Below are 170,879 nucleotides of genomic sequence, written 5' to 3' on the forward strand. Positions count from 1 at the left end.
TTGAGTAATTGGTGCGATCGCTATTTACAACTGGTGTGTTGTGATTTGTCACTCGGTCGGAACCTGGGCTAACATCGCCAATATCCCTGCTATCATAGATAGCGAATTCTTCAATGCCTCGACGTTTGAGAATCGCTTCAGCTTGGTGGATTTCAGCTTCCGTACCATCGATAATTACTAAGTAGTCGCCTCTTTGGAAGCGATCGCTATAAACTCGCGCCCTGTCTTCGGGAATTCCTAAGCCAACGAGTCCGCCAACAATACCCCCAGCTGCTGCACCAATCGCACCACCAGCCGCTGTTGTCGCCAAAGCTGTGGCTACTGCGCCACCTGCAATCACAGGCCCAATTCCAGGAATCGCTAAAGTCCCAAGACCAACTAATAAGCCAGTTAAGCCGCCTAGAACACCGCCTGTAGCTGCTCCAGTTTTTACACCTTCGTCTGCTTTATTACCTGCACCAACGTTTCTGTCTACATCTACACCACCGATCCCTTGACCGTTTGCATCCTTGGCAATGATGGAGACTCTACTTAAAGGAAAACCCGCATCTCGTAATTCTGTAAGTGCTGCTTCTGCATCTCGACGATGAGAAAATACCCCAATTGCCCGTCTAGCAACACCGCTATGAGTCGCATTAGTAACTGGAGTAGCTGGAGTAGCATAGTCAGCAGTTGCATTTTGAGCATCTGGGCGGTCGTAAATACCAAACTCTTCCACGCCCTGATTTCTCAGAATTGATTCTGCTCTGAGGACTTCTGCCTCTGTGCCATCTACTATAACTAAATAGTGTCCCCGTCTCACGCGTTCGTCGTAAACTCTGGCTCGTTCTTCGGGAATTCCTAAACCAATCAATGCACCAAGCAAACTACCTGCTACTGCACCGATACCTGCACCAGCGAGGGTGGTAGCGAGGGTAGTTGCTGCGGCTCCAGCTAACATAATTGGCCCAATACCTGGAATTGCCAAAGTCCCAAGACCGACTAATAAGCCAGTTAATCCGCCCAAAGCACCGCCTGTAGCTGCTCCGACTCTAGCGCCTTCGTCAGATTTATCACCGACGCGATCGCTTACTTCAGCACCAGCAATATCATCTTTGTCTCCATCCTGCGTAATGACAGAGACTCTATCCATATCAAAGCCAACTTTTTTTAATTCATGTAGCGCATGTTCAACATCTCGACGATGAGAAAATACACCTACAGCACGTTTATGTAGACCTGCAACCATTATTCTTATCTCCTCAGCAATAATTTATTATTCACTAATTTATAGCTCCTAATAAACGTTATTTAAACATGTTTCTATGTAATTTTCATCAATCGTTTGGAAGAATTTTTATCTCTATCATTAGATATAGGTGGTTTGCTCTTCAGGTAAGTTAATAAAAGTTCCTAGCTATGAGATATATGCTTTATAAAAACTACATATTAAACTAACTATTTTATTTCTCAAACTCTTGTCTAAAATATAAGTTTTAAAAAAAACTAACTTTCTGCGGATAACTATCTATTAGGTGTAATATTTAGTAACAAAAAACAGCTATATATCAGTTCAAAATTAAGGAGAAATTTGCTTTATTTTGAAGTTTTGTCCGCACCAAATTTTTAATAGAGAGTTAGGGTCACTAGGAAACGTTTGTCAGCGCTAGCTTATACCTTAAATTAACTTCAATAACCATTGTTCCCTACCGTGTGGATATATACCTCATCTGCTTGAAAACTACCGTATCTGTGGATGCATTTTTATAAAGTTTACTTTTATTAATAAAATTTTATTAGATTGCCATAAAATCGCTAAACTTTACCCAGATCGTTTTCTTTAATTAAAAATTAATAAGAATATTTATATTTTGTAAAATACGACTTTTGGCAACCAAATTTATTACCTAAGAAAGTGCCAAATTATCTAGCTGACAACTAGATTGATAAGTAACCCATTTCATAAATGGATATTTAATTGAGTGCAAGTGAGAACATATTATGTTTCAAGGTGTTTTAACTATTTGTGAATGGAACTCGCTACCTTTTGGATTAGCGCCAATCATAGCTCAAGAAGTACTAACTCCAGAAGAAGCATCAGTTGTTTTTTCTGGCCCTAAATTATTGGTGGCATTGCTGGCTGGAGTTTTGATGGCATTTGCCTTTCAATTGTTATTCACAAACTTTTCAGTTGCTGTAGGAATTTCATCTTGGGAAATTGACTCAGATTCTGATGATGAGTCAGAAAGTTTAGGTAGGACAATTCGGAAAGTTCAAGCTAAGGTTGGTGCTTGGGCATTGATAACCGTTAGCATTGCATTATTTATTGCTTGTTTTCTAGCGGTAAAACTTAGCTTAATCGAAAGTGCATCTCTAGGAGCAATTATCGGTGTAGTTATCTGGTCTACCTATTTCTCACTGGTAATTTGGTTGGGTTCATCGGCAGTAGGTTCTTTAATTGGTTCTATCGCTAGTACTGTGACTTCTGGTTTTCAAACTCTGATGGGTACAGCAACTGCTGGCATTGGTGCTAATAGTGCGAAAAAACAGTTAGTTTCTACCGCTGAAGATATTACAGCCGCAGTTCGGCGGGAATTAACTTCAGGTTTCGATCCTGAAGGGATTAGAAATTCACTCCAAACTTCTTTAGGCTCTCTGCAATTACCAAAGCTGGATATCAAAGAAATTCGTAATCAATTTGACCAGCTTCTTAAAGACACAGATTTCCAATCTGTTGCAAATAGCGACCAATTACAAAACATTAATCGCCAAACATTTATTGATTTAATCAGCAGCCGCACGGATTTGTCTAGAGAAGATATCAATCGCATTACCGACCAATTTGAAGGGGCTTGGCAACAAGCTTTGAATCGCAAAAATCCAACGCAACAAGTAATTAATTTGCTCAATTCTGCTACTCCCGAAGAACTGAATTCCGAGCAATTGGGCGAACGGCTTCAAGAACTGGTTACAGTCGGAGGCGGTAATGGCAAGCAAAGCAATGGTGTAATAAAGCAAGCTATTCGATATGGCTTGAGCGCGGCTGTACCAGCAGTTTTGGATCGGGCAAACCTTTCCAATATAGATGTGAATAAAATTACAACTCAGTTGCAAAAGCTGAAAGAGAAAGTTCAAGATGTCGATGTCGATCGAATCACAGAGCAACTCCAAAATCTTAGAGAACAAGCAACTGAGCAAGTATCTGCAAGATTGCCAATATCGCTGGAAAACGCGATAAAAGCAGATGTAGAAGACTACATATTGAATTCCTTCCCTTGGCACTTTAACCGAATTACGCTAATAGATGAATTTAAAGAAGTCATCTATGACGTAAATGCAGATCCGACAACTGTGAGACGGGAGTTGGAAGAACTCGATCGAGAATATTTCACCAACTTACTAAAGCAACGCGGTGATATTACTGAACCCAGGGTGAAAGAAATTGCCGAACAAATGGAAAGCGATCGCCTGGAAGTTTTAGAGACTGTAAAACAGGCACAAGCGCGAGAAAAAGGGCAAGATTTCCGCAGCCGCATCGAAGATTATCTGCGTTCAACGGGGAAAGAAGAACTCAACCCTGAAGGTATTGAACGCGACTTTGCCAGATTGCTGGAAGATCCAGAAGCTGGGTTTGAAGATTTAAGTAGCCGCTTCGGGCAATTTGACCGCGACACCTTGGTACAATTGCTTCAACAGCGTCAAGATATCAGCGAAGAGGAAGCTAATAATATTGTTAGCGAACTCGAACGCAACCGCGATAATTTATTGAATCGTGCTAGAGAATTGCAAGAACAAGCAAAAGCGAAAGCCGATGAACTGCGCCAAAGAGTTGAAGATTATCTGCGGAATACTAATAAAGAGGAACTCAATCCCGAAAGTATTAAACGTGAGTTTCAAATTTTACTAGACGATCCCCAAGCTGGAATTAGCCTTTTGACTTCGCGCCTATCGCAATTCGACCGCGATACACTAGTACAATTGCTCAGTCAGCGTCAAGATTTGAGCGAAGAACAGGTAAACCAAATTCTCGATCGCATCGAGGCAGTCCGAGATGATATTTTGCAAGTACCGCAGCAGGCGAAAGAACAGTACGAAAAAACTACAAAAGCGATCGCAGAATATCTCCGCAATACCAATCTGGAAGAACTCGATCCCGAAGGTATCAGGAGCGATTTGGAAAAATTACTCGACGATCCCAAAGCCGGAGCCTTAGCACTGCGCGATCGCTTGTCTCATGTCGATCGAGAAACCTTGGTTCAACTCGTGAGTCAGGGGGGAAACTTGAGCCAAGAGCAAGTTAATCAGATTATCGATCGCACCCAAGATGCGATCGCTAACATCGTGAGAGCGCCACGACGTTTAGCCAAGCGTACTGCTCAACAAGCTTTAGATTTTGAAGCCAATCTCGAAGAATACTTGCGTAATACCAACAAAGAAGAACTCAGCCCAGAAGGAATCAAACGCGATTTGCAATTGCTGCTGTCTTCTCCCCGCGCTGGAATTGGGAACTTAAGCGATCGCGCTGCAAAATTTGACCGTTCGACAATTGTGTCCCTGTTATCCCAACGCGAAGATATCTCAGAAGAGGAAGCTAACCAGATTGTGGATCGAATTGAGTCGGTTCGCAGTTCGATTGTCGAACAATTCCAGCAGATCCAGCAGAAAGTGCAATCGGTGCTTGATGGAGTTTTTGCCAAAGTTCGCAACTATCTCAACTCGCTGGATCGTTCGGAACTCAACTATGAAGCCATTAAGCAAGACTTTGCTAAAGTGTTCGACGATCCGCAAGCTGGATTTGAAGCATTGCGCGATCGCCTCAGTCAATTCGATCGTGACACCCTAGTTGCTGTCATCAGTTCTCGTGAAGATATTTCCCAAGAGGATGCTAACCGGATCGTTAACCAAATAGAAGCGGCGCGGGATGGCGTGCTGCAACGAGCCGAACGCATCCAGCTAGAAACACAAAAACGCTTGAAAGCAATTCAAGAGCAAGCTAAAAAGCAAGCCCAAGAAACCAAAAAAACCGTTGCAAATGCTGCTTGGTGGTTATTTGGGACAGCGATTACTTCCCTTGCTGCCAGTGCGATCGCTGGTGCGATCGCTGTGACTGGGATAACTCTACTTGGGTAAAATCTCTCTGTCATCAGGAAACTTCATATATTACAAAGTGGTATTCAGCCTTTACAAATGGATGCCACTTTTTTTATCAATAAAACAAACTACCCCCAAAAGTAGGTAGGTTGGTGCTATTAAAAGCAACTATGTAAAGTTTTATAAAGTTTGGGATATTTGCTTAAATTAAGCTTAAATAGTCATTTATATAACTTTACATAGGTTAGTTTTTTCCCGCTAACCTACTTATTATCACTATTTTGTTATTTAGATATAGATAAAAAAACCCTACCTAAATCAAGGGTTACAGATTTTAATATGGCCAGAGAAAAAACTTAAGGTTAATTATTCTTTCTTATAGATAGAAAAAAGTAGGCTTGAGAGTTATATCATAGTCTTGTGATTCTGAGTACAGTAAAACAACCTAAAACCTATGGAATTCCGTATGAGGAAATCTGCTCGTTCCCTAGCAGCCTAGTACTGGAACCATTGGATACATAAAGCAGAAGGATATAACATGACTCTTGGCACAATATTGATGCCAATGTCATTTAATATATTCAGTGCTTCTCAAATTTTTTAAGTCTTCAGACTTAACAGCAAAGACCTGTTCCAATCAGGTCTAGTTCAGTTATATCTTCCCACTCGTTATTTCTCCATTTTGTTTTCTCGGCGTTGCTAAATAAAAGTGTGAAATTCAAAAATTTAATGTTTGAAACTGTTTCCTTGTGACTTTGGAGGAAACGAAATTCATACTATTAATCAGCAACGCCGTATTCTGATGGAAAAGTGACGAGTTAATTTTTTTACCCTCTAAGTTTAGGAGAAGCTCGTAATGGCAACTATCAGCGGTATCGATTTGGGCGATTTGGGTGGTTTAATTAATACCGGCGGCGGCGGCGGCAATATCGTGAGCGTCGGCGGCGGCGGCGGCAATATCATTAATAATGGTGGTGGTGCTAACAATACCTTTAATGGTACTAGTGGCAACGATGTCCTTGTCTTTGGTAGTGGCAACGATAGCGTCAATGGCGGAGGGGGTAACGATGTCATTAGCGCTGGTGGTGGCAACAATAACCTTAACGGTGGTGATGGCAACGATGTCCTTAGCACTGGTAGTGGCAGGGATACCCTTTTTGGCGGTAATGGTAACGATACCCTTAACGCCGGTAGTGGCAACGATGTCCTTAACGGTGGTACTGGTAACGACAGACTTGTTGGCGCTAGTGGATCTGATATTCTCACTGGAGGAGCAGGTAACGATATTTTCGAGTACAACTTAGTTTCAGATAGTCCTCGTGTCGGACGGGATATTATCACTGACTTTGCTGGAAACGGTAACTTGTCAGGCGACCAAATAGATTTATTTACCATCGATGCCAACTCCAGTGTAGCGGGCAACCAAGCCTTCACTTTTATTGGGGGTGGCGCATTCACCGCAGCCGGTCAGGTTCGTTATTCAGGAGGTGTTCTCCAAGCTAACGTTGATGGAAATCTGTCGGCTGACCTTGAGATTCGGCTTCTAGGATCGCCACAAGTAGTGGCAAGCGACTTTATCCTTTAATTTAATAAACCTGCCTTGAAAAGAAGGCAGGAAGAAAAATTCCGATAAAGTCGTGGGGAGAGGTAAGTTTAGCTTGCCTCTCCCTTTTCTAACGATCGTTATGCAAATTGATTGCTGTATTTAGGTTAAGTGACAAAATACACTCGGTTTTAATCTATCAAGGATGATATTGCTGGTAGCACATTAAATACCAACAGAGCATATTATATTTTACTGGTTGCACGCTTAAGATTAAGTTGGTAATCTCCTTAACACTTTTAATTAGCAACGGAATCACATTTAAGAAATAGAGAATTACCAATACTTGGTAACAATCGATCGTACCGCGTATACATTAAAAAATCACATAGGTAATATAATCGCAACTGTTGCGATACTGCCACGGAAGGAAAAAGATATCGGAGAATTTAAGAAGCCAAATTGTGATGCAAGGAGCGCAGCGATCGCATCGGTCAACAAAGCTTTTAACTTATTGGTTATTACTTCGTTATACATAACTACAAAAACCATCAAACAAATCTCAATTGGCAAAAGCAATCCTCTCTAAACATGGGTTTCAGATTTTATTTTGGCGAGAGTAAAAAAAGATGGTTAATTATTCTTTCTTATAGATAGAAAAAAGCAAGCTTGAGGGTTATATCATAGTCTTGTGATTCATGAGTACAGTAAAAATGTCCTAAAACCTATGCAATTCCGTAGGAGAAAATCTGCTTATTCTCTAGCAGTCTAGTACTGGAACCATTGAATACATAAGGTACAAGGATATGACATCACTTTTGGCACATTAATGCCAACATCATCAATACATCCAGTGCTTCTCAAATCTTCTCAAGTTTTCAGGCTTAACAGCAAAGACCTATTTAAATTAGGTCTGGTTCAGTTATATCTTCCCACTCGTTATCTCTCCACCTTATTTTATCGGCGTTGCTGAATAAAAGTATAAAATTCAAAAATTCAATCTTTAAAACTGTTTCCTTTACACCTTTGGGGGAAACCAAATTCATACTCTTAATCAGCAACACCGTTTTCTGATGGGGAAGTGACGAGGTTATTTTTTACCCTCTAAATACAGGAGAAACTCACTAATGGCAATTATCAACGGTACCATTTTCAATGACAACAATACCATCAACGGTTCCCCACTTATCTTTCGCCCTGCCTTAAGTGGGGGTGCTGGCAGCGATATCTTAAATGGTAATGAGGGCAGCGATATCTTAAATGGGGGTGCTGGCAGCGATATCTTAAATGGGGGTGCTGGCAGCGATATCTTAAATGGGGGTGCTGGCAGCGATACCCTAAATGGTAATGCTGGTAACGATGTCTTGAATGGGGGCGCCGGCAGCGATATCCTCACTGGCGGTGTTGGCAGCGATGCCTTGAATGGGGGTGCCGGCAGCGATATCCTCACTGGTGGTGGTGGGACTGATTCTCTCACTGGAGGAGTCGGTAACGATATTTTCGATTTCAACTCAGTTTCAGATAGTCCTACTGGTTTGTTACGGGATGTTATTACTGACTTCGTTGGAAACGGTATCTTTGCAGGCGATCAAATCGATCTATCTAGCATTGATGCTAATTCCACTGTAGGAGGCAACCAAGCCTTTACTTTCATTGGGGCTGGCGCATTCTCCGCAGTCCGTCAGGTTCGTTATTCAGGAGGTGTTCTTCAAGGTAACACTGATGGGGATCTGTCGGCTGAGTTTGAGGTTCAGCTGGTAGGAACACCAGCAGTAGTGGCAAACGATATTATCCTTTAATTTAATTAACGTCTTGTAAAAGCCCCTAACATCCTACTCCTAAGGGTTTGCTCTTAGGAGTGGGGTTCTTATTTTTGATTTATGCAAGAAGTCTAATATAGGGGCAACTGAAGCGATCGCTTTGCCAAAAAGCTAAGGGGAAAAATTCAGTTTCCATAACTTAATCCCCGAACTATAACCTCAGTATTACCCAGATATCCCTCCGCAGTTGTTTAATCCCTTTCAAATCCTTCCATACAATTTAAAAGATTTCAGAATGCGACACCTCATTACACTTCATCCCTACAATCGCTGTTACAGGCGGATGTAGGGTTTTTATATGTCCGCAATCTGTTTGGATGTTTTGCCCAGTATGATCCCACATAACGGCATAGCCCCAAGAGCGATCGCGGTAAAAATAATAGAAGTAGTAGCAGATGCCAAAACAACGCTGAGAAATAGAGAATTATCAATGCTTGGTAACGGTCGATCGTGCCACGTATACATGAGAAAATCAGGTAATACAATCGCAATACAAGCGATGAGGCACGGAAGGAAAAAAGATGTCAGAGAATTTGAGAAGCCAAATTGTAACGCAAGGGGTGCAGCGATCGCCTAATCGAGCTATGCTGCGTGCAGTTGGTTTTAAAGATGAAGATTTCAACAAAGCCATTGTCGGTATTGCCAATGGCTACAGTACGATCACTCCCTGTAATATGGGAATCAATCAACTGGCACAAAGGGCAGAAGTTGGTATTAAAACCGCCGGGGCGATGCCGCAAGTGTTCGGCACGATTACCATTAGCGATGGGATTTCGATGGGAACAGAAGGGATGAAATATTCCCTAGTGTCGCGGGAAGTCATTGCCGATTCCATTGAAACCGCCTGTACGGGACAAAGTATGGATGGTGTGCTGGCGATTGGCGGTTGTGATAAAAATATGCCAGGGGCAATGCTGGCGATCGCGCGGATGAATATCCCTGCAATATTCGTTTACGGTGGCACAATTAAACCCGGTCACTACAACGGACGCGATTTAACTGTTGTCAGTTCTTTTGAAGCCGTTGGTCAACACAGTGCTGGAAAAATTGACGACAAGGAACTATTAGAAGTTGAAAGTCGGGCTTGTCCTGGTGCTGGTTCCTGTGGGGGGATGTTCACGGCTAACACCATGTCTTCAGCATTTGAAGCGCTGGGGATGAGTTTGCCCTATTCTTCGACAATGGCAGCCGAAGATGCCGAAAAAGCCGACAGCGCGGAAAAATCAGCTTTTGTGTTAGTCGAAGCCATTCGCAAACAAATCTTGCCTCGGCAAATTATCACGCGCAAATCTATCGAGAACGCCATTTCTGTGATTATGGCGGTGGGTGGTTCGACCAATGCAGTATTGCATTTCTTAGCGATCGCCCGCGCCGCTAATGTAGAGTTAACTATAGACGACTTTGAAATTATCCGCGCCCGCGTTCCCGTTTTGTGCGATCTAAAACCAAGTGGTAAGTATGTCGCTACAGATTTGCACAAAGCTGGTGGCATTCCGCAAGTAATGAAGATGCTACTCGTGCATGATTTATTACATGGTGATAGCCTCACAATCAGCGGTCAAACTATTGCAGAGATATTAGCAGACATCCCCGAAGAACCATCCGCCAACCAAGATGTGATTCGGACTTGGAATAACCCCATGTATCCTCAAGGACATTTAGCCATTCTTAGAGGTAACCTAGCAACAGAAGGGGCTGTCGCCAAAATTACTGGCGTGAAAAAACCAGTAATTACTGGGCCCGCACGGGTGTTTGAATCAGAAGAAGCCTCTTTAGATGCAATTTTGGCGGGTAAGATTCAAGCTGGTGATATTCTAGTCATCCGCTACGAAGGGCCCAAGGGCGGCCCTGGAATGCGAGAAATGTTGGCTCCCACCTCAGCAATTATCGGTGCTGGTTTGGGTGATGCTGTGGCATTAATTACCGACGGACGCTTTTCTGGCGGTACTTACGGCATGGTGGTTGGTCATGTTGCCCCAGAAGCAGCCGTTGGTGGTGCGATCGCTCTTGTAGAAGAAGGCGATAGTATTACTATTGATGCACCCGCTCGTTTATTGCAGTTGAATATATCCGAAGAAGAATTAGCCCGTCGTCATGCCAATTGGCAACCTCCCGCTCCGCGTTACACTAAAGGCGTGTTGGCGAAATATGCCAAATTGGTATCTTCTAGCAGTCTTGGTGCTGTGACAGATTTGGACTTGTTTTAATTAAGGGAACTCCAAATAAAAAAATATTCAAATAGTTTTTGTGGGGTGGGCGACACGATAGCCCCAAGCCTTGGGCGGACAAGATGTCCACCCCACAAGATTGGATAATTTATTTGTTGGAAGTCCCTAACCTGACAACATATAGCGCAAGTTTGCCTACCTTTAACAAGGGGCTTAAGCCCCTTGTGTGGTTAATTGAGATGGTCGCTGGATTTACACCGTCCTCTACTAGTTTGTATTTAGCGATCGCCTCTAAAGAAGTTGCAAGGGCAAACTCGTAACTTACTTTGCGATCGCAAGTGTGGTAAAACAAACTGCTGTACCCAATACGGCTCGGTTAAGGGAAGAGACGCGATAAATCGCCGTCTCTACAAAGGACTGATTATTGTAAAGACGGCGATTTATCGCGTCTTTGCGATCTATAACTTTTATTAAAAAACCTTATCCGAACCGTATTGCTGCTGTACCGAAACAACTTATCAGATGAAATACTGTTGATTGCCTCTAAGTTTTGAAGCTATTGAAGAGGGATGTTTTGTGTTTATACCAGATTTTTGCTTGAATTTTATGAGTTTTGGGAAAAATATTGAAGAAGTTTCAGGAAATTTACGTAGAAGATTTGATGTCAATCGATATACTACAGAAATACTATTGACCATCAACTGCTGAAAAACCTAAAAGGGCACAAAATGAGTTCTGAATCTAATGTCAAACTGACGATCGCTCTTTCTAATCTAGACTTAGATGCAGAGGAGCAAGAACGGGAAGCACGGAATCTGCTGCGAGAAATCAAAGACTTAGATGTTGAAAGTGCTGAACTAATGTGTTCCCAGTCTAGAATGGCTCTTGGGTTGTTTTCGGTAGTCATGAGCGATCGCCTTTCTGAGAAAGCCTTAGATTTCTATCATAAATTATTCTTCACCCAATCTCGAAAATTACGCATAGTTTGACTTCTCCCAATTGTTAAACACTGCTGAACATACTCATTAACTAATTCAACAATTGGGATAGCAGGAAAATTAGGACTAGATTCAGATTTTATATATTTACCTTCTTTTAGTACAGAAATTTCTAAACCTTGTTGTGTATGTCGCCAAAGTTCAGGAACTCCCAAAATTTCATAATTTTCAAATCGAGTCCGAGAAGTAATATCAATTTCGATTGCTAAATCTGGTGGTGGGTCTATATTTAAATCTATGCGATTTTTTCCAATTACAGCAGCTTGATTTTGAATATAAAAACTGCTATCTGGTTCTACTGCTTGCCGCATTCGTTCATTTTTTAGTGTTGTAGAACCAAAAGGCTCAAAATCAATTTGAAGTATTTCTAACAAGATTTTGACTAAATCACCAATAAGTTCTTTATCTTTTTCGTGTTCTGGTAGGGGAACCATAATTTCTAACCAACCATAACTATAAGAAATACGTGCAGCACGCCTTTCTCCCATTTCTGCTAAAATATTTTCTAACTGCTGCCAACTAATATCTTTGAGCAACATTTGTTGACCAGGTTTAACAACGATTTGTTGCAGTTTTAAAAGCATATCACCTCAGAGAGTTGATGTAGTAATAATTGTATGTAGCAGATGGAATTTACAAATAAACTTTCTTAAAGTATATCGCCTCTGACCATGAGCGTAGAAATTACCCAAAACAACACATTGACATAATCTTTGGCTGTTTCAATTTGTCAGCAATTCGGAATTTTTACTTTTTACTCGTTAAAGGAATACGGATAGTAAACTCTGTTCCACATCCTGGGGTAGAATCAACTTCAATAGTTCCTGCATGTTTGTCTACAACAATTTGATAGGCGATCGCCATTCCTAATCCAATTCCTTTGCCCACAGGTTTAGTAGTAAACATGTGGTCAAATACCCGTTGTTTGATATCCTCTGACATGCCAATTCCATTATCGTGAATCTGAACGATCGCGTAATGACTTGATTTGTCAATTTGGGTTTGGAGCTTAATTTGATTAGGGTTAGTTTTAAGATCCTCGAAACTCCGTTTTTGGCTAGCTTCTTCCAGTGCATCGATCGCATTTACCAGAACATTCATAAACACCTGATTTAGCTGTCCGGCGTAGCATTCTACTAGGGGCAGATCGCCGTATTTCTTAACGATCTGAATTTCTGGTAGATTCGGTGTGGCTGTGAGACGACGGTTCAAAATCATCAGAGCGTTGTCTAATCCTTCATGAATATCTACAAATTTCATGTCTGCCTCATCGAGGCGCGAGAAATTACGCAGCGACAGCACAATTTGACGGATGCGTTTGGTTCCTACTTGCATTGATGCCATTAGCTTGGGTAAATCTTCTGCCAGAAACTCAATATCAAGGTCTTGGGCGCGATCGCGAATTTCGAGTGTAGGATTTGGGTAGGTTTGTTCATAAAGCTTTAGCAAATCGAGGATGCCTTGGCTGTATTCACTTGCATGGTTGAGGTTGGCATGAATAAAATTAGCAGGATTATTGATTTCGTGCGCCACCCCAGCCACCAATTGTCCCAAGCTAGACATTTTTTCGGTGTGGATGAGTTGAGCTTGGGTATTTTGCAATTCTTTCAAGGTTTTGCTGAGTTGCTGCGCCTGCTGGCTGGAAATCAAAGCGCGATCGCGAATCTCTTCATATAGTTGCACCTGTCGCCATGCACCAATCAACCCAATCAATAGCAATCCTCCCAAAACTGTAGCCAACAGGTTCAACGCCTGTAATGGCGATTCAATATTTTCTTTTGGCACAATTAACGCTACTGACCAATTTGCATCTCTGAGAGGAGTGTAAGCAACATAGCTCCATTTACCATCTAGTTGAACCAATTCAATATTTGTGCGTTTAGCTACCATTTTTTGACTAATTTCAACTAATCTGGGATTGCGCGAGTTCAGAAAACTCTTGGCAGCTTTTTCGGGTGTACCAATTAGTTCTGTATTGGGATGGGCGATGGGAATTCCTTGAGAATTAAGCGCAAAGGCATAGCTGCCTTTACCTTGATGTAAATTGCTGATGACCTCAAAGACCCGGTTAATTGGAATTCCTCCCATTAAAACACCTGCTGGCTTTGTACCTCTTTCGGCAGGAATCGGCGAACTAATCTGGATTTGTAACTGTTTGGTTGTGCGTCCAATAATTGGATCGGTTGCTATCGTTTCACCCGTCATACTCCGCTGAAAAAATTCTCGGTCTTTAACATTGAGATGATCTCCGTGAGTATTGATTAATGCACTATCTGATGTAGCCAATGCCATGAGCAAAAACGTTTGCAGCCGCTTCAATTCAGATTGCAAGTAAGGTTCCATCACAGTCCAATCTAGCGATCGCACCACAACAGTATTTGCTAAAGTCTTAATTTCTGTCTTCCGAATGGCTAACCAATTATCAATATCATCTTTACCTTGGTGTGTTTTTAACAGTACTTGCTCTTTCAGAATATCGAGCAACAAACCCTTAACAATTTTGTAACTAGTTATGGCTGTGGCACTAATGCTAATGGACAGAATCACCACAATTGATAACAATATTAGTTTTCGCGAACGCCATTTGAATAAGTAGTAATTTTTGTTGGTTGGGGCATACCATCGAGGATTGATTTTCAACCAGCCTTTGCGTAATTTAAACATTGTTGTCGCTTTGCTCTAAGTTAAAATTGAAAAGGCAAAAATCAAGAATGCTGAGTAAAGTAGAAAATACTCAGAACTTAGCAATATGTACGCCCCACTACGCTAAGGCAACTCAGTACTCTTCATTGTTGTTGAGTAGAGATTTGAATGACAAACTCACTGCCCTGTCCAAGTTCTGAAGTGCAAGAAAGTGAGCCACCATGTGCATCGACGACAATTTGACGAGCGATCGCTAATCCCAATCCTGTGCCTTTTCCTACAGGCTTGGTGGTAAATAAATGGTCAAATACTCGTTGCTTGACCTCCGGTGACATCCCCCCTCCATTGTCGGCAATCTTAATCAAAATGTGCTGACCTGATTCAGCTAGACGGGTTTGAATGGTAATGCAATTAGGGTTGCTTAGAATCGCTTCTAAAGTCCGTTGTGTATTGTATTCTTCAAGTGCATCAATAGCATTTGCTAATAAGTTCATAAACACCTGATTGAGTTGCCCAGCAAAACACTCCACTAGAGGTAGTTTGCCATAATCTTTAACTACCTCAATTCCCGGACGGTTTTCGTTAGCTTTTAAACGGTGTCTAAGAATAAGAATAGTGCTATCAATACCTTCGTGAATATCAAAGGGAACTTTGTAATCCTTATCTGCTCTAGAGAAGGTTCGCAGACTAGTGCTGATACTGCGAATCCGGCTAACACCCAGTTTCATCGAGTCCAGTAACTTAGGTAAATCTTCGCGTAAATAATTTAAATCTATTGCATCAATTTCGTTTTCAATTTCTGAGCCGGGATTGGGAAATTTTTCTTGGTAAAGGTTAATTAGCGCAAACAAGTCTTTAACATAATCTTTCGCTGGTTCAACGTTACCAGCAATGAAGCCGACAGGATTGTTGATTTCATGGGCAACACCTGCTACCAAATTACCAAGAGCAGACATTTTTTCACCCTGCACTAATTGCAATTGCATTGTTTGGAGTTCTTGTAAAGCTTGTTCTAATTGTTGTTTTTGCTGTTGCAGTAATTGTTGTGCTTGCTGGCGTTCGGTGATGTCTTCAGAGGTGTTAAGGATGCCAAAAACGTTTCCTTCTTTATCTTTTAAAGGAATTTTATTTGTATTCGACCACTTTTCTTTTCCGTCTGCTTGCTGCACTGTTTCGATAATGTTGAGTTCAGGTTGCCCAGACTCCATAAGCCGGCGATCGCGTGCTACAAAAAAATCTGATTGCTTACTAGTCCAAGGAAGGTCGTAGTCGGTTTTACCAATAACATTTTCTGGTATTCCCAGACTCCAAGTTTGAGTAAAATTATGGTTACAGCCTAAATAAACACTATTACGGTCTTTCCAGAAAACCGACTGGGGAATATTCTCGATAATTAACCGTAAGAATTGTTCAGTCTGTCCAAGGTTTTCTAAAGCATCTTGTGCTTGCTGATAAAGTCGGGCATTTTCTAGGGAGATTGCAGTTTGAGTACATAACAGATTAAGAACTTCGATGCGATCGCTCGTAAATGCCCCAGTAGTAAGATTATTTTCTAAATACAAAATCCCCAACAGTTTGCCTTGATACAGAATCGGCGTACACAGCAAGCTTTTGGGTTGCTGACGAATGATGTAGGGGTCAGCCATTAGCGCCGGATACATTGTTATATTAGTGATGACGGTAGATTGCAGGCTGCGTTTGACGGCGTAAATTAGGCTATGGGGAACGTCTGCGCTATCATCAACAAAAATGGACTGTAGCACGGTCGATTGCTGCCCAACTTCAGCAGTCGCCTCAACTACCAATCTACCTTCTTTAAGTAGTAGTAACGCACACTTATCTGCTCCAGCATTTTCAATCACCACTTGCAGCAACTTAGTGAGTAATTTTCCCAGTTCAATTTCACTGGAGAGAGTCTGAGAAGCTTTCATCACTGTTGCCAAATCTAGCATTACTGCTGTATTGCTGCTAGAGGTTACTGATTTATTAATGCTTGGGTGTAAGGTAGCAATGGTATCAATATTTGCGATCGTCTCATTGGGCATGAGTGGCGATCGCGTCTGTTGTAAGATGGGCGCTAGCAGTTGTGGATAACGCTGTTCTAGATCGTCAACTTTGGCTTTAGCGCCCCAGCGAGTGTAGCAATAGTAAGCATTAATCAAATACTCTTGGGCAATGCGTTCTTTGCCCCATTCTAAATAAAACTTGGCTGCAAGTTCGTTGGCGAGAGCTTCTTCGTTGATATATTCGTTTTCTTTGGCTTTCGCAATGGCGCGATCGTATGACTCGATTGCGTCCATATAATTTCTAGAAACTCTTGCCATTTCCGCAGATAACAATAGATATCGATGCAGAAAGTTTTTTGGGCAACTATCCGCCCAGGTTTTCTGGGTTTGTTGATGCTCTTGAATAATTTCCCAATATTGCTTTTTCTTCTCTAATGTGGCATTTGGATATAGGGCTATCAAACTGAGGGGATAATAGAAATGATACTGAATAATTGGAAAGAAACCAGAGTTACAACCAAGGGTTTTGTCAGCTTCTTCTGCCGCTTTAACAGCATCTGCATAGCGACCATAAAGGTACGACAATTGAATTTTGAGAAAGCAGTACCAATTAATTCCATGCTCAAAGTTATTTTTCTGCCTCCAAACTTCTATATAGGGAATATCTTCGCGATTGCGATCGTCTAATAAATCTGTGTTTTTAGATATATCTTGTAGGTTTAATAGGAACTGCCTCTGTAAACTAAATGCATACAGCATATTGGCATCATTCACCTGTTGTACGTAGCCGAGATATTTCTCAGTTTCCGCGTAGACATCTGATAAGCGATCGCCCTTAATTAACATCGCCCAAATCAGAAACGAAACTGCCCAGACACCAAACACCAAATTTCCAGTTTCTTGACAAATTTGGAATGATTCTTGAGAAAGTGGCAAATTCGTTTTTAAATGCTGGTTATAGGGATTAATGGTGTGTGCAAAGATATTATTGGTCTTATAAATAAATTGGGTGCTATTGAAGTGGCGATCGAGTTTTAGTGCTAACGTCCCGAACTCATAGGCAGTTTGATAATTTCCTTGATTTGCCAGATTCATCCCATACAAACAGTAAGCAAAACCAGAGCTTTCGGCATTGCCATATCTCAACGATAAACGGATCATTAATATAGGAGCTAACCAACTGAGATATTGAGATCCTCCCATATAAGCTGCTGCCCAAAGGTCAGCTAAAAGACTCATGCAGACCTTCCGATCTGGATCTGTCATCTCAGCCAGATCGAATAAATCTGCTACCCGAACCGTTTGAAGTTTGGCTTTTAATTCTTGAAGTTCAGTTTCGATAGCAGCTTGCTGTTCTTCAGAAGTGACTGGTAGATGCATCCCCATGATGCTCAAACCTTTCAATCCAGCTTCAATACTAGCTTCTATATCACCCTGAGTCATTTTCAGGTACATCTGAATCCGATAAATATCTACTAATTCAAAGCTATGCTTACTATTATTTAATGCGATATTAAATAATTCTTCTGCTTGGTTAAAGTTGCCAGTTAAATATTCAGACTCTGCCGATTCTCGATATAATCCAAACGTGAGTTCATAGTTTGTTTGCCAACTTTCTTCTATTAGCAGTTCTCTCCCTAATGTAAAATATTTAACGGCTGCCTTATAAGCAGTAGAGGCTTTAGCTTTCTTGCCAGCCATTAAATTTAGTTTAGCCAAATCATATCTTGAAGATTGTTGGCTAATTATGTCAATTCCCTCATTTAACTGATTAACAATATCAAAAATGTTGGCTTCAAGTGCTTCAGGCGGTGTATTCTTTAACAGTAATTGCCCAATTTTTAGATGAGTAGCTTTTCTTTGAGATTCAGGAATTAGAGAATAGGCAGCTTGTTGAACGCGATCGTGGAGGAATCGGTAACTTGACATTTGAGCAGAAGTATCTGCTTGAGCAAGAGCAACGGGTGTTCCATGACTTTCTTGATGATAGAATTTGTAAATTTCGTTGGTAGGAATAATCAAGCCATCTTGCACAGCTTTCCAAAAGTCTGCGGCTGTTTCCACCTGGGATTTTTCATGGACGATCGCTAATGCTGCTAAATCAAATTGGTTTCCTACACAAGCTGCTAACTTCAATACTTCTTGAGTTTCTGCTGACAACTTCTGGAGTTGAATTGCCATGAACTCTACGACATCATCGGTAAGGGCGAGGGAGCGCACCTGAGCAATATCACATTCCCAATAACCATCGTCAAAATTAAATGTAATTAGTCGGTCTTGATGTAGCGCTTTCAGAAATTGGGTGCTGAAGAAAGGATTGCCTTTGGTTTTGCTCAATACTAACGCTGTTAACGGTGTAGCTAAAGCTAAGGAGCAGCTCAATGTATCTGCAACCAAATGATTGATAGAAACCCGATCGAGGGGAGTTAAGGTAATCGTATTAACTGTAGCGCCTAACTTCTGAATCTCTTCTAAAGTCAGCATCAACGGATGTACTGGATTGACTTCATTATCTCGATAAGCACCAATTAACAGTAAATAGCCGATGTCAGCTTCACTGATTAACAAGTGCATTAACTTTAAAGAAGCAGAATCTGCCCATTGCAAATCATCAATAAAGATAGTCAATGGATGTTCTTTTGTCGTGAAGACTTGAGTGAACTTCAAAAACAGCGAATTGAAGCGATTTTGTGCTGCACTCCCAGAGAGTTCCGGCGCAGGAGGCTGTTTACCAATAATAATTTCCAGTTCTGGAATCACCTCAATCATCACTTGCCCGTTCTCACCCAAAGCAGAGAGAATTTTGCACTTCCACTGCTCGAATTGGGTGTCCGTTTCACTCAGCAGTTGCCGTATTAAGTCTCGAAAGGCTTGCACAAAGGCAGAGTAGGGGATATTGCGCTGGAACTGGTCAAATTTACCTTTAATGAAGTAACCCCGTTGTCGCACAATTGGCTTGTGGACTTCGTTAACCACAGCAGTTTTGCCAATCCCAGAGAAGCCTGCTACCAAAATAATTTCAGTGCTTCCCTGGCTGACTCTTTCAAAGGCATCCAGTAAGCTTTGAACTTCGGCTTGGCGACCGTAAAGTTTTTCTGGGATGATAAAGCGATCGCAAATATCCCGCTCACTTAATTGAAAGGATTTAATTGAGCCAATTTCCTGCAATTGAAACAAACATTTTTCTAAGTCAAATTTCAGCCCTAACGCACTCTGATAGCGGTCTTCAGCATTTTTCGCCATCAATTTCATTACAATGTCACAAAGAACTTGGGGAATCTCTTCTTTCCCCCTGCTTCCTAATGGTTCTGGTTGCTTGGCAATATGACAGTGAACCAACTCCATCGGATCGTTAGACGGGAAGGGTAGCTGTCCGGTAAGCAGTTCATAGAAGGTAACGCCAAGAGAGTAGTAATCACTGCGATAGTCAATTCCGCGATTCATCCGCCCGGTTTGTTCCGGGGAAAGATAGGCGAGAGTACCTTCTAAGACATTAGGACTGTGAATTTCGCGGGATTCTCTAGGTAAAAGAGAGGCAATACTAAAGTCAATCAACTTGACTTGCTTGGTTTCCGGATTAATCAGGATGTTGGCAGGCTTGATGTCTTTGTGGATAACCCGATGCCGATAGAGTCCGTCAAGAATATTGCTCAATGCGATCGCAATGTCTAAGAACTCTGTCAAATTATATTGGTTGCTCCCGATTTTTTGGTTTATCCAATCTCTGAGGGAAATGCCGCCAAAATCCTCCATTACCAAAGCGTAGCTGTTGCCGTAAGGTTCCAAGCTGTAGGGGCGAACAATACTTGATAGGTCGAGATTTTTGGCAATAGTGTACTGATTGCAAAAGTAGAGCAGTTCGCTGAAGTTGGGATACTCTTGGTGGAGCAGTTTGATAATGACCGGAAGTTCATCAATCTCTCGAATTGCGCGGTAAACCAGGGTTCTAAAGCTTGTATAAAGTTGTTCGCTAATTTGATAGCCTGGAATTTGGACGATCGGTTCAACTGCTGTACTCATTTGTATTAACTCTTCTTGAAGCTCAAGTTAAAATAGGATTTACATATTGACATAAACAACTAAATATGTTAGCGCTTTTCCTAATTGCATGAGGTACATCATAGCCCCCTCTCGAAGAGCGGGGAGGGGGTTGGGGGTGGGGTTCTTGTACCTCACTCAACTGAGAACCGCTATATTTAGTTTTTCAGGCATTCAAGTTTGATTTTTTTACTATTAGCCAGCGATGTTTAGAGTTTTTGCTAGCCGCCGCTAGCGATCTAAAGGTGGTGGACAATAGCCTAAAGCGACCGAATTTCGTTATACATATGAAAGTCATTTTGTACAGTGCGTAAGTCCCATATAAAGTATTTTTCCCAACAGTTAGCTTTTTTTAACAGTCACTGAAGTTTTGCAACCATTCAGCTTGGAGTGGTAAAGTTACCACAAACATTGTTCCCTCTTTCGGTATGGAATCGGCTGCGATCGCCCCAGAATTTTGCCACTGATGGAGATGTTTAAATTCCACAGGACTTACGCACAGCCTACGAATTCTCGGCGCTCTTCTCTAACGAGACGCTACGCGATGGCGTCTTCTCTGCGAGACGCGAAGCGCGATGGCGGTTCGATAAATTAAGCTTTTTAGCAATTTTTGCGTAAGTCCTGTTCCATTTAAGTGGACTTGAGCTATTAGCCTTGCACTTCGAGTCCCAGGCAGACTAGTTAACCGATCGAGAATGCTGCAAGATTTCCGGTAAAATCAAGTTCTGAGGACTGTGGATTTGGGAGAAACTTGGGGTGTCTACACTTGGCGTTAACATTGACCACATCGCCACCATCCGGCAAGCACGGCGGACGGTAGAACCAGACCCCGTAGCGGCGGCGGTGCTGGCAGAATTAGGGGGTGCTGATGGAATTACAGTGCATCTGCGCGAAGATCGGCGGCATATCCAAGACAGGGATGTACGCCTGTTGCGGCAAACAGTGCGATCGCATCTTAATTTAGAAATGGCCGCTACAGAAGAAATGCTAGCGATCGCTCTCGATATCAAACCAGATTACGTAACTTTAGTCCCCGAAAAGCGCGAAGAAGTGACAACAGAAGGCGGACTAGATATTATCGGCCAAATTGCTAGAATAGGAGAGATAGTCGATAAATTGCAAAGCGCTAGCATTCCAGTTAGTTTATTTATCGATGCCGAACCCCCACAAATTGAAGCATCTGTCAAGGTACAGGCGCAGTTTATTGAATTGCACACCGGACAATATGCTGAGGCTAAAAATGAAACAAATCGCCACCGAGAATTAGCCATATTAGCAAAAGGGTGTGAACAAGCGATTCAAGCCGGATTGCGAGTTAACGCTGGTCATGGACTCACCTACTGGAACGTCTATCCGGTAGCTGCGCTTCCAGGCATGGAAGAACTGAACATTGGTCATACCATCATCAGTCGGGCAGCATTAGTAGGTATGGAAAGGGCAGTCCGCGAGATGAAACAAGCTATAAGAGGGAATGGGGCATAAGAGGCAGAGGGGCAGAGGGGCAGAGGGAAAAAATTACTGTAACTTCTCCCCTGCTCCCCTGCTCCCTGTCCCCTGCCTTAGAAAGAGGGGTTGTCACTGCGAAATCTAGAAATTGGGATCAAATCTTCAGCAAAAACTTCTATGAGCGCAACACAATCTAACGACCTGCCGCTTTGGGTACAAGATAGAGATAAGGTGATAGCAGAAAGCACTGATGTCGAGTGGCGCTATCAGACACCGCCTGATTATTCTCGTTCAAAAGAGAATCTTGCCAAAGAAAGTATTTACAATCACCTTGAAGGTACGCTAGAAGCGATCGTGCAAAACTTAGTCAGAACCTTTGAGATGGAGGTATCCTTCAAAGCTAACCCGCAAGAGTGGTTATCTATTGTGAATGAACAGTTTCGCGTCAGTACCAATGGTGGAGTAGAGTATACCGCAGCAGATGTATCAGCCCAAGGTACTTACAATCTATTTATGCCTGATTCAGAGCATTACAAAGCTTCAGAAGAAACCTTTGAATCATCCGCAAAAGTCTTCCACACAACATTCCCTCAAGGATTTCCTTGGGAAGTTCTGGAAGTTTTTTCCGGGCCCCCAAATGTCACATTTAAATGGCGGCATTGGGGACATTTTAACGGAGAATATAAAGGCCATGCACCTACTGGAGAGACAATAGAAATTATCGGCATGAGCATTGCAAAAGTTACCGATGACTTGAAGGTTATTTCCTTAGAACACTACTTCGACAATAATCTGTTCTTGGAAAAGCTAACATCTGGTAGCAAACAGACACATGCTGAAAACCAGAAAAGTGCTTGTCCGTTCAGTTCTTGGTTCAAGAAATCCCAGAAAAGTTAGTAGTTTGTCAGGGTACAGAGTCACTGTGCCCTGAAATATTCACATAGCAACCAAAGGATGAAAATGCAAACATACCATTACGTTTTGGCAAGTCACCGCTTTCTTCTCGAAGAAGAACCGATACACGAAGTTCTCAAAGAACGCAACCGTAACTACCACGAACAAGAAAAACAAATAGATTTTTGGTTGGTTGAACAACCAGCTTTCTTGGAAACACCGCAGTTTAAAGAGCTAAAAGCAAAGTGTCCCCAACCAGCAGTCGCAATTATTTCTACAAATCCTCAATTTATTACTTGGTTAAAACTGCGTTTAGAGTACGTCATCACTGGAGAATTCCAGGCTCCTTCTGAAGCAATACCAGATGCTTTAGCATCATTAGCTACTGTATCTTAGTCCATCGTGGATGGGCACAAGAGGCAGAAGTGCAAAGGGGCAGAGGGGAAGACTTACTACAACTTCTCCTCTGCTTCCTTGCTCTTCTGCTCCCTTGCTTTTTCCCCATTCCCCATTCGGTTGAGCAACATAGTTTATTCCTGACAGCATTAGGAATAATTGCTACATAATATTTGGGGTGAGGATGCCGGGACATCCTTCAGGAGTAAACGTGCGATGCAATACCTTCATTTGATGAAGCGATTTAACTTCCGCTTTAATAGCCAACCTAGACCCAAGCCAAAAATTGCAATATTAGTAGACGGCTCTGGAACTGAGGTACTTGTAAGCGTTTGAAGTACCACGTTGTCGATGTTGACATTGAGGTTACTGAAAACACTCCTGACTGCAATTTCGTTAAAAGAGCTAATGATGCCAGAGCCAGAATCAGATGTTTCTATAGAGAAACCATCAACTGATGCAGTTAGTCGAACTAATTGTGGACTTAAGCGTTCGAGAACGAGGTTTGCAGTATGAGGTGCTGTGTCGTTAATAGTAGGTACAGAGGTAGTTGATGCTAACTGAACATTTCCATTACCACCAGTTATGCTATCCCCAGAGCCGAAGTTTTCTTTATTAACTCCCAGTGAACTGGTACCAGCTAGACCAGACAACACCAAATAACCACCGTCATCTTCGATGGGAGTGCCACTGCCAACAAGCGAAGCTAAAATATCAGTCGTGATAGGTGTATCGCCAGAGTTGTATAAACCAAAACGCAAACCACTACCACGAATTTGTGGAAACTCAGCAGACGTGGTGGAAAGACTAGGCTCAGTCGTGAAGCGAAAATCAAAGCTCAAATCAAGGGCATCACCTATATTATTCCCCAAGCTAACGGGAGCAAAAGTTCCGATCGCAAAGTGAGCAGGAAGAAAAGAAGAGTTAAAAGTAACAAAAGAGGGAGTGCCAAGGTTCAAAGCGTTTCCAGTTCCAAGAATTGGATCGTCAACTACGCCTAATTGAATTTGAGAAGGAGTTGAAACTGTTTGATCGAAATTTGATGAAATTCCAAACCAGGAAATATCTAACGGATCGACACCATTAGTACGGCCACCGTCGGTATAAGTATCGTTAACTAAAACTTGAGCTTTGGCCTTTTCACTAAAACTAGTTATTAGACTAATTAATAAGGCAGACGAAAGAACTACTTTAAGATATTTGTTCAACATAAAACTGATTTATCTGCTTTTATGTGATGTTATTAAGAGGATGTTTGAAAAGTTTTCTTCTCGGTAACAAAACGTTCTAGATCCCCCTAAATCCCCCGATAAATTGGGGGACTTTGATTCCGGTTCCCCCCTTTTTAAGGGGTGCTAGGGGGGATCAGTTAGTGCCTAAAATCACAGCCAACCACTTTTCAAACAACCTCTAAGCATACAGTTCAAGAATAGCTCTATTTTATACAGTTAAAAGTATAGGTTAATTGGTACCTTAAGAATTACAAAAGTATAGATATAATCCTTGTATAGGAATTATTTCAGCAACAGTATAACTCTGTGTACGATTGCTAATTTATCCCCTTAAGTAATGGAAAATATTGAGACTATCTAGTTATAAAAATCTCTTTAACTAGGGTACTAAAAGAAGATACGGTAGCTCTATCGTAAAAAAAATAGTCTGTTCCCAATGAAGCCACCACAGATCATCTCAAAAAGCCAATTTACCATACCTCACCAAAAATACCAACAGCCGCATCAATTCCCCAGTCGCAAAAGTTTCCCAAAATGGCGATTCTCAATCACTACGTAGAGACAAGTGCTATATTATTTTGGGGGAACAAAATCTTTTTTTATAAAATCTTCTAAGACACCTTAATTTACATAATCTAACTTTTGTGCATAGATTTCTGACTTTACCAAGTGTTTTAGGATTAGCGATGTCTACGATCAGCTTCGCTTACGTAGGGTTGATTGGTGGCATGAGTTCTGTCTTTGCCCAACAAACCATTCCTCTTTGTCAACCGCCAAATGCGGGTGAGTATCTTTTATTAGTAGTCAGCCCGACAGCCAATAATCAAAAGCAGTTGCGTAGTGCCTTACCACCTGAACTTAAGACCATTACCTGCAAATATCTCAACGAAACTGTGACGCGAGTCGGGGGCTTTAATAAAATTGACGATGCCAATCGCTGGGCGAGATATGTCAGCAATATTGTTGGCTTGTCTGCCATAATTACCACTCGACCAACAACGGCAGATGTGCAGCCACAGGCACAGGCACAGGCACAGCTACAGCCACAGACACCTCAGCAGACAGTCAGCTATAATCCTCAAGCTTTAGGAGAGGGTTATGCAGTGCTGGTAGATTATTACAACCGTCCAGAACTTGTAAATAGGGTGCAACAAGTAGTGGGAGGTAATGTAGGTTTTGTTTCTTATGGACAACGCCCTTACTTGCTGGCAGTTTATACCACTAACCAAACTGAAGCATATAATACATTGCAGAAGCTGAACAATAGCAACTTTGTTGCCAGCATCGTAGATAGTCGTAAGGTGATTCTGCTGCGCTCAACTGTGCGGTTCTAGTGATATTAAGTTTTCTAGAATACTAATGCCATCTACCAGGGTGGTAATTTGTCAACTGACCGAATTTTAGATTTTAAATAGGTTTAAAGCGAACGTATTTATTTGGGGAACAAATCCAAAATCCTCAGAACAAGTGAATCTATTCATGAAGTAAATCTAAAAGCCCAAATAGGTTGACAAATTACCAGTTACCAATTAAAAATAGACGCTCAAACAAAGATTCATTGCCGTAGTTTAATAAGCAGACCTGGCTAACCAATAGATGGTTATACCCAAAGCTGACCCAGCTATTACCTGAACTGGTGTATGTCCGAGTAATTCTTTCAGACGGTCTTGGCTAAAGTCTGGTTTTTCATGAAATAATTCATCAATCATTTGATTAAGGATACGAGCTTGCTTACCAGCCGCTTGGCGAACTCCGGCTGCATCATACATGACGATGATGGCAAAAATCATCGCAACGGCAAAATCAGGAGATGCCCAACCGAGTGTTTGCCCTACACCAGCTGCTAGAGCGGTAACTAAAGCTGAATGGGCGCTGGGCATACCTCCGGTTGTCACCAAAACACGCACATTCAGTTTGCGATTTTTGACGATCTCGACTACGAGCTTTAGGGCTTGAGCAATTAAACAAGCTAGCAGAGCAACCAGCAGCACCCGGTTGTCTAAAATGTTGCCTATGTCCTGCATGGTATTTTGGTTAGGTTAGTAAATATTAGCAGCAGTTGTTGGTTGAGGAAACATTTAGATTCAACCCAAAATCCAAAATTAACCTAGTACATGATGGCGGAAACAGACCAATTATTCAAAATAGCCTATAAGCTTATCTGATAAGCTTTTTGAATTTTGAATGAGTAAATTCCGCTGGGCGGTGTAGTACAACATGGTGTAAATAAACCACCCCTTCGGGTTCGGCAGTTCCTCATGGGGGGAACCCCCAAGACCGGACTACCTCACCATTCCAAATCAATGAAACCCTTGCAGTATAAGAATTTCAAATTCCGCAAAGCGATACTAGTTATTGCGGCTGATAATAAAATGAGCGATCGCTTGGAGTGGTTTGGCTCTCTCCCCAAATGGTTCTAATTCCACACAAGCTGCTTTAACTAGCTCTTGGGCTTTTGAGCGAGATTCCTCAAGCCCCCAAAGGCTGGGATAGGTCACTTTCTTCGCTTTTTGGTCTTTACCAGCTGTTTTGCCTAATTGCTCTTGAGTAGCAGTGATATCCAGAATATCATCTATGATTTGGAATGCTAGCCCAATATTTTGAGCATAACGGGTCAGTCGCTGCACATCTTCAGGCGATGCCCCAGTTACGATCCCGCCACACACTACACAAGCTTCCAAAAGAGCGGCTGTTTTGTGTTTATGAATGAAATTTAGGGTTTCTAGGGAAATATCTGATTTACCTTCCGACTCTAAATCGACAACTTGACCGCCAACCAAACCAGCTGCCCCTAGTGCCCGACCAAGACGGGCAATGACCTGCAAGACTAGCTCTCTGTTAACACTTTGGGGGGTTTCAATGGCAACAAACTCAAAAGCCAGAGCTAACAAGCCATCCCCAGCCAAAATCGCCACATCTTCGCCATAAACTTTATGATTTGTCAACTTCCCTCGACGGTAATCGTCATTATCCATCGCTGGAAGGTCGTCATGAATCAACGACATTGTATGGATCATCTCCACAGCACAAGCCGTTGGCATGGCCATTTCGATAGTTCCACCCATCATTTCACAGGTAGCAAGGCAAAGAATGGGACGTACACGCTTGCCTCCAGCTAATAACGAGTAGCGCATCGCCTCATAAATCTTTTCTGGATAAATGATGGGGATAGCCCGATCTAAAGCAGTATCACAAAGCTTTTGCCGCTCTTTTAGATAGGCTGCTAAGTTAAAGGTGGCTTCCTCTGGTGGTGTCTTTTGAACGTTATCAGTTGCTACCATTCTTAAATTCCTGACACTTTGGGATTTTTGTCTTATACGTCACAATTTTAAGGTGCTGTGGGGCTGAAAAAATGAGGAATTAGGGTTAAGAGTTAGGAGTTAGTAATAATAATTCTTAACTTTTAGCTCATCACTCTTCATTTTCTTTCTTCTCTTGCGCCCTAGAATAGCTGGCAAATGTATTTTGCAATAAGATGGCAACAGTCATCGGGCCAACACCACCAGGAACGGGAGTAATAAATCCTGCTACACCAGCGGTTGATTCAAAGTCGACATCGCCAATTAAGCGACTCTTGCCACTAGCATCGGTGACGCGATTCATTCCCACATCTACCACAACAGCGCCCGGTTTCACCATATCAGCAGCGATCAGTCCGGGACGACCTACTGCTGCAATTAGAATATCAGCATTTTGGGTGATGGTTTTTAGATCGGGCGATCGCGAGTGAGCGATCGTGACTGTGGCATCAGCTTCTAATAGCATCAGCGCCATAGGTTTACCTACCAAAATACTGCGTCCCACGACTACTGCCTGTTTTCCCTGCAAAGGAATTTCATATTCTTGTAACAGTCGCATCACACCAGCCGGGGTACAGCTGCGTAATCCGGTTTCTCCCCGTACTAGTCGTCCCAAGTTAACTGGGTGTAGTCCATCAGCATCTTTATCGGGATCGATTTGATGTAGCAGAGCCACAGCATCCAAGTGGTTAGGTAAGGGCAACTGCACAAGAATGCCATCCACCCGTTCATCGTGGTTTAGTGCAGCTATGACCTCTTCTAACTCTTCAAAGGTAGTTTGGGCGGGGAAATGCTTACCAAAAGAAGCGATACCAACTTTAGCGCAGGCTTTTTCTTTATTACGTACATAAGCCGCTGATGCTGGATTATCGCCAACCATTAGCACTGCTAAACCAGGGGGTCGTCCAATTTTTGGTTGTAATAGTGTAATAGCAATAGAAAGTTCTTGCTGAATTTTTGCCGCTAAAGCTTTACCATCAAGGAGTTTGGCAGTTTTTGTTTCCATAATAATTCCCAGCTATATTCGCCTTTTGTCAACGAAGAGGCAGGGAGCAGAGAGAAATGACCTCTTCCTCCAGACACAGAGCTTCTTCGGAACATGGGTCTGAGTCCCCTAAAGTGGTTCTCGTAAAAAGCGAAAAAGTAACGCAACAGGCTGGGTCGAATCCCTTTCCTGTTCTATCCCCCTTGCTCCCTGCTCCCTGCTCCCTTGCCTCTTTTTCAAAACTCAGCCGTTTCTAGTCTAGGCGAAGTCAACAATCCAAAATCCAGAGTGAAAATATTGATTTTTGATTCTTGACTTTTAACTATTATTGTGCTGCTGTTTGAGGTCGTAGCGTTTTTCTCACAGTAAATCCATAATGTTTATTTTCTCAGATCGAGGACGTTATCTGAAGAATATAAAAATTAGGCATGAAATCGGAACATTATTTGCTCAGTTGAGAGCGTCTTTCTGCAACCGAATAAAACATTATAGATGGGAACTGACCTAATGAAACTGGTGACAAAGCAAACAGTGACGCAAAAATTTGCTCAATCGGTGGCTTTCGTAGAACAAACGAGAAATTTGTCCCTTTCGTTCTTGTACGGATACAGCATTGTTCCCTACCGCCTGGTGTTGATTTTTTTCTTAGTAGTGGGACTTTGTAGTTGTGGTAGTTTGCCTTCGTCTGACTTGAATGGGGTTAACTTGAAAATTGGCAGCAATGTCACCCCAATTCGAGAAATTAAACCAGAACAAAAGAATCAGGCTATAGTTTACATCCAAGGTCAGGTGGAAAAGCAAGCTCCTCTGATGAAGCAGTGGGCTTATCAAATTAGTGACTCGACTGGCAAAATTTGGGTTGTCACCAATCAAAAGAATTTAGTCAAGGGAGCACAAGTGGTGATTAAGGGTAAAGTTCGCTATCGAAGTATCCCCTTAGCCGATCGAGAATTGGGGGAAGTTTATCTAGAAGAAGAGTAATCAGCAATTAAAAATGAACATATGAACAATCAACCAGTGCATGTAGCGATCGCAATTCTCTACCAAAAAAACAAGTTTCTCATGCAACTGCGGGACAACATCCCTGGTATTCTCTACCCCGGTTACTGGGCGATATTTGGCGGTCATATCGAACCTGGCGAAACACCAGAGGTAGCAGTGAAGCGAGAGATTTTAGAAGAAATCGGCTATGACTTACCACCCTTTGTTGAATTTGGCTGTTATACCGACGAAAGAGTTGTCCGTCATGTCTTTCATGCACCACTCTTGGTGGAATTAAATCAACTGGTTTTGAATGAAGGCTGGGATATGGGGTTATTGACCCCAGAAGATATTCACCAAGGTAACTGTTATTCGCAAAACGCTGGCGAAGTGCGACCTTTAGGAGCAATGCATCAGCGAATTATGTTGGATTTTATAAACAAAAAGCAACAGCCCTAAGGATCAAAGTAACGGAGGCGATCGCTAATTGTGCGATTACCAAAAAAGCGATCGCCTAGCTCGTAAGGGGCGCTAACAAAGTGATAGACTACACATTGCTTACCTTGACCTCAGCTACAGGAGATAGTACAGCAACTCCCAACCGCCAAAACAGCATATACATTGACAGGAGATAAGGTAATACAGGCAAAAGGCTTGGGGGATAAGATAGAACAGCAACTTCGTATTTGGAAACGAAATCTTGATGGAAAGCGACTTCCCGCAACGGTATATCGAATAGATGCGCGAAATCCTAACCAAATAAGTCAAACTGGCTTTCAGCCTCACAAAGACAACGGTAATATTTCTATAAAAGAACATGTAAACAATGCATTGGATCAAGTATTAGCAAATGGAGACACAACTGCTAAATATCAGAGTCAATTTGTTTCAACGGCAGCATATGGGGGACTAAAAGACACGATATTGCTTCATGTTGCCACAGGAAAATATCTTTATAAAATTTCAACATCTGCAATAAATCTAGCGAATGCATCATTCACCGACGTGAACGATTATTTTGATCGAATAGGCCAACCACGTCCATTCCCTAAACAGCGCGAGTGGATCAAGCAAGGAGGTATCCCAGGAGCAGCAATAAGGCAATATATGGATGCAGAAACTTTCTATAAGCAAAAAGTGAATATAGTTAATGGGCAATTAGTTTTGCCGGACGAAAACTCTATTAGTGGATGGCAAGATATGCCGTAAGTTTAAGTGAATTGTTTGGTGAGTGTGATCGCTAATTGTGCGATTACCAAAAGAGCGATCGCCTAGCTCCAATGGGGCGTTAACAAAGTGATACACTACACATTGGATACTAGGGTACAAATCCTATGTCCCTTACAGAGGGAAAGAGGTCAAAAATGACGGGTCAGCCTCCCATTGCTAGCGAAGCATTCAAGCAATTCGAGCGCGATAAATTTTCCTTGGTGGCCCAAGGATACGATCGAGCGATCGCTCAAATAACATCTCAAGTTGATGAAGCCATATTAGATGCCGTAGAAGCGGGGTATGGAAAGCAATTGCTAGATGTCGCTTGCGGAACTGGATGGCTGAGTGCGGCCGCGGTGAGTCGGCAAGCTATAGTCACTGGATTAGACTATGCAGATAATATGGTCGCCATTGCCCGTTTGCGATGTCCGGAAGCCGAATTCCAAATCGGGGACGCCGAGAATCTTCCCTTCGAGTCGGAACGATTTGAGGCGGTGGTCTGTAGCTTGGGCATCCTCCATTTCCCTAACCCGGAACGAGCGATCGCTGAGTCTTTTCGAGTCCTCAAACCAGGAGGGCGCTATGCCTTCACTTGTTGGACACCACCAGCGCGTAATCCTTTCATGTCCCTGATTTTGGGTTCGGTGCAGACTCACGGCAATATGGAGGTGGATTTACCTCTAGGGCCGCCCTTGTTCCGCTTTGGTGAAACAGTCGAATGCAAAAGAGTTTTGAGTTCCGAGGGATTCACTTCAGTCTCTGTTACCGAACTACCCATAAAGTGGACTTTCTCCACACCCCAGGATGTGATGCCAAAGGTTGTTGTCAGTACCGCCCGCCTTGGATCAATACTTGTAATGCAAACCGAGGAGCAACGGCACAATATCGAGAACGCTATTATCGAGGGAGCAAAAAAGTATGTCACGGAGAGTGGTTTGGAAATTCCGGCTTCTGTGGTACTGGCTGTGGGTCACAAACCATGAGCTTGAACAAGTTTTCTGAAACTTATTACAGCAGTTTTCATGTATTTGAACCACATCTGTCGTAGGGGCGCAAGGCCTTGTGCCCCTACCACGTAGTCTATTTACCTGAAAATAGCTGTAATTACAGCCAGGGGCAGAATTTGTGTAGCCCTTTTGATACAGCATGAGTTAGGAGTCAGGAGTCAAAAAGGCTTTTTATTTGGCTTGTAGACCAAAGAACTGTACCTGACTAACTTGCAATTCGCTGGATTATATGCTCTAAAATAACCGTAATTGCAAATGTTCGCTGACAATAGCCAACATGATTTCAGCTTGATTTTAGACTTTTGATGAATTGTGTTAAAAGTGCGATCGCTGTATTCTAGATATGCGAACTAGTAAATATTCATCCACCGACTGCTTGGGCATCAGGAGAAAAAAATGAGAGAACATGTAAGCCAGTCCAAAAAAGCTACCACTGTTTCCTTCTCAATACCATCTCTCAAACACCGGATACCCGGCTTTGGTTTAGATTCCTCACAAGCTTCACCCCAAGCAGTTCCATTGGTGCAACCACTTCATAAACCTCTCACCCACGACATTAGTCGAATACCCTTGCGTAATCCCCAAGCAAAACTCTCAATTAGCCAGCCTGGGGATAAATATGAACAGGAAGCTGATAGCGTCGCACAGCAGGTAATGCAAAGAATAGCGCAGCCTATAAATCGCCAGTCTATGCAACGAGAGGCGATGCCAGAAGAGAAAGAATTGCAGATAAAATCTCTGGAAAATAGCACACTGCAACGACAAGAGTCGCCAGAGGATGAAGAAGAATTGCAGATGAAGCCGATGGTGCAGCGTCAGGGTAAGGCTGGGATGGGTGCTGCGCCAGACTTGGAAGCGTCCATCAACCAAGCAAGGGGTGGTGGACAAGCGATGGCGGACAATATCCGCCAACCGATGGAACAGGCGTTTGGCGCTGATTTCAGTGGGGTGAAGGTTCACACGGATGGTCAGTCAGACCAGTTGAATCAGTCAATTCAGGCGCGGGCTTTCACGACGGGACAGGATGTGTTCTTTCGGCAGGGGGAATACAACCCTGGGAGTCGGGGGGGTCAAGAGTTGTTGGCGCATGAGTTGACTCATGTTGTGCAGCAAAATGGAGGGGCTGTACAGCGATCGCAAAATCAAAAAGCTACCCTACAGCGTCAAGAAACAGAAATTATACAAAGGGTAGTTTACGATAATATGGCTGCGATGTGGACGGAAGTCCATAGTGGCTATTCGCAAGAAAAGATTCAAAATATTCTTAAAGATTCTGTGCTGTCCGCACAATATAATGACGCAGCTACCCAATTACCTAAGTGTGATTTTGTTCAAGTTCAAGGCACAGCACCTCAAGCTACCTCAACACCTGACGCAGAAAAACCTTATAAGATAGAGTGGGACACCGCGAAAAAACTCTCTCTTGATGAGGATTACTTTGCAAGTGCTATTATTCATGAACTGGCTCATGTTGCATCATCACAACAGTACCAAAGAAATGGAGTTAATGACAGGGAATTGATTTGGGCTAACATGAATTTGCCTCCTGCGGAGGGTGTTGTCGATCCTGAAACTGGGATGAGTCCTAATCAATTGCAATCATATGTAACTCAAATGAAGACAATTGATCGAAATTGGCAAGATCTAGAAAAGGAGGCTACGGCAGATCAAAAGTCGGGAAAACTTCCCAACATTCACTACGAGCATATAGATAAAAGAATCCAATATGGCTTGGGTACATGCTTTGTCCACAACGATACAGTATTGGTAGATATGCTGTACTATTTAAAAGCAAAAGAATTAGATAATACAAGGACATATTCATTCGCAAGACGTATGCTCAATGAAGCCAATGATCGTCGTAGGAATGGTTTTTGGTCGAAGAGTGATACTGAAGTTAGAGTGGTTGATAGCAAAGCATGGTGGTTTCAATTTTGGAAATGGTAATCACAGGTTTAAAAATGCGATGATCGAGCTATACTGTGCTCGCTCACCTCGTAGTACGATCGCCCGATCTTGTAGGGTGCGTTAACGTTCGCGTAGCGTGCCGTAAGCAAGTAACGCACTGAAGCAATCATATTGAAATTCCAGAAATGCTTAACAGTTTTTGGGATATTTAGAAGAGTTGAGGTGTGGTGTGGTGCATAACGCACCCTACATAGCTTCCGGGAAGGCAGAAGTTGCTACAGACTGCGCGAAACACCCAAACGTGAAGGCAGAAGTTACTTCAGAGAAGGCAGAAGTTGCTACAGATTGCGCGAAACACCCAAACGTGAAGGCAGAAGTTACTTCAGAGAAGGCAGAAGTTGCTACAGATTGCGCGAAACACTCAAACGTGAAGGCAGAAGTTACTTTTGGGAAGGCAGTAGTACGATCGCATCTGTTTTAAGTTGGGTAAATGGACATAAAATTGTCAAATTATCAGAATTTGCCCACCCTACACCTCTTGAAGTGCGTAGGCGCAGCCCGCCGCAGGCATCCCCATTCTTGCCAGTAGGGTTGAGTACCGACACCAAACAATAAAATTACACCTAATTTATTTTCCCAATAGGGACTGACAAAAAATAAATTATCCAAAATTATTTGTATATTTGTAGGGGATCTTGGCCTTGCACCCCCCCCTACATGTTTTTTAATTACACAACATATACAGTGAAATTAACTAGATTATCTTGACCAAATCGCAGTGAATCACCATTAAGTAGGCGATATTGCATACCAGGAGTTAAAGAATTGTTGTTTAAGTAAATACCATTTGTACTCATATCAACAATCATGTATGCATTTTGCGACCAGTCCCAATCGACTCGCGCATGACGACGAGAAACTATTCCCTCACTGGGAATACCAGTCAAGTCAATTTCTGGTGGCACTATTCCTGGACTCTGACTGCGGCGACCAATATACCCTCCTTCCCCAATCAGGTTAAATTCTCTTCCTGTGCTATGAATCAGCTTTAAGACTGGCGCTCTTTGAGGCGGAGGAGTATAAACAGGTGGTGTTGGTGGATAAGAAACCCGTGGCTGATAGACTGTTGAATAATCGACAGGGGCTTGTTGAGGAACCTGGTAGTTAGGTTGGTCTGTTGGTGGCCGCTGATACTGAATAGGCGGTGGTTGACTAGGTTGTTGTTGAATAGGTTGTGCTTGACTAGGCGGTTGTGGTGTATTAGAAACTACATTACCCAGAGGAGTGGAACACCAGGGACAAACCTTAGCATTGTTAGGCAGGGCGCGGTTAAAATATTCGCAATTGGGGTTAGGGCACCGATTTGCAGGCATAAGAATTTATATCATCAGGCATAGGTTGTAAAGCTACAAGACCTACTTTAGTAAGTAAACACTGACCCTGACGAGTGGTTAGCATCTGGGCAAATGTAGAACCACCCTGTAGGCGGGTGCTGTCTTTAGGGTACACCACATAAAGAGGGTATCCCAAAGGGTAGCTTTGGAAAGTTGTGACATCAACATAATAATTATCATGCTGACACAAGTCATCTGAGGGATTAATTGAGCGGCGATCGCCCCGTTGAAACAGAGGTTGAATAGCTGACTTTTTACCATCTGCGATCGCTAGTGGATAGCCAGTACACTGACTAGAAGTTTTACTGATAATCCCAAAACTTATAATACCAGTGGTTCGCCCCTCTAGAGTCTCACTGCGTATCTGATTTTGAGTTTTTGTTGTATCAATTTTCGTATTTTTGACAGTGGCTTCAAATAAAGCTTCGTCCTGAGGGGCATTTTTGAGAACTATTTCTTGAAATTTACTGATTGCTTCCGGCTCGGTTGGAGCAAAAGGTTTCACAGTCAGATTTGGAAGTTTGGTATTAATTTGCTGCCAATTAGTAATTTTACCTGTGTAAATTTGACGCAATTGCTCAAGACTTATTTGCCCCCCAAGAGCATTAGCCAGATTTGAATCTCTTTTATTAAATGCTACAAAAACAAGTAATCCATCATAGGCAATTGGTTTTTTAGCAAGTTTATCTGTAATGTTGTCTACCAAACTAGTAATTGCAAAATCTTTTTTACTTGTTTGGACTTCTTCGATACTTTTAATCGGATTATTTAGATTTGCTGATAAAACAGATTCATAGTTAAATGTTGCGGTTGCATCTGACTTTGGTGTGGTCAATAAATCTACTAAACGACTGTTGTCTACAGGTTGCGTTAAAACATAACTCCATGTACTGTCTTTTTCTCCTGTGTAAGTAAATTTTCCAGAAGGAACGTTGGGGACTTCTGAGAAATTACGCACAAGTCTAGACCATAGGATATATTGATTAGGACTATCTGTTTTCTTGCCCCAAAGCCAATACCAAATTCCCCCGCCAAGCAGTAATAAAGCCAAAATTATTAGCAAAAGCAAGGGCATTGGGAAACGTTTTTGGATTTTTTGAGAATCTGGCGAATCCACGGAACTATTAACACGATCTTCTTTGGGTAGTTCCAGCAATGCTTGACGAGCTGCTTCCGCACTTTCAAAAGGAGTTTCTAGCCCAATTAAACGATAAATAAACTGCTTTAAATGCCTATCTATATCTGGCCATTGTTGATTATCTCTAGGATCTAGAGGCTGGTTAGGTGAAAAATTAGTTGTTCGTCCCACCCATAAATAAAAAGCTACCAATCCTAATGATTCTAAATCTTGCTCAGGTCTGGCGGCAGTGGGTTGAGGAATAATCGGTGGAATAAATAAGTTTTCCCAGATAGCTAAATCACAAAAGTATATAGAAAAATTTTGATTATTTTCTATCTTAATTAAAATACTATCTAAATTGATATTGCCGTGAGTTATGCCTAATTGGATTTGATTTGAGGGAAAACGCAGCTTTTGAGTGTGGAGAAATTGGAGAGTTTGTAAACCTTGATTTAGAACTTCACGCACTTCAGGAGATGTCATTGCTCCCCTCTCTATAAGATATTTGGCTAAAGTTTGGGATGACTCTATTCCTGTACTAATTAAATAACAGTGTTCTCCTTTTTCATCCGCGATCGCTTCTTTAGTTTCGACAAGACGAAAGTTTTGAATTCTACTATCGGCTAAACTTATCCCACCCACCCGTTTGAAAGTCTCTTTCCGCTTCAGAGTCTCGCTTTCATTAAAAGAACGATTGGGCAGCAGGTATTCTTTAATAATTACAGGTTGTTTGTCCTTGAGTTGGATAGCTGAGTATAAGCGGCCTAAACCCCGCACGCCGATATAACTAACTATTTGATAAGTCCCCTGACTTCCTTTAATCTCAGCCTCCTGCGGTAAAGTTGCTGGAAAACCACATTCCAAACAAAACTTAGCCCCCTTGATTTGCTGCGCCGTTTGGAAGGGGCGATCGCAACTTAAGGGAGAATTATACGAGCAGGGGTATTGTTTATAAAAAGATTCAAATGAAGGCATATACAAATTTCGTAAATTGCGCCGATTACTTGTATCGCGCTTAAGCGTGAACTAATCCTAATTTGAGGGCAGCCACAATAGCTTGAGTCCGGCTAGTAACCTTCAATTTTTCAAAAATACTTGTGAGATGCGCCTTAACAGTAGCAACTGTTACATATAAATGTTTAGCGATTTCTTCATTAGAAGCACCTTGAGTTAACCAGTATAAAACTTCTTGCTCTCTTTCTGTTAAATGCAGATTGTGACATGCTTTCACACAAGAGTCTGAATAAGCCTGAAAAAACCGGAAAAATCGACTAGCAACCTCTGAAGGTAAATAAATTTCCGATTTTGTAACAGTGTCAATAGCTTCACACAGTTGTGTTGCCAAACGATTTTTAAACACATAACCTGCGGCTCCCGCCTGCATTGCTCTAAAAATCCAGTCATCTTCTTGATGAGCCGACAATACTAAAACCTTGCCAGTGTAGCCAGTTTCTTTAAGACGTGCTAGAACTGTAATCCCATCACATCCTTTCAATTGCATATCCAGCAAAATTAAATCTGGACACTTCTGGGCTGTAAGTTTTAAAACTTGCTCAACAGAATCTGCATCACCGATAACTTCTACAGGTAATGCAGAATTAATGCTATAAAAGTTGAGTAAAGTACGTAACCCTTGACGAAACCGTTCTTCGTCATCTACCAGCAAAACTGAAAGTTTTTTATGATCGTTAGCCATCTTTGTTAATTACGAATTACGAATTAATTCACGCTCCTTGGTCGAGGCAAAATCACAGAAAATTGTGCCCCACTTTCTGACAAAACTTGTGCCCAGATACTTCCTTGGTGATCTAGAATTATTTTTTTAGCAATAGTTAAACCCAACCCTGTACCTCCGCGACGGCGGGAATAAAATGGGGTAAATACTTTTTGCAAATCTTCTTTAGATAATCCTGTCCCTTGATCGGAAATTTTAATTAAAACTTCATCTTGAAAAATTTGCCAGCTACAGGTAATAGTTCCTGAATCAGGACTGAAATGAACAGCATTACTGAGGATATTATCAAATACTTGTTTCATTTGCAATCTGTCTATCTTCAGGATTGTTGATGTATTGGGAATCGAAATTTTCAGTTTTTTCTGATTAATTAGAGGTTGTAAATTTGTGATACTTTCAACTACCAAACTTCTTAAATCTTGAAATATTACCCTTAATTTTGCACCTTGTCCACAATCAATCAGCTCGGTTAAATTAGTATCTAAATCTTGTATGCTTTCGCCGATGATTGTCGCTTGCTCTTGCCAAGGACTATCCTCCAACCCTAAGCATAAATTATGTGCGTACAATCCGATAAGTCCTAATGAGTTACGCAATTGATGTCCGACTCGATGCAGGATATCTTCCAGTAGTTGAATTTCAGTTTTTTGTCTTCCATAGCCTAAGTAAATATCTACATACTTACTCAGGAGCATAGCAGAGCGTTTTACGTATAATTGCAAACTCTCTGAAAGAGGTTCGTGAGTAATTATTTGGATATATTCCGGTTTTTGATTTCTATAACCTATGGGGCAAATGTAAGAAATGGATGAAAAGTCCTTCAGTATAAATTCATGTAAAGTCAAAGTAGGCGGAAAATCTGTAAGCCATGCTTCAGACCGCAAATAAGCTAAAGTTTTTGAAGAAAAAGGAGTTTGACCTTGACTATAATTTATAACTTCCTGATGATTTCTCAGCAAAGAATCATGATAGACAATCCGAGCGAAAAAAATTGGATATTGACTAGTTAACTGCTCAGACTCAAGCTGACAAAAGCTTTGGATGTCTGAGGAACTCAAATAATTCGAGCCATTTTCTAGTTTTTGTACAGAAAAGCCTAGTGTCATAGCTTCACTCGCTTTTTGCAACCAAATGTTTTTACAGTTCTCTTTACCAGTATAAAATTATGCCGTTTAAGTAATGTTTATTTTTTTGTTAAGTTATCTTTGCAGATAATTATACAAAAAATTATTAAGCTTATATTCCCAGATGAATATTACTTGAATTTCTCTTGCCATATAAAAAGAAGCGAACGTACAGGAAGAAGATGCAGCTGAAAGTCTTTGTGAAAGTTAATTTTTTTAACGGAGACGCAAAGGGGCTTACCGCAGAGACACAGAGAACACAGAGAGAAGAAAGAAATGCTCAACTCATCTGTATTAGGTCTGGTGGACTACTAGGAAGGCTTTTCGGCCCACGCGACAAGAAAAAAATGTGGCGCGTCCAATTAAAAACTGCTCCAAACTAATCTACAAACTGAAGTTGCTACTTTTCGGATTATTGAAAAGTTACTCCCTTGTCGCTACAAGATTACCTATTATTTTTCTCTCTCTTCCTTGACGGTTCGTGACAAAAATTTATTTTTCTGGCGAGAAGGGAGTAATATTCTCCAGCCTTCGCAATCATCATTCTGAGGAGATGAGGGAGTCAGAGAGAAAAATTAATAACCAATGCCCTATCCAAAAATATCGACAAAAGTCTAATTAACTTTAGAAGACTGATACATATACTGTAGATGCATCTGGATTAGCTACCAGCACAACATCTTCATGCTTATCTTCGTTCTTCAAACTTTAGCCGAAATTCTAGCTGGAGGAACCTCACTTACCAGTACAGAGCAAATTGACTTTAGCCATCCTGGTAATCGAAGGGAAGAGGGAGCAGGGCCAACTCTCAATTTATACATTTATGATATACGTGAGAGTAAGCAGCTACAACATTCTGGCAGGCAAGTTGAACGCAAGCTAACACGCGCTCTACAACCTGTCAGTGTAAATTGGGCACCCGCTTGGTTTGATGTTTCGCTGCTATTAACAGCTTGGGATAGAACAGCTTTAGGCGAACATCACTTTATCAGTGAAGCGTTGACCTTACTGTTGCGCCATCGCACCTTAGAAGAAGAGTTTTTGGTTCCTGAATTACGGGGCTATGGTAATTTGAACATGACAGTTGCCCTAGAACCGCCAATTGAGATTGGCTCTTTGTGGAGCGCTCTCAATGTGCCATTGCGTTCAGCCTTATATTTGACAATTACAATACCCTTCGAGCCACAACCTACTTTAGTACCTGTGGTTTGGGAGCGAATTTTCAATTTGCGAAATCAATTGTCTAGCGATAGTAACAGTCTAGTCTTGAGCAGGCGAGTTGCGATCGCGGGTATTGTCAGAAGTGCGGTGACAAATGTACCCCTGGTAGCGGTAGAAGTTGCTGTGAGGGGAACCGAAAAGTCTCTATTAACCACTAAAGAAGGGTTGTTCTTCTTTGAAGACCTTCATTTAGGTAATTATGTTTTGACTCTGAATCATCCTGGCTATTTACCCCAAAATGTCAATGCATTGGTAGATAGCCAAAGTCATACTTTCAAAGAAATATTTCTAACTCCTGAATAATTAGATTTTTACTGACTTGGAGAGACTTTCATGGCTAGACTTGATTACTTTGCTCCCGGTGTCTATATTGAAGAAATTGACCGGGGTAGCCGACCAATTGAAGGTGTTAGCACGGCAGTTGCCGGATTTGTCGGCTTTACAGAAGATATTCGTGGTGGGGCTGAATTATACAAGCCCGTGCTAGTAACCAATTGGACGCAATATCTCAACTACTTTGCCCGTCTCAATTCTGATGGGTTCACCGACTTCAACGCCTATTTACCCTTTTCAGTCTACGGCTACTTTATGAATGGTGGCGGCCGCTGCTGGGTGACAAGCATCGGTACTCAATTACCAGGCGCACCCAAACCAGCGACTCCAGAACCGGCTACCTTACGAATTAACTCTAGAGGTAATCGTCCAGCCCTCCGTTTTACTTTGCGCCCAGAGCAAGCAGCAGGCGGATTAGTAAATATTGTAATTATTGATGGTTCGCCCCGCGCCCTACCCGAAGGTACCGAAGGAGATGCACCTCCAAATACGGGTGAATATTTCACTATCCAAATTCGTCGGGGAGATGAGCTTCTAGAGGAATATGAGAATTTGACAATGAACCGCGAGCCTAGTGCTCAAGCAGCAACTTATGCGCTCCCAGCATTAAGAAATTCGATGTATGTCACTGTAGAAGACATAACTCAAAGCGGACAGCCTTTAGCTCGCCGTCCGGTTAATGGTCAATACGAACTAGCACCGCCAATTGTAGCCACCCCACCCGATAGATTTTCGCAAAATTTAGAAGGGGTTCGAGACGATCGCACTGGGGTACGCGGTATCTTTGAAATTGATGAAATCACCATGCTGGCTTGTCCTGATGTGATGCGGGCTTATCAAGAGCAGGTGCTGAATTTAGATCAAGTTCACGGCATCATCGAGCTGATGATTAGTATGTGCGAGGGTTCTGCCAGTGGCGATATTCCCAACCCGCCCAACCGCATGGTTGTACTTGATTCGCCACCGGAAGCCGTCAAACCGCAACAAGTAGTGGAATGGTTGAATAGATTTAACCGTCGTTCGATGTTTGCGGCCCTTTATTATCCTTGGATCAAAGTACCTAATCCACGCGATCGCGGTAATCCAATTTTAGTACCTCCTTGTGGTCATGTGATGGGCGTTTGGGCCCGCACCGACGAAACTAGAGGAGTTTACAAAGCCCCTGCAAATGAAGTTCCCAGAGGCGTAATTGGTTTGGGTTATGACACAAACTTCCGCGAACAAGAACTATTAAACCCCCTTGGCATAAATTGCATTCGCAGCTTCCCCAACCGAGGTATCCGCATTTGGGGCGCACGCACTTTAGTTGAGCCAGATAAAACCGAGTGGCGTTACATCAGCGTGCGTAGACTAATTAGCTATATCGAAAAATCCCTAGAACTGGGGACTCAATGGGTGGTTTTTGAACCCAACGACCAAGATTTATGGGCACGTGTAACCCGCACCGTCAGTAATTTCTTAGAACGCATCTGGCGTGAGGGCGCTTTATTTGGGGCATCTCCAGAACAAGCATTCTATGTTAAGTGCGACGAAGAATTAAACCCACCAGAAACTAGGATTTTAGGTCGTTTGTATATCGAAGTCGGTGTTTGCCCTGTCAGACCCGCTGAATTTGTTGTTTTCCGCATCAGCCAATGGAATGGCATTGAAGACAGCGAGTAACACTAAGCGTGGTAGTAGGGGGAAAGACTTCTCTTCTGTACCCATTCCCCATTACCCCTTATCCCCAGAGGGGGCCCCACATTCCCCATTCCTCATTCACCAAATTAACTACACAAAAAGGAATCTAAAACTATGGCAGGCGAATTTTTAACCTCTTGTAAATTTTACTTTGAGGCTGATGGAATTACTGATAAATTCATCAAAGAAATTAGTGGACTAGGCGTTGAGAATACTCCAGCGCAAGATGTCCACGGTTCATCTAAGGGCGGTAAACTAATGCGCCAAGCTACACCAACTGTTGTTAAATTTACCAATATCACCATACAAGTCATCGCCACTGATGATATAGACCTTTATAAATGGTATCAAGACTGTAACGAGGACATGGGTGACCCTCGTAAGTGGGCACAGAAGCGTAAAACTGGTTCGGTGGTTGCTTACGACCAACAAAACACTGAAAAAGCAAGGTGGAACATTGTCAATTGTTATCCCTGTAAATACACTGGCCCTACCTTAAGTGCCTCTGGCGGTGATATGGCCAATGAAACCATTGAATTGGTTCACGAAGGAATTAAACGGATCAAATAATTAGCATTTGCAGTAATCAACAGTGGTACAATCCGCAGGTCAACTTCCGGAAATTCTTACAGCGCATCGGTTTTATTTAGGACTGACACTAGACGGTCAAAACAGTACCGATTGCTTCTTTTTGGAGTGTCAGGGCTTCAAAAGAACACAAGAGGCAATTGAAATTTCTGAAGTCACTTCTCAAACCTGGGGTACAAAAGGACAGTCAAAAGGTTTGGTAGTGAGAACTCAGCTTCCTAGCAATCCCAAGAGTGGTAATCTCACTCTGCGTAGAGGTATCACCAACTCTATGGATTTTTGGAAGTGGTTTGAAAAAGTCGAAAAGGGTAATTGGTTTGAACAACGTAGACTTGTTGCTTTGTCTATTTATAATCAGGCAAATCAAGAAGTAGCTAGATTTGAATTAGCCGGTGCTTGGCCTGCAAGTTACAAAATTGCCGATGTCAGCGCCCGCAGTAATGACATCGAAATTGAGGAGGTGGAAGTTGCCTTTGAGGAATTCAAACGTGTGAAGTAATCAGGAGGACTATGTTTTCAACAGAGTTTGAATTTGTACTGCCAAAGGGGTATCTAGACTCTGAAGGCAACCTCCACCGCAAGGGTGTAATGAGGTTATCAACGGCGATAGACGAGATTGCACCTTTGCGTGACCCACGCGTTAAAGCTAATCCCGTTTATGCAACAATTATTATCTTGGCGCGAGTGATTACCCACTTGGGTGCTTTATCGGAAGTGACTCCTGCAATAGTGGAAAACTTTTTTGCCCAAGATTTAAATTACCTCCAAGATTTTTACCGTCGAATCAATGGCTTGGAAGGCGAAACTTCCATACCAGAAGATACAATAAATTCCCCCGAACCACTTCTTCATAATTGAGTTGGGTATGGGGCATTGAAAAGAGGCAGAGGGGCGGGGTGCGGGGGGCAGGGGGGCAGAGGGGAAAACTCTTCTCCCTTGCTTCTTCCCCAATTCCCAATCCCCACCTTCCCCATTACCCCTTATCCCCAGAGGGGCCCCCACCTTCCCCAAATTACCTATGCGCCGTAAAAAGGATACTCTCTGCACAGAATTTGCCTTTACTCTTCCTAGAGGGTTGAGTGATAGCGAACACCGAGTACATCGTCATGGGGTAATGCGTTTAGCCACCGCCAAAGATGAAATTCTGGTGCAACAAGAGCGCAAAGTTCAGGAAAATCCAGCTTATGGCGTTTTGGTGATGCTTGCACGGGTTATTACTCGCTTAGGCAGTTTCAACTCTGTTAGCCCAGATTTACTCGAAGGACTGCTGCTACATGACATTGCCTATCTCCGAGAATTTTACAATCGAATCAATCAGCAAGGCAATGTACACATTCCGACACAATGTCCCCACTGCGATACTCAATTTTCAGTAGAGCTAGAACTCGCGGGGGAGTCGTGAGCTACCCCTCTGAAACTTTATATGAGGAGGTAGCTTTTATTGCTTATCATTTTCACTGGTCACAAGATGATATTTTAAATTTAGAACATACTACCCGTCAGCGCTGGGTAGCAGAAATCAATAAAATTAATCAAAAATTAATATGAAAGTAAAAGTTAGCTACTCACCAAATCTAAGTGAAGTCAATGAAGTTGACCTTACCGTAGAAAATACAACGAGAGGAGAATGGCTAATAGGTCGTTCTCCTGATTCTGATTTAGTCCTAGATAGCCCTGATATCAGTCGGGTACACGCTAAGTTTTTTGTGAAAGGTGGAACTTACTACTTTTGCGATCTTGGCAGTAGAAATGGTTCAATATTTAACGGGAAACAAGCTGAAAAAGATCGACCATATTCTTTGAGCGATGGAGATGTTATTCGGATTGCAGATTACGCTCTGATCTTAGAAGCAGTTGCTCCTGCTTATCAGCAAGCAGAGACAGTCTTTAGAATTATAGACCCTTCACTGTTTTCTCGATCGCGATCGCCTGAAAATGTCAGCCCTTCTAACGTTGCGAATCCAGCCCCAGAGGTAGCCAACGAAGTTCCAGCGCCAATTACTTACGAAGTAGAAACACCTGAAATTAATGCTCTTTCCCCAGAAACCAGCCAAATCTCAGAAGTTGTTTCTACCCAACCTGATGATGTCACCCCGGTTGTTGAGGTAATTGCTCCTGAAAACATCATTCAGTCATCAGAAGCAGTCAGCGAAGTTAGACACGATGTCCACGATGAAGTTGTGGATTTGCATACAACATCTGAGCCAGAACTCAGCGCAGATGTTGAAGAAGTAGAAGTTCCAGAAGTTAGCGAAGCCTCAGAAGTTTCTTTGACTGAGCCTGATGAGGCGATCGCTTCACCTGAAAACATAATTGAAACTCCTGATGAGGAAAGTGTCCTTCCAGAAGCCACTCACGATGAGGTTGCAGGCTTGGAAGCAGCATTGGCGGCAGAATCTACTTTCGTACAGCGGCGCGATCCAAGTGCCATTCCAGAACTTATCTACAATGAGAATGCAGAGTTAGAGGCAGCGCTAGAAGCAGAAGTCACCTTCGTACAGCCGCGTGATATTTTCAACGAAGTTCCTGCACAGGAGAGTACCGTTCCCGAAGCTACTCATAATGAAGTAGTAGATTTAGATACGCCAGTCACAGAAGAAATTAGTACAGATGTTGATGAGGTTGTCAGCGAAGCTGCTCAAGACGAGGACATTCAGCAGCTAGAAACATTGAGCCAAGTACCAGAGCAGGAGAGTCAAGTTACACAGGATATTAAAGATGAAGTGCTAGATTTGGATACGCCAATTACCGCAGAAGATAGGGCCGATGTTGACGAAGTAGAACCTAGTTCTGCTGTTGATGAAACAATAAGCGAATTTTCTGAAGCATCAACTGCACCTGATAATACCGTTGCCGAAGTTGTCAGCAATCAAGACATTGATTTGAGTAATACAAGTACTGAAGAAAGCAATGTAGATGTTGATGATGTTCCTGCACAAGTAAATGAAGTTTCTGACTCAGATTATATTCAATCTTTGGAAACAACAGAAACGGGAGCGACTGAGAGCATCAGTCAAACTATTGAAGAAGTTTCTGAGGGAGAAGAAGAGCGGTTTGATGAAACTTCAGAAGAAACAAATATAAGTGAGCCTCCTCAAACGATTATTGAAAGAAATATAGTCCTCATCGCTCACGAAAGCAATAAATCAGAACTTGCTGAATTTGTTTCTCAGCACCAAGAATTTTTCTCGCAGAGCTTTACAATTACGTGGCCATCTGTTAGTGAAGCATTGCATCAACAAGCTGGGATAACTGTTAGTCAACAAACCTCCGCACCAACTTCTGGAGGATATCAAACTATTGCTTCATTGGTTGGATCTGGAGAAATTTCAGCAGTTATTTTTCTGAGAGATTTGCTGCAACCTCAACCTGGCCAAGCAAATGAAGAAGCACTGCTAAGGCTATGCACTATTAATCAAGTTTTACTTGCAACTAATTTGGCAACAGCAAAGGCGATCGTGCATTATCTTAAATCGATATAGCCATACTTAATCATTCACAAACAACAAAATTCCCGGTTTTTTGAAAAAATCGGGAATCATCTCGATGATTCTATATCCCCGATCTTGCTGGTGGGTATAAAAGCTTTGCCAAACAAGTATTTTTGTCTCAGTATACTTTCAAAATTAAGTATTAGCAAAACCAGACAGCAAAGATACTAAGCGATTTTATAGCAATCCTAAATCATTTGCCAAAATTACAAAAGCCCGGTTATGCGAGTAACCAGGCTTTTAGCTATCTCAATCTATCAAAGGAGGTAGAGTCGTGCGATCGCAACCCATTAGGTAGCAGGTTGTTCCAAATTAACTTTGACAACTTTGTTCTTTTCTTGCTCAGTTTTAGGCAGTGTCAGATTCAAGATACCATCTTTATAATCTGCCGTAACTTTAGTATTTTGAATCCGAGTAGATAAAGGAATTACGCGTTGAAATTTACCGTAATGGAACTCACTTCTGGTAATACCTTTTTCCTCAGTTTTGGTTTCAGACTTCCGCTCACCGCTTACGTAAACAGCGTTTTCTGTAACTTGCACATCCAGGTCTTTAGCTTCTAGCCCTGGCAGTTCTAGCTTCAGATGGACTGCATCTTCAGTTTCTTGTATTTCAGCAGCAGGAACTTTGCTCAAGCCTCTGTCCAACAATACAGATGGTACTCTAGTATCTTCAAACAAACTATTGATTTGATGTTGTAGAGTGTCAATTTCTCTCCAAGGATTCCAACGAACTAGTGTCATAACTCTTCCTCGCATCAATTAGCTTTTGTTTAATAAAATTTGCACTTCCATCAGTGCTTACATATCCATATTATGTATAGTTAAACCTACTGTAAATTCGGTTTTTAGCACTAATTTATTGATGATTTCCGTCCCAAACTAGACATGAAAATAATTACGGCTGACTCTAATTTTTATGTTCGGCAAACCCGAATAGACAAATTAGAACCAATCATAGTTAACCAATCAATTTGCTGTTGAAGAGGATAGTGCAGAAATGCAATGCCTATTTTGAACAGTGACGCTCCTGCGGACGCTTGTTCCTCGCTAACAGATGTCTGACGACAAGCCGAAGCAGCGTCTACAGCAAAAGTTGGGCTACGCCTCTAACTGAGTAACAGCATTGCATAACTTTTTAGATTACCTCAGTTAAATAGATATCTGTTCAAGTTTGCCCTGAACTTTACTCCCGATTTATTACCAACACAGCATTAGCCTCGATCTTTCCCTCGCTGACTTTTGCACACCTTATTGATTCTAGTGTCCTACCTAGAATCGCTAGGACTCAAACAGCCACTCATAGGAAGAGTACCAAATCAATCAACACAGTTATGAAATTTAATACTTTACGCAGCCGTTCCACAAATATCAAATACCTCAAACCCTTTGATATTGCTGTTCTTGCCGATCGCATGATGGGTCTTAGCAACTTTGCATAAACTGGAGGCTGGTTTCAATTTTTCAGTTTTAGCGCTAATTACATAGCCCGAATGGGTGAGTAACAAATCAACCGTTCAGGTGACCTGAGTGCAGGAAGTTGAGACTGATAAAAAGTAAGATTCTATTACTCAAGAACAGTAATTGCACTTCACTCTAAATAAGGATAAATTCTATGAAATTCTCCACCTTGATGGATTCTGTACTCATTGTTGGTTCTATTGCTTTATTACCTGTAATCGGTGGCGCTCAAACAGGTACTAACAATAGTGGCGAACCTATCGCTATCAATTCTAACAATTTATTTACTTATTCTACCAACGTCAGCTACCTGAAACCCTTTGATGCTGCATTTCTAGCTTATCAAGGTAACCTTAAAGCACAGGGTATTCCTAGTGGTAGTGCTTTGGTATCTCAATATCAAACAGGAAGCCTAACTGCACTAGATGTGGTTAAGGCTGCTGTAAACGCTAAAAGGTTACCGGCACAAGCTTTGAATGATACAAGTTACCTAAATGCTGTCGAGTCGCAGCTAACATCATTAGGCAACACTAATAGCTTATCTTACTAAGTACATCTTGCAGAGGTTCATAACGGATTTTTGAAATGCTGTACTATCATCTCGTTACTTTGACAAGAAAATACTTCACAAAGCAGAAAAAGCTGTTGTCTCCCCCTAATTACCATCCCATTACCAAACATTACTACAAACCCCTTCAAGCTTGAAGGGGTTTTTAGTTGGTGCTATGTTTGCTCTAACGTCGTCTCCCTTTCCTCAAGGCTCCTTTTCACATTAATCTAAGGAAGTGCGATCGCTCCATACACACTAGCTTCACATAATTTAATTCTGGAATGCTTGTATAGCAATACTTTTACCCTGCTACCACCAAGGTGCGTAGGCGTAGCCCATTGAAGACATCGCTTCCACAATGGCGTAGCCCATCACACTCCTGAAAAAAAGGGTGGAGTCATAAATTATTTACTGTTCTATCAAATTAACGTTGTTAAGTTACTCAGCAGGTGTAGTTTTCACCTCCAGGCTGTGTGAGATATTGTGACGCCAAACAGGAGTATAAATACGTTGCTAAAGCTTTCTCCAGAATCTCCTCTATTTATTCTGTTAATCTTTATTAGTTTTCTAGTAGTAACTTTGTCAGCTTGGTTATCATCTAAACCATTTACTTTAAAACCATTTGGGGTTAATGATATTATCCAGTTACTCACCTTACAATTATTTATTTCTTTGTTATTAGAGCGTTCTTTAGAAGTTTTTATAACTACTTGGCGAGGCCCGTTTGTCGAACAGTTAGAGATTAGTATTCAGCAAGAAAAGGCTCTAGTATCTGAAAAGATAAAAAATATGGAAGCCCAACAAAAACAGTTTCCTTCTTTAGAATCAAACCAAATTAGTGGACTCCCGCCTGAAGGAATGAGTTTAGAACAGCAAATAATTCAAAATTTTACACAAAGTCAACAAGAATCATTAAAAACATTTCAGCCCCAATTTGATGATATAAATGAAAAAGAGCGCCAAAGAGTAGCCTATAAATCTGATACACGAATAATTGCTCTATGGACATCGCTTTTATTCGGTCTTTTAATGAGCGCAATAGGTATTCGTTCAATCGAGCCACTTGTAGTTATTGATTTAGATAATCCAATTCAAGTAGTGATTTTCCGTTGTTTAGATGCATTGCTAACAGGAGGTTTAATTGCAGGAGGTAGCGAGGGAATCCATAAACTCATAAAAGTTTTTATCGATTTTATGGAAGCTACATCTAAACAAATCAAAAATCAGGGATCGTCTTGATAAAATGAAGTATTTTTCCTCTCAAAATACAGGATCATATTCCCAATATCCCTGAATATTACATTATTAATATCTATTTTAAATATATGGTGTTATCTTCCCATAGATAATTTTTAAAATCTACAAAATTATTGTTTAAATTTATCAATAAATCTGAATTAGATAAAACTTTAACCCCTTCAGTTTCTAGCAGATTTTTTTGTTGGTTCACATAAGTTATCAAATAACCTTTAGAGTCTAATATTCTATGTACCGGATAATCAGTAGCGGAGGTTTTTTTCAGGTATGTAGGTATAGCTCTTAGATAGCTATTATCTACTCCCATTCCTTTGATTATCTGTTTATATGTAACTACTTTCCCCGTTGGGATTTTGATAATAAAATTTAGGAATCTTTCATAAGGATTTTCAGATAATGCTGGAAATTTATTAGCTTGAACCTGAAAATTATTACCAACCTGTATTTGACCTGATTTAATAACTACGCCTAAAATTCCTCTTTTACCTTGGATGCTTTTTAATGATTTTACGAGGTGGGCTATTCGCTTACACGGTTCGCAATGAAAAGTTAGACGAATTGCCGCACCACTGTCAAAAGTTAGCAAAGCTCCAGGGATAAAATTATCAAATTCTATACCTTGAAACACAATATTTTCTCGCAATTCTCCTGGTTTAATTGATAAGTTGAAAATATCGTCATACCTAACAATCAAAACGTGTCTAGGGCTTATAGGATCGGCATTAATATCTCCTTCTATTCCATGACCTACTTTTAAATTTAATGTTTTAAGTTCTAGCATCGCAGAACCTGGTTTTACCTTGATAAAAAGATGCTTTATTGAGAGAGCCATATTCATTCTGCGGCGCATTCAATTTCAAACTCAGGAGGTGAAGTTAGGTAAATCATTGGATTTACTAAGAATGAATAAACTTCCATCTCCTCCACGTCCAATTCTTAAGGTTTCATCTAAGTAAGTAATGTCCAGTGTGGCAGTTCTGCTAGTAGGATTATTCGCTGGAACTACCTTAAATGGGTTAAGTTGGGGGGTATTAATGCCAAAAATCCTCTCAATCGATAGGTAGCGTTTGTCAAAATAGACGTTGATGCGTTTGTTCGATAGAGGCTCTAAATCTTCTTTGGCTGGCTCAAAGCTAGCTGTGACTTTAACATATCCCGATACTAGCCCCAGAGAATGTTTAACTTTAGCTAGATTGAAAAACAATTTATTTGCAACATCAATTACCTGATAAACTTCACCTAGTTTTAATCCCAATGGTAGAGAAACTAAAGAACGTATTTCTCTGGCTGTGGAATATTGCAGTTGCCAAGCTCCCTCTAACAAAGAAGTAGCATAGAGAAGAGAATTGAGATTGGGATTGACGCTCTCAAGTTCCGTGGTTAATTGTTCAATTTCTTCGGCTAGAGTTTTATCTAGCTGCAAATTAGTAACGGGAGAGCCATCGCTATTAGTTTGAATCTTCTCAAGCGTGGCTTGTAATTTTTTCTTAATTAAAACTTGGTTATTCAATCGTTGAAGATTTTTATTTACATATCCTATTACTTTAGTTCAACTTTTATACGGAAAATGCATAAAAGTTGAATTATTTAGATGAGATTAGTCAATGAGTTGTGGGGTGGGAATTTGCGTATCGATATCTGCTTGGGATAAAGTGGGGAGCAACCAGGTACTTTTACCCGCCTTGAATACTGTGGCAGGTTCAACATTCAATTCAATTACACCAGTGGCTGGATTGGTTCTAGCAATAGACTGTGTACCATCGACAAACTTGACGGCGATTGGTTCAGTCAGTTGTTGTGGTTGAGCGTTCGGGCCTAGAACCACTTGAGAACCCGCGGGTAAGTAAATGCCATCGCAATCCCAATCATCATCAGTGATTGTTCCTGCGCCCAAAAAGTAGAGTTGGGTTGGAGATTTTTTTGGTTTATTGGCATAGACAGCCAACGTCTTTCCAGTCTCATTGCGGCATTGCGCCCGCTTCCTAGCTGTTTCTATGACATTTTTCTGAAACTGCAATTGTGCCAGTCGCTGCTGGAACTCCTCTGGTGTATAGCCAGCTTGCTCTGGTGTATCCTTTACAGTTAGAAGTTGATTGAGCGCCTGAGTTACCTCAGCATAGTCAGCCCCCTTAGTAAAATCCTTGCCCGCCCAAGAGGGTTGAGCAATTACCAGGTTCACCATTAAGATGAGAGCGACAAGAACAATTTTGAGAAACTGCATATTGTTCTCCTTTTTTTGAAATTAGTGTTCAGTACCACTGAAACTTTACCAGATTTCAAAACCTTGAAAATTTTGATAGCGATCGCGATCGCTACAAACAAGGCATAAGATTAATATTCCTACCAGTTCTCCCCAATATCCTAACTAGTAACTGAATGTTAAACCTTTAACTGAGTTACCGCGATATTACCGGAAAAACATACATCCACATCGCTGCCAGGAGTGCGATCGCGTTTGCTATATTCTCCTACATAATAAAAATCATCGCCGTCAATACGATAGTTGACGGGCAAAGGTTTGGTACAGGCTTGGCAAAAGACTATCTCAGGATGTGGTTCTCCTGGTTGCAGATGCGGCAAGTTGACATTCCAAAAGCTTCCCGGTTCTAGGGGACGCTTGAGTAAGTCAGCTAAAACTTCATCTGTGAATTTGGCAGCCAGATCCCAATCAAAATTCTGCTTGGCTTTGCGATACTGAGAAATGGCAATTCCGGGAATACCGTGCATTGCGGCTTCTCGCACCGCAGCCACTGTGCCAGAAATGTAGGCATCGACTCCCAAGTTACCCCCAGCGTTGATACCTGAAAGCACAAAATTGACATCTGCACAAATTTGTGTTAAGGCAATTCTTACACAATCAGCGGGAGTACCTGCGATCGCATACTCAGTTTCAGAACGTCGCTGGAGGTTGATGGCGCGAGTGGTAGTAACTTGATGTCCACAGCCAGACTGATGATCGGCAGGAGCAGCGATAATAGCATTTTTGCCGTTTACAACCTCGATCAGCGCTCGGATACCGGGGGCATCAATGCCGTCGTCGTTAGTTAAAATTATGGTCATGTATATATTATATTGATATGAATTTGGCTAAAATTTCAGAAAAATGCAGATATTATTCATCAATGGGTAGAGCAGAAAAAGCTACTCGCACATATGAAAAAATATGCTTAATTCTGCCAAAAATATTGATTATACGATATTATTTTTAGATGGTTTGCAAATTCCGCCCTAAGCATTTGGGTTAATTCTCAAAATGGGCGGTATTTCTTATCAAGTTAATGTTTGCACCGCCATCATCCCAAGTTTGGGCAATCAAAAAATCCCGTAAAATATATATCTGCTGGCAGTAGCAGAAATTTGATACTGGAGAAAACCGGGAACGAGGTGATTTTGACAGTGGTTCTGTAGTATTTTGGGTGCAAGTCTGTCTTAGGGATCGCACGATGAAACAGCTCCTCAAACAAGTATTTAACAGTCAAAAACACCTCATCCGGCTAATTCTACCTTTGGTGACGGTTATTTTAGCAGCTTCGCTGTTTGCCGCACCTGCTTTAGCCACAGGTGTGTATCAAATACCCAGCCTGACAGCAGGGAATGACACCTGGGTTTTGGATCGAGGTGAAGTCATCAGCCGTCTGAATGAAGGTAAAATTAGCAGCGCTTTTGAGGATTTGGCAAAGCAAACAGATAAGCAAGTCAGAATTGTTACTGTTCGCCGCCTCGACTACGGTGAAACACCGGAAAGCTTCGCCAAAGAACTGTTTGAAAAATGGTTTCCTACAAAAGAAGCCCAAGCTAATCAAACTTTATTGGTTATTGATACGGTTACCAATGGTACTGCCATTATTACTGGGGATGGAGTCAAGCCTTTACTCACCGACTCTATTGCCGAGAGTGTCGCTACTGAAACAGTAAGTGTGCCGTTACGCAATGGTGACAAATACAATCAGGCATTTCTCGATGCAAGCGATCGCCTTGTCGCCGTTCTCTCCGGCAAACCCGATCCAGGGCCACCCCAAGTCACTGACACTGTACAAGTAGAAGGCACTTTCAAAAAAGCAGAAGAGACTGACCAAGGTAACGCTACTGCTTGGGTAGTAGGATTGTTAATTGCCGCCACCGTTATCCCAATGGCGACTTACTATATCTATCAGATAAATCAGCCATCATCTGATGGGTAATGGCGGAGTTAGGAGTTAGGAGTTATGAATTTCTAACTATTAACTTTTAACTCCTCACTTTTAACTTTAATCCTGAACATACTCTTGCCCTGTGACTAAAGCCACCTCAGCCCGAACAAATTCTCGACCCAAATAAGCTGCATGATTTAATTGAGTTACAGGAGGGGGCTGAGTTTCCTCAAAGATTTTCACGCAAAGTTCTTTCGCCGTCCTCGCGCTAAAAACTGTTGTATGAGTTCGTTCCACCTTTGTTCGCGCTGGAATAACCTTTCCCGTTTCGGGATCGACAGCTAAACCGCGATCGTCAATCACATTTGTGAAATGCTTGGCATAAATTAATCCTGCATCTCGATCCAAGTAAATAATAAAATATCCACCGGGATCGAGGTCAATATGACGCTGGGAAAGTTTATCATCAATTGCGGCTAAATCTTCAACTATTAAATCCATAAGCACTATAAAAAGGAATTTTCTCTCTTCAGGGTTTTTACGCTCTATATCAAGTGTAATTCTTCGTTCACCCTCTGCCTTGGCAAACTTTTAAGAATCTCGGTTACTAAATGGTAACTCTGCATTAATCGCCTCAATCTGCTGCTGTTCGAGTTGATTCACTTCCTTAATATAGGGACGAATAATTTGTCCTAAACGATTGTTGTAAAAGCGGTGCAGACTGTGATTAGGCATAGCGGGGAAACCACGGCGTTTTTTGTGACGCCCGCCCGCGCCAGGGTCAAAAATTTGAATACCGTTAGCGATCGCCCACTCAATTGGCGCATAATAGCAAGCATCAAAATGTAAGCAGTCTATTTCTTGAAAACTCCCCCAATAGCGTCCATAGAGTTTGTCATCTTTAAATAAACAAAAAGACATTCCTAAAGGATGAGAATTATCTTCTTCGCTATATGCAGCAACAAACAAGACTCGATGGCGATAATCGGCGTATAGCTGCTCAAAAAACCTCCGTGTGAGATACTTGCTACCCCACCAGCCAAACTTATCACAGGTGTCAGCATAGAATTGGTGCATCAAGGGAAACAAAGACTGAGGAATTTGATCCCCACTCAGCGGTTGCAATCGTAAACCTGCTTTTTCGACAGCTTTGCGTTCCCGCTTGATATTGCGACGCTGATTGGCGTTGAAAACTTTCAAGTAGTCATCAAAAGTTTTAAAGCCAGCATTTTCCCAGATGTAGCTGTGGTGCAGCCAAGTTGTAAAACCATGCCGTTCCAGCATCGGACGCCATTGGGGATCGACGTAGAGAAAATGACACCCAGAAATTCGATTTTTGGAGCAAAAAGTGTCAATTTCATGCACCATCAGCGCTGTAATTTCATCCTCATCTTCTCCTGGGGCGATTAAGAACCGATAACCTTCAGCAGGAGTAAATGGTGTCATTCCCAGCAATTTTGGGTAATATTGAACTCCGATGCGATCGGCTAACTCTGCCCATTGGTGATCGAAAACAAATTCACCAGAACTATGTCCTTTGAGATAAAGTGGCGCAGCAGCAATCAGCGTTCTATCTCGCCACAATGTCAAGTGATTTGGCAACCAACCAGCTTTAGCCGTAGCACTTTGAGAGGTTTCGAGATTGTTCAGCCATTCCCATTCTAAAAACGGCGTTTTGAGTGGCATTGCCAAAGCATTCCAGGCATTTTGGGGTACTTCAGCGATTTTGTTCGTCCAAACGACAGAATAGCGAGGCTTAAGTTGTTCCACCATTGTCTGGGTTTTTTTAGGAGAGTAGGGAGTGGAGAGTGGAGAGTGGGGGAAAGAGGAGCAAGGGGAAGGAGGGAAGGGGGAGAATAAAAAATTAGTTTCTCCTCTGCTCCCTGCTCCCTGCCCCTCAGCCTCTTCCCCATACCCAATCCCCAATAACTTTACTTAGCGTAATCTAATCTGCTGGTCGTTGCAGGCGATAGTGCAAAAACACTTCTTGTTCAATTGTATGAACTTCTAGAAGTTGCAACTTGGGAGCTAAATTGGGTAAAAATCCTTTCCCTTCGACGGGTGTGGGTGCGGTATTACCACCTAAAATCAGCGGACAGACAGTCAGCCATAATTCATCAATTAAATCTAATTCCAGCAAGGAAGCGACTAATTCACCTCCACCCAAGACCACCAAGCGTGTTATATGTAGAGTGGCTAGATGCTTTAAAGCTGCGGAAATGTCAATTTCTCGCGTTGGTGTTTCAAAAACCAGAATCTGCTCAAATTCTGGAGGACATTCCTGCGCTCTGCTTGCCAGAGTTGAGGAAAGCGTCCTTAAGCGTCCTTTCCATGAAAGTGCTCCCTCTGTTGTCGTGAGTAGCCAGCGTCTAACTGGTTGCTTAAAAAACCTAATTTCCGGATTGAGGTTTGCAGAGTGTGTAGTCACTATGTGAAGTGGCTGCGGAGGCTTCCCTCGTTGCGCCCGATGTTGCACTAGAGTTCGATCTGTTATGGTGAGTGTTGTTCCGTAGGCACGGAGAGTACCAGCACCGAATAAAACGGCATCAGAGGCAGCGATTTGTTTTTCTAAGTGTGCTTTATCAACCCTTGAGCCAAACCGAGCAGGCGATCGCTTAAAATCTGCTATCTTGCCATCTGCACTCATTGCTAAAACAACTGTAGTATGAGGACGATGTTGCAACATTAAATACGTTTGATAGTTTTATTATTTTTTTTGCTAGTGGGTAGATTATCAAAAAAATCTATACCTGCAAGTGCCTCTTTCACAATTTCACCACTGTATTCATATGCAACAACAACCTCTTCTACATTTAGCATATATAAGTTTTGGTATCCCACGTTTCTTTTTGAATTATAGCAATTTGTTATTTTTAAACATTGAAAATAAAATTCTGATAATTTAATAAAATGTCTCATCTAGCTGGTCTAATTACATATCTTTGCTGTTGTGGTTTGCAGATGCAAAGTGAGACACTCGATGATTAATTCCCGCCAATCTTCCTTTCGTCGAATTTTAGTAACGAGAATATTGCTGCTGTTCGTTCCAGTTTTACTTATAGGCGAGATCGTTGCCTTAAATAAGGCACGTTCTAGCATATTGGGAACTGCACGGCAAAATTTAACAGAAAGCGCCATCAGTAAAGGGGAGAGAATTGGAGATGCGATCGCTATCTTAAAAGCTAATTTGCTGAGTGTAAGTAAAACAACGGTAATTCCGTCGGGTTCGCTTATACAAGAGCAAGAAATTCTCACGCAGTTAAAGCAACAACTTCCAGCAAGTATTGAGTGCATCCAATTAACGAACCTCTTAAAGCAGAAGATAATCGCCAGTAGCTGTGGAGATCGAGCAATTGGAGAATTGAGATTACCTTTGCCTAGTGACGGAATTGATGTCAAAGCAAGCTTTCCGCCAAAGACAGGAATAACTGGAAAAAGAAATACACAAAATCAACTGCAAGTAGTATTATCTGCACCAGTTTCCGATAGCCGTAAAAATTTAGTTTACAGCTTAAGTATTCAGTCTGCATTGTACCAACAAACCAGAAATGCGCCGGGATCGCTCACAGGCGCTATGGTAGTGATTGCTGAAGATGGCACAATTTTGGCGCATCCACTCACCGACTGGGTGGGAACTAATATCAATCAGCGCTCAAATTCTTCCCAACTCAAAAGCATAATTAAAAATGCAATTGCCGGACAAAATGATTCGGTAAATTTGTCTTTTACAGAGGGGAAAGAATTAGTAGCTGGTTATACAGCTATTGCAAATCCACTCACCCAACAGCAGCAGCAAAAATGGATAGTCTTAGCTGTTACTAGTGTCGATAATGCGCTTTTTGGTTTAGAGGAAATCAAACTAATTCTCATTGTTTTGACAGTTGGTCTGATTGGTGCAAGTTTGTTAGCATCCCTATATCTAGCTCCTTATTTGGCACGTCCTGTAGAAGAACTGCGAGACTACGCTCTCAATATTCATTCTCACCATGCCGCACAACCAGTTCCTCACAATTTTCAAATCCGGGAATTCAATCAACTGGCCCAAGCACTAGACCAAATGGTAGAACGCCTGAAAGCTGGAGCAGAAGAACTGGAAATAGCTTGGAAAGAAGCAAAAACCGCTAACCAGATTAAAAGCCAGTTTCTGGCTACGACTTCGCATGAATTGAGAAACCCATTAAATATTATTATTAACTGTATTCGCCTGGTTGAAGATGGCTTATGTGATGACCGGGAAGAAGAAATGGAGTTCCTCAAACGTGCCGATGAAACAACGATTCACTTGCTAGGCATTATTAATGATTTACTCGACATTTCTAAAATCGAAGCAGGTAAGCTTTCAGTCGTCAATACACCTATTGACCTCCGACAAATATTGTTAGAGGTGATTAATTTACAATCAGTTAATGTTCAACAAAAAGGCTTGCAGTTGAAATGTGAGTTAGATCCCCAAGCGATACCAATTCAGGCAGACGCACCAAAACTGAAGCAGGTGTTGATTAATGTTATTGGCAACGCGACTAAGTTCACCGACACAGGAAGCATCACCATTGCTACAGAAATTCAATATAGTAATGGTAAATCTCAGGTGGTAGTTGCTGTCAAAGATACAGGTATAGGTATCGATCCAACTCAACAGCACAAGCTATTTCGCCCCTTTGTAATGGTGAATGGCACAACTACCCGCCAGTTTGAAGGTACTGGACTGGGACTAGCGATTTCACGAAACTTAATCGAACTCATGGGAGGTACCATTACTCTTGAGAGTGCGGGACTTCATCAAGGTACGACACTGAAGATTACCATGCCTTTGATTGATATTTCGCTGTTACCAGTTCCCAAGAAAGAAGCAAATATAGGGGATGTTGGATTTTCCTCTGGGAATGATGGGGCAAATGCAAACAACTTCCCTAGCCTACAGGAGTCTGGGGTAAGTCCCTCTTTGGGGATCGACAAGTCTCTAAAAGCAGGGGTAGACAAAGAGATGTTCCCGAAGTCTCTGCTGCTACTTGGGAAAGAGACTTGCGAGATTCGTCTTTCGCCGCTGCAAACTATCCTGGTAAGTCTTCCAAAAAGAGGAGTTTGTGCGAATGGGAGTTCCGAGAGGTAATTTTGGCAAAAGTCGTTACTTTTATCCTTGACTATCATTCAGAAAAACAGGTTTGCCGCCTTGCTGAAGAGATAGTGTTAAAGCAGCAAGAATTTCTACTAATTCAGTGCCTACCCAGCCAGACGAAATCTCTGAAGGAGTATTGCTGAGAATAGAGGCAACAAAGGAGGAGCAGACCCGCCCCAATGGTTCGCCTGTTTCTAATTCCAGCACTATCTGCCTTTGATTCACAGGAATAAATTGATTGCCCTGCTGCTCAAACTCACCATTTAGTAGGGTTAAAGGTGATGATAGTGACATTTCATCAAAAATTAAGCTGCCAAGGCTGCCCACAATTCCCAGCCGTCGCTGTTTATCAGGATTCAGCCAGCACAAGTGAATATAAGCTTGAAAGCCATCTGGGTATGTCAATGTTAGCCATACTAAATCAGCCAAACCTTGAGGCAGAACAGAATCTGTATATGGACTCACCTCTGCTCCCCTGCTCCCCTGCTCCCCTGCGCCCTGTAGCCACACCGTACCCGTTGCTTGTACTTTCACAGGGATTTGACCTAGCCAAGCGTTAAATATAGCAATATCGTGAATAGCTAAATCCCACAGCGCATCAACATCTTGCCGGACAGGCCCCAAATGGGTGCGCGTTGCGTAGCCATAGCGTAAATCACCTAATTTACCCGCCTGTACTACAGTTTTTCCTCGCTCAACTGCTGGGTGAAATAAATAAGTATGGTCAACCATGAGTATTAAATGATTTTGCTCTGCTAAGTAGCAAAGTTCCCTGCATTCTGCTGGGTTGAGAGTTAGGGGTTTTTCTGCCAGAACATGGTATCCCTGTTGGAGAGCGTCTTTAATTAAAGCATAGTGGGTGGTAGCTGGAGTAGCGATCGCCACTCCTGTTAACCCTGACACTTTTTTCAAATCTTCCCACTCTGTTGTTAATATTACATTTTTATCTAAATCAAACTGCTGCTTTATCGCCGTTAATCGTTCTGGATGGGGGTCTACTACAGCAACTACATCTACTTGAGGATGTGCTAAGAAATTCCGCAGCAAATGCACTCCCCAACGCCCAACTCCGATGACAGCAATTTTAATTTGGTTTGTCATTAGTCATTAGTCATTAGTCATTAGTCATTAGTATGCAAGGGACTAGGAACAAATGACCACTGACAAACAACTAATTATCAGTTTATCAGCCGTATTTTTGGTTCAGGGTATTTCCGGTTGAGGAATTGCTAAAAAAGCTACCTTAGCTGCGGCTTGTTCGGCAGTTTTGATCGAGCGTCCCTTACCTTCTCCAAGCTTGTTTCCGTGCAGCCACACTTCAGCGACAAAACGTTCTTGATTTCGGTGCGGTTGATTGACTTCCACAACCCGATACTCTGGTAAAACTTTAAATTGTGCCTGAGTCCATTCTTGAAGAGCAGCTTTGTAATTAAGTCTGGCAGGATCGAGGCGAATTTCTGTTGTTAGTTGTTGGAAGTGGGGATCTAGCCAAGAGCGGATCAGTTCCAGATTTTGAGTGCTTAAGTAAAGCGCACCCAGAACGGCTTCAAAAGCATCTGCCAGTCGTGACTCTTGACCAACTTTATCAGCAGTAGCACTACCAGCGACTAGTAAGTATAACTCCAAACCATAAACTCTGGCCAATTGGGCGAGGATGCGATCGCTCACCAACACCGAACGAATTGCCGCAAAATCCCCTACTGGACAATCGGGATAATTTTCCCATAACACAACAGCCGACACCAACCGCACCACTGCATCGCCAACAAACTCCAGCTGTTCATAATTTGCCGAATCAGAGACAGTAGGATGAGTTAGCGCTAAATCCAGCAATTCCCACTTTATAGGTGCTTCTAGCGACAAACCTAATTTTTGGACTAAACTTTCGAGTTGCCGCTGACGGCGTGGATAGGCAAGGGGCATTGGGGGCAGGGGGCAGGGGGAGCAGGGGGAGCAGGGGGGGCAGGGGGAGCAGGGGGAGCAGGGGAGGCAGGGGAAAAATACTTACTTCTGACTCCTAACTCTTGTACAGACGCGATTAATCGCGTCTCTCCTAACTCCTAACTCAGCACTTAGCAGTAAAAAAGGGGGAGAGAGCAGGACATAAGCCGGGTTCTGTTCTCTTGCGAGGGCAGTTATCTATCTGGGACGTTTGTTACCAAACGCCTCAAGCGGCTCTCTTTGAGCGGAACTGGTAAAAGACCAACCGTAGTTCCTATCGCCTTGCTCCCAACCGGGGTTTACCGAGCCAGCACCTCTCGATACTGCTGGTGCGCTCTTACCGCACCTTTGCACCCTTACCAGATCAATTAAAAAGGTAAAATTAAAAATTAAAAATTGTTCATTTTACATTTTTAATTTTTAATTTTTAATTGATCTGGCGGTATCTTTCTGTGGCACTATCCTCACGATCGCTCGCACTGGACGTTATCCAGCAAGTTTGGTCTTTCGGGAGTCCGGACTTTCCTCAAACCAGTGACTATCACCGATCTGCAACCGCCTGCGCCTACTCTCTCCTTAGATCCAGTGTACTGTTGACATAGCATGTTGACATGCTATTGCTTTTTTTTATTCCAAGGTAGAGCGTAAGTCCAAGGTAGTTTCTTGACTGTGAAAGGACAATTGATAATGCTAATGGGAGGAAAATCACGGCCTGGAGATAAACCTAAACGCACTTCAGATACTCTGAGCACTAGTTGCAAGGAAAAGTCCAACTCCTTTCTTCTGTTAATAAAGTCGTTGTAAAGCTTTTTTTGCCCTTTTTGCAGACCGTTGATATCAATTAGTGGCTTTTTAGCTAAGTAGGTTCCAGCTGCTGGATCGCGCTCGAATACATCTTCTGCTGTCACCGTTTCAGAAAGTGTTTTCCTGGGAGCAATCAGGCTAGGACTTTGGGGTACTGCTAAGTCGCGGGTTAAGTCTGGTGATTTCCGAATTACACGGCGCGATTGCTTGCTATGTTCAACTACTAAAGAACTGTTGTCCCAGTCAACATATACAGCAATATTTTCAGATTTATTTTCAATGCTAATTCCTAAATCTTTCAAATCGTCAATGGGGTATGAGGATTTGAGTTTAAAGGAAATTCCAATTTTATCGTCGAGATTTTGTTCTTTGAGTTGCTCGTCAACGATTCCTTTTTTAAACTCAAACTTAATTTGGTCGTCGATGGATTCAACCATGCGGTTAAAAACATAGGAAACACCGATAATATAAATTGTCAAAACTACTAAATTCTGGTCGCTACTCCTCATAACTCAGAATCTTAACTCCCGGTGCTAATGAATGTTTATTCGACTCATCGCTGATCTGCAATTTTTAATTGCGCTTGATTGTTACAGAATTTTGCAGCCAGCCTCGCTGCCAAAAAAAGAATACTAAACTAAGTGCGATCGCTACCATCACTGCTATGCAAACTGGGTAGCCCCAATACCAATTCAATTCAGGCATATTATATGGCGATTTTTCAGTATTGAAATTCATACCATATATTCCGGCAACAAAAGTTAGTGGAATAAAAATTGTTGAAACTATCGTTAGTACCTTCATGATTTCATTCATTTTGTTGCTCACTGCCGAAAGATACACATCCATTAATCCAGATGCTAGCTCTCGGTAAGTTTCTACCATATCCATCACTTGGACTGTATGGTCATAACAATCACGCAGGTAGATTCGCACTTCTTCACTAATCAAATCGGGAGCATCTCGAATCAAGGAGTTAATTGCATCTCGCTGGGGCCAGATAGCACGACGTAGTTGTAGTAATTCTCGCCTAATTTGATAAATATTTTGTAGTGTTTGCGGGGTAGGCTTAACTATTACTTCCTCTTCTAACTCTTCGATTCGCTCCCCATAAAGCTCCAGTACCGGGAAAAACCCATCAATAATTGCATCTAATAGAGCATAAGCTAAATAATCTGCTCCCTGTTTACGGATGATACCTTTGTTTTTTTCGATTCGCGATCGCACTCCTTCAAAACAATCATGTTCTGGTTCTTCTTGGACTGTCAGCAAATAATGTTTTCCCAATATTAAACTCACTTGTTCGCTGTAAAAACCACATGTTTTTTCCTTTGCTACTACCATGCGAGCAATGAATAGCAATTGGTCTTCATAATCCTCTGTTTTGGGGCGTTCTGGTACATTAACTATATCTTCTAAAACTAGAGGATGTAACTCAAAAACTTTACCTAATCGTTGTAATATATCTTGACTACCTAAACCTTGTACGTCTACCCAAGAAATAGATTCCATCTCCAGATATGGCACACACTCTTCTGGAGTTGCTATTTGTTCGCGGATGTAATTAGTTTGGTTATAGTCAATCAAGAAAATTATTGGTGGTGGAGCATCTTCATCAATAAAAATAGTTCCAGGTATAGTCCCTGGTTGGTGATAGAACTCATCTTCATATGATGGCCTATTTAGTATTTTGGGAAGGCGACGCAGTTTTCGTGCCATGCAATCTTACCTAATAGTTATTAGTCATTTGTCATTAGTAAAAGTAATTGACTCGTGACAACTGACGACTTACACGTAATTTTACAAAAATTAATCCAAAAAGGGCAATTTATAGCTTAAGCAATTATTTAGGTTGCTAATTTTGTCATCAACATTTTGTTGGTAATCAGTTGTACTCACAACTAAGCACTGAAAAGTTTCATAATTACAGCTATTTTCAGATAAAATAGGGTCGCGTTGTAGGAACATAGCAATGCTGTGCCCCTACGATACGTGTAGTTTAAATAGATGAAAACTACTGTAAGTTTATTTACGATCAGTAAGTTACCAGCAATACAGATAACATATTGCTTCTAAATCAGCAATGGTAAGTATAAAAAAACAGTTTGCCTTGGCAAGACAAACTGCTGAAAAAATATTTATTTGGGTGAGCAGAATCTTAGAACATGCCCATGCCGCCCATACCGCCCATACCGCCCATACCACCCATGCCGCCCATACCGCCCATGTCAGGGGCAGCAGCAGCGGATTTCTTCTCCGGCTTTTCAACAACGATCGCTTCGGTGGTTAAGACCAAACCAGCAATGGAACCAGCGTTTTGCAAAGCTGAACGCACGACTTTGGCAGGGTCAATAATACCAGCAGCAATCAAGTCTTCAAATTCGCCAGTAGCGGCGTTGTAGCCAATGTTGAAGTCGCTATCGCGAACTTTCGAGACGATCACAGAACCTTCAGCACCAGCGTTATCTGCTATTTGGCGCAAGGGCGCTTCTAGCGCTCGTTCGACAATATCAGCCCCAATTCTTTCTTCGTCATTTTGTAGAGTCTGTTTAATCTCTTGTACCTTCTTAGCTAAGTGAATTAGAGTTGTCCCACCACCAGGAACAATACCTTCTTCCACTGCGGCTTTAGTAGCGTTGAGCGCGTCTTCAATCCGCAGCTTACGGTCTTTGAGTTCGGTTTCGGTTGCCGCACCCACTTTAATCACTGCCACACCGCCAGCGAGCTTGGCGATGCGTTCTTGCAGTTTTTCTCGATCGTAGTCAGAATCGGTTTCTTCTAACTGTTTGCGAATTTGAGCAATCCGTTTTTGTACCTCTGGCTTGGTGACACTGCCAGCGACAATTGTGGTGCTTTCTTTGTCAATGGTGATTTTACGGGCAGTTCCCAGCGCTTCTAAAGCAGCGGTATCCAAGCTTAAGCCGATTTCTTCCGAAATCAACTGTCCGTCGGTGAGAATAGCAATATCTTCTAACAAAGCTTTGCGGCGATCGCCAAACCCAGGCGCTTTAATCCCAGCTACGGCTAGTACACCCCGCGCTTTGTTCACCACCAAAGTTGCCAAAGCATCACCTTCAACATCTTCAGCGATGATCAGCAAGGGCTGACCAGAACGGGCAACTTTTTCCAAAATCGGCACTAAATCTTGGATGCTGCTGATTTTTTTGTCAGTAACCAAGATCCGAGCGTTTTCAAATTCGACGATTTGCCGCTCGTTGTTGGTGACGAAGTAGGGTGAAATGTAACCCCTATCAATCTGCATCCCCTCAACTACTTCTAGTTCGGTGGTTAGAGATTTAGATTCTTCAACGGTAATTACACCATCTTTGGTGACTTTTTCCATTGCTTGAGCTAACATTTGGCCAACTTCTTCATCGTTACCAGCAGAGACAGTGGCAACTTGAGCGATCGCACTTCCTTCTACTGGCTTGGCTATTCTGGCAATTTCTAGTACCAGTGCCTCAATAGTTTTGTCGATCCCGCGTCTCAAGCTAACTGGGTTACTACCCGCCGCGACGTTCTTCAAACCTTCCCGAATCAAGGCTTGTGCTAAAACGGTGGCGGTGGTTGTACCATCCCCAGCGACATCTTTAGTTTTTGAGGCCACTTCCTGGATGAGTCTTGCACCAGTATTTTCCAAAGGATCTTCTAATTCAATTTCCTTGGCAACAGTGATACCATCGTTGACAATTTGAGGTGCGCCAAATTTTTTCTCTAAAAGGACATTGCGACCTTTGGGCCCCAAGGTGATTTTTACGGCATCGGCAAGGGCGTTAACACCCCTTTCTAGAGCTCGCCGCGATTCCTCGTCAAATGCAATAATTTTCGCCATGTTTTATTTCTCTAGCGCTTCCATTAGACAATTTAGCACTCACAGGGCAAGAGTGCTAATCTTCCAACCGGCTCAAGTTACAAATGGAAATAAAAAAAATTGATTAATATACAGGTGATGCTCATATTAGATACTGGCAGTAATGCTTGAATTGGGAGATGAATCTAGACAACTCCCTTAAGTCCCTTGGTATTGCCGACCCTAGCGGCACCGGCTGGTTGGCGGTAGTATTTACGTTCCTCTTGGCTTGGCTTGTAACTTGGCGTTTAATTCCGACAGTACGCAAATTCGCCTTGCGGGTAGGTTGGGCTGACCAACCCAACGCCCGGCGACTCAATCGAGAACCTTTACCCAACGCAGGGGGGTTGGCTATCTACGCGGGTGTAATTGCCGCGCTGGTATTAGCTAGCCTTTTACGACCGATCGAACTCCAAACCGTATTGGCTCAGGTGCTCACTATTCTGTTGGGGGGTTCGATATTAGTCCTTGTGGGCTTTATTGACGATCAGTTTGGCTTACCGCCCTCTGTTCGATTGTGGGCGCAAATTGTCACGGCACTGTTGCTGGTAGCTAATGGCATCAGTGTCAGAGTCCTGTTTGGCACTCCCATCGACTCGCTTCTGTCCATGTTGCTAACAGTGCTATGGGTAGTGGGGATTACTAATGCCATCAACTTGATGGATGGTATGGATGGCTTGGCAGGAGGAATCAGCTTTATTACCGCCATGAGTTTGTTGGGCGTTGCAGCTCAATTTAACAATCGTGCCGCGGCAATCTTAGTACTTGCAGCTTTGGGAGGTGCTGCACTAGGATTTTTACGCCATAACTTCCATCCATCACGAATTATTATGGGTGATGCCGGAGCATACTTTTTCGGCTATGTACTGGCAGCAACTAGCATTTTAGGAAAACTGCAACAAAACACAGTTTATGCGCTAATTCCTACGGTTTTATTTCTGTTGTTACCGGTGCTAGACACCACTCAAGTATTTGTGCGGCGGCTACTAGCAGGAAATAACCCTCTCAGTACTCCTGGCAAAGACCACCTGCACCACCGCTTACTTGCTTGGGGACTCTCCCAGCGCAATGCTGCGTTTACCCTTTGGTCAATTACCTTAGTTTTCAACTTGCTGGCGATGAGAATACAAGGTATGAGTTTGGCTGTGATGCTGACAACCGCCAGTAGCATTATCCTGCTTTTGGGCTTTACAGTCTGGCAAAGGATACGCCAACAACCTTAGTTGTTTGTAGGGTAGACATTGCAATGCTAGCCTTACTGAAGTCAAGCACAGATAAAATCGGTGCGTTAGCCTACGGCGTAACGCACCCTACAAAAATCACTAACTCCTAACTCAGAACTATTTACGCCATTACCATGCCGCCATCGACATTAAAAACTTGTCCAGTGACGTAGGCGGCGGCGGGATCGGCGGCGAGGAAGCGCACCATCCCGGCGACTTCTTCGGGTTGACCGAAACGACCGAGGGGAATGTATTTCAGAATATCTTCGGGGTTGTTGAGATCGCTGGTCATATCGGTGGTGATGAATCCAGGGGCGACGGCGTTAACGGTGATCCCACGAGTAGCGAGTTCTTTGGCAACGCTTTTGGTGAAGCCGATTACACCCGCTTTGGCAGCGCTGTAGTTTGATTGTCCTGGGTTGCCCATTTGCCCAGCAACAGAAGTAATGTTGATAATCCGCCCCGATCGCTGCTTCAGCATGATTTTACTGGCGGCACGTGTACATAAGAAAACACCAGTTAGATTAAGGTCTATCACTGCTTGCCAATCTTCTGGCTTCAAACGCAAAAGTAGTGTGTCGCGCGTAATACCTGCGTTGTTGACCAAGATATCCACACGGCTAAACTTTCCCATGACGGCGTTAACTAATGCGTCTACTTGCTCGCCTTTAGAAACATCAGCTTGGATCGCGATCGCCTGACCTCCTGCTGCTGTAATTTCTGCAACAACTGCCTCAGCAGCAGCACTAGAATTGGCATAATTGACAACTGCGATCGCTCCTTGTGAGGCTAATTCAATTGCGATCGCTCGGCCAATTCCTCGTGAAGCACCTGTGACAATTGCGACTTTATCTTGTAATAGTGTCATTTAATGTTCCTCAATCTTAGAAATACCGCGCTAATTATCTTATGGTGATTTCGGGAACATCTGAATATTGTCTGGATAATTAAATATCTATAGTTATTTGCTTAGTCAGAATAGGTTTAAATACATATTTAATCCATATACACAAACAAGAATAATATACGGATTTTATTATAATTATTTAAGATTTTTTGTTGGCAAATCATTCTATATTGACTAATTTAATCCTTTTTCAACAAAAACCCATAAACCTATACCGCTTTTTTTTTCTAAGAATTACTATTGAAACAAACAATTGAAAATCGGTGTGTATCACATGGCAACTAAAAAGCAATTTAACAGCTTTGAAGAGATGCTGTCTGCTTCTGATGTACCTGTATTAGTAGATTTTTACGCTGACTGGTGTGGCCCATGCCAAATGATGGTGCCAATTTTAGAGCAAGTCAATGCCCAGCTTAAGGATCGCCTGCGAATTGTTAAAATCGACACAGAGAAATACACAGATTTGGCTACTCAGTATAAAATTGCTTCTCTCCCAACCTTAGTACTATTTAAGCAAGGTCAGCCTGTGGATCGGATAGAGGGAGTGATGCAAGCACCGCAGTTAGTACAATATCTACAAACAAAGGTTTAAGCTAACACTTAAAATTTCGATTTTAGCTGGCAGAGGCGCGGAATATCGCGTCTTTTTTAGTGGGGGTGCACAGCTACCTATAACCCTACGAATCACCGAGTAAAATCTTAAGTAAATATTAAGCATATCTACTTATATGTCTAGAGAAAGTAGTTTAGAAGTTGAGATGTATATATTGTATAGATATAACAAAGTATCTTGACAAGTAAAGCAATATATGAATTCTAAACAGCAAAAACCTGATAAAGCCTATATTTGGGTGAATATTGACTTTGATAAAGTTAAACATAGAATAGATGCGGTGACTTGCCAGATTGAGCGAGTTATACAAAAGCACCAAATTTCAAATCAAACTGTTAACTTAGGTAGAAAAAACAATTAGGTTATCTCTAGGGCGATGTCTACGATGGGCTACGGTTACTTACTTTATTTGGGAGCATTCCAAACAGGGCTATTTCATTCTCATCTAGCCCACCTCAGAATAAATTCTGAGGCTAATAGCACTCATTCGTCTAAAGACGACTAGAAAGGCTTTTAGTCCACTAAGCGTGGACTTGGGCTATTAGCCCGGAACTTTAGTTCTGGGCGGTTTATGTCTAGAACGAAATAGCCCTGGCATTCCAAATGTGTAAGTTATATCAAACTCAGGTTATAAATTGTCATTGCAAAATTGGGGTGCTCCCCTTTATTTTTAGTGCAGCGTAGCCTGCCGTAGGCATAGCATCGGCTTTGAACAGGATATTTTCGGCAAAGCGACCATATTTTTCTAAAACACAAAATAAGATTACTCGATAAACGTTCAGCGAGTTTCTATTTATTAGTCATTATTTTATCCTCAACACTTCTTTTCAGGAGTGTTATTTTTCGGAGGATATCTGCTTACTAATTATTCCGTGAAAACGTGTGAGGAAATGATGGAATGGCTATTTTAAGGATGCAGCTAAGGAAGTTGTAAGAGAGAGTAGTAAAGAAATAGCTAACTTGTTTGATTATGTTTTGGTAAGTCAGCCACTCCCTACTCCCAATCTCTTAAAACGTAAAAGTAGTCCGAAGTACACCTACAGTCGTAGTCTCATTGTTGCTGTTACCTTCTGGGTTAAAGAGAACAAACGCACCAGGGGTAATGCTGATATTATCGCTAACTTGAAGGCGGTAATAGGCTTCTAAATGGTAAGGAGTCGCCCGATTGTCGCCTGTGGGCGTAAGTTGAGCAGAACCACCAGTATCACTACGGAAAAGCGGCTGACCAAAAAGAATTCCGGCAGTGTTTCCTGACTTGAATAAATCTTTGAAGTGAATTCCCGCCATCCAACTTGTAAAGGTGGTGGAAGCATCCACGCTATTGGAAGCAGCATCAACAAATATTGCTGCACCGTAGCCAGATAAGGCTATCTTGGGAGACAATCGCCATGTTACCGTACCGCCAACAGAGTTGAGTGTGAGCGGTGTTCCAGTTGCAACCCCTGCTAAAGCACCGATATCACTACTAACTAATCCTGTAGCCAAAATATTGATTTCGTGATAACTGTGGGCATAGTTTAAACCAATATCCAGAGCGGGAATTGGCTTGAAGGTTAACTGTGTGGCAATAATACTACTACCACTAAATAAACCTGCTCCCAAAGGTGTAGTAGAAACTCCTGGAACTGCCTCATTAGCAGACTTTTCGGGTAAATTGGCATTTACGCTGCCGTATAAAGCTCTTAAATCCAAATTTGGCGAAATATTAAAAATAAATCCCGCCGCCGATGCTAAACCAGTACCTGAAGTTCCACCAGAAACCCGTAGCACAGGATTCAAACCGGCGAAACGAGATATTGACTCTTGTCCTTCACCATAAAAAGGCGTAATTGCTGGGAAAGCATCTGATGTTTCCGCCGCAGTTCCCGCAAACAAGGTTAATTTATTAGCGACGGGAAAAATATACAGCAATTTGTAAAGCTGAACGCTGTTTGCGCCAACACCCGACAAAGTATTGACATTTAACCCCGGAAATTGCGGCTCAAAACTGGTACGAGCGCTACTTGCACTTAAAAGCGGCGAAGCTAATCCTAAACCTTGTTGTAAGCTACCCTCTCCAGTGGCTCCACCCAAAAAGTTATAGGCTTGCAATCCAGTAATTAATGAATCTTTACCAGTAAAGCTAGTGGTGAGATTTAACCGCACTCTATTGACTAGGATGATGTTCGGGTCGCTGTCATTAGGAGCGCCGCCACTAGCACCAACACCAGCAATGATTACCTCTCCATTCAGTTTGGTCGTAGTAGAAAACTGATTTGCTTCTAGTTCTGCTGTGCGAGCTTCTACAGCATCTACTCGACCCCGCAATGTTGCCAATTCTGCCGCAAATTGTTCTTGTAGTTTCTGCAACGTGGCTAAATCTTCTTTCTTGACCAAATCACCAGTTGCAGTCGCAATTAATTCGTTAATTCGCTCTAAACAAGCATTTAAGCCAGCAGCAAATTCATAGCGAGTCATCGCCCGATTACCGCGATAGGTTTGATTGGGATAACCTGCGATACAACCATATCGCTCGACTAAAGATTGGAGTGCCTGAAATGCCCAATCAGTAGGCTGTACATCAGACAATTGGGATACGGATGTTACTTGTGCAAGTTTGTATGAGGATGGAGATGAACTTGCAGGCTGTGGTGTGATTGGCTGCCAAAAGTTAACAGCAGAATCTACCTCTAAATATTGATTTTTTTGCTGTTGATTGATTGAGGATAATTTTTTTTGACTTTCATTAGCTATTAGCAATTCACTAGAGATATTTTTTGCTAAATTGCTTTGATGAGAATCATTTTTTTGATCCCTGCCATCATCTTGATTAACAGCTACGTTTTTCTCTGCACTTTCTAAATTAGGAAGGGCTTGCACAGGTGATAACCCGGCAATTAAACATAAAAATCCCATCCCACTAGCAGAAGCTAGTAGATATTTAGCCATGATAACTCCCAACACCTTTAAAATAGTGAAAAAATTGATTGCGATTTTAAAATGGATTGATAAGTAAATTTAAAGTATGTTGAGCAAGAAAATCTTGTTAACTTTAAATTTTGGTTTTCAGATTTTTTCTGAATTGGCTTACCAGAACATCGGCTTATATCGCAACTATTAAATAATAGTAAATACTATTTTTGAAAAGAATTAACAACCAATTGTATTGATAGTTCTTATAATTACTATTGACAAAATAATAATTACATCAGTCTGATTTTGTGATATTGACGAATATAGGTATAGAGCCGAGATCCGCGGCTCTATACCTACTAAAGAATGATTTACTTAAAAAAATCAAGAGACTGCGATCGCTGCTCAATCTAGATGCAGGCTAAGATCGGCAGGAAAACAGCTGTAGCCCACAATATCTCTGGTTGAGATATTTTAAGTATTCAATCCCACCAATAACAAACAATCACCGCATCAGAATATTGGCGAACATCTTCACCTGATAGCGCCCCTTCCAATCTAGTTCTCAGTTGGCGCTTCAGGCGCAAACCGTAGTCTTCATTCGTGCCATCACTTACCTCTACTGAGTCAGCCCGCCATTTTTTGCCCAAGTCTAAAAGCTGAGATACTTTTGTGTCTTGGTTCTCTGCCAGAATGTACAGTGTATCGGCAGGATAGGCAATGAAATGGATAATGCTGGTTTCAGGCATGGGACGATAGTTTGCCATTGCAAGAAGGGTATCGACCATACCACCAAAGCTTAAACCGTTTTCATCTGGTGCAAAGATTGGTTTTGTGAACAGAAAGCTTGCCCATAAATTTGTGTGGCTGGAAAGATCGGTAATCACTTCTTCGCCATCAAACTCATTGAACCGACGCTGCCAAACCAAGGCAGCAAAGAGTTCTTGAGGAGAATAGGATTGAGCAATCGATTGGATTTTGGCTAAATCAAGCATTGCATTTACGGGAAGTAGTATTTTTAACAAAACATTTGTAACTACCCTTGCAGTTTATTTACCCAACGCCTGTTATTCTTATAGCTACTTCGGTCTGTCATAGCAGATAGATTATCCTCGATAATGTTCTTATTTTTTAGCGCTCATATACCATCGTGGTAATATGGGTGCTTTTACTTTATCTCCTTATGGCAAAAATCCGGTTTAATTTTGAGGTGATGTCTGGTGTTTGGTACACTAAGCTGACAGTGAAGCTTTAACTTGACCAAAACGGCGATCGCGACTTTGGTAGTTCAACAAAGCCTGATGAAATGCTTCTCGATTAAAATCTGGCCAAAAAATATCGGTGAAATACATCTCTGTATACGCCATTTGCCACAAAAGAAAATTACTCAATCGCATCTCACCACTGGTACGAATCAGTAAATCGGGTTCTGGAGTATCTGCTGTGTAGAGATGTTGTTCTACAAGACTTTCATTCACTTCTTGGGCGCTGAGTTTGCCCTGTTCTACGAGTTGAGCTACTTGACGGCAAACTCTGGTAATTTCGTTGCGGCTACCATAGTTGACTGCAACAGTAAAGTGGATTGCTTGATTGTTTAACGTCTCTGTCATTGAACGTTCCATTTCTGTCTGTAGAGACTTGGGTAAAGCCGATAAATCTCCAATAAAGGAGATTCGTACACCTTCTTGATGCATCTGAGCTAACTCGCGGTGTAGTAATCGCTCAAACAAATGCATCAGAAAATTCACTTCTTCAATGGGACGCTGCCAATTTTCTGTTGAGAAAGCGTATGCTGTCAAAGCTTTGACTCCCCAATCTTTGCAGCAACGCAATAGTTCTTTGATCGTTTTTGCTCCTTGGCGATGTCCAGCGATGCGCGGTAATCCTCGACTGGTTGCCCATCGCCCGTTACCATCCATGATGACGGCGATATGTTGGGGGATTTTTTGGGGGTTTAAATCGCTAGGTAATTTTGATTTGTCATTAATCATTTGTCATTTGTCCTTTGTCATTTGTTTTTACTAATGAGCGCTGTGTGCAATCTTTCTTTCAAACCTAACCCCCAGCCCCTTCCCTGCTAGCGTTGGGGAGCAAGAGTCAAAGCCTCTCTCCGTTTCGGGGAGAGGAATGGAAGTGGGGTTCTAAGAATAAGTTGGACATCGCGTTAATGAGTAATTTCAAATAAATTTTGTAAGTACTCTGGTGTGAGGGTGTTGTTCCAACTCCACAAACGATGCATTGTGTAAGTGAAGGTGAAGAGGAGAGTTGTTTTGTTGGTTAATGACCAAGCATTCCAGTTGAGGGTACCCATCATCCGGCGGAGAGTACGCATGAGGTTGTTACGCTGATAATTTTGCGATCGCGTTTTAATCAACGTGCGTCCAATTCGCATCAACCCAGTATCAGGGAAAGCCCAGACTCCAAACCCCCAGAATTTGGTCATGTGGTTGATTTCATCTTGTGCTAGTTCCTCTAGAACATCCTGGAGTGCGCCAGTGGTGTGAGCCATTAACCAAATATAAAGACAGGTAGCACCGTATTCTGTGGCAATGCGGTGTAAGCCGTGGCGATATAAGTCTTCCTTGGCGTCATGTGTGGGGAGATAGCTTCTAACAGTCCGAAGTTTTGGGGTAATTTTCTCGCCTGTTAATTGGGTGTAGATTTTGATTAATGCGGGTGTATGTTGACGTTCTTCCTTTTCCCACAAACCAAGTTCCAGTAGTTCGCCATTTTCACCGACAGTTCCACCAACAAACCGAGCCATCTGAGGATGCAATTCCAAATAATGGCGACTAGTTTGGGTATAACCGCGAATGGGAGCTTCTGTATCCATCGCACCTATTAATATAGATAAAAATACCTCTGCGTCTAAGCCGATAATTTGATTGCGGTTAATCGTTTGCCAGTCGATGAGTTTCCAGGGACGCGGTTGGGGATTGGCAAACTGTATCGGTAAATCTTGCAGACGTTCATGTAGTTTTTCGACTGCAATATATTTGTCTATGAGGGAACGAATGCGGCGCTGTGTTTGTAAGTAATGAGGACTGAGATAGCTTTGGTCTGCTAAGTCTTTTGTGATTGGGCTGAGGGTGTTAAGCATACTTTTATACTTAAATTTTTATCTCTATGCCCAATAGCCTAAGCGATCGCACTTCGTTTTGTCAGTCGGCTGAAGTCGGCAGTTTTATATGATTCAGTTGGAAGAGTCGGGGAAAAAGTTGGATAAAATTCAATCCGGTTCAGTTAAGGCTTAACTCTTTGTCAAAGTCAATTTTTAACGAACCGCTAAGAACGCAAAGAACGCAAAGGAAGAAATACTTAACTGTATTGTATTCGGATAAAATTGTCATATTCTAACAATGCAATGCCTGACAACCCCTAACAATAAATCGATTTAAATTCATGAGGATAATAAGGTAATGTCGATTTTGACTGAGGCGCTTGAAAGAATAAGTAGCGGTGTTCATTTTACTAAACAGGGCATGAGTCTTGAAGAGGTTGAAAGAAGACTTAGTTTTTTCCCATTCCGGCTGTCTGATGAAGCTTACGAGTTTTATCAATGGGCTGGTGCGCCCACTGGGGATCGAATGCCTGATGGTTGGGATGGTTCTTATAACGACAACTCAACTTATTATTGCTTCTTAGAGCACCTGTTAGAAGGCGCAGACGATTTAATTCATTTTCTATCCTTAGAGGAAGCTGAGAAATATTATTCTCCGAGCGATGCAGATATATATGATCCAAAGTGTTTGCCATTCGTTTCCTATGAGAATGGCAAGCTAGTCATTGTTGGTTCAGAAACTCAGATTGAGACTTCTCCAGTGCTGCAACGAGAAGGCATTAAAGATAAGTTATGGTTTCCAAGTTTGACGAATATGATGTTAGCGATCGCAGAGGCTTTAGAGACAGTAGGGACAATTCTGCCAGAGTTGTCCAGGAACTATGATGATGAAGATTATGGTACTGATGATTATGATGATAAAATTCGTAAAAACTGTAAATTAGTAGGAGAAATCGCTCAAAAGTATGGTTCCCCAAGGGGAATAATTATTACTAATTAAGCATTTGATACTAAGCAATAATGGCTGCTTAATCTTCTGGTAGTTCCCCAAATTGCTGAGGATTAAATTTATCTCAAAGGCTTTATGCGTTCGGTGATGAGATATCGCCATTAATGTAACGCTGATATATTTCCTCGCATATTCTTGAAACTGCTGCTCCTTTTCGGATAATTGAATTTGCGAGATAATCTCTTGCCATATATTTGACATCAAGCAAACAGCTCATTTCTTCATTTATAATATCCCAAGCTTTTTCCTTTTCCACAAAGTAAGCTGCTTCATACCAATCTGCTCCATGCAAAATTAGGTTAGTCAAATTGTCGTAACGCAGTGAATAGTCATTACATTCTGAGTCGTATATGCGTATGATGCTATTTCTCTGTGGATTAGGCACAACTGTATACAAAACACCGCCGTTACACCAAAGCTGGAAAATAGGGAAACTATGTTCAAACCAGTATGCTTGTTCGCGCTCGTGATAGCGAATTTCACCCATTTGCTCCTGGTAAGCACTTACAGCTGCATTCAAAGACATGAATTCATAATTTTCAAATAGAAAGTCATATCCTGATGAACCATTACGCCATTGATACAGTTCATAAACCTCTTCAGGTAATTTGAATGGCAGAAATCTAGTACTTTGTTCAATATATTCACGCGAAAGTCCTGGAGCTAGACAAGAAATTCGCTCAGGTCTATTTTTTGTAAACCATGTATGAATTCGTTTCAGTCCTTCAGTTAGTTCTGACATTTTATGCTCAAATTTTCCCAAACTAAAGAATCTAGTCTATATACAGAACAATTTTGTAGGTTTTTTAATACCAATTGTGCAACTTCTTTCCTATTTTGGCAGGATGAGGCTTAGAAGGGTTTAGTCCATCTTGCATAGGTTTATATCAGTTTAGCTGGAGGTTTCCAGCCAAGGTCGGAAAAGTCGGGAAAAAAGTCGGGTTTACAGAATCTTATCCGAAAACTCCAGCAATATAACTGTAGAGTAATTTATAGTTGTCCTTAAAATCTGAACTACCTTTGTCGTTACCCAATGGACGCTGAAGCAGCATTAGCATGGTTAGACGCCATAATTCCTCCTCAGACTGGGGAACGGTTGAGCGATTTGCAAAAAGTGATTCTTGTGCAAGTTTGGTTGGGTAGAAAATACTTGGATATCGCTCATTCTTACGGTTGTACGGAAGGACACGCCAAGGATGCTGGTTCTCAGTTATGGAAGCTGCTTTCTAAAGTATTGCGAGAAAAGATTACCAAAAGTAATTGTCGCGCTACTTTAGAGCGAGTTCTGAGAAAAACTACTGCTATATCATCCAGTCTGATTGATTACTCGCGATCGCCCCAACCCACCCCAAAATTAGAGGATACCAATTTTATTGGACGAACAGAAGCGATCGCTCACCTGAATACTTTGGTAAATCAAGGCTCGAAAGTTATTGTTATCCAAGGTGAGGGAGGCTTAGGCAAAACTACTCTAGCGCAGCAATATCTGCAAACTCAGGGGTTTGATTTGGTTTTAGAACTGCTGATGGCGAAGGAAACGCAAAATATCACCCCCGCCGAACGAGTTGTAGAAGAATGGCTCAAACAAGACTTCGATCGAGAACCTGGGGTAGAATTTGGGGTAACTTTGGGACGACTCAAGCGCGAACTCCACAATCGGCGAATTGGGGTGTTAATTGACAATCTCGAACCTGCACTGGATCGACAAGGTGGCTTGATTGCTTCTCACCGCAACTATGTAGAACTATTGCGGGTTTTAGCTGATGCTAGAGTGCAATCTGTTACCTTAATTACTAGTCGCGATCGCCTTTGCGAACCTGGGCTAAATGTAAATCACTATCGGCTTCCTGGTTTGGATCGAAGCGCATGGCAACAGTTTTTTAGCAACCGTGGATTAGCTATCAACTCGCCAACTTTGCAAATTATGCATCGCACATACGCAGGTAATGCGAAAGCGATGGGAATTCTCTGCGGTTCGATTCAAGAAGATTTTGACGGTGATATGGTTCTTTATTGGCAAGAAAATCATGCCGATCCGTTAGCAGCAACCGACTTAAAAAATTTAGCCGTTAGTCAAATTAATCGTCTGCAAGCTCTCGATCCCCAAGCCTATCGCTTACTTTGCCGTTTGGGATGTTATCGTTATCAAGATATACCCACCATCTCATCACAAGGGTTGTTTTGTTTACTGTGGGATGTCCCACCCGATCGACATCGCCAAATCATCACCTCGTTGAGAAATCGGTCTTTGGTTGAGTGCGAAAAAGGTGAATACTGGTTGCATCCGGTGATTCGTGCAGAAGCGATCGCACGTTTACGCCCCAGCGATGAATGGGAAATTGCCAACCACAAAGCCGCAGAATTTTGGACAGCTAGTGTTAAACAAATTGAAACCTTTAAGGATGCTTTGCAAGCTCTGGAAGCATATTATCATTATATAGAAATTCAGGATTTTAAGTTGGCTGGAAAGGTTATTCTCCAAAGTCGAAATAATCAATGGCAGCAGTTTTTGCCTCTTGGTAGTACGCTGTATCGGATGGGTTTAATTCAACCGATACTTGCAGCAATTCATCAAGTTGTGAATAATCTGGAAAATGACCAAAATCTCAGCGAACTTTATAATATATTGGGCGATCTATATTGGATAACAGGTAAGATTAGTCAAGCGATCGCATGTCAAGAAAAGACTATTAATCTGGCCACACAAGCGCTCAAATCACTTGTACCTCAGTCAGTAAATAAACATACAGTTTACTATTTGAGGATGCTAGAGGTAGATTCTCTATTAAGTATTGGTCTTTATAAAATAGATTTGTGGGAACTAGAGGCAGCCGCAAAGTTATTTCAACAAGTAATTTACCTCGCTCAAAATACCGAGCATCATCGCTGGGCAGAGAAAGCTTCAGTATGTTTAGCTTTAGTCTATTCTTATTTAGGTTTGCGTGATGCTTCCTATGCATTAGTGGATATAGCTTATCAAAATATTTTGAACGAAAAACTGGTAGAACAAACTGGAAGATTTGTCTATTTCATCCAAATTTTAGGTCAAACCTACGTTAATTTAGGAGAATTTTCCCACGCAAATGAAATATTCCACCAAGCTTTGAGCTTTGCTGAAGAAAGCCACTATATGCAGGTAAAAGCAAAAACACTCAATGGTTTAGCAGAAATCCATCGACAACAAGCAAATTTTGTATTAGCCCTGGCTAATCATACAGAAGCAATCGAACTTTTGGATAAAATAGGTGCAAAGTGTGACCTAGCTGAAGCTTATTTTCAATTGGGTTTAACTTATGAAAAGATGGCAAAGCTTGATAAAAGGGAAACTAATTTTAATCGAGCAATTCAGCTATTTACTGAAATCCAAGCTCCTAAGCAAGTTGAAAAAATTTCAACCTGCGCTGCTCAAAGCTGTGTCACAGTATTTTGTAATTCTTAATTACAATTAATAGTAGCTCTTGAACTTTCCACTGTCTTGTCGATCGCTAAATCTGCATATATAGTGTTAGCTCTGTACCCATTTATATCATAATACAGTTCAGATAAGACCAAAACACTTGTAGAGACGGCGATTTATCGCGTCTCCAAAACTCCAAAACCCAAAATTTTTGCCAGTAGCCCTTAACCCAAGCGTATTGATTTATATCATGTCCGGCAAAAGATTCATCATTAAGAGCGCAGGAGACAAGGGGAAAGCAGTTTTAAGATTTTTGTATAGATGTCCAGAATAATATTAGGAAACGTTATATTCCAACTATTTGGAGGTAAATAGATTCGTAGGCTAGGGGCACAGCATTGCTCATGTGTATTTCTATAACGGCGTTAATACCACCGCGAACATTAACGATAAATGGAGTATTCTATCTGGTAATCCTGATTGCTTGTAGTATTTTGGTTGGTTAGCGATCGCCCTTTGTCAATAAGGCTTTTAATTGATTGGCGGTAATGCGACAATCAAGGAAGCCTTCGCTCTGATGCCAGACGAGAGCGACAGGAAACGCATCTTCTCTTGGCATAAGACGCGCAAGGGACAGCGCTGACTCGACTTTACGCTTTGCTCCAACTGGCTTTGGGCACTGGACACAACTTAAAAATAAGGGTTTGAGCGCACGGTTGGCAGTGCCCATCCTACAAAAGAGTTTAGGGATTGTGACACTAAGTTCGTCTTATTGCCCATAATAATAAAAGTAACCCTTCAGCAATTTCCCGTTGTCCTCTATTAGGAAATCGTAACTATATTTTTAATTATGACTACGCAAACACTACCTCCACCAGAAGTTTATCAAGGTCAGTTTGGGGAATTTACAATTACTCAGAGCGATCGCACTGGCGTAATTATCTACCGTGCTGGGTTAATGGTCGCAGCACTGAGCTTTGCCATAGGCAGCGCTTTGGTTTTGCTCAACAATAACCAGGCTGTTTCTACCGCACTTACACCTCTATATGCTTGTTTTAGTCTCGCTCTTGGTGTAAGTTTATTTACCATTCATATCTACATGGCATCATTGCACCGAATGTTGCAAATTTTTTGGGCAATCGGTAGTATAACATCAGTGATTCTGGCAATCACTAGTAGCGAACCTTTAGCTCTCACTGTTTACAATCAGCCTATTACCTTATTTGGAGTTGGTTTTATCTTCGTTGCTTTGACAGGTATTTATTTTAAAGAGGCTTTTTGCTTCAATCGCCTGGAAACCAAAGTATTAACCCCAATAGTACCGCTACTGTTGTTAGGACATTTGGTGGGAATTTTACCAACTCAGATGGAAAGTGTTTTATTAGGAATTTGGGCGACGTTGTTTTTGGTGTTTGCGCTGCGAAAGACAGTGCAAGCAATTCCTGCTGATATTGGAGATAAGTCTGTCTTTACCTACTTGAAAGAGCAACGTTTAGCTAAGGTTTAATGCAGGCCAAAAATCGTCGGCGTCAAAATTTTCCCAAAATAAAACTAATAATACGCCAAGAAATGTGGACACTTACCGCTCAGGGGTGGGCGATTGCGATCGCTTTGATTGCTTATTCAATATTTTTCACCATTACTCATGTGCACTCATTTCTCGCCGTAACTTCCCCGATCAAATCAGCAGAAGTATTAGTTGTTGAAGGATGGCTACCAGATTACGCTATAGAAGAAGCTTTGACTGAATTTAAAAAGGGTTCTTATCGTCAAATAATTAGTACCGGAGGTAGTTTAGGAAAAGGAAGTTATCTTACCGGATACAATAACTTTGCAGACGTATCAGCTGCCACTTTCATAAAACTCGGTTTAGAAGCAGAAAAAGTGGTAGCTGTTCCAACACCTTTTGTGGTTAAGGATCGTAGTTATGCATCTGCTGCTGAATTCGATCGCTGGCTATCCAATTCAAATTTACAGATACAATCAATTAATCTTTTTTCTTTGGATGTTCATAGCCGTAGGAGTTGGCTAATTTTCAAAAAATTACTCAATCCTGATATCAAAGTTGGTGTGATTGCTGCCAAGACCCAAGATTACGATCCAGAAAAATGGTGGGCTTCTAGCCAAGGTGTACGGACAATTCTTGATGAAACCATCGCTTATATTTATGCTCGCTTTTTGAATTGGAAAGACTAAAAGCAATCCGCCAAAAATATTGGCGTCATATCATGTTTGCCAAATTACCCATAATAAAATAAACCCTCCCCGCACTGACTTTTCACGGTATCTGGAAAACCTCACTTCTATTTCTCTCATCCTTTAAGGATAAGGAGAGAGACTTTGAATTTTCTCCCTTCCCGCGACGAGTTGGGGGTTAGGGGGTTAGGTCAATCGTTGGCTTTTCCAGATAACGTGAAAAGTCAGATGCCCGCAAGTGTGGAGGTTACCTCAAGCGTAGCTTTGGCAGGGTGGGGTTCCGGGTATTATGTTTAATTGCCCGGACATCATATCAGTCGTCAGGAGCCATTTAATTTTGGATTTTAGAACGTATCGATCCAAAATCCAAAATGGTATTACTTACCCAGGATTTGTAATAATGCTTGTCGATAAATTTTTAAACCCTCTGCATTTAGATGGTCACCATCACTCGTCAAATTCTCTTTAAGAACATTATTTTCATACAAAGGTGCTAGTCCTGCTGCTGCAACTGGCACTTTTTCTGTTTCAGCAACTTGATTAATCAAAGCATTAATTTGTTCAACTTTAGGAAGTGGGGCTGATACAGTTGGATCTAAGCTTGCTGCGACTGTTGAATAAAAAGCCGGAATGAGAAAAATCTCTTTATTTCCCATTGTGCGGACAAGTGCGATCGCCTCTTGCAGATTTTTGCTAAACAACTCATCACTAATTCCATACCAAGCATCATTTCCACCGATGGCAATAATCGCTTTTTCGCATTTCACCTTGGTAGGAATTAAACTTTTCAGTTGTTCCAGTAATGAGATTGTACTCAAGCCATTTAAGCCAAAATTAAAAGTGCCTTCACCAAGGGTATTACCAAGTCCAGCCGAAATAGAATCGCCAAATAAGCAACCTGAAAACTGTTTATTTTGGGCGGCGAGTATCTGATATTGCAGTGCAATTTTTCCTAAGTAAGAAGAACTTACATTGTCCTTTGGAGGTGCATCAGCAGAACCAGAAGATAAATTTGCCATGCCAGCTAGCTTAGAAATTTTTGACACATCAATAACTAGCTGATTACTGGGATAAGCTTCAAGAAAGCTAGTTATTCCTAAACCTTCTGGTGATTTTGCTCCGATGATAATGGCCGATCGTAGGGCTTCTATACCGGCTCGATCGCGACGTGCGATCGCTTGGGAAGCAAAAGATAAAATTTGCTTGCCCATTCCTGTATTTATCAGCTTATCTAAAGCCGCAATATCAAGCGACATCTTCACCTGAAGAGCATCTTGGAATTTCTGTTTATCTTCAGCGCTGAGGTAACCTAAAAAAGATTGCAATTCGCCAGAAACCTTTTGTGTCTCGGCATAGTTGCGTATATCTGCCACGGGTAGCGATTGTTCAAACAAACCGTACCTGGCAACAATCTTTTCGGCGGCAAAACTCGGCAACAAACCAAAGCCACTATGCAGCAGCAAAAATATTAAACACCCAGATAGGGATATTAAAAGACGGTAGAAATATTGCATCGCAGAAGATAGTGGAATAGTCAATAGTTAATAGTCAATGGTCAAGAGTCAAGAGTCAAGAGTCAAGAGTCAATATTTAATAGTCAGAGGCTGAACTTCCATCCTTAAAGGCTCAACTTTTATGTTTCAAGAAACTCCCGCACTCTCCCACTCCACATCAACAGCCAAACCTAATTTGGGAATACTCAAACCAGTAGGCGTGAGGATGGAACCGTGGTAGAAGAAAGTGCATATTGGCTAGCTTGGGCGCAAATTTCCGGAATTGGCCCGGTATTACTGCGACGGTTGCAACAGCATTTTGGCACGCTGGCAACAGCTTGGAACGCTACCAAGGTACAGTTAGGAGAGGTAGAGGGTTTTGGTTTTCAAACACTAGAAAAAGTAGTACAACAGCGATCGCGTTTGCACCCAGAACAACTATTTACTAAGCACCAGCAGGAAAATTCTCATTTCTGGACGCCGGCAGATGCAGATTATCCCCGCTTATTGTTGGAAACTCCGAGTCCTCCGCCGATTTTATACTATCGCGGTGAAGTTGAACTCCAAGAAAATCTCGGACAAAAACCGATGGTTGGAATTGTCGGAACCCGCCAACCCTCAGAATACGGTATCCGTTGGACTCGCCAAATTAGTACGGCTTTGGCTAAAAATGGCTTTACAGTTGTTTCTGGGATGGCAGAGGGAATTGACACAGAAAGCCACATTGCCGCCATGAAAGCAGGTGGACGCACGATCGCAGTTTTGGGAACTGGTGTCGATGTCATCTATCCCCATAAAAATCGAGATTTGTACAAGCAGATTTTGACGGCTGGGTTAGTCGTGAGTGAGTACCCTACAAAAACCCCACCCGATCGCAAGCACTTTCCCCGTCGTAACCGAATTATTGCAGGTTTAAGCCGCGCCATCCTGGTAATGGAAGCGCCAATAAAATCTGGTGCTTTAATTACTGCTACCTACGCAAATGAATTTGGTAGAGATGTCTATGCACTGCCTGGTAGAGTAGATGATTACCCATCCCAAGGGTGCTTAAAGTTACTGAATCAAGGAGCTTCTTTCATTCTCAAAGAATTAGATGAACTGTTAACAATGCTGGGAGCAATACCACAAATTGATGGAGTCGAGGCTTCCATAGCACCAGAACAATTAAGCTTGCCAACTTTATCACCAGAATTGCAAACGGTAATGAATGCGTTGGCAAGTGAAGCTTTACCCTTCGATTTTATTGTCCAACAAACCGGCATGGCTGCTGGTTCAGTTTCCGGTGCGTTGTTACAGTTGGAACTTATGGGTTTAATTTCGCAACTACCAGGAATGCGGTATCAAAAAAGTTAAGAGTTAATAGACAACAGCATAGTTGAGCTTTTTAACTTTGTTTTTATCGATTTAACTAACAGATTTATGGGAATATAAAAATACAATTTTTATATAAAAACAAACTACTTAAAATCATGAATCAATGGGCTTTTGAATACCAAGTAGAAAATATAGGTAAATCTGTTATTTTGCACGCAGACTGTTTCGAGTGGCTGAGTAGAATACCAGAAAATAGCATTCATGCAGTAGTTACAGATCCACCTTATGGGGTGAAAGAATATGATTTTGACCAGTTGCTAAAAAGAGCAAATGGAAACGGAGGTATTTGGAGAATCCCACCATCATTTGATGGGCATCAACGCGCACCTTTACCACGATTTACCGCACTTAGTACCAAAGAACGTCTTGTTTTAAAAAATTTCTTTGTAGAATGGGCAAAACTAGTGGTACGTGTACTTCGCCCTGGTGGTCATGTTTTTATAGCAAGTAATGCATTTCTTTCCCAGTTAGTTTTCTCTGCTTTAGTTGAGGGCGGTTTGGAGTTTCGTGGAGAATTGATTCGCCTGGTGAGAACACTTCGTGGTGGCGATCGCCCAAAAAATGCCGAAGATGAATTTCCTAATGTGTCTTCCATGCTCAGAGGATGTTATGAGCCGTGGGGTATTTTACGAAAACCAATACCAGTAGGAATGAAACTCAGCGAATGTTTGCGAGAATTTCAAACTGGAGGGTTAAGACGCAACAAAGATGGTACACCTTTGGGTGATGTTATTGCCAGTGAAAGGACACCTCAGAAGGAACGAGCTATTGCAAATCATCCAAGTCTGAAACCACAATCTTTTTTACGTCAGGTCGTTTATGCTGCACTGCCTTTAGGTGAAGGTATAATTGCTGATACTTTTATGGGTTCTGGTTCGACAGTTGCAGCGGCGGAAGCTGTTGCTGTTTGCTGCATTGGTATTGAGCGGAATTTAGATTATTACGAGATGAGTTGCACCGCTATTCCTAACTTGATAACTTTAGAAACCCCTTCCCAAAATATTACAGACTTGCAATTAACATTATGGTAGATTGGGAATTTGATAAATCCAATTGGACATCATTTTTTGATATCCAGATTTAGTAACACTGGCAGTTATTGTTCTGCGACTAATTTCTGAACGTCCAGAGAATGACCAATCATTTTTTGTGAGGCTAGCACCAACAACCTTGATAAAATGAAAGGGCTTTGGCTGAATACCTTGAACAGCGTCACTAGGGCGGTTGCTATCAAAAACAAATACCATCAGCCAAGTATCTTCGGGATTATGTCCCTGCCATCCACTCTGATAACGAGAAGCTTTTACTTCAATACCAATATGAGAATGCTGTACAGAGTTTTTAGGAAAGATCCCAGCAGGAATTAAGTCAGGATGTCCGTTATTATATTGATTTTTAACCAGGCTAGAGCAGTATTTCGGAATATTTGAAATCATGAATTCTCCAACCATACTGCTAAAGTTAGCTGGCATCAGCATTACCTCAAGACGTTCCATTTCTTTACTGTAAAGCTGTTGATTGATAAAGCCTAAAAACTCTACAAAATTATTCATTGCCAAAACGATGTGTTCCATTTTACAGTCGTATGGCAGAGTCGCATTAAGATTAAAACCGTTACTCTCAAGGGGGTGAGGTTGGCAGGCAATCCGCTCTAGTTCGCCGCTCATTTATGAGTAGGGGTGGATGTCATGAATAATACAAAATTCAAAAATCCCAAATTATCTTGGCGGATAATACTGCGGATTCATAACTGGAGATGGATAACCTGTCGGCACAGTACCTCCCATACTATTGGGCACAGGACTCACAATCGGAGGCTGATAAACACTCATGGGCGCTGTGCCTGTCGTACCGTTGGGTAAAGCAGGATTCACAACCTGTGGCTGATAACTATTTGCAGGTATAGTGCCTGTGGTGCTGTTGGGTGTGACAGCATTTTGGCTTAACTCTTGATAAGCAGCACGAGAAATTGAGCTAATTAATTTTTCGGCGCGAGGATCGTTTTGGGGGCGTTGTACCATGACAGAGGCTATGTAGCGCTTACCAGTTGGAACAACAATTAAACCTGCATCTGCCAGCATTGTGCCAATATCACCTGTTTTGTGATATATTCTTGCACCTGTTCCCAAACCCGATGGTAGCAGAGTGTCTTTCTGAGTGCGACGCAAGATATCGAGCATGAGATCGCGTGATGGCATACTTACTAAATTTCCCTGACTTACAATAGCCATCAAATTCCCCAATTCTCTCGGACTGGTGGTGTTTGTCCCTTGCAAATCTGGGAGATTATTACGAATTGTTGTGATTGTCAATCCCCAGTTTCGGAAACGCTGGTTTAAAGCCTCCATTCCTCCTAATCGGGCAATCAGCATATTTGTAGCGGTGTTGTCGCTGATTGTAATCATTTGAGTAGCGACATCCAGAGCGGTGTACTGGGTTCCGGCTGGTTTGTATTGCAGATTTCCAGAACCGCCAGCCATCATATCCTGTTGCATGGTGAGCATTTCATCCAGGCGAATTTTCCCCGCATCCACATCCTGGAAAAAAGCAATCAGAATCGGCACTTTAATTGTGCTAGCCGCCGGAAAACTGGTAGAACCATTAACATCTACATAATTACCAGTATCTAAATCTACTAAGAAAACTCCGGGTGTAAGATTTGGGTTCGTCGCCGCCAAATTTTGCACGGCATTTTTCAAGGAGGTAATTTCTTGGGATAGATATAGGCTCGAAGCTGCGGCTGGGGGAGTTTGGGTAGGTTGTGGCTGCGATCGCCCCACATTCGCCACATTACTATTAGATTGTGGCGCAGAAGTTGTGCTGATGCGATTAGCCGGGTCTAATACTGACAACACCGTGCCCACAATCGCACCCATCCCAACACCCACAATCAACAACCGCACGACATATAACATGGTTTTGGCCATTGGCTTTAATCGCGTCTTCCGCGATGAGCGCCTACCTATTTTTGGCTTTTCCATCCGCACTGTTTTCACCATCACAGCACCTGGTCGGAAGGGAGGAATTTTCCCCTTCACACTAGGTATTGATTTTACTGCCTCTGGCATGACTAACCCCGATTTTACGCGGCGTGTAGCACCAGGGCTTGGGGGAGGGGCGATCTGATTTTTTGGACGTGTTAGCGCCGCTTCTCGTCCATTCGCAGGTTGCCCCTGGCTGTTAACTTTAACTTTCTTCTTTACCACTTTTTGAACTTTTTGTGGCCGCTGGCGGCGATTTAAGGGTTGTCGCCGCGAGAAAGCTGTTAGTTCGTCACTTGACTCTGACACCGTTACTCCTTGTGACCCACTTGACTGTTTTCTTGCAGACTCCTGACCCAAAATTTAATCTTTAAGCAATATTAATACTCAAATTCCACTTTGCTACTAAGTAACATTTTTGTGTTTAGTCTAAGCTATATTAAAATTTTTGGGGGGATGATTGCGTACATCTTAAACGAATAATTACAAGTTTTCACCATCCCTTCGGTTTTTAAGGGCCCATTCTACCTGTTGCAAAATCCCTCGCAGCATGGCGACCTCTCTAGTTTTCAGGTGAGCGCGATTATATAGTTGGCGGAATTTTCCCATACGACTAGCTGCCGTATGCGGATATACATAACCAATTTTTAATAATAGTGATTCTAATTGCTGGTAGTATCCTTCTACAGCTTCTATTGGTGCAAGTTCAGTTTGGGGTGAGGTCTGAGTATCAGTTTGCTCTGCACATTGTGACAATTCATAACAGCAGATTGCTACGGCAGTAGCCAAATTTAGGGCTACATAATCTTGACTCGTGGGAATGCCAACAAACCGCTGTGCATAATTTAATTCTTCATTGCTTAATCCCCGGTCTTCCCTACCAAAAATCAATGCTGCGGGTTTTTCTGGCTCCTCCAGTAACCAGGGTAGTGCAGTGCGGGGAGTTTCTAAAGGTGTTTCCCAACTCCGAGCGCGACCAGTTGTAGCGATCGCCCGTACACATCCATGCAATGCTTCTGGTAAGGTCGCCACTACTACCGCAGATTCTAAAATTTCCTTAGCATGAACAGCCATTATCAAAGCTTCCGCCGACAGTGGATCGCATTGGGGATTTACTAATACTAAATGATATAGCCCGAAATTTTTCATGACTCTGGCGATCGCTCCGACATTTATCGGCCCAGCTGGCTCTACCAACACAATTCTTAATCCAGCCAAGCTCATTTTTTGCCTCCTGCCTTCCTCGATATATATCTATTTAAAGAATCTGGAATTTCTTCTTTAATAAACCATCTTCTCAAACCAACGAAACCGTATCTCCATCAAGAGGATTGGGATAAGTACTCATGGATTTGTTTCATAGCTGCGATCGCAATTATAAAGCGATCGTAGTCTTCGGGTATGTTAGCGCGAAAGCGTAATGCACCTTTGAACTCCATTAATGAGGCTTTTATACTCATGAATGAGTGAATGTTATCGCGAGGGTAGCGATGTCTACGACGGGCTACGCCTACGCACCCTGCTAATTTAAACATTACAGCCGTTTCCAGTCTCTAACGCTTAGTTACGATATACTACTTTAGTAAATATCGCTACAGAGTTAGTGAGGTTTACAGGTGACAAACGAAGAACTGTTGCAAATTATTGAAAAAGCTGCTCATGAAAAGGCAACGGTGCTAGACCTCCATAACAATCAACTCAGCAGCCTGCCGCCAGAGATTAGCAAACTATCTAACCTAAGGGAGCTATACCTCCAGAACAATCAACTTAGCAGCCTGCCGCTAGAAATCTGTCAACTCTCCAACCTAAGGAATCTATATCTCGATAACAATCAACTCAGCAGCCTGCCGCCAGAAATTAACCAACTATCAAACCTGAGGGAGCTATATCTCCAGAAGAATCAACTCAGCAACCTGCCGCTAGAAATCTGTCAACTCTCCAACCTGACAGAGCTAGACCTCGATAATAATCTACTCAGCAGCCTGCCACCAGAAATCAGCAAACTCTCCAACTTGACAAGGCTATATCTGGATAACAATCGACTCAGCAGCCTGCCGCCAGAAATTAGCAAACTCTCCAACTTGACAAGACTAGACCTCGATAACAATCGACTCTGTAACTTGCCACTAGAAATCTGCCAACTCTCCAACTTGAAATGGTTAGACCTCGATAATAATCGACTCTGTAACCTGCCTGCAGAAATCTGCCAACTTTACAACTTGACAACGCTATATCTCGATAACAATCAACTCAGTAGCCTGCCACCGGAAATCTGCCAACTCTCCAACTTGACAACACTAGACCTCCATAACAATCAACTCAACAGCCTGCTACCAGAAATCTGCCAACTTTACAACCTGACAACGCTATACCTCGATAACAATCAACTCAGCAGCCTGCCGCCAGAAATCTGCCAACTCTCCAGCCTGACAACGCTATACCTCGATAACAATCCATTAACCTCGCCACCACCTGAGATTATTGAGCAAGGAATGCAGGCGATTTTAACCTATCTTCGAGAAAGGTTAAGGGGTAGCCTACAGCAGTGGGTTTCTAAATTACTAGTAGTCGGGGAAGCAGGTGTAGGTAAAACATCCTTATTAAGAGCATTGCGCGGTGAAGAGTTCGACATCCAGGAATCTACCACCCACGGCATTGAAATTAAATGGCTCGATTTAAGCCATCCCGGAAAAGCAGGTACTACTATGCATCTGAAAACCTGGGACTTTGCGGGACAGCAAATCAATCATGCTACTCATCAATTCTTTCTCACCAACCGCTCTCTGTTCTTACTCGCCTGGAATGCTCGACTGGGATTTGAGCAAGGTAAACTCTACTACTGGCTGGATACTATCAAAGCCTTAGCCCCAGAATCCCCAATTTTACTCGTCGCTACCCACATCGACGAGCGAGATGCAGACCTTCCCCTGGCTGAGTTACGCCGCAAGTATCCTCAGATTATTGAACACTGTAAAATTAGCTCTAAAATCAGCCTTGGCATTGAAGAACTACGGCAAGCAATTGCTGAAGCAGCCGCCAAATTACCCTTAATGGGTGAAATCTGGCCTACTACTTGGCTAAATGCTGCCAATGCCATCCGCACCCAGCCGAAAAAACAAATCACACCACAGCAATTGTGGGACATCATGGCTGAGTCCCAAGTTGCTGACATCAGCAAGGAAGTACTAGCGCGATGGCTGCATGAATTAGGTGAAATTCTCTACTTCCAAGACAACGAAGAACTTTACGATACGGTTATCCTCAAGCCCCAGTGGGTAACTGAATATATCAGCAAAGTGTTGGAAAGCGAAGACGTAATCAACCGCAAGGGCATTTTCACCCGTCAAGAAATGGCTCAACTTTGGCGCGACTTAGAGCCATCCATGCGGGATCACTTTTTGCGCCTCATGGAGCGTTTTGACCTTTCCTACCGCACTCAAGAAAACCGAGATATCAGCCTAGTTGTGGAACGTTTGCCCCTCGACCCGCCTAATTATGAACAGAAATGGCAGCAAATTAAACAAACAGGTGAGTGCAATGAAATTTCGATGAAATTTAAACTCAATACCATTCCTGCGGGTATTCCCACTTGGTTTATTGCCCGTCAACACCGCTTTACAACTGGCATCCATTGGCGTAACGGTGTCTTATTTGCTTATGAGCAAGAATATTTAGCATTAGTGGAAGCTGTTAAAAGCGATCGCTATATTAAATTAACAGTGCGAGGCCCTAACCCGCTAAATTTCTTTGTCCTGCTTCGAGATGGCATCGAAGTCACTCTCGCCAGATTTCCCGGATTATATATTAAACGTACAATCCCATGTCTTGGTCATAATGGTCAACCATGTACTCACGAATTTGACTATAAACAACTATCGCAACGCTGGGAAAAAAAGAAAGGAACAATTGAATGCCCAGAAGCTATGGAAGATGTATCAGTATCAGAACTCTTATATGGCTTAAACTGGAATACTCAAAACGCAGTGCTAGAACGCATTGACCAGTTAGAAAAAACAGTTGTTGACGGACAAGCAATAATTCTCGATGAATTTAAAAATCTCCTAGAACTGACGCAACGTGGATTTACCAATGCATTCCGCCGCGAACAAGCAATCATAGATTCTCATTGTCCCAATGTCTTTGTCCTGCGTCCACATGGCGGTAAAGCTTGGCAAAAGAATCTAACTGGACAGAAATTAGATTTACAACTCTGTTGCCAAGCACCGGGTTGTTGGCATCCCACCCAAGAAGGTGGTTTATATGAAATAAATGAACCTGCCAAATGGCTGAGAGTAACTGCACCTTATATTGGTAACTTATTCAAAGTCTTGAAATATGCCGCACCGATAATTGGCCCTTGGCTAGGTGTCGTAGATCCCAAAGAATATGAAACGCTATTTAAAAATGACTTAGAACTATTTAAAGAACTAGCAGCAAAATTACCTGAACTCAAAGAATCTGAAGATTTAGAATTAGCAGACAAAATTGCTAGAGGTGAGGATTTAGATCCAGAACGCGCCGATGGTGCAGCTTTGCGTGCCTTGCGTCAACTTTTAGATGAAAAAGATCCCCAGCAGCACTGGGGTGGATTAAAAAATGTCTTGACTCCAGAGGGACATTATCTGTGGCTATGCGAACACCACGCAGCCGAGTATAAACGCTAACTATATTAGATTTAAGATTGCGATCTTGAATTGTAGAGACACAATTGATCAACTATTGCCTGAACCAGTAGCAATGGTTTTGAGAGCATTTAAATAGTTCCCTAGAGAGAGGAAGCATCTAAAACAATTACTTAGGATTCCAACATATAGTAGCGTATATTTGACTAGAATTAAGGTATTATAGCGATTCTCGTTTGGATACCATAAGCGATAGGGGCTTACATCTGTGCGCCCCTACAAAGGATATGCCAGTTTAGCTATAAGTTTATATCTACGGTTTTACGGGTATTAGAAAAATGAGGTTTAAAGACTGGGCGACTAGGGTGCTACTAATCTCGCTGATGTTCATGGCTTTAATTGTAGTGCTGCTAATTGGACGAGCGACAAAATTACACAATAATCCGACAATATCCCGTACATCCAATCCACATGTTACAGCTTTCAGTCAATATCCCCAGGCACAATTGCAATCAGCGAAAGAGCCAGAGAAGAAATTTCAAAATGTTATCAAGTCCCCAGTCAAGACTAACCAGCCTGTAGCAAGGTACATAACCACTCAAGCTTTTGCACAGTACAGACCTAATTATCAAGTTGCTTCGGTCGATCCAAGTAACTATGGAGAACGATACACCCAAGATGTTAACGGCATCCCTCTCAATAACCAACCGATTATCGTCCTCCATGAAACTGGTTATTCTGCTTCCAGCGCCATTAATTTCTTTCAAGTAGCTCATAACGATGAGGGTGTGCAGGCAAGTTACCACGCTTTAATCAAGTTAGATGGAACGGTGGTTTATCTAGTACCGCCAGAAAAGCGGGCTTTTGGTGCGGCTAACTCAGTTTTTGAGACTCCAGAGGGAGTGGAAACTGTGCAGACTAATCCGACTTTGCCAGCGTCTGTGAATAATTTTGCTTATCACGTTTCTTTGGAAACACCGCCAGATAGTTATGACAGTAACAGCCAACAAACCCATAGCGGCTACACGGAAGCTCAATATCATTCTCTTGCTTGGTTAATTGCTCAAAGTCAAGTCCCAGATCATCGCATCACTACCCACCATCTAGTAGACCGTTCTGGTAAAAAAGTTGACCCGATAAATTTTGATGGGAATAAATTTCTGAGCTTACTTAATACTTATCGTCAGGTCAGACCAATATATAGAGTGAGTAAATAGTTTATTCGTAATACCAATTCTTTCTGAAGCTGCATAGAATTCGATCCCCCCTAGCCCCCCTTAAAAAGGGGGGAATTCAAAGTCCCCCAATTTATCGGGGGATTTAGGAGGATCAAGATATGTGCAACTTCACATTAAATTGGTATAAGGTGGGTTAGAAGCAACGTCTGTGACACATCTAAAATAAAAAATGGTGCGTTACGCTACGCGATAACACACCCTACAAAATTTATTGAAAAGAAAATCATCCTAGCTCATTGCTAAAGCTATATATTTGCTGCGTCTCCAGGCGATCGCTAATCGATGAAGGCAGTGTACCATCTGAAAACGTCTGTCGATCCAGTTGGACTTGTAAATTACTCAAAGGATCGCAACCAGAGGAAACCAGAAATTCTAGTTTCTGGATGTAAGGCAAAGTTGCTAGGGTGTCCAGAATTTGGAAGATTGCCTGTATATAAGGATGACCTTCCTGGCGATACCAATCGCAGCTAGCAACTTTTGGCTGATCGAAACCCAAGTGTACTGTCAAAGATGGCTCGTCAAATATAGCGATCGCTAATGGACGCGCTTCTTCCTGCAACAATAAATCATTACTTCTGGCTAAGTGTCGCAGTTTTTCTAAGCGTTCATAACGTTCCGTCACAGCTTCCGGGTCATCTTGCCAATGGATTGCTACTGTTACCAGATAAGTCTGTAACAGCATGTGACCGAGCTTTTTCGCCTTTGTCGCCAGGTAATAAGAATTGTAGTCGGTTGCCTCAATCAATAACGGCAAGCGATCGACTACTTCCAACCCATAGCCTTTAACTCCAGCAATTTTACGGGGATTATTCGTAATCAGGCGTATCTTTTTAATCCCCAAATCCATGAGCATTTGTGCTCCCATCCCGTAGTCTCGCAAGTCAGCGGGAAATCCCAAACGCTCATTTGCTTCGACTGTATCCAGTCCCATATCCTGCAATGAGTAGGCTTTCAACTTGTTAATCAAGCCGATTCCCCGTCCTTCTTGACGCAGGTATACAACTACACCTTGACCAGCAGCCTCAATCATTTTCAGTGCGGCTTCTAACTGCATCCGACAATCGCAGCGCAAAGAACCCAAAGCGTCGCCAGTTAAGCATTCTGAGTGCATCCGCACCATCACTGGCTCATCTTTAAAGTTAGCTGGATCGCCCTTGACAATTGCAACGTGTTCTGTATTATCCAGAGTGTGGCGGTAAGCGTAAATTTCAAACTGACCAAATTGACTGGGTAGCTTGGTAATCACCTCACGATACACTAAGCGATCGTGCTGTAGGCGATAACTGATTAAATCCGCAATACTAATAATTTTTAAATTGTGGCGTTTGGCATATTCGACTAACTGCTGCAACCGCGCCATTGAACCATCGGAGTTTTGAATTTCACAAATTACCCCTGCTGGATATAGCCCTGCTAGTCGAGCTAAGTCCACAGCCGCTTCCGTATGTCCTGCGCGTTTGAGTACGCCTCCAACTTTAGCCCGAATTGGGAAAATATGACCGGGACGGCGTAAATCGGTAGGTTTGGTGGCTGGGTTGAGAGTAACCTGGATAGTGCGGGCGCGGTCTTCTGCTGAAATGCCAGTGCTCACGCCCAATTCTGGGCCGGCATCAATGCTGACAGTGAAGGCAGTTTGGTTAGTATCTGTAATGTTGCTTACCATCAAAGGTAAGTCTAGCTCGTCTAAGCGATCGCCTGTCATTGCCAAACAAATCAGCCCTCTCGCTTCCACCGCCATGAAATTAATCATGTCGGGTGTGGCAAATTGGGCGGCACAAATTAAGTCGCCTTCATTTTCTCTATTTTCATCATCGACGACTACAATGACGCGACCAGCTTTTAGGTCTGCTAAGGCGGCATCAATCGAATCAAATTTAAAAGCTTGGTTAGTATTAGGCTGTGACACAGAAAGATTTCCAGCTACCAACGTAAATTTTTTTTACAATTTCTTCTTTTAGATTGTAGCTCCTTTATAAGGCAGAGAAGTAGACTAGCAATGATTTGATAAAGTGGCAAAAATTTTTGCCCCTGAAATCGGGGTTTATTAAAGGATGAACAAGGGAAGACAGACAAATAAAATATTTGACAATTCCGCCGGGACACTCCTTACCCCCGTTTGAAAAAAGTAGAGGGGTTTCATCTGTTTTGTACGCTGTGCGTCTGGTCGCTGATATTGTTGATAGCTGATAACGAATTCACCATTCATGGGATAAGGATTTCAGATCATGGGCAAATTTAGACGCGTACCCGTTGGGATTGTTGGCGCGTCGGGCTATGGCGGAGTGCAGTTAGTACGACTACTGATGGATCATCCAGAAGTAGAACTGGTTTATTTAGGCGATGAGAGCAGTATTGGCAAATGCTTTGGGGATCTCTACCCGCATCTGGCTCATGCCGCTAACCTGCCAATAGAGGCGGTAGAACCAGAAATAATTGCTCGCCGCTGTGAAGTAGTTTTCCTGTCTTTACCAAATGGTCTGGCTTGCCAAATCGTGCCCAAACTATTAGAAAAAGGATGTAAAGTACTAGATTTGAGTGCGGATTATCGGTTCAGTGATTTGACGACTTATACAAATTGGTATGGCACAGAGAGAAACGATCGCCCAATTGCAGCTACAGCAGTCTATGGATTACCAGAACTTTATCGCGATCGCATTGCCGAAGCTCAACTCATTGGCTGTCCTGGTTCCTATCCCACCGCTAGTCTCCTTGCGCTTTCGCCACTCTTAAAGCAAGGTTTAATCGTGCCAGAAACAGCTATTATCGATGCCAAGTCTGGTACATCTAGCAGTGGGCGGCAAGCTCAAACTAATTTATTACTAGCTGAAGCAGACAACTCCATAGCAGCTTTCAATATCGGCCGTCACCGTCATACCCCAGAAATTGAGCAAATTTGCAGTGACTTAGCTGGTCACGAACTCACGATCCAATTTACACCGCACCTTGTCCCAATGGTACGCGGTATTTTGGCAACAATATATGCCACAATGCGCGATCCTGGTCTCGTGCGAGATGACTTAATCACAATTTTCTCTGCCTTCTACCGCAACTCTCCTTGGATAAGAGTCTGCGGTAGCGGCATTTACCCCCAAACCAAATGGGCTAACGGCAGTAATCTTTGTTATATCGGTGTAGAAGTTGACCCGCGCACAGGTCGCGTGATTGTCATGTCAGCAATTGATAATCTAATTAAAGGACAGGCGGGACAAGCGATTCAGTGCCTAAACCTGATGATGGGCTGGGATGAAACTTTGGGGTTGCCAAAATTGGGTTTTTATCCATGATGAATCGGAAGTGGGGGTGGGTACAAGAGGCACAGGGGCGGGGGGAAAGGTGCAAAGGAGAGTATTTTTCCCCCGCTCCCTGCTCCCCTGCTCCCCTGCTCCTCTGCTCCCTGCTCCCCTGCTTCTTCCCCAGTCTCTACTTCGGCCCTAACCCTACAGCACCAGCATAAACGGCGCGATCGCCTAGTTCATCTTCAATTCGCAGCAAGCGATTATATTTTGCTACGCGTTCGCTGCGACACAGGGAACCTGTTTTAATTTGACCGGCACGGGTTGCTACAGCTAAATCAGCGATCGTTGTGTCTTCTGTTTCACCAGAACGATGGCTAATTACTGAACGGATGCTGTTGCGAGTAGCCAAATCAATGGTTTCCAAGGTTTCGGTAAGAGAACCAATTTGATTGAGTTTAATCAAAATGGCATTAGCGGCTTTTTCCTGGATGCCTCTTTGCAAGCGAGTGGCGTTGGTCACAAATAAGTCATCCCCTACCAATTGCACCCGCGAACCTAACTTCTGAGTGAGCAATTGCCAACTTTGCCAGTCTTCTTCATGCAAGCCATCCTCAATTGATACAATTGGGTATTGGTCAACCAATTGTCCTAAATAATCGATAAATTCAGCCGGGGCGTGAGGTTTACTATCGTAAACATACTGACCATTCTTGTAAAATTCGCTAGCTGCCACATCCAACGCCAAAGCTACTTCTTCCCCTGGCTTGTAACCAGCTTTCTTAATGGCAGCAACTAGTAATTCCAAAGCCACCTGATTAGACTCTAGATTAGGCGCAAATCCACCTTCATCGCCCACACCAGTAAGCAACCCTTTCTCATCTAACACCTGACTGAGGGTAGCAAACACCTCTGCACCCCAGCGCAACGCTTCCCGGAAGGAAGTTGCGCCAATTGGGACAATCATAAACTCTTGAAAATCCACGTTATTTGATGCGTGTGCGCCACCGTTAATCACGTTCATCAACGGCACTGGGAGCAAATTCGCTAAAGGGCCACCCAAATAGCGATATAGAGGAATTGCCAAAGACTCAGCACTAGCTTTAGCAGCTGCTAAGGAAACCCCCAAAATCGCATTAGCTCCCAAATTGGATTTGTTAGCAGAACCATCTATGGCGATCATTGTGCGGTCTAGCAGTTCTTGGTTGAGGGCATCCAAGCCTAATAATTGTGGTGCAAGTGCTTCTTTGACGTTTTGTACTGCCTTGAGTACGCCTTTGCCCCCATAACGGCTTTTATCGCCATCACGCAGTTCGTGAGCTTCAAAAGTGCCAGTAGAGGCACCACTGGGAACCTGCGCTAGTCCTACAACACCGTTGGCTAAATGCACTTCGGCCTCAATTGTCGGTCTACCGCGTGAATCAAGAATTTCACGGGCTGCGATCGCTTCAATGGCAGTGTCTAAAAATTTACTCATCTGTACTTTATCCTTTGTTCGAGTGTGTTATGCATCCAGTCCAGTTGCCTAACCCAATCGCTAGCATAGGCGTTTAAGAGACTTTCTTGGCTGAGATTAAAGAAGATTTCCATTGTATGGATAGGGAGCAATGCCAAAAATGGGGAAGAGAGGCAGGGGCAGGGGGGCAGGGGAAGGAGGGGAAGCAGAGGGAGAGATAAAAAGTTTAACTGAACTGTATTGGGGCAGGAGGTTGGAATTTAGATGAGGCAACTCTTGGAGGCGCTTCGCGAACAACTCCATCAAATTCCAATCCACCAAAACTCCGACTTGGTGGGGGCTTAAACCCAGGCTCGTTAGCGTTGGCGCATATTCCTCCTGCCTCCTGCCCCTTGCCCCCTGCCTCCTTCACTTCTTTCCCTGAAGACATTTCTGCCTTCAGACTTTGGGCTAGGTAAAATATTGGCAGAGAATAACACTAAATCAATTACAGAGAAAAGGTCAATATGCGATTACTACATACAATGCTACGGGTGGGCAACCTTGAAGAATCCTTAAAGTTTTACTGTGAACTTCTAGGTATGAAATTACTACGTCGAAAAGATTATCCAGGGGGAGAATTTACCCTGGCTTTTGTTGGCTACGGCGATGAAAGCGACAACTCGGTAATAGAACTAACCTACAACTGGGGTGTGGAAAAGTACGAATTGGGTAATGCTTATGGTCACATTGCCCTTGGTGTTGATGATATTTACGTTACGTGTGAGGAAATCCGTAAGCAGGGCGGTAAAATCGCGCGCGAACCAGGCCCAATGAAACATGGTTCGACAGTAATTGCTTTTGTGGAAGATCCAGATGGGTATAAAATTGAACTGATTCAACTGGGAACTCAAGGGTCAACTGTCAAACAGCAATCACAAGAGCAACTTGTGAGTCAGTAATTCTCATAAGGGATTTCCAAAACAATAAATTATCCGCTAGGGTGGAAGGTTACTTACTTAAGCTGGATTTAGATCCCCGACTTCTTCAAGAAGTCAGGGATCTGGGCAGCAGGTTTTGTTTAAAAGCGATCGCAAAATCCACACCCATGCCTTGAAAAGTTGAGCTAGATACGGGGAAATTGATTCTTCCCACACACTGGCATCTCGCACTCCTGTGAACCAGACGCGCGAGACTTTGCGCTTTTTGCCTCCCCTTTTTAGGCGGGTTAATGGATCTGCTGTGCGTAAATTTTACTAGTAGTCTGGCAAGTCAACTTTGACAAGTAGATAAATTCTTCAATTTCTCTTCTTTCCTTCTTCCTTTGTGTACTTCGCGTCTTCGCGGTTCGTTCCTTTATTCTTCAAACTTCGCCTGACAGACCACTAGTAGTTTGGCAAGTCAACTTTGCATGGTGGTTAGCAGAGGGGCAGAGGGGAAAAAACTTGGTATTTGCCTCTCCTCTGCTCCCCTGCTCCCCTGCTCCCCTGCTCCCCTGCCGACCTCCACCCAGCAATTTTGGGTTGGCGAACTACTAGTATTACGCCCATACTCTCGTTGACGAGCAACACTAATAGCGACGCCGAATAGCCCGTCGTAGACATCGCTCCAATAGTGCCATTTGGCAAAGTCCGTTCAGAACAGTATTTTCGTTTTAAATTAGAAAATAGGTAATCGATTAAACTATTCACCAATTACCAATCCCAAATTGCCACCGGAGATACACGCGGATATACGCCCAGAATGTTTGGATAATTGGAGGTTAGGGAATAGGGACTAATTCTCTTCCCAATCCCCATTACCCCTTATCCCCAGAGGGGGCCCCACCTTCCCCATCCCCTAAACTAAAAATCAAAATTCCAAAATTTTAAAGATGCAACCTACAGATCCGAATAAATTTACTGATAAAGCCTGGGAAGGAATTGTTAAATCTCAGGATATAGTCCGTGCTTATCAACAACAGCAACTAGATGTTGAACATTTAATTATTGCCCTGTTAGAAGAACCCACTAGTCTAGCAATACGGATTCTGGCTCGATCTGAGGTCGATCCAATCCGCTTGCAGCAGCAGCTAGAAGCTTTTACCCAACGTCAGCCGAAAGTTGGTAAAAGCGATCAGCTTTACCTTAGCCGTAGTTTAGATGTTTTACTAGACCGAGCTGAGGAAGCTAGAGTCAGGATGAAAGACTCCTACATTTCCGTAGAACACATACTTTTAGCCTTTGCTGAAGACGATCGCATTGGCCGAAAGATCCTCAAAGGCTTTAGTGCGGATGCAGCTAAACTAGAAGCTACTATCAAAGCCGTTCGCGGTAGCCAAAAGGTGACAGATCAAAGCCCAGAATCCCGCTATGAAGCCTTACAAAAATTTGGCAGAGATTTGACAGAACAGGCAAAAGCTGGAAAACTCGACCCGGTGATTGGGCGGGATGACGAAATTCGCCGGGTAATTCAAGTATTATCTCGTCGTAGCAAAAATAACCCCGTATTAATTGGCGAACCTGGGGTAGGTAAAACTGCGATCGCTGAAGCTTTGGCACAACGAATGGTCAACGGTGACGTTCCCGAATCCCTGAAAAACCGCCAACTCATCTCTTTAGATATGGGCAGTTTGATTGCTGGGGCAAAATACCGAGGTGAATTTGAAGACCGTCTAAAATCTGTTCTCCGGGAAGTTACGGAATCTAACGGTCAAATTGTCCTATTTATTGACGAATTGCATACCGTAGTCGGCACCGGTTCCAATCAACAAGGGGCAATGGATGCCGGAAATCTGCTCAAACCAATGCTGGCGCGGGGAGAATTGCGTTGTATTGGCGCAACTACCTTGGACGAGTTCCGCAAACACATCGAGAAAGACGCTGCCCTAGAACGCCGCTTTCAACAAGTATTTGTCGATCAGCCAACTGTGGAAAATACTATTTCCATTCTGCGGGGATTGAAAGAACGCTACGAAGTGCATCACAACGTCAAAATTTCTGATTCGGCGTTGGTAGCAGCAGCAACCCTGTCAGCGCGTTATATAAGCGATCGCTTCTTACCAGATAAAGCGATTGATTTGGTTGATGAGGCAGCAGCACAGTTGAAAATGGAGATTACCTCCAAACCAGCCGAATTGGAAACCATCGATCGCCGCCTCATGCAGTTAGAAATGGAAAAGCTGTCATTGGCTGGCGAAGAAAAGGGAACTCCCCAAACCAAAGAACGTTTGCAGCGCATCGAACAAGAAATCGCCAATTTAACGGAAAAACAGCAAATATTTAATGAGCAATGGCAAGGTGAAAAGCAGATATTGGAGGCGATAAGCGCCTTAAAGAAAGAAGAAGATGCCCTGCGAGTGCAAATTGAACAGGCAGAACGCGCCTATGACCTAAATAAAGCTGCCCAATTGAAGTATGGCAAATTGGAAGGAGTGCAGCACGAGCGCGAAGCCAAAGAAGCGAGCCTTTTAGAAATTCAAAACCAAGGTTCCACGTTGCTGCGAGAACAAGTCACCGAAGCTGATATTGCGGAAATCGTCGCCAAATGGACAGGAATTCCCGTAAATCGCTTGTTGGAATCAGAACGGCAAAAATTGCTGCAACTAGAAAGTCATTTGCATCAACGAGTCATTGGGCAAGAAGAGGCTGTGGAAGCGGTAGCCGCCGCAATTCGCCGCGCCCGTGCGGGGATGAAAGATCCCTCGCGTCCCATTGGTTCATTTTTGTTCATGGGCCCCACAGGAGTGGGCAAAACCGAACTCGCCCGTGCTTTAGCTCAGTTTCTCTTTGATTCTGATGATGCTTTGGTGCGCTTGGATATGTCTGAGTATATGGAAAAACACTCCGTTTCTCGGTTAGTGGGAGCGCCTCCAGGATACGTAGGTTATGAAGAAGGCGGTCAACTTTCCGAGACGGTTCGCCGTCGTCCTTACTCAGTGGTGCTGCTGGATGAAGTGGAAAAGGCGCACCCCGATGTGTTCAATATTTTATTGCAGGTGTTAGATGATGGGAGAATTACCGATTCTCAGGGAAGGACGGTAGATTTCCGTAATACCGTCATTGTTATGACCAGTAACATTGGTAGCGAACATATCTTGGATGTAGCTGGTGATGATTCCAAGTATGGAACGATGCAAAAGCGCGTAATGGAAGCCTTGCGATCGCATTTCCGCCCGGAATTTCTCAACCGCGTCGATGATATTATTCTCTTCCATGCCCTCAGTCGCACGGAAATGCGGCATATCATTCGTATTCAACTCAAGCGAGTAGAAAATCTTCTGCGCGAGCAAAAAATCTTCTTTGAGATATCCCAAGCAGCTTGCGATCACCTTGTCGAATCAGGCTATGACCCAGTTTATGGTGCGCGTCCACTCAAACGGGCAATTCAGCGAGAAGTAGAAAACCCCCTCGCCACCAAGTTATTGGAGAATACTTTTATCTCTGGAGACACGATTTTGATTGACAAAAATGAAAATGGTCTGTCTTTTAGCAAAAAAGTGCTGGTGAAGGTGTCAGTACCACAGATTGCTACATAGTCTGAGAAGGTAATTATAGCGGTTCTCGAATGGAAGCAATACAGCCTGACCTCTCTCCAAACCTCTCTCCTCAAAGGAGAGAGGCTTTGAATCTTACTCCCCTTACCTTGTAGGGAAGAGGCTGGGGGGTTAGGTCTGTATTGCACTCAACCCACAAGCGCTATAGAAATCGCAGAAACGGTAAAGTGAGAAGGCGATCGCTGTTAATTTAAGCTGCTTAAAACTGAGATTTAATATACAAATTTCATACTTCTTTTAAGCATTTTCTTTCTGATTTGCATAGTCATCATAAAGTCCTTCATCTTTTAATATATAGCCAATTCAAGCCGATTAGCTTATCTATATGCGCTAGGGCGATACTCAAGCGCTAATGATTGCTTTCATCCCTTGAAATATCTCATCAAGATGAATTTTCATTCTCTGTAAATAAAAATGACTAACCCTGTTACATAAATTGCAACAATACAGGCTTTAAGTTTTATTTCAGTAATACTGGGGTTAACTTCATCCGTCTGGGGGTAGATTATGTACGCTTCGACTAAATTACCGCGCACATCTGCTTTATTTATGAGTGCGTTATTAGGAGGGGTGATTTTCACCAGTTGTGCCTCTTCCGAAAAGATGACAAATAGCGCTTCACCTCCAATGGCAGCTGATGGCAGGGCAGATACAGCATCTGCACCTGCTCGTGAAAACAGTATTTCCCAAAAAGCGGAAGCTGCACCAATAGCTCATTCTCGTCCCCAACTGATTAAAAAGGCAGCGATATCTTTGACTGTCAACTCTGTAGATCGGACTATTGATGATGTTTCGCAAATTATCAATAAACAGCAAGGGGATTTGATCGGGTTGAAACAACAACAACCCAAAAACGACAACCCGCGTTACACAGCAACCATACAATTGCGGATACCAGAGAACCTGCTAGAACCTACCTTGGAAGAATTAGCTAAATTGGGCACTGTCGAGAGTCGCAATATCACTGCGGAAGATGTGGGCGATCGCTTGGTAGATTTCCAAGCTAGATTAACTAATTTGCAGAAAACTGAAGCCAATTTGCAAAAAATTATGGATCGGGCTGGCTCTGTTAGAGATGTGCTTAGTGTTGCCCAAGAACTGAGTAATGTCCGAGAAACCATAGAACAAATTAATGCCCAACTCAAAAGCTTACAAAATCAAGTTGCATATTCCACTATTACCCTGAACCTAGCAGCAGCGGTTTCTAGCACCAGTCCACAACCTGCCTTTGGTTTGCAAGTTCAGGAAACTTGGAACAACTCTACCCACTCTTTGAGTGCATTTTCCGTTGGCTTACTCAAGCTGGGTATTTGGTTAATCGTTTACAGTCCCTATTTGTTAATTTTTGCTGCTCTTGTCTATGGCTTTACCCGTTGGCGGCGAACTCATTCACCACGTTTGACACAAACGCCAGAATCAACTAGCTCTGAGTGAAATTGCGTAAATTTTCCATCTACCTTTGATAAATTTACACAAGTTAAGAACGGTTCAAATATTCTCAAATCTTGTTGTCTGCGCCTCTATTTTGAAAAGTTCGGTTTTTCTTGTAGTTTTGATTACTTTAATCTTTAATCAAATGTAAAAAACAATACAAAATATATGATGACAAGTTTGATACAAATTTGTTAAGAATAGTTACAATAGTCGGCATCCCGGATAATATTTCTTATGGTAAATTCACTTGACAATAATCCACCCCATCAAGTAGTTATTGTTGGCGGTGGTTTTGGTGGACTTTATGCGGCGAAAACACTCGCCAAAGCGGCAGTAAACGTTACTCTGATTGATAAACGTAACTTTCATCTATTTCAACCCCTGCTATACCAAGTCGCCACAGGTGCGCTATCTCCTGCGGATATTTCTTCACCGTTGCGTTCTGTGCTCAGTAAGAGCAAGAATACGAAAGTGCTGCTGGGAGAGGTGAATAATATCGATCCAGAAGCACAAAAAGTAATGGTCGGCGACGAAGCAATAGCTTACGATACGTTAATTGTCGCTACAGGAGCCAAGCATTCCTACTTTGGCAAAGACAACTGGGAAGAATTTGCCCCCGGCTTGAAAACCGTAGAAGATGCCATAGAAATGCGTAGCCGGATCTTTTCGGCCTTTGAAGCCGCAGAAAATGAAATAGATCCAGTAAAACGCCGTGCTTGGTTAACTTTTGTAATTGTGGGTGGTGGCCCTACTGGTGTAGAATTGGCGGGCGCGATCGCAGAATTGGCAAATCAAACCCTCAAAGAAGATTTCCGCAACATCGACACATCAGAAGCCAAAATTTTGCTATTAGAAGGGCTGGATCGGATTTTGCCACCCTTTGCACCAGAGTTATCACAAGAAGCGGAAGCATCCCTGACGCGCTTGGGGGTAGTTGTTCAGACAAAAACATTGGTAACAAATATTGAAAATGATATTGTTACCCTCAAACAAGGCGATGAAGTTAAAGAAATTGCCTCAAAAACGGTATTATGGGCAGCAGGTGTAAAAGCATCAGCAATGGGAAAAGTGCTAGCAGAACGTACAGGTGCTGAATGCGATCGCGCTGGACGGATTATTGTTGAACCTGACTTGAGTATTAAGGGACATCCCAATATTTTTGTAGTTGGCGACTTAGCAAATTTTTCTCATCAAAATGGTAAACCCCTACCTGGCGTTGCACCTGTGGCGAAGCAAGAAGGTGAATATGTAGCAGCATTAGTCCAAAACAGGCTTGCAGGTAAAAATTTGCCACCCTTTGCTTATACCGATCGTGGCAGTTTAGCAATGATTGGGCACAATTCTGCTGTGGTAGATTTGGGCTTTACCAAGCTGAAAGGTTTCGTTGCATGGCTGTTTTGGCTATTTATTCACATCTACTTCTTAATTGAATTTAACAACAAATTAGTAGTAATGATTCAGTGGGCATGGAGCTATTTCACCCGTAATCGTGGAGCAAGATTGATTACAGGAAAAGAAACCCTCACGGAATTTGTAATTAGCGATCGCAACAGTTACACCTCAACCGATAATAAACAGCCGATAAATGTCTAAATTGGGCATTAGGCACTGAAAAGAGGCAGAAACGCGGCGTGTAGGAGGCAAAGGGGAAAACTCTTCCCCCCTGCCCCCCTGCCCCCTGCCTCTTCCCCACTCCCCACATAACAAAGTTATCGCCCTCATAAATTAGCAGTAAGCTGTTTGAGGGCGTTTTGCATAATCTACATATGGCAACTATTAACGACAACTACCTGAAACTGAAAGCGGGTTACCTGTTTCCAGAAATTGCTCGGCGGGTGAATGCCTTTGCAGAAGCGAACAGTAATGCTAAAGTCATCCGGTTGGGCATTGGCGATGTTACCGAACCGCTGCCGGAGGCTTGCCGCACAGCTATGATTAAAGCTGTGGAAGAAATGGGCGATCGCAATACCTTCAAAGGCTACGGGCCAGAGCAAGGCTACGCCTGGTTGCGGGAGAAAATTGCTACTCACGATTTCCAAGCACGGGGAGCCGATATAGATGCCTCAGAAATCTTTATCTCCGATGGTTCCAAGTGCGACACTGGCAACATTCTAGAAATCTTTGGTCATGACAACACTATAGCCGTTACTGACCCCGTTTACCCCGTATATGTAGACACTAACGTTATGGTGGGTAATACGGGGAATGCCAACGATAAAGGCGAATTTGAGGGTTTAGTATATCTGCCAATTACGGCTGAAAACAACTTCATTGCTGAAATTCCCGCAAAGAAAGTCGATTTAATTTATCTCTGCTTTCCCAATAACCCCACTGGCGCAACTGCTACCAAGGAATATCTCAAAGCATGGGTAGACTATGCCAAAGCTAATAACTCGATTATTTTCTTTGATGCAGCCTACGAAGCTTATATTACCGATCCGTCGATTCCCCATTCAATTTATGAAATTGAAGGTGCAAGGGAAGTTGCGATCGAATTTCGTTCTTTTTCCAAGAATGCAGGTTTTACAGGAACTCGTTGCGCCTTAACCGTTGTACCGAAGACACTTACAGGAAAAGCCGCCGATGGTTCCGATGTGGAACTATGGAAACTCTGGAATCGCCGCCAGTCCACTAAGTTCAATGGCGTTTCTTATATCGTCCAACGGGGAGCTGAAGCGGTTTACTCCGAAGAAGGGCAGGCACAAATCAAGGGATTGGTGAGTTTCTATCTAGAAAACGCCAAAATTATCCGCGAGAAACTCACAGCCGCCGGATTATCAGTTTATGGTGGCGTGAATGCACCTTACGTTTGGGTGAAAACTCCTAATGGTTTATCCAGTTGGGAATTCTTTGATAAGCTGCTGCAAACTGTCAATGTTGTGGGGACACCTGGTTCTGGCTTTGGTGCTGCGGGTGAAGGTTACTTCCGCATTTCGGCGTTTAACAGTCGGGAAAATGTCGAAGAAGCGATGAAGCGGATTACTGAGAAGTTTAAAGTGTAAGGCGATCGCTTTTAGCCGCTTTTGTTAAACTCATTCTATTAATCTAAAGGTTACGGTGGGCTATATTATCCACCGCAACCTGACAGATAATTATTAAAAATCAGCTTACTTGTATTCTGGTTATGACTTCTGCCATCCCCGTTTTTAAACCTGTTAGCCAGATGCAGTTAGCACCTGGTAGCACAGTGACAATTCCAAATGTTAGCTGGGAAGAATTTGAATCTATTTTACAAGAATTGGAACAAAAAAGAACTACACGAATTGCCTACAGCCAGGGTACTTTAGAAATTATGGCTCCTTTACCAGAACATGAAATACCTAAAGATTTAATTTCTGATATCGTCAAAATATTGCTGAAGGCTAAAGATATTAGATACCAACCTTTTGGTTCCACTACCTTTAAACGGCAAGGTGTAGCAGGAGTTGAACCTGATGCTTGCTTTTATATTCAGAATTATCAACAAATGATTGGTCATCGCCGCTTACAACCTGACGATCCGCCGCCAGATTTAGCGATTGAGACTGATGTCACATCGAAAACGACTCTTGATGCTTATGAAGCGATTGGAGTCCCAGAATTATGGGTTTACGATAGTGGAAACCTTTCTATTTATTTGTTGAGAGATGGGAAATACATAAAATCTAATACCAGTCCTAATTTTAAGGATATAGCTATTACTCAAATTATTCCTGCTGCTGTGGAACGTAGTTGGCAAGTAGGAAGTTTTCAAGCTTTGGAAGAATTGGAAGCGATGGTTTAGTAAATAAAATAGGTAGTAGGGCGTGCGATCGCATTCCAGGAACAAGTTCAATAAATGCCAAGTTAAAAAGAATTACAAAATCTAGGGATTACGCCGATTTATTGAGATACTGTAGGATTGGTTAATACTTCCCATTCTCTAGATTAAGATAGAGTGCGATCGCCTTCATGTCGTAGTTGTAAACTTAGCATTTTGGGTATATTTTGCAGAATTAGTTTCAGGCTCTGAATACATAGCAAATAATTCACTAAAAACCTCCTCCCCATTAATCTCTCCACTACTAATAAATCGTTCTACTTCAACCGAACCATCCTCAAAAAATTCCACTTCCCATCGTTCTCCAGCCACCGCCACATTTACCATAATAGTTTCATCGCGATGATGAGCTAAAGTGTAACTAATTGTCTCTTGTTCTAATTGACTTAGAAAGGTAATTAGTTTGCCAAATCCATGATTCTTCATTTGTCAAACCTCTTATCGCTTAATAACTTGCGAACAACTTTAAAACCCGGTTGATTTACCTCTGCTCCCGCTTCAATCTCTTCCCATAACATTTCACAAAACTCATCCCAACTGGGCGATTCTTCCGGGAGTGGAGCTTGTCTTATACTACCCTTCTTGTATTTCAGGATTTCAGACACCTTTTGCCCAGCAAATTTATGTGCGATTTTCCCCTCTCTTTTTGATTGAGTGGCTACTTTCCTTTATACAATAGCGATTTATGACTATGCGATGCCTACGGTAGTAAAATACGCACTTTCCCAATTATTCATTCATTGCATCAAAAAATTATTCCTGAGAATTATTTCCTCCTTCTTCGCTATCATTAGGTAAACCAATTTTTGGCTCAACTTTTTTTCGTCCATAATTAGCCAAAGTCACCCCTTCTTCTAAATATACAGCAGAGTATTTACTCAACCCAATACGCTGTGCTGAGTAAATTCCAGAATGACCTGAAAATAAGTAGCTAACTACACAGCCAATCGCAATAAATACCCCCGATTCTAGACCAAATAGTTCAATTCCCATTAAGGTGGATGCCAAAGGTGTATTTGCTGCACCCGCAAACACACCCACAAATCCCATTCCTGCTAGCAGTGGCGCAGGTAATGCTAAAAGCAACGACAAAGCATTACCTAAAGTTGCACCAATAAAAAACAAAGGGGTTACTTCCCCGCCCTTAAAACCTGCTCCTAGAGTTAAAGCAGTCATACCCAATTTGGCAGCAAAATCCCAAGGAGGTAGCTGAGTATAGAAAGAATCAACGATGGTTGGAATACCAAGGCCAATGTACTTAGTTGTTCCACTCAACCCAACAATTGCTGCTATTATTGCACCGCCTATCAAAGGACGCATTGGAGGATAGGATATCTTGGCTTTAAAAAAGTGACTAATTTTGTGAGTTAATTGAGCAAAAAATCTTGCGACTATTCCAAAGATTGCACCTGCGATAATGGCAGAAATCAGCCCCCAAATTGTAAGCGTCGGTATAGACTGAGCGTGTTGGTATGCGGTATGATGCAAACCCAATAATAAGGTAACTTGATTTCCAACGATCGCAGCAATTAAAGAAGGTAAAAGAGCATCATAATTAATTTTACCAATTGCTAAAACTTCTAGACCAAATACGGTTCCAGCTAAGGGAGTACCGAATACTGAAGCGAATCCTCCACTGATACCTGCCGTTAACAAAATTCGCCGATTGGCTCCTTGAAAATGTAATATTTTAGTTAGCTGGTCTGCCAAAGAAGCACCCATTTGTAATGCTGTACCTTCACGACCCGCTGAACCTCCAAATAAATGTGTAAGGTCTGTTCCTAGCAAAACAAGAGGAGCCATCCGAAAGGGAATAACACTTTTGGGGTTATGGATTTCTTCTAATAAAAGGTTATTTCCGGCTTCTACAGACCGACCGAATTGATGATAAATCCAACCACTCAAGAAGCCACCAAGGGGAAGTAAGGCAATGATCCAGGGATGCGATTCTCGCCAATCAGTTGCCCATTCTAATGATGCCAAAAGAGCCGCAGAAGCTGTTCCAGCAAGAATGCCAACTACAACGGAAATGGGCAACCATTTAATTAGGTGGGGTAATGCAATAAACGGTTCAAATTGACGTAGTTGTTTCATACCATGACTCCTTGAGGTGCAATCTGTAGACTTACACTTTCTACAGGGGAGTCAGGTAATGCATTTGGCCAAGCCCTACTCTCCCGCAGTCAGCGAAGAAAGTAGGAGCCATCAGCCTTCCAGCGATAATTTAACTTTTACTGGAAAGGCGGTTTCGGCGAGCTCCATCGCCATCAATACTATTTAATTAATTCAACAATACCATTTTTGCTTTTGTATTGCTTTTTCGCACTTGTAATTTCTGCCTGGATAAACAACTTGTTCCTATAGATAGATGCGTTTCTGGATCTAGCAAGATAAATTTTCTTCATCAAGAAAGCAAGTATCCAACACAACTATAATTAGTATTTATAAAACTTAAGTGGGAAAACCGTACTTATCTGATAGGTTTTCTGTACCATATATCTAAGTTTAGCTGGATACAATCAAAACGTAGCTTAATTAATGCTGTTTCAGAGAAAAATAATACAGCATTAGCAGGAGAGCGAAAATATGACAAATCAATTGAAAACGGCTGTTTTGCTAGCTGCGCTAAGTGGTCTTTTAATCGCAATTAGTTACTGGATAATTGGCGGTAGTAGTGGCTTGATAATAGGGATAGGTTTAGCAGCAGTAACAAACCTATTTTCCTGGTATCAATCAGATAAGATTGCACTGGCAGTATACCAGGCCAAGCCTGTGAGTGAAAGGGAAGCACCAGGACTTTATCGGATGGTGCAGAGATTAAGCGATCGCGCTAACATTCCCATGCCCAGAGTTTACATTGTGCCAAGCCAAGGTGCAAACGCCTTCGCTACAGGGCGCGATCCAGAACACGCTGCTGTTGCTGTTACCGAAGGCATTTTGAATATATTGCCAGAGGACGAACTTGAAGGCGTTATCGCCCACGAACTCACCCACATTATTAATCGTGACACCCTCACACAAGCTGTTGCTGCTACCGTTGCTGGTGCGATTTCATTCCTAGCGCAAATGGTTAGTTATAGCTTATGGTTTGGCGGTGGTTCGCGAGATGACAACAGAGGTGCAAATCCTTTGGGTGTTTTATTAACAGTAATGCTTGCGCCATTGGCTGCAATGATTATTCAGCTAGCAATTTCGCGCACACGAGAATTCTCTGCTGATGCAGGTTCTGCTAGATTAACTGGTAATCCCCGCGCCTTAGCTAGGGCACTGCAACGTTTAGAAGCCTCAGCAAGACAGATGCCTTTAAACGCCAATCCAGCTTATGAGCCGTTATTAATTATCAATTCTATCTCTGGACAGTTTATGGGTAACTTGTTCTCCAGTCACCCTGCTACAGAGGAGCGAGTTGCAGCATTGCTGAAACTAGAGCAACAACTGCCAACAACAGCTTAGTCATTAGTCATTAGTCATTGGTCATTAGTCATTAGTCATTGGTCATTGGTCATTGGTCATTGGTCATTAGTCATTGGTCATTAGTCATTGGTCATTTGTGAAATTGACAATGACTCATGACTAGCAGTATAGGGTGCAGTTTTCATCCGAGAGTCAGCTTTGCAATTTAAGGATGTTTTAACTATGACTTATAACAATATCGAATCCTTTGGAACCCCAGTAATTAAATCCACCGAATCCATAGTAATTGTAGAAATTAGTCCTGAAACCGATAAATTAGTAGAAACCGAAATGGCTGGCGAAAGCGATGAAGTGAAGCGCGAAACCAAAGCGCTAATTGAGGCACTAGAAAGACGCAGCCAAGCCGAGTCAGCAGGTACTCTCACGCGTGAAACTTATTTGAAAGCTGTGCGACAAGCACGGGAATTGATTGAAGGCAGGAAAGTGAAGGAACGCGATCGCTTAGAAGACTCTTGGGCGATAATTCAGGATGAAGCTGAGAGAAACTGGCACTTATTCATGAAAGACTTAGTAGACTTCAGCTTTCGCCTGCAAAAAGCGGCTATTGCTGCTTGGGAAACCTTCAATCACCCTTACTCTCGTTAGTTCCACAAACCTTTCGCTGTCTTGAATTAAACTTCAACTCTGTCCCTCTCCGACTCGGAGAGGGACAGGTTTTGCGTAGTAAAACCAGGGAGAGGTCTTTTTATATGTTTTTTGGGTGACGGATAAGATAAAGGGGTAATATAGCTCCTCACACAAGTAGCAATGACTTCAACCCTACGGAAACTTCCTCGTCTTAATACCCCAACTGTGCATCAGTTGCCCAATGGTTTGACAATCATAGCGGAGCAGATGCCAGTTGAAGCTGTAAACCTCAACTTATGGATTAAAGTTGGTTCAGCCGTAGAATCTGATGCCATTAACGGCATGGCTCACTTTTTAGAGCACATGATTTTTAAGGGAACTGAACGACTGGCTAGCGGCGAGTTTGAACGTCGAATTGAAGAGCGGGGTGCTGTTACCAATGCTGCTACTAGCCAAGACTATACTCATTACTATATAACCACCGCCCCCAAAGATTTTGCCGAGCTGGCTCCACTACAAATAGATGTAGTATCCAATGCGAGTATTCCTGATGATGCTTTTGAACGCGAGCGATTAGTAGTTTTAGAAGAAATTAGGCGTTCAGAGGATAATCCCCAACGGCGGACGTTTCGGCGGGTGATGGAAACCGCGTATAGTGAGCTACCTTATCGCCGTGCGGTATTGGGGCCAGAATCGGTAATTGCCGAACTGAAACCACAGCAAATGCGGGATTTTCATACTAGTTGGTATCAACCCCAGTCAATTACTGCTGTAGCTGTGGGCAATTTGCCTGTGGAAGAATTAATTGCAATCGTTGCTGAAGGATTTACAGACGCGATTAATCGCGTCTCTACCCACTCCCCAGTACAGACGCGATTAATCCCGTCTCTGCCCACTGAGCCACCATTTACAGAAATTGTTCGTCGAGAATTTGTAGATGAAAGTCTCCAGCAAGCAAGGCTAGTGATGCTTTGGCGAGTTCCAGGAATGGTTCAGTTAGAACGCACCTATGGACTGGATGTTTTAGCCGGAATTTTGGGACATGGACGGACATCAAGACTGGTGAGGGATTTACGAGAAGAACGGGGATTAGTTTCTTCAATTTCTGTGAGCAACATGAGCAATCAGCTGCAAGGGACATTTTATATTTCAGCTAAATGTGCAGTGGAAAATTTAGCAGAAGTAGAAAATGCGATCGCTCAACATATTCGCACAGTCCAAACCGAATTAATTACAGAATCAGAAATTGCCCGTGTGCGGCGGCGAGTAGCGAACAGATTTATTTTTAGCAATGAAACACCAAGCGATCGCACTGGGTTGTATGGTTATTATCAGTCTTTGGTGGGAGATTTAGAACCCGCCTTTAACTACCCAGATTATATTCAGAGCCAAGATGCAACTGACTTGATGCAAGCAGCCAAAGAGTATCTTTCTCCAGATGCTTATGGTGTAGTTGTCGTCAAGCCGTAAAGTGAAGAAGGCAGGAGGCAGAGGAGAGGAATTTTCCCCCTGCTCCCGCTCCCTGCTCCCTCATCCTTATTCCCCAATTTAATCATGTGGACTCAAATCGATGCTCAAATTAGCCAGGTGACTGGCGAAAAATTTCAGAGTCAGCAACGGCGATCGGTTGGTGGCGGATGTATCAACCAAGGTTATGCTATCTCTAATGGTGAGATAACCTACTTCCTTAAGATTAACCAAGCATCCCAAGCTGCGATGTTTGAGGCTGAGGCATTGGGTTTAAAGGAAATGCTAGCAACAGCTAGTATTCGCATCCCAAATCCTATTTGCTGGGGTGTAGCTGAGAATTCCAGCTACATCGTGCTGGAATGGTTAGAACTTGGTAGCGGTAACAGCAATTCGTGGGAAGAGATGGGGCGCAAGTTGGCAGCGATGCATAAAGCTAGCAGTAGCCAAGGTTTTGGTTGGAAAATTAACAATACTATTGGTTCCACGCCGCAAATAAATACTTGGACAGCAGACTGGACAGAATTTTATATTAAACATCGCCTGGGTTATCAATTTCAGTTGGCAAGGCGAAAGGGAGGAAATTTCCCCTCTTCAGAAAAATTACTAGCAGCAATCCCCGAACTATTGGCGGCGCATCAGGTACAACCTTCTTTAGTACATGGCGATTTATGGGGCGGAAATGCCGGGTGTACTAACTCAGGAGAACCCGTGATTTTTGATCCTGCAACTTATTTTGGCGATCGCGAAGTTGATATAGCCATGACAGAATTATTTGGTGGATTCCCCGCAGCATTTTACCAAGGTTATAACGAAGTCTTTCCTTTAGATGCAGGCTATGAGCAAAGAAAAACGCTCTATAACCTGTATCACATTTTGAATCACTTCAATTTATTTGGCGGCGGTTATGCTTCGCAAGCGAACCGGATGATTGACCAAATTTTACGCTAAGTACAGCATTTCATTAATTCGTAGCGAATTCAATTTGGCAATACCCTGCATTGTTAATGCGGCGGCTTGCATTGTTAATGCATCGGCTTGCATTGTTAATGCATTGGCTTGCATTGTTAATGCATTGGCTGGCCTTGTTAATGCATTGGCTGGCCTTGTTAATGCGGTGGCTTGCATTGTTAATGCATCGGCTTGCATTGTTAATGCGGCGGCTTGCATTAAAAATGCTATGCTTTTACGCAAAACTGTACTAAGTATAGGATTGCAGAAACACCCGATTGGTCAATTCATTGCTGCAAATCATCCCTTCACTCTGGAAGAACACCTTAATAACATGGCAAAAAACAGAAGGGTGGTTATTGCTTAAAGACTGATGCTACCTTAAAGCCACCATTTGACTCACCATCACGGCCAAGGCCAGCATACCCAAAATCGTCATTAATCCCGCAGGCATAAACTTGCGTGTTTTAGCCAGCCGAACTGCAAAGACGACTACTAAAACAGCAGTAACTATCAGTGCTAAAATCGAACCCCAGTTTTGCCCTTGGAGTTGAAAGAAAGCCGCAAATACAAGTAATAAACCGCTAATGCTACCACTTAAGAGTGAAACCTTACTTCTAGCCTGAATGTAGCCAATAATGCCACCAACAATCGCTAATACGCCGTAGGCAAAAGCAGCAATTATACTTAAATTCATTGTTAAAACCTATGTAGACTTTGACTTTACTGCCAGGGTCAGCAGACAATTTACCATAGCTATCTAGCTATACCACACAGTTTATTGATGGATAATCAAGCGATGCCAATGGCAAATACTTCCTTATATACAAAGGTTCAATATCTCCAGCGCCAAGCAGCCTCACTTTTACTGTACCAGTCTGTTCTGCAAGGCGAAGTAGGGATAGCATTTTTGGAACTGTTGCAAGCTATACGTTACACTGATGCCGATGCCCGGGGTTGTCTCCAAGCCTACGGTAGTTACTTCCACGCTTTAGCTGCTAAAAATCAAAATTGGGAAGACTATTTAATTACTCAACTTCTCTTCTGTGAGAATCCTTTTACAAAGCTTGCTCAAGTGCGAGAATTTGAATATTTGCCCCCAGCTTTAGTAGCAGCAGTTCGACATGATTTACAAGTATTGCAAAGTCTCTATGAATGTAGCAGCGCTTCTTTAAGTGAGTGGATACAAGGCGTAGCTTACATGCCGATTTCGCCAGTAGTGTGGTATAAAGAGCAAGAATTGGTAGGAGGAGAGACAAAGTTCCCTACATATCTACAAGAGTTAGATAATTGGGGTGATGCTGTAGAAGAGTTAGCAGCTTATTATCGGCAATGTGGTTCTGGTTTATTTGCAGAATATCGCGCTTTACGCTGGCAAGGTGGACAGTTTATCGGTATTCGGTATTCTGACCCAATTAAGCTGAGTGCGCTTGTAGGTTATGAGTCTCAAAGAGATGCTTTGCTGAAAAATACAGAGTTTTTATTATCAGGAGAGATGGCACTGCATGTATTACTTTACGGTAGTCGAGGTTCTGGCAAATCTTCTTTGGTGAAATCTTTGTTGAATGAATATAGTAATCGCAGCCTCCGCTTGTTGGAAGTGGCAAAATCTGATTTAAAAGACCTACCAAAAATTGTGGAACATTTACGAGGAGTGTCACAAAAATTTATCATCTTTGTGGACGATCTTTCCTTTGAAGAAGATGATGATGCCTTCAAAGCGCTCAAGGTAGTTTTAGAAGGTAATTTAACTGCGCGGCCGCAAAATGTAGTTGTGTATGCTACTTCCAATCGCCGCCACCTAATTCGGGAGTTTTTTGTGGATAGACCTACCCCCAAGGATAATGAGGAAATCCATGCTTGGGATACGATGCAGGAGAAGCTTTCGTTTAGCGATCGCTTTGGTTTAACCTTGACCTTTGAACCAGCCAATCAAAAAACTTATTTAAAGATTGTACAGCATCTAGCGACACAAGCTGAAATTAATATTACCCAAGAAGATTTAGAATTTCAAGCATTACAATGGGCAACTCGCCACAACGGCCGTTCTGGACGTACAGCACGACAGTTTGTTGATTTTTTAAAAGCAGATTTAACACTTTTTGGTACAAATAACAAAACATCCAACACATAGCATTAAGCATTTTTCTATGTGTATTTTAATTACAAATTACTATGAGAACTACTTTTTCTGATAATTTAACTACGCTACAAACCAGCAATATGCAATCAGTAACGATCGGCAATCGATTTATCTTAGGCATAGTTGCCTTTAGTGTGAGTTTTGGTCTTAGCCTTGTCCCAAACTGGGATTTTAATAAAGCCTTTCTCACAGGTGTAATTACTGCCGTTACTATCTATGCAGCAGCATTAATCGTAGATAAGCGACGCAGAAATTATGAAATGTTTGTTTTAGGTTCCCTCCGCAAACGAATTAAAGATATGGAGGGATTAAAGGCTCGTGTTGTCAGAGAAATCAATCAAATCGAAGAACATCATAATTTATTATATGCAGAGTCGCAAAAACTGCAAAATCAAGTAGCAGAAAGCCGCAACCAAAGGGATAGTTTACATCGAGAATTAAGAACATTCGCTGGACAAAAAAAGCAGTTAGAAACCGAAATTAATAGCCTGGAAAATGAAAATAATAACTTGCAGAAAAATCAAGTAGAATTGAACAATGCTTTTTCTGTCCTGACAGCAGAGAAGCGCCGTCTAGAGTCGAATTGTAATGTAGCTCGCAGTGAAATTACCCATTTACAAAGTAAAATTTCCGAACTCCAGCAGCAGAAACAAGAAGTTGAAAACAATTTAACTCTTTTAGGCAGACTCAAACCCCAATTAGAAGAAAAATTATACGAACTGCGAATTGCAATTCAAGAACTAGAAGTTGAGACAAGCCAAAAAAATCAATTGCTGGTAGCGACAAAAGCCGAAACAGAAAATATCCAATCTATCCTGAATTATTCCCAAACTCAACTCGCAGAACAAAAAGCCGAATTACAGCAGTTGCAAGGGCAAATTTCATTATTGCAAGAAGAACGAGATTCATTACAAAATCAAGTATGGGAATTACTCCAACAAATAGAAACATTCAATCCAGAACCTTTGCCCGATAATTCAGAAGAAGATGATAATGAATTGTTTCCTTTTTCTGAGATAATGGAAACTACTGCGATCGCAAGCATTTCGGAAGCTGAAACATCAGAAAATTTACCTGAAGAATGGGCTAATTTTTTAGAAAATCTTCCAGTATACGAACTACAAGTATTAAAAGCGATAGTCGAACAAGATAATCCTAATGCTGCTATTAAAAAAATTGCCGAAGCAAACATTACTATGCCGAATCTATTAATCGATTCTATAAATGAACGAGCAAATGATAGTATTGGTGAATTAATAATTGATTCAAATTTGGAAAGTCCAGAAGTTTACCCTGAATATATGAAGGATGTCAAAAAAATGATTGCAATGTATGAAGACCTCATAGCCAGACATGCTTCGTCAAATTAAATTATTATTGCCGTCGTAAGATTAGTAGTAAGGTGAATATCTACCTTAGCTATTTAGTGCGTGCTTCTGCGTTTAGAATAAAGTGAAGTGTAATACATGGCAAAGCTCAAAATCTCGAAAAAAATCTCCACTGCTTTAATCAATTCCCTTGGCGCGGGGGTAGTACCAAGAGTGGGAGTTGAATATATAGCGGTAGGGCGAGAAAAAGAACTAAAAAGCCTATTACAAAATCTCGATGATATTGCAGAAGGTGTCGCAGCATTTCGCTTCATAATTGGTAACTACGGTTCCGGCAAAAGTTTTTTATTACAACTAATTCGCAACCGGGCTATGGAGCAAGGTTTTGTAGTAGCTGATGCTGATTTATCACCTGAACGTCGATTAGCTGGAAGCAACCATGAAGGTGTAGCCACCTATCGAGAATTAATGAGCCATCTAGCTACAAAAACTCGTCCTGATGGTGGTGCTTTAGTCTCGATTTTAGAAGGATGGATTAATAAAATTCAACAAGAAGTGGTTAAAGAAACTGGAATGCGTCCGAATGACGATGGTTTTGATGACCAAGTTGAATCAAAAATTAGGGAAGTAGTTCAGTATATTGAAGATTTAGTTCACGGTTTTGATTTTGGTAGCGTGATTATCGCTTATTGGCGTGGCTACCGAATGGATGATGATAATTTAAAAAATGCGGCAATGCGCTGGTTGCGCGGAGAATTTACTACTAAAATTGAGGCAAAAGCAGCTTTAGGAGTGCGCGTTATTATTGATGATGATAGTTGGTATGACTATATAAAACTGTTTGCTAAATTTGTCGCTGAGATTGGTTATAAAGGACTGTTAATTTTAGTTGATGAAGCCGTACATTTATATCAAATATCTACTACGGTTACGCGGGAAAAGAATTATAATCGACTCCTGGCAATGTTTAACGACACTATGCAATGCAAAGCAGAACATCTTGGCATTGTCGTTGGTGGGACAACCAAGTTTTTAGAAGACCCCAAACGGGGACTTTTTGCAGACCAAGCTTGGCAAAGACGCACAAAAGAAAGTCGTTTTGTTGCCCAAGCCAATGTTCAAGAACATTTAGGGTCAGTGATTCGGTTGAACCCGTTGAGTGAAGCAGAAATATTGACGCTTCTGCAACGTTTAGCTGAGATTCATGCACTCAATTTTGGCTATGAACAGACTTTGAAAAATCGTGAGTTGAAGGAGTTTGTGCAAGAAATTATTAGTCGCTTGGGTGCAGAAGCATTACTGACACCAGGGGAAATTGTGCGGGATTTCATGAGTGTGCTGAATATTCTTCACCAAAATCCAGGAATTGTGTTTGCTGAATTAATTCATGGATCTAAATTTAAACCTACTGCTATGGGTAAAGATGCAGATGTGGATGAGGATGGCGCAGCAGAATTTAGTTTGTGATTAATGATGATCATTTAATTGCTCTTGTGCAGAGAAATTAATATGAATTTTGATAACAGAGATGCCTAAAATCCAGATTTAGATATATACGATCGCTATATTTAAAGGCGCGATGTCTGCGACGGGCTACGCCTACGCAAAACCTGTGTAATTCGTTTTTCCTATCATCTCAAGACATGATCGCCAAAAAATGATAATCTAGCATTTTTCTCTAATCAGTTAAGATAATCTTCATCAATCTTCTTTCCTTTTACCCTTCTCCTTGGAATTATGACGCAGGATGAGTTGTTGGTACTGATAGATCGCGCGGTGGCTGAGGCTTGGCAAGAGTTAGACTTGTCGGGACAGGAGTTGACTGAGTTACCTGTAGAAATTGGTAAGTTGAAGCAGCTTGAGTCTTTGATTTTGGGAAAGAAGGTTAAAGGTTATGAATTCATAGGAGACCGCGTTCTCCAAAAGGTTTCAGGCAACAATTTAAAAACGCTTCCTCTCGAACTATTGGGTTTGCCTAATTTGCGTAAGTTGGATATTAGTGGCAATCCTTTAGAGAGCATTTCCGATGTGGTAACGCAAATAGTGCATTTAGAGGAACTTATCTTAATTCGAGTGGAGCTAACTGAAATACCTGATGCACTTGCGAATTTAACCAATCTGACGCAGCTTGACCTCAATTCCAACCAAATAACCCAGATTCCAGAGGCGCTCGCGAATTTAACCAATCTGACGCAGCTTTACCTCCATTTCAACCAAATAACCCAGATTCCAGAGGCGCTCGCGAATTTAACCAATCTGACGCAGCTGAACCTCCGTTTCAACCAAATAACCCAGGTTATAGAGGCAATCGCGAATTTAACCAATCTGACGCAGCTGAACCTCAGTTACAACAAAATAACCCAGATTCCAGAGGCGATCGCTAAATTAACCAATTTAACATGGCTTGACCTCAATTCCAACCAAATAACCCAGATTCCAGAGGCGATCGCTAAATTAACCAATCTGACGCAGCTTCACCTCAGTTACAACCAAATAACCCAGATTCCAGAGGCGATCGCTGAATTAACCAATCTGACGCAGCTTGACCTTACTCGCAACCAAATAACCCAGATTCCAGAGGCGATCGCTAAATTAACCAATTTAACATGGCTTGACCTCAATTCTAACCAAATAACCCAGATTCCAGAGGCGATCGCTAAATTAAGCAATCTGACGCAGCTTGACCTCAATTCTAACCAAATAACCCAGATTCCAAAGGCGATTGCTAAATTAACCAATCTGACGCAGCTTGACCTCAGTTACAACCAAATAACCCAGATTCCAGAATTAATCGTTAAATTAAGCAATCTGACGCAGCTTGACCTTACTCGCAACCAAATAACCCAGATTCCAGAGGTGATCGCTAAATTAAGCAATCTGACGCAGCTTGACCTCAGTTACAACCAAATAACCCAGATTCCAGAGGCAATCGCTAAATTAACCAATCTGACGCAGCTTATCCTCCGTTCCAATCAAATAACTCAGATTCCAGAGGCGATCGCAAATTTAACCAATCTGACGCAGCTTCACCTCTATAACAACCAAATAACCCAGATTCCAGAGGCGATCGCAAATTTAACCAATCTGACGCAGCTTGACCTCAGTTACAACCAAATAACCCAGATTCCAGAGGCGATCGCTAAATTAACCAATCTGACACAGCTTGACCTCAATGACAACCAAATAACCCAGATTCCAAAGGCGATCGAAAATTTGCCGAAACTGAAAAAACTAGATTTACGGGGAAATCCCCTTCCTATTTCACCAGAGATTTTAGGATCTTCTGATGATGTTGGTTCAGTTGAAGATATTTTCAATTACTTGCGATTACTCCGTAGCGGTGAAGTGCGTCCACTCAACGAAGCCAAACTCTTGCTCATCGGACAAGGCAGCGTCGGCAAGACATCCCTCATTAAGCGACTAATCCGCAATGAATATGATGAAAAACAATCCCAAACCGACGGACTCAATGTAGAAACTTGGAATGTGCAGGTCAATAGTAAAGACATCCGCCTCAATGTTTGGGATTTTGGCGGACAGGAAATTTATCATGCCACTCATCAGTTTTTTCTGACTAAGCGCAGCCTCTATCTCTTAGTCTGTAATTGTCGCACCAGCGAAGAAGAAAACCGCATCGAATATTGGCTGAAACTAATCGAAAGCTTCGGCGGACAGTCCCCCGTAATTATCGTTGGCAACAAAAAAGACGAACAACCCCTCGACATCAACCGCAAGGCATTACGCGAAAAATATTCTAACATCCAAGCCATTATCGAAACCTCCTGCCAAGACAATATCGGCATTGATGAACTTCGCACCGCCATTTTGAAGCAAATCGCCAACCTCAAAGAAGTCTATGACCTTTTACCACTCTCATGGTTTGAGGTTAAACAACAACTCGAATCCATGCCCCAAGACTTCATCAGCTACAACCGCTACATCGGCATCTGCCACGAAAACAAAATTCCTGAAGAACAAAACCAAGATCAACTCATCGATCTCCTACATCGACTCGGCTTAGTTCTCAATTTCCGCGAGCATCCCATCCTCAAAAATACCAACGTTCTCAAACCCAACTGGGTGACAGAAGGCATTTACGCGCTCCTGAGCGATGAAACCCTCAAAACTAAAACCAAAGGCATCTTCACCCCCGACGATCTCACCCGCATCCTCGATAAAAAGCGCTACCCCACCGAGCGTCATGGCTATCTGATCGGGCTGATGAAAGAATTTAAGCTTTGCTTTGCACTAGAATGTTACCCACCACAATTTCTGATTGCGGGACTTTTGCCTAAAGACCAACCAGACGAAACAAAACTCCAAGGCGAAACCCTGGAATTTCAATACCATTACAAAGTTCTCCCCGAAAGCATCATCTCCCGCTTCATTGTCATTACCCACGAAAAAATCCATAACCAAATCTATTGGCGCAGTGGCGTAATGCTGCAATATCAAGAAAACAACGAAATCTACAACATCGCTCGGATCAAAGCCGATCCCGAAGACAAAAAAATCTTCATCACCATTAGCGGACGCAAAGAAACCCGTCGCTTATTTCTCGGCATCCTCCGCGATGTCTTCCAAAAAATCCACAACACCCTCCCCAATCTCGAAATCACCGAATGGGTTCCCGTCCCCAAGCATCCCAACCATCCACCCCTCGACTACCAAGAACTCCTCGGACTCGAATCAATGGGTGAAAGCATAATAACCATCGGCAAACTAAAATTAAAACTCGATTTACGTCAACTTTTAGATGGCTATGAATCAGTAGAATCGCGTCGAAAATCACAAAAAGGAGATAATGATTTAGATGATAGGACTACTTATGAAGATATGCGAGAAATTGCTAAACTAGCTGTCAGCAGAGAAATTAAAATTAATAATAATAATAAAGCCGAGGCAAATGCTATGTCAGAAAATCCTCAATTCACAAACAACCTTCAAGGCGCAAACATCGGCAACGTTGCCAACGAAGTCAAAGACAACGCCAGACAGCAAGCCTCTAATTTCAACCAAACAAGCGGCGCAAACATCAGCGAAATTCTGCAACTGATCGGCAACCTGCGCCAAACTGCCGCCCAATTCCCACCAGAAACCCGCGACGACATGATCATTGATATTGATGATGTAGAAGTAGAAATTCAAAAGCCAGAAAAAGAACGCAATTTACCCAAACTCAAAAAGCGTCTAGTAGCTTTACTAACTGCTGCTACTCTAGTCGCTGCCCCGATCGCAGGTATAACAGACTTTACAAACAATGTTATAGATATAGGTAATAAAGTAGGTATCGAACTAAAGCTTCCCTCTGTTAAATAGACTTTTATCACTCCAGAGGCGATCGCAAATTCAAGCTTCACAGCTATTAAAGAATAAACAAGCGATCGTTTTGCATCAATAGGTTGAAATGATTCCCGCCTTTGATTTAATGAAAATTAGAACTAGCGATCGCGGGTAAGGATGCAGATGTGGATGAGGATGGCGCAGCAGAATTTAGTTTGTAATTAATAATGAAGACACTGAGCCAGAAGAACAAGCAGATTGAAAAATTTATCTGTTTTCAGGATTAGTTAAAATAGCTTTGGGTTGATTAGCATTAAATAAAGAAGCAGACAACAGAATAATCGGCTTGTTTGTTTGGTTTTCTGCATAATGAACCATTCCGGCAGATTCAACTAAAGAATCTCCCACTGTAAGCTGTATAGTTTTCCCTTTTTGAAGAATCAATTCTGTGCCGTTAGCTTTCGTTACTTTAGCTTCTCCTTGCACAACAGTATAAGTTAAACTTCCCGCCTCTACTCGTTCAATCTGCATTCCCGGATGAGTATGAGTAGGGAGTTTTGCTCTTGGTGCGATGGTATAGCGTACAAGCTCAAGAATCTGCTTTTTATCTTGAGTAGGATAACCACTTGCTAAAACTTCACGAGTAACAGATTGAGTGTAAGTATTGGGTGAGGAGATTTCTTGGCTTTTAACAACTACACTGTCAAAAGCTAGGATAGCTAAGGGGAGAATCAGAGACAGCTTTCTCATATTAAAAATTTTTTGTTTAGGCAATACCTTTAATTAAATCATTTTGTGTTTAGTTTGCCTAATTAGTTAACTTACTAGTATTATTCAGATAGTTTTTTGAGTACATTTTGAACTTCATCTGCTCTTTCTGGATTAAGTTCAATGTACCTTTCAGCCGCTATTTTGAGATATTTTTTGAATATGTCTTTAAAATCTACTTCATTTTCATTAAGATTGCTAAGAAGACATCGAATTAGCGTATTTTAGGATAAAATTAATCATTTAAAGCATAAAGTATCAGCATTTAAACTTATTTAAGAGAATAGAAAACTTTTTTACGCGATCGCACCAACAAAATCATTCACTACCACCTTCTGGAAACAATCGATTCAAGTCTAATAATGCATCTTCAAATCCAGGAATTGCTACTGACTGGTTAGATAGAGAAATCTGCTTGCTGAGATAGCTAAACTTATTTTGAGCATTTTGATATGGCTGACTATGACGCTCAACTTGACGAGCCGATAAATTCACAATCCAGTAATGAGAAATTCCGGCTTCTGCATACAATGACAGCTTGCTTGTTTGGTCGTAATCTATTGTTTTATCCGAAATTTTAATTACTAACAAAATATCTTCTGGATAGGGATGATGAGCGAGATAATCTTCATCTCTTCCTCTTGCAATGACAACATCCGGTTCAGGCTCACTCTGATTAGGAAGAGTGATAGGATCTTGTCCGCGGATGACTGCTCGATCGCCTAATAGCCGATCCAATTGACGGCATAGGATAGAACTACAAACTGTATGAGGCGTTCCCTTTGCTGTCATTTGAATCAGTTCCCCTCGAATCAATTCAATACGATCGCCCTCTGTGAGAAATCCGAGTTCAATCAATTGATGGTATTCTGCGATCGTAAATCGCTTAGGTGTCACAACATTCATGAGACATCTTTCCAATAGTACTTGTACACTAGCAGAGATTAAACTGACTGCGTTGTTTACGGCCGCAGGCATCACAATGCCTCAAATTGCTGCCAACAAAGATACAATGCACGCGGTACGTGAAAACATCCTTTCCATTTGCCACCTTTAAGGTTCAACAATACTTCTCCACGCCGATTGAGGTAGCCAAACCACTCACCGTATTCTGAATCAGCAAAGTGTGACCAGGTGTAATCGTGCATCTTTTCATACCATTCCCAACACGCCTCGCGCCCAGTTAGGCGATAACCCATCGCTAATGCAACCAAAGACTCTACGTGAACCCACCACAGCTTTTGATCCCATTCCAATTGTTGTGGGGGATGACCATCTGCATCCATAAAATAATACAATCCGCCGTACTCACTATCCCAAGCAAAATTCAGGATGTTTAACACCACATCAACGGCTTGGTTAATAGTTTTGGTGTCGTTTTGGCGATGGGCGATGTCCATGATAAACCACATAGCTTCAATACCGTGACCTGGATTAATCAGCCTTCCCTCAAAAGAATCAATGTGGGAACCGTCAGGGGCAACATTTTCGTACATTAGCCCCCGTTCTTGGTCGAGAAAATCGCTCATCACTTCCCGGACAGTCTCAGCGAGGACATTCTCTAGTGTTTCCTTTGGCAGCAACCATTCCATTTCTAGAGTCAGGTTGGCTAGAATCATCGGTACAGCCAATGATTTCATCGGGCGTGTGCCGGGATAGGTTTTATTATATTTGCCCTTCGGGTTGTCCTTGCGGCGTAATACGTTGTTGTAAGCCTGCATCGCCACATCCTTTGCCCATTCTTCGCCGCTAGCGAGTGCATATTGACTAAATGCCATCGCCGCAAAGCAATCAGAAAAAATATTGTAAGGCTCAACCAGTGGTTTCCCTTCACGGGTGAGGGCAAAGTACCAATTACCATCACTATCTCTGCCGTGTTGGGCGAGAAAATTAGCACCATTGCTGGCAATTTTTAGCCAGTTTTCGCGCTTTTCTAGCTGGTTGCAAAGCATAGAAAAAGTCCACACCTGGCGGTTTTGCAGCCAGATGAATTTGTCTGTATCATAAATTTTACCCTCGCGATCGAGGCAAGTAAAATAACCGCCTTGCTGCCAGTCGATGGAATATTTTTCCCAAAAAGGGAGTACGTCGTTGAGGAGAGCGTTTTTGTAAAGTTCAGCGAGCGCTTGAAAATTATACTCCATAAATTTCCTCCCCTTTTGTACTCAAACTAACAGCTTAACAGTTATCATATTTTGGCTCTAATATGGAGCGTAGGCGTAGCCCGTCGTAGACATCGCGTCAGACTTTTACAAGATTTAGTCAGCAGCAGTTATACTTCTATCTTGTATCTTGCACCATTCTCAATAACCGTAGGGGAGCCAGTGAGGTTGTTATGAGTCAGATTGAACGAGTTGCGATCGTTGGGGGAAACCACGGTAATGAGTTAACAGGAATACATCTAGTCAAAAAGTTTCAGCAATATCCTAATTTAATCAACAGAGCAAGTTTTAAAACTCTGGCATTACTTGGCAATCTTAAAGCTATTGAAGAAGGTAAACGATACATTGATAAGGATTTAAATCGTTGCTTTACTAATCAAGGCTTACAAAATCCTCAACTCTCAAGTTATGAAGATACGCGGGCAAAAGCAATTCAACAAATATTGCAACCGCAAAATCAGCCCTTTGTAGATGTAATTGTTGATTTACACAGCACAACTGCCAACATGGGGTTAAGCCTGATTTTTTGTGATATGCATCCTTTTTTACTTCGGTTAGGTGCTTATTTGAGTTCTATAAATCCGATGGTAAAGGTTTTTGTTAATCAACAATCTAGAGAAGGTGGTTTTCTCCGTTCTCTGTGCGAATTGGGTTTTGTTATAGAAGTTGGTGCTGTGGCTCAGAATATTTTAAACGCTGAATTATTTCAGCAAACAGAGCAGCTTATCTATGGAATTTTAGACTATTTTGAAGGGTGCAACCAAGGTAATATTCCGCAGATAAACAGCCCGCTTACACTCTATAAATACATTAGAACTATTGATTATCCTAGAAGCGATGCCTACGACGGGCTGCACCTACGCAAGGAGATTCAAGCCATGATTCACCCCCAGCTTCAGTTTAGGGATTATGAACCTCTGAATCCAGGCGATCCAATGTTTCTGACTTTTGCAGGAAAAGATATTTTCTATGAGGGAGAGTCTACTGTTTATCCTGTTTTTATTAATGAAGCAGCTTACTACGAGAAAGGAATTGCCATGTATTTAGCTCAAAAACAACAAGAGGTAGTTTAATTTATTCGCTCTTTTAATCTTGTAGAGAGACACGATATATCGCGTCTCTACCCTTACTCCCTACTCATTAAATAAATCCAAGTCTGTGACAGCACCAACACTGCTAGAGGAGACTAACTTAGCATATTTAGCTAAGATGCCTTTTGTATAACGGGGTGGACGGGGTTGCCATTTGGCGCGACGACTGGCTAATTCTGTATCAGAAATGTTGATTTGTAACAAGCGAGCAGGTGCATCAATCGTGATACTATCACCTTCTTCGACCAGAGCGATCGCACCACCAACGGCGGCTTCGGGAGCAACGTGTCCTACTACCATCCCGTAAGTACCGCCTGAAAAGCGTCCATCAGTGATTAATCCGACTGCATCACCTAAACCCGCACCAATAAGTGCTGAGGTGGGAGCCAACATTTCCCGCATCCCAGGGCCACCAATCGGGCCTTCGTAACGGACGATAATTACATCACCGGCTTTAATCTTACCTGCAAGGATGGCATCTAAGCATTCTTCCTCGGAATCAAATACCCGTGCAGTACCAGTAATACTGGGATTTTTTACCCCGGCAATTTTTGCGACTGCTCCCTCTGTAGCCAGATTCCCTTTCAGGATGGCTAAGTGCCCTTGGGCATACATCGGGTTATTCCAAGGACGAATCACATCTTGATTGGTGGGTGGTTCATCGGAGACATCTGCTAAAATTTCGGCGATGGTTTTACCTGTGATGGTGATACAGTCACCGTGAAGTAATCCATGTACCAATAGCATTTTCATCACTTGCGGAATACCACCAGCTTGATGTAAGTCTGTAGCAACATATCTACCACTGGGTTTTAGATCGCATAAAACAGGGACACGATCGCGGATAGTTTCAAAATCATCTAGATTAAGTTCTACACTAGCCGCACGAGCGATCGCCAGAAAATGTAATACGGCGTTAGTTGAACCACCCACAGCCATAATTACAGAAATAGCATTTTCTATAGATTTGCGCGTGATAATGTGCCGGGGTAACAGTTGATTGCGAATTGCTTCTACTAATACCTTGGCTGATTCTTCAGTGCTATCAGCTTTTTCCTCATCTTCTGCCGCCATTGTGGAAGAATAGGGTAAACTCATGCCCATCGCTTCAAAAGCTGAGGACATAGTATTAGCTGTAAACATCCCACCGCAAGAACCAGCACCAGGACAAGCGCGGCGTTCTACTTCCATCAGTTCGGCGTCGTCAATTTTTCCAGCACTGTATTCACCCACAGCTTCAAAGGAACTCACAACAGTCAAGTCACGGCTGTTGTAGTGTCCGGGTTTAATTGTCCCACCGTAAACAAAGATAGCCGGGATATTCATCCGTGCCATTGCAATCATTGCCCCTGGCATATTTTTATCACAGCCACCGATTGCGATCGCACCATCCATACTCTGACCATTACAGACTGTTTCAATGGAGTCAGCAATCACTTCTCGTGACACTAGGGAATATTTCATCCCCTCAGTTCCCATCGAAATCCCATCGCTAATAGTAATTGTGCCGAACATTTGCGGCATTGCCCCAGCTAGTTTTATTCCAGCTTCAGCTATCAGTGCTAATTTATTAATCCCCATGTTACAGGGAGTAATGGTGCTGTAGGCATTAGCCACACCGACAATTGCTTTGTTAAAGTCTTCATCCTGAAAACCTACTGCACGTAGCATAGCCCGATTTGGCGATCGTTGCACTCCTTGTGTGACAAATTTACTTCTAAAATTTTCTGACGAAATTGTTTTTTCACCCATTGCTTTGACCTCGCTCAAATCTTTGTACGAGTATGATATGTATATTTTTTTAATATGTCCAATATATATTTGTTTTAAATTGAGACTTATAAGATATCAAAAATATGGAACTACGACACCTGCGCTACTTTATTGCTGTAGCTGAGGAACTACCATAATTCTTTCCGGCGTTGCTGAATCAAGGGATGATTCTTGTAGGGTGGGCGACACGAGCGCCCTGAAATACAAAGGACGGGCAAGATGCCCATCCCACAAAACTAGCAAAATCATCCCGCAAATATGCAACGCCTTCTTTCCTTATTGGAATAATCCTTACAGCCCTAACTAGGGAGTTATATCAGGTTCGGTTAAACACTTATAATATCTGTAGGTTGGGTTTCACTGCGGTTCAACCCAACCTACATAGGCTGTAAATACTCACCCCGCGAGTCGATACATAATTACTTTTCCTTTCCAATTTTCTTCTACAAATACCAGATGTTCGCCATTGGAACGACGAAAAGCGCGGATACCGTAGGGTATATCAATCCAGCCACTTTCGCTGCCAACTTCTGGGCCTGGTTTTAACTGTTGTACTTGCGCTCCCGTCTTAGCATTGTAAACATATACCTCTGCGGTTTTAACTGTCACGGCGAATACATAGTCTCCCGCTACACTGATTGCAGCTGTAGACACTTCGCGTTTGCCGGTGGTGTCGTAGGGAATCACAATTCGCCATTTGGGAGTACGATTTCCTTTACTCCAATTGTCAAAACGGGCAATTTCAGATCCAGCAACTCCAGTATCGTCGCCAAATGCGGGATGATCTACTGTGAAGCCTGACAAATACATAGTATCTGTTTGGGGGAAATATTCGAGCCGCCGCAAGTCGTTAAATATGTCGGGAGTAGTTTGCTTTTCCATCGAACTATAGCTGTAGATGGGGTTGCCTTTAGGATCTATTCCCTGTAAAGGATAGTGTCGGATAGCAGTGCCATCTTGGCTTCGCAAAGCTTTCCAAACATCTCCTTTGCTGTCTACCCACCAGCCGCCGAGATAAGAATAATCTTTGCTGCGATCGTATTCGTTCTTTTCAAATTTGCCATTACCGTTGCGATCGCGCCAGATCCATTCGCCTTGTTCTGGTTGATGCGGCGGCCAATTTCCGGTGAGAAATGGTTTATCTGCGCCATTGGTACCGACAAACATTCCGGCTGGGATGGCAACTTTGCCATCTGTGGCGGGATTAAAACGATATATTTGCAGAAAGCTGCTATACATATCTGTGAGGAACAAAAACGGCTTCCCTTGAATGCGGCGAACAAAGGTTCCATCTGGCGATGTATGCAGACGGGGATCTTGAGGATATTTGAAAGGATTTAAAGTGTAGGCTTTGTAAGTCCATTGCTTACCAGCAGGCTTACTATAGTTCATTAGATAATGTTCTTGTTTGGTGAACAAATCTACACCATCAGTTTTAGGATCGGCATCTGCATTATCGACGAATATCAATCCTAGCGATCGCCACATTAATTTTCCCGATGGCGAAAATTTCCGCAAATCTGTTCCCGATTTGTTGAAACCATTACTATTTATATAGATATTGCCTGAAGCATCTGCACCAACTCCGGTAAGCCCGTAAAGTTTCAAATCTCGAACTTCACCAGGAACTCCTGCATAAATACCGCCTTTAGAACCGAAACTACCCACCTGCACCGGCTTATCTTTGATGTCATAAATCAACATTTGCTGACGCGGGCCATTTTCTGCAACTAACAGCTTACCCTGATGATTAATAGCGATCGCAGTTGGTTCGACAATATCTGCAATCTGTTGGGGCAATTGCTTTCCACTCTGGGAATAATGTAAAATCTTCGCAGGATTAGCACCATTTTTGCTTTGAATAATCCACAGATTTTTTTGTGGATCGATAGTTATTGCTCCAGGATTGGCAACAGTAAAGCTGCGAAGTTCCTTCATCGTATCAGTATCATAAACACGAATCTGGTTACTGGCAAAATCACTCACATACAACTCGCTTCCCACAGTTGCTAATCCAGTGATTTCACTTTTAGTACTCGTAATTAACATACTTTTATCCCAGCCACGCCCTTCAGGAAACGGCGCAGGTTTTCCTGACAAGTCATAGCGTCTAACGCAGTGCCAGGTTGTTCCTTCAGGGGGGTAATCTTCTTTAGTATTGCCCCTCGATCCCTGAGTCATAGCAATGTAAATATATTTACTATTTACTGTTACAGCTTTGCCACCACCACGACTCCAGCCGTGAGTATCTCCAAGGGCACCAATAACTTTGCCATCTTTATAAATTTCTGCCTCTGTTCCCGCCTCATCCCAATGGCTATTGGTATAAACTGTGCCATCAGGTGCAACATACATTGCCTCAATATTGTTTTGTACTCGTAGATTTCCACTGCCAAAAGTGTTACCTATCCACGATGTTTTATAGGTGAGTGTAGGTGTTCCAGTTGTCGCCCAGTCTGTTGTAATTCCAATGGTAGTAACAATTACCCCAAGAGTCAGACTGAGTAAAAAGTTGAAAGTTTTACTTTTTTGTAAATATCTAATATTTAATATTTTTTTGATGTGCTGATTGAGTTTGCGACGGAGTTTTAGTAACTGCGCCAGTAATTTATTTTTCATATATTTTTTAAGCTTTTAATTATTTATATACAATCGCTTTTTCTAAAATCCGCAAAAAAATAACTATTTTGAAGTGGTTAAGATATAAGCTATGTATAGACACCACATCTGATATATAAATAGCAAGTCATTTTACATAAGCTTTACAAAGCTTACCTGATTATTTAAATTTCAGATAATATATTTGAAATATTATTCAAGGTATTATTATTTACTTAGCTTCCAATTAAAATAGTAACTATTAATACAGAAATATTCTGAATTTATTGCTTCACAGCAGCTTTTTTCTCTCCCTATATAGCATTCAGCTTCCTTAACTGAAAGGTATAATATATATCTATGTCGGTATCATATAGTTAATAAAAATACAGATTTAATTCCTTGTTGACGTTGACATATAAATAGTTTATAAATTGGTGTTCTAGAAAAAACTCTTATTGGTAATCTGTATTCAGAATTTATAGTAATTCAGGTTTGGATACAGATGTAAGGGCGCACTACTGTGCGCCTGTTTTAATATATTTATAGGAGACAGATAAGTGGAAAATAGAGAAGAAAATTTCGATTCAGCAGCATCTATTCTCACCCTTGGATTAGGCTGGTTTCCCAAAAGTCCCGGAGGGCTAGAAAGGTATATTTATGAACTAACTCATAAATTAGCAGCAAATAAAGACCAAGTTGAATTATGTGGAGTCGGTCTACCAGAGGCTGAACTCAATTCGCCAATCAAGCTGACTAATTTAGCTTCTGCTGATAGTCCGATTTGGCAAAGATTATGGTCGATTCGCACTAATTTTCAGAGAACAAGAACAAGCAAACCAGATGCTATTAATTTGCACTTTGCATTATATAGTTTTCCTATTTTAGATATTCTCCCAAAGGGAGTACCAGTTACTTTTAACTTTCATGGCCCTTGGGCTTCTGAGAGTCAGCAAGAAGTGGTTAATAAAAACCTTAGTCTTTCGATCAAACATTGGCTAATAGAACAAAACACTTATAATCGCTGCGATCGCTTCATTGTTTTGAGCAAAGCATTTGGTAAAATTTTACATGAAAAATATCAAGTACCCTGGAGCAAAATTAATATTATTCCTGGTGGAGTTGATATTAATTGGTTTCAACCAAATTTATCACCCCAGGAGGCTTGTGCAAAGCTAGGCTGGCCAAGTAATCGCCGAATAATATTTACATCACGCCGCTTAGTACATCGAACCGGAGTTGACAAATTATTGCAGGCATTGGCTATAATTAAGCCCAGAATACCAGATGTTTGGCTAGCGATCGCAGGTCGTGGTCACATCCAAGCTGCACTACAACAACAGGCTACAGAATTAGGGCTAGATGACAACGTTAAATTTTTAGGTTTTCTACCTGATGAGCAATTACCTATAGCTTACCAAGCTGCTGAATTAACTATTATGCCTAGCCAATCTTTTGAAGGATTTGGATTAGTAATAGTTGAGTCTCTAGCCTGTGGTACTCCTGTTTTATGTACCCCAGTTGGAGGAATGCCAGAAATTTTATCAGAATTTTCACCAGATTTAATTACTACTTCAACAGAAGCCTCAGCCATTGCTGAAAAATTAGAGCAAGTGCTTTTGGGAAATATCCCCATCCCTTCACGATCAGCCTGTCGCCAGTACGCCACCACACACTACGACTGGAATCAAATCGCCCAACAAGTACGGAATATTTTATTAGCTTAGACAAATAATTGTAATAGATATTAAGGGCGCTACGTGGGTCAAATTAGCTAAAATAGAGGTTTAATGAGAATTTTTTTTCTAGACCAAAGTGGTAAACCAGGCGGCGCAGAATTGTGTTTAATAGATATTGCTAAACCTTATAGCGATCGCGCTTTGGTAGGTTTATTTGCAGATGGGCCATTTAAAGATTTATTGCAGCAAAATAATATCCCAGTAGAAGTTCTCGCAACTCAAGCAATCCAAGTTCGCAAAGAAAGCAGTTTGGTACAAGGATTAAAGAGTTTGGGACAACTTGCGCCTTTGATTACGAAGGTAGTTAAAATAGCGCGTGAATACGATTTAATCTATGCCAACACCCAAAAAGCATTAGTTGTCGGAGCATTAGCAAGTTTTTTCAGTCGCCGTCCGCTAGTTTATCATTTACATGATATTCTTTCCACAGAACATTTTAGCCAAACCAATCTTCGCATTGCTATTAACCTAGCTAATCGTTTTGCATCATTAGTAATTGCTAATTCCCAAGCTAGTAAAACAGCGTTTGTGCAAGCAGGAGGGCGCTCAGATATTATCGAAGTTATTTATAATGGCTTCGAGCCAAAAAATTATCAAACTGATGAGTCTGACATTAATAAATTACAGCAACAGTTAGGTTTGCAAGGAACATTTGTAGTCGGACACTTTAGCCGTCTTGCGCCTTGGAAAGGGCAGCATATTTTAATTGATGCCCTTGCAAAATGTCCGCCAGAGGTGACAGTAATTTTAGTGGGTGATGCACTATTTGGCGAACAAGATTACGTCAAAAAGTTACACCAACAGGTTGCTGAACTGGGATTAGAAAACCGCATAAAATTTTTAGGGTTTCGTTCAGATATTCCCCAATTAATGGCAGCTTGTGACTTGGTAGCACATACCTCTACTTCCCCAGAACCCTTTGGTAGAGTGATTGTAGAGGCAATGCTATGTGGAAAACCTGTAGTTGCAGCAAAAGCTGGTGGTGTAATGGAATTAGTAGAACATGGACTTAATGGTTTTCTAATAACACCAGGAGAACCCCAGGAACTTGCACAAGTAATTATTACCTGTCTTCAAGAGACGGAAATAACTGCAACTATAGCCAATAATGCCAAGACTACTGCTAGTCGGCGTTTTGATGTTGCAATTATTAATCAGCAAATTGCCCAACTCTTATCAAGCAAGTTTAATGCTAATATGTTTTGAGTATAAATTGATGCTGAAAATATTTAGTAAGCCTGCACTAAGACTGCCATGCATAGTCTCAAAGTAAAGTCTAGGGAGCTATACATATAGCAACAAACCCTGTTAAATAATTCCCGTGTTCTCCTTCATGACAGCGCGGGATTTTCATTACAAAGTCTCACTGCCCTGTTTAACGTTTAACTCTATAGTAAGTAGCATGGAAAACCCTTAGTTAAGGTTATTATATTATCCATAAGGTCTACAACCAAGGATGAAAGAAAAAGAACACCCTCTATCCTTCAGAAAGGGGTAATTAAATATGGCAAAGGCGAATTAGTATCTATTTTAGATATATGTCTATTAAAAATCAGAAGCTTTTATATCATCTGACCTCTTTGGATAACTTGGAGTCTATCCTGACCTATGGTTTACTGGCGCGTAATGACATTATAGACTTTGATGATGTAGCTGAGTCAGACATTATTATTTTTAGGAAAGACAAGAATTTAACTCAGTACGTTCCATTTCACTTTTTTGCAAGGAATCCCTTCGATGGAAGAGTGCAGAAAAATTTTCCTGACAAACAATTTATTTATGTCTGCGTTTCTAGAGAATTTGCCAAAGAAAACAATTTTTTAATCATTCCAAAACATCCAAGAACCATGAAAAATTTAATTGTCTATGACTATTTAGAAGGCTATGAAATGATAGAATGGGATCTAATGGATAAGAGAGATTATTCAGATGACAATTGTAGGCACGTCTGTATGGCAGAGTGTCTATCACCAAGTAAAATTAGTCACACTAACTTTAGTCAAGTTTTTGTTAAAAGTAAGGAAATAAAAACTATTGTCAATCAAATATGTTTAGATATTTTAAGATATTCACCTGGTTTTTATATCAATGTTAATTCTAATATGTTTATTGATTAATTTATGTTTAAGTTTACGGTTGGGGATATTTTAGAATCTACTACAGAATGCTTGGTCAACACAGTAAACTGTGAAGGCTATATGGGCAAGGGAATTGCTTATCAATTTAAATTAAGATTTCCAGATAATAACAAAGAATATGTTAAAGCCTGTAGAAATAAATCTCTTAAGATAGGAACCTTACACTACTTTTGGGAAAAGGAAAAGTTAATCGTAAACTTCCCGACTAAGGATAAGTGGAGAGAAAAATCTAAAATTGAATACATTTATTTAGGTCTGGCAGAGTTAGTTAAATTAATACCCTCATTAAATATAAAATCCATAGCTATTCCACCATTAGGCTGTGGCAATGGTGGATTGAGTTGGAGTGACATTAAACCAATTATAATTGAGTATTTAACTCCTATTTCATATTCATTAGAAATATTAATTTATGAACCGTCTAAATACTACGCAGCAAAGAGTATAGTAGCTCCAAAGTTAAACACTTCGCATTTGGTATTGATGAATTTTAAGTTAAGACTATATAAATTTAATAAATTAAGATTACAAAAAACAGGCTATTTTATGAATTTATTCTTGGGTAGAGAGTACTTTAAATTTTCCAAGAATAACTACGGGCCTTATACTTATGCCATTGATATATTATCCAAGGATATTAAAGAATTTCAAGATTTTTATAATGTTACTACTGAGGAAGCATTGATTTTAGCAAAAACAATGCTAATTAGTGAATCAGTAGAGCAGAAACTTAAGAGTCTTAGTAAGGCTGTTGATGAAGCTACTATTTTTGTGAATGAAATTGTTGATGATAACGACCTAGAACTACTTTCAACAATTTGCTATTTGTTAGAATCGGAAGAGGCAAACTTAGAAGATATTACTATTAAAATAAAACAATGGTCTTCACGAAAGGCTGACAAGTTTACTGAAAAACATATTTTAGAAGCACTCGGTTTTTTGCAAGAAAAACGTATGATTCAAAGGAATTTATTAGGCTTATATAGTCTCATAAAATAGTAGATTTGCTCTCCTAATAAAGCATTTGTATAGTTGGGTTTACTTGGTAAACCCAACCTACGTGTGTTATGTTTTGAGTTTTAATTGAACCGTCTTGACGTATGGGTGTGATTACAAACCAACTAATTCACGAGATTCAAAATCAGAGAGTTGTTGGGCGATCGCTAATCTTGCTTCTAACTTAGCTACACTAAACTGGTTACGCAGATATTCCAAATGAGCAATGGTATTTGCTTTATCGAGAGTTAATCGAATTTGGGTGTCTATTGCTTTTTGATATTCCTGATTCACAAGCAGCACTTCAAAGCGACGAGCCTTGCGTTGAGCATCATTTTTCAAATCCATCTCAAAGGCGGCGATACGATCGGCATTGCCTTCAAATCGGTTAATTTGGTGCTGCACTGCCATCAACTGAGAGTCTATTTCATTAGCCCGTTGGGCAGCTTGTGCGATTGCAGCTGGATAATGACTCAGTTGCATCATTTAATAATTTTCCTCTCAGGTCAAATCTACTCATGATTCCGTTAGCCGCCAGACTTCGGTCTGCGGCTACACGAAGTCAGCCTGCTTATGCAGGCTTTATTTGCTGCTAAATTCTGCACTTTAGCTCAAGCCGCTTCCCGCAGTTGTGGTTGTGATGGCACACTCACTTCTGGAAATGAAAGTGAGAGTTGTTCGGCTTGAGGGACTGCGGCTTGCTCCAAAACTTGAACTTCGATATTCACGCTCACTAAATAACTGCCTGTATCAGCACCAACCGCTTCAGCAATTAATTTGGCAATGTCTGGGCGTTTGGCAGTCAGTGGGTCACGTAAAATACACCGATCCCATTCATGCTTGGCAGTCGGATTGAGGTTGAGAATGTAATGCTTCATCATCGAACTAACCCTTGAATCCATCTTCCAGAAGGTTTTCACAGAGCCGTTATACATTTGGCTAGGCTTTGTGGACGCTATCTACATTATAGTATATTTGTACTAAAATAGGCAATAATTGAGTGAGAAAGTAGGAAATATAGAGCATTTGCAGGGGCACACAGGCGTGCATTAGCGATATTCCCGTGCTATATCCCATTGTTTTAGGGGCTGTGTTTTAATCCAGACGCGAATAATCAAACTGCGATGCCTATGGCGGGCAAAGCCAACGCCAAATTTATCTATTCCCTTCTTCTCCAATTTGGTGAAATGTTTGAATCCTCAATTCAAGAAAATCTGCCTATAGGTAATTTATAACATCAAGCTATTAGAACTAAACTTACAAAGGAACGCCTAATTTTTATATAAATCGTTATATGGTAGATATCTATATTATTGACCTATTTGTGATTGGTCTACTTTTGTTGATGGTCACATTAGGATCGGGTTGGATTACTCGTTTACCTCTTTCTTTTGCCCTTATCTATCTACTAGTTGGTATTTTGCTAGGCCCTTACGCCTTTGGGCTGATTCAACTACGTCGAGATGAAGTTTTCAACGCCGAATTACTGGAAAGAATAACAGAACTTGTAGTAATTATTTCTGTTTTTAGCTGTGGCTTAAGAATTGTTCGTCCACTAAGGTTGGGGGCTTGGGATATTACGGCACGATTAATTGTATTTCTGATGCCAATTTCAATTTTTGCTCTGGCTGTTGTGGGTAAATTATTTTTAGGAATGAATTGGGGAGAAGCGATTTTATTAGGAGCAATTCTTGCACCTACCGATCCAGTATTAGCATCAGAAGTACAACTAACCGATATCAACGACAAAGATGAGTTGAGATTTGGTTTAACTTCTGAAGGTGGGTTAAATGATGCTTTAGCTTTTCCCTTCGTTTATTTTGGCCTTCATGCATTAGAAAATGATAACTGGGGAGACTGGTTTAAACAATGGATTGCGGTTGATTTAATTTGGGCGATCGCGGCTGGCATTGTTATGGGATTTGTTGTTGCAAAATCTATAGTTTGGATTGAAAAAAGAATTCAAAAACGCCGTCGTGCCGATGAGTTAATGGAAGATTTTATTGCTATCAGCACAATTCTAATAACTTATTCCTTAACAGAAATGGTGAATGGCTATGGATTTTTAGCAGTATTTGTTGCTGGCTTAGTTGTCCAACGCAGTTACAGAAATCATGATAAACCGCTAGCACAGTTAGAATTTGTTGAGCAAGTTGAAAAACTACTGGAAGTTGGGACAATTCTACTATTGGGTTCAATATTATTATTGCAACCAATGCTTAACTATGCTATGCAATCATTATTGGTGATAATTTTATTATTATTTATAATCCGACCTTTAGGAGTTTGGATTAGCACAATAGGCAAACGCCCTGTAGAATCACACCGCCGAACTTTTCATCCAGGAACTAGGTGGTTGTTTGGATGGTTTGGTATTCGCGGTGTCGGCTCTTTATATTATCTCGCCTATGCTTTTGGTAATGGCTTAAAAGGTGAAGCTGCCGAACAAATTGCTTGGATAACTTATACTACCATTGTGGCTTCTGTGATTATACACGGCATCAGCGCAACTCCATTAATGAAGTGGTATGAGCGTAATATTGCTAATCAGAGAAAGGCTAATCCTCCCGCCACAATAGATGAATTTGAGTAAAAGTAATAGAGTGTATTATGCCAATGGCTAACACACGAATTGCACTAAGATAAGCCCAAAATATTGTGTTGCCTTATTCCTAGCCTCCAGGCTGGGAACGAATTATAAATGGGCTGCTGCCTCTCATCAAGTCACTGGAGGCGGCAGCCCTTCCAAGAGCGGTTCCCAGCCTCCAGGCTGGGAACCAGTCATGGCAAGGACTATGTTTTTAGGTGTATATTTCCTATTTACCCGTCACCTTTTCAATAACTTCTTTCGCTTTTTCACCAAAACTTTCTGGGGGATTTTGTTCTTGTTCAGCCTTCAAATTCCTTTCGTAAGTTTTCTCTATAGTATTAAGGTTTTTTGAATCTTTTATTGCTTGCTCATAAGCTTCTTCTCGTTCTTCTTCTTGAACGCCAACACCTGGATCAAATTCGTTAGCACGATTAATTTTTTCTTGAGAATTTGGTTTATATTCTGGGGGTATTAGCTTTAATTCTTCAAGAGTAGTTGCATGACTAGCTTGCTGAACGAAAATGAAGGAACCTGACAAGCTGATGAAAATCATTAAACCAACAACCAAAAAGCTTGAACGTAACGCTTGCTTTAAAGTTAATAAAATTTTTTGCACAAAAAAACGCTCCTATTTTTATTTTATGAGCCGTGGTGATGTATAAAGATATTCAAGATTTTAGGCTCACAGGCATCCTAAGTGTTTAGATACAGTTTTTCCTTCTATCGCAAGATATATTAATTTTTACCTAAAGTTCAATTAATCCTATCTGAACTTTTTAGGATTTGCACTACCTATATTTTGGTAATAACCATGTCATGTTTACTTATATTGCGTTCGCCCAATAGACAAAGGCGGGCAAGATGCCCGCTCCACAAGATTGGATGATTTCTTTGTTGGAAATACCTTATAACCAACTATGATTAATTTTAATTCCTCGGTTTTGCATTACCTCTTCAAATAAATCTGTTGGTAGCGCTTCTTCCACAGCAAAAACACCTGGTTTCTTGAGTTTACCTTCTAGCAACAACTGGGCAATACTACCTGTACCGCAACCAGAAGCCTCGGCTGTATTTTCATGCACTACAGTTGAACAATAAACGGCGGTTTTACCATCTTTTTGCCCTGTAACTTCCGAACGAACTGCTACCCCAATTCCACTAAAATTATTAGTGACATCTGTCATTGAATGGCTGACATGAGAGAGAAATTCAATCATGTAACGACGTTGCATTAACCACTTAGGAAAAACGTGTGCCGCAATCCAAGTTAGGTGGTTGTAAAAATCGGGAACAGAGCCAAACTTAGTAATTACAGTTTTTACTGATGGGAAAGCTTGAGGCAGTGTAAAAGTTTCTGGCATATCAAACCAGTAAACTCCGGTGCGTCCATAGGGAGGTGGAAAATCAACTAATTCTCTTTCACTATAAGGCTTGATTATCTTCCATTTTCCATCTATCCAAGTCTCAAAAGGATACTGCAACCCAAGAAAAGTTGTCCGCATCACTGTAATGCCAGCACCGCCAGAACCGGAAACTAAATAACTTAAATGGATCTTTTCTGGTTTATCAAATTGTTCAACACCTTGGCGCACCATGCTGTTAGAAATACCAGGAAAAATACCAGTATTAATAATTGCCGTCACCCCAGCAGCAGCAGCCTGTTCGCTAAAATTAAGAGCTTTGCTGGTATAAGAACGATGGTCGCTGACATCTACATAATTAACGCCTTGAGCAATACAGGTTTCAAGAACATTAGTATCTCGATAATGAAATGGGCCAGCACAGTGGATAACTAAGTTAGAGTTTGCGATCGCATCTTGCAATTTGTCAACTTCTGCCAAGTCCAACACCAAAAACTGCACTTGTCCTCCCGAAGACAAGCTAACAGCTTTCCCAAACTCCGCAGAACGTCCAGTAATCGTAATTTGAGCCTGCGTATGGGTAGCGAGATCCTGAGCAACACTGCTACCAATCCGCCCTCGTCCACCAAGAATTAAAACGCTGTCTGTCATTACTCCAGCATTCGCGACAATAACTTAATTTGACCAGTTTTGCGTCCCCTTTGCCATCGGTTACAAGTATGACTTGCTTACCAACGAAGGAGGACTTTTGAGGCAGGGAGCAGGGGGCAGGGGACAGGGAGCAGGGAGCAGGGAGCAGGGGGCAGGGGGAAATGGCCCCATTAAGAACTGCTGTGGAATAAAGGGGGGACATGGGTTTTAGTCTCCCATTTCAATAAGCATGGTTATCGTAAAGAGCGGGAAGCTAACGTAACAAGTGGGGTTGAATGCCAATTCTTTTCTATCCCCCCTGTTCCCCTGCTCGCTTGCCTCTTATAAGTTTTGCGCCTCAATTTGCCTGACTACCGTTAGCGCCGAATAACTCACCCCAGCAGTACCTTCGCCTGGATGGGTGGAATCACCAACTAGCCACAAATTCTGGATGGGTGTACGATTGGCAAACCCAAAGGGGCCAAAGGTAGGTATTCTTTGACCTATGCCACCAACTATACCGCGATCGCGACCTGTGAAATGGGCAAAGGTGCGCGGTGTTGCGGCTTCTTGATGAATAATAGTTTCTGGTTTGAGATAGAAGTATTGAGCAAGACGAGCGATCGCTTCTTGGGTAAACTTTTCTTTTAGTCCTTCATAATCTTCAGTCTCCCACCACTGTGCAGGATCGACAAATGAAGAAGCGATAATTGTCGCTTTCCCCTCCGGTGCGCGGCCATCTCCAGGATGACTGACGGAAACAAACAGGGAATTATTCTCACCAATGGGGCCATTGACATCGTACAGAAATTGCAGGTGGGGAGGGCATTCAGGCGGAATCGCGCTGCCATCTACACCCAAATACACCACAAACGCGCCCGATGCTTGGGGCAGTTTTGCCACCCGGTTTTTATATCCAGATGGCGCTTGTTCTCCTAATAACTGCACCAAGTTTTGCACGGTGACATTGCTAACTATATGGTCGGCGGTTTCTGTCCAAACTTCGCCAGTTTTCTGATTTTTAATGACTACAGCAGTAGCTTTGCCATTCTCTACTTTGATTTCTTCTACAGTGTGGCGCATCAATAATTTGCCGCCATCTCTTTCTAAGGATTGTACCAAGCGATCGCTTAATACTTGCATACTTCCCTGGAGGTGAAACAATCCTTGGGGCAGTTGGGATACACTCAACGCTGTCGCAGCATAAAGTAATGCTGTCTGTTCTGCATCCACCTGAGAGTATAGCTTTAGTTGCAAATCTAAAAAAGTTCTCAGTCGGTGGTCATTTCCCAGTCCACATAACCGTAAAGCATCTCCTACCGTAAACAAGGTGAAGGGTACGGTAATTAATGTACTGGGACGCAACGCTTGCGCTAGCTGCCACAAATCCCATAAATTACGCGGTGGTAGCACCGGGTCGCGTCCTTGAAATTCCCAACTGGCATCAAACAAAGTTGCCATCAATTGCCAAAATGGTTCGCTACCAGGAAACTGTTTTTGTCGTTCCTCTTGCCATTTCTCTTGGTCGCGCCAGACATTAATCGGTGTGCTTTCCCCAGGCAAATACACCGCACAAGCAGGATCGCAAGGCGTTGCTGTCGGCAAATCTATTGACAATTCTGAGAAAATGCGGTGGTGAATTCCCCCTGGTTCTAACCCCGCCACCTGAGTTGCTCCCACATCAAAGGTAAATCCCTGCCGTTTAAATGTCGAAGCACAACCTCCTGGTACGAGGGCTTGATCCAAAATTAAGACGCTGTAACCTCTGTGAGCTAATAATGCTCCAGCAGTCAGTCCACCTATTCCTGCACCGATAACGATGACATGAGAGTTACTTTTGTCAATAGAAATGCTGGACATTGATTAGTTTATTTAAATTTCTTAATATTTTTACTTATAATTTTACCTTCTCTGCGCTCTCTGTGCCTACCGTACCCCTGCTCTTAAGTAAGCTACGCGCAGCCTCTGGTAGAGAAGAGGCACGGGAGCAGGGAGCAAGGGGGATACAGGATATTTGCCCTCACCTGTTGCGTTAGCTTCCCGCTCTTTACAAGAACCACTGGTGCAGAAGTGAGGTCATTTCCCCCAGCCCTCTGCCCCCTGCCTCTTTTTCAATTGCCTATTCAACGTTTTAGCCTTAACGTAGAATTGCTAACAACTATATATATTAAAGACACAAGGAGAGATGATGGGGCAGACACAGGAGCTAGGACAGATAATCATCCTGAATGGTGTCCCGCGATCGGGGAAGTCGAGCATTGTCGCAGTGATCCAAGAGACATTTGATGGAGTGTGGATGAACTTGGGTGTTGATAGGTTTATGCAAATGACTCCTGCACGATACCTGCCTGGGATCGGTCTGCGGCCAGGGGGAGAACGCCAGGACATCGAACCCCTTGTTCCCATTCTGTACAGCGCCATGTATGAGTCCATCGCCGCCCACAGCCGCTTGGGTGTAAATGTCGTGGTAGATGTCGGACACCATGATGCTTATGCAATCCCACGGGGCATTCTCGCCGATAGTGCCCGGCGTTTGAACGGATTGCCGGTCTTGTTCGTAGGCGTTCTTTGCCCCATTGAAATCATTATGGAACGGCGACAAAAGGCGGGGGAGAAAGTAGGAAGTACAGCCGACTCGTCGATACCACAGCCGATTCAGTTATGGCAACGTGAGGTTCACATCCCTGGCATCTACGATCTTGAAGTCGATACCTCGTTGTTAACCTCAGGTGCGTGTGCCGAGGTGATACGCCAGCACCTTGCAGATATTCCAACGCCGTCGGCATTCCAACGACTTGCTGCACAGCATACTTAAGCTGTAGTTATCAATAATATTGCAACTGTAACGGTTCCATAATTTACGGAAGCAGTATCACAGCTTACGGGAGCGGTCTTTCAATTTATAGGAGCGATATTACAACTGACGGGAGCGATATCACAACTTACGGAAGCAATATCACAACTTACGGGAGCGGTTTACTTTGCAACATTACTCACTAACACGCAGTTTATGTATGCTATTACAAGGTTTGAACTCCAGAACTGTAACTGAGATGACTGCTCAATATTGAGACGATATTCGTCAGGCTGTGCGCTAAAAAATTGTTAAACGTCAAGAGCAAAATCATCGCTAAAAGCCTAATCAAAGTTCCCTATTTGCCAGTTCCTTTTTGAGGATTGCTGTATATGAACAATCAATTGTATGAACAAGATTTTAATCTTTGGCGACAGAGCATTATTGAGCAGATTAAAGAACATCGTTTCAAAGAAAGTAAATAAGCTAAATTAGGAGTGAGAAAACTAAGGGACGCAGAATATCCTCTCGATTGTCTTTTTCTGATAGAACAGTTATTAGATGAAGATTTTTATAGAGACAGTGATTAACAGTTATTAGTTGTGTTCCATAGTTAAGTTACACAAAAGAATTATTGTAAAAACGGAAACATTATATTACGTAAAAGATGGTGGTGCTGGAACACAGTCAGAGGATGTAATAATTTATTTGTCTCATTGCGTCTTCTTTCACCTTTTGCGTCTGGCCGACTCCCCCAATCGACCTTTGCCAAATTGGCGTGAGATTATTGTATGTTTATTACTACAATTACTATTGATGCTAGATAATGGGAAAGCTTTGACATTTGCTTGCCAATCTAGCCCGGAAACAATAACTAAGACTTATGCGAACTCACTATTGCGGCGAACTCCGAAAAGAACATATTGGAGAAACTGTTACCTTTTACGGATGGATAGACCGTCGCCGCGATCACGGTGGTGTGATATTTTTAGATTTACGCGATCGCTCTGGAATTGTCCAAATCGTCAGCGATCCGCAACGCACCCCTGACTCTTACGAACAGGCGAACGCCCTGCGAAATGAATATGTTGTAGAAATCACTGGTAGGGTAACGCAGCGTCCCGAAGAATCGTTGAATACCCGCATCCCAACAGGCGAGGTGGAAATCTACGCCGATAAAATTAAACTCCTGAATGCTGTTCGCAAACAATTACCTTTCCAAGTTTCCATAGCTGACACCGAGACAGTACGGGAAGACTTGCGGCTGAAATATCGTTATTTGGATTTGCGACGCGAACGCATGGCGCAAAATTTGCAACTGCGTCATCAAATTGTTAAAGCCATGCGTCGTTATCTGGAGGATTTGGAAGGTTTTATCGAAGTTGAAACCCCAATACTTACCCGTTCTACCCCAGAAGGGGCGCGGGATTATGTTCTACCCAGTCGCGTCAATCCTGGTGAGTGGTATGCTTTGCCGCAATCACCCCAGCTATTTAAACAATTGCTGATGGTATCCGGCTTGGATAGATATTATCAGATTGCCCGTTGCTTTCGTGACGAAGACTTACGCGCCGACAGACAACCGGAATTCACTCAGTTGGACATGGAAATGAGCTTCATGTCCCAAGAAGAAATTATCGAACTGAATGAAAGCTTAGTTTGCCATATCTTCAAAACAGTTAAAGGTATTGAGTTACAGCGTCCTTTCCCCCGTCTGACTTACGCTGAGGGGATGGAACGCTACGGTAGTGATAAACCAGATACCCGCTATGGTTTAGAATTAGTTGATGTCTCAGATATTGTCAAAGACTCTGGTTTCAAAGTCTTTCGGGACACTGTTACCAATGGCGGTATCGTCAAAATCCTACCCATTCCCAACGGTAACGATGTAATTTCTAATGTCCGCATTAAACCAGGCGGCGACTTATTTAAAGAAGCCAGCGAAGCCGGTGCTAAAGGTTTAGCTTATATCCGCGTCAGGGATGATGGCGAAATTGACACCATTGGCGCGATTAAAGATAACCTAAGCGAGGAACAAAAACAAGAAATTTTACGCCGTACAGGTGCTTCTTCTGGACATTTGTTATTGTTTGGGGCAGGGGAAGCTGCTACAGTTAATAAAACATTAGATAGATTACGGCAAGCGATCGCTAGAGAATTTAACTTAATCGATCCAGAAAAAATCAACTTACTCTGGATTACAGATTTCCCAATGTTCGAGTGGAATGCTGACGAAAAACGTCTAGAAGCACTGCACCACCCATTTACAGCACCACATCCTGATGATTTGAGCGATTTAAAAACTGCACGCGCCCAAGCTTACGACTTGGTACTCAACGGCGTGGAAGTTGGCGGCGGAAGTCTGCGGATTTATCAGCGAGAAATTCAACAGCAAGTGTTTGAAGCAATTGGTTTATCTCCTGAAGAAGCACAAAGTAAATTTGGCTTTCTCTTAGAAGCATTTGAATATGGTACACCGCCACACGGTGGCATCGCCTACGGTTTAGATCGTTTGGTAATGTTGCTAGCTGGAGAAGAATCCATTCGCGATGTCATTGCTTTTCCGAAGACACAACAAGCGCGTTGTTTGTTAACAGATGCACCTTCGAGTGTAGATGCTAAACAGTTGAAAGAATTGCACGTTGCTTCGACTTATAAACCAAAGTCTTAGTGAACTAGGAAATTGTCTAAGTAGGGTGGGCAATGCCCACCAATTATATAATGCATTACAGTAGCGATCGCAATACAGTAGGATTATTCAGGTAGCAACTACAACGACAACAGTAGGTGTAGAAAATCTATTGGTAGGATGAAGGGGATTAATGCTGCTGCCACAATAGAATAAGCTGCTACCCCCAGAATTCCTTATGATGAGTGAATCTATCATCTTGACAGACGCTGGCTTATTACCAGAAGATTTGTTACCAGATGTTAGTCATTTGGTGACAGAGGACGATGAACCTTTGGATAATCTGCCATCTGAAAAACAACAACGGCTGCTGACAGAAACGCTTTACAGTTCTTGGAAGGGGCCCAGTAATGCCCAGGGGTTTCTCGTGGCTGCCAATGTGGGGTTGTTTCCCAGTAACAAACAACCGCCGATTGTGCCTGATGTATTTTTGAGCCTGGATGTACAAGTAGCTGAAAACTGGTGGGAAAGACGGCATCGCTCTTATTTCTTCTGGGATTTTGGTAAACCGCCAGAGGCGGTGATTGAAATTGTTTCAAATAGAGAAGGCAATGAAACAGGACGAAAAATCTTAGAGTATGCCAGGATGCGGGTAATATACTACATTATCTTCGATCCAACTCGGCAACTTGCTGGTGAAGTTCTACAGATGTATGAGTTGCGTGGGCGGCAATATATACCCATGAGTGAGCAATGGCTAGCTGAAATTGAGCTAGGTTTATGTTTGTGGGAAGGTGCGTATGAAGGTAAGCGGGATGTTTGGCTGAGGTGGTGTGACGCTACGGGTAATGTAATTCCTACCGGTGCAGAACGAGCTGAACAAGAGCGAGAAGCCAAAGAAGCTGCCTTGCAACGGGCTGAACGCTTGGCAGAACAGTTACGAGCGTTGGGTGTTGAGCCAGAAGTGTAAGGATGGGAGTGGGCTAATTCAATTAATTGAAAAACGTCGTGAGAACCAAATTCCCAGGAAAGACTCTAAATACAAAAAAAACCCGCCATAGCGGGTTACACAACAAACTATGAACAATGAAAACTTGATTTAGCCCGAATACCTCATCTCAGCTTCTAGTTGACGAATCAGTTGTTCGTCGCCCTTTGCTCTGGCTACTTGCAAGCGATGCTCTAGGCTTTTTTGAATATTCTCTCTATGAGTTTCTTGTGCTTTTCTGGCACTTTGTAGTCTACCTTGATTCATAGTGATTACCCTCTTTAATTTTTTTGCTTTATATCTTGTATTCTTAACATAGCATATATTTTGTAGCTGTTGCTACAGAAATTTCTAACTTAATCTATATTTTAGCAAAAATATGTCTAAGGAGCAGATAGACCAACAGCCACTCATAACTTTACTGAGCGATTTCGGCGATCGCGATGTTTATGTAGGCATAATGAAGGGTGTTATAGCCCAAATCAACCCCAGACTGACGGTGGTAGACTTGACGCACCAAATTCCGCCGCAAGACATAGCCGCAGCCAGGTTTTCTTTGATGAATGCTTATCCCTATTTCCCAGTTGGGACAGTGCATGTGGCAGTGGTAGATCCGGGTGTGGGAAGCAAGCGACGAGCGATCGCAGTAGAATTTGCTCAAGGGTTTCTGGTAGGGCCAGATAATGGTATCTTTAGCGGGGTACTCAGTCAAAGTCGTGCGATGTCTACGACGGGCTACGCCTACGCAGCCGTTGAACTTACAAATCTTAACTATTGGCGAACACCTGAACCAAGCAAGACTTTTCACGGTAGAGATATCTTTGCACCCGTGGCAGCTAGTCTTGCTAGTGGCGTCCCCCTCAAACAGCTAGGACAAGAAATCGATCCAGCAAGTTTGGTAAAACTAGATATAGCCGACTGCAAGCAGACAACCACTGGTGTAGTGGGTTGCATTCAATATATTGACCATTTTGGCAACTTAGTGAGCAACATTCCAGGGAGTTACGTACAAGGCAAAACTTGGAGTGTGCAAGTTGTAGGGTTGAGCATACCAGGCTGTGAAACTTACAGTGATGTCAAGGTTGGAGAGATAATAGCTTTAGTTGGCAGTCACGGCTGGATAGAAATTGCCATTAATAGCGGCAATGCTCGCTCAAACTTGCAGTTAGATTGGCAAGAAACGCTTCAAGTTGTCCTAACATGAACCACCCACACTGGTCAAAACTCTTCGGTTAGGTGAGGTACAAAACCCACGAATCACGCATCATATCAAAGATGGCGTTGCATATTTGCAGAATGATTTGGCAACTTCTAAAATTCCCCCCTGCCTCCCCTGCCCCCCTGCCTCCCCTGCCTCCTCTGCCTCCCCTGCCCCCTACCTCCTTCACATCCACCCCCCAACTTCCGCATCAGTTAAAGGTTTCTCTAACTTGGTATATTCTGTCTGAGCAGCCCGCAACACGTGTTTCATCTGCACTGCTTCCCCGGCATCGGCAGCCAGGAAAGCTGCATTTAAGGCTATGTTACGGATATTACCCCCAGCGACATTTAGCCGTGCTAGTTGCAGGACATCTAAATCTGCGGTTGGGGTGTCGGCTGGAAAGACGCGTCGCCAAATCTCCGCTCGTTGGGTTGTATCGGGGAAAGGGAACTGCACTACAAAGCGAATCCGCCGCAGAAAGGCTATATCAATTGCACTTTTCAAGTTAGTAGTCAGGACTGCTAAACCTGGGTAACTTTCCATCCGTTGTAATAAGTAGCTTACTTCAATGTTTGCATAGCGATCGCGGGCATCTTTAACTTCACTGCGTTTGCCAAATAAAGCGTCAGCTTCATCAAATAACAAAATCACCCCGCCTTGTTCTGCTGCATCAAATACCCGGCGCAAATTCTTCTCTGTCTCGCCAATATATTTGCTGACTACCGATGATAAGTCAATGCGATAGAGGTCGAGGCGCAATTTCTGAGCCAGCACTTCTGCCCCCAAGGTTTTACCTGTGCCGCTAGCACCTGCAAATAAAGCGCTGATTCCCAATCCTCGCGCATTCTTCCCAGCAAAACCCCAATTGTTATATACAGTACTGCGTTGACGCACATGAGCCGCAATTTCATGGATAACTTGTTTCTGTGCCTCTGGTAATACCAAGTCTTCCCAATCACCAGATGGCTCAATTCGCTGGGCGAGTTCATCCAAACGCGGACGTGCTTGCACGCGGCAGGCATCCCATAAAATATCACTAATATCGTTTTCTGGTGTTTGTGCTAACTGCCCTGCGGCTTCTGCACAAGCAGCGCGAATAGTTGCGGCACTCAGGTTAAACCGATCCACTAGGGTTTTAACTTGCCCGTTCATTTGTGGTGCAATTGTACCTAATGCATCTTGCCAAACTGCACCTTGTTCTTTGCTAGTTGGTTGATGTACGTCAAAATTAACTACCAGGCGTTGTGATAAGCCGATGCGTTCTCGACTCGTAACTAGTAAAAAGCCTTTTGTGCGTTCGATGAAACGAGCGATCGCATTCAGCCGCGCTGTATCATTAGTATCCAGTTCGTTGCAGTCTATGAGTAACGCACACTTACTTAAAATCGTCTCACGAGTCCATAGACGGATGAGATTATCCAACTCGCCAGGTGCTAAGGGAATAACTTGTGCAGGCATTACCCACAAGCTTAAACCCTGAAGTTGACAAATCGTGGCGGCAATGGTTCGTTTGCTAGCAGTTTCGATACCACATAATTGGACAATTGGCAAGTTATTAATTTTGTAAGCTTGCGACCAAACTGCTGCTACTCGCTCGGCTAAATCTTGGTGCGAGGGTACTAAATCAGTAACCTCTTGTAATGGTTCAATGATGCCAGCCAAGCGTTCGTCAAGATATTGGATACCCGTCAAATAATGTAAAATCCGCTCGTCAATTCTCAAGGGACTGAGGGTAAGGGCATGACCATCACCAATTTGAATTAACCGCCAATAACGTAAGGGAGCATTTGGAGCGATCGCATCCCAGTGGACGTTAGGGAAAGCTGCCAGAGCTAAACTTAAGGTTGGGTAAGCTCGTTGTGAATCGTCGTGGATTGTAGCACACAATTTGGCAAAATTTCCATTTAATTCCATACTTGTACACAACAGCAACAGATCGCGTTCAAAGGATGAGAGGCTAAACATTTTGCATACTCTCTCCAATGTCGATGGTGCAGGCATAGCAGCAGCAGCTTCCTGTAACGCTTGCTGTAAATGCTCTTGGTTTTTCTCCTCTGGTTGATTTTGCTCTTTTGCAGTGTGATTTTCTAAAATACCACGCACCACTGCTAAGGCTGCTGATAGATAGCGGTAGTTTGCCTCATCCCAATTGCGATTAATCGTCGTAGCATTCATAAAATAGTCACCTGTGGCGAATCATATTCCCCAGACTGATTCTTGTGCAGTGGACTTTCCGCTCCATCTACCTGCACCCGGACAACATAAGTTCCTGGCTTGACGTTTTGCACAGGAATAGTAATTGCATCAGTGTCTTGGGTACGTGGTGCAACGAAAAAAGAGTAAGCTACCGGACTATCACTTGAGGCCTCATTGAGTAGCAAAACTACCCGCTGTGCCTTACCAACTTTGGGCTGGAATTTAACGGTAATTTCTGCTGTGCGTAAATTGTCGCCGCTATTTTCCACTTGAGCGACGAATGCTGTAATTGTTGGATGGAGGACAAAAGCCGCAACCTTTGATTCAACTACACAATCCGTTTGCCCTGCATTGCCCATTGTTAGATGTACAACTTGGATACCCTGCACGCTTGCGTATAAATTTGGCGGGACTAACAGACTGATTTGGGTTTCTTTAATTTCTTGAGGTACTAGTAATGTCTCCGTATTACCCAAACGAACTCGTGTGATCTCACCGCGTAACCGTTTACCACGAATTACTAATGTTGTGCCCGCAACAATCATTCGATCGGTCTTTGCCAGAGCCGTAACTTGCTCTATACTCGGTTGAGACAAGGGCATCATGTAGAAATCTTCCGGGTTGTCAGATTTGCTACTGTCAATTAATACCATTGACGCCAGATAGGTAGCTGAAGGGCGATAGTGTGTTTGTAAAGCAGACCATAACTTAGAAGTTTCTTCCATGTTAAAAAACTCTGGAGTCAGTTTGATCTGCCCAATTTGTTCAGCTAAATCGGATACAGGCACACTTGCTACAGCTTGCGAAAAAGCACTTGAGGTATTGGTTGTAGATGCATTTCTCAGATTATTCTCAATAATATCAGATGTAATAGCTGGTGTTTTGTGTAATAAATGCATTGCATAGCCCAGTAAAAGCTCGGACTGAAAATCCTTGGCTCCGTAGGCTGTTAGCAAATAATGGAGGTCAAGAGCTAGTGGTGGAATCAGAGAGCGCGGGTTTCCATTAATACCTGAGTGCCTGCTCCGAAATTCCTGAGATACCCAATCAACATTGCGATTCTGCGTTACTTGATAGAGAAAGAGGTTGAGTTGAGCGCGTTCGTCAGCTTCAACTGAAATTCGATCGGGCGGTAGGGCAGTTACAATCACATCACCAATACTAGCAGCGATCGGATCGCTGACTAAACCATTTTCCAGCAAGACTTTTAGTACTGCTGTCACGGCGGCTATAGAGAGCACATTACTCATCCTCATTCCTCATGGCAATAGCACATATTAATCATGTATGCCAAAGCAAATTGACAGAATATATTTTGCAAAACTTTAAATATTCTGTAGCAAAGACTATCTGCACGGCATAAAAAAGTTACCGAGCAGGGGCATTAGGGTGGTTATTCCCCTTATCCCAGTCCCTAGCTCTACGTAAAAATTTGCGTTAGCTTAACATCAGGAACAAATTTCAACTGCCATAGGTCTTTCGATTCTAAACATTTTATCAAATTGCTAGCATTACTTTAAAGTTACTAATATGTTAAGCTGAGTATAAGTAGATAAATACTAGTAGCATATATCACTAATATTCATCTAAGTTATGAAGCAATCATATTTGTAATACTAGTATTATCTCTGAGTAAAGTTAACATTTTAAAGTAACTAGGATGGGTTGCCGGAGATGAAATCCCCACCTTCTTCAAATTCTTGGATTGGTCGCTTCGTAGGTGATAACCAGCGATACCGTTTAGACAAACGGTTAGGCGGAGGTGGCATGGGAGAAGTCTTCCTGGCAACAGACACGCGTGTAGGTCAGCAGGTAGCGTTGAAGTTGCTCAAAGATACGCTGGTGGCATCACAAGAAATGAGAAAGCGTTTTGAGCGTGAGGTGGCAGTTTGCGCTGCTTTGCAAAGCGACCACATTGTTAAGATTAGTGATTGTGGAGTCACCCCGGAAGGTTTTCCATTTTATGTAATGGAATATTTGCGGGGGCAAACGCTGGGGCAATTACTGCTGCGCGAAAAGCGCCTATCTGTTGAGCGGACAGTGAAGATTATGGCGCAAGTTTGCAAGGGTCTACAGCTTGCCCATCAAGGAGTGACTCTCCAACGGGATGGTGGAAAAACCACCGAGCATATTAAGGTAATTCATCGCGACCTGAAACCAGATAATATATTTTTAGTGCCTACAGATTTGGGAGAGTGGGTGAAAATTTTGGATTTTGGTGTTGCCAAAATTCGGAGTGAATCTTCAGAAAATTCCAATATTACAAATATAACTAGTACTTTTATCGGTACATTTCGTTACGCACCTCCAGAACAAATCCAAAGCGATAAAAACCTGGACGCTAGGGGTGATATTTACAGCTTAGGGATTATCCTTTATGAAATGCTGAGTGCAGCCGACCCATTTGGAATCAGCATTAAGAGTAATCATATCAGTGAAGCTTCTTGGGTATTAGCTCATGCTTATGAGCCACCGAAACCACTGCGATCGCAACCAGGGTGTGAGCATTTACCCGTACAATTAGAAGCGGTGGTGATGAAATGTCTCCACAAGAACCCAGCTAACCGTTTTGCAACAGTAGAAGAACTGAATCAGGCTTTGCAAGCTGCTGCTAAATTTGCCACAGGGAATACTAGTGTACCCGGACAGATTATTGGGCAACCGCAGCCTTCCTACAATCAGGGTTCAAATAGCGAAACTGTTCCGAGGCAATCGAACGACGAGACGATTCTGCGTCCTCCATCTCCATATAATCAAGGTTCAAATAACGAAACTGTTCCGAGGCAATCGAACGACGAGACGATTCTGCGTCCTCCATCTCCATATAATCAAGGTTCAAATAACGAAATTATTCCGAGGCAATCGAACGACGAGACGATTCTGCGTCCTCCATCTCCATACAATCAGGGTTCAAATAACGAAACTATTCCGAGGCAGTTTAACCCAGTTGAGCAAAGTCAACAGAGTCCTGTGAATAATCCGACTGGCAGCAAACCGGACGTAACCTTGTATCAACCGCGACCTGCATCTACTCAAGGCGGACAACAAGCGCCACCAGATAAGACCTTGTATCAACCGCGACCTGCATCTACTCAAGGCGGACAACAAGTACCACCAGATAAGACCTTGTTTCAACCGCGATCGGCATCCAATCAAGGCGGACAACAAGTACCACCAGATAAGACGTTGTATCAACCGCGACCTGCATCCAATCAAGGCAGATCGCAAGCACCAACGGATGTGACGTTGTATCAACCACGACCTGCATCCAATCAAGGCAGACCACAAGTGCCAACGGATGACACTATTTACCAACCAAGGCTAAATGAGCAGCTAGCTACGAGAATGACTCCCAATTTTTTGCGAATTCTGGGAGTAGTCTTGGCGATTGGGCTGACTTTAGCTTTGGTAAGCTATATATATAGTCAATTTCAATCTCCTAAACAGCCAAGCAACCAGCAAGGTTTATCTAATAGCGATCGCATTCAAAACTAATTAGCTAATCAGCATTCAACTAAAAAGGGCGGTGAGAAACCGTACATCAGTCGCCTCTCGCAAGGGGAAACACTTCCGCGCACAGCGCTGGCTCGTCTACAGGAGGCTCAAAGAAAATCGGCTATCTCTCCCACCTCCAAAGTCATTAGTCATTAGTACCAATGACTAATGACTACTAACTCGAACCTTAACTATATTCATCCCAAGCTACGGGAAAGGAATAATCTGAAACCGCCGAAGAATCGCGATTTTCACTGCGGGTTTCTTCATCCAGAACCTTGACAACTTTGTTATAAATGTCTTGTGCTTGCTGCGGGGAATCACCGATACTGGTTAATCCCAACTTGCCAAACTGCGAAAGGCAACCCATCAGATGAAACACTGTACCCGTTTCAGTACCGCTGTCAAAGTGTAGTCTGTGGTGAGCGATGATATCCATCAAATCATTAGGTAATAATCCCTGATAGCGCTCTTTTTGCAGGTTGTCAGTGGCAATGTAATATTTCGGACGACCTTGCTGACTATAAAATAAACCCGTAGAAAGATCGTAGCGACCATTCGTTAATAATTTCAGCGTCATGAATGGATGAGTTGTGCCGCCTTTACGCAGGTTAATTTCGATCGCCTGAATATCCCAATCTTGATTACCCTTGTCAACGGCAATAAAATCTACACCAAATCGCTCTAAAGTGCCTTTTTCTGCTAGCTTTCTGCCAACTTGTAGTCCCAATTGCTGTAATTGCAAGCGATAGCTTTCATCGGCAGGAAAGCTACAACCAAGATAAATCTGTCCGTCTGGGCCTCCAAGAATTTGGTCGTGGGTTGAAAGGATTTCCACTTCGCCAGTGGGTGTAATCCGCCCTTGGACGCTGGGCGATCGCTTAATTTTCCCTTCCACAAATGCTTCGGCAATTGCCCCTAATTCCGGGATTCTTCCCGAAAAATTCTCCCAAGTCTCTTGTTTTGCTTGAAAGCGCAATGTTGAGAAGCGATCGCTAATTGCTGCTACCCTTTCGGCATGAGTAGCTTTACCTGGTGCGACATTCTCAATCGGTTTAAGATCCAGTAATGCATTCCCCTCTCCGGAAATGCCTTCGTTGAGTTTTACTACTACCCGTTTTAATGTCGGTTGTCGTTCCCACAAATCACTGGTAGCTTCTGCTAAATCTGTATGGTTCCAACTTTTTTCGCTGCCATCTGGATGCGGTACTCCACTTTCCTTGAAGATTTGCCGACTGCCACTTTTTGTCCCCCAAATCTGTAAATCTGGTGCGGCAGCATACAGCGGTACACCCAATTTTACAGACAATTCGCCTTCCCAGTGCGAAGAGTTGTAGCAGATCATAAATGATTTATCTAGCCTCAAAGCTTGATGAATCCGCTTTAGCAGGCGGGGGCGTTCTAAAATTTTTTGGCTCAGAGGCTTAAGCGAGGAATCGTAAGCAGAAAGTAGCAGCAAGCGATTGCGAGCATGAGAAAAGGGAATTCCTGGCAACAGTTGCAAGTAATAATCAATGATACTAGGATGCAGTGGTACAGATGTTACATAAACCAGCCGAGTCCGGGGATTTTGCAACCGAATTAAGGAAAATAGTAATCTTTCTTCATAATGTTCGCAGCCCTCGATCTTTTGGAGTTCGCGCTGGTCGAGACTCAGGGAGGGAATAATTAAAATATCCGCTTCATTATTGTCAAATGACTCGCTCGTTTTCCAGCGATCGCTCAGGGTTAATTGTAAGTGGCGAAACTTTTCAACTTGCTCTAACTCAGAAATATTTAGTATTGCCATAACCCCTACCCTCTAATAATCTCAATGTAGCGCACCTTGCAGGATTTTGGGTTATTATGCAAACTAGTCTTTAGATAGTTGTGCAATAAATTTAGTTTGCAATAAGGCAACTATGCAGATATCAGCCTAAATAAATATTAACATTAACAAAAATCGATGGTATTAAAGTAAGTATTTTTGCGATCGCGAACTGAGAAAGTATAAATTTTTATTTTAATTTAGCGAAAATGGCTCAATTATTTAAGCACAACAAATGATTATAGACTAATTCGGTAAATCTCATTTATTTCATTTGTTTTACGTCTTAAGGTTGAGAATATTTCAAATTTTTCTACCTCTATAGAGCGATAAAGTATAGCAACATAATAGTTAACTTAAAAGCAGATCAGAACGAGAAATCCTTCATCGGATGAGAGTTATCTACTTGTTTTTCGCGGTCAGGTAAATAGCGGGTGTCAGGTGTGAGGATAAATAATGTGAGCCGCGTACAATCGCCAGTCATAAGTACGTTTGGCAAGCATCGTGGCTGTAAACGCCTAAAATTGCAAATGGCTAGTGGGAGCCAAAGCAAAAAATAAACCTTGGGTTGAAGTTTCGATCCAAGGTTTACTTTTGAAATGGGGACTAGAGTCTGGAAACGGCTTTTCCCAACATCGAATTACATTCAATATTAAATTACCGAGACAAAACCTATGGCTAAATCAAAAGAACCAAAAGAGAAAAAAGAGCAAAAATTACAACCACCACAGCAGCAAGAAGCACCAGGTGTTGAATCAGAAATGACGCCAAAACCCAAGGCAGATGATGCCCAATATCGGGGTAGTGGTAAGTTACAAGATAAAGTAGCATTGATTACGGGTGCAGATAGTGGTATAGGTCGGGCTGTAGCGATCGCATTTGCTAAAGAAGGTGCAGATGTGGCGATTCTTTACCTCAACGAACACGACGATGCCAAAGAAACAAAACATTTGGTAGAAAAACAAGGGCGTCGTGCGGTAACCATTGCAGGTGATATTGGCAATGAAACTTTTTGTCAGCAAGCTATCCAACAAACAGTTGGTGAGTTTGGCAAACTCGATATTCTCATCAACAACGCTGCTGAACAACATCCGAAAGAAAGTATTGAAGAAATCACCGAAGAACAACTAGAGCGAACTTTCCGCACTAATATCTTCTCGATGTTTTTCCTGACTAAAGCTGCACTCAAGCATTTACAAGCAGGCAGTTCTATCGTCAATACCACATCGGTAACAGCTTATAAAGGTAGCCCACAGTTACTAGATTATTCCTCTACAAAAGGTGCGATCGTTGCTTTTACTCGCTCCTTATCAAAAAATTTGGTATCAAAAGGAATTCGCGTTAATGCTGTCGCGCCCGGCCCAATCTGGACACCTTTAATACCCTCAACTTTTCCCGAAGAAAAAGTTTCAACTTTTGGTAAACAAGTACCGATGGAACGAGCCGGACAACCAGAAGAAGTTGCTCCTAGCTATGTATATTTAGCCTCTGATGATGCTTCTTATGTTTCTGGACAAGTGTTACATGTTAATGGTGGAGATGTTGTCAATGGTTAAGTAAAAAATTTGGTCATTGGTCATTGATAAAGAGTTTTTGGTACATACTTCGCCCCTTGCGGGCGAAAAAACTAATCATTGTCCCTTATAGGCGTGGTATGTCTTAGACTAATGACTAATGACAAAGAAATAATTACTTCTAACTCTACCCTCATGGTCTTCCATTGGAGGGATGAGTAAAAGTGGGAATATTGATAGTCTATCTAGCAGCAAACAATTAAGAAATAATAAGTACATCTATGGCATCTCCTACACCACTGAATGGCACAGAACTAGTAGATTGTGCTAGAGCAAATGCCCAGCAAGGAATTGAAACTGCTGCTTATCAATGTGGCTATGGTCAAGACCTCAACAAATTTGCCAGAGAACTTAGACAAGCTTGTGAAGACATGAATTTACAAGTAAAAGAACTTAGTGGATTGATTACTGACCAGGACATGATATTGCAATTGGGTACTGGCGAAATTGTTGCTCCAGATACAGAAACAGAATTGTAAAAGTTAGTCATTTGTACTTTATTCTTCACTAATGACCAATGACCAATGACTAATGACTAATGACCAATGACCAATGACCAATGACCAATGACCAATGACTCTTTTCATAACTTTAAAATTACCCGCGCCAAATTGAAGTAAATCAAAACGCCCACTACGTCAACAGCTGTAGTGATGAATGGTGCTGACATTAATGCCGGATCTAAACGGAGGTAGCGAAATAGAAACGGCAGTGCTGAACCGGAGATAGAAGCCAAAATAGAAATAGCTACCAGACTAGTGCCGACAGCGATCGCTACTTCTAATCGTCCTTGCAGAAAATAAGCCCAGACAGTAGCGATCGTACCTAACATTCCTCCTAATAATACCCCTGCGATCGCTTCCCGGCCAATTACCTGCACTACGCCAAGCGATCGGATTTCATCGGTGTTCATCCCGCGAATCACCACTGTAGAAGACTGGGCACCCACGTTACCACCAGTACCAGTCAACAAGGGGATAAACGCCGTCAGTGTCACCACTTTTGCTAAAAGGTCTTCTTGCGACTTAATAATTGTTCCTGTAATGGTATTAGTTACAAGTAAAACTAACAACCATACAACCCGCTTGCGAGCAATTTCCAGTAAATTCATCTGAAAATAATTGTCGCCGCCTGACTGCACGCCACCACCCAAGGCATAGATATCCTCGGTGGTTTCCTGTTGCAGAATATCAATCACATCATCCACGGTGACAATACCTACTAGACGCTGTTCTCGATCTACCACAGGCACAGCCAAAAAGTCATATCTCTGGATTAATCTGGCAACTTCTTCTTGGTCTGTATCAGTGTGGACATACACCACATCACGCGTCATAATTTCGCCAATAATTTGCTCAGGCTGAGATGTCACCAACTCCCGTAACGATACAATCCCCGTTAAGCGCCTTTCCGCATCCATGACATAAAGATAATAAATCATCTCACTGGCATTAGCTAAGTTGCGAATTCGCTCTAGGGCTTGAGATACAGTAAAGTTTTCTTTCAGCGAGATTAGCTCTAGCGTCATGATTCGCCCAGCAGTATCAGCTCCATAACCCAATAGTTGGGCTGTAGCTTGGCGTTCTGTTGGACTCAGTTGTTCTAGCAGACGATTAACGACTTTTGCCGGTAATTCATCAAATAACCTAGCTCGGTCATCCGGTGACATTTGATCGACAATATCGCGAACTTCCTGACTTTTAAGTTCCTCGATTAAACGTTCTTGAACACTGTAGTCGAGATATTCATAAACCTCGATCGCCTCATCCTTAGAAAGCAAGCGAAAAGCCAAAGCGTGCATTGCTTCTGGCAAACCCTCAATCGCCTCGGCAATATCCGCAGGCTGCACAGGTACGAGAATAGCTTTTGCTCCCTGCAAGTCTCCTGTTTCTAGGAGCATTTGCAGCTGAGTCCGCACTAAATCTCGCAATTCCCTGCGTGAGACATTCTGGATGGTAGAGTTTAAATTGTTTGTCTCAGTCAAAGTCCACTTTCCTCAGCCAGTTTGAACAAGGTTGCTGCCCCTAGTCTAGGGGAAAGTGGCATGTGCAACGTCAAAGTTGAAATTTTTCCGACTTTGAATGAATTGAAAATTTTGGTAAAAGAACGAAATAGTGAGGGTTTCAGGCGCTAATATCTCCTGGCGTTCAGTGTCCCTTGGGCGTCTCCTTGGCGCAGATCGAGGAGCGATCGCTGGAAGGTTTTTTCTTCTCCCTTTCCCGTTCCCCTTTTCCCTTTAACCGAGAAGTATTAAAGCAGGGAGGGAATTTTAAAGGTTGCCAAATCATCCGGCAAATATACAACACTAAATTTTTTAACATAGCTTGAAATATTCGCGCCGACTTACTTCCTCGAAAAGTTATGATAATCTCTTAATTCCAGCAGATTGTGTTTCTTATCTTAAATGCATAACTGGTGAGGCTTTTGCAAAACTTTTTGCTCCACTGACTTCAGGTTAGTACTATATCTGTGCTGATTCTTGTAATAAAGATATGAATTAACAGTCAAGATGCAGTGTAGATAAATAATACTTTTTCAAATCTTTAAATAAGAAAGCTTTCTTTATAAAAGTTTTATATATCTAATATCTATGTGGATAAAAAACATGAGATTATCCATTATGTTGGTAATTTTCATTTAAAGCTCATCAAAACTTGCATATTCCTTTAAACAAAGAATATATCAATGTGAATTTTTAAATAAATTACCACAAAAAAAAGATAGGCGAAACATGTCGAGCTAGTATCAAATGTGTAGTTGATTGATTTAATAACAATGCTTAAATGGAAACACGTAAAATTATCGTTCTAAATACTTAAGTATGTACCTGACCTGATTGGACGTTGCTTTACGTCAACTTCATGCACCTGCACATAAGTTAAATTAGAAGCTCTCAATAATGGTGATTTAGAATTTTTGATTAAATTCACCAAATTCAATTCACGGGCATCAAAAAGTCAAAAGTTTTTAGAAAGAAAACAAAGATTCATTAGGACTAATACCCCGTTACAATAATCTTTAGTATTTCTTGTTATACAAGTTTTTCTATAAATCTGTTTTCCGAAAGTATATAGGAAGATATATTATCTCATGCTGTTTTTTAATGTTGATACAAATAGGCAGGATAGCAGTAAAGCAAATGAGCAAACTAGCATACATAAAAGAAATAATTTATATCAGCAATTAAGTGAAATGTTATAGAGTATCAGAATTAATTAAAAAATATATTAATCGGCTAAAAAATATTAGCAAATTAATATGCTGAACCCTAGTATTAGTAAGCTTTTTTGTTGAAAAAATTAAACATAAAACTAATCCTAAATCATTGATTATGGCATTAGTTTTAGCACTATTGTGAGGGATATATCTCAATGAATGCACCGAATCAACAGTTGTCAACATCTGCAAGTCCAACAATTGCTGCTCCATCATCTGGTCTAGATAATCAGGCACAACTCAGCAATATTTCCCCTCGGGCTAGCAGCAGCGTGCTTTCTCAGGGAGATGGACTCAAAGCACAGTACTACGACAACAAGGACTTCACCGACCTGAAAGTAACTCGCACAGATCCGACGGTAAACTTTCTCTGGGGTGCTGGTTCTCCAGATAAGTCCATAGGTGCAGATACCTTTTCAGCGCGTTGGACAGGTCAGGTAGAAGCCAAGTACAGCGAAACTTACAAATTTTATACCACTAGCGATGATGGTGTGCGACTGTGGGTGAACGATCAACTACTCATCAATAAGTTTGTCGATCAATCTGCCACAGAATACAGCGGTGCAATAACACTGGTTGCAGGTCAGAAGTACGATATTAAACTTGAGTACTACGATAATAGCTACTCTGCCGTTTCTCAACTGTCTTGGTCAAGCTCCTCTCAGGCAAAGCAAATCATTCCTCAGTCCCAACTGTATAGTAGTGTCAACATACCAGCTAATGGCCAGGGACTCAAAGCAGAGTACTACGACAACAAGGACTTCACCGACCTGAAAGTAACTCGCACAGATCCGACGGTAAACTTTCTCTGGGGTGCTGGTTCTCCAGATAAGTCCATAGGTGCAGATACCTTTTCAGCGCGTTGGACAGGTCAGGTAGAAGCCAAGTACAGCGAAACTTACAAATTTTATACCACTAGCGATGATGGTGTGCGACTGTGGGTGAACGATCAACTACTCATCAATAAGTTTGTCGATCAATCTGCCACAGAATACAGCGGTGCAATAACACTGGTTGCAGGTCAGAAGTACGATATTAAACTTGAGTACTACGATAATAATTACTCTGCCGTTTCTCAATTGTCTTGGTCAAGTTCCTCTCAGGCAAAGCAAATCATTCCTCAGTCCCAACTGTATTCACCTGGACTTACAACCACTATTACTTTGGGGCAATCTAACACGACTGTGAGCGAATCCGATGGTAGTGCGACCATAACTTTGCTGAGAACTGGTGATTTAAGCGGCACATCTTCAATCAAGTATGCAACCATAGCTGGTACTGCTCAAGCAGGGGTTGACTACGGAAATGAGGGCTTGGAAACTACTGGGACACTCATCTTTGCGCCTGGACAAAGCAGCAAACAACTCACCATTCAGATCGACGATGATTCTTTAGCAGAAGCAGATGAAACCTTTGGGTTCGCTATCGATCAGCCAGATGGAGCAACATTAGGGCCCCAAAGAACTCTTGAATTTACGATTAAAGATAATGATACTCAAGACCTCAATTTCACTCAGCCAATAGTTAATGAGAATGACGGTACTGCTACGGTGACAGTTACACGCGGCAATGCTTTGAAGGCTGCTAGTGTAGACTATACAACGGTTGATGGGACTGCTAAAGCCGGATCTGACTACCAAGCTGTATCTGCAACCTTGAACTTTGCAGCAGGACAAACCAGCAAGACCATTTCTATTTCGATTAAAGATGACAGCACTACAGAATCGAATGAAACATTTGCTTTGAAGTTTAGTAACGCAGTTGGAGTGGCACTAACTACCAACGAGACGGCTATAACTATCATCGATAATGACTCTGGTAACTTTGAGAGAAAGACTGTGGTTTCTGGTTTGACTCAACCTACATCCTTTGACTGGTCAAATGACGACAAGCTGATGTTCATTGCCCAGAAAGATGGGGTAGTGCGGGTGTTTGACAGCACCGCCAACAGCTTAGTATCAAAGCCATTTATCGATATTTCTGCACAGGTAAATAATGTATCCGATCGCGGTTTATTAGGCATCGCCGTACATCCAGATTTTGGCAAGAATCCAAACGGCAACAACTACGTTTACCTGTTGTTTACCTACGATCCACCAGAAACCAATCCAAACAATGCCAAGAATAATCCCAATAGCACGTTGGACAATGCCGACCAAAGAGGTAACCGTGGCGTAAGGCTAATTCGGGTGACAGCCGACTCCAGCACTGGTTACAAGACTGCGAAGGCTGGCAGTGAAGTTGTATTACTGGGTACAAACACCAATTGGAACAATATCAGTCACCCAGATACTGATAGCACGGCTATCGATGCTAACAATACATTAAACTATGGGCCATCAGGCATTATAAACAAAGATACTGGCAAGCTATTTGCCAACACGCAGCAATATCTTGACAATCTCGACAAAGTACAAAACATCCGGGATTTTGTAGCGACAGATAGTGCAACTCACTCAGGTGGTAGTGTGCGTTTTGGTAACGATGGCACTCTTTTTGTTAGCGTCGGTGATGGTACTTCCTACAACCGGGCAGACCCGCGAGCAATTCGCGTTCAGGATCTCGATAATCTGTCTGGTAAGATCCTGCACATTGACGCGATTACTGGTAAGGGCTTATCAGATAATCCTTTCTACAACGGTGACCCTGATAGCAATCGTTCCAAAGTCTATGACTACGGTATGCGTAACCCCTTCCGCTTTACCATAAATCAAAAAACCAATATTCCCTTCATCGGTGATGTTGGCTGGGGGACATGGGAAGAGGTTAATACTGGACGAGGCAAAGACTTTGGCTGGCCAGGTTATGAAGGTGGCATTGATGGAAATGGCAATTTCACTAGCCTAAAACAGCAAAGCTATGCTCAGTTCAAGGCAGTGCAGGACTACTATAAGAGTGGTACACCCGTTACAGCACCCATTTTCGCCTTCGATCATTCAACCGGTTCTAATTCGATCGTTGTGGGTGATTTTTACACAGGCGGTATTTATAAAGATGCTTTGTTTATCGGTAATGCCAGTCAAGGAACTATCGATGCTTTAACATTGGACAGTCAAGGCAAAGTTATTTCAACAAAGCGGTTTGCTTCCGATGTAGGAGTGCCTGTGGATATTAGGGCTGGAGAGGATGGCAAGCTGTACTACGTAGACTTGGTATCAGGTCAGATTGATAGCTGGAAACCTGTTTAAAGACTAATAAACTTGGATTAAGGCTTAACCCTCCTAAAAAAACAGGCAACTAAGCCCACCCTTTTAAGGGAAACCCTCGCAACGGACTGGCTCCCCATGAGCGGTTGGTGAGTTCAGTCCGCAAAGTTGGTTTCCTTGTGTAGGGAACTAGCTGTCTTTGTATTAGGGGACTTCCAAAAAATAAATTATCCCAAATTATTTCTAGATTTGTAGGGGCGCAAGGCCTTGCGCCCCTACGTTCGCGGAGCGTCCCGCAGGTATGGGATGTTTTTTTAACTGGAAGCCCCTAGTATGATTTTGGTCAAGATAACTTTGTCAGAAATCCCAATATTTTTTTTGTATTTGATGTTAGGAGTGTACGACGATAAGCATCAGCTGCTTTTTTAATCGCTTCGGCTTGAGTCGGATAAGGATGAATCACACTGCTTAACTTGCTCAAACCGATCTTATTCACCATTGCCGTAGTCACTTCTGAAATCATTTCGCCCGCGTGACTGGCAACTATTGTCGCACCGATAATTTCATCAGACCCTTTTTTATGGTGGATTTTGAGAAATCCTGACTCTTCACCATCTGCGATCGCTCGATCTACACTACTAAAAGGTATCTTAATGGTCGTCACCTCAATACCCAATTTCTGTGCCTCGTGTTCGTACAACCCAACATGGGCAATTTCTGGGTCAGTATAAGTTACCCAAGGCATTACCAAACTACTGAGTTTCGAGCGTCCGATGCCAAAGGGGGAAAACAGCGTATTCTTAATTACAATCCGCGCCGCAGCATCAGCAGCATGGGTAAACTTCCAGTTCATGCAAATATCGCCAGCCGCATAAATTTTGGGATTGGTTGTCTGGAGATAGTCATTTACCTTCACGCCTTGGTGCTTGTCGTATTCTACCCCCACTGCTTCTAAGTTTAAACCTTCTACATTTGGCGATCGCCCCGCACCGACTAAAATTTCATCTACTGTCACCGAATCTCGATGGCCATTGGAGGAAAAGTAAAGCCGTTTCCCCTCGGTAACTGTTACCACTTCTTCCAACTTGGAATTCAGTACCACGCGAATTCCTTCGTTAATCAAAACCTTTTGGAGAATTTTGGCAGCTTCAACATCTTCTTTATTCAGAAGATGAGAACCGCTATGCAAAAGTACCACCTCAGAACCCAAACGCCGGAAAGCTTGCGCCAATTCGCAACCAACGGGGCCGCCACCAATCACTGCTAAACGTTCCGGTCGTTGAATCAGCGAAAAAACCGTCTCATTAGTTAGATAACCCGCCTTTTCAATTCCCGGAATCGACAGTTGTGCAGCTCTTGCGCCTGTAGCAATTACAGCTTTTTTAAACCGGAGGGTTTTGTCGCCAACTTCCACGGTATTTTTACTCGCAAATCGGCCGCTACCCAAAAAGACATCGACACCCAAGTTTTGAAACCGTTCCGCCGAGTCGTTATGGCTGATACTAGCTCTTACCCGCCGCATCCTTGCCATAACTTTGGGAAAATCGACATCAATATTATGTTGGGGAATATTAACCCCCAAATCTTGAGCATTCCAGATTTCGCCAACAACGCGGGCAGACCGAATAATAGTTTTAGATGGTACGCAACCAAGATTTAAGCAATCTCCACCCATGAGATGCTTTTCAATTATCGCCACTTTTAAACCCAAATCCAGACCCGCCGCACCCGCCGCCACCACTAATCCCGCCGTACCAGCCCCAATTACTACCAAATCGTAAACATCTGCGGGTTGAGGATTAACCCAATTTGGCGGATGGACGTAAGACACCAACTTTTGGTTATACTCATCCATTGGGCGAACTGTGACTCTCTCTAAATCTGAATTAGTCATTGGCGAAACCTCATTTAAGAATTGAAAATACTAAATTCACTTGATGTGACTTTTCACTCTTATCTAGAAAACCTCACTTCCATTCTTCTCTACTGCTAGGGAGCAGCTTTGAATTTTCCCCTTCCCTACAATGGGATGGGGTAGAGGGTTAGGTCTTTTGTTGGTTTTTCCACATCAACTGAATTGTCAAGGATGTCAACTAAAGATATAAAGTATGAAATTTGCGCTTCCTGAATCATTCATCCTAATTTTGAATACTTATTTTAAAAGGAATATAGCTTTTGAACTGTTTTGTCCGTTTGATAATTTACAGATAATTTTCCAAACTCAGTTTAATTTTTAATTGCTACTTACCTCCTCTTCTAGAGCTTTCCGCGCAATCCGGGTGACATAAACTGTCACAGCGACTGTAGCAATCAAACCCAAAATCCGAATTGCCCATTGTAAAGTCGGGTTGGTAGGTTGAGCCTCAGTACCAATCATGGCAAGATTACCTGCAAGCGAACCAATATAAACGTACATGATGGTTCCGGGAATCATGCCTACGGAGCCGATGAAGTAATCTTGAAGTGAGACTCCCGTGATTCCAAAAGCATAGTTGAGCAGATTGAAAGGAAATATCGGGGACAGTCGCGTTAACAGGACAATTTTTAATCCTTCTCTACCAACGGCTTGGTCAATGGCGGCAAATTTTTTGTTATCTGCAATTTTACGAGCAACCCAGCCCCTTGCTAAATAACGTCCCACAAGAAAAGCAGCAGTAGCACCAAGGGTTGCACCAATAAACACATAGAGAGAACCCCAAACTGCACCAAAAATCACACCAGCCCCCAAGGTGAGAATAGAACCTGGGAAAAAAGCGACGGTAGCGATAATGTAAAGGGCAATAAAAGCTATGGTTCCCAGCGCTCCCAGGCTATCAATCCACTGCAAGGCTTCGCGTAAAATGGTTTGGGGATTGAAAGAATTTGGATTTGCAGATTCTTGCGCCAAAGCTGGGTCTGTGTTTAATGAGAAAGCACTCGCCAATATCAGTAATATTAAAACACTTAGGCTAAAAAACTTCTGTAAGTTTCTGGCATTAATACTTTTAAATATCTGAATGATTGTTAGTTTTTTCATGAGTTGTGATTTCTTCTAATGCCACACTTTGAGCTAATGCTTTCTGAGCAATTTTTGTGATATATAAAGTCACAGCAACGGTAGCAATCAACCCAACTACTCGCATTATCCATTGCCAGACTTGAGTTTCTGGAGTAATTGGTTGATGAGCCGTGTTAATCATGGCAAGATTACCAGCTAAAGAACCAATATAAACGTACATCACAGTACCGGGAATAATGCCGAAGGAACCTAATATATAGTCTTTGAGAGAAACCTGTGTTACTCCAAAAGCATAATTTAATAAATTGAAAGGAAAAAGGGGAGAAAGACGAGTCAACAAGACAATTTTCCATCCTTCTTTAGCAACTGCTAAATCAATCGCTTTAAATTTAGGATGTTTTTTCAATTGTCGAGAAACCCAATCCCGCGACAGGTAGCGTCCAATGAGAAAAGCCAAGGTTGCTCCGATTGTTGCAGCAATTAGCACATATATCGATCCCCAAAATACACCAAATAGGCAACCACCTTTGAGGGTTAGCAGAGAACCCGGTATAAACAGTAATGTTGCCAAGTTGTAAATGACTATGTAGGCAATGGGCCCTAAAGCACCAAGACTGTGAACCCAAACGACTGAGGTTTGTAAAAGTTCCGGAATGTTTAACTGTTTACCAGCAATTACGAGAGTGACTATCAGGCAACTTAAGAGTAGTACTTTGAGTTTAGAATTTAATAAGCGCTTCTTCATTTTGATAAGTAGAAGGCAGCAGGCAGGAGATAGGAGGTTCAAAGGTGCAACTTCGAGGCTCAAAGGCGCAACTTCGAGGCTCAAAGGTGCAACTTCGAGGCTCAAAGGTGCAACTTCGAGGCTCAAAGGTGCAACTTCGAGGTTCAAAGGTGCAACGTTGAGGTTCAAAGGTGCAACGTTGAGGTTCAAAGGCGCTACTTCGAGGCTCAAAGGCGCAACGTTGAGGTTCAAAGGTGCAACTTCGAGGTTCAAAGGCGCTACTTCGAGGCTCAAAGGCGCAACGTTGAGGTTCAAAGGCACAACGTTGAGGTTCAAAGGCGCAACGTTGAGGTTCAAAGGCGCAACGTTGAAACTTACACCTCAAATCCAATGCCTCTAAAGATATACTACCTATATGAGAAACAGCTTAAAGCCTCTTAAATTTTTCTCGGCGATACCAGCGACGAATTCGCTCAGGTGAAACTCCGAGTAAATAAGCAATAATTACTAATTGATTAAGTAGCGTAGTTTTGAATACTCCCTTTTGCAACCATCTACGCGCTGAAGTAACAACTGGTGTAGGGATAATTACAATCCGTCCGGTGCGTTTTAAACGACGCATGAGTTCAAAGTCTTCCATGATAGGCAATTCAGGAAAACCGCCAATTTCCTGAAATACTGCTTTTGTTAAAAAAATTGCTTGGTCGCCATAGGGCATTTGGTAAAAATGCGATCGCAAATTTACACCCAACTCTACCCATCGTAAACTTAAAAGCGATGCATCAATCCGCAATTTAAACGCACCAGCCACACTCCCAGGCTGTTGTAGCGCTGTGCGAACCATATCATCAAACCCAGTCGGTAAACAGGTATCTGCATGGAGAAATAACAGAATCTCACCGCTAGCAGCTACAGCACCCGCATTCATTTGAGCAGCACGACCGGGAGACGATGAGATAACTTTGACATTTAAAGACTGAGCGATCGCTACAGTATCATCACTAGAGCCACCATCGACTACAATGACTTCTATATTTAGATTGGCTTGAGTAGTAGCAATGGCTTTTTTAATATTCCCCGCTTCATTAATAGCCGGAATAATAATCGAAATTTTGGCTGCGTCAATACTCTCACTCATGATTGCTGAGTTTTCTTTTCCGGTTGGTCAGGAAATGAACACTCTACCGTTATCTTAAGATTACTTTCAGCCGTGCCTTTAGTCACGTAAGGTATACCTGCTTCACCGCCAACTTTGATGCCAAATTCTAGAGTGACTTTATCAATATTAGCAACAGGGATTTTCTTAAAAGCATTCAGTGAATAAACAGTGTAAGCCCGAATTGTACCTTCAATTGCTTGGAAATTTTGCACTATCTGTTTTTGTGCAGCATCAGCATTCCATCCCTTATCAATTAGCGCTTCTTCTTCTCCCTCTGGAGAAACTTCGGTAATGACTGGTGGTGCATCTACGTTATTTGTGGCTTCAATGTAAATAATCGTGCCATCTTCTAACTGAATAGGTGTGAGTTGAGTCATGAGATAATCTCGCCTAAAAGAATTGCGTCTAGGGTAGCCCAGCAGTGCTTATCTACAAAATTTTACGAAAAATGCGGTAAATTTCTTGTAGAAGCTGGAAATAATTTGGCACAACTATCATAGGGCTTTGCAGGATGAGTCGAGACGCTTTGGTGGTGGGAATTAATACGTATGACCGCTTAAAGAGTCTCAACGCACCAGCTGCCGATGGTGAAGCGATCGCTCAAATCTTACAACAATATGGTGAATTTCGGGTAACGCGGCTACCAGCAGTCAAAGACAAGGAAAATGAGACGATTCGCATTGGTAAGCAAACTAAAGTTAGTTTAACTCAGTTAGAAAGAGCGATCGTCCAATTGTTTAAGCCAGATGGTAAGCCGCCAGACACAGCACTGCTGTATTTTTCTGGTCATGGGTTGCGGAAAAATCTAGGCATTCAGGAAGGCTTTTTGGCGACAAGTGAAGTCAACCCCGATGCGAGTAATTGGGGATTATCTCTACAATGGCTGCGGCGACTGTTGCAAGAAAGTGAAGTCAGACAACAAATTGTGATTTTGGATTGCTGCTATAGCGGAGAAGTGCTAAATTTTGCAGAGGCAGATCCAGGCGATCGCGGTAAAGGTAGAGACAGGTGTTTTATTGCGGCTTCTCGTGGTTTTGAAGTAGCTTTTGAAGAAATTAACAGCCAACACAGCGTACTAACTGCTGCACTGCTTCAAGGTTTAGAACCAAAACAAGACCGTTGGGTAAGTAACTACACTTTAGTAGACTTGCTCAATCAAGAACATCACCCATTCCCCCAGCGTCCAATTTTTGCTAACTCTGGTGAAGCAATTAATCTCACCCGCAAATGGAATTCCTCTCCTGTTAACTCCACAGTACAAGTATCAGCTATTTGTCCTTACAAAGGGTTGTTATATTTTGATTGCACAGAAGCAGATGCCAACTTATTTTATGGCAGAACAGCGTTAACCGACGAATTATTAGAAAAAGTGCGATCGGGTAATTTCCTGGCTGTGTTGGGAGCATCAGGAAGTGGTAAATCTAGTGTTGTCAGAGCAGGTTTACTTTATCAATTACAGCTAGGACGTAGGTTATCAGGTAGCGATACTTGGCAGTTGAAAATATTTCGACCAGGGATTAATCCCTTACAAAATTTAGCACTGGCTTTTGTAGAATCAGAATTATCAGATATTGAACGCGCATCTCAATTAGCAAAAGCAGAAGAATTAATTGCCAAAGGCGCAGTTGGTTTAGGACAGTTGATTACTGCTAGTCAAACTCAGCGTGTAGTGTTAGTGGTAGACCAATTTGAAGAAGCTTTTACTCAATGTCAAGACATTACCAAACGACAGCAGTTTTTTGAATGTGTGCTAGGTGCTTTGCAACGGGATGACAATAAACTCTGCCTAATAATCACAATGCGGGCTGATTTCTTTGGCAGATGTCTAGAACAAGAGTATGGCGGACTAGCTAAGAAAATTCAAGAGCATTTAGTAACAGTAACACCGATGAATCGGGAGGAATTAAAAACAGCAATTATCAAACCTGCTCAACAGGTGAACTTAGCAGTAGAACCGGAATTAGTTTCTCAAATGATTGCAGATGTAGAAAATTCACCGGGGAGTTTACCCTTGTTGCAGTACACGCTAACAGAACTATGGCAGCAAAGAACTGAAGAACGGTTAACCCTGACTACATATAGCAAACTAGGTGGAGTCAGGGGAACCCTGCAAACACGCGCTACAGAAGTTTATGAGTCATTATCACTTGAGGAACAGCAAGCAACAAAGCGGATTTTTTTAGAATTGACGCAGTTGGGAGAAGGAACAGAAGATACGCGTAGACAGGTTGTGCAACGAGATTTAGTTACTTCACAGCATCCAGAAGCTGTAATTAATAGAATAATTCAACGGTTAGCTGATGAAAAGCTAGTTGTCACCAGTACCTTATCCAATCAAGTTGCTGTGGTAGATGTGGCACATGAAGCACTGATTCGCCATTGGTTGCTATTACGCAAATGGATTGAAGAAAGTCGGGATGTATTGCGACAAAACCGGAAAATTGAAGCGGCAGCTATTGAATGGCGGGATAGGCGGAGGGTAAAGGATTATCTCTTTCAAGGGAAGCGGTTAAGAGAAGCAGAAGATTTTCCAAAGCAACAAACTGATAACTTAAGATTATCTGACTTAGCTATTGAGTTTATTCAAGCAAGTGTCAGACAAAGACGGAATAATCGCTTTCAGTCAATTGCTTTTTTCTTAATTGTTCCGCTGGCTTTATCAACAATATATGTGGGCATAGTTATTGAGAAACAGATTAGGATAAATCAGCTTTGGCAAACTGTTGATGCTGCTAGAGGAAAGAAGGATAGTGACGCAAGAATTCAAGCACTTGAAAAACTGGTTCAAGCTGGTGAGAGTCTAGCTAACAAAGATTTCAGAGGTGCCGACCTTAGCAATTCCGACCTCAGAGGTGCCAACCTCTACAACAGCAACCTCGGTGATGCCAACCTCAGCGGTGCCAACCTCAGCAGCGCAAACCTCGGTGATGCCAACCTCAGCGGTGCCAACCTCAGCAGCGCAAACCTCGGTGATGCCAACCTCAGCGGTGCCAACCTCAGCAGCGCAAACCT

At 42.3% G+C, this 170,879-nt stretch carries 137 protein-coding genes, 1 other RNA gene and 1 riboswitch (1 of these 139 only partly in view); of the genes, 70 read left to right on the top strand and 68 right to left on the bottom strand.

Annotated features, from left to right (window positions below):
* Positions 1-1,228: the 5' portion of a histidine kinase gene (locus tag V7L01_RS21365; protein ID WP_335038157.1), read on the bottom strand. The gene continues 62 nt to the left of window position 1, outside the view; 1,228 of the gene's 1,290 nt are visible here — the first part of the coding sequence; the start codon lies at positions 1,226-1,228; its stop codon lies off the left edge, out of view.
* 752 nt (positions 1,229-1,980) lie between these two features.
* Between V7L01_RS21365 and V7L01_RS21370 the strand changes: the two genes are divergently transcribed.
* Together V7L01_RS21370 and V7L01_RS21375 are read left to right on the top strand one after the other, a co-directional pair.
* Positions 1,981-5,109: an MFS transporter gene (locus V7L01_RS21370; RefSeq protein ID WP_335038160.1), complete on the top strand. Its 3,129-nt coding sequence runs from the start codon at positions 1,981-1,983 to the stop codon at positions 5,107-5,109.
* Between the two features lie 817 nt (positions 5,110-5,926).
* Positions 5,927-6,655: a calcium-binding protein gene (locus tag V7L01_RS21375; protein ID WP_335038163.1), complete on the top strand. Its 729-nt coding sequence runs from the start codon at positions 5,927-5,929 to the stop codon at positions 6,653-6,655.
* Positions 6,656-6,997: 342 nt separating this feature from the next.
* Here V7L01_RS21375 and V7L01_RS21380 read toward each other — a convergent pair whose 3' ends face one another.
* Complete coding sequence (locus V7L01_RS21380) at positions 6,998-7,150, bottom strand: hypothetical protein (RefSeq protein ID WP_335038166.1); 153 nt, start codon at positions 7,148-7,150, stop codon at positions 6,998-7,000.
* 590 nt (positions 7,151-7,740) lie between these two features.
* On the opposite strand from V7L01_RS21380, the gene V7L01_RS21385 reads away from it, so the two are divergent.
* From V7L01_RS21385 to V7L01_RS21405, 5 genes are all read left to right on the top strand, one after another.
* Positions 7,741-8,412 carry a calcium-binding protein gene (locus V7L01_RS21385; RefSeq protein ID WP_335038168.1) on the top strand — a complete coding sequence of 224 codons (672 nt, stop codon included), beginning with the start codon at positions 7,741-7,743 and terminating at the stop codon, positions 8,410-8,412.
* 319 nt (positions 8,413-8,731) lie between these two features.
* A complete protein-coding gene (locus tag V7L01_RS21390; protein WP_335038170.1) occupies positions 8,732-9,010 on the top strand; it encodes a hypothetical protein in 279 nt (92 codons plus the stop codon).
* Entirely contained in the window at positions 8,955-10,640 is a 1,686-nt protein-coding gene (gene ilvD, locus V7L01_RS21395) for a dihydroxy-acid dehydratase (protein ID WP_335038172.1), read from the top strand. The genes V7L01_RS21390 and ilvD (V7L01_RS21395) overlap by 56 nt, the downstream gene beginning before the upstream one ends.
* An 83-nt stretch (positions 10,641-10,723) precedes the next feature.
* Complete coding sequence (locus V7L01_RS21400; RefSeq protein WP_335038174.1) at positions 10,724-10,921, top strand: hypothetical protein; 198 nt, start codon at positions 10,724-10,726, stop codon at positions 10,919-10,921.
* 408 nt (positions 10,922-11,329) lie between these two features.
* Complete coding sequence (locus V7L01_RS21405) at positions 11,330-11,590, top strand: hypothetical protein (protein WP_335038176.1); 261 nt, start codon at positions 11,330-11,332, stop codon at positions 11,588-11,590.
* On the opposite strand, the gene V7L01_RS21410 is transcribed toward V7L01_RS21405, so the two are convergent.
* From V7L01_RS21410 to V7L01_RS21425, 4 genes are all read right to left on the bottom strand, one after another.
* Complete coding sequence (locus V7L01_RS21410; protein ID WP_335038179.1) at positions 11,545-12,183, bottom strand: Uma2 family endonuclease; 639 nt, start codon at positions 12,181-12,183, stop codon at positions 11,545-11,547. The genes V7L01_RS21405 and V7L01_RS21410 overlap by 46 nt on opposite strands.
* Positions 12,184-12,346: 163 nt before the next feature.
* Positions 12,347-14,263 (bottom strand): sensor histidine kinase, encoded by a 1,917-nt coding sequence (locus V7L01_RS21415; RefSeq protein WP_335038181.1) that lies wholly within the window; start codon positions 14,261-14,263, stop codon positions 12,347-12,349.
* 122 nt (positions 14,264-14,385) lie between these two features.
* Positions 14,386-20,268, bottom strand: a complete 5,883-nt coding sequence (locus tag V7L01_RS21420; RefSeq protein ID WP_335038184.1) for a trifunctional serine/threonine-protein kinase/ATP-binding protein/sensor histidine kinase — start codon at positions 20,266-20,268, stop codon at positions 14,386-14,388.
* Positions 20,269-20,638: 370 nt separating this feature from the next.
* Entirely contained in the window at positions 20,639-20,773 is a 135-nt protein-coding gene (locus tag V7L01_RS21425) for a hypothetical protein (RefSeq protein WP_335038186.1), read from the bottom strand.
* Positions 20,774-21,042: 269 nt separating this feature from the next.
* Between V7L01_RS21425 and V7L01_RS21430 the strand changes: the two genes are divergently transcribed.
* The 3 genes from V7L01_RS21430 to V7L01_RS21440 all read left to right on the top strand — a co-directional run bounded on the left by V7L01_RS21430 (position 21,043) and on the right by V7L01_RS21440 (position 23,022).
* Positions 21,043-21,768, top strand: coding sequence for a pyridoxine 5'-phosphate synthase (locus V7L01_RS21430; RefSeq protein WP_335038188.1), 726 nt, complete (start codon positions 21,043-21,045; stop codon positions 21,766-21,768).
* A gap of 141 nt (positions 21,769-21,909) precedes the next feature.
* Complete coding sequence (locus tag V7L01_RS21435) at positions 21,910-22,629, top strand: SnoaL-like polyketide cyclase (protein ID WP_335038189.1); 720 nt, start codon at positions 21,910-21,912, stop codon at positions 22,627-22,629.
* A gap of 63 nt (positions 22,630-22,692) precedes the next feature.
* On the top strand, positions 22,693-23,022 hold the full coding sequence (locus V7L01_RS21440) for an MgPME-cyclase complex family protein (RefSeq protein ID WP_099100229.1): 330 nt from the start codon (positions 22,693-22,695) through the stop codon (positions 23,020-23,022).
* Positions 23,023-23,249: 227 nt separating this feature from the next.
* On the opposite strand, the gene V7L01_RS21445 is transcribed toward V7L01_RS21440, so the two are convergent.
* Positions 23,250-24,233, bottom strand: a complete 984-nt coding sequence (locus V7L01_RS21445; RefSeq protein WP_335038190.1) for a PEP-CTERM sorting domain-containing protein — start codon at positions 24,231-24,233, stop codon at positions 23,250-23,252.
* A gap of 707 nt (positions 24,234-24,940) precedes the next feature.
* Here V7L01_RS21445 and V7L01_RS21450 point away from each other — a divergent pair.
* A complete protein-coding gene (locus V7L01_RS21450) occupies positions 24,941-25,588 on the top strand; it encodes a hypothetical protein (protein WP_335038192.1) in 648 nt (215 codons plus the stop codon).
* A 234-nt stretch (positions 25,589-25,822) separates the two neighbouring features.
* Here the strand turns inward: V7L01_RS21450 and V7L01_RS21455 are convergent, their stop codons facing one another.
* The 3 genes from V7L01_RS21455 to folD all read right to left on the bottom strand — a co-directional run bounded on the left by V7L01_RS21455 (position 25,823) and on the right by folD (position 28,559).
* Positions 25,823-26,278 carry a divergent PAP2 family protein gene (locus V7L01_RS21455; RefSeq protein WP_335038194.1) on the bottom strand — a complete coding sequence of 152 codons (456 nt, stop codon included), beginning with the start codon at positions 26,276-26,278 and terminating at the stop codon, positions 25,823-25,825.
* Positions 26,279-26,602: 324 nt separating this feature from the next.
* On the bottom strand, positions 26,603-27,535 hold the full coding sequence (crtE, locus tag V7L01_RS21460) for a geranylgeranyl diphosphate synthase CrtE (protein WP_335038195.1): 933 nt from the start codon (positions 27,533-27,535) through the stop codon (positions 26,603-26,605).
* A gap of 130 nt (positions 27,536-27,665) precedes the next feature.
* Complete coding sequence (gene folD / locus V7L01_RS21465) at positions 27,666-28,559, bottom strand: bifunctional methylenetetrahydrofolate dehydrogenase/methenyltetrahydrofolate cyclohydrolase FolD (protein WP_335038196.1); 894 nt, start codon at positions 28,557-28,559, stop codon at positions 27,666-27,668.
* Positions 28,560-29,030: 471 nt separating this feature from the next.
* On the opposite strand from folD, the gene V7L01_RS21470 reads away from it, so the two are divergent.
* The 6 genes from V7L01_RS21470 (at position 29,031) to V7L01_RS21495 (ending at position 34,127) form a co-directional block, all read left to right on the top strand.
* The gene (locus V7L01_RS21470; protein ID WP_335038198.1) at positions 29,031-29,519 is read left to right on the top strand and encodes a hypothetical protein; all 489 of its coding nucleotides are present in this window, start codon (positions 29,031-29,033) and stop codon (positions 29,517-29,519) included.
* A 21-nt stretch (positions 29,520-29,540) separates the two neighbouring features.
* Positions 29,541-29,978, top strand: coding sequence for an NUDIX hydrolase (locus V7L01_RS21475; RefSeq protein WP_335038200.1), 438 nt, complete (start codon positions 29,541-29,543; stop codon positions 29,976-29,978).
* Positions 29,979-30,140: 162 nt separating this feature from the next.
* A complete protein-coding gene (locus V7L01_RS21480) occupies positions 30,141-30,728 on the top strand; it encodes a scabin-related ADP-ribosyltransferase (RefSeq protein ID WP_335038202.1) in 588 nt (195 codons plus the stop codon).
* A gap of 155 nt (positions 30,729-30,883) precedes the next feature.
* Complete coding sequence (locus tag V7L01_RS21485; RefSeq protein WP_335038204.1) at positions 30,884-31,714, top strand: class I SAM-dependent methyltransferase; 831 nt, start codon at positions 30,884-30,886, stop codon at positions 31,712-31,714.
* 420 nt (positions 31,715-32,134) lie between these two features.
* Complete coding sequence (locus tag V7L01_RS21490) at positions 32,135-33,685, top strand: eCIS core domain-containing protein (RefSeq protein WP_335038206.1); 1,551 nt, start codon at positions 32,135-32,137, stop codon at positions 33,683-33,685.
* A 193-nt stretch (positions 33,686-33,878) separates the two neighbouring features.
* A complete protein-coding gene (locus tag V7L01_RS21495; RefSeq protein ID WP_335038208.1) occupies positions 33,879-34,127 on the top strand; it encodes a hypothetical protein in 249 nt (82 codons plus the stop codon).
* A 247-nt stretch (positions 34,128-34,374) separates the two neighbouring features.
* Here the strand turns inward: V7L01_RS21495 and V7L01_RS21500 are convergent, their stop codons facing one another.
* Genes V7L01_RS21500 through V7L01_RS21515 form a run of 4 tightly spaced genes read right to left on the bottom strand, consistent with a single transcriptional unit; the run spans position 34,375 to position 39,001 of the window.
* Complete coding sequence (locus V7L01_RS21500; RefSeq protein ID WP_335038210.1) at positions 34,375-35,019, bottom strand: FHA domain-containing protein; 645 nt, start codon at positions 35,017-35,019, stop codon at positions 34,375-34,377.
* A complete protein-coding gene (locus V7L01_RS21505) occupies positions 34,997-37,135 on the bottom strand; it encodes a substrate-binding domain-containing protein (RefSeq protein WP_335038212.1) in 2,139 nt (712 codons plus the stop codon). Before V7L01_RS21505 ends, V7L01_RS21500 begins: the two co-directional genes overlap by 23 nt.
* 40 nt (positions 37,136-37,175) lie before the next feature.
* A complete protein-coding gene (locus V7L01_RS21510) occupies positions 37,176-37,856 on the bottom strand; it encodes a response regulator transcription factor (protein WP_335038215.1) in 681 nt (226 codons plus the stop codon).
* A gap of 23 nt (positions 37,857-37,879) precedes the next feature.
* Complete coding sequence (locus tag V7L01_RS21515; RefSeq protein ID WP_335038217.1) at positions 37,880-39,001, bottom strand: sensor histidine kinase; 1,122 nt, start codon at positions 38,999-39,001, stop codon at positions 37,880-37,882.
* A gap of 702 nt (positions 39,002-39,703) precedes the next feature.
* Between V7L01_RS21515 and V7L01_RS21520 the strand changes: the two genes are divergently transcribed.
* The 8 genes from V7L01_RS21520 (at position 39,704) to V7L01_RS21555 (ending at position 46,323) form a co-directional block, all read left to right on the top strand.
* Positions 39,704-40,543 carry a Pvc16 family protein gene (locus tag V7L01_RS21520; RefSeq protein ID WP_335038218.1) on the top strand — a complete coding sequence of 280 codons (840 nt, stop codon included), beginning with the start codon at positions 39,704-39,706 and terminating at the stop codon, positions 40,541-40,543.
* A gap of 30 nt (positions 40,544-40,573) precedes the next feature.
* Positions 40,574-42,235: a phage tail sheath family protein gene (locus V7L01_RS21525; protein WP_335038220.1), complete on the top strand. Its 1,662-nt coding sequence runs from the start codon at positions 40,574-40,576 to the stop codon at positions 42,233-42,235.
* A 132-nt stretch (positions 42,236-42,367) separates the two neighbouring features.
* A complete protein-coding gene (locus tag V7L01_RS21530) occupies positions 42,368-42,823 on the top strand; it encodes a phage tail protein (RefSeq protein WP_335038222.1) in 456 nt (151 codons plus the stop codon).
* 22 nt (positions 42,824-42,845) lie between these two features.
* Entirely contained in the window at positions 42,846-43,340 is a 495-nt protein-coding gene (locus tag V7L01_RS21535) for a phage tail protein (RefSeq protein ID WP_335038223.1), read from the top strand.
* A gap of 11 nt (positions 43,341-43,351) precedes the next feature.
* Positions 43,352-43,699 carry a hypothetical protein gene (locus tag V7L01_RS21540; protein WP_335038225.1) on the top strand — a complete coding sequence of 116 codons (348 nt, stop codon included), beginning with the start codon at positions 43,352-43,354 and terminating at the stop codon, positions 43,697-43,699.
* 160 nt (positions 43,700-43,859) lie between these two features.
* Positions 43,860-44,243 carry a phage tail assembly protein gene (locus V7L01_RS21545; protein WP_335038227.1) on the top strand — a complete coding sequence of 128 codons (384 nt, stop codon included), beginning with the start codon at positions 43,860-43,862 and terminating at the stop codon, positions 44,241-44,243.
* Positions 44,240-44,389 carry a DUF6760 family protein gene (locus V7L01_RS21550; protein WP_335038230.1) on the top strand — a complete coding sequence of 50 codons (150 nt, stop codon included), beginning with the start codon at positions 44,240-44,242 and terminating at the stop codon, positions 44,387-44,389. Before V7L01_RS21545 ends, V7L01_RS21550 begins: the two co-directional genes overlap by 4 nt.
* Positions 44,386-46,323 carry a methylglyoxal synthase gene (locus V7L01_RS21555; protein WP_335038231.1) on the top strand — a complete coding sequence of 646 codons (1,938 nt, stop codon included), beginning with the start codon at positions 44,386-44,388 and terminating at the stop codon, positions 46,321-46,323. The genes V7L01_RS21550 and V7L01_RS21555 overlap by 4 nt, the downstream gene beginning before the upstream one ends.
* Positions 46,324-46,622: 299 nt before the next feature.
* Here the strand turns inward: V7L01_RS21555 and V7L01_RS21560 are convergent, their stop codons facing one another.
* Positions 46,623-47,075 carry an Hsp20/alpha crystallin family protein gene (locus V7L01_RS21560; RefSeq protein ID WP_335038233.1) on the bottom strand — a complete coding sequence of 151 codons (453 nt, stop codon included), beginning with the start codon at positions 47,073-47,075 and terminating at the stop codon, positions 46,623-46,625.
* An 871-nt stretch (positions 47,076-47,946) separates the two neighbouring features.
* Between V7L01_RS21560 and V7L01_RS21565 the strand changes: the two genes are divergently transcribed.
* Positions 47,947-48,342 (top strand): hypothetical protein, encoded by a 396-nt coding sequence (locus tag V7L01_RS21565; protein ID WP_335038235.1) that lies wholly within the window; start codon positions 47,947-47,949, stop codon positions 48,340-48,342.
* 579 nt (positions 48,343-48,921) lie between these two features.
* Positions 48,922-49,581 (top strand): hypothetical protein, encoded by a 660-nt coding sequence (locus tag V7L01_RS21570; protein WP_335038237.1) that lies wholly within the window; start codon positions 48,922-48,924, stop codon positions 49,579-49,581.
* A gap of 73 nt (positions 49,582-49,654) precedes the next feature.
* On the opposite strand, the gene V7L01_RS21575 is transcribed toward V7L01_RS21570, so the two are convergent.
* The 5 genes from V7L01_RS21575 to V7L01_RS21595 all read right to left on the bottom strand — a co-directional run bounded on the left by V7L01_RS21575 (position 49,655) and on the right by V7L01_RS21595 (position 53,041).
* Positions 49,655-50,431 carry an MGMT family protein gene (locus V7L01_RS21575; RefSeq protein ID WP_335038238.1) on the bottom strand — a complete coding sequence of 259 codons (777 nt, stop codon included), beginning with the start codon at positions 50,429-50,431 and terminating at the stop codon, positions 49,655-49,657.
* Between the two features lie 30 nt (positions 50,432-50,461).
* Positions 50,462-51,109 carry a PAP/fibrillin family protein gene (locus V7L01_RS21580; RefSeq protein ID WP_335038241.1) on the bottom strand — a complete coding sequence of 216 codons (648 nt, stop codon included), beginning with the start codon at positions 51,107-51,109 and terminating at the stop codon, positions 50,462-50,464.
* Positions 51,110-51,196: 87 nt separating this feature from the next.
* Positions 51,197-51,820 (bottom strand): hypothetical protein, encoded by a 624-nt coding sequence (locus V7L01_RS21585; protein ID WP_335038243.1) that lies wholly within the window; start codon positions 51,818-51,820, stop codon positions 51,197-51,199.
* 158 nt (positions 51,821-51,978) lie between these two features.
* The gene (surE, locus tag V7L01_RS21590) at positions 51,979-52,659 is read right to left on the bottom strand and encodes a 5'/3'-nucleotidase SurE (RefSeq protein WP_335038245.1); all 681 of its coding nucleotides are present in this window, start codon (positions 52,657-52,659) and stop codon (positions 51,979-51,981) included.
* A 181-nt stretch (positions 52,660-52,840) separates the two neighbouring features.
* A complete protein-coding gene (locus tag V7L01_RS21595) occupies positions 52,841-53,041 on the bottom strand; it encodes a hypothetical protein (RefSeq protein WP_335038247.1) in 201 nt (66 codons plus the stop codon).
* A 1-nt stretch (position 53,042) separates the two neighbouring features.
* Here V7L01_RS21595 and psb32 point away from each other — a divergent pair, with 1 nt between their 5' ends.
* On the top strand, positions 53,043-53,780 hold the full coding sequence (psb32, locus tag V7L01_RS21600; RefSeq protein WP_335038249.1) for a photosystem II repair protein Psb32: 738 nt from the start codon (positions 53,043-53,045) through the stop codon (positions 53,778-53,780).
* Between the two features lie 66 nt (positions 53,781-53,846).
* Here psb32 and V7L01_RS21605 read toward each other — a convergent pair whose 3' ends face one another.
* The 4 genes from V7L01_RS21605 to V7L01_RS21620 all read right to left on the bottom strand — a co-directional run bounded on the left by V7L01_RS21605 (position 53,847) and on the right by V7L01_RS21620 (position 56,549).
* Positions 53,847-54,230 (bottom strand): DUF4346 domain-containing protein, encoded by a 384-nt coding sequence (locus V7L01_RS21605; protein ID WP_335038252.1) that lies wholly within the window; start codon positions 54,228-54,230, stop codon positions 53,847-53,849.
* Positions 54,231-54,320: 90 nt separating this feature from the next.
* The gene (locus V7L01_RS21610) at positions 54,321-55,502 is read right to left on the bottom strand and encodes a GNAT family N-acetyltransferase (RefSeq protein ID WP_335038254.1); all 1,182 of its coding nucleotides are present in this window, start codon (positions 55,500-55,502) and stop codon (positions 54,321-54,323) included.
* A 172-nt stretch (positions 55,503-55,674) separates the two neighbouring features.
* Positions 55,675-56,415: a RibD family protein gene (locus V7L01_RS21615; protein WP_335038256.1), complete on the bottom strand. Its 741-nt coding sequence runs from the start codon at positions 56,413-56,415 to the stop codon at positions 55,675-55,677.
* Complete coding sequence (locus tag V7L01_RS21620; RefSeq protein ID WP_335038258.1) at positions 56,415-56,549, bottom strand: hypothetical protein; 135 nt, start codon at positions 56,547-56,549, stop codon at positions 56,415-56,417. The genes V7L01_RS21615 and V7L01_RS21620 overlap by 1 nt, the downstream gene beginning before the upstream one ends.
* A gap of 160 nt (positions 56,550-56,709) precedes the next feature.
* Between V7L01_RS21620 and V7L01_RS21625 the strand changes: the two genes are divergently transcribed.
* Positions 56,710-58,839, top strand: a complete 2,130-nt coding sequence (locus V7L01_RS21625; protein WP_335038261.1) for an ATP-binding protein — start codon at positions 56,710-56,712, stop codon at positions 58,837-58,839.
* A 21-nt stretch (positions 58,840-58,860) separates the two neighbouring features.
* Here the strand turns inward: V7L01_RS21625 and V7L01_RS21630 are convergent, their stop codons facing one another.
* From V7L01_RS21630 to groL, 6 genes are all read right to left on the bottom strand, one after another.
* Complete coding sequence (locus tag V7L01_RS21630) at positions 58,861-59,946, bottom strand: Gfo/Idh/MocA family protein (RefSeq protein WP_335038263.1); 1,086 nt, start codon at positions 59,944-59,946, stop codon at positions 58,861-58,863.
* Positions 59,947-60,048: 102 nt separating this feature from the next.
* Complete coding sequence (rnc, locus tag V7L01_RS21635) at positions 60,049-60,768, bottom strand: ribonuclease III (RefSeq protein ID WP_335038265.1); 720 nt, start codon at positions 60,766-60,768, stop codon at positions 60,049-60,051.
* A gap of 166 nt (positions 60,769-60,934) precedes the next feature.
* An RNA gene (gene rnpB / locus V7L01_RS21640) (RNase P RNA component class A) lies at positions 60,935-61,358 on the bottom strand.
* Positions 61,359-61,400: 42 nt separating this feature from the next.
* Complete coding sequence (locus V7L01_RS21645; protein ID WP_335038267.1) at positions 61,401-62,099, bottom strand: hypothetical protein; 699 nt, start codon at positions 62,097-62,099, stop codon at positions 61,401-61,403.
* A 64-nt stretch (positions 62,100-62,163) separates the two neighbouring features.
* The gene (corA, locus tag V7L01_RS21650; protein WP_335038270.1) at positions 62,164-63,309 is read right to left on the bottom strand and encodes a magnesium/cobalt transporter CorA; all 1,146 of its coding nucleotides are present in this window, start codon (positions 63,307-63,309) and stop codon (positions 62,164-62,166) included.
* Between the two features lie 439 nt (positions 63,310-63,748).
* Complete coding sequence (gene groL / locus V7L01_RS21655) at positions 63,749-65,422, bottom strand: chaperonin GroEL (RefSeq protein ID WP_335038271.1); 1,674 nt, start codon at positions 65,420-65,422, stop codon at positions 63,749-63,751.
* Between the two features lie 158 nt (positions 65,423-65,580).
* Here groL and V7L01_RS21660 point away from each other — a divergent pair, with 158 nt between their 5' ends.
* A complete protein-coding gene (locus V7L01_RS21660; RefSeq protein ID WP_335038273.1) occupies positions 65,581-66,663 on the top strand; it encodes an MraY family glycosyltransferase in 1,083 nt (360 codons plus the stop codon).
* 121 nt (positions 66,664-66,784) lie between these two features.
* Here the strand turns inward: V7L01_RS21660 and fabG are convergent, their stop codons facing one another.
* Positions 66,785-67,531: a 3-oxoacyl-[acyl-carrier-protein] reductase gene (gene fabG, locus V7L01_RS21665; protein WP_335038275.1), complete on the bottom strand. Its 747-nt coding sequence runs from the start codon at positions 67,529-67,531 to the stop codon at positions 66,785-66,787.
* Between the two features lie 313 nt (positions 67,532-67,844).
* On the opposite strand from fabG, the gene trxA reads away from it, so the two are divergent.
* Positions 67,845-68,162: a thioredoxin gene (gene trxA, locus V7L01_RS21670; protein WP_229467763.1), complete on the top strand. Its 318-nt coding sequence runs from the start codon at positions 67,845-67,847 to the stop codon at positions 68,160-68,162.
* A 217-nt stretch (positions 68,163-68,379) separates the two neighbouring features.
* Complete coding sequence (locus tag V7L01_RS21675) at positions 68,380-68,544, top strand: hypothetical protein (protein WP_335038277.1); 165 nt, start codon at positions 68,380-68,382, stop codon at positions 68,542-68,544.
* Between the two features lie 647 nt (positions 68,545-69,191).
* On the opposite strand, the gene V7L01_RS21680 is transcribed toward V7L01_RS21675, so the two are convergent.
* From V7L01_RS21680 to V7L01_RS21695, 4 genes are all read right to left on the bottom strand, one after another.
* Positions 69,192-71,111, bottom strand: coding sequence for an iron uptake porin (locus tag V7L01_RS21680; RefSeq protein ID WP_335038278.1), 1,920 nt, complete (start codon positions 71,109-71,111; stop codon positions 69,192-69,194).
* Between the two features lie 446 nt (positions 71,112-71,557).
* Positions 71,558-72,070, bottom strand: a complete 513-nt coding sequence (locus tag V7L01_RS21685; RefSeq protein ID WP_335038280.1) for a hypothetical protein — start codon at positions 72,068-72,070, stop codon at positions 71,558-71,560.
* Positions 72,071-72,307: 237 nt separating this feature from the next.
* The gene (locus V7L01_RS21690; protein WP_335038282.1) at positions 72,308-73,066 is read right to left on the bottom strand and encodes an isoprenyl transferase; all 759 of its coding nucleotides are present in this window, start codon (positions 73,064-73,066) and stop codon (positions 72,308-72,310) included.
* Between the two features lie 173 nt (positions 73,067-73,239).
* On the bottom strand, positions 73,240-74,175 hold the full coding sequence (locus V7L01_RS21695) for a ferritin-like domain-containing protein (protein WP_335038284.1): 936 nt from the start codon (positions 74,173-74,175) through the stop codon (positions 73,240-73,242).
* A 319-nt stretch (positions 74,176-74,494) separates the two neighbouring features.
* On the opposite strand from V7L01_RS21695, the gene V7L01_RS21700 reads away from it, so the two are divergent.
* The gene (locus tag V7L01_RS21700) at positions 74,495-75,136 is read left to right on the top strand and encodes a hypothetical protein (protein ID WP_335038286.1); all 642 of its coding nucleotides are present in this window, start codon (positions 74,495-74,497) and stop codon (positions 75,134-75,136) included.
* A gap of 82 nt (positions 75,137-75,218) precedes the next feature.
* Here the strand turns inward: V7L01_RS21700 and V7L01_RS21705 are convergent, their stop codons facing one another.
* Positions 75,219-75,887, bottom strand: coding sequence for an SMI1/KNR4 family protein (locus tag V7L01_RS21705; RefSeq protein WP_335038288.1), 669 nt, complete (start codon positions 75,885-75,887; stop codon positions 75,219-75,221).
* Between the two features lie 291 nt (positions 75,888-76,178).
* On the opposite strand from V7L01_RS21705, the gene V7L01_RS21710 reads away from it, so the two are divergent.
* From V7L01_RS21710 to V7L01_RS21720, 3 genes are all read left to right on the top strand, one after another.
* Entirely contained in the window at positions 76,179-78,584 is a 2,406-nt protein-coding gene (locus V7L01_RS21710; protein WP_335038290.1) for a tetratricopeptide repeat protein, read from the top strand.
* A gap of 808 nt (positions 78,585-79,392) precedes the next feature.
* Positions 79,393-80,049 carry a DUF2301 domain-containing membrane protein gene (locus V7L01_RS21715; protein ID WP_335038292.1) on the top strand — a complete coding sequence of 219 codons (657 nt, stop codon included), beginning with the start codon at positions 79,393-79,395 and terminating at the stop codon, positions 80,047-80,049.
* Complete coding sequence (locus V7L01_RS21720; protein WP_335038294.1) at positions 80,049-80,738, top strand: ElyC/SanA/YdcF family protein; 690 nt, start codon at positions 80,049-80,051, stop codon at positions 80,736-80,738. The genes V7L01_RS21715 and V7L01_RS21720 overlap by 1 nt, the downstream gene beginning before the upstream one ends.
* A gap of 377 nt (positions 80,739-81,115) precedes the next feature.
* Here V7L01_RS21720 and V7L01_RS21725 read toward each other — a convergent pair whose 3' ends face one another.
* Positions 81,116-82,276, bottom strand: coding sequence for an alpha/beta hydrolase (locus V7L01_RS21725; protein ID WP_335038296.1), 1,161 nt, complete (start codon positions 82,274-82,276; stop codon positions 81,116-81,118).
* Between the two features lie 189 nt (positions 82,277-82,465).
* Between V7L01_RS21725 and dprA the strand changes: the two genes are divergently transcribed.
* Positions 82,466-83,584: a DNA-processing protein DprA gene (dprA, locus tag V7L01_RS21730; protein ID WP_335038298.1), complete on the top strand. Its 1,119-nt coding sequence runs from the start codon at positions 82,466-82,468 to the stop codon at positions 83,582-83,584.
* A 116-nt stretch (positions 83,585-83,700) separates the two neighbouring features.
* Complete coding sequence (locus V7L01_RS21735) at positions 83,701-84,636, top strand: DNA-methyltransferase (RefSeq protein ID WP_335038299.1); 936 nt, start codon at positions 83,701-83,703, stop codon at positions 84,634-84,636.
* Here V7L01_RS21735 and V7L01_RS21740 read toward each other — a convergent pair.
* From V7L01_RS21740 to V7L01_RS21755, 4 genes are all read right to left on the bottom strand, one after another.
* Complete coding sequence (locus tag V7L01_RS21740) at positions 84,628-85,272, bottom strand: hypothetical protein (protein ID WP_335038301.1); 645 nt, start codon at positions 85,270-85,272, stop codon at positions 84,628-84,630. The two genes, V7L01_RS21735 and V7L01_RS21740, sit on opposite strands and share 9 nt — an antisense overlap.
* A 51-nt stretch (positions 85,273-85,323) precedes the next feature.
* Entirely contained in the window at positions 85,324-86,895 is a 1,572-nt protein-coding gene (locus V7L01_RS21745; RefSeq protein WP_335038304.1) for a serine hydrolase, read from the bottom strand.
* Positions 86,896-87,069: 174 nt separating this feature from the next.
* Positions 87,070-87,810: an RNA methyltransferase gene (locus tag V7L01_RS21750; protein ID WP_335038306.1), complete on the bottom strand. Its 741-nt coding sequence runs from the start codon at positions 87,808-87,810 to the stop codon at positions 87,070-87,072.
* Between the two features lie 98 nt (positions 87,811-87,908).
* Complete coding sequence (locus V7L01_RS21755) at positions 87,909-88,121, bottom strand: hypothetical protein (protein ID WP_335038308.1); 213 nt, start codon at positions 88,119-88,121, stop codon at positions 87,909-87,911.
* 81 nt (positions 88,122-88,202) lie between these two features.
* Between V7L01_RS21755 and V7L01_RS21760 the strand changes: the two genes are divergently transcribed.
* Positions 88,203-91,250, top strand: a complete 3,048-nt coding sequence (locus tag V7L01_RS21760) for a leucine-rich repeat domain-containing protein (protein ID WP_335038311.1) — start codon at positions 88,203-88,205, stop codon at positions 91,248-91,250.
* Positions 91,251-91,546: 296 nt separating this feature from the next.
* Positions 91,547-92,425 (top strand): peptidoglycan recognition family protein, encoded by an 879-nt coding sequence (locus tag V7L01_RS21765; protein ID WP_335038313.1) that lies wholly within the window; start codon positions 91,547-91,549, stop codon positions 92,423-92,425.
* Positions 92,426-92,669: 244 nt separating this feature from the next.
* Here the strand turns inward: V7L01_RS21765 and ribBA are convergent, their stop codons facing one another.
* The gene (gene ribBA / locus V7L01_RS21770) at positions 92,670-94,352 is read right to left on the bottom strand and encodes a bifunctional 3,4-dihydroxy-2-butanone-4-phosphate synthase/GTP cyclohydrolase II (RefSeq protein ID WP_335038316.1); all 1,683 of its coding nucleotides are present in this window, start codon (positions 94,350-94,352) and stop codon (positions 92,670-92,672) included.
* 319 nt (positions 94,353-94,671) lie between these two features.
* Here ribBA and argC point away from each other — a divergent pair, with 319 nt between their 5' ends.
* On the top strand, positions 94,672-95,730 hold the full coding sequence (gene argC / locus V7L01_RS21775) for an N-acetyl-gamma-glutamyl-phosphate reductase (RefSeq protein WP_335038318.1): 1,059 nt from the start codon (positions 94,672-94,674) through the stop codon (positions 95,728-95,730).
* Between the two features lie 136 nt (positions 95,731-95,866).
* Here the strand turns inward: argC and eno are convergent, their stop codons facing one another.
* Together eno and V7L01_RS21785 are read right to left on the bottom strand one after the other, a co-directional pair.
* Positions 95,867-97,156 (bottom strand): phosphopyruvate hydratase, encoded by a 1,290-nt coding sequence (eno, locus tag V7L01_RS21780; RefSeq protein WP_229555639.1) that lies wholly within the window; start codon positions 97,154-97,156, stop codon positions 95,867-95,869.
* A gap of 205 nt (positions 97,157-97,361) precedes the next feature.
* Complete coding sequence (locus V7L01_RS21785) at positions 97,362-97,565, bottom strand: hypothetical protein (RefSeq protein ID WP_335038323.1); 204 nt, start codon at positions 97,563-97,565, stop codon at positions 97,362-97,364.
* 76 nt (positions 97,566-97,641) lie between these two features.
* On the opposite strand from V7L01_RS21785, the gene gloA reads away from it, so the two are divergent.
* The 6 genes from gloA (at position 97,642) to V7L01_RS21815 (ending at position 106,845) form a co-directional block, all read left to right on the top strand.
* Complete coding sequence (gloA, locus tag V7L01_RS21790; protein ID WP_335038326.1) at positions 97,642-98,076, top strand: lactoylglutathione lyase; 435 nt, start codon at positions 97,642-97,644, stop codon at positions 98,074-98,076.
* A 911-nt stretch (positions 98,077-98,987) separates the two neighbouring features.
* Positions 98,988-101,630 (top strand): ATP-dependent chaperone ClpB, encoded by a 2,643-nt coding sequence (gene clpB, locus V7L01_RS21795; RefSeq protein ID WP_335038329.1) that lies wholly within the window; start codon positions 98,988-98,990, stop codon positions 101,628-101,630.
* Positions 101,631-102,155: 525 nt separating this feature from the next.
* On the top strand, positions 102,156-103,082 hold the full coding sequence (locus V7L01_RS21800; RefSeq protein ID WP_335038331.1) for a DUF4349 domain-containing protein: 927 nt from the start codon (positions 102,156-102,158) through the stop codon (positions 103,080-103,082).
* A gap of 234 nt (positions 103,083-103,316) precedes the next feature.
* Positions 103,317-104,675: an NAD(P)/FAD-dependent oxidoreductase gene (locus V7L01_RS21805; protein WP_335038332.1), complete on the top strand. Its 1,359-nt coding sequence runs from the start codon at positions 103,317-103,319 to the stop codon at positions 104,673-104,675.
* A 173-nt stretch (positions 104,676-104,848) separates the two neighbouring features.
* Positions 104,849-106,084: an LL-diaminopimelate aminotransferase gene (locus V7L01_RS21810; RefSeq protein WP_335038334.1), complete on the top strand. Its 1,236-nt coding sequence runs from the start codon at positions 104,849-104,851 to the stop codon at positions 106,082-106,084.
* A gap of 122 nt (positions 106,085-106,206) precedes the next feature.
* Complete coding sequence (locus tag V7L01_RS21815) at positions 106,207-106,845, top strand: Uma2 family endonuclease (RefSeq protein WP_335038336.1); 639 nt, start codon at positions 106,207-106,209, stop codon at positions 106,843-106,845.
* Between the two features lie 165 nt (positions 106,846-107,010).
* On the opposite strand, the gene V7L01_RS21820 is transcribed toward V7L01_RS21815, so the two are convergent.
* Positions 107,011-107,307: a hypothetical protein gene (locus tag V7L01_RS21820; RefSeq protein ID WP_335038339.1), complete on the bottom strand. Its 297-nt coding sequence runs from the start codon at positions 107,305-107,307 to the stop codon at positions 107,011-107,013.
* Between the two features lie 327 nt (positions 107,308-107,634).
* Positions 107,635-108,975 carry a voltage-gated chloride channel family protein gene (locus V7L01_RS21825; RefSeq protein ID WP_335038342.1) on the bottom strand — a complete coding sequence of 447 codons (1,341 nt, stop codon included), beginning with the start codon at positions 108,973-108,975 and terminating at the stop codon, positions 107,635-107,637.
* Between the two features lie 95 nt (positions 108,976-109,070).
* A riboswitch (Fluoride riboswitch) is annotated at positions 109,071-109,156 on the bottom strand.
* A gap of 311 nt (positions 109,157-109,467) precedes the next feature.
* Here V7L01_RS21825 and V7L01_RS21830 point away from each other — a divergent pair.
* The 4 genes from V7L01_RS21830 to V7L01_RS21845 all read left to right on the top strand — a co-directional run bounded on the left by V7L01_RS21830 (position 109,468) and on the right by V7L01_RS21845 (position 113,340).
* Positions 109,468-110,334 carry a zinc metalloprotease HtpX gene (locus tag V7L01_RS21830; RefSeq protein ID WP_335038343.1) on the top strand — a complete coding sequence of 289 codons (867 nt, stop codon included), beginning with the start codon at positions 109,468-109,470 and terminating at the stop codon, positions 110,332-110,334.
* A gap of 183 nt (positions 110,335-110,517) precedes the next feature.
* Positions 110,518-110,940, top strand: coding sequence for a hypothetical protein (locus tag V7L01_RS21835; protein ID WP_335038345.1), 423 nt, complete (start codon positions 110,518-110,520; stop codon positions 110,938-110,940).
* Positions 110,941-111,102: 162 nt separating this feature from the next.
* A complete protein-coding gene (locus V7L01_RS21840) occupies positions 111,103-112,392 on the top strand; it encodes a M16 family metallopeptidase (RefSeq protein WP_335038347.1) in 1,290 nt (429 codons plus the stop codon).
* Positions 112,393-112,476: 84 nt separating this feature from the next.
* Positions 112,477-113,340, top strand: coding sequence for a fructosamine kinase family protein (locus V7L01_RS21845; protein WP_335038350.1), 864 nt, complete (start codon positions 112,477-112,479; stop codon positions 113,338-113,340).
* Here V7L01_RS21845 and V7L01_RS21850 read toward each other — a convergent pair.
* Both V7L01_RS21850 and V7L01_RS21855 read right to left on the bottom strand, forming a co-directional pair.
* Positions 113,332-113,583: a hypothetical protein gene (locus tag V7L01_RS21850; RefSeq protein ID WP_335038352.1), complete on the bottom strand. Its 252-nt coding sequence runs from the start codon at positions 113,581-113,583 to the stop codon at positions 113,332-113,334. The two genes, V7L01_RS21845 and V7L01_RS21850, sit on opposite strands and share 9 nt — an antisense overlap.
* Positions 113,584-113,716: 133 nt before the next feature.
* A complete protein-coding gene (locus tag V7L01_RS21855; RefSeq protein WP_335038353.1) occupies positions 113,717-114,037 on the bottom strand; it encodes a TMEM14 family protein in 321 nt (106 codons plus the stop codon).
* An 87-nt stretch (positions 114,038-114,124) separates the two neighbouring features.
* On the opposite strand from V7L01_RS21855, the gene V7L01_RS21860 reads away from it, so the two are divergent.
* From V7L01_RS21860 to V7L01_RS21875, 4 genes are all read left to right on the top strand, one after another.
* Entirely contained in the window at positions 114,125-115,474 is a 1,350-nt protein-coding gene (locus V7L01_RS21860; protein WP_335038354.1) for an ATP-binding protein, read from the top strand.
* Between the two features lie 41 nt (positions 115,475-115,515).
* On the top strand, positions 115,516-116,853 hold the full coding sequence (locus tag V7L01_RS21865) for a tellurite resistance TerB C-terminal domain-containing protein (RefSeq protein ID WP_335038356.1): 1,338 nt from the start codon (positions 115,516-115,518) through the stop codon (positions 116,851-116,853).
* 96 nt (positions 116,854-116,949) lie between these two features.
* Positions 116,950-118,278, top strand: coding sequence for an ATP-binding protein (locus tag V7L01_RS21870; RefSeq protein WP_335038358.1), 1,329 nt, complete (start codon positions 116,950-116,952; stop codon positions 118,276-118,278).
* Positions 118,279-118,548: 270 nt separating this feature from the next.
* Entirely contained in the window at positions 118,549-122,130 is a 3,582-nt protein-coding gene (locus V7L01_RS21875) for a leucine-rich repeat domain-containing protein (protein ID WP_335038360.1), read from the top strand.
* Between the two features lie 231 nt (positions 122,131-122,361).
* On the opposite strand, the gene V7L01_RS21880 is transcribed toward V7L01_RS21875, so the two are convergent.
* From V7L01_RS21880 to V7L01_RS21890, 3 genes are all read right to left on the bottom strand, one after another.
* A complete protein-coding gene (locus V7L01_RS21880) occupies positions 122,362-122,844 on the bottom strand; it encodes a cupin domain-containing protein (RefSeq protein WP_335038362.1) in 483 nt (160 codons plus the stop codon).
* A 336-nt stretch (positions 122,845-123,180) separates the two neighbouring features.
* Positions 123,181-123,768, bottom strand: a complete 588-nt coding sequence (locus V7L01_RS21885) for a Uma2 family endonuclease (RefSeq protein WP_335038365.1) — start codon at positions 123,766-123,768, stop codon at positions 123,181-123,183.
* Between the two features lie 71 nt (positions 123,769-123,839).
* On the bottom strand, positions 123,840-125,006 hold the full coding sequence (locus tag V7L01_RS21890; protein WP_335038367.1) for an AGE family epimerase/isomerase: 1,167 nt from the start codon (positions 125,004-125,006) through the stop codon (positions 123,840-123,842).
* A 191-nt stretch (positions 125,007-125,197) separates the two neighbouring features.
* Between V7L01_RS21890 and V7L01_RS21895 the strand changes: the two genes are divergently transcribed.
* Positions 125,198-126,097: an aspartoacylase gene (locus tag V7L01_RS21895; RefSeq protein ID WP_335038368.1), complete on the top strand. Its 900-nt coding sequence runs from the start codon at positions 125,198-125,200 to the stop codon at positions 126,095-126,097.
* A gap of 60 nt (positions 126,098-126,157) precedes the next feature.
* Here V7L01_RS21895 and ilvD (V7L01_RS21900) read toward each other — a convergent pair whose 3' ends face one another.
* On the bottom strand, positions 126,158-127,867 hold the full coding sequence (ilvD, locus tag V7L01_RS21900) for a dihydroxy-acid dehydratase (RefSeq protein ID WP_335038370.1): 1,710 nt from the start codon (positions 127,865-127,867) through the stop codon (positions 126,158-126,160).
* 417 nt (positions 127,868-128,284) lie between these two features.
* Positions 128,285-130,507, bottom strand: a complete 2,223-nt coding sequence (locus tag V7L01_RS21905; RefSeq protein WP_335038372.1) for a hypothetical protein — start codon at positions 130,505-130,507, stop codon at positions 128,285-128,287.
* 539 nt (positions 130,508-131,046) lie between these two features.
* Here V7L01_RS21905 and V7L01_RS21910 point away from each other — a divergent pair.
* From V7L01_RS21910 to darG, 4 genes are all read left to right on the top strand, one after another.
* Complete coding sequence (locus V7L01_RS21910; RefSeq protein ID WP_335038373.1) at positions 131,047-132,213, top strand: glycosyltransferase family 4 protein; 1,167 nt, start codon at positions 131,047-131,049, stop codon at positions 132,211-132,213.
* A 63-nt stretch (positions 132,214-132,276) separates the two neighbouring features.
* Positions 132,277-133,431: a glycosyltransferase family 4 protein gene (locus tag V7L01_RS21915; RefSeq protein WP_335038375.1), complete on the top strand. Its 1,155-nt coding sequence runs from the start codon at positions 132,277-132,279 to the stop codon at positions 133,429-133,431.
* A 332-nt stretch (positions 133,432-133,763) separates the two neighbouring features.
* On the top strand, positions 133,764-134,342 hold the full coding sequence (locus tag V7L01_RS21920; RefSeq protein ID WP_335038378.1) for a DarT ssDNA thymidine ADP-ribosyltransferase family protein: 579 nt from the start codon (positions 133,764-133,766) through the stop codon (positions 134,340-134,342).
* A 3-nt stretch (positions 134,343-134,345) separates the two neighbouring features.
* On the top strand, positions 134,346-135,362 hold the full coding sequence (gene darG / locus V7L01_RS21925) for a type II toxin-antitoxin system antitoxin DNA ADP-ribosyl glycohydrolase DarG (RefSeq protein WP_335038380.1): 1,017 nt from the start codon (positions 134,346-134,348) through the stop codon (positions 135,360-135,362).
* A gap of 111 nt (positions 135,363-135,473) precedes the next feature.
* On the opposite strand, the gene V7L01_RS21930 is transcribed toward darG, so the two are convergent.
* Together V7L01_RS21930 and V7L01_RS21935 are read right to left on the bottom strand one after the other, a co-directional pair.
* Positions 135,474-135,845, bottom strand: a complete 372-nt coding sequence (locus V7L01_RS21930; protein ID WP_335038382.1) for a hypothetical protein — start codon at positions 135,843-135,845, stop codon at positions 135,474-135,476.
* Between the two features lie 125 nt (positions 135,846-135,970).
* Positions 135,971-136,240 (bottom strand): hypothetical protein, encoded by a 270-nt coding sequence (locus tag V7L01_RS21935; protein ID WP_100900343.1) that lies wholly within the window; start codon positions 136,238-136,240, stop codon positions 135,971-135,973.
* A gap of 413 nt (positions 136,241-136,653) precedes the next feature.
* Between V7L01_RS21935 and V7L01_RS21940 the strand changes: the two genes are divergently transcribed.
* The gene (locus tag V7L01_RS21940; RefSeq protein ID WP_335038384.1) at positions 136,654-137,952 is read left to right on the top strand and encodes a cation:proton antiporter; all 1,299 of its coding nucleotides are present in this window, start codon (positions 136,654-136,656) and stop codon (positions 137,950-137,952) included.
* A gap of 223 nt (positions 137,953-138,175) precedes the next feature.
* Here the strand turns inward: V7L01_RS21940 and V7L01_RS21945 are convergent, their stop codons facing one another.
* From V7L01_RS21945 to crtD, 3 genes are all read right to left on the bottom strand, one after another.
* A complete protein-coding gene (locus V7L01_RS21945) occupies positions 138,176-138,565 on the bottom strand; it encodes a hypothetical protein (protein WP_335038386.1) in 390 nt (129 codons plus the stop codon).
* Between the two features lie 289 nt (positions 138,566-138,854).
* Positions 138,855-139,961 (bottom strand): saccharopine dehydrogenase family protein, encoded by a 1,107-nt coding sequence (locus tag V7L01_RS21950; RefSeq protein ID WP_335038388.1) that lies wholly within the window; start codon positions 139,959-139,961, stop codon positions 138,855-138,857.
* Positions 139,962-140,282: 321 nt separating this feature from the next.
* Positions 140,283-141,800: a C-3',4' desaturase CrtD gene (gene crtD / locus V7L01_RS21955; RefSeq protein WP_335038390.1), complete on the bottom strand. Its 1,518-nt coding sequence runs from the start codon at positions 141,798-141,800 to the stop codon at positions 140,283-140,285.
* Between the two features lie 328 nt (positions 141,801-142,128).
* Here crtD and V7L01_RS21960 point away from each other — a divergent pair, with 328 nt between their 5' ends.
* The 3 genes from V7L01_RS21960 to V7L01_RS21970 all read left to right on the top strand — a co-directional run bounded on the left by V7L01_RS21960 (position 142,129) and on the right by V7L01_RS21970 (position 146,333).
* On the top strand, positions 142,129-142,755 hold the full coding sequence (locus V7L01_RS21960; RefSeq protein WP_335038461.1) for a chloramphenicol phosphotransferase CPT family protein: 627 nt from the start codon (positions 142,129-142,131) through the stop codon (positions 142,753-142,755).
* A gap of 862 nt (positions 142,756-143,617) precedes the next feature.
* Complete coding sequence (gene aspS / locus V7L01_RS21965; protein ID WP_335038392.1) at positions 143,618-145,405, top strand: aspartate--tRNA ligase; 1,788 nt, start codon at positions 143,618-143,620, stop codon at positions 145,403-145,405.
* A 196-nt stretch (positions 145,406-145,601) separates the two neighbouring features.
* Positions 145,602-146,333, top strand: a complete 732-nt coding sequence (locus V7L01_RS21970; protein ID WP_442937003.1) for a Uma2 family endonuclease — start codon at positions 145,602-145,604, stop codon at positions 146,331-146,333.
* 129 nt (positions 146,334-146,462) lie between these two features.
* Here the strand turns inward: V7L01_RS21970 and pirA are convergent, their stop codons facing one another.
* Positions 146,463-146,618: an arginine synthesis PII-interacting regulator PirA gene (pirA, locus tag V7L01_RS21975; protein ID WP_335038394.1), complete on the bottom strand. Its 156-nt coding sequence runs from the start codon at positions 146,616-146,618 to the stop codon at positions 146,463-146,465.
* 112 nt (positions 146,619-146,730) lie between these two features.
* Here pirA and V7L01_RS21980 point away from each other — a divergent pair, with 112 nt between their 5' ends.
* Complete coding sequence (locus tag V7L01_RS21980) at positions 146,731-147,555, top strand: SAM hydrolase/SAM-dependent halogenase family protein (protein ID WP_335038396.1); 825 nt, start codon at positions 146,731-146,733, stop codon at positions 147,553-147,555.
* A 180-nt stretch (positions 147,556-147,735) separates the two neighbouring features.
* Here V7L01_RS21980 and V7L01_RS21985 read toward each other — a convergent pair whose 3' ends face one another.
* Together V7L01_RS21985 and V7L01_RS21990 are read right to left on the bottom strand one after the other, a co-directional pair.
* On the bottom strand, positions 147,736-149,727 hold the full coding sequence (locus V7L01_RS21985) for an ATP-binding protein (protein WP_335038398.1): 1,992 nt from the start codon (positions 149,725-149,727) through the stop codon (positions 147,736-147,738).
* Entirely contained in the window at positions 149,724-150,998 is a 1,275-nt protein-coding gene (locus V7L01_RS21990) for a DUF4255 domain-containing protein (protein ID WP_335038400.1), read from the bottom strand. The genes V7L01_RS21985 and V7L01_RS21990 overlap by 4 nt, the downstream gene beginning before the upstream one ends.
* Positions 150,999-151,422: 424 nt before the next feature.
* Between V7L01_RS21990 and V7L01_RS21995 the strand changes: the two genes are divergently transcribed.
* Positions 151,423-153,243 (top strand): serine/threonine protein kinase, encoded by a 1,821-nt coding sequence (locus V7L01_RS21995; protein ID WP_335038402.1) that lies wholly within the window; start codon positions 151,423-151,425, stop codon positions 153,241-153,243.
* 187 nt (positions 153,244-153,430) lie between these two features.
* Here V7L01_RS21995 and V7L01_RS22000 read toward each other — a convergent pair whose 3' ends face one another.
* Positions 153,431-155,032: a peptide ligase PGM1-related protein gene (locus tag V7L01_RS22000; RefSeq protein WP_335038404.1), complete on the bottom strand. Its 1,602-nt coding sequence runs from the start codon at positions 155,030-155,032 to the stop codon at positions 153,431-153,433.
* A gap of 692 nt (positions 155,033-155,724) precedes the next feature.
* Between V7L01_RS22000 and V7L01_RS22005 the strand changes: the two genes are divergently transcribed.
* Both V7L01_RS22005 and V7L01_RS22010 read left to right on the top strand, forming a co-directional pair.
* Positions 155,725-156,606, top strand: a complete 882-nt coding sequence (locus tag V7L01_RS22005) for an SDR family oxidoreductase (protein ID WP_335038406.1) — start codon at positions 155,725-155,727, stop codon at positions 156,604-156,606.
* A gap of 239 nt (positions 156,607-156,845) precedes the next feature.
* Positions 156,846-157,103, top strand: coding sequence for a hypothetical protein (locus V7L01_RS22010; protein WP_335038408.1), 258 nt, complete (start codon positions 156,846-156,848; stop codon positions 157,101-157,103).
* Between the two features lie 104 nt (positions 157,104-157,207).
* Here V7L01_RS22010 and mgtE read toward each other — a convergent pair whose 3' ends face one another.
* A complete protein-coding gene (gene mgtE / locus V7L01_RS22015; protein WP_335038410.1) occupies positions 157,208-158,608 on the bottom strand; it encodes a magnesium transporter in 1,401 nt (466 codons plus the stop codon).
* 1,387 nt (positions 158,609-159,995) lie between these two features.
* Here mgtE and V7L01_RS22020 point away from each other — a divergent pair.
* Positions 159,996-163,028: a PA14 domain-containing protein gene (locus V7L01_RS22020; RefSeq protein ID WP_335038413.1), complete on the top strand. Its 3,033-nt coding sequence runs from the start codon at positions 159,996-159,998 to the stop codon at positions 163,026-163,028.
* A gap of 301 nt (positions 163,029-163,329) precedes the next feature.
* Here the strand turns inward: V7L01_RS22020 and V7L01_RS22025 are convergent, their stop codons facing one another.
* From V7L01_RS22025 to V7L01_RS22045, 5 genes are all read right to left on the bottom strand, one after another.
* The gene (locus V7L01_RS22025; RefSeq protein ID WP_335038416.1) at positions 163,330-164,880 is read right to left on the bottom strand and encodes a mercuric reductase; all 1,551 of its coding nucleotides are present in this window, start codon (positions 164,878-164,880) and stop codon (positions 163,330-163,332) included.
* A gap of 339 nt (positions 164,881-165,219) precedes the next feature.
* Positions 165,220-166,002 carry a TVP38/TMEM64 family protein gene (locus V7L01_RS22030; protein WP_335038419.1) on the bottom strand — a complete coding sequence of 261 codons (783 nt, stop codon included), beginning with the start codon at positions 166,000-166,002 and terminating at the stop codon, positions 165,220-165,222.
* Positions 165,971-166,729 carry a TVP38/TMEM64 family protein gene (locus V7L01_RS22035; protein WP_335038465.1) on the bottom strand — a complete coding sequence of 253 codons (759 nt, stop codon included), beginning with the start codon at positions 166,727-166,729 and terminating at the stop codon, positions 165,971-165,973. Before V7L01_RS22035 ends, V7L01_RS22030 begins: the two co-directional genes overlap by 32 nt.
* Before the next feature lie 406 nt (positions 166,730-167,135).
* Positions 167,136-167,846, bottom strand: coding sequence for a TIGR04283 family arsenosugar biosynthesis glycosyltransferase (locus tag V7L01_RS22040; RefSeq protein ID WP_335038422.1), 711 nt, complete (start codon positions 167,844-167,846; stop codon positions 167,136-167,138).
* Positions 167,843-168,244, bottom strand: a complete 402-nt coding sequence (locus V7L01_RS22045) for a CU044_2847 family protein (protein ID WP_292725774.1) — start codon at positions 168,242-168,244, stop codon at positions 167,843-167,845. The genes V7L01_RS22040 and V7L01_RS22045 overlap by 4 nt, the downstream gene beginning before the upstream one ends.
* Before the next feature lie 134 nt (positions 168,245-168,378).
* On the opposite strand from V7L01_RS22045, the gene V7L01_RS22050 reads away from it, so the two are divergent.
* Positions 168,379-170,879, top strand: a 2,501-nt coding sequence (locus tag V7L01_RS22050; RefSeq protein ID WP_335038424.1) for an nSTAND1 domain-containing NTPase, incomplete at its 3' end; no start/stop codon positions are given.

Source organism: Nostoc sp., assembly GCF_036917095.1.
Classification (GTDB): domain Bacteria; phylum Cyanobacteriota; class Cyanobacteriia; order Cyanobacteriales; family Nostocaceae; genus Nostoc.

What these genes read in the sequence shown, in the direction of transcription:
- V7L01_RS22020 (WP_335038413.1), top strand. Translation starts at nt 159,996, where the DNA reads ATGAATGCACCGAATCAACAGTTGTCAACATCTGCAAGTCCAACAATT.
- V7L01_RS21695 (WP_335038284.1), bottom strand. Translation starts at nt 74,175, where the DNA reads ATGCTTAACACCCTCAGCCCAATCACAAAAGACTTAGCAGACCAAAGC.
- V7L01_RS21985 (WP_335038398.1), bottom strand. Translation starts at nt 149,727, where the DNA reads ATGAATGCTACGACGATTAATCGCAATTGGGATGAGGCAAACTACCGC.
- ilvD (WP_335038370.1), bottom strand. Translation starts at nt 127,867, where the DNA reads ATGGGTGAAAAAACAATTTCGTCAGAAAATTTTAGAAGTAAATTTGTC.
- crtD (WP_335038390.1), bottom strand. Translation starts at nt 141,800, where the DNA reads ATGTCCAGCATTTCTATTGACAAAAGTAACTCTCATGTCATCGTTATC.
- eno (WP_229555639.1), bottom strand. Translation starts at nt 97,156, where the DNA reads ATGAGTAAATTTTTAGACACTGCCATTGAAGCGATCGCAGCCCGTGAA.
- V7L01_RS21400 (WP_335038174.1), top strand. Translation starts at nt 10,724, where the DNA reads ATGTCCACCCCACAAGATTGGATAATTTATTTGTTGGAAGTCCCTAAC.
- ilvD (WP_335038172.1), top strand. Translation starts at nt 8,955, where the DNA reads ATGTCAGAGAATTTGAGAAGCCAAATTGTAACGCAAGGGGTGCAGCGA.
- V7L01_RS21960 (WP_335038461.1), top strand. Translation starts at nt 142,129, where the DNA reads ATGGGGCAGACACAGGAGCTAGGACAGATAATCATCCTGAATGGTGTC.
- V7L01_RS21605 (WP_335038252.1), bottom strand. Translation starts at nt 54,230, where the DNA reads ATGGATTTAATAGTTGAAGATTTAGCCGCAATTGATGATAAACTTTCC.
- V7L01_RS21720 (WP_335038294.1), top strand. Translation starts at nt 80,049, where the DNA reads ATGCAGGCCAAAAATCGTCGGCGTCAAAATTTTCCCAAAATAAAACTA.
- V7L01_RS21390 (WP_335038170.1), top strand. Translation starts at nt 8,732, where the DNA reads ATGTCCGCAATCTGTTTGGATGTTTTGCCCAGTATGATCCCACATAAC.
- V7L01_RS21575 (WP_335038238.1), bottom strand. Translation starts at nt 50,431, where the DNA reads ATGGCTCTCTCAATAAAGCATCTTTTTATCAAGGTAAAACCAGGTTCT.
- V7L01_RS21840 (WP_335038347.1), top strand. Translation starts at nt 111,103, where the DNA reads ATGACTTCAACCCTACGGAAACTTCCTCGTCTTAATACCCCAACTGTG.
- fabG (WP_335038275.1), bottom strand. Translation starts at nt 67,531, where the DNA reads ATGACACTATTACAAGATAAAGTCGCAATTGTCACAGGTGCTTCACGA.
- V7L01_RS22035 (WP_335038465.1), bottom strand. Translation starts at nt 166,729, where the DNA reads ATGAAGAAGCGCTTATTAAATTCTAAACTCAAAGTACTACTCTTAAGT.
- crtE (WP_335038195.1), bottom strand. Translation starts at nt 27,535, where the DNA reads ATGGTAGCAACTGATAACGTTCAAAAGACACCACCAGAGGAAGCCACC.
- V7L01_RS21680 (WP_335038278.1), bottom strand. Translation starts at nt 71,111, where the DNA reads ATGGCTAAATATCTACTAGCTTCTGCTAGTGGGATGGGATTTTTATGT.
- V7L01_RS21870 (WP_335038358.1), top strand. Translation starts at nt 116,950, where the DNA reads ATGGCAAAGCTCAAAATCTCGAAAAAAATCTCCACTGCTTTAATCAAT.
- aspS (WP_335038392.1), top strand. Translation starts at nt 143,618, where the DNA reads ATGCGAACTCACTATTGCGGCGAACTCCGAAAAGAACATATTGGAGAA.
- V7L01_RS21435 (WP_335038189.1), top strand. Translation starts at nt 21,910, where the DNA reads ATGAGCGCAACACAATCTAACGACCTGCCGCTTTGGGTACAAGATAGA.
- V7L01_RS21410 (WP_335038179.1), bottom strand. Translation starts at nt 12,183, where the DNA reads ATGCTTTTAAAACTGCAACAAATCGTTGTTAAACCTGGTCAACAAATG.
- V7L01_RS21630 (WP_335038263.1), bottom strand. Translation starts at nt 59,946, where the DNA reads ATGACAAACCAAATTAAAATTGCTGTCATCGGAGTTGGGCGTTGGGGA.
- V7L01_RS21420 (WP_335038184.1), bottom strand. Translation starts at nt 20,268, where the DNA reads ATGAGTACAGCAGTTGAACCGATCGTCCAAATTCCAGGCTATCAAATT.
- V7L01_RS21855 (WP_335038353.1), bottom strand. Translation starts at nt 114,037, where the DNA reads ATGAATTTAAGTATAATTGCTGCTTTTGCCTACGGCGTATTAGCGATT.
- V7L01_RS21510 (WP_335038215.1), bottom strand. Translation starts at nt 37,856, where the DNA reads ATGGCTAACGATCATAAAAAACTTTCAGTTTTGCTGGTAGATGACGAA.
- V7L01_RS21485 (WP_335038204.1), top strand. Translation starts at nt 30,884, where the DNA reads ATGACGGGTCAGCCTCCCATTGCTAGCGAAGCATTCAAGCAATTCGAG.
- V7L01_RS22000 (WP_335038404.1), bottom strand. Translation starts at nt 155,032, where the DNA reads ATGGCAATACTAAATATTTCTGAGTTAGAGCAAGTTGAAAAGTTTCGC.
- V7L01_RS21440 (WP_099100229.1), top strand. Translation starts at nt 22,693, where the DNA reads ATGCAAACATACCATTACGTTTTGGCAAGTCACCGCTTTCTTCTCGAA.
- folD (WP_335038196.1), bottom strand. Translation starts at nt 28,559, where the DNA reads ATGGAAACAAAAACTGCCAAACTCCTTGATGGTAAAGCTTTAGCGGCA.
- V7L01_RS21755 (WP_335038308.1), bottom strand. Translation starts at nt 88,121, where the DNA reads ATGTTTAAATTAGCAGGGTGCGTAGGCGTAGCCCGTCGTAGACATCGC.
- V7L01_RS21710 (WP_335038290.1), top strand. Translation starts at nt 76,179, where the DNA reads ATGGACGCTGAAGCAGCATTAGCATGGTTAGACGCCATAATTCCTCCT.
- V7L01_RS22045 (WP_292725774.1), bottom strand. Translation starts at nt 168,244, where the DNA reads ATGACTCAACTCACACCTATTCAGTTAGAAGATGGCACGATTATTTAC.
- V7L01_RS21930 (WP_335038382.1), bottom strand. Translation starts at nt 135,845, where the DNA reads ATGATGCAACTGAGTCATTATCCAGCTGCAATCGCACAAGCTGCCCAA.
- V7L01_RS21970 (WP_442937003.1), top strand. Translation starts at nt 145,602, where the DNA reads ATGATGAGTGAATCTATCATCTTGACAGACGCTGGCTTATTACCAGAA.
- V7L01_RS21845 (WP_335038350.1), top strand. Translation starts at nt 112,477, where the DNA reads ATGTGGACTCAAATCGATGCTCAAATTAGCCAGGTGACTGGCGAAAAA.
- V7L01_RS21525 (WP_335038220.1), top strand. Translation starts at nt 40,574, where the DNA reads ATGGCTAGACTTGATTACTTTGCTCCCGGTGTCTATATTGAAGAAATT.
- V7L01_RS21820 (WP_335038339.1), bottom strand. Translation starts at nt 107,307, where the DNA reads ATGAAGAATCATGGATTTGGCAAACTAATTACCTTTCTAAGTCAATTA.
- V7L01_RS21885 (WP_335038365.1), bottom strand. Translation starts at nt 123,768, where the DNA reads ATGAATGTTGTGACACCTAAGCGATTTACGATCGCAGAATACCATCAA.
- V7L01_RS21825 (WP_335038342.1), bottom strand. Translation starts at nt 108,975, where the DNA reads ATGAAACAACTACGTCAATTTGAACCGTTTATTGCATTACCCCACCTA.
- V7L01_RS21505 (WP_335038212.1), bottom strand. Translation starts at nt 37,135, where the DNA reads ATGCCTTCATTTGAATCTTTTTATAAACAATACCCCTGCTCGTATAAT.
- corA (WP_335038270.1), bottom strand. Translation starts at nt 63,309, where the DNA reads ATGGCACGAAAACTGCGTCGCCTTCCCAAAATACTAAATAGGCCATCA.
- V7L01_RS21475 (WP_335038200.1), top strand. Translation starts at nt 29,541, where the DNA reads ATGAACAATCAACCAGTGCATGTAGCGATCGCAATTCTCTACCAAAAA.
- V7L01_RS21735 (WP_335038299.1), top strand. Translation starts at nt 83,701, where the DNA reads ATGAATCAATGGGCTTTTGAATACCAAGTAGAAAATATAGGTAAATCT.
- V7L01_RS22010 (WP_335038408.1), top strand. Translation starts at nt 156,846, where the DNA reads ATGGCATCTCCTACACCACTGAATGGCACAGAACTAGTAGATTGTGCT.
- V7L01_RS21560 (WP_335038233.1), bottom strand. Translation starts at nt 47,075, where the DNA reads ATGACACTAGTTCGTTGGAATCCTTGGAGAGAAATTGACACTCTACAA.
- V7L01_RS21615 (WP_335038256.1), bottom strand. Translation starts at nt 56,415, where the DNA reads ATGTTGCAACATCGTCCTCATACTACAGTTGTTTTAGCAATGAGTGCA.
- V7L01_RS21375 (WP_335038163.1), top strand. Translation starts at nt 5,927, where the DNA reads ATGGCAACTATCAGCGGTATCGATTTGGGCGATTTGGGTGGTTTAATT.
- V7L01_RS21740 (WP_335038301.1), bottom strand. Translation starts at nt 85,272, where the DNA reads ATGAGCGGCGAACTAGAGCGGATTGCCTGCCAACCTCACCCCCTTGAG.
- V7L01_RS21990 (WP_335038400.1), bottom strand. Translation starts at nt 150,998, where the DNA reads ATGAGTAATGTGCTCTCTATAGCCGCCGTGACAGCAGTACTAAAAGTC.
- gloA (WP_335038326.1), top strand. Translation starts at nt 97,642, where the DNA reads ATGCGATTACTACATACAATGCTACGGGTGGGCAACCTTGAAGAATCC.
- V7L01_RS21895 (WP_335038368.1), top strand. Translation starts at nt 125,198, where the DNA reads ATGAGTCAGATTGAACGAGTTGCGATCGTTGGGGGAAACCACGGTAAT.
- V7L01_RS21515 (WP_335038217.1), bottom strand. Translation starts at nt 39,001, where the DNA reads ATGACACTAGGCTTTTCTGTACAAAAACTAGAAAATGGCTCGAATTAT.
- V7L01_RS21890 (WP_335038367.1), bottom strand. Translation starts at nt 125,006, where the DNA reads ATGGAGTATAATTTTCAAGCGCTCGCTGAACTTTACAAAAACGCTCTC.
- V7L01_RS21715 (WP_335038292.1), top strand. Translation starts at nt 79,393, where the DNA reads ATGACTACGCAAACACTACCTCCACCAGAAGTTTATCAAGGTCAGTTT.
- trxA (WP_229467763.1), top strand. Translation starts at nt 67,845, where the DNA reads ATGGCAACTAAAAAGCAATTTAACAGCTTTGAAGAGATGCTGTCTGCT.
- V7L01_RS21450 (WP_335038192.1), top strand. Translation starts at nt 24,941, where the DNA reads ATGTCTACGATCAGCTTCGCTTACGTAGGGTTGATTGGTGGCATGAGT.
- V7L01_RS21750 (WP_335038306.1), bottom strand. Translation starts at nt 87,810, where the DNA reads ATGAGCTTGGCTGGATTAAGAATTGTGTTGGTAGAGCCAGCTGGGCCG.
- V7L01_RS21555 (WP_335038231.1), top strand. Translation starts at nt 44,386, where the DNA reads ATGAAAGTAAAAGTTAGCTACTCACCAAATCTAAGTGAAGTCAATGAA.
- V7L01_RS21915 (WP_335038375.1), top strand. Translation starts at nt 132,277, where the DNA reads ATGAGAATTTTTTTTCTAGACCAAAGTGGTAAACCAGGCGGCGCAGAA.
- V7L01_RS21540 (WP_335038225.1), top strand. Translation starts at nt 43,352, where the DNA reads ATGTTTTCAACAGAGTTTGAATTTGTACTGCCAAAGGGGTATCTAGAC.
- V7L01_RS21950 (WP_335038388.1), bottom strand. Translation starts at nt 139,961, where the DNA reads ATGACAGACAGCGTTTTAATTCTTGGTGGACGAGGGCGGATTGGTAGC.
- groL (WP_335038271.1), bottom strand. Translation starts at nt 65,422, where the DNA reads ATGGCGAAAATTATTGCATTTGACGAGGAATCGCGGCGAGCTCTAGAA.
- V7L01_RS21645 (WP_335038267.1), bottom strand. Translation starts at nt 62,099, where the DNA reads ATGAGGAGTAGCGACCAGAATTTAGTAGTTTTGACAATTTATATTATC.
- V7L01_RS21380 (WP_335038166.1), bottom strand. Translation starts at nt 7,150, where the DNA reads ATGTATAACGAAGTAATAACCAATAAGTTAAAAGCTTTGTTGACCGAT.
- V7L01_RS21865 (WP_335038356.1), top strand. Translation starts at nt 115,516, where the DNA reads ATGAGAACTACTTTTTCTGATAATTTAACTACGCTACAAACCAGCAAT.
- surE (WP_335038245.1), bottom strand. Translation starts at nt 52,659, where the DNA reads ATGACCATAATTTTAACTAACGACGACGGCATTGATGCCCCCGGTATC.
- V7L01_RS21800 (WP_335038331.1), top strand. Translation starts at nt 102,156, where the DNA reads ATGTACGCTTCGACTAAATTACCGCGCACATCTGCTTTATTTATGAGT.
- V7L01_RS21940 (WP_335038384.1), top strand. Translation starts at nt 136,654, where the DNA reads ATGGTAGATATCTATATTATTGACCTATTTGTGATTGGTCTACTTTTG.
- V7L01_RS21810 (WP_335038334.1), top strand. Translation starts at nt 104,849, where the DNA reads ATGGCAACTATTAACGACAACTACCTGAAACTGAAAGCGGGTTACCTG.
- V7L01_RS21500 (WP_335038210.1), bottom strand. Translation starts at nt 35,019, where the DNA reads ATGCCTGCAAATCGGTGCCCTAACCCCAATTGCGAATATTTTAACCGC.
- V7L01_RS21830 (WP_335038343.1), top strand. Translation starts at nt 109,468, where the DNA reads ATGACAAATCAATTGAAAACGGCTGTTTTGCTAGCTGCGCTAAGTGGT.
- V7L01_RS21805 (WP_335038332.1), top strand. Translation starts at nt 103,317, where the DNA reads ATGGTAAATTCACTTGACAATAATCCACCCCATCAAGTAGTTATTGTT.
- pirA (WP_335038394.1), bottom strand. Translation starts at nt 146,618, where the DNA reads ATGAATCAAGGTAGACTACAAAGTGCCAGAAAAGCACAAGAAACTCAT.
- darG (WP_335038380.1), top strand. Translation starts at nt 134,346, where the DNA reads ATGTTTAAGTTTACGGTTGGGGATATTTTAGAATCTACTACAGAATGC.
- V7L01_RS21585 (WP_335038243.1), bottom strand. Translation starts at nt 51,820, where the DNA reads ATGCAGTTTCTCAAAATTGTTCTTGTCGCTCTCATCTTAATGGTGAAC.
- V7L01_RS21455 (WP_335038194.1), bottom strand. Translation starts at nt 26,278, where the DNA reads ATGCAGGACATAGGCAACATTTTAGACAACCGGGTGCTGCTGGTTGCT.
- psb32 (WP_335038249.1), top strand. Translation starts at nt 53,043, where the DNA reads ATGAAACAGCTCCTCAAACAAGTATTTAACAGTCAAAAACACCTCATC.
- V7L01_RS21705 (WP_335038288.1), bottom strand. Translation starts at nt 75,887, where the DNA reads ATGTCAGAACTAACTGAAGGACTGAAACGAATTCATACATGGTTTACA.
- V7L01_RS21685 (WP_335038280.1), bottom strand. Translation starts at nt 72,070, where the DNA reads ATGCTTGATTTAGCCAAAATCCAATCGATTGCTCAATCCTATTCTCCT.
- V7L01_RS21520 (WP_335038218.1), top strand. Translation starts at nt 39,704, where the DNA reads ATGCTTATCTTCGTTCTTCAAACTTTAGCCGAAATTCTAGCTGGAGGA.
- V7L01_RS22025 (WP_335038416.1), bottom strand. Translation starts at nt 164,880, where the DNA reads ATGACTAATTCAGATTTAGAGAGAGTCACAGTTCGCCCAATGGATGAG.
- V7L01_RS21905 (WP_335038372.1), bottom strand. Translation starts at nt 130,507, where the DNA reads ATGAAAAATAAATTACTGGCGCAGTTACTAAAACTCCGTCGCAAACTC.
- V7L01_RS21610 (WP_335038254.1), bottom strand. Translation starts at nt 55,502, where the DNA reads ATGGTGGAACAACTTAAGCCTCGCTATTCTGTCGTTTGGACGAACAAA.
- V7L01_RS21545 (WP_335038227.1), top strand. Translation starts at nt 43,860, where the DNA reads ATGCGCCGTAAAAAGGATACTCTCTGCACAGAATTTGCCTTTACTCTT.
- V7L01_RS21765 (WP_335038313.1), top strand. Translation starts at nt 91,547, where the DNA reads ATGAGGTTTAAAGACTGGGCGACTAGGGTGCTACTAATCTCGCTGATG.
- V7L01_RS21880 (WP_335038362.1), bottom strand. Translation starts at nt 122,844, where the DNA reads ATGAGAAAGCTGTCTCTGATTCTCCCCTTAGCTATCCTAGCTTTTGAC.
- V7L01_RS21620 (WP_335038258.1), bottom strand. Translation starts at nt 56,549, where the DNA reads ATGCTAAATGTAGAAGAGGTTGTTGTTGCATATGAATACAGTGGTGAA.
- V7L01_RS21785 (WP_335038323.1), bottom strand. Translation starts at nt 97,565, where the DNA reads ATGTCTTCAGGGAAAGAAGTGAAGGAGGCAGGGGGCAAGGGGCAGGAG.
- V7L01_RS21565 (WP_335038235.1), top strand. Translation starts at nt 47,947, where the DNA reads ATGAAATTCTCCACCTTGATGGATTCTGTACTCATTGTTGGTTCTATT.
- V7L01_RS21405 (WP_335038176.1), top strand. Translation starts at nt 11,330, where the DNA reads ATGAGTTCTGAATCTAATGTCAAACTGACGATCGCTCTTTCTAATCTA.
- V7L01_RS21385 (WP_335038168.1), top strand. Translation starts at nt 7,741, where the DNA reads ATGGCAATTATCAACGGTACCATTTTCAATGACAACAATACCATCAAC.
- V7L01_RS21835 (WP_335038345.1), top strand. Translation starts at nt 110,518, where the DNA reads ATGACTTATAACAATATCGAATCCTTTGGAACCCCAGTAATTAAATCC.
- V7L01_RS21490 (WP_335038206.1), top strand. Translation starts at nt 32,135, where the DNA reads ATGAGAGAACATGTAAGCCAGTCCAAAAAAGCTACCACTGTTTCCTTC.
- clpB (WP_335038329.1), top strand. Translation starts at nt 98,988, where the DNA reads ATGCAACCTACAGATCCGAATAAATTTACTGATAAAGCCTGGGAAGGA.
- V7L01_RS21690 (WP_335038282.1), bottom strand. Translation starts at nt 73,066, where the DNA reads ATGATTAATGACAAATCAAAATTACCTAGCGATTTAAACCCCCAAAAA.
- V7L01_RS21980 (WP_335038396.1), top strand. Translation starts at nt 146,731, where the DNA reads ATGTCTAAGGAGCAGATAGACCAACAGCCACTCATAACTTTACTGAGC.
- V7L01_RS21415 (WP_335038181.1), bottom strand. Translation starts at nt 14,263, where the DNA reads ATGTTTAAATTACGCAAAGGCTGGTTGAAAATCAATCCTCGATGGTAT.
- rnc (WP_335038265.1), bottom strand. Translation starts at nt 60,768, where the DNA reads ATGCCCCTTGCCTATCCACGCCGTCAGCGGCAACTCGAAAGTTTAGTC.
- V7L01_RS21675 (WP_335038277.1), top strand. Translation starts at nt 68,380, where the DNA reads ATGAATTCTAAACAGCAAAAACCTGATAAAGCCTATATTTGGGTGAAT.
- V7L01_RS21625 (WP_335038261.1), top strand. Translation starts at nt 56,710, where the DNA reads ATGATTAATTCCCGCCAATCTTCCTTTCGTCGAATTTTAGTAACGAGA.
- V7L01_RS21815 (WP_335038336.1), top strand. Translation starts at nt 106,207, where the DNA reads ATGACTTCTGCCATCCCCGTTTTTAAACCTGTTAGCCAGATGCAGTTA.
- V7L01_RS21860 (WP_335038354.1), top strand. Translation starts at nt 114,125, where the DNA reads ATGGATAATCAAGCGATGCCAATGGCAAATACTTCCTTATATACAAAG.
- V7L01_RS22030 (WP_335038419.1), bottom strand. Translation starts at nt 166,002, where the DNA reads ATGAAAAAACTAACAATCATTCAGATATTTAAAAGTATTAATGCCAGA.
- V7L01_RS21445 (WP_335038190.1), bottom strand. Translation starts at nt 24,233, where the DNA reads ATGTTGAACAAATATCTTAAAGTAGTTCTTTCGTCTGCCTTATTAATT.
- V7L01_RS21920 (WP_335038378.1), top strand. Translation starts at nt 133,764, where the DNA reads ATGTCTATTAAAAATCAGAAGCTTTTATATCATCTGACCTCTTTGGAT.
- V7L01_RS21370 (WP_335038160.1), top strand. Translation starts at nt 1,981, where the DNA reads ATGTTTCAAGGTGTTTTAACTATTTGTGAATGGAACTCGCTACCTTTT.
- V7L01_RS21660 (WP_335038273.1), top strand. Translation starts at nt 65,581, where the DNA reads ATGAATCTAGACAACTCCCTTAAGTCCCTTGGTATTGCCGACCCTAGC.
- argC (WP_335038318.1), top strand. Translation starts at nt 94,672, where the DNA reads ATGGGCAAATTTAGACGCGTACCCGTTGGGATTGTTGGCGCGTCGGGC.
- V7L01_RS21995 (WP_335038402.1), top strand. Translation starts at nt 151,423, where the DNA reads ATGAAATCCCCACCTTCTTCAAATTCTTGGATTGGTCGCTTCGTAGGT.
- V7L01_RS21935 (WP_100900343.1), bottom strand. Translation starts at nt 136,240, where the DNA reads ATGATGAAGCATTACATTCTCAACCTCAATCCGACTGCCAAGCATGAA.
- V7L01_RS21700 (WP_335038286.1), top strand. Translation starts at nt 74,495, where the DNA reads ATGTCGATTTTGACTGAGGCGCTTGAAAGAATAAGTAGCGGTGTTCAT.
- V7L01_RS21470 (WP_335038198.1), top strand. Translation starts at nt 29,031, where the DNA reads ATGGGAACTGACCTAATGAAACTGGTGACAAAGCAAACAGTGACGCAA.
- V7L01_RS22005 (WP_335038406.1), top strand. Translation starts at nt 155,725, where the DNA reads ATGGCTAAATCAAAAGAACCAAAAGAGAAAAAAGAGCAAAAATTACAA.
- V7L01_RS21875 (WP_335038360.1), top strand. Translation starts at nt 118,549, where the DNA reads ATGACGCAGGATGAGTTGTTGGTACTGATAGATCGCGCGGTGGCTGAG.
- V7L01_RS22040 (WP_335038422.1), bottom strand. Translation starts at nt 167,846, where the DNA reads ATGAGTGAGAGTATTGACGCAGCCAAAATTTCGATTATTATTCCGGCT.
- V7L01_RS21530 (WP_335038222.1), top strand. Translation starts at nt 42,368, where the DNA reads ATGGCAGGCGAATTTTTAACCTCTTGTAAATTTTACTTTGAGGCTGAT.